We start from the raw sequence: 230,686 nt of genomic DNA on the forward strand, positions 1-230,686 counted from the left end.
GTTCTTGATTAATCATAAGACTGCGCCTCCTGCACTACCATTATGTATGTAACACTACTAATTATAACAGAATTTCGCAAAACTTTCGAAATACAAGACAAAAAACAGATGGTTTACATGTCTAGATAACCATCTGCTTTCTATTACTCATTTAACAATACCCAGCGCATATGATCCTCCCACACGCCATTTACCATTAACATCTTCCTAGACACGCCTTCATATTGAAAACCTATCTTCGTCACCACTTGTATAGATGCTAAATTACGAGGCATAATCGGAGCTTCTATACGATGTAACTGAAATTCCTCAAAAGCAACTTGAATTGCTTTTCTAAGTGCTTCTGTCGTATACCCTTTGTTTAACTCTGCTTTATCTAATTTATAACCGAGTACACAAGATTGATAAATGCCACGAACGATTAAATTAAATGAAATACACCCAATTATTTTCGTATCATCACCCTTTTTAAAAATCCATAGTCTGATGATTTTCCCTTCTTCGAACTCTTTTCTATCCTTTTGCAACTTTTTCTTTTGATAATCTAGCGTAAAAAAATCATCCGGTCTATACTCTTCCCAAGCTTTTAAAAATTCACGATTTCTGTCGTAATATTGAAGAACTGTTTCAGCATACGACTCATCAATTTCCCTTAAGTATAAACGATCTGTTTCGTATATTTTCATCATCGTATCTCCATTCTTCAGCTTGCCCAACTAAAAATTAACAATATACCCTTTAACTATATTCTCTATACACACTCAAATTTCCTGTTATATTTTGCAATCCCCTCCCGAATTTTGTCCTCACTCTCCCCTTGTCCATAATTTCATTTCTCGTTACAATGAAATTGTACTGATTTGCAAGGAGGTATAACGATGCATAAAAAAGCTCAAAAAATTATGGTTTATGTGATGCTAATTTCTATGCTTGTAACAACATTACTTGCTGGCGCGAGTATGTTTTGGTAAAAAGGGCGATGTGTTCGTCCTTTTTTTACTTTTTACACATGACAAAATAAACTATCTCGACATCGAGATGGTTTATTTTATATAAAACACAATCGCTACAATACTAAAGGAAAATGACATTACAAGTGCTATTACAAAACTTGTATATTGTTTCTGCTGAAATGCCCCAATAACAAAAGTTAGATTAAGTAATGCCATACATACAATCGCTACAAGATAAGAACATATATTAAAAGTTGCCAATATGAATGTAATAATAAATAGAAATCCCATAAAAAACTGCATATACGAAAGTTTTGGATTCAAGTACATATGAGCAACCCCTTTATCTAATTTTATCTTTCTATACTCTCATTAACGCACGGTTATGTACACATGTCAAGACAACTTATTATAATAGAAAAAGCCAACCTTTTCGTTGGCTTTTTCATATGCAACGGCTCCTTTTTCTTTTGCCAATTGCTGAAATGATTTTTTCGATTTCACAATCCATACTTTCGTTCCAATTGGAATGCGATCAAATAAATATTCCACATCGTTTTTCTTCATTCTTATACACCCTTGTGAAATATACTTTCCAATTGAACTCGGTTGATTTGTTCCATGTATTCCATATTTACTTCCATCAGTTCCTCTTGCATTAAATCCAATCCACCTTGACCCAAGTGGATTTTTTGGCGATCCACCTGGAATATTCTTCGCAATGTAATACGGATCCTTCGCTTTCATTACAACATCAAAAGTTCCTTCTGGAGTTAATTCATTCGTTTTCCCTGTCGCTACTGGAAAAACTTTTTGAATCTTTCCATCGTCAATGTAAGCTAATTTATTCGTTGCTTTATTTACAATAATAAAAGGATCTCCGGCACGCGGATTATCCCCAAGAGGCCAAATCGGCGATAAAGAAAGACATAATATGATAGTGAGAAGATACGGCATAGATAATTCCTACCTTCTATATAAGTTCTTTTATATTATCCTTTCCCTTAAAGCGGCTTTTAATGAGTAAATATTGTTCCATTTCATACACAAGTTGAACAAGTTTCGCACGTATCTCAAATTCCTCGCGTGTAGCTGGCAATGGCATGTCTCTAAATAATTCCCTCATTTCTTGAAGCTGCCTTAAGGAAATAACGCCAGTACTCTCAGGGCTAATAGCATTACTAATGTTTTCAACAACATCTGCAATCATGTCAGCTTGTTCATATGTCCACGATAAAGAAGCTGCTAGTGGTATCATTCGCTCTAAAATTTCGAATTGTTGCATACGCATATTAAAATAACGATAGTAATAGTCATCTTCTCGCATAAATGCATTCTCAAGTTTCTTAAACGATAAATCTCTAGCTTCATTTAGCATATTTTCAGTTTCAATAAGTTCTGCTCCGCTCCAACTACTTTCTCGATTTCGTAAATATACAACCATTTCAAACAAAATCGTTTTAAAATTACTTTCTATTTTATCTTGATACTCTTTTAGCTTATTTTCACTACTCGGCATATACATATTCACTAATAGAGCCACGCTAATCCCTATCGTTAATATAGCAATTTCATTCCCAACAATAAGCCATGTAATTTGTTTCAATGAATACAGGTGCATAACAATAACTGAGCTCGTGACAATACCCTCTTGAATTTTGAGCATAACTGCAGTCGGAATAAATGTAAGTAATAATACACTAATTGCTAGTGGTGTATATCCAATTGTTTCAAAAATGCAAAACGCGAACACCATTGATAATACACAAGCTAAAAAACGATGTAGTGATACTTGCAGTGATTTACGTTTCGTATTTTGTACACACAATATAACTAAAATACCCGCTGAACTATAAAATTCTAATCCTAATAACTGAGCAATAAAAACTGCCGCGCCTGTCCCTATTGCTGTTTTTACTGTACGATATCCAATTTTAAACATATCATTACTCCTATATGTATAAACGTATTTACAGCTAGTATAAAAAAAGGATGACACAATGTCATCCTTTTCTACTTATTATTCACATAACCTTTTCATATTACAATATTTTTTGTAAAAATTGTTGCGCACGTTCACTTTTCGGCTCTGCAAAAAATTCTTCTGGCGCACTATCTTCTACAAGCTTTCCTCCGTCCAAGAAAAGAACACGATCTGCCACTTCTTTTGCAAAGCCCATTTCATGTGTAACGATAGCCATCGTCATTCCTGTCGTAACTAACGATTTCATAACTTCTAACACTTCTTTCACCATCTCTGGGTCTAGCGCCGATGTCGGTTCATCAAATAACATAACTTCTGGTTCCATCGCTAACGCTCTTGCAATTGCTACACGTTGCTTTTGTCCTCCCGACAGACGATTCGGATACGTATCTTTTTTATCTACTAATCCAACCTTTTCTAAAAGTTTCTCAGCTTTCTTTTCAGCTTCTTGCTTCGTTACCCCTTTTACATTGATAGGAGCATACGTAATATTTTCTAATACAGTCATATGAGGAAATAAGTGAAAATGCTGAAATACCATACCGACATTTTCACGAACATGCATAACATTCGTTTTCGGATTCGTTACTTCTTCCGTTCCAATCCAAATGTGACCATTCGTTGGTGCTTCTAACATATTCATACAACGTAAAAATGTTGATTTTCCTGATCCAGAAGGCCCTATAATTGCAACTACTTCCCCTTTTTCAATCGTTATTGTAATTCCTTTTAATACTTCGTTATTACCAAATGATTTATGAAGGTTTTCAATTTTAATCACTTTTCTTCATTCTCCCTTCAATTGCCTTCCCGACTAATGTAAGAATAATGACTAACATATAATAAATCAGTCCAACAAAAAGTAATGGTTCAAGATATTTAAATGTCTCACCGCCTACGATGTAAGCACGGCGCATTAAATCAGTCGCGCCTATTACTGTTACTACAGCTGATTCTTTCGTAAGTGTCGCAAATTCGTTCACAAGCGCTGGTAATATATTTTTTAATGCTTGAGGGAAAATAATATTTCTCATCATTTTTCCGTACGGTATCCCTAAAGCCATCGCTGCTTCTGTTTGTCCTTTATCAACCGCTTGAATACCGGCACGAATCACTTCTGACATGTATGCACCTGAATTCAAGCTAAATGCAAGTACAGCTGCTAAGAATGCTGGTATTTCATAACCAATTATTTGCGGGACGCCGAAATAAATAATCATTAATTGCAATACAAGTGGTGTACCACGAAAAATTGATGTATAAAAATCTGCTGCTATATTTAACGCTCGTATTCTAGCAATTTTACAAAGTGCTAATAATGTTCCTAAAATAAATCCTGCTAAAGCTGATACTGCTACAATTTTCAAAGTAACTTCTAAACCTTTTAGTATATATGGTATTGAAGGCATAATCGCCGAAAAATCTAAGTTCATTCTTTTCATTCCCCTCACAGAAAAGTGAAAGGCAGCTTATTTTTCGCTGCCAAACCATTTCTTCACTAATTTATCCATTTCTCCATTTTCTTGCATTTTTTTAATTACTTTATTAAATTCAGCTGTTTTATCACTGTTTTTCGGAAGGGCAATTGCTGCTCCAACTTCTTCTGGCGCCTCTTTAATTTCAATTCCTTGTAAATCTTTCATTTTCTCTAAATAATTTTTAGCAACTGTGTCTTCTATAATTGCAGCATCAAAACGACCAGCTTTAATTTCTTGTACGATTTCTGGTATACGGTCACGTCCCTCAACTTGGAAATCTACTTGTTTTTTAAATTCTGCTGCTTTCTCTTCTTGAATAGATCCTGTTTGTACCCCTACTTTTTTCCCTTTTAAGTCCTCTACAGATTTAATATTAGAATCCTTTTTAGAAACGACCATATTTTTCGCAACAAAATAAATATCTGTAAAATCAACATTATTTTTACGCTCTGCAGTTGGCGTCATGCCTGCCATTACGAAATCAACTTTTCCTGAACTAAGAGATGCTAATAAACCACCAAAATCCATATCTTTCACTTTCACTTCATACCCAAGTTCTTTTCCGATATATTTAGCAACATCGACATCAAAACCAATAATTTCATCACTTTTTGAAGCTTCCACGTATTCATATGGTTTATAATCTGCTGAAGTCCCCATAACCAGTACTTTTTCACTTTTTCCAGTAGCCTTTTCTTCCCCATTACTACAAGCGCTGAATATACTTACAATTAAAATAAGTGCAAACGATATTGATAATAACTTCTTCATCTTTCTTCCCCCTAATAATGTATATTTAAAAGTTTAATAGAATATTTATTCGATGTTTGTATTGTATCAGCACTTTCATTTTTATGCAATATATAAAATAAAAATAAATGAAATAACAATATAATCGCTGTTTTTCATGTATAAAATAATGCATAAAATAACATAACTATGCATATCTCATAAATTTTAATAATAAATAAAAAAGGCGGCACATCCACTTGATTGTGGATGTGCCGCCTTTTCTCTTATTTTTTATAGTTCTTCACAATTTTCTTCGAAATACGATTGTAGTTTCGCAATAACTTGCATCGGTTCATGCCCTTCAATTTCATGACGCTCTACCATCGTTACAATTTTTCCATCTTTTAACAAAGCAAATGATGGAGAAGAAGGTGGGTACCCTTCGAAATATTCACGCGCTCTTGCTGTCGCTTCTTTATCTTGACCTGCAAACACCGTTACAAGGTGGTTAGGACGTTTATCATAATGTACGGAATGCGCAGCAGCAGGACGAGCAATACCACCTGCACAACCACATACAGAGTTTACCATTACAAGTGTTGTTCCATTTCTTTTAAACGCTTCTTCTACCGCTTCTGGCGTCGTCAATTCTGTATATCCAGCAGAGACAATCTCTTCACGCGCTTGGCGGACAACATCATTCATAAAAAAGTTAAAATTAATCACTCTTTTCCCTCCTCTAAAACTACCTATTTGTATCTTACCAGTTAATGTTTATGAAATACAAGTAAGTTTACTTGTATTTAAGTAAAGAAAAGGTGTTAGAGCTCTTGCTCTAACACCTTTTCTTTAATGACCACGATGTTTTTGCTTTGCTTTTTGTACTTTAATTAAACGTCTTCTTTCTTTTTCAGCTTCTCGCTTCTCTTTAGACTGCACTTTCTTTTCTTGTTTATGCAATTCATAAGATAAACTAATCGCCTCTTGCGCCTTAGTAAAACGTTTAATATTTGTTTCTTTTGCTGCTTGTCGTATGATACGCTTTATGTTTTTAGGTCGCTGTTTTTCTTTAACTTCTACACCACATTTTGCAAAGTGCTGAAAATGTTCTAAAAGTGAACCATTCACAAACATAAGCACTTCTTCATCTGACGGTTCCGCCCCAAAAATATACCTCGCTCCATACAATTTCCCTTGTTCTTTGCATGTAATAATTCCAACAAAAAACTGACCATCGTGATATACTGTCAAATCCATTGACAGCCCCTCCTTTAAAAGATTAGAAATACGGGACATCCCGGAGGGGAAGGTTACTGACATGAAATCATGCGTCTGGACTACCAACCAGAACTGTGTTTTTGTATTTCTTTCACTATTATTATATCTTTTTTTCCATAATCTTCATATATTCAGCAATCATTTTTTTATGCGATCCTACAATATAGTCAGGTAGTTCTGTTACTGAAAAGAATTTAAGCTGAACTGCTTCTTCTTTATTCATAACAAAATCCCCTTCGTATTTATCCGTATAATAGGCGGTTGTTACAGATTGAAATTCATCACCGTTTGCTAATTTTGTAAAGTAGTTCGCTCCAGAAAATACATTGATTAGTCGCAAGTTCTTCACTTTTATTCCTGTCTCTTCATATACTTCACGATAAGCTGTTTCTTCTGGTGATTCACTAAGCTCCATTAGCCCGCCAGGTAGCCCCCATTTTCCGTACGGCTCTGTCCGCTGCTGCAATAAAACATATCCATTTTCATTTATAACGAGTACAACAGCACCAACTAAAATTAAAGGGCGATGACCAACTATTTTTCGTAATTCTTCTACATATCCCACCGTATCGCCTCCTTTTTCGTTGTCCACACTATTGTATCATATGTTCGAAACGACAAAATGCGTATATTTTTCATTTTTTTAACAAAATATTTATTTTATGTGATTCATCTACTGTAGCTAACATAATAGATTCGACTTCTGTACTCTTCTCTAGAAATTCTCTCGCCCACGCTTCTGTTTTTCCTAATAATGCAAGAACATCTTTCTGTATCCTCCCATCCTTTACTAATACAAAAGAAACTGGAGATTTTTTTCCCGCCACTTTAAGATCAAGCCGCGAAACTGCTTCATATTCTGGATACCGAAATATAGAAACGACACCGTTCGCTTCCCATAATGCTAATTTAATCGTTTGAATATCGCTCACATTTCGCATACGAAGTTCCGAAAACAAATATTCCACGGTAATTCTCGCCTTTTTCAAATTGCTAAAATCAATGGAACCATTATGTATAAGAATGATAGGTGCTGGCTCTAAAAAGCGTCTCCATCTATCCCATTTCAGCATTAAAACTGAGCTTATAATATGAAGTACAACAAGTATGAACGTTGTAATCATCGAGCCCAGTAACCCTACTTTTTCATCAGACAATGCGTTAGAAATATTCCCACCAAGCAATAACACTAATACAACATCTAAAAAACGAAGTTGTGCGATAGACCTTTGCCCCATCGCTTTCGCAACTAATATTAAAAATATGTATGCTATAATAGCCCGAATAACCCATTCACTATTAGAAAGATGCCGTGCTCCTTCAAAAATATGCATATGCATCACTTTGCACTCCTTACCCGTCTCAAACTGCTATCCTGTTTTAGTTTGCAACGTTTATGAGCATATATGTAAAAAAGCTGGTTCGTTTAAAAACGAACCAGCTTTTTTTACTTAACTGAAAACATATATTTTTTATAAGTTTTCCGTACCGATAGTATGAGCCCCATCATAATCATATTCGAGAATAAGGAACTTCCCCCATACGATAAGAAAGGTAATGCAATCCCTTTTACAGGCATTAATCCAACGATCATACCGATGTTTTGGAATATTTGAACTGTTAATATACCGATCGATCCAGCGCATAATAATGTACCAAATAAATTATCAGCGGAATAACCAATAATAATTGTTCGATATAGTAGTAATAGGAACAAGAAGACAACTAACGCTGCTACGATAAATCCACCTTCTTCGGCAATTGTAGCGAAAATAAAGTCAGTATGCTTCTCTGGGATATAGACGCTTCCTCCACCGTATCCTTTACCTTCCATACCTCCACTACCTACAGCTAGAATCGATTGCTGTGTTTGATAACCTTGATCTGTATGTTCAAATGGGTCTAACCAACCTAAAATACGTGACTGTTGGTGAGGTTTTAGTAATGTAACTAAATTATTATAGAAAAAATCCTGATACTTAAAGTAAATAAACATTAACACAGATAATATCGTCACCGGAATAACTGTGCATATTGCTATCAATTTCTTCTGAATACCTGACATAAATAAAATACATGCAATAGCAGCAGCATATAAGAACACCATACCTGTATCCGGTTGGCTATATACAATTGCCGTAGGAGGAATAGATACTAGCATAATCTTTCCTACTAATATTAAGTCTGTTTTAAATGTTCGAACCATATGCTGTGCATTATGCTTTACTGCTAGATTTGCTACTAACATAACCAGTGCAATTTTGAAAAACTCTGACGGCTGAATAGATCCAATTAGTGGAAATCTAAACCATCTTTTTGCTCCTAGTATCTCCGGTGTAAAGGTTGAAACCGGTAATATTTTTAGTAGAATAATTGACAGAAATGTTGCAATATACAATGGCCATGATAATTTTTGCAGCTGATCTGAATCAACACTTGCAACAAGAAGTAACATTACAATTCCAATTATGTAGTTAATCCCTTGTTTCAAAGCAAAATTCTCAGCCCCATATTGGCCAGTTTGCTGACTGCTATATATAGCAGCTATACTCGTCACACATAGTGCACACAAAATTAAAATTAATTTTACATCTAAACTTTTTAGAAACTCGGTACTTCTTTTCATGACATCCTCCTGAAACATTGTTACAGCAAAATAAAAAACCAGGAGTCAACATTCTTCATGTTTTGACGACTGATTACACATTATCTATAAAACACTTATATAGAATAACTCTCTTTTTCATACAATACAATACAATATATTATACTACAGTTTCATCAGTAAGATTTGCCAAAAAAATTATTCTTTTCTTATTTTATATCCATATACCATATATCAGCAATGTATTTTCGTAAATTCCTAATACATAATCGTTTATTGTAAGATTACTGGGAAAGGTATTTATACATATAGTAGGATGTAGATGAAGAAATAAGATAATAAAAAGCTCGCATAAGCGAGCTTTTTATTAATATACAGATGTATTGTTTTCTGACATGTTTTCTAAAATTTCTTTAACACGTCCTAAGAACTTACCACAGATTAAACCATCAAGTACGCGGTGATCAAGTGATAAACATAAGTTAACCATGTCACGAGCACCGAACATACCGTTATCCATAATTACTGGGCGTTTTACAATTGATTCAACTTGTAGAATAGCCGCTTGTGGGTAATTAATAATACCCATAGATTGAACAGAACCGAATGATCCTGTGTTATTAATTGTAAATGTTCCACCTTGCATTTCGTCTGCTTTTAACGATTTCGTGCGTACTTTTCCTGCAAGTTCTGTAATTTCACGAGCGATACCTTTAATTGTTTTCTCGTCCGCTTGCTTAATTACTGGTACAAATAGTTCTTCCTCTGTTGCAACAGCGATAGAAAGGTTAATATCTTTCTTCTGAACAATTTTATCGCCAGCCCACATTGAATTAATTTGAGGATACTCTTTTAACGCTTGTGCTACTGCTTTTACGAAGAAAGCAAAGAACGTTAAGTTAAAGCCTTCACGCTTCTTAAAGTCACCTTTAATTGAGTTACGGTATGACACAAGGTTTGTCACATCTACTTCAATCATCATCCAAGCATGTGGTGCTTCATGTTTACTACGTAACATGTTTGCTGCGATTGCTTTACGCACACCTGTTACTGGAATTTCGATATCTCCAGGCATTGTAGGTACAGAAACTGGTTTCGCAGCTTCTACTTTTTGCGCTACTGGTGCTGCTTTTGGTGCTTCTGGGCGAGCTTCTACTACTGCCGCTACAGCTTCCTCTTTTTTCACACCTGCTTGCGGAATATTTCCAGATTCCACTAGCTTTAAAATATCTTTACGAGTGATACGGCCGTTTGCTCCCGTACCTTCTACTAGATCTAAATCAACGTTATGCTCACCCGCAAGTTTTAACACAGCTGGTGAAAAACGTGGTTTTCCATCAGTTGGTTGTTTTACTTTCGGTGCTTTTTCAGACGTAGCTACTTCTGCCTTTGGTTCTTCTTTTGTTTTTTCCTCAACAGCTGTTGCTGCTACTTCATCTGCGCCTTCTACTTGAATCACACAAACTACTTCACCTACAGCTAACGTATCACCTTCACCAGCGATTAACTCTTTCACAATACCCGTGAAAGAAGATGGTACTTCAGCATTTACTTTATCAGTCATTACTTCTGCAAGCGGATCATACTTGTTTACGTGATCGCCAACATTAACGAGCCATTTACTAATTGTGCCCTCTGTAACGCTCTCCCCGAGCTGAGGCATTGTAATATTTTCTACAGCCATGTATAGTCCCCCCGATTAAAATTCCGCAAGTTCACGCATTGCTTTTTCAACTTTATCTGGATTTACCATAAAGAATTTTTCCATTGTTGGTGCATATGGCATTGCTGGAACGTCTGGACCTGCAAGACGTGCGATTGGCGCATCTAAATCAAATAGACAGTTTTCAGCAATAATTGCTGCCACTTCACTCATAATGCTTCCTTCTTTATTGTCTTCTGTTACAAGAAGAACTTTACCTGTTTTAGAAGCTGCTTCAATGATTGCTTCTTTATCTAATGGATATACAGTACGTAAATCAAGAATGTGTGCAGAGATGCCATCTTGTGCTAACTTTTCAGCTGCTTGAAGAGCAAAATGAACACATAATCCGTACGTGATAACTGTAATATCATCACCTTCACGTTTTACATCTGCTTTTCCGATTGGTAATACGTAGTCATCCTCCGGCACTTCACCTTTAATTAAACGATATGCACGTTTATGTTCGAAGAATAATACTGGATCTTCATCACGAATGGCTGCTTTTAATAAGCCTTTTGCATCATATGGTGTAGAAGGGATAACGATTTTTAAACCTGGTTGGTTTGCAAACATCGCTTCTACAGATTGTGAATGATACAATGCACCGTGAACACCCCCACCAAATGGTGCACGGATTGTAACTGGACAAGTCCAATCATTATTAGAACGATAACGAATTTTTGCTGCCTCAGAAACAATTTGGTTTACTGCTGGCATGATGAAATCAGCAAACTGCATTTCAGCGATTGGACGCATACCATACATTGCTGCACCAATTGCTACCCCAGCAATTGCAGATTCTGCAAGCGGTGCATCAAGCGCACGATCTTCACCAAATTGATCATACAAACCGTGTGTCGCTTTAAATACGCCACCTTTTTTACCAACATCTTCTCCTAAAACGAATACTTTTTCATCGCGTTCCATTTCTTCGCGCATTGCTAATGTAATAGCATCAATATAAGACATTACAGCCATGAAACGTTCCCCCCTATTCTGCGTATACGTGCTTCAATGCATCTTCAGGTGCTGCATACGGAGCATTTTCTGCATATTCTGTTGCTTCATTTACGATATGCATAATTTCGTCTAACATTTGTTTTTCAAATTCCTCAGTTAACACACCAGCTTCTTTTAAATAAGCTGCAAATGTTATAATTGAATCTTTTTTCTTTGCTTCTTCTACTTCTTCTTTATCACGATAAACACGATCATCATCGTCACTAGAATGTGCTGTTAAACGATACGATACTGTTTCAATTAAAGTCGGGCCTTCACCACGACGGCCGCGATCTGCTGCTTCTTTTACAGCTTTATATACTGCAAGCGGATCATTTCCGTCTATTGTATATCCAGGCATACCGTAACCAATTGCACGATCTGATACGTTTTTACATGCTAATTGCTTTTCAACTGGAATAGAGATTGCATATTTGTTATTTTCACACATAAAAATAACAGGCAGTTTGTGTACACCAGCAAAGTTTGCCCCTTCATGGAAGTCACCTTGGTTTGAAGAACCTTCTCCAAATGTAACGAACGTTACTAAATCTTTCTTCTCCATTTTTCCAGCTAGTGCAATACCAACTGCATGTGGTACTTGTGTTGTTACTGGAGATGAACCTGTAACAATACGATTTTTCTTTTGACCGAAGTGACCAGGCATTTGACGACCACCAGAGTTTGGATCTCCAGCTTTCGCGAAAGCAGACAACATAAGTTCTTTAGCTGTCATACCAAATGCTAGTACAACACCCATATCACGGTAGTATGGTAATGCATAATCTTTCTCTCTATCAAGAGCGAACGCCGCTCCAACTTGCGCAGCCTCTTGTCCTTGACAAGAAATTACGAATGGAATTTTACCTGCACGGTTTAATAACCACATACGTTCGTCGATTTTACGTGCAAGTAACATCGTACGGAACATTTCTAATACTTGCTCATCACTTAAGCCAAGCTCTTCATGGCGCTTTTCTTTTACTTCTGCCATTTTTCATAACCTCCTAAATCCACATTTTTATGCGTGTAACGCTCTTCCATCTACAGCAAGTGCTGCTTCACCAATCGCCTCAGATAATGATGGATGCGGATGAATTGTATGTGCTACTTCCCAAGGTGTTGCATCAAGTACTCTTGCAAGACCAGCTTCAGAAATCATATCTGTTACATGCGGTCCAATCATATGAACACCAAGAATGTCATTTGTCTCTTCATCAACTACAAGTTTTACGAAACCATCTGATTCTCCGTATACAAGTGCTTTTCCGATTGCACGGAATGAGAACTTACCTACTTTTAACTTATAGCCTTTTTCTTTCGCTTCTTGTTCTGTTAAACCGACAGAAGCAACTTCTGGACTGCTATATACGCATTTTGATACCATAGAGTAATCAATCGGTGTAACTTCTTTCCCTGCAATATGTTCTACTGCAGCAATCCCTTCATGAGAAGCAACGTGAGCCAGTTGCAAACCACCGATTACATCTCCAATTGCGTAAATATGCGATTCTTTCGTTTGATAAAACTCATTTGTTTGAATGTATCCTTTTTCCACAACGATATCTGTGTTCTCTAAGCCAATATTTTGCGTATTCGCTTGTCTTCCTACAGATACAAGCATTTTTTCAGCTTTAAATTCTTTATTCTCACCGTTATGTTCAGCTTGGATTGTTACTCCATTATCTTTTACCAATGTTTCTGGTAATACTTTTGCACCAGTTACCACTTTAATACCTTTTTTCTTAAATAGACGTTGCATTTCTTTTGAAACGTCCTGATCTTCTAGTGGTAATATCGTTTTCGCATACTCTAATACTGTAACTTCTACACCGAAGTCAGCAAGCATAGATGCCCACTCAATACCGATTACACCGCCACCAACAATAATAATCGAACTAGGAAGCGTTTCCATTTTTAGAGCATGATCTGAAGACATTACGTACTCTCCGTCTAATTCTAAACCTGGCAATGAATTTGGACGAGAACCTGTTGCAACAAGTACATTTTTTGGAATCAACATTTCATTCTCTTCTCCACTTGCAAGTTCAACTGAAATTGTCCCTGGCATCGGAGAGAAAATAGACGGGCCAAGAATACGGCCAATACCTTCAAACACATCAATTTTACCTTGTTTCATTAAATGTTGAACGCCTTTATGAAGCTGCGTTACAATCTTCTCTTTACGCTCTTGTACTTTCGCAAAGTTTAGTTCTACATTGCTTGCAATAACTCCGAACTCTTCGCTTTTTTTAGCAGTTGCATATACTTCCGCACTACGTAAAAGAGCTTTACTAGGAATACATCCTTTGTGTAAACAAGTACCACCAAGATTTTCTTTTTCGACTAGTGCAGTTTTTAACCCTAGTTGTGATGCACGAATTGCAGCAACATATCCACCAGTACCGCCGCCAACGATGACTAAATCATATTCTTTTGCCATTATCTCAACCCCTAGCTACCGTTTCTTTTTCACGTACAACGTATTCTTTTGGAGCTTCTTCTTCACGTAATACACGAAGTGCTCCTTCTGCTAACGCTTCTAACTCATCTTCTCCTGGATGTACGATAACATCTGCAATCCAGTCCACTCGCTCTTTTATTTCATCGACAAGAATTTTACTGTATGCCAGTCCACCAGTTAATACGATTGCATCGATTTTCCCGTGAAGTACAGCGCTAGCTCCGCCAATCTCTTTTGCAACTTGATATGCCATTGCTTTATAAATAAGAGTTGCTTCAGGATCACCTTTTTCAACCATTTGCTCTACTTTTATCGCATCATTTGTACCGATTAAACTTACAAGTCCACCTTGTCCGACAAGTTTTTTAATCATTTCATCCCGGTAATACTCACCAGAGAAACACATTTCTACTAGTTGCCCTACTGGTACTGTACCAGCACGCTCTGGACTAAATGGTCCTTCTCCGTTTAAACCGTTATTCACATCGATTACTCTTCCTTTTTTATGGGCACCAACTGTAATACCGCCACCCATATGTGTAACTAATAAATTTAAATCCTCGTATTTATGATTTAACTGTTCAGCTACTTTACGAGCAACTGCTTTTTGATTTAATGCATGGAAGATACTTTTGCGTTCCATACCAGCAATACCACTTATACGAGCAACCGGCTCCATCTCATCTACAACGACAGGATCCACAATGAATGCAGGAATGTTTAATCCAGAAGCAATTTCATATGCTAAAATGCCTCCAAGATTTGAAGCGTGATGACCACTAAAGCCATTCTTTAAATCTTCTAACATCGCATTGTTTACTATATACGTACCGCCTTCGATTGGACGAAGTAATCCACCACGCCCACAAACAGCGTTTAATTTTGAAATGTTAATACCATGAGAATGTAGAACTTCTAAAATCGTTTCTTTTCGAAACTCATATTGGTCGATAATTCGCTTATATTTTCCAATCTGTTCTACGTCATGACGAATCGTTTCTTCTAGAACGGGTCTTTCATTATCAAAAACACCAATTTTTGTGGATGTACTACCTGGGTTAATAACAAGAATTCGATTTACAGACAATGTTGCTACCTCCACTAATAAATTCAAAAGGAAGTGGAAACCTCATAAGGGGTAACCACACCTTTTGTAAAAGTTATATATGAATGATTAGCGACGGCTAATAATATCGTGACCGTTGCGTAAGTAAGTGCTACGAGAATTTTTCAAGCTTGCAATGCGCTCTTCAGCTAGACGATCTGCCGCTACATAAGTTGCTATGCCATCGCGTTTTGAAATTTCGATTACTTTTGCAATCGTGTCATAAATAGACTCAACACGTTTTAGTGCACGTTCTCTATTGTATCCATATAATTCGTCCGCTACGTTAATTACGCCACCTGCATTAATTACATAATCTGGTGCGTATACAATACCCATTTCATGAATGATGTCACCGTGACGATCTTCTTTTAATTGGTTATTTGCAGAACCTGCGATTACTTTTGCTTTAAGTTGTGGAATAGTTTCATCATTAACTGTTGCGCCTAATGCACATGGTGCGTAAATATCGCATTCAACACCGTAAATTTCATTTGGTTCAACTGCTGATGCACCGAATTCTTCTACAGCACGTTGTACAGCTTCTTTATTAATATCTGTAACGATTAATTTTGCTCCTTCAGCGTGTAAATGTTTGCATAGGTGATATGCTACGTTACCAACGCCTTGAACAGCAATTACTTTTCCTTCTAAATTGTCAGTACCGAAAGCTTCTTTTGCAGCTGCTTTCATACCACGGTAAACACCGTATGCAGTTACTGGAGATGGGTTACCAGAAGAACCGAATGATGGTGAGATACCTGTTACAAAGTCAGTTTCTTCATGGATAATATCCATATCATCTACTGTTGTACCAACATCTTCAGCTGTAATGTAACGTCCGTTTAGTCCTTGGATATAACGTCCTAGTGCACGGAACATCGCTTCGCTCTTATCTTTACGAGGATCACCAATAATTACTGTTTTCGCACCACCTAAGTTTAAACCAGCTGCTGCGTTTTTGTATGTCATCCCTTTTGCAAGACGCAATGCATCTTCAATCGCCGCTTCTTCAGAATCATATGTCCACATTCTTGTTCCACCAAGAGCCGGTCCAAGTGTTGTATCATGAATTGCAATAATTGCTTTTAAACCAGATTCTTTGTCTTGACAAAATACTACTTGCTCATAATCATATTTTTCTAAGTATTCGAAGATTTCTAATGTCATTGTCGTTTCCCCCTAATGTTTTACCCTTTTTGGTTTATTTTGAAGCAGTCGCAACTGCCAATGCTAATGAATATACTTTTGTTTCTGCTGAATCAGCACGAGATGTTAAAACAATCGGTGCTTTTGCGCCAGCAATCATTGCTCCTACTTTTGCATCCGCAAAGTATACGAGTGATTTATATAGCACATTTCCAGCTTCAATCGTTGGGACGAGTAAAATGTCTGCCTTACCTGCTACATCACTTACTATGCCTTTATGCTCTGCTGCAATTTGTGATACTGCATTATCTAAAGCCAGTGGTCCATCAACGATACAATCTTTAATTTGTCCGCGGCGATTCATTTGTGTTAACATCGCTGCATCAATTGTCGCCTGCATCGCTGGATTCACAACTTCTACTGCTGCGATGGGTGCCACTTTTGGCAAGTCGATTCCTATTGCCCGGGCAACTTCTACAGTATTTTGTATAATAGCAGCTTTTTGTGTTACGTCAGGTGCGATGTTCATCGCTGCATCTGTAACGAAAATAAGACGATCGTAATTTGGAACTTCAAATGCTGCTACATGTGAAAGTACGCTACCTTTACGTAGGCCCCACTCTTTGTTTAACACAGCCTTCAAAATATTCGCTGTTGGGATGTTACCCTTCATAAGCACGTCTGCTTCACCATTTCTCACAGCTTTAACAGAAAGTTCTGCAGCCTCTGCATTAGACATTGCTGCAATCACTTCAACATGTTCTGAAGTTTGTAAACCATGTTCTTGTAGCATCCCCATTATTTTTTCTTGATTTCCATATAGACGAAATTGAGCTAGCTGTAATTTAATTGCTTTCGCTACAGCTTCAATTACTTCATGATCTTCAGCTACTGCTACAGCCACAGTTTTTTTAGGCTGTCCCGCTGCTTGATCAATTAAGTATTCTAACTTCATATTTTGTAATCAACCCTTTCCGTCGTCCCTCGTCTATTTATAAAGCAAATACCGTGCCAACTTTTAAAAGTGGTCTTACCAATAATGAAAACGCATTCAAAATGCAGTAAAATCAATACTTTGGAAAATAACAAAAGATTCTGTCTTATTTTGTCGCTTTTTGTATACCATGCAATAAATTGCACGGTACGCAATTTATTGCATGCTATTTTTTGCATAGTCATACTTTTCTAGCTTATAATATAAATTTCGAACGGAAATTCCTAACGCTTTTGCAGTTTGTGTTTTATTCCCATCAAATCTCTCCAAATATTCATGAATAATATTCCCTTCAAACTCTGTCACTAAATGTTCAAGTGGCTTTTCTTCTAATTCAGGTAATAAATGAGATTGCTTTGACTCCACCTGCTCTTCGTTATGTAATGGCGGTAAATGATGTACATCAATATAGATCTCGTTATAATTCATAAAAATAATTGCTCGTCCTAAAATATTTTCAAGTTCCCTCACATTCCCTGGCCATTCGTATGATTGTAAATATAAAATAGCTGAATCAGTGAGCCCTTCTACATTACGACCATAATCTTGATTAATTTTTTGAATCAATCTGTCCGCAATTGTCGGTATATCTCCTTTACGTTGACGAAGAGACGGAATTTGAATTGGAATTTTATTTAATCGATAATATAAATCCTCCCTAAACTTCCCTTCTAGAATAGCCTTTTCTAAATTCACATGTGTCGCTGCAATTACTCGAACATTAATAGGTATCGCTTTCGTTCCACCAACTTTTACAATTTCTTTTTCCTGCAATACACGAAGGAGCTTCGCTTGTGTATTTGCAGATAACTCCCCTATTTCATCTAAAAAAATACTACCGTTATTCGCTTCCTCAAAGAACCCACGTTTCCCGCCTCTTTTCGCTCCAGAAAACGCTCCTTCCTCATAACCAAATAATTCACTTTCTAACAACGTCTCCGAAATGGCCGCACAGTTTACACGGACGAATTTATTGTATTTTCGATTACTTCCATTATGGATTGCATGTGCAAACAATTCTTTACCAGTCCCAGATTCACCGCGTAACAGTACCGTTGCCGGTGTATTCGCTCCTAGCTTCGCCTGTTCGATAGCTGCCGTTGTTTCATCTGAATTTCCGACAATATCATCAAAAGAATATTTCGCTTCTAATGTGCGAATAATTTGCCTCGCTCTATTCAATTCATTTGTTAACTTTTGAATTTCCGACACGTCACGGATAACGCCGACGCTTCCTTTCAATATTCCATCCACAATAACTGGCGCTACGTTTACAATTACATCGCGCTTTTTTTGCCCAATCTTCATATGTATTCCGCGCACCGCACGACGCGTTCGAAGTACTTTCATATGCATACTTTCGCCTTCTACAATATCAGTTGTAGCAGGCTTCCCAATAATATCTTCTTCTGTTAAACCCGTTAATTTCGTATATGCCGGGTTAATGACTAAACCTCTTCCTTTTTCATCCACAACCGAAATCGCTTCTTCAGATGAGTTAATAATCGCCTCTAATAATGTTTGAATTTCTTTTAAGTCTGTAACTTCTTCCGCTAAATCTACAACTTCTGTTATATCTTTAAAAATTGCAAATGCTCCTTGTACCTCTCCGCCCTCTTTTAATATCGGTATACGCGTTGTAATAATTTTCTTTCCATTCTCTAATGTTAGTTCATAATTTACTTCTATTTGTTTCGTACGTATAATGCGAAGTAATTTACTAGTCGGAATAACTTCTAAAATATATTTTCCTATCACCTCTTCTTTTTTATATCCGATAATACGCTCTGCACTTTTATTAAAAAGACGAACTTGTCCCTCTCGATCAATTACGATCATACCGTCATGCGTAGAATTTAAAATTAATTCTCCTTGTTGCGTTTGTTCCTCTAACCGCCCAATTAACCCTTCCTTCTCATGCGCTAATCCTGTAACAATTTTTGCAATATCACCTGGTATAAGAAGAGTGTCTTTTTTCTTTTTTTCCAATAAAACTTTATGTACATCATCTTCACCTGTCATATCAAATATTACATCGATATGCATAGAAAGAAATGGAGTTACACTTTCTCCAATTGCAATCCCATATTCCTTAGCAATTTGTAATCCTTTTGCCACCGGATTTATATCAATAATCCCTATAATTTGAAATATATTCGAACTTTGTAACAGATTCAGCAGTGCGCTCCCACCTTCACCTGCACCAACAATTAATACTTTTTGTTTCATATATTACACTTCCTCTCGAAGTAGCTCTGCAAATTTTTTCACACCTTTATCTTACTCGTTCAGCAACCTCTTGACAAACCACCTTTCCATATAACATCATTAAAATACACGAAATAATCTGAAAAGGAGCGTTATGTATGCAGCGTTACGTTGCTCTACTATTAGCACTCATCCCTATTTCATTAGCTGTGTTTGGTATAAAGTTAATGAGAGATACTGTATTTGGGATTCTATTTCCACCAATCTCTATACTGTGGTTACAATTTTTAATCGGCGCTCTCTGCTTCGGGCTCGGGTTTTATATTTTTGGCGGCTTCGTCGTACACCGAGATCGTAAACGAAATAAAGTACAAGCTCGCTTTAGAAGATAGGAAGGCCCCACTATTTATAAATAAAAAATGAGACCGTTCCACACGGTCTCATTTTTTTATTGGCAATAACGTTCTTGCCGTTTCAGGGTAATCAGTAATAATCGCCGATATATTCATATCAAAATATTTACGCATAAGCGTTTCTTCATTAATTGTATAAGGGCGAACCTCTACACCACTTTCCATCGTTAGTTCGGCAATAGCATCTTGAAGGTAACGATAATTCGGATGTACTGCTGTAGCCCCCATTTTTTTCGCGTATGCCCACGGACTATGCAAACCTTCGCGATATAAAATTGCAGTTTGAATATCAGGAGCCATCATATGGCACCGTTTCATACTGTAGTGATTAAACGAAGAAAATACAACGCGATCCTCTAAACTAAATTTCCGTACAAGCGTTATAACTTCTTCCTCTAAACCTCTGTATGGAATTTTATTATTTTTAAGTTCAATATTAAGTAGCAAACTCGTTTGTTCAAGCCACTCTAATACCTCTTCTAAAAGTGGTATTTTACAAAAACCTACTTTATCACCAAATTTATAACTTGCATCTAACTTGCATAAGTCCTCATATACATAATTCCGAACCGCACCTTTTCCATTTGTTGTCCGGTCCACCGTTTCATCATGAATGACGACAACTTTTCCATCTTTCGTTAATTGAACATCAAGTTCAATTCCATCCGCTCTAAAAGACTCAGCCGCTTCAAATGAAAGCATTGTATTTTCTGGGTACGTTCCAGCCGCACCACGATGCGCAAATATAAGAGTCATCCTCACTCCCCCAATCTTATGCTATACTATACGAAAAAGGAGGTACTTCTATGAGACCATTGCAAATTTCTCCAGATACTGCAGTCCGCTTATCAAAAGCACTAGGTGTTCCACTTGAACAACTCATGCATATGCCGCAACACATTTTAATTCAAAAGCTAGTTGAATTAGAAAAACAAAATAAAGACGAAGAATAATACAGTCCTGTTTTGCAGGGCTTTTTATTATTTTCTATTATATCACGGATGACTTCCCTGCTAAAATCCTTTAACAGATGTGCTACGATGCAATTTAGCCGTTCCTTCATCATTTAATAGTCTGCTTTCTTTTTTGTTGCAAGTCATAAAGAAAGCAGACTATTTATTTATAAGCCCCCATTGCGTCCTTAAACACGATCATAAAAAACTAGAAACCCTTTATATTATTTTTTATTGAACGTGCGGAGCATCCCCTGATTCGTATAGTTCTTTCGCTTTTCCCTCCCCGAATGTAGTTAAAATATAATGTTGCTCTTCTACCGCATCCATCGCTCTAGTTGCTTTACAAACGTTATCTTCTTGAACATCCGAGAAATAATTGTGATCTTCTACAATTTTACTAAAATCTTTTTGTGCCCATCTATTAGCAATTGCTAAAAGCTCATTTTTCTTCGCAAAGCTACTCTGATTTATGATTTCTTTTAATTTTTTAGCATTATTTTGAATCATTGGGATAGAGCCCGATTTTCGTTCTGCCACTACTTTTTGATGAGTCATGCGATGCATCGCTGTAATAACTTCTCTTTCAGTAGAATTTTCAGTAACATACACATCAACAAAGACCCCATCTACCTCTCTACCTACTATTGTTTGGTCTTCTTTTTTATCTATTTGAGCGCTCACTTCTTTATCTACTGGATTATCGGCAAGTTCTAACATTCCAAATGTAACTGCAATAGCAAGAACTCCCATAGCTGCTACTATTCCTAGCCAAGTTGAAATTTTATTTTTCATTCCCCTTCCCCCTATCTATATCTATTTAATTGTCTTATAAAAAACTCACTTACATGTAATATTACTAAAAATAGGTTTTATTTTCCATGATATCAAATAATCTCTTTTTCTAAACAAAATAAAAAAACCAACGAATTATAACATCCATTGGTCTTTCATTAAAAAGTTTATTAGTTTTAAAATTACTGTCGAGTATAGAGTTCCAGCATGCAAAGGGTTTTACTAAAACGAAAACCCTTTGCTACTTCTACTCTCAGCTAGCTTTATGTTCAAGTCTCAGCTTATCCGCAACCATTGCGATAAACTCAGAATTCGTAGGTTTTGCTTTTGACATGGATACTGTATAACCGAATAAGGACGAAATAGAATCAATATTCCCACGGCTCCAAGCTACTTCAATCGCGTGACGAATTGCGCGCTCCACACGGCTTGCTGTTGTATTATATTTCTTTGCGATATCTGGATACAATACTTTCGTAATCGATCCTAATAATTCGATATCGTTGTATACCATGGAGATTGCTTCTCGTAAATACATATATCCTTTAATATGAGCGGGTACACCAATTTCATGAATGATACTCGTAATACTCGCATCTAAGTTTTTCGGTTTTCCATCTACTGTTGTTGCTGATCGGAATGATGGTAGTGGACGTTTAATCATAGCGTTTGCTTTACCACTCACTTGACGAATATGACTCGTTAAATTCTCCATATCAAATGGTTTTAATATGAAATATGAGGCACCTAAGTCAACTGCTTTTTTCGTCACATCTTCTTGCCCGAATGCTGTCAACATAATTACGCTAGGCTGTTTTAACCTTTCAATATGTCGCATTTTTTCCAATACAGCTAAACCATCTAAGTGTGGCATAATAATGTCTAAAACGAGTACATCAGGTTGCTTATCTGTTAATAAGTTTAAACACTCTTGACCATTATAAGCAGTACCGATTACTTCCATATCATCTTGAGCGGCTACATAGCTCTCTAACATTGATACTAGTTCTTTATTATCATCCACAAGACATACTTTAATTTTCTCCACAGCTTTTCCTCCCTTACCGAATCGATTCTCCGACATGTGTATCCTTCTAGGCTACATGAATTGTTCGACAATTGTGTGAAAATTCCCTTTTAAAGTTTCTTACTTTCCGATAAAATCACAAAAAAATATGTTTATCGTTCATTTATTCCCTTTCGCAACACATTCCATCATAGAAATACAACGAAACGTTCAACCCTTTTCTTTTATTTTACAACAAAAAACACCTCTTGCGGAGCTTTTACAAAATTTCAACGAATTTTTCAACAGAAAAAGCGAGCTAATATATATATATTAACTCGCTTTTTTCTCTTGATCATAAATATTAATTCCAGCTTGATGTAACATCCATTCAATATGAACACCATATCCTGATGTTGGATCATTTACAAATACATGCGTAACAGCACCAATTACTTTTCCATTTTGTACAATTGGACTTCCGCTCATTCCTTGTACGATACCGCCCGTTTTCGCTAATAGACGTTTATCTGTTACTTTTATTACCATACCCTTTGTGGCTGGGAATTTTTGTTGCACTGTACTAACAACTTCAATATCAAACGCTTCTACTTTATCTTGATCAATAACTGTTAATATTTTTGCCGGTCCTTCTTTTACTTGATGAGATAATGCGATAGGCATCGGTTTATCCATTATACCGTTTTTCATATTCGTATTTAATTTGCCAAAAATACCATATGGACTATTAATTGTAATATTACCAATCACTTCACGATCTGGTGAGAATCTTGCTAATTTCTCCCCCGGATTCCCATGACTACCTCTTTCAATTGATGTAACTGTCGAGCGCATAATTTGTCCATCTTCGACTTGAATTGGCTTTTTCGTATCATTATCAGAAATAACATGACCAAGTGCCCCGTATTTCATAGAATCTGGATGAACAAATGTCATCGTTCCAATTCCAGCTGCCGAATCACGGATATACAAGCCAATTCGATAAGACGATTCACCGTTGTCTTTTTGTGGAGTTAGCTTCGTACGAATATATTTTCCATCTCTTAACAATACAAGATTAAGCGGTTCACCTGTTTCTCCACTATTATGAACAAACGGTGCTACATCACTCATTCTTTCAATTGTTTTACCATTAATTTCAGTAATCATATCTCCAATTTGTACACCTGCTGTTTCACCAGGAGATATTTTACCCTTTTCAGTTTGAATTAAATGATGGCCTACAACAAGTACACCTTTTGTATTTAATTTCACACCAATTGATTGTCCACCTGGAATCACTTTAAAATCTTTTAACACTCTCACATTTACTTTTTTCACTGGAAAACCAGCAAGCTGAAATACCATATCAGCTTCACCATTTTGATGAGAATTTACCATAAGTCCTTGTTTTTGTTCATTCGAACTCACTGTAAATACATGACGATTTGTGGATGAAGCTTTGAAAACTGGTAATGATGATATTTCTGATTGTTGTCCTTCAAAAACAACAAGTTGTTTCGGTGATGAAATAAACGTTCGAAGCGGTTTAAAACATCCAATAAAAACTAAAGAAACAAGGAGACAAAGACCTATTATTTTTCGAAATTTTTCTAATTTCAACTTGTTCACTCTCCTCGCTCCTACCCCACATTCAGCCTCTTGGCTTCACTTTTTAATCTCTCCTTGCAGTGCATTATTTATAACCGGAAGAATTAAGAAATCGTCATTTGAGAAAAAAAGCTATCCATTACTGGATAGCCTCTGCTGTCTGTTTAAAATGATGCGCTTGCGTAAGTAATTCTTTCGCATGCTCTGTCGTTAAATCTGTGATTTCTACACCAGAAATCATTCGAGCTATTTCTGTTACTTTATCCTCCATAGTTAAAACAGTAACTGATGTAATTGTACGATCATTCGCTACTTGTTTTCGAATAAATAAATGTGAATCCGCCATTGAAGCTACTTGAGGTAAGTGCGTAATACAAAGTACTTGCGAGTTTACTGATACTCGATAAATTTTTTCCGCAATAGCCTGTGCGACTCGGCCACTTACACCCGTATCCACTTCATCAAAAATAACAGATGCAACCCCTTGATGCTTAGAAAAAATGCTTTTTAAAGCTAAAATAATACGAGATAACTCTCCGCCAGAAGCAACCTTTGAAAGTGGTTTTAGCGGCTCTCCTGGGTTCGTTGAAATATAAAATTCCACATGATCGTAACCATCCGCCGTAAGTCTTACCGGTGCACCTTCCACAAGGGGTTCTTCTGCATTTCCTTCTCTCTTCATAATTCTCACTTCAAATTTCGTTTTTTCCATATATAATTCTTTTAATTCCTGATGAATTGCATTTGTAAGATGTTCTGCAAGCTCATGACGCATATTACTTAACAACGTTGCTTCTTTCAGAATAACACTTTCTAATTCCTTCAACTGTTTCTTCGTCGTTTCAATATGAACGTCTTTATTTTCAATTGTAAAAATTTCCTGTTCAATTTTATCTGCATACGCTAAAATCTCTTCTACAGTATTTCCATATTTTCTCTTTAGCATACGAATTTCATTCAAACGTGTTTCGATCTCATCTAAACGATTTGGATCATATTCCATCATATCGAGCTTTTCTCTCAGTTGATAGGCAACCTCTTCTAATAAGTAGTAGCTATTTGCAATTGAATCATAATTCTCTTGATACACTTCATCTAAATGTGTAATACTTTCCATTTGCCCCATTGCACTTCTTACATTATCTAATCCTTTTCCGTCGGCACTTAACGAACGATATGCATCACCTAACGCTTTATAAATCTTTTCAAAATTAGAAATTTGCAATCGTTCCTCAGTTAATTCATTTTCTTCATCCATCTTTAAATCCGCCTTGCGAATTTCTTCATGCTGAAATTGAATTAAATCTAGGCGATGTGCCATTTGTTGTTCATTTTCACTTAACGATTTCAATTGTTTTTTTAATTTTTCATAGTCAGCGTATACGTTTTGATATATATCTAATTGTTTAACGATTCGATCCCCATCAAAGTGATCAAGCATAAAAAGATGTCGTTCTTCATTCATTAAATCTTGCGTTTCGTGCTGTCCATGAATATCAACAAGTGTTTTCCCAATTTCTTTTAATATGCTAAGTGTAACAAGCTTCCCATTTACACGACATACACTCTTCCCGTTCGCAGCAATATCACGCTTTAAAATAATCATGCCATCTTCTATTTCTATATCTAACTCTTCTGCCTTTTCAATACATGGATGCTTCTCATCTTCAACATAAAATAGCCCTTCAATCTCAGCCTTTTCTGTTCCATATCGAACAAATTCTGCTGACCCACGGCCACCTACAAGTAAACTAATTGCATCAATAATAATCGATTTTCCGGCCCCTGTTTCACCGCTTAAAACCGTTAAACCTTTTTGAAAAGAAATATTTAATGCTTCAATAATAGCAAAGTTTCTAATCGATAATTCCGATAACAATGCCCCATTCACCTCGTTATAAAATAATCCCTTACTAAAGGATTTTCTCAGTTCTTCATTCAAATAATCATGCTATATATTTGTATGTATATACTCTTCTAACCCGCTTCATTGTACCAAACATTCGTTTTACGGGTCAATCCATCTATTTTCTAACTTTATGCAAACAAAATATTATATTACAATTGAACAAGATATTTTTAACCAATAAAAATATCTTGTTCACTTCCCACTTTACGATGGAAAGCAAACAAGATTTTTTGTTACAACATATTTAAGAAACGATCAGAGACAACACCTGTATCGTCAGGTGTACGGCAAATAATTAAGCAAGTATCATCACCACAGATGGTTCCGATGATCTCATCCCACTCTAAATGATCAATAAGTGCTCCAAGTGAATGAGCGTTACCAGGCAATGTTTTTAGCACAAGCATATGTCCTGCCGTGTCTAATTTTACAAATGAATCCACTAGATTTCGTTTTAATTTTTGTAACGGGTTAAATCGTTGATCTGCTGGCAAGCTATATTTATAGCGTCCATCATGCAATGGCACCTTCACTAAGTGCAGTTCTTTAATATCGCGCGATACTGTTGCTTGCGTTACATTAAATCCCTCATTACGTAAAATATCAACTAATTCATCTTGTGTTTCAATTTCTTTGTTTGCAATAATTTCCCTGATTTTAATATGGCGCTGACCTTTATTCATACATTTGCACCTCACACTATCTCTTACCATAGTTTAAACATTGGTATACTTCACTTATTTATGTTAACTTATAATTCGTTTCTTGTACACAATTGTTTTTACAATCATTATACAATTACAACAAAAAGAGGAACAACATATGTTATTCCCCTTTCCCTTTTTGTTTTAGAACGTCATGCGCTTCTGTAACAACTTGCTCTATAGAAATTGGAGAATGATTTTCGCCATTCTCACGTTCACCATGCCATTTCAGGTGAATTAAAAATTCAATATTACCATCCCCACCCGTAATTGGTGAGAATGTTAAACCTTCCACATCATAGCCTTCTTTTAAAGCAAACTCGACAATCATTTCTACAACAGCTTCATGTACTTTTCTATCACGAACGATACCTTTTTTCCCAACTTGCTCTCTTCCAGCTTCAAACTGAGGTTTAATTAACGCTGCTACATCCCCGTTAGGCATAAGCATTGTTTTTAAAACTGGCAGTATAAGCTTTAATGATATAAATGAAACATCAATACTTGCAAATTGAGGTAAACCACGTTCTAAGTCTGCTGGTGTCACGTAACGGAAATTTGTTCGTTCCATTACAACAACACGCTCATCTTGACGTAATTTCCACGCTAGTTGATTGTATCCTACATCTAATGCATAAGATAATTTCACTCCATTTTGAAGCGCACAATCTGTAAAGCCACCAGTTGATGAACCAATATCTATCATAACTTTATCTTGTAAATCAAGATGAAATGTCTCTAATGCCTTTTCAAGTTTATAACCACCACGACTTACATACGGCATAACTTGTCCCTTCACCGTAATCTCAGTATCTTGCGAGATTTTCTCTCCTGGCTTATCAAGTCTCATTTCATTTGCATATACGAGTCCCGCCATAATGGCGCGCTTTGCTTTCTCACGCGTTTCTATAAGTCCTCGCTCTACTAATAGTACATCTACTCTTTCTTTTTTTATGCTCATTTGTTACGCCCTTTTTTGTTTTGATGGAATCATTGTATGAATACGGTCTACGACAGCATCTGTCGTTAAACCAATTTCTTCTAATAATTTTGTTACACTTCCGTGCTCTATGAAGCGGTCTGGAATACCCATTCGTTCAACTAATGCACTATGGTAACCATTTTCAGATGCAAATTCAACTACTCCTGTTCCAAAACCACCAATTAAGCAAGCTTCTTCAATCGTTAAAATCGGTATATTCTTTCCTAGAAGATCATGTAAATATGCTTCATCCATTGGTTTAATAAAGCGAGCATTCACTACTTTCACTGAAACTCCAGCTTTTTCAAGACGCTCAGCGGCTTCCATTGCCATTGGTATTGTCGTACCAAACGTTAAAATAGCTGCTTGTGTACCCTCTTTTAACGTCTCCCACGTACCGATCGGAATCGCCTTTAATTCTTCATCCATATGAACGCCAAGTCCATTACCGCGCGCATAACGCAATGCGATTGGTCCATCTTCATATTTCATCGCCGTATAAACTAAATGTTGCCCTTCATTTTCATCTTTCGGCATCATAAGCACCATATTTGGCAAGTGACGTAAGAATGAGATATCAAATACGCCTTGATGCGTTTCACCATCTGCTCCTACTAATCCTGAGCGATCTATTCCAATGAAAACATTTAGATTTTGGCGGCATATATCATGAACAACTTGGTCATATGCTCTTTGTAGAAATGTCGAATAAATTGCTAAGAATGGCTTCATTCCTTGCGTTGCCATACCTGCTGCCATTGTTGTAGCATGCTGTTCTGCAATACCTACATCAATCATACGATTTGGGAATTCTTTTTGGAATTTCTCAAGTTTTGATCCAACAGGCATTGCAGGTGTAATTGCTACGATACGCTCATCCGCTCTCGCTAGCTTAAGTACTGTTTCACTAACAACAGCACTCCATGCTGGTGCAACTTCTTTCGGCTTAACGAAGTCACCTGATTCAATTTTATAAGGTCCTGTTCCATGCCAAGTTCCAATAACGTCACTCTCGGCCGGTTTATAACCTTTTCCTTTTTTCGTAATAACGTGAACAAGCACTGGGCCTTTTGTTTTCTTTGCATATTGCAACGTTTCGAATAACTTTTCATAATCATGCCCATCGACTGGACCTAAATATGTAAAGCCTAACTCTTCGAAAAAGACACCAGATACTAGTAAATATTTAAGACTATCTTTTATTTTCTCTGCTGTCGCAGCCACTTTCCCGCCAACTGCTGGGATTTTCTTTAATATATACTCTAATTCATCTTTTACCCAGTGATATTTTCCTGCGGTACGTAAACGACCAAGTACATTATGGAGCGCACCAACGTTTGGTGCAATTGACATTTCATTATCATTCAAAATAACAATCATATCTGTCTTTTCATGTCCAATATGGTTCAATGCCTCTAAAGCCATTCCGCCTGTTAAAGCACCATCTCCAATAATTGGTATAACATATTCTTTCGTTTTCTTTAAATCACGTGCCAGAGCCATTCCCATTGCAGCCGATAACGATGTCGAGCTATGACCAGTTTCCCATACGTCGTGCTCACTCTCGCAACGTTTCGGAAAACCACATAGGCCTTGATATTGCCTTAATGTACCAAACTCTTTCGCGCGTCCAGTTAAAATTTTATGTACATAGGATTGATGTCCTACATCCCATAAAAATTTATCTTGCGGGCTATCAAATAATTTATGCAGAGCAATTGTGAGTTCTACTACACCTAAATTAGGTGCAATATGTCCACCTGTTTGAGAGAGCTCTTCAATTAAAAACTTACGAATATCCTCACTCAATCCCTCTAGTTCACTGATAGACATATCTTTCAAAAAACTAGGGTTTTGAATTTGCGTTAGATCCACATGGATCACTCACTTTCATTTCATAATCTGTCAACATGTCAAATATTATAAAAAACATTTACACAAAACAAGAAATTCTCTTTTCTATTTTTCGTCTTGTCCCGACATTAACCAGTCTATTGCGCCCTAATCCTATTATAAACCATATTTCTTTAGGCGATGAAAAAAATAGCCGCTAACACGAAGTGATAACGGCAATGTAATCTACATATATTTTTGCCAATAACAAGAAAAGAAAAACCTTTTCCTACAGTTATATCATAAAATGATGAATGACTCAACAAATGAAAACGCTGTTATATTAGTTATTACGTTTTGCAATTAAATCGCAAATAGATAGTAAATATTCATCTTGTAATTGCAAGGAGCTAATCGCACCTTTTGCTTCTGCAATTGTTTCTTCTAAAATATCCTTTGCTCTATCTACAGTAAACAACGTCGTATATGTGCTCTTTTCGTTAGAAAGATCACTACCAATCGGTTTCCCAATCTCTTCTTCGGTTCCTTCGACATCTAAAATATCATCTCGAATTTGGAAAGCTAGACCGATATATTTGGCAAACGTAAGCAATTTTTCTTCTTGCTCTTCTGTTGCATCAGAAAGTATCGTACCCGCAAGTACAGCAAACTCAAGCAGTTTTCCCGTCTTATGTTTATGGATGTACTCCAGTTCATCAATCGTAAGGCGTTTCCCTTCAGCTTCCATATCTGCCACTTGTCCGCCAACCATTCCTTCTGGTCCTGCTGCTTTTGCAAGTTCAAGTACAAGTCTTACTTTTTTTTCGGCAGAAATTTCTTTTTGCTCATATGCCATAATAACTTGAAAAGCATACGTCAATAAGCCATCTCCTGCTAAAACTGCCATCGCTTCACCAAATACTTTGTGATTTGTGGGCTTTCCTCTTCTTAAATCATCATCATCCATACAAGGTAGATCATCATGAACTAAAGAATATGTATGAATCATTTCAAGAGCACAAGCTGCACCTATTCCAAGATTTCTTTCTTTCCCAAACGCTTGTAATGTTGCAAACAAAAGTAACGGGCGGAGACGTTTTCCACCCGCTTCCAAAGAATATGCCATCGCTTCACGAAGTACATTTGGACATTGTAATTCATTTGCATAGCTTACAAGTTTCTCTTCTACGAAAGTTTTACTTTCTTTCAAAAAAGTATCAAAAGCAATCGTCACTATGCTTCATCTCCTACAGCAGTAAACGGTTCAAGCTCTCCATCTTCCCCAAGAATAACTGCCATTTGTTCTTGTACATTCTTCAACTTCTCATCACAAAGCTTAGATAACTCCATGCCCTCTTTAAAATAAGAAATCGCTTCTTCTAACGGTACGTCACCTTGTTCTAGCTTAGAAACAAGATGCTCAAGTTGCGAAATTGCCTCTTCAAAGCTTAATTTATTTTCCATTATTCAATTCACGCTCCTCTATGCCTGATACGCTACAATCTAGTATTCCATCTTGTAATTGAACTGAAACAGCATCTCCAAGGCTTACATCTTTCACACTTTTTAACACTTGCTTCTCTTCATCATATACAAGCCCGTACCCTCTCATCATTACTTTAAGCGGACTTAACGCTTCAAGTTTTTGAGCAGCTCTTACAAAGGCAAATTCTTTCGTTTGAAGTAACGTTTGCATTTCACGTTGTAATTGCTTTTGCAACGTTTCAACAGCTACCTTCGTTTGCATAATTTTTTGAGATGGGTGGTGCTTCTCTAAATAAAATGAAAGTTGCTTTAACTGATTCACCTTTTTATCAATATAGCGCTCTTTAGCTAAAACAAGCTGTTCTAGCGCTCTATCTAATTGCTCTTCCTTTTGCTCATATACTTGTCTTGGATAACGGAACGCATACGATCTTTGCAACACTTGTAGTTTTTCTTCTTTTTTATGTACTAACTCTCTCATCGCTCTTTGCAATCTCAGAGTTCTTTGTAATACCTTTTCTTGTAACTCTATAATGTTAGGTGCTGCCAGCTCAGCTGCTGCAGTCGGTGTTGGCGCGCGTAAATCTGCAACAAAATCTGCGATTGTAAAATCCGTTTCATGGCCTACTGCCGAAATAATAGGAATTTCACTCTTAAAGATTGCTCTTGCAACCATTTCCTCATTGAAAGCCCATAATTCCTCAATAGAACCTCCACCACGGCCAACGATTAGTACATCTATCTCTCCCATTTCATTCGCTGTACGAATCGCTTGTACAATCGAGGGAGCCGCTGACTCCCCTTGTACAAGTACCGGAAATACAATAACATTCCCAATTGGATAACGACGTTTAATCGTTGTTATAATATCACGAATCGCTGCTCCTGTTGGCGACGTAATCACACCTATTGTTTTAGCGTAAGGAGGAATTGCTTTTTTATAAACTTGAGAAAAAAGTCCTTCTTCTTCTAAACGAACTTTTAACTGTTCGTACGCTAAATGTAAATTTCCGACTCCGTCAGGCTGCATGTCTTGAATATAAATTTGATAAGAACCACTCGCCTCGTAAACAGAGATTTTCCCTTTCACGAGTACCTTCATCCCATTTTCAGGTTTGAATTTAATATTACGATTATGACCCGCAAACATAACCGCTGCGATTCTTGCATTTTCATCTTTCAATGTAAAATACATGTGGCCACGGCTATGATTTTTAAAGTTGGAAATTTCACCTTTTAACCAAACAGACTGCAAATGCGGATCATATTCTATTTTTGTTTTTATATAGCGTGTTAACGCTGTAACGGTTAAATATTGCTTCTCCATTTCTCTCTCCTCATAGCCGACTCAAATTATTTACAAACGACACCTGCACGTTTGGCAGATTCAACAGTATTATGAAGAAGCATTGTGATTGTCATTGGACCAACACCCTTTGGCACAGGTGTAATGTAACCCGCAACATTTAACACGTTGTCAAAGTCAACATCACCACAAAGTTTACCTGTTTCTAAACGGTTTACACCAACGTCAATTACAACCGCTCCTTCTTTAATATAATCCGCTGTTATCATTTTAGGTCGTCCAACAGCTACGATTAAAATATCCGCTAACTTCGATAACTCTTTCATATTTTGCGTCTTAGAATGACAATATGTGACAGTTGCATTTTCATTTAAGAACAATTGTCCCACTGGTTTACCGACAATATTACTTCTTCCAATTACTACTACATGTTTTCCAGAAATATCAAGATTTGTTTCTTTTACTAATTCTACGATACCATGCGGTGTACATGGAAGGAATGTATCTTGTCCCGTCATCATACGTCCCACGCTGATTGGGTGAAATCCGTCTACATCCTTTTCTGGTGAAATTCTTTCAATGATAGCTTTTTCTTCAATATGTTTTGGTAAAGGTAATTGCACTAATATGCCATTAATGCGGTCATCGCCATTTAAGCGATCGATTTCAGCAAGCAAGCGTTCCTCAGTAATTGTTTCAGGAAGTTCAATTAGCTCTGAGTAAATCCCTACTTGTTCACAGCCTTTTTCTTTTCCTTTTACATAAGAACGAGATGCTGGATCTTCTCCAACTAAAATAACTGCTAATCCTGGTACAACCCCTTGCTCTTTCAACTTCACAACTTCTTCTGTTAATTGTGCTCGTTTTTTCTCCGCAACTTCATTTCCTTTGATGATTACTGCTACCATTTTAAGATTCCCCCTTAAAGAATTTACAGTGTATCTTTTATATTAGATAAAACGCCGTTAATAAAACGACGAGATTCCTCATCCCCAAATGTTTTAGCAATTTCAATTGCTTCGTTAATTGTTACGTTGTGTGGAATTTCTTCCATGTACTTCATTTCATACACAGCTACACGTAAAATACTGCGATCAACAATACTAATACGCTCAAGCTTCCACTTTTTTAAGTTTTGACGAATCGCTTCATCGATTGCTTCTTTATTTTCTACAAAACCTACTACAAGTGACTCTAGAAACTCATTTGTTTCTTCGCCTTCATCTAGCGTGTTTTCCACTGCTACTTTCGGTTCTAATTCACCTGTAATATCCATTTGGTATAATGCTTGCATTGCTCTTTCTCTAGCCGTCCTACGTTTCATTGTAACTCTCCTTTATGCTTCAAGTCTTTCCTTATACTTTGTTATATTATTATAATTTATAAGCCGTCAATTCACTTACTCTTACAGTTTTCATTGATTTTCCAACCTTATAATACAATGATAATAACACAATTTATCGTTTCACACACGGGTTACAAGGCTGAAAAATAATAAAAAGATTAACTTCAAGTTCCATATCTTATCACAATGTACGTTTTTTGGAAAAACGACACATTTCCTTATTTATTTCTTATTTTTTGAAATAGTATAATAATTAGAGGGTTGTAATTTGTGAAGAAATGAAACGATAAAAAAGATGCCTATGTTACTAGGCACCTTTTCATTCTTACACTGGTTCGATTTCTGTTTTTTGTGTTTCGAATGTTACGCCAACGATGTGAACATTCACTTCTTTTGGCTCAAGTCCTGTCATTGTAAAGAGCGCTTGGCGAATATTGTCTTGAATCTTTTGTGCAACAACTGGAATTGCTACACCAAAATACATTACAACATAAAGGTCAACGATAATATCTTCGTTTGCTAATTCAACCTTTACACCTTTACCATGATTTTTCTTACCTAACTTCTCAACAACATCTGTAGCAAAATTACCGCGCATTGCCGCTACACCTTCTACTTCAGCAGCTGCAATACCTGCAATTACTTCAATTACTTCTGGTGCAATTTCTACTTTACCAAGAGTTGTATCTTGACCCATATCTAACATATGTTCAGCCATGAAAAAAACCTCCTTTAATGTATCACTGCGTCACAAGTTCATGCTCTTCCAAAAACTTCGTATTAAACTCACCTTTTACAAAATCAGGATGATCTAGCAATTGCAAATGGAACGGGATTGTTGTATGTACGCCTTCAATGACAAATTCACTAAGTGCGCGCTTCATTTTTGCAATTGCCTCTTCACGTGTTTTTCCGTGAACAATTAATTTAGCAACCATCGAATCATAGAAAGGTGGGATGGAATATCCCGGATATACAGCTGAATCGACGCGAATACCAAATCCTCCTGGTGGTAAGTACATTTCTACTTTACCTGGAGATGGCATAAATTTTTTGGCAGGGTTTTCCGCATTAATTCGACATTCAATTGCCCAACCATTAAATTGTACTTCTTCTTGCTGTAACGATAACTTTTCTCCTGAAGCAACAAGAATTTGTTCTTTAATTAAGTCCATTCCCGTTACCATTTCAGTAACCGGATGCTCTACCTGAATTCTCGTATTCATCTCCATGAAATAAAAGGTTTTCGTTTTATATTCATAAATAAACTCAACCGTACCAGCACCTGTATAATCAACCGCTACCGCCGCTTTTACTGCCGCTTCACCCATCTGCTTGCGAATATCTTCATCAAGTGCAGGTGATGGACTTTCTTCTAATAGTTTTTGCAAACGGCGCTGAATTGTACAATCACGCTCTCCTAAATGAATGGCATTTCCGTGTGTATCTGCCATTATTTGAATCTCAACATGACGGAAATCTTCAACGTACTTTTCTAAGTATACACCAGGGTTCCCAAAAGCGGTACTAGCTTCTTGCTGTGTAATTTGAATTCCTTTTATAAGCTCTTCTTCATGGCGTGCAACACGAATACCTTTTCCGCCGCCACCTGCAGTCGCTTTAATAATAACTGGATATCCAATTTGATTAGCAAGCTCGATCGCTTCTTCGGTATTTTTAATAATCCCTTGTGAACCTGGTACAATCGGAACCCCTGCTTCTTTCATTGTATCACGAGCAACGTCTTTTGTGCCCATCTTTGAAATAGCTTCTGGACTTGGACCGATAAAAATTAAGTTACATTCACGGCATAACTCTGCGAAATCTGCATTCTCTGCTAAGAATCCGTATCCCGGATGAATAGCATCGCAGCCTGTTAACTTCGCAACGCTAATAATGTTCGTCAAATTTAAATAGCTTTCTTTCGAAATCGTTGGTCCTACACAATACGCTTCATCTGCAATCTGTACGTGAAGTGACTCTTTATCTGCTTCTGAATAAATTGCAACTGTTTCAATGTCCATTTCTTTACAAGCACGAATAATTCGTACAGCAATTTCCCCACGATTGGCTATTAATACTTTTTTTATCATCACAAAGACTCCCTTATTACGCTTTTACAAGAAATAGCGGTTGTCCATACTCAACAAGCTGTCCGTTATTAACAAGAATTTCAACAATTTCGCCCTCTACATCAGCATCAATTTCGTTAAATAACTTCATAGCCTCGACAATACATACGATAGAATCTTTCGATACTCTATCCCCAACACTTACATATGGAGGTGTATCAGGTGAAGATGAAGAATAGAATGTACCTACCATTGGTGAGGTAATCTTATGTAGGTTTTCATCTTGAACAGTTTTCTTCTCTTCTTGTTTTGGTGCTTCTGCTTGCGCTGCTGCTACTGTCGTTTCAACTTCAACAGGCGCTACTGGTTGCATAGCTTGTTTTGCTGCAGGTGCTTGTACAGCAACAACTTCATTACCACGCTTTTTCATTTTGATTGTTGTACCGTCTTTTTTGTATTCAAATTCATCAATATTAGAGCTATCAATTAATTTAATTAATTCACGAACTTCTTGAATTTTAAACATGTAAAATCCACTCCCATACTCTTGTTTGTCCCGTTTTTACAGATTCTCGTCACGAAAACTAGATTGACTGTAAAAATACGATGTATTCTATTAGAAAATATATTTCATTAACTAATAGAAATATTTACTATGTCCATCTTACGATAAATTTTTTAAACATTCCAATTTATATTTCTTTATAATAAATCGAAACTCCTGTAAAAAATATTATTCCAATAAAAAATTATTACCTAGTAATAATACCAAGTTTCACATGAAATTGGCAAGACCACTTCAAAAAAAACATTCACTACTTTTTCAAAACGTTACACAGCAAACACGCCATTCCCTCTCCACTCTTCACCACATCTATAGTCAATAACATATTTTTACCAAATATTAATTTTTGTTTACACGCCGTTCATCATTCCTTCATATAAGAATAGTATGTTCAAAGTGTAGAAAATATATTGTGCCGAGGTGTGGAAATATGATATGGCTCATTCTCTTTTTACCTGCCGTAATCGTTTGGGCATGCGTTCTTTGCATCCACGTCAAATCCGGAAAAAGTAATCATCAGTACCATGAACCATTAATCTTTTACTCACAACGTGTTTCTCCATTCCGAGTTGAACATAGTAAAAATAACTACAAAGACAAAATAGAAAAAAGCTATCGAAAATGATAGCTTTTTTCTATTAACACGTTTACTTACATACTCTATTTCACTATTTGCATACCCTTTGCTTAGTAAAAGGTAATAATCCGCAGGGAAACCCCTACGGATTAAAGTTTCACTTATTTCGCTGGTGGATCAAATTTCACACCTACATCTTTTGATCCGCCTTCACTTCTTACAAGTTGAATAATTTTATTTGCTTCTTTCTGTGAATGTTTTGCCGCTTTAACCGTTACTCTAATATCTGTACCATCAGCTCTTACAAGAGCATCTGGATATCCTCCTTGAGATTTAATTACTGTCTCAAGTAATTCTTGCTTCGTTTCCATTGTAGTGATTGCATCAAAGTTATCTTTCGCTTTACTCTTTTCTGTTGCTGAAGATTTCGAAGAATTCATCACTTCTTGTAATTTTGCTTTCGCTTCACTACGTTGATCTTCCATTTGCATACGTAAAGCTGTGAAATTCTCATCACTTGATTGAACTGATACATTACCCTCTTTTTTACTTGTTTCTTTTTTAGTATTTTCTTTTTTGTCTGTTTCTTTATTCGTTGTTTCTTTATTTGTTGTTTCCTTGCTTGTATTTTCTTTTTTCGGGGTTTCTTTAGGTGCTTCGTTTGTTACTGCTTTATCAGTACCTTGTTTTTCTTGTCCAATCTTTTCACCTGTTGCCGGCGATGCTGTATTCATTTTGTCAGGAGTTGTCACGTAATACACAGATAGTACAACAACTAAACTTAACATCGTTAATAGCCAAACTGTTTGTTTTTTTAACACTTTATTTCCTCCCTATCAATTTTTCGGTGAAACTGAAACGCGATGGGCCGGTACATCTAGCAGCCTTATCACAGCTTCTTTTACCATTGCTTTAACTTGTATATTATCCACTCCCTTTGCTACGACAAGAACACCACGTACTTTCGGCTTCTCTGTTCGTAAAACAACAGGAGTTTCTTTATCCCCTTCACGTATAATGACAGTCTTTTCATCAAGAGACTCGTCCTCTACTTCTCTTTTACCGCCTGTTTTATCTGTTTCACCTGTTGTTTGTGAGCGTTTCACTGTATTTTTTTCTAAAATTTTTTCTTCAGATGAATCTAAATTCACTTTAATCGTTACGTCTTTTACTCCTGCTATTTCTTCTAAAGCAGCTTTTAATTCTTGTTCATACGCTTTTTCATATTTTTCTACATTTGACATACTATCATTATTTTTTTGTCCGAAAGTTGGTACGTCTTTTTCTTGGTTTTGAGTTTTTTGTTCTTTAAATACAGGTACTTCTTCTTTTTTACTTGAAAAGAGACTACTAGAAAACATAAGCAAAATTCCAAGTATGAGTAGGACAAGTAAAAACTTAGGTGTTACCTTTTTACCCTTCTCGTTGCTTTCTTTTTGATCCCCATTCAATAAGTTTCGAAAAAATGAGAACTTCGAATTTTTATCTTTATTGTCCATTTACTCTACCTGTCCTCCCTTCCATTTGAACTTGGATTTGTTTACCCTCTAGTTGCCACCTGCTTGAAAAGAAATCTTTCATTTCCACATTCGTTTCTTCCACTTTTTTTGGAGGCTCTTTCGTATTAATTTCAATTGGCTTTACTGTTTCGATTGCATCATTTTTACTGCGTTCTTTTTCTTTCAACGTCACAACAACAGATTGAATATCTTTCGCTGACTTTACTTCTTCTGTATTTTCTGCTGCGACTATTTGTATTTCAGAGACAGTCATACCATACTTTTTCTCAAACTCTTTTCCTACTTCTTTTTTCATTTTGGTAGCCATCTCTTCTAAACTATATGCACGTGTTAGAGCTTGTATTTCTTTTTTCTTCGAATCTATTGAATTTTTTACAGATCCTTCTGCTACGTACTTTTCTTCATTAAAATTTGCAATTACTTCATTTACATCTGTCTGCAATAGTTTAAAAAGAGGCGTTAAAATTAATACAACTAACAAAAGACTTACAACAAATTTAACGTATTTTTGCAAATTCGAATTTGGAAGAATAAGATGAAGCATTGTCGCTAAGAGCAAAAAAACGATAATATTTCTAATCCACTCTGTAACAAATTGCATACTCTTCACCTCCTACCGCATCATAAGTGTAATATTCCCCGCAGCAATAATAATTGTAATACTTAAAAAGAACATAAATGATACGATAGCTAAGCAAGCAAATACGTAAATGATGCTTCGTCCAATAATGTCTAAGCATTGAATAATTGCTCCGCTGCCAACCGGTTGCAATACTGCTGCTGCGAATTTATAAATAAATGCGATACAGAAAATTTGAATCGCTGGAAAAGCAACAATTAAGCATAAAATGACGAGCCCAATAATTCCGACTGTGTTTTTCAATAATCCTGATGCGCTGATAACAGTATCTGCCGCTTCTGTAAACATCCTTCCAACTACTGGAATGAAGTTTCCTGTTACAAATTTAGCAGTTTTCACAGCTATTCCATCAGCAACGGCTGTTGCTGTTCCTTGTACAGATAATACTCCTAAAAAAATCGTTAAAAAGATACCGATAATCCCAACGCTAACATTTTGCAGAAGCTTGGACAATTTCGTCACTTTATATTGATCACTCATTGTACTTACAATACTTAATATCGTTGCCAGTAATAAAAGTGGTAGAACGATATAATTCATAAGAAGCCCACTCGTATTCATTAAGAAAATGATAACCGGATGAAAAAACGATACAGATACAACTCCCCCGCCAGTTGCTATAAGCGCCAGCAAAATTGGCAATAATGCTAATATGAAATCTACCATTGTTTGTATCGTTTCTCTTGCATATGTCATAACGACATAAAAACTATTTAAAGCAAAAATAATAAGTACCATATATACAACAGCATCAGCAATTTTACTTACGCTACTTTTTGAAAAAGCGGATTGCAGTGATTGCAACAATGCACTAAAGATTGTGAGCATAATAAGTGTGCCAAGCAGTTTTCCATTAGCTGCAAGCTCATGAAATAAATATTTTAATAACCCTATCATCCACTCTTTTAGAGAGAATTCTTTTTCTCCCTTTACAAACTCCATAAAACTCCCTTTTTGACTCTCTGGCAAATAGCCTCCATATTTTGTAACAAGCCCGTCCCAAAATTGCTTCACATCTTCAATTCCGAGCTTATCCAATTGTTGATCAACGACGTTTGTTTCTACAGGAGAAGCTTGTACAACAACCGGTAAAGAAAAGAAAAGGAAGCAAGCAAATAGCAGCTTAGCTCCAAACCTCCTCAACATTCACTCCCCCTTATCCCGTCGGTAAAAATCCGAGAATAGTTTCAATTACAACCGTCAAAATAGGAATTGCCATAACGAGAATGAGGATTTTCCCAGCAAGTTCAATTTTCGAAGCGATGGCACCTTGACCAGCATCTTTTGTAATTTGGGCTCCAAACTCAGCAATATAAGCAATTCCAATAATCTTTAGTAACGTTTCCACATAGACGTTACTAACTTTCGCTTCACTCGCTACTCTCTCAATCATTTGTAAAATAGAATGAATTTGATCAATTAAAATAAGAAACATCACGCTACCTACGAACACAATAAATAAAGATGTAATGCTAGATTTATGCTGGTTCAAAACAGCAGCTAAAAACGTAGCAACGAGGCCTAATCCGACAATTTGTATAATTTCGATTCGAACCGCCTCCTTTACTGGAAGAGAAAGACACTTTTAATCTTGTCGAATAGCGTATTAATTAAAAATGCAACATGAAATAAAATGACGACAAAACCGACAAGGATAACCCAATTTGCAATATCCTCACGCTTCAATTCTTTTAGTACAGTATGAATGAAAGCTAAAACAATGCCGATTCCGGCGATTTGAAATATTAATCCAACATCAATGGACATCGCCTTTCTCCCCCCCTATAGCAGTAAAATTACAATAAGCAGCCCTGCTAGTACCCCTAAGCTCTTGATCATTTTCTCGTATTGCAGTTGTAAAGCTTTTGCTTCCTCTTCTTCTCTCTCCAAATGTGTAATACATAAGCGAATATGTTTTTGTTGTGATTCACGATCATGTTGCCCGAGCGTTTCACCAAATTGCTGCAGTATTTCATACTCGGTTTGTTGAAAAGCCGTCAACTTCCAATTCTCTTTCAAACTATCTATCCAAGCTTCCCTCACTGTTTGTTCTCCACTTTCTAGTTTTTTAGCAAAACTTTGAAAGATCCAATTTAATGGCTTTGGCATTTGTTTAACTAATCGCTCGGCAGCCTCAGATAAAGGTGTGTGTCCATACATAATTTCTGCCTCTAATGATTGAAGTGCTGATTTTAATAATCTAAGTTGCCTCGGCCTCTCACTATATCTTTTAGCGTATGAAAACCCGAAAAAGGTGCTGACCGCAACGATTAACACTGCACCGAATATTTTCACCATACGCCCTCAGCCTTTCTATTTGATAACACTGGTTTTCCATATTTATCTTTCACCTGCATAACCGTTCCTGGACCCCTCGCTTTTGATAGCTCCACAAACCTATCAAATATCCCAAGCTCCAGCACTGCCTTTAACGATGGGCGTTTCACAACATCCTCATAGGAGAATCCGTGTGCACTTATAAAAAGCTGAACACCTGCATGCACTGCCTCCATAATTGCTTCACTATCTTCTTTACGGCCAATTTCATCTACGATCAAAATATCAGGACTCATAGAACGAATCATCATCATCATTCCTTCTGCTTTTGGACATGCGTCTAACACATCGACTCGGGTACCAAAATCATATTGCGGGATCCCTTTCACACAGCCAGCAATTTCTGACCGTTCATCAACGATCCCCACTTTACAGGAAGGAATTTCCGAAGCACTTACCCCTTGACTCATGCAACGTGCTACATCTCTTAAAAGTGTCGTTTTTCCCGTTTGCGGGGGGCCAATTACCATCGTGTTTAACCACCTTTTTTCATACAAATATGCCAAAAGCGGTTCAGCAATCCCTATTTTTTGACGAGCAATACGAATATTAAAGGAAGAGACATCACGAATCATTTTCACTGCGCTTTTTTCTGTAATGACTTTTCCCGCTAACCCGATTCTATGCCCCCCGCGAAGCGTCACATACCCACGTTTTAATTCCTCTTCCATCGTATAAATTGAGAATTGACTTAACTTATTCAATAAATAAATAGCATCCTCTGCAGTAGTGATATAGTCATAAAAAAATACCTTTCCGTGTGCAATACACTCTAGCGGTCTTCCAATTCGAACACGAATTTCCTCTAAAGCATCGTATTGCTTACATTCTTCAATTAAGTACTTCATCGTTTTTGGTAAAACTTCTAATACCTCTTTCATCGGCTTCTCCCCACTATACTCGACTTACTATTTCAGTAATGCGATAAAAATACAGCAAATTCCAAGCGCTAGAAAAAAGAGCTTCAAGAAAGAAATTTCACTTGCTACACTCGCTATCCCAATTGTCATTGTTAAAATTAATACGGTAGGTCCAACAAACGCTAACATACCATTTATAAACAACGCTTTCTTCGCATCATTCACATAAAGCATAAGCAAAGCAGCAAATATCTCCGCACTACCTGAAAATAATCGAAGTGCTCCCATAACAAGCACGGATGTTTCCATTGCCGCTAGCCACTGTTTCATTCTTCCACCTTCTCCCGTAACAGTTACTAACTTCGTATTCTAAAAAAGAATATATTTGTACAACCATATGCAGAGGTTGTCTATTTCAGAAGTAAAAACATAATTTTTCTCTAAAGATCGCATTCTAATCTGAATATTCATATTATTTTATGGTATATTATGGTACATTTAGTTTAAAAGGGGTATAAACCATGCAGCACGTTACTTTATTACCACTAGATTTACGCTATACAAATGTGATTTTCGAGCTATCAAGTGATCCACATATAAAAAATGCATTGGGGATAACGGTAGAAAACATCGAAAACACGAAAAAATTTCTTCTTTTCGCAATAGAAGAAGAGCGCCAAAAGAAATCCTTATCGAGAATGGTTGTGAATGAAGAGAATGAAATAATTGGCCTTACCACACTTAAACATATTAATAATGAGAAGAAACAATCTCACATTGGTAGTTGGCTCGGCTATCCGTACTGGGGAAAAGGCTATAACGAGGCTGCAAAAAAAGAAATCTTTAAAATCGCCTTTTTAGACTTACAACTTTCCTGCGTATTTGCTGGTGCTAAGACGAATAATATCCGCTCATTAAAAGCACAAGAAAAACTACCTTATATTTCATTGCACGTGGAAAACAAGTTTCCAGATGAACACGCCGCAATAGAAAAAGAAGTAAGGTCGCCTTGCTCTCTGCATGTCGTGTCACGTGAAAATTTTTTAAACTGGTTGGAATTACAGAGTGAGGAGGAAAAACATGAAGGCATTGAAAATTAGTTTAACCGTTGTAGTAGAATTAGCTCTTATTTATCTTTTTTCATTATTGGTCGGTTGGTCATTTATAGAGACCTTTTTCCTCGGTAGCTTAGGGATATTCGGTACAATTTGGCTCATTGCTTTAAATGTAAACCAAAATGCCAACATTGATCACACTATATATAAAACAGGTGAAGTAAAACCTTTTCATATGACATGGAGCCCTTACACAGTAGGTGCTGCTAGTCTTACAGCTTTCAGTTTTATAATAACAGCTATTTACTATCTACCCTATTTCCTATAAAAAAAAGCACTCGTGATAATCACGAGTGCTTTTTTACTATGCACGAGAAACGTATTTACCTTCACCAGTGTTGATGATAAGCATTTCGCCTTCGTTAATGAAGATTGGTACTTGTACAACAAGACCAGTTTCTAATGTAGCTGGTTTTGTTACGTTAGAAGCAGTATCACCTTTAATACCAGGCTCTGTTTCTGTAACTTGTAATTCAACTGTATTTGGAAGCTCAACACCAAGTACTTCGCCTTGGTAAGTCATAATTGCTACTTCCATGTTTTCTTTTAGGAATTTAAGCTCGCGCTCGATTTGGTTTTCACCAAGCTCGATTTGCTCATAAGTTCCGTTATCCATAAATACGTGAGCCTCACCGCTTGCGTATAAGTATTGCATACGACGGTTTTCGATGTGTGCTTTTTCTACTTTCTCACCTGCACGGAATGTTTTCTCTTGAACAGATCCTGTGCGAAGGTTACGTAGTTTAGAACGAACGAATGCAGCACCTTTACCTGGCTTTACGTGTTGGAAATCAAGTACTTGCCAAAGGGCATTGTCCACTGAAATTGTTAAACCTGTACGAAAATCGTTTACTGAAATCATGTAAAAAAATCCTCCTGTGTATTACAAAATAATAAGTTCTTTTGGTGATTTCGTAATTACTTCATTACCTTCACTTGTCACAATGATATCATCTTCAATACGTACGCCGCCAATACCTGGAATATAAATACCTGGTTCTACTGTTACAGCCATACCTGGTTCAAGTACTGTATCAGAACGGAACGCTAAACCTGGTGCTTCATGGATTTCAAGACCGATTCCATGACCAGTGGAGTGTCCAAAGTATTCACCATATCCTTTTTCCGTTATGTAATCACGCGTTAGCGCATCAGCCTCGCGACCTGTTAAACCAGCTTTAATACCGTTCACACCACGTAGTTGTGCTTCTAAAACGATATTATAAATTTCTTTTAATTTATCAGATGGTTCACCGACTGCAATCGTACGAGTAATATCAGAGCAATATCCTTTGTAATAAGCGCCGAAGTCTAATGTAACGAAATCTCCTGTTTCTATCACTTTTTCAGATGCCACGCCGTGCGGTAATGCCGAACGAAGACCTGAAGCAACGATAATATCAAACGAAGAAGATGTTGCTCCTTGTTTTCTCATGAAAAATTCAAGTTCATTTGACACTTCAATTTCAGATACTCCCGGGCGAATGAATGATAGAATATGCTCAAAGGCAGCATCTGCAATCTGTGCAGCTTCCTTTAATATCTTAATCTCTGAATCAGTCTTTATCAAGCGTAACTTTTCTACAAGTCCAGAAGTCGGGATAAATTCAGCATCAATCGCTTCCTTATGCGCTGAATAAGAACTATATGTAAGAGTATCTTGCTCAAAACCAAGCTTTTGAATTCCAAGCTCTTTCACTTGCTTTGCCACTTCATCAATGATTAATCCTGCGTGCTGTACAATCTCATATCCAACCGCTTGTTTACTTGCCTGCTCGACGTAACGGAAATCTGTAATAAATTGAGCACGATCTTTTGAAATAAGAACAACGCCTGCTGTTCCTGTGAAGTTAGCCATATATCTACGACTATGTTCATTTGTTAACAAAATACCGTCAATGCCAGCCTCATCAAACGCACTTCGTAATCTTTCAATTTTCTCCATTACTTTATGCCTCCCTCAATTTCTCCATTAATGCAAATAACGCTAACTTATAGCCATAAAAACCAAATCCAACAATTTGTCCTGCACAAACAGCTGCCGTCACAGATTCGTGACGGAACGATTCACGCTGATGAATGTTAGAAATATGTACTTCAATAACAGGAATCGAAATGCTCGCAATGGCATCACGAATCGCATAGCTATAATGCGTAAATGCTCCCGGGTTTAAAATGATCCCTTCATATATATCTTCCGCTTCATGAATAATGTCGATAATGGCACCTTCATGATTCGATTGGAAACATTCTAACTCCACTCCCATTGTTTCTGCTTCTTGCTTCATATCTGCTTCAAGTGTCGCTAGCGTGCCCTTTCCATATACATTTACCTCACGAACACCGAGGCGATTTAGGTTAGGACCGTTTACGAGGAGTAACTTTTTCATATTCTTAAAACTCCTTAATATTAAATATCTATACACTATTTTAACATAGGAGTTACTTATTTGAATAGTTCGTCTTCTCTTGCCCTTCTTGTTCTGCTTTATTGCTATTTACTGCATAAGAAACAGAATATGCTATAAACACACCATACAATATAAAAATACATATTGTCGTTACAATTGTCTCTTTTGGTAAATGAAGCGCACTTTTAATAACAGGGGCCATTAAACCCATCCCCAAAAACAGTAATACCCACCAAAATAGCCCATAAATAATTCCCGCAATAATCCCTTCAAACTTTGCAAAAAATGCTTTATATAAAAAGGAAATCAAAATTGAAAGAAGTCCCATACACACTATTCCGGACACATTGCCCCATACACCCTCTTTCCAACTTCCAAACGCAAATGGTAAAAGGAAATAATTCGGTCCCGCCTCCGTGAATGAAAATATATGAAGGAAATACCATATCCCGCCCCAAAAGATTCCACCAAACAAACCGATCTGCACAAAATTCCTTGTTCCTAATTGTTCTTGACTCACATCGACACCTCCGCTCAATAGTATGCCCGAAACTATTTTGAAGCATGTTTAAATCCTGCGAAATTTGTCTATAAAAAGAATAAGAAATGTCCGACTCTCATAACATTTTCCCTTGTCATCTACTTGTATTTGCCGATAAAATAAAGGAAACTCGGTGATTGTCTTATTTCAAAACGACAGAACCCAGTATGACAATTGCCTCTTTTTCTACATAAGAGAGAAACAAATACAGGTTGGTGTTAACATGGCAGAAGAGTCAAAACAAATATATGGCGGGCAAGCGGTCATAGAAGGAGTTATGTTTGGCGGTAGAGAATATACTGTTACAGCGGTTCGTCGTAAAGATAAATCGATTGAATTTTATCGATTACCACGCGTTCGCAATAAAGTATTATCTATCCTAAAAAAAATTCCATTTTTACGAGGGATTGCCGCTATTGTGGATGCAAGTGCGAATGGAGCAAAGCATTTAAACTTCGCTTCTGAACGATTTGACGTCCACCCAGAAGATGATGAACAAATTGCAAATAAAAAAGAAGAACAATCAAAATTAACGATGGTATTAGGAGTTGCAGCCGTTGGCGTTTTATCTTTCATATTCGGTAAAGTCATTTTCACAGCAGTTCCTGCACTATTAGCTGAATTAACAAGACCGATTTTCCCATCCCATACTGGGCAAATCATTGTCGAAAGTGTCATTAAGCTCATGCTATTATTGAGCTATATATACTTTATTTCTTTAACCCCACTTATTAAGCGGGTATTTCAGTATCACGGTGCAGAGCATAAGGTAATCAATGCTTACGAGAATGACCTTCCTCTGACTGTAGAAAACGTTCAAAAGCAAACTCGTCTCCATTATAGATGCGGCAGTAGCTTTATTATATTTACAGTCATTATTGGAATGTTCGTTTATTTCCTAGTCCCTACAGATCCTCTTTGGGCACGAGTTATAAACAGAATTTTATTAATTCCAGTTGTACTTGGTATTTCTTTTGAAGTATTGCAATTTACAAATCGATTACGAGATATTCCCGTATTACGCGTACTTGGATATCCTGGATTATGGCTACAACTATTAACAACGAAAGAACCAACAGATGATCAAGTGGAAGTAGCAATTGCATCGTTTGAAGAATTATTACGTTTAGAGAACAAACAATAATTATTTAAAAATGGTGTTCAACTCCTTTCCTCATCGTTAATATACTAATTTTAATATACGTTTTTAGGAGGTGTCCCTTATGAACGGTCGTTCGTTTACTTTCGCTATATTTGTGCTTATTATCGGATTGGCAATATTCGGCCTTGTTTCATCTGTTATTACAAATCCCATGGGTGTATTAAGAAATATCGGGTACATGTTACTTGTTGTCGGTATCTTTTACTTGCTATACAAGATGTTTACAAATTCCAGTGGTTCTGCAAATTCGCAAAGCTCATATAAGCGTGCGGCAAAACAATCGAACCGCAAACATGGGAAACAAAATGTAGCACCCCTAGGCAATTCTTTCTTTAAGTCAAATACTTCTAATGACAAAAGTAAAAAAGGGAATTCTTCCACTTTGAAACGAAAAAGAAAACAGTCTCATTTAACTGTCATTGAAGGCAAAAAAAGCAAAAAGAAAGACCGTGCTTCCTTTTAGGAAGTACGGTCTTTTTTTATACTTTGAAGCACTTCTTTTAAACTTTTCTCTCTCATACTTTCAATTCGAAGATGATGATTTTCAAATGGTAAATTCCGTGTCACATCATTAGGTACCACAACGCACGTTAATCCCGCTGCAATTGCTGCTCTCAATCCATTTAATGAATCTTCAAATACAATAGCTTCAGACGGCTTAATTCCTAATTCTTCTATTGCAACTCGATAAAGAGCTGGATCTGGTTTTACCTTCTCAACATCTTCTCTCGTTTTAATGACTTCAAAATAATCTCGAATCTGTAGCTCTTCTAAAAAATGAATAACCCATTCTCTAGACGAACTAGAAGCTAGTGCGATTTTTAATCCCATTTCTTTCGCTTCTTCTAAATATTCTTTTACCCCGTCACGAGCTTCTGGTATTTTCATTTTCTCTTTATGTAAAGTTGCCACTTTTTCTTTTAATGCACTTTTGTTAAACTTCTCTTTTAATTGATCATTTAAATATGCATAAAGTACCTCATCTGTTGTTCCAATGCATTTCGCAAATTCCTCTAAAGGTAGTTCTCCACCGTATTCACGAACAGCATCTCTGAAAGAGTGAAACCATATCGTTTCTGTGTCCACAATTAATCCATCAAAATCAAAAATAATTGCTTTCATAATTCTCCCATCCTTTTCGAATTGAAATAAAAAAGGAAACGCCATACGTTCCCCTTAATTACTTTTCTCTTCATTTGCTCTTTGAACACCGCGAAGTGTTTCCACTCGGACTGCATCTTGTTCAAAGTATTGCACTAAATCACCAATGCGATCAATCGCTTCCCAACTTAAATGATGTTCAATTCCTTCTACATCATTGTAAATCTTACCTTCATCCACACCGATAATACGCATAAATTGCTCTAGCAAGTCATGACGATATACGAGACGTTCTCCGATTTTTTTACCTTTTGTTGTTAATACAAGCCCTCTATATTTTTCATAAATTAGATATTCATCTTTGTCTAATTTTTGCACCATTTTTGTTACAGAGGATGGATGTACACTAAGCGCTTCAGCAATATCAGATACGCGGGCATAACCCTTTTCATCAATCAACAAATAAATTTGTTCAATATAATCTTCCATACTAGGGGTAGGCATCGGTTTCCTCCATCCAAGTTCATTTTGCTTATTCCGTACGAAGCAATCAATAAAATGATACACCAGAAAGAATAACGTGACAAGGTGGAAACGAGCCTAAATATATAAAACAAAAAAGAATCTGTATTTGCATACAGACTCCTCTTAAGTAAAGTATTGTATTTCTGCATTAGGAAAAAACTCATTTATATACACTCTTATCGTTTCTTCCAACACTGCTGCATCATCTTTTTTATATACATATTTTCCGATGCCATATCGTCCCCATTTATACTTCCGCTTCTCTTCATCCATTTCAAGTTTCGTATTTGGATAACGCTCTTGAATAACCTTTTTCGCTGGTTTCGTAAAACGATGCTGAATTAATTCAAACGTTAAATTTGGTATCGTCATATCTTTCAGCGCATTGTACAGTCGCTCAAATAGTTCACGGTATCCTTCTTCCCATCCTTCATGCATATAAAGTGGCGCAACTATAAAACCAAGTGGATAACCTGCACCTGCTACTTTACGTGCCGCCTTTATTCGCTCCTCAAACGGCGATGTCCCTGGTTCAAAATTTTTAATTACATATCGTGAATTTATACTAAATCGAAAACGAGTTTTCCCATTATGCTTTGCATCTAATAAATGATCAACGTGCGAATATTTCGTGACGAAACGTAAGCACCCATATTCACTTTCTCCAATGAATTCAATCGCCCGCTTTAATGCATGTGTTAAATGATCAATTCCAACAATGTCTGATGTACACGCTGCTTCAAATCTTGTTATTTCAGGTGCCCTTTCATCCATATATTGCTTTGCCTTCTCAAATATTTCATCAAGATTGACATACACACGAACGTAAGGCTTACTCCCAAGTGTCGTTTGCAAATAGCAATAATGACAATGTCCCATACACCCTGTTGCGAGCGGAATTGCATATTCAGCTGACGGTTTTGACGTATCAAACTTTAGCGTCTTCCTCACTCCAACGACAAGTGTAGCCTTTGCATTACGATACTTTTGCAAATCATTTTCTCCTGGCAAATTTCTAATTTGATTATGTGATGTCGTTTCACGAATTTCTAATCCCATCTTCGTAAACTTCTCATAAAGCTCTTTTCCAAGTGGATATTCAAGTGCCTTTGGTTCAAAGTAAACGAGTTTTGGCATAAATGGTTTCATACGCTTCCCTCCTCTCGTTAGTATGGGAAGCATTGAAAAATTAACACTCATTAAAGTTTTCCACTTCAGTAACTTGCGTTGCAAGTTACTGAATGTTATAATTTGGATAACATCTACCTTGCAATGCAAGTTACCTAAAATAAAAGGTGGTAAAATCATGCACAGCCAAATGTTAAAAGGTGTGCTCGAAGGTTGCATCCTATACATCATTTCACAAGAAGAAGTGTACGGATATGAACTGAGCACAAAATTAAATAAACACGGCTTTACATTCGTAAGCGAAGGGAGCATATATCCGTTATTGTTACGTATGCAAAAAGAAAAATTGATTGAAGGAACATTAAAAGCTTCCTCACTCGGTCCAAAGCGAAAATATTATCACGTAACCACTAAAGGATTAGAACAACTTGAAGAATTTAAACAAAGCTGGGGAATGGTTTCTACTACGGTAAATAACTTATTACAGGGGGAGTGATAGGAATGAATGCACAAGACATGATTGAATTGAATAATAAAAAACGTGAGCTTCTAACTTCCGAAAACGAAGCTGCTTATGGCGATATGTTAGTATATCTTCGAATATCAAACGTACCTGAGCAACAAATGGAGGAACTGTTACTAGAAATATTAGATCACCTCATCGAAGCACAAACAGAAAATAAAAGCGCTTATGACATTTTCGGTAGTGATTTACAATCTTATTGCGATGAACTTATATCAGCTTTACCATCCCAAACAAAATTAGAAAAAACTTCTTCAATCGGTTTTGTTGTTAGCTTGCTTCTTGCTATACAGTTTGGAATCGATGCAATTGTTTCGTTTTTTATTTCAACCTTTGGAAATACTGCGGAACAATTAACCCCAGTTTTTAGTATCCCTGGAACTACTTTTTCTGTTTCACTAATTATTCTAGGAATACTGCTTATTTTATATTTATTAAAGCGTTACTCCTTTAATCAAAAAATAAATTGGAAAAGAAGAATTCTATTTGGATTCGCGTTCGCTACCCCATTTTGCGCATCTGTATTTTTACATGTTTATTTTATATAAATTACTATATAAAAAATCAAATTTTTAACAGCCCTTCAAAAGGCTGTTTTTTCTTCTGTCTAATTTTACAAATTGAAAAATTTCATAAAGAAAATAAGAAAAATGCAAAATAATTAAAGTTAATTGTTGACGTGATGCTTTTATTATCGGTATCATAAATCTTCGTGAGCAATTATTTTTCGTTATACGATTTTTTTATTATTACTGAATTTTTGAGAGGAGAAATTAGATGTCAGTTAAGAAGAAAACGCAAGTACGCACCGGCAAAATGGTACGTGAACTAATGTTAGCAGACGAAGATGTAAATGCTTCGCTAATTATGGTATATAGTGAAAACGGTGTAAACGCAGAAATTAAAATCGAGGGCTTAACGCCGAAATGTAACGAAGAATTATTTTTGAGCGGAAACGTGGATTGGAACAAGAGTGTTATTTATAAAATTGTTGATTTCACTGGAAACGCTGAAGTTGGTAAAGTTACATTAACAGCGATGAACAAAAACAATGTTTCTCTAGAAATTGAACGCGTTATGTGGAGTAAAGAAAATAAAGACGCTGCCGAGCAAGAAGAAACACAGGTAGAAGCAGCGCCGAAAAAAGAAGTAGTTGTAGAAGCTCCAAAAGCAATTACACCCGCTCCTAAGCCTGTTACGCGTGTGGAAACACCTGCTATGGCACCTAAGCCTACTCCGGTACCGACACCGAAGCCAGTAAGTGTAGAAGTGGCTGTAGAACTAACTACTCCAGCACCTGTGAAAAAAGTAGTCCCTACTCCAGTTACAAAGCAAGAAACAGCACCGGTTGCCCCTGCAAAACCGAAGCAGCCTGCTTTGACTGAAACAAATTCAAAACTACAAGAAAATTATGTTAAACTCGTGAAAAAGACAATTGAAGTTTGTCAAGATTACGAGCTTGGCATCGACATAGATGATTCTATTGAAAGCTTAAAAGAAGAACTACAAAGCCAAGGTATTAGCGTTACATTTGACAAAGAAATTATGGACGTTGTAAGTCGCCTTCGTTCTTTACAAGATAAAGGAATCAAAGTAGAAAAAGTACTTAATTTACTATAAAAAAATAAGAGGTGGCAATTGCCATCTCTTATTTTTTATAATTCCACTCATTACTTTCATACTTTTCTTTCGCTAACGTTTGAACTTCATGTAACTGTTCTTCTGTTAATTCATATGGAACAAGTTCTACATCCAATCCTTTTTCAAAGCCAACTTCAAAAGCTTTAATTAACTGTTCTATCGTAAATGTACGGTCTGTTAATTCATTAATTGCTACCGCTTTAGAAGAAAACATACTTTTCATACGTTCCTTCACACGTTCATTTGGGAATAAAAATAGATCATATAGTTCATCTAAATCAATTTCTAATGGAATCGATCCATGCTGTAAAATAACACCTTTTTGACGTGTTTGAGCACTACCAGCAATTTTTCTTCCTTCCACTACAATTTCATACCAAGATGGTGCATCAAAACATACGCCTGAACGTGGATTTTTTAAATTTTCACGATCTGCTTCTGTTTTTGGAACTGCATAATATGCTTCTAGCCCTAATGCCTTAAAACCATCTAATAAGCCTTGCGAAATAACACGATACGCTTCTGTAACTGTTTTCGGCATATTCGGATGATCTTCAGACACAATAACACTATACGTTAACTCTTTGTCATGTAGTACACCCCTGCCGCCTGTTTGACGACGAACGAATCCATATTTCTTTTCGTTAACTACATCCATATTAATATCTTTTTCAACACGTTGAAAATATCCAACTGTTAATGTTGGTACTTCCCATTCATAAAAACGAATTGTTGGTGGCATTTTCTTTTCACTTTGCCAATTTAATAAACATTCATCTAACGCCATATTAAATGCCGGTGAACATTGACCAGAGTTAATATAACACCATTTTTCTTTTCCCATCCTGCACCTCATATAACCAAGTATTTTTCACATTCTCTAGTCTACCAAATTCGACAAAATTTGTGAAAGAATACGAAATTTCTTCTTATATGCAAATGAATCTGTTGCATAAATACATATGGGCATTATAATATTGAAAGTAGGATAAGAAAAAAGGGAGCGATAGAATCGTGTCAACAACTTGGATTATTTTATTAGCCGTAATCGTAGCATTCATCGGCTACACTGTATGGATGTACTTCTATCAGAAAAAATTAATTAAAACTCTTACAGAAGAAGAATTTCGCGCTGGCTACCGTAAAGCACAGCTTATCGATATTCGTGAAACAGATGAATATAACGCAGGGCACATTTTAGGTGCACGTAACATTCCGTTATCACAAATTCGCCTTCGCCATAAAGAACTTCGTCAAGATCAACCTGTTTACTTGTACTGCCAAAGCGGCTTCCGTACAGGTCGTGCAGCGCAATACTTAAAAAAACAAGGCTACAAAGATTTCTACCAATTACAAGGTGGATTTAAATCTTGGACAGGCAAAATTAAAAAGAAATAATAACATACAAAAAACTAGCTGAATAAATCAGCTAGTTTTTTCATTTCATCTTATTCGCAATGTATAATAAATTTTGCTTAATCGTGTCTTTATCGCTCTCTTCTACATTCCGATACAATAGCTGATATTCAATTCCTTTCTCTTTCCATATAAGCGTAGCAAATTCGTCACCACGTTCATAATCATCTTTATTTTTAAAATAAGCAGACGTTCCATTATTCAGTTTCATTTGTTCTTGAAATCGCTTCTCTTCCACAAGATCCGGAAAACTATAAGGAAAGTTCGCGACATTTAACTCAATATACTCATTTCTACCTGGCTCCTGCTGTTTATATTTAATCGTTAAGACAGCGTTCTTTTTCCCAAGCGTTCTTACTTCACCCTTCACATCACTTGTAATGTCGTACGGTAAAAACGTTGGAACTTTAAACTTCACCGGAAAATATTTTGGAAGTTCCTTTAACGGAATAGGATCCGTAACACGATCCATAGCTCCTCCTGTTGTTCCCACAAAGTGTTTTTCTTCTTGCATCGTTTGCTGAAACGAACACGAACTAAGCATGAAACTAGAAAACACGAAACAAATGATTCTTTTTTTCAATTTGTTTCCGCCCTTTCATACCGCTCTCTTAACGAACGAAGCGTTGATATTCTCTTCATATTCGCTTTGTCACCAAACTCCACCTTTGAAAACTTTCCACGTTATTCTCACACATTTTGACAACACTTTTTGCAAACAAAAAAGACCCCTATCATTCTTACGCCCAAGTGAAAAGGTTACGCGAATAAAAAGAAGTCTTATTAATACCATAGTTTGTGAAAAGCTTTTCAGGTCAAGATTTTTTCTTTCTTATTATTTTCCCTTTATAATAAGGGAAAGAGGTGATACATATGGCCAATATAAAACAAATTGCTAAAACTGCTGGTGTATCGATATCAACTGTTTCTCGTGTCCTGAATAATCACCCTTACGTAAAAGAAGAAAAGCGTAAGCGTGTTCTAGATGCTGTTGAAGAATTAAACTACGCAAAAAATATAAATGCTGTCCATTTAATAAGAGGGAAAACATATACAATTGGCGTTATGCTTCCTTTCATTAACCTCCCCTACTTCAGTACGATTATTGAAGGAATCGGAAACGAAGCGTTAGCTGCCGGATATCACATTAATTTATGTCAAACGAATTACGATAGCATTGAAGAAATTCGTGTTCTTGAAATGATGAAAATGAAACAATTTGATGGGATGATTATTTGCTCCCGAACGAGCTCTTGGGAACAAATCGAACCTTTTGCAAAATTTGCCCCTATTATTTCATGTGAAAAAATGAAGCATCCCCTCATTTCATCCATCTACGTAGATCATTATGAAGGTTTCCGTCTCGGTACTGCCTATTTACTAAGTAGAGGCCATGAAAAAATCGGAATTTGTTTAGCAAGAAAAACAAGTGTAAATTCCATGGAGCGCGAAAAAGCGTTCGCCGATACACTTCGTAACGAAGGGAAAACGTTGCATCCTGAATGGATTTTCCACCAATGCTATACAATGCAGGACGGAGCACAAATACTCCATCATATTTTAAATATGAAAAATCGTCCAACTGCTATTTTCACAGCGAACGATCAAGTTGCAGCTGGTTTATTAACAGAGGCTCGAAAACATGGTATTCGAGTACCTGAAGACCTTGCTATCCTCGGATTTGATAATCATGAAATTTCAAAGGCATTAGAAATTTCCACAATTGAACATCCCGGTCTCGCAATGGGCTCACATGCTTTTTCTTTATTCCATAAGCAGATCCAAAGCGAGCAAATTGTCGGCAGTGCAAAAGAACTTTCATTCCATTTAATTGAGCGAGAGACTGTCTAAAAAGAGCGTTACCTATAATGCTCTTTTTCAGCTCTTCACCTATTGACATTATATTTTTCATCTCATATAATGAACCTAACGAACGGTAGGTAGGGGATGAAAATGACAGCAAACCGCATTAAAGCTGTAGCACTTTCTCATTTCGCACGCTACGGCTATGAAGGAACTTCATTGGCAAATATTGCTCAAGAAGTTGGGATTAAAAAACCATCGATTTACGCACACTTTAAAGGAAAAGAAGAGCTATATTTCATATGCTTAGAATCTGCTCTTCAAAAAGATTTGCAGAGCTTCACAGGCGATATCGAAAGCTTTTCCAATTCGTCCACTGAAGAATTGCTTTTAAAATTATTAAAAGGCTATGCAAAACGATTTGGTGAAAGTGAAGAATCAATGTTTTGGTTACGAACTTCTTATTTTCCGCCTGATGCATTTCGCGAACAAATTATTAATAAAGCAAATGTACACATTGAAAACGTCGGAAAACTTTTATTCCCTGTATTTAAAAGAGCAAGCGAACAAGATGAGCTGCATAACATTGAAGTAAAAGACGCCTTAGAGGCTTTTCTATGCTTACTCGACGGTCTTATGGTTGAACTATTATACGCAGGTTTAAATCGTTTTGAGACACGTTTAGACGCTTCTTGGAAAGTATTTTGGCGCGGACTTTCAAACTGACGGATTGCTCCTTTGCAATGCGTCGTTTTTAAGCCCTTTACCTAACGACTGGTAGGAAGGAGAAATGACATATGGCATGGATTTATGTAATCATCGCTGGTATTATTGAAATCTTTTGGGTGATTGGACTAAAAAAAGCGGAGGCACCACTTGAGTGGGCTGGTGTTGCTCTATTAATTACAATTAGTTTCGTCTTATTATTTAGAGCTTATAAAGATTTACCTGTCGGCACTGTATACGCAGTCTTCACAGGAATCGGAGCTGGTGGAATCGTTCTTACAGAGATTTTCATCTTCGGAGAACCTTTCTCTATTGTAAAAGTTTTATTAATCGGTTTAATCTTCTTCGGAGTAATTGGTCTAAAACGAGTAACAGAAGAAAAAGAAACGAAGGAGGCTGCATAAAATGGCTTGGGTATTTTTAATTCTGGCTGGTATTTGTGAAATTATTGGTGTACTCTTTATGAAAGTAGCCACTGAAAAGAAAGGCTGGGCACCAAAAGTTATTTTAATCGCTAACTTCGGCGTAAGCTTCTTCTTCTTATCTCTTGCGATGAACACGTTACCGATGGGAACTGCTTACGCGATTTGGACTGGAATCGGAACTGCTGGAAGTGCACTTCTAGGCATTCTCATTTTCCGAGAATCAGCGGATTGGCGTCGTCTTGCTTTCTTAAGCTGCATTTTATGCGGCGCTGTTGGCTTAAAACTATTAAGCTAACGTGAGGTGAATGTCATGTGGAAAGAAAAAGGAAAGAAAATATTAGCATGGATCACACTTGGTATCGTAATTCTATTACAAATAAGTTTTCATATAATAGAATCATTGTTTCATAAAGTATTATCCATTCTCACATTCCTTCCTAACATGACACTTGAAATTATATCGATTGTTTGGTCCATTATCGCCTCCATTGCAATTGTCATTATATGGAGTATCGCCAAACTATGGAATAAGTTATTTAAAAAGGACAGTTCTTCTAAAAAAGAGTAACTGTCCTTTTTTGTATTCATTCAGATTTTCTATAAAAGTTAGATGCAATAAGACAAAGTAGACCACCTATGACAATACTTATGCAAATCCCTTTATGCAAATTAGGAAACGGTGATGGTATGTCTGAATAAAAATTCGCTAATATGAGACCGATTGAAACAAAAAGTACCCCTATTCTATATAACCATTTTCTTTTGTTCATCATTCTCCCCTCCTAAAATTTTTCATACACTCCTTTCTTTTGGACATACTACCTAAAAAAGGAGTGAATAATATGCAAAATTCTATACATAAGCAAATCCTATTTTTATTTTTCCTATTTCTTATTCTCATCATCGTTTTCAGCTTTATATTACATACTCCGAAAGATGTACCAAATAGCGTTTCTTTTTATAAACTACTGCTCTCGTATTGTCGTTATTGAAGAAGGTGCCTTTTTTAAGGCACCTTCTAAAATTCTCTTTTTTCATATACTTTTACTGCAACGAAGATAGATGCTATGAACATGCATATTGAACCAATGAATAACAAGCTGTTATATAGCTGAATTTGTTCTAGGTTGATTCCAAAGAAAATAGTAGAAACAGCCATAGGTGCTATTAGTATAAAAATCGCAATAAAAATAGTTTTCTTATACCCTAGCCAAAAGGATAGTGGTAAAACCAAACTTAAATACACTAAAATAAAGCTAATACTAGCAACCATTGTCGTTTCAATAAATTCAAATAAGTTAACCCCACTCTTCATTCCCATCGTGAAACAACCGACCGTTACACTTATAAAAAGAATAATAATTGCTACTATATATTTCGCATACACAATTTGTTTTCTCAATATTGGGAAACTATTCACTATGACTTCACTCTCATTTTTACTATCTGCTTCAAATGTTTTTACTGTTGCCCCAATTGTAATAATTACTGACATAATTATGAACAGATTTTCCGTATCTGTTAAGGCCATATAAAAGAAAACAGGATACAGTATGTACCAAATTAAAAATTTCCATTGAATGATGAAATCTTTTAAAATTAGTTGCTTGACCATGTATTCCCCCTCCTAATATGAAAATATCCCTTCTATAACTCTGCCTCTTGAAACATTTTCATTGAGAGAAACATTGATATGACTATACTTACTAACACTCCAGTACCAAGAACACCCATTGCTAGTGTAGCCTCTTGAGAGTGGAGTACTTTTAGCATAATTGTTTTATCACCAAAAATATTGCACATAAGGCCAATCATACCTGTTAAAGGCAAAATCATAATAACATTCAAAACAGAAGTAGCTTTATATCCTCCAATGTAATTAGCAGGTATCGTTACAACACAATAGATTAAAGTTGCTACTATTGCTGAAAGTACTGCATATCCAGGCATAACTATATCTCTGTTCAATAGAATATTTCCTAATATTATGACTATAAAAGTTGTACTCAAACCAGCCATAATAAATAATGAACTTGAAATATATTTAGCTATAACTATCTCTTTTCTCGTTATAGGCAGACTCACTAATATTTTTTCTGTTTTACTTTTCTCTTCATAATAAAAAGAAATATATATAATCGTACTACATGTTATAAATAACCCTATTGCAATCCCCATCGGTTGGACTGGATTCCTAAAAACAGAGAAAATAGGTATTAAAAAATATAAAGGAAACATCTTCTTCTGCAAGAAACACTCCTTCAAAATCAATTGCTGCATATAAATTCTCCTCTCTATAAATCACGCGTTTCATAAATTTTAATTGTAAGAAACATAGAAGCGATATAAATACTAACTAATGTAATGAATCCAACTATAAATACACCAAGATGTAATGGATTCACAATCCAATCAATGAATGATGCCGTAGCGCTTTCTCCGTCACCAATAAACATTCCAACAATAACACCTATTCCAGCGGCTCCACCTGTAAATATTCCACGTACTATTTTTGATTTTGTCCCATAATAACTCGGGAATAATGCTGTAATATAAACTAAAGAATATACAGCACCTCTGACTACTACATACCAAGGAATTTCAATATACAAATTGGGATGATAAGCTCCAATATCACCAATGACAGCGATACCTCTTATAAGAAAAACAACTAGCATAGTAGAAATCATGCCACCTACAATGAATATTACACCCGAAATATATCTAGCAATAATGATATCCTTTCGTCCAACAGGTAAACTATTTATAATAACATCACTTTTATTTTTTTCATCCATCGCTATTAGTATCATAGAAGATGATATCGTTATGAGTAAGCAACTCATCGGAAATAACAATTCACCATCTGGCTCTAATCCAAAGAAAACAAGGGGCATAATAAAATAGACTAACCACGTAACCCGAAAAAAGAACAAATCTTTATAGATGAGCTGACGCATAAGCACCTCTCCCTTTCGCAGTGTAAACGATGATATCGTCTAATGTAGGCTTTTCTATTACAACCTCATTTCCAAACCAATCGATAATTGCTTGTTTATCCTTCGCTAAACCTTCGAAACCAAATTTATTTTTTCGTAATCCAACAAATAATTCTTTTCCTTCTCGATCTAATAAATCATTGCTTCCCTTTACGATTACGTAGTTCTCCATTAATTCATCTTTTTCACCAGTAAATATAATTTCTCCATCGTTGATAAACGTAATATAATCTGCAATACGTTCTAAATCCGTTGTAATGTGGGTTGAGAATAATACAGATACTTCATCTTCCATTACAATTTCTTGCAACATATCAAGTAATTCACTTCGAACAACTGGATCTAATCCTGCTGTTGGTTCATCCATAATAATGAACTCAGCATGATGTGAAAGTGCGATGGCAATCGCAAACTTCATTTTCATCCCTTTAGATAGCTCTTTAATTTTTTTATACTTTGGAACTTGCAATCTGTGCATATACGATTGGTATTGATTTTCGTCCCACTTTTTATATAACGGTGCAATAATACGTTTCATTTGTTCACACGTTAAATCTTCGTAATAATGATTTTCATCATATACAAAACCAATGTTTTGTTTTATGTCCTTTTCGGCTTTCTTATTGTCTTTGCCAAAAATTTTTATATCGCCGCTATCTTTTCTAATTAAATTCATAATCATTTTGATCGTTGTACTTTTCCCAGCACCATTTGGTCCGACAAACCCCATAATATATCCTCGTGGTAATGCAAAACTTATATTTTTCACTGCGAAATCTTCATAACTTTTACAAACATTTTTTAGCTCTAACATCTCTTATTCCCCCTTATATAAACACGCAATCATCTGCTGCAATTCTTCAAGTGAAAGCTGCAACACTTTACTTTCTTTTACGATTTCTTCAGCCTTACTTTCAAATAGACGTAGCCGCTGTTCTTTTAATAGTTCATTATTTTTACGTGAAACATAAGTCCCTTTCCCAGCAACAGTTTCTATATATCCTTCTTTTTCAAGCTCCTCGTACGCACGCTTCGTTGTAATTACACTAATTTGCAATTCCTTCGCTAAGCTACGAATAGACGGTAATTGGTCTCCACCCTTTAAACCACCATTTAAAATAAGCTGGCTTAATTGTTTTCTTATTTGCACATAAATAGGGTCTTGGGAAGAATTCGAAATAATAATATTCATGTTTTCCTCCAGTGTGTGTATATACTGTATATACCTTATATACACAGTATATACACATCATCCTATTTTTGGCAAGAAAAAAAGACCAACATTTTCCTGTTGGTCTTTCGTATATGTATCACTTTTCAAAGCGATCTAACATCTCGTCTCTCATTCCGAAACTTACTACTGCAATTCCTATATACATAAACAGAAGGAATGCCGGATGAACTGTGTTGTACCAGCTGCTGTCAACGATTAAGTAAATCGTTAATGCCACAACAAGAACAAACGCTAAGATAAACATATAAAAGTGTCTTGTACTACCCATGATAAACTCCTCTCTTCTCACTTCACCATTCAACAGTTTATTTTATCGAATAATTCGATATGACTCAAGGTTAACTTTCTGTTATGTAATCAAGTTCCACCTTTACAATGTCCTCACATGCTATTGAAATGATTGTTCCTTGTTTATCAATCGCCGTCACTTCTCTATTATCCATTACACGATTTGCTACTCTTTCTAACACTTTTCCTTGGTCTCGATAGCAAAATTCTTTTACATCTTTAATTGTTTCTCCATTTTCTAAATGGTATACCATTCTATAACATCGATATCCCACACTTTCACCCCCGTCTTGCTCGTTTTTTCACATATACATAAAAATGAGTAATTTTTGCCTCATCACATCTTCTTAATTTCAATAAAATTCTAACAAAAATAAATACTTTTATCAAACCGACTTTTTCAACAAAACTACTTATAAAACTACATCTTTACACCATTATGAAACAAAAAACATATTTTTTTAACATTTTCTTCACTATTTCTGCACAAATTATCCATACAAAAAAAGAACCCACCGTAGCGAGTTCTTCCTTTGTTATTCTAATCAAACTTGTACAGGAGCTGGCTTTGCATAACGTAAAACTGGTTTACGTGCAGCCATCGTTTCGTCTAAACGTTTAATGACTGTCGTATGCGGTGCTTCTTGTACAACTTCTGGATTTTCTTCTACTTCTTTAGCGATTTGAATCATCTTATCAATGAAACCATCTAATGTTTCTTTTGATTCTGTTTCTGTCGGCTCAATCATAATACATTCTTCCACATTTAATGGGAAGTAAATTGTTGGTGGATGGTAACCGAAATCAAGCAGACGTTTTGCAATATCTAATGTACGTACACCAAGTTTCTTTTGACGACGACCTGATAATACAAATTCATGCTTACAATGTCTATCGAATGGAAGATCGTAGAATGGCGCTAATCTTCTCATCATATAGTTCGCATTTAATACAGCATACTCAGTTACCGCACGTAGTCCATCTGGACCCATAGAGCGAATATACGTGTATGCACGAACGTTAATACCGAAGTTACCATAGAATGGTTTCACGCGTCCAATTGCTTCTGGACGGTCGTAGTTAAAGTGGTAGCCATTTTCCGTTTTCTCTAAAATTGGTTTTGGCAAGTACGGAATTAAATCAGCTTTCACACCTACTGGACCAGAACCTGGACCACCGCCGCCATGCGGACCTGTAAATGTTTTATGAAGGTTTAAATGCACAACGTCAAATCCCATATCTCCTGGGCGCGCTTGGCTTAATACCGCATTTAAGTTTGCACCATCATAGTATAATTTACCGCCTGCATTATGGACGATTTCTGCCATTTCTAAAATATTTTCTTCAAATAGACCTAATGTATTAGGATTTGTTAACATAAGTGCTGCTGTTTCTTCATTGACAACACGTTTTAAGTCTTCTAAATCAACAAGGCCATTTTCATTTGATTTTACTGTAATTGTTTCAAAACCAGCTACAGTTGCAGATGCTGGATTCGTTCCGTGAGCAGAGTCAGGCACAATTACTTTCGTACGGTTAAAGTCACCATTTGCTTCATGGTATGCACGAATTAACATTAAACCTGTCCATTCTCCGTGTGCACCAGCTGCTGGTTGTAAAGTAACAGTATCCATACCTGTAATTTCGATTAAATGCTCTTGTAAGTCGTACATTAATTCCATTGCACCTTGTACTGTCTTTTCATCTTGCAGTGGATGAATATTTGCAAATCCTGCGAAACGAGCTACACTCTCATTAATTTTCGGATTATATTTCATCGTACAAGATCCAAGTGGATAGAATCCAGAATCAACACCGTGGTTACGGTTTGAAAGTGCTGTATAGTGGCGCATAATATCAAGTTCAGATACTTCTGGTAGCTCTGCATCTTCTACTCGAATATAATCGCTCTCAAACACATCTTCTAGTTTCACTTCTTCTACATCTAATTTGGGTAAGCTATATCCTACGCGTCCTGCTTTAGTCACTTCAAAGATAAGTGCTTGGTCTTGGTTCTTCATTGGATAGCCCCCATTTCGTTTACAAGTGTGTCAATTTCCTCTTTCGTACGAAGCTCAGTTACTGCTACAAGCATATGGTTTTCATGCTCTTTATAATCACGGCCTAGATCGTAACCGCCGATAATATTCTTTTGTAATAATGCATCGTTTACTTCTTTCACTGGACGTTTGCAATCTACAACAAACTCATTGAAGAATGGTCCAGCAAATGTTACAGTAAAGCCTTTCGCTTCAAATTGACGTTTTGCATATTGTGCTTTAGAAATGTTTTGACGTGCCATTTCTTTCACACCTTGTTTGCCAAGTGCCGTCATTGCAACAGAAGCTGCTAATGCATTTAACGCTTGGTTTGAACAAATGTTAGATGTCGCTTTATCACGGCGAATATGCTGTTCACGTGCTTGTAACGTTAATACAAATCCACGTTTACCATCTGAATCTACAGTTTGTCCAACAAGACGTCCTGGAATTTTACGCATAAATGCTTTCGTTGTTGCAAAGTAACCACAGTGGGGTCCACCAAACTGCGTTGGGATACCAAATGGTTGTGCATCACCGATTACAATATCAGCACCAAATTTCCCTGGTGGTGTTAATGCGCCTAATGATAATGGATTTGAAGAAACGATAAATAATGATTTTTGTTGATGAACGATTTTTTCAATATCAGCTAATTTTTCAACTTGTCCGAAGAAGTTTGGATATTGAACGATTACACAAGCAACTGTATCATCTACTTCACTTTGTAATACGTCTAAATCTGTTACACCATCTTTATGATTAATTTCAACAACTTCAAGATTTTGACCTTTTGCATACGTTTCAAGTACTGCTCTTGATTCTGGATGAACCGCGCTAGATACAAGAATTTTCTTTTTGCGAGTATGGCCAGCTGCTAACATTGCCGCTTCAGCTAAAGCTGTACCCCCGTCATACATAGAAGAGTTTGCTACATCCATTCCTGTTAATTCACAAATCATTGTTTGGAATTCAAAGATTGCTTGTAATTCCCCTTGTGAAATTTCCGGTTGGTATGGTGTGTAAGCTGTATAAAATTCTGAGCGAGAAATAACATGATCTACAATTACTGGAGCATAATGATCGTATACGCCTGCTCCTAAGAAAGAAGCGTATTCTTTTAAGTTAGCATTTTTACTAGCCATTTGAGATAGCTCTTTTAAAAGCTCTGGCTCTGATTTTGCTTCTTTAATTTTTAAATCCCCTTTAAAACGAACACTCTCTGGAATATCAGAGAATAATTCATCGATCGTTTGAACGCCGATCGTTTGTAACATTTCTTTTTTGTCTTCTTCTGTCATTGGAAGATAACGATGCAACATGAAATCTACCCCTCTCCCCGTTACTTTGAACGTTTGTAAAATGGTGTTGGAACAACTACTGCTTTGACGCGTTTATTACGAATTTCAATTTCTACTTCTGTATCAACTGCTGCGTATTTTACATCAATTAGTGCTAAACCAATGCTTTTCTTTAACGTTGGAGATTGTGTACCACTCGTTACTTCCCCAATTTTTTCTTCACCAATAAATACAGGGTAATGCGTACGAGGAATTCCACGTTCGATTACTTCGATGCCGACTAATTTACGAGGCGCACCGTTTTCTTTTTGCTCTTTTAACGTTGCTTTTCCAAAGAAGTCTGCTTCTTTATTTGTTTTTACCGCAAAGCCAATTCCAGCCTCAATCGGTGTAATATCTTTTGATAATTCTTGTCCATAAAGTGGTAATGTTGCTTCGAATCGAAGTGTATCACGAGCACCTAAACCACATGCTTTTAAGCCCTCTTCTGCTCCAACTTCAAGAAGTTTCTCCCAAAGTTTTGCAGCATCTTCACTCTTACAGTAAATTTCGAATCCATCTTCACCTGTGTAACCTGTACGAGATACAAGTGCTGGAATTCCATCTACAAGAATATTGTTTTTAAATTTAAAGAACTTAATTTCTTTCAAATCTTCTGACACAACTTTTTGTAAAATGCCTTCTGCTTTTGGTCCTTGAATTGCAAGCTGTGCAACTTCACTAGAAACATTGACTACTGTCGCATCGCCAATTACATGACTTGCTAACCATTCGTAATCTTTCTCTATATTTGATGCATTGATTACTAATAAATAGTCTTCTTCACCACGTTTGTAGATTAATAAATCATCTACTGTACCACCATTTTCGTAGCACATAGCTGTATATTGTGCGCCCCCTACCTTTAAGGTAGATACGTCATTTGTAACAACACGTTGTAAAAATGCTAAACTATCTACACCTTTTACTTCAACTTCTCCCATATGAGACACATCGAACAAACCTGCCGCTGTACGTACAGCTTCGTGTTCTTCTTTAATGCTTGAAAATTGAACTGGTAATTCCCAACCACCGAAGTCGATTGTTTTCCCACCATACTTCGCGTATACATCAAATAACGGTGTACGTTGTAATGTAATCATGCTCTCTCCCCCTTATGCTTTGACAAATCAATAAAAGTTGCTTCCCTTTTCTAAACATTTTCATTCTGAAAAGATAGGATATACGGAATCTCATTATATTTTTTTATGAAAGCGTAAATAAAAAATCACTTTCTTGGATAAAATACGAAAGATTCCACACATTTCACACCATTATCCTAACATCATTCGCTATATTTCATCAATATTCTAGCATAAAAAATAATTTAGAATTTTTTATGTTAAAACTCAATAAATACAGCTTTTGAGATTTAATACTTTATTATTGTCTATCATATAGCCTTTAATAACGATAATCATGCCTTCTTTTAAGGCACATCATCATACATTAAAAAATAATTACTTTAGTTTATAAAAGGTGGGAGAGTCGTAATGAATGTCGATATTTCCGTAGATCGGACTTGGCAAAACAATTTTTTAAATAGAATTGATGAAGATGGTCCTTGGACAAACTGGGATTTATATCACTTAGCTTATGAAACAGAAAAATCGTTACTTGTTCCTACTTTTGATGGACTACAAGCACCAAAACATTTATCCCATTTCACGCCGCTTCCGCATCAATTAGAAGTCGCTCAAAATGTGATTGAACAAATGAATGGTAAAGCGATTCTAGCAGATGAAGTAGGTCTTGGAAAAACAATTGAAGCTGGACTTATTTTGAAAGAATACATGGTCCGCGGGCTTGTGAAAAAGGTACTTATACTTGTCCCAGCTTCTCTCGTATCACAATGGGCATACGAGCTAAATACAAAGTTTTTCATTCCCGCTGTAGCACAAAAGAAAAGCTACTCGTGGGAACAAGCTGACGTAATCGTATCATCAATTGATACTGCGAAACGTTCACCACATCGCGATATCGTGTTGAACTTAGAATATGACCTTATTATTATCGATGAAGCACATAAACTGAAAAATAATAAAACAAAAAACTATGAATTTGCACAACGATTAAAAAAGAAGTTTTGTTTATTACTAACCGCTACTCCTGTTCAAAATAAGATTGATGAAATTTTTAACCTTGTTTCTTTATTAAAGCCAGGACATTTAGGCAATCAATCCAACTTTGAAGAATATTACGCTTCCAAAAATCGTTCAGCCGAATCAGATGAAGACTTAAAAGCTCTCATTAACAAAGTAATGGTGCGAAATAGACGACATAATACCGGTATCGATTGGCCGAAGAGACATGTACGTACAATTTTTGTTGAGTTCAATGAACAAGAACAAGCTCTATATAATGATATCGAAAATTGGCGAGGACAAGACGCCTTCACATCTGCTTTCTCATCGTTAACTTTAAAACGGGAAGCGTGCAGTAGTCGTGAGGCTGTTTACTATTCATTGAAAAAGCATGTAGAAAAAAGACAGAAAGAAAATGAACATTATATAAAAGATCCACATATCGATGTGCTAATGGACAAAATTAATCATATTCCTTTCAATTCAAAAGCGAATAAAGCTCTTGAGCTTATAAAAGAAATTGACGATAAAGTCGTTATCTTCACAGAATATCGAGCGTCACAAATGTACTTACAATGGTTTTTACAACAACACGGTATTTCTTCCGTTCCATTCCGCGGCGGATTTAAACGCGGGAAGAAAGATTGGATGAAGGAGCTTTTCCAAAACCACGCACAAGTATTAATTGCAACTGAAGCTGGTGGTGAAGGGATTAACTTACAGTTTTGTAGCCATATGATCAATTATGATTTGCCATGGAATCCAATGCGTCTCGAGCAAAGAATCGGACGTATTCACCGCCTTGGTCAAAAGAATGATGTTCATATTTATAACTTAGCTACAAAGCACACTGTTGAAGAACATATTTTGAAATTATTATATGAAAAAATCAATTTATTTGAGCGCGTTATCGGTGAACTTGATGAAATTTTAACGAGAATTAATATGAAAAACATCGACGCGCACATTCAAGAAATATTTGCGCAATCAAAAAGCGAAGGAGAAATCCGAATTAAGATGGAAAACTTAACATCTATTATAGACTTTGCGAAACGAAATGAAGCTGAGGTGCAAGGCTATGCAGCAACATGAAATTCATAATTACTTATACAATTTCTTTGAGGCGAATAACTGCGAAATTTTAGAACGTTCTCCTCATTTATTAGATGTACAGTTAACAATTGAGATGGATAAATTATTAATGAATCGTCCTTTTTATTGGCACTATCTTGAGAAAACAGGAGGCGTACCGAATCCGATGCGCCTTACTCTTATTACAAATCCAGAAAATGAAGAAAATGATGGTGAGCTTATTCACTACGGTTCACCACGTCTACATCAAATTTTCCAAACGACAAAAGAATTAGGCTCTTACATACGTTTATATGAGGATGTAAGACATAATGGGGCAACACATACACCGCTCCACCCTTGGCTTGGTATTAATATAAAAGTTTCCTATCAATGTGATCGAAAAAAAGACATCCTTCACTCCATTGGTATTCATCTCATTTCTGGAACAATGATGGCAAACTTTCATGAAACATTAACTAACATTAAACTCACACCAAAAATACCTGATTTTTGTTTTACACTCTCGCCCATCATTAAACCTCAAAGTGGTTTACAACGTATAGAAGACACTTTAAAAAATATAATTGCAGAAGATGACCATACGTGGGCGAAAGAAGCAAGAGTGCGTTGGAATCATGATTTAGACCTTTTAAACCGTTTTTATGAAGAAAGTGAAGAACTTCCTGAGAGCTATGAAATTGAAAAACAAGCTCTGCAAGAACAGTATGAACCACGTATTACAGTGCAAATTATTAACGGTGGACTCTTTTATGTTACCGCGAATCATTTTCTATCTTGAAGAAGCTCCTTCTGCTTTAGAAGGAGCTTTATTTTGAGTTACTCTCTATCCTCATTACGCTCTTGTTGTTTTTGCTTTGCCATACGTTTTTGATACGCACGATCCTTTGCGCTTACATGATTTGCATCAGTTGGAAGATTTTCTTTCGAACGTCCAATCCCATTGCTCATCTTTCCCACTCCTTTTTACGTTTTTCAAAATACATGTTTATTTTCAGCTAGAGACACCATCCTTATGCAAAAAAATAAGAGCAGCCATCGGCTACTCTTACTCGCTCACATATTTTTGAAACATATCATGGATGCCTTTATTTACTAGGTTCGATATCTGCTCGTCAGATTTATTCGGATAACGATCACGCAACCTGATAGATGCCTTCACCATTAAATTTTCTAATACAGAACGGCCACCTTCTCCATAAATAATTTCAGCATATTTAACAAGCCTTCCATCCTCTACTGTTGCTGGATTATGATTGAAGAAAAATTTACTCATTGTCTCCACCTCTCTCTTTTGATAACGTTTACATTTATATAAATTATTTATGTTATTTATTTCACAATATTGTATGCATGTATATTTAATTAGTTTCATTATAAAGCAACATATCGATAGTAAATATGTGATTTTCCGTCCATTTTGTGAACAAATCAAAAATGAAAGCGTTTCCTTTATTATATACTAAAAAAACTTACTACGCTAGGGGCAATTTTTTTCAATTTACTAACCCCTCGAAAATTGATATATTTTTTCTTTTCCCATTAAACCTTATACAATTTTCAGAAATTATATTATAAAATATATGTATGACTTAAGGAGGCTTTGTATGAATCAAAATAAAAAAGCTATATTAGATCTTGTCTTTTATCTCGTAATCCCATTCCTCATTTGGAAATTTGCAAAACCTTATATCGATCCTTATTACGCGATGTTACTTTCCTCTGTTCCCGGGATTCTTTATACACTGTATACCTTTAAAAAAGAAAAACAGTTTAACGTGACAGGGTTCTTTATTTTAATTACACTCATTTCTAATACAACGGTAGATTTATTATCTGGGTCAGCTGAACGAATGTTGTGGAATGATGCATATTATCACATCGTACTCGGTATTATCGTCATCTGTACAATTTTTATAAAAAAACCACTTATGTTATATTTCGCTGCGGATATTGCCGCACTGCAAGGCCATGACCGCGATAAAAGTCGTGAGCTTTATCGTGATAGTCGTATATATCCAGCACTGCAATATTTAACGTTATTTTTCGGGCTGCAATTTATATTAAAAAGCTTTTTAAAAATTTATTTCATCTCTGTTTTTGGTGTAGATGGCTATGGTGAAATGAGAGCGATTATGACCGCTGTCGGCTGGGGCATTTCTATTTGTATCGGAATAGGGTTCGTATGGGTGAACAATAAAATACATGCCGTTACTGAAGAACAAGGATCCGTGCAGTAAATGAAGATCCCCTAGTGTATTACGACACTAGGGGATCTTTATTTTGCTAGACATATGACTAAAATTTAACTTGATTTTTTTCTTTTACTTTTTACATTTCGATAAAACAAAGCAGCACTCAACGGCATAACACCAAACCACTTATTCATAAATGGCTCTTTTTCAGCACGGCGTTGTTCTTTCTTTTGTTTTCGATCTTCTTTTGGAGCATCCATATACGACACAAACTGCTGCGTCACAAAGCGAACATAATCATTAGTAGACATATTATCATCACCTCTACTTGATTAGTATGTCCACTTTTTTATACATTAATCTTTTCCTTTAATTCATTCATAATTTGCTTTACAGACTTATTTGTCGTATCGATATGAATATGAGCCTCTTCATAATAAGCTCGGCGTGATTCAAATTTCGTTACAAATGCATCTATATCTTTCTTTTGAAATAGTGGACGTGTCGTATCTTCACGAAGCCTTTCTGCAATTACATGCGGATCACAATATAAATACACGACAGTTCCGTTCTCTTTCATCCACTTGCGATTTTCCGCTCGCTCAATAATTCCCCCACCAGTTGTAATAATGACATTATGGACTGGTAGCGAACGTAACATTTCGCTTTCATATTCCCGAAAAGCCATTTCGCCTTCTTCGGCAAAAATATTTCGAATTGCCTTCTCTTGCTTCTCTTCGATTTTTTGATCAGTATCTACAACATCCATTTGAAGTTCTTTACTTAATGCTTTTCCAATTGTTGTTTTCCCTGCTCCCATATAGCCGGTTATGTATATAGATTTCATTTTCTGTCCTCTCAATCGTCATTTATTAATTGTTATTATAACGAAAGATGCTACTTTGTTTAATAAAAAAACGTTTTGTTCTTATACTATGAAGAACAAAACGTAACACTCGCTTTTACTTATAAGTACCTCTTCTCACCCACTGCGTTGCAATCCATTTCTCGCCTTTCGTTACAGGTGCCCCTCCGTGTAACGTAAGCTCATTTAGTGATTGATCTTGATAAAAATACTCAAAGTATACTGCCATTCCCTTTCTAGGGTGTACAGAAAGATTTAATTTCGGGAAGTACGTTTCCCCGCCTTCTTCTACATCATTTAAATACATTACAAGCGTACTAATACGATTGTTAACAGCTGATCTACTATGTTCCGCAAAATAATCATAGTGTGCTTTATATTGTTGATCCACTTCATAATTTAAAATGTGCAACCCTTCTCCATGCGACGCAGGAACATTCATGATAGATGAAATTCGTTTTTCAATCTTTGAAGTAAGTTCATTGTCTTCCAAAAATGCACCGCTACTTGTTCGAATATCATTTACATCACGTGATGAACCAACTTTAGAACGCTTCATTTTATTTTTAGACATTTCAATCAATTCATCACACTCTTCATCACTTAGTACATTTGCTAATACGACAATAAGAGGTTCTTCGAATTTTGAAATAATGTGTATTTCTCTATCTTCTGTCATAATCGTATTTCCTTTATGATCAAAAATAGTTTGTTCCTTATTTTCATCTATTTGATTGTTGTTTGTCATTTCCCTATTCTCCCTAAAAATAATGATTGGATAGCATGAATATATCATATTCTTTCTACCTTTCTCTTTTTTGAGAAAATTTAAACTTTTAATCATTATATTTATCCATTTCCTCTAAAAAATCAATTCAATTTACAATAGAAAATCCTGGTTGATCTCTATATATTTTACATATTATCCTTCTATCCAATCCACTATTTTCCCATCCTTTTTTCTATACCGAAAACTCACCGTATAGAAAGCTTCCTGTTTGAGTGTGCACTGCAACGCAACGAGAATTGAATCATTTTCAAAAACATAATTCCCACTCGCTTCTCCCTTTTCATACTGAAAGAAAAATGCACCTTCTTTTTCTTTTTGCTGTAAGTCTTTTTTTATATCTGTAATAGATCGGTTAAGTAATTCATCCAGTAAAAACTTTTGTTCTATTTCCATATAAAAATTTTTATCTGTAAGCAACATATTGGTTTCGTATATAAAAAAAGAAGTTAATAAAATAAGAAAGATGATCGTTCCAGGCATTGTAAACCCATTTTGCCCTCTCATACATTCATTTCCATTTCACTATATCGCATAACTACCCCTTCATATATTTTCCCACTAGTATCTTTCACATTTATAATGAGTATATGAGGTGTTAGTTTGTAAGAAACCGTTCCAATATTTTGTAAAACAACTTCTCTCCCGCGCCTATTTACCTTTCTTATAAGACGACTATTCTCTTTTTCATATGATACTTCACTCCCATTACGCGATCGGAATCTTAAAATACTTTCTCCATTTTCAAATGCTAGCTGTTCTCCAGATGATACTTCACGAAACTCCAATTGCGTTTGACCTAAAAACACATCCCACTCCCAATCATTTAATCCTTTTGACTGTTTATTTTCGATTTCAATGAAATGTAGGCGGGGAAAGAGCAAAAAAAATATTGATAATAGAAACAGACATACAATCATTTCTATTAATGAAAAACCACATTCTAATTTATTTTTTCTCCTACATAAAAGCATTGTTCCACCATTCTGTCTTTCACATCTCTCCATATGGTACAAACTTCATTGCCTCCCCAATATGTGTAATACACAATTCCATTTACATTCTTTTCTATTATTCGCCTTTCTTCATTTCCATACATATATATAGCTGCTTCTTTTTTTAATAACCCAGATGCCTTATAACGAATTTGTATATTTTTTCTTTCTTGCATAACTAATACTGTTTGCGGTAGTAGTAACGATACAGCCATCATTAAAACACTTAACGATACAATCATTTCAGCCATTATGGATCCTTTTTGACATTTCACGATACGTAAATCTCCCTCTTCCAAGCTGAAATACAATTTCATATTTATAATTTCGATACGAAATTATAATCGTACCACCTCTATTAATATTTCCACTTGGATTATATGTCATCGGATTTGGAAACGTATGCAAATTAATTTGTATATCTTCCTCATACTCTCGCTTGACGATATAATACTTTGTACCTAACTCTTTTATAGCATACAAATTTCTATCTTTATGCCAACGTAATGTATAGTGCTTTTGACGGTTTATCGCTAATTGCTGCATATACAAAATATCATTTGAAAACTGTCTCAAAAATTGTTCAACTTTTTGTCGCTCGTATAAGGAATGAACACTAAAATACGTAACTATACTCAATACAGAAATAGCAAATAAAACGAGTAACATCTCTAAAAAAGTAAACCCTTGTTGTTTCACAATGTCCTAATTGATACTGTGCCATCATCTGAAATATGAATAGATTCGCCATTCGGACACTTATCAATTGTAATATACTTTTCATCTGTCAGTTCTTTTAACGATGGAATTTTATTATGTTGTAATTGATATACTTGTATTTGCGCTTCTATAGATTTCACGTAAGCTGCACACCCTTTTCCTTGGATCGATGAGCGCTGTGTAACTACATTCGGAATAATTAATAGTAATAATATAGTTATGACAACCATTACTAATAGCATCTCTAACAGAGTAAATCCTTCCTCATTCTGCATACAAATGCCTCCTAAATAGAATTCATCATTTGAAACATCGGCATAATCATCGCTAAATACATAAGGACAACGATTCCTCCAATACATGTAAATAAAATAGGCTGAATGATAACTAACATATGTTTAATTTTCCGTTCCATCTTTTCCATAATAAGATCGCTATAGTCACCTAATTCAATCGCTAAATTGCCGTTTGCTTGTCCATGCGTAATAACATAAGAAAGTTCTTTCTCGTAATACCCACTTTTAGCAATGATAGATTGTAACTGTTCTCCTCCAATTAATTGTCTTTCAATTCGGCTCGCTTCATATTGAAAGAACGGATGATATCTTTGCTCCATCATTATTGTTAAAGCTTCGCATACTGATAGTCCACCATTTAATAAACCACTCAACTGAGTAGCGAAATAATGTGAATGCTTTAAAATAAGAAATGTTTTGATGAAGGGAATACGATGCATGATTTTTACCTGTCTAATATGTGGAAGTTTCCTAAAATACAACATATATAAACTACATCCAATAATAACAGTTACAATAGCGGTTAAAATAATGTAAGGTAGCATTTTTATTGCACTTAAAATTTGTTCTGTAAGTAGTGGTGTATTAGAACCGAACGAACTATAAACCATTTCAACCTGAGGTAATAAGATGAGGTTGAAAATAAAAAGCATGATTAGTAGAAAAAACACCAAAAACATAGGATACTGCATTATTTTCATCATGTCTTTCCTATACTTATCTTTCTTATAAAGAAGTGCACTTCCTTGTTGCAAAGCGAAAGAAATATCACCATGTTGCTCGGCATAAAATAAATAACTTAACATGTCCTGATGAAACCTTAACTGATGAAAAGAATCATGTAGACTTTTCCCATCTTTTAATCCCTCAACCATGCGCTGCAATTGTACTTTCTTTTCTACAGGTAATTGAAACTGTAAAAATTCTAATGCTTGTAAAAGAGAGTAGCCTTTTTCTAATAATTCTCCTAAATGTTTCAACAATACTACTTGATTACTTAAACTCCAAGTTTTCTTAAACATAAACATCATCTTCTAAAAACCCTAAAGCATATCCTTTTCGTATTGACGATTCTAAAGTCTCATGTTTGTAAGTAACACATTCTCCATTCGCTTCTTTAAGCGCTTGTTTTAACTCATACCCATATAGCAGCTCATAAATGCTTGCTTGCCTTACTTGCCTCATTGATTTACATAAAGTTGAGCACTTCCCTCTGCAAAACGGACATTTCAATTCGACAAGTCGCTGTGCAGCTACAGCCAATAAAGACTGTTCAATCTCTTGCCTCGTTATACCATAATCCATGAAACGAATGATTGCTCCTTTCGCATCATTCGTATGCAGCGTTGTCATTACTAAATGTCCTGTTAAACTTGCTCTTATAGCTATTTTTGCTGTTTCTTCATCACGGATTTCACCGACTAAAATAATATCTGGATCATGACGTAAAATAGCCTTTAATCCTGTTTCATATGTGAGACCCGCTTTTTCATTTATTTGAATTTGTAATACATCGTCACTTCTTTTTTCAACCGGATCTTCAAGTGTAATGATGCGACGTGTTTTCTTTTTTCTAATTACCTCTAATAATGCATACATTGTCGTTGTCTTCCCAGAACCAGTCGGTCCAGTAAACACGAGTAGCCCCTGTGAATAGCGTAAAAACGAGAGTAGTTTTGCTGCCGTACTTGGAAATAACGAAAGATGTGATAAGGGCTGAACAGATGCTTGTAAATGAAGGCGAATAACGAGACTTTCTTGATATACTGTTGGAAGTGTTGAAAGGCGTAAATACACTTCTTGTCCATCAATTTGCAAATACAACGAACCATTCTGTGGCTTCCGTTTCTCTCCTATATCCATAGATGCTAAAAATTTAAAATGTGAGACAAGTTTTTCTCCAAACTCCTTTTCAATACATTGTCTCGTCATTAAATCTTTTCCTATACGTAGTTGCACCGCTACATCCTTCTGCCGGGGCACAATATGTAAATCTGACGCTTGTACCCTACACGCTTCTTTTAAAATTGTATTCGCAAAAATTTCAATCCCATTCATCACTTTTCCCTCCTCACTATGTATATAGCATGAAAACATGCACAATAAAAATTTGGAATTTTGCATTTTCACTAGAACAAAAAGGAAAAATATGTTTGTGAAATTATGAACAATTTCTGAATTATTGTCTGAAATTACCTATACTCATGTTTATCTGTATTATAATGTTATTATCTTGGATAAAGTGATAAAGGTGGAGATCCTCATGGAACAAGCTTTAAAAATTACAGGTGTTTTAGCTGACCCAACTCGTTATTACATTTATAAATATATTTCGCAAAAACATAGTTACGTAACTGTACAAGAAATTGCAGATGAATTCGATATTCATCCAAACGTAGCGCGTTTACATTTATCTAAATTAGAAGATGTTCATATGCTTAAATCGGAAACGAAGAAAACTGGAAAAGGCGGAAGACCAAGCAGATTATATGTCTTATCTGAAGATGTTATTCAATTGCAATTTCCATTCCGTGATTATCAATTGTTAGCAAGAATAGCATTTAATTCTTTACTTAGTCTTGGCGCTGCTGGTGAAAAAGCGCTATACGAAACAGGAAAACAATTCGGGGCCGAATTAATGCAACAACATATGCAACGTTTAAATGTGAGTGAAGATGCTTTAACAGTAGAACAAAAAGTTCAAATTGCAAAAGAAGCTTTCTCAACAGCTGGCTTATCACCTGCATTTGAATTAAGTGCAGATGGAACAAAAATTTTCTATGATGTACACAATTGTCCATTTAAAGAAGTTGCTGTTCATCATCCAACTGAAATTTGTAACATGCACGGAGATATGATGAAAGGAATTTTTGAAATCCTATTCCCTAACATGGAATTAACTCGAAATGATAGTCTATTAGATGGATGTAAATCTTGTAATTATAAACTAACAATTTAATTTCTCATATAAAAAGAAGCCAATAATAATTGGCTTCTTTTTATATGAACGAATATTTACAATAGTAAGAAAAATAAACTATAATGAGGTGAGGTTTTACTTTTTCTAGAAAAGGAGGGAAATGGCATGGATCGCATGTTTCGCGTTCTCGGCTTTTGGACTGGAATTTTCTCGGTTATGTTTTACGTAGGAGATATGCAACAGGCTGCACTACTATTTTTAGGACAAACAGGCTTCTTCGTACTTTTAAGCTATTTAAAATTAACAGAGCGTATGTATATATACGTATTCGGGGCATATTTGACTGTTTTCTTCATAGGATTTACATACTACACGACATTCTTACTTGTGCCTGGGGCTGGACATTAAAAGATGGCATTTTGCCATCTTTTTTTTAATTCCGGAATTTCCTAGTTGACTTATAGGTTTTATTAACTTATATTCTATATAACAGATTGGAATTAGGGGGAATCAACATGAATACACTGCTTGTCGGAATTAACGTTGCAGTCATGCTCATTTTAGTTGGCGTATTATATTATATGCAACGTAAGCATGTATCTTTTAATAAACGTGTATTTACCGCTTTAGGAGTCGGAATTTTATTCGGTCTTATATTACAATTTATTTATGAGCCAACTTCTAAAGTAATTATTGAATCAAATACTTGGTTTGGCTTAATCGGTAACGGTTATGTGAAATTACTTCAAATGATCGTTATGCCACTTATTTTAGTATCTATTATTTCAGCATTTACAAAATTACAGTTAACGAAAAATCTTGGTAAAATTAGTGGTCTTATTATCGGAATTTTAATTCTCACTACAGGAATCGCTGCAGCTGTCGGTATCGCTGCAAGTGCAGGATTTGATGTATCTGCAACAGGCCTGCAACAAGGTGATGCAGAATCTGCTCGTCTGAAACTAGTTGAAGAAAGATTTACTTCTATTGAAAAGACAACAATTCCAGATAAATTATTAGAGCTATTGCCTACAAATCCGTTTCTTGATTTAACAGGCGCTCGTCCAACATCAACAATTTCTGTCGTAATATTTGCAGCCTTTATCGGCATTGCCTTTATAGGTGTAAAACGAAAATATCCAGAACAAGCAGAGCTATTTAAGAAAATGCTTGATGCTGTATATGCAATCGTAATGCGTATGGTAACATTAATTTTACGTCTTACTCCATACGGCGTATTAGCTCTTATGGCAAAAACAGTTGCTGGTAGCGATATAAATGCTATTTTAAAACTTGGTAACTTCGTGTTAGCCTCTTATGTAGCACTTATCGTAATGTTTATCATTCACTTATTATTAATCGCACTGTCTGGTTTAAATCCAATTCAATATTTGAAAAAAGTATTCCCTGTATTAACATTTGCATTCACATCTCGCTCTAGTGCTGGTGCGATGCCATTAAATATTGAAGCTCAAAAAGAAAAGCTTGGTATCTCCGAAGGAATTGCAAACTTCGCAGCTTCATTTGGAGTATCTATCGGACAAAACGGTTGCGCAGGTATTTATCCAGCAATGCTTGCAATGATGGTCGCTCCAACTGTAGGAATTGATCCATTACAACCACAATTTATTTTAACTTTAATCGCTGTCGTCGCTATTAGCTCATTCGGTGTTGCCGGAGTTGGTGGCGGTGCAACATTCGCAGCTTTAATCGTACTATCTACAATGAACTTACCAATCGGTATTGTTGCTCTAGTTATCTCAGTTGAGCCATTAATCGATATGGGCCGTACAGCTCTTAACGTAAGTGGTTCTATGACAGCAGGTCTTATTTCAAGTAAATGGCTTGGTGAATTAGATCAAGATACGTACAATCAAGATGATACAAAAACTGGTGAAATTGCTTCATAATGAAAAAAGACGCTAACAATTGTATGTTAGCGTCTTTTTTATTCCGTTCCCTCTTTATAGATTTTATCTTGAGAATTATCACTTCAAGTATTGTTCTAATCGCTCTTTTAACTCTTCCTCAATCTCATAACAAGATTCATCAGCAAGTTCCCCTACTTTCTTACTCCCAAAAATGTTTGATTGAATTGGCATTCCTAAAAAGATTCTTTCGCATTTCTAAATTGGAATATTGTGAAATTAAATTATCTCTTTTTCTTCATCTAATATAGCTATAGCGACTGATGAATAATAACCCACCTCAAAGGGATTCTTTTTTTCTCTTGCAAATCCCATATCTAATTCCATATGTTTTTCTATGTATAAATGCGAATACTCTTTATACAGTTTAAGTAATATTCGCTCTATTTCCTTCTCCATACATTGAATGTTCTCTTTTAACTCCAACGTAAACTCCTGTTCTTTATATTTCATTTTCGCCTCCTTAAACATAGAAAAAGAGAATACAATAACATATTCTCTTTCCTCAAATATATTTCATTATCTCACAGCCCGTCCTTTTCACAAATAACCATTTTGTTCGCACCATTTATGAAATTGTCCTACGTCTACTCCAACTAACACGATATCCTTTAGCTCTACATCAATGATTTGTTCTCCAATTACAATAGCAAACTGCGATGCTAATTTTGTCTCGCTTTTCTTTACAATTCCAATTCGGTTCCGATGCGGTCCATCTTTTATATATGCTTTTTGTCCTACAATATCAAAGTTCAAGATTCTCACCTCTTTTACTGCGCTCAAATTGGAAATACGATCTCCACCTCGGAAAATTTCCTTTCATTGCACTATTTCTCTATATATATGACGAAACAATAAAAGAGTCCTTCCTTCTTTACAATTATTTTTTCTTTGTTTCATTTTTGTGATTGAAACGTAAAGTTTATAATAAAATACACTTGGAAGCGCTTTCTATGTAATTTTTTATGTTATAATATAAAAGTAGAACTTCGTAAAGAGGGTTAAAAAATGAATACAAAAATGATAAAAAAAGTAATTGAAGCATTAAAAGTATATGGCTTTCAGGATGTATCATTCTGTGACAAAACGAGGCAATTTTTATTTCATAACGAAACCGATATTATGAGCGGCTATGCAGAAATAACATATAGTAGTCAATTTGAAAAATTCAACGTACAAATTCATCCAATTGAAACACATCACCAAGCAGAGTTACAAGAAGTTGAAAGACATATACAAGCTTGTATAAGAAAAGTGGAATATTTAAACGCACTTCTTACCGGGCAGACAAAACTAGATGATAAAATTATTATTATGTAAAAAAAGAACGTGATCCAATCACGTTCTTTTTTCATTATACGTTCATCTTTTCCTTTAGTTGTAATCCTGTAACAGATTCTAATACATCCATCGATTCTCCAAATGTCATATCAAAAATTGTCTTATCCTCTATGTATGGAAACTGGCTGAAACGCTTTTCTAACACCTTCACAGCATCTGATGTAAAGTTTGCACTATCAATTCCAAATTCTGTTTCAAGAAGAACGATCCAATCTAATACATGAAAACCTAATCCATTGACGAATGAAATAAGTTTTTCTTCTGGGTTTGAAGATAAGAATACTTGTCGTTCCATCTCACTAAAAAGTTCTTCTCCTAAAATTTCAGCTAACTCATCATCATGTTCGCGTTCAACAAGCTCTTCGTAGCCGTAATCATCCACAAGCTCTTCTACTTCTTCACTATCCTGACAAAGCAATTGACTAAGAAGTGCCTCTTTCTTAAATTCACTATTTTGTACGACTTCTAAAAAGCTCGTTTCCCATCCATTTTCTAATTTCATATTATGTACTCCTTTATATACGTTTCTTATCATCACTGTACCCAAAAGATCACTTTTATAACCTTTTAGGTAGTTACTATTATTTCACATGATTCATAACATAAGATGCAAACTCAGCTACATCTCCTTCAAAAATATTTATTTCTGGCAAGTGATAGAACGTTGTTTGGAACGGATTTCCTGCATGATATACATATATAGTTTTCTCTAGCGCAATCGCCATTCCAAACTCTGTATGGCTCCCGTTTCCGCCATCTAATATAAGTAAAAATACATCCGCTTCTTTTACAGCATTTTGTTCTGCCTGACCAATTTCTCTTAATTGTTCTTGATTCGCTGCTCTTTCGTTTTTGGTCCAATCATATGTATGATGCCATCCTGCATGTTTCAGTTCATTTGCTACGGAACGTACAAGATGTTTATTTTGGAAACCTGAGGCGATATAAAAATTCATTTATATACACTCCTTCATTATGTATGGGGAAACTCCTTTTTAGCGTTATTTGTTATAGCTATAATAAAGAACAACTTCAAAAAAAATCCCCATCTTTAAAACTTATTTGCGTTTAAATGATGGGATGCTTCATGGTCTTCTTTTATTTTTTGTTTTTTATAACTTTCATCAGCTAACATTTCTAGTTCAGCTGTTATCTCTGACTTTTCAAGCCCTCTTTCTTGCGAAAATTTCCTTGAAATATAAACAATAACACTACCAACGTACAACACAAAGCATATAATAAGTGCAGTATTTTCATAGAGACTTAGCTCCAACACAGTCACTCCTAATCCATTCGTATTTTCACGCCTCATTAATTGGAATTTCCCTATTAACCCATTTGTTATCCCGCTATTTGAGGGCAGTAAGACTCCCTCCTCAAATTTCAGTAAAAGTAAAGAAGTTAGATGTGGGATGCACCCAACTGATTAAAGTTTCACTTTATTGTAACATAAAAATATCAATTCTTGGAATCTTTCACCCTACTAAAAGAGGCATGATTGTTTCATCATGCCTCTGAAATATTTTGAATAATTGTTTTAATTGCTTCTTTTCCATTATATTTTTTTAGTACTGTTTTATACTTCTCATTATTTTGATTCAATTCTTCGACATACTTTATCAGAGATTTTACAGTTACATCTTCTTCATATAATACGGAGGCATACCCTTGCCTTTCAAAGGACTCTGCATTTAATATTTGATCGCCACGGCTTGCAAATTTCGATAATGGAATTAAAACCATCGGCTTTTGTAATGTTAAAAATTCAAAAATTGCGTTGGAGCCCGCGCGTGAAATAACAAAATCGGTTACCGCTAATATATCCGGCAGTTCTCCATGTACATATTCAAATTGTCTATATCCTTCTTTATTTTGTAAACTTTCATCAAGGTTACCTTTTCCGCAAAGGTGAACAATTTGATACTTTTTAAGAAGTTCTGGTAATGCTTCTCGAGCCGTATCATTAATTTTCTTCGCGCCCAAGCTGCCTCCCATAATCGTAATAACTGGCTTTTTACGTGAAAAACCTAAAAATGCTAAACCTGTTTCAGGATTTCCCTTCAGCACTTCTTCACGTACAGGAGATCCCGTATATATTACTTTTTCTTTTGGTAAATGTTTCGCTGCTTCTTCAAATGTAACAAATATTTTCGAAGCAAAACGAAGCGCAATTTTATTTGCTAGTCCTGGCGTCATATCAGATTCATGTAATAAAACTGGTACTCTATTTAGCCATCCTCCTATTACGACTGGTACAGATACGAAACCGCCTTTTGAAAAAATCACATCTGGTTTTAGTTTTCGAATCCTTACATACGCATCCATAACACCCTTCATTACAAGAAAAGGATCTTTTATATTTTTCAAATCAAAATAACGACGTAGCTTTCCACTCGAAATACTATAGTAGGGAATGCCTTCCTTTTCTATAATCGTTTTCTCAATACCTTGATGAGAACCAATATAAGAGATATCCCAGTTGTCTTTCTGTAAATGTGGGATAATGGCTAAATTAGGTGTTACATGTCCTGCCGAACCGCCACCTGTAAAGACTATTTTCTTCATACGTCTCCCCCTTCTAGACTATAATACACTAAAATATCTTGCCTCAGGGTGAGAAAATACCATAGCCGTTACGGACGCTTCTGGCTCCATCATGAATCCTTCTGTTAATGAAATACCTATTTCCTCTGGATGAATTAAGCGAAATAGCTTTTCTTGATCTGCAAGTTCTGGACACGCCGGGTAACCAAATGACACGCGTATTCCCCTATATTTCGTACGGAAACGTTCTTCCATCGTCAGTTCAGGTGAGTCTGGAATGCCCCAGCGGTCACGAATGAGCATATGTGTTTTTTCAGCAAGTCCTTCTGCTAATTCAAGCGCTAACGATTGAATGGCATGACTACGTAAGTAATCACCTTTCGCTTTCCACTCTTCAGCAATGTCCCGAACTCCTTCCCCAACCGTAACAGATAAGAAAGCAACATAGTCCATCTCATCTCCAATTGGGCGCAAATAATCGCCTAAAGTACGATAGGGGGCCTTTCCTTGTCTAGGGAATGTGAAACGCTCTATAACACGCGTATGATCTTCTGGATCATATATTACAATGTTTTGTCCGTCGCTTTGCGCTGGGAAAAATTGATACACTGCTTTTGGCTTTAACCAAGATTGTCCTTCTTGCAATAATTCATCTATTAAATCATTTAATTCATACGCTCTCTTATCTCCCTCTTTCAAAAGCTTCTTCACATTTCCTTTTAATCCAAGGTGATGCCCAAGTAGCATTTGTCTATTTAAAAATGGAGCGAGATGAAGGGCGGGAATATCGCGTAATACAATTCGTTTTGTTGAATCAGGCACGATAACCTCAGTCTTCGGTAATGGCTCAATTACTGCTGGAATTTCTACTTTCTTCTCCTCTTTTTTTACGATATGAAGATGCCGTTCTTTCTTATCCTGTTTCATCTTCTCACGCTCTTCTTCTTTTTGAAGCTTATTAATAATATCGAGCCCCGTCATTGCATCACTCGCATAACAAACGAGCCCTTTATATGATGGTGAAATCCGATTATCTGTAAACTTTCTCGTTAACGCTGCACCACCTACAACAATGGGAACATCAATATTTGCTGCTTTTAAATCTTCAGCAGTCGTTACCATTTGTTGCGCTGATTTTACTAATAAACCTGAGAGGCCTATAATGTCCGGCTTCTTTTCTTGTACTTCTTGAACAATTCGATCCGAACGTACATTAATTCCTAAATTAATAATCTCATATCCGTTATTCGCTAAAATAATTTCAACGAGATTTTTCCCAATATCATGCACGTCACCTTTTACAGTTGCTAATAATACTTTCCCTTTTTTCGCACTATCACTAGATTCCATATGTGGCTCTAAATAGCTTACAGCAGCTTTCATACTTTCGGCACTTTGCAATACTTCAGCAACAATAAGTTCATTATTATTAAATAGTCGTCCTACCTCGTCCATCCCTGTCATAAGCGGACCGTTAATAATATCAAGAGGTTTTCTTCCTTCTTCAAGTGCAAGACTTAAATCCTCGTGTAATCCTTGTTTCGTACCTTCTACAATATAATTTGCTAGTCTTTCATCAAGCGTTAACGTTTCTTGCACAACGACATCTTTCTTTTTAGCGACTCGGTAAAAGTTTGTAAATTCTTCTAACGTCTCTTTCGTCGTTTCAAACAGTAATGCATCTGCAAGGTGTTTTTCTTCCTCTGGAATCGACGCATAGCGTTCTAATTTTTCCGTATTAACAATCGCGTAATCTAATCCAGCCTTCGTAGCATGATATAAAAAGACGGAATTCAATACTTCACGTCCAGCTGGTGGTAAACCAAATGATATGTTACTTACACCTAAAATCGTTAAACACTCTGGTAACGCTTCTTTAATAAGGCGAATTCCTTCTATAGTCGCTGCCGCTGAACCAATATATTCTTCATCACCTGTCCCTACTGGAAACACAAGTGCATCAAAAATAATATCTGACGGGCGTATCCCATATTTCGTAGTTAATAATTCGTAACTTCTTTTTGCAATTTCTAATTTTCTTTCAGCACTTACTGCCATACCATCTTCATCGATTGTACCAACTACAATTGCAGCACCATACTTACGAAGAAGCGGTGTTACCTTTTCAAAACGCTCTTCTCCATCTTCTAAATTAATAGAGTTGATAACAGCTTTTCCTTGAATATAAGTAAGTGCTCTTGCCATAACATTTTCATCCGTTGAATCAATCATAATCGGTACTTTTAACACTTTCGTAACTTCTGTCAAAAATTTCTCCATATCTTCTATTTCATCACGATCAGGATCTGCCATACAAATATCAATAATATGAGCATTTTTCTTCACTTGCGCCCTTGCCACTTCAGCAGCCTCTTCAAATTTCCCTTCTGCTACTAATCGTTTAAATTTACGTGATCCAATAACATTCGTTCTTTCACCTACAAATAACGGTCTCATAGACTCATCGTATTGCAGTGCCTCCAATCCACTAATTCCATGTCCTTCTCTCTCATGATGGTCACGAGGCTTAAGAGATGCTAGTGCTTCTTTCATTGCTTTTATATGTTCTGGTGTCGTGCCACAACAACCACCAATAATATTAACCCATCCTTCTTCAGCAAATCGTTTCACCTTTTCAGCAAGAGAAGATGGAGATTCATGGTAATGTCCATCTTCATCAGGAAGACCTGCATTTGGATAACAAGAAATGTAACACTCCGATAAATCAGATAGTGAACGAATATGGTCCCTCATAAACTCCGGACCAGTCGCACAGTTTAATCCAACAGATAATGGTTTCATATGTTCTACTGATAAATAAAAAGCTTCAATTGTTTGCCCAGCCAGAGTCGTTCCCATTGGCTCAATCGTTCCTGAAATCATAATAGGAACCGTTTTTTTCATTTCTTCAAAAGCGGCTTGAATTCCAATATAAGCTGCTTTCACGTTACGCATATCTTGACTCGTCTCAACGAGTAATACATCAACTTCTCCTTTTAATAATCCTCGTGCCTGCCTTGTATAAGCCTCAATCAATTCTTCAAAAGTCACACCACCTGTAACACTAATTGCTTTCGTTGTTGGTCCCATCGCTCCCGCAACATATACTTCCTTCCCGCTTTCTTTAACAGCTTGCTTCGCCAAAAGTGCTGCCTTTTCATTTAGTTCTTCATCTAAATGAGACAGCTCATAATCACTTAGTACAATATTCGTTGCCCCAAATGTATTTGTTTCAATAATATCCGCTCCAGCTTCAATATAAGCTTTATGAATCTTTAAAATGACATCAGGTCTTGTTTCTACTAAATATTCATTACACCCTTCGTACTCTTCTCCTCCGAAATCTTCCGCAGTTAAGTCCTCTTGCTGGATCATTGTTCCCATTGCACCATCTAATATTAAGATGTTATTTTGTAATGTTTCTTCTATACATTTCATCAGTTAATACCTTCTTTCACTTCTTGCTTTTCTCTCACATATTTAACAAGATGTTCTGTAATTTCATATTTTAGAAATGGTGTAATAAGATAAATGCCGTTAAAATATTTCATCGCCACATCGATCAATTCTTGTGAAATGCGAATCCCTTCCTCAATTGCTGCCTCTTTCGTTTCATGTCCATCCATTCTCTCCCTTATTTCTTCAGGTAGAGTAATACCCGGCACCTCAAAATGAAGGAAATCTGCATTCCTTTTACTTATTAATGGCATAATCCCAATAAAAATAGGTTGTTCCAAATGCTTTGTCGCTTCATACACTTCTTCAATTAACGCGATATCATAAATTGGCTGAGTTAAGAAATATTCCGCTCCAGCATCTATTTTCCGTTCCATCCGCTTAACCGCTGCTTTTAAATGTCTTACATGCGGATTAAACGCACCTCCCACTGAAAACCTTGTTGCTGGACCTATTGATTTCCCTAAAATCGAGCGTCCGTCGTTCATTTCTTTAATCATTTTAATGAGCTCAATAGAGGACAAATCATATACAGAAGTGGCACCTGGAAAATCACCAACGCGTGCTGGATCACCAGTTAAAGCTAACACTTCTTCCATACCTAACGCCGATAAGCCTAATAAATGAGACTGTAGTCCAATGACGTTATGATCTCTACACGTTAAATGCGTCAATACCGGAATATCGTGCTTCGTTAATAATGCCCCCATTGCCATATTCGAGATGCGAGGCGATGCTAATGAATTATCTGCTAGAGTAATAGCATCTGCCCCAGCTCTTTTCAATGCTCTTGCTCCTTCAAAAAATCGCTGCGTATCTAATGTTTTCGGTGGATCTAATTCCACTACTACTGTCGTTTGTTTTTTTGCTTTCTCTGCTAATGTGACATGAGCTTTTGAACGTTTCTCGTGTGTATGAACTACTTTCGGTCTTTGAATCGTATCCTTTTCTATTACAGGTGTAACATTTGCAATTGCACGTTTCATACTTTCAATATGTTCTGGAGTCGTGCCACAACAACCACCTAATAACCGAATACCTTGCTCAATAAATTTCGGTGTCATCGCTTCGAAATAAGCTGGACTTCCCTCATATACGTAACGTCCCTCTACATAATTCGGGAGACCTGCATTTGGGTATGCTGATAAATAGCCATTTTGCGGAATCGATATCATTTTGAAAGCTTCCGTCATATGAAGCGGCCCTAGTTGACAATTCAATCCAACAACATTTGCACCGTAATCTATAAGTTGCTTTAATATTTCATTGACATCATTTCCATTTTGAGTCGTACCTGCTTCATGTAACGCTAATTGAGCAACAATTGGAATGTTCGTTTGCTTACGCAATACTTTAACGGCATGAAGTAATTCAAATTCATCGTAAAAAGTTTCTAATAGTAATCCATCAACCTGTTCTTCTAGTAAAGCCCCTGCCTGTTCAAGTAGCATAAACTCCCTTTCCATATCAGTCGTTGTAACGGCTCCGATGTGTTTCATACCACCAATTGTTCCTAAAATTGCATTTCTGTCTGTAACAGATGCTTTCGCCAGTTTTACTGCCGCTCTATTAATTTCTGTAACTTGATTTTCTAAACCATACATACGTAATTTCGCCTCATTTGCCCCATACGTATTCGTTTGAATTACATCTGCTCCAGCAGCTACATATTGTTTATGAATCGATATAATTAAGTCTGGATCAGATACATTCAATTCTTCAAAGCTACTTTGCAAACCATGTGAATGCAATAACGTCCCAACCGCACCATCACCTATTACAATTCCTTTTGATAATAAATCTAGTAATTTCACGAATCTCCCTCATTTCTATCAATATAAAAACCCCCTCTTCACTTTGAAGAGGGGGACATAATCGTTCCTCCTCTTATTATGCAAAACATTCGTTTTGCAGGTATTAGCACCGTTTCAAACATTTCGTTTGAAGGTTGCCGGGTTTCACAGGGCCTTTCCCTCCACCGCTCTCAATAAGAGTTGTCTTTATTATTTTATTTATGTAGCTAAAAGGAAATGCGTTCCCCTTTTAACAATGTTTGTTAATTTTTTAATAAATTTAGCATGCACAAAAATAAAAGTCAATGACACTTGCGGAAAAATAAAAATTATTTAAAATAAACTTGCAATTCAATTATCTTTTGTTGTAAAGTTAAAAACATAATAAAAATTTCATACGAACATTCTTATCTAGAGAGGTAGAGGGACTGGCCCTATGACGCCTCAGCAACCATTAACATTTTGTTAATAAGGTGCTAATTCCAGCAAATTGTGAAAGATTTGACAGATGAGAAGAAGACTCTATTCAAACCGAAAGCCTTCTTCTTAGAAGGCTTTTTTTATTTTATATTCACTTAATGTTTCAATTTAAAAAGGAGGAATTTTCACATGTCAACAATCGAAACGAAACTAGCACAAATCGGAAATCGCAGTGAAACTACAACAGGAACGGTTAATCCACCGGTTTATTTCTCAACCGCTTATCGTCACGAAGGAATTGGTAAATCTACTGGCTTTGACTATTCACGAACTGGCAATCCAACTCGCGGTCTTTTAGAACAGGCGATCGCAGACTTAGAATATGGCGAACAAGGTTATGCCTGTAGTTCAGGGATGGCGGCTGTTCTCCTCGTCCTTTCTCTATTCCACTCTGGAGACGAACTTATTGTATCTGAAGATTTATACGGGGGAACGTATCGATTATTTTCTGAGCACGAAAAAAAGTGGAATGTTCGATGTAGATACGTAAATACACAATCTATTAAACAAATTGAGCAAGCTATCACAACTGAAACGAAGGCTATTTTCATAGAAACTCCAACTAATCCGTTAATGCAAGTTACTGATATTGCCGCTGTCGCAACTGTAGCGAAAAGGCACGGACTACTTCTTATTGTAGACAACACATTCTACACACCTTATATACAGCAACCATTAACAGAAGGTGCTGACATTGTACTCCATAGCGCAACGAAATATTTAGGGGGACATAACGATGTACTAAGCGGACTTGTCGTTGCAAAAGGAAAGGAACTTTGTGAGGAAATCGCTCATTATCATAATGCATCAGGCGCGGTTTTAAGCCCATTTGACTCATGGTTATTAATTCGCGGTATGAAAACGTTAGCGCTTCGCATGAGACAACATGAAGAAAATGCGAAAGCAGTTGTTGCATATTTAAATGATGAAGACGGGGTGACAGATGTATTTTATCCAGGAAGAGGCGGCATGATTTCATTCCGCCTTAAAGATGAAGCTTGGATTAATCCATTCTTACAATCTTTATCCTTAATTACATTTGCAGAAAGTCTTGGTGGTGTAGAAAGTTTAATGACTTATCCAGCAACGCAAACACATGCTGATATTCCTGAAGATATTAGAACAGCAAACGGTGTATGCAATCGTCTTCTTCGATTCTCCGTTGGCATTGAAAATAGTAACGATTTAATTCAAGACTTAAAGCAAGCCATTAAACTCGTAAAAGAAGGTGTAAGAATATGAGCTATTCTATAGATACACTCTTACTACACAACCAATATAAACATGACTCACAAACAGGCGCTGTGAACGTTCCCATTTATAACACATCAACTTTTCACCAGTTTGATGTAGATGCGTTCGGAAAATATGACTATAGCAGGTCAGGAAATCCAACTCGTGAAGCTCTTGAGGATATCATTGCTTTATTAGAAGGTGGAACAAAGGGATTCGCCTTTGCATCAGGCATTGCAGCGATTTCCACTGCATTCCTCCTTCTTTCACAAGGTGATCACGTACTCATTTCAGAAGATGTATACGGAGGCACTTACAGAGTCATAACTGAGGTACTCTCCCGTTACGGTGTTTCACATACATTTGTTGATATGACCAATTTAGAAGAAATAAAACAAAACATTAAACCAAATACAAAGCTCTTTTATGTAGAAACACCTTCTAACCCACTTTTAAAAGTGACAGATATCCGCGAAGTTTCTAAACTTGCAAAATCTATTGGCGCTCTTACTTTTGTTGATAATACTTTTTTGACACCACTATTCCAGAAACCACTTGAACTTGGAGCTGATGTCGTTCTTCATAGTGCTACAAAATTTATTGCTGGTCATAGTGATGTTACTGCCGGATTAGCAGTAGTAACAGATGCAGAACTCGCTCAAAAGCTTGGATTTTTACAAAATGCATTCGGTGCTATCTTAGGGCCTCAAGATTGTTCTCTCGTACTTCGCGGCCTAAAAACATTGCATGTACGCCTCGAGCATTCAGCTAAAAATGCCAATAAAATTGCACATTATTTACAAGAGCACGCTAAAGTACAAAATGTCTATTATCCTGGATTACAAACGCATCTCGGATTTGATATTCAACAATCTCAAGCAACATCAGCTGGAGCGGTCTTATCGTTTACTTTGCAGTCAGAAGATGCACTCCGCCAATTTTTGTCAAAAGTAAAATTACCTGTTTTTGCAGTTAGTTTAGGAGCTGTAGAGTCAATTCTTTCTTATCCAGCAAAAATGTCACATGCAGCACTGTCGCAAGAAGCTCGTGATGAAAGAGGGATCTCTAATTCATTACTTCGGTTATCAGTCGGCCTTGAAAATGTTGACGATTTAATATCCGATTTTGAAAATGCCCTTTCTTATGTAGAAGAACCTGTAAATGCATAGAATAAATAGAAGATATGAAATTAAGTTTTCATATCTTTTTTTATGCTGTTTAACATACTCGTTTTAGTGCTTTTCTGTCTATATAGTTCATTAAAAAATAAAATTTTTATCTATTTCCAAGTAATGGAGTAATTGATATATTAAGAAATAAAAAGGAGCAAAAATAATGGATACTTGTGCAGATATTTTAATCGTTATCGATTTACAAAATGGAGTATGTTATAGCGGAGGGCATTTATTTGATTTACAGAACTTACTAACAAAAGTAAATAAAAGAATTTCTTCATACAGAAAATTAAATAAACCAATCCTTTTTGTTCAACATTGTGATGATGATTTAGTACCCGAGAAAGAAATTTGGGCTATTCATACCGATCTAGATGTTCAAGAACAAGATTTTTTTGTAAGAAAAACACATGCAAATTCATTTTATAAAACAAACTTAAAAGAAATTTTAGATCAATTATCTGTAAAACGCATTGAATTTTGTGGTGCCCAAACAGAGTACTGTATGGATGCTACGATTAAGTTTGCCCACGGACTGGGATACGAAAACTTTATGGCACAGAAAACAACCTCTACGTTGAATAATCCTTTTATGTCCGCAAAAGAGACGATTGATTTTTACGAGAACATATGGAATCACAGATTTTTAACGTTGCTAAAAGATGAATTTTAGAATAAATGACTAATGACTTGATTATCCTAAGATTTATCAGCTGTAATCAAATATTTCGTTATCACCATAAAGAAGCGAATTACATTCAGCTTCTTTTCTTTTAACCTGTTTTATATTCTATATATATCATTATAATTCCTTTGTCATATTATTTTAAAAATTTCGTATATTCATTTGAAAGAATAAGAAAATCATGATAAAATTGTGTTACAAATATATCTATATCTTTCAATTTTTAAAACGTATCGAAATTTTCACCCAAAAATGTCATTTTACAAAAACGTGCTAATTTACCTATTTTATTTACATCATGGTCTCTTTTCTTACAATTTCTTTACTTTAGGACTTTTTTTCTGCAACAACTATTTTCTTTTCTTTAAATTTTTGGTATGTATAGTATGGTATAATAGCTCACACGGAGGTGGAAAAGAACATGTTAGAAACCTTTCAAAAAGAATTAGAACTATATGAAAGTAATGCAGAATTATTAAAAGTGCTGGCTCATCCTGTTCGTTTATGTATCGTAAAAGGATTAATTGAGCGCGGTCCAAGCAACGTTTCTACAATGTACACTGGCTTAAACATGCCACAATCTACAATTTCACAGCATTTAGCAAAATTAAAAAGCGCTAAAATCGTTTCTAGTGAAAGAAAAGGATTAGAAATTTATTACAAAGTAGAGAACGAAACAATAATTCAACTCGTTCGCGTATTATTAGGTTAGGGACTAATAATCGAAGAAAAAGAACGTATTCTATATTTTTTATCTCATATCTTTAATATAAATATATATCATGAGAGGAAATATATAATACTACATAAGTCGTATTAAAAAACAAGACACAGTATATACTGTGTCTTGTTTTTTATATTGTTACATACCGCTCCAAATGTAAATGTTGCATATCTTTTGTATGTATAACAACATCAAACGCACTCCCTACTCCTCCATTCAAAATCATAGAACGAACTGCTCGATTTTGTTTTTGCGTTTCAGAAAAAGGATTCGTATCTTGATGGCTCGTAAGCTGTTCTAATATCCCTGCAGCTAACAAGAACTCAGATTGTTTCTTATGCCATACTGCACTCATTCCTTGCATACTAAACATTTCCTTTAGCTCGTCCCAATGAATATGAGTAGTAAGATCCATTTCACCTGGATGCGCTAGTGGGTTACGTATTAGCTTATGCTGATAATACCCTCGCAAACTTCCTTCACGGTGTGCTGGATGCATCCATTCTTCTTTTGTGTATCCGTAATCAACTGTAATACATATACCTTTTTGAAACCATTTCGCAATTTCTTTTATATACTCCTCCATCACAATTGGTACTTCAAAACGTTGCCCTTCAGCAATATGAATATTATATTTCAATAAATATCGACCAATTCTTTTATCTAACGGCCTACATACTTCTGAAAGGTTTCCTTCCTCTGTATATGTAATACGTACTTCATACAACATACCATTTCTTTTCTCAATTATTTCAACAGGAAATGCATCAAACAACTCATTCGAAAAAAGAATTCCCTCGAAAGAATCTCCCATTTCACTATAGGAGGTATAGTACGATACATTAGAAAATGAGCCAAGTTTCTCCTGCTGTAATTCCCTATGAAAAGGGCTCACTTCAATCATTGAATAGTTTAAATCAATAAAGGTTTTTGGAGATAATTGCTTCCATTCTTGTAAAACATCATAGGCAAACTTTCCAGTTCCCCCACCAACCTCACAAATATTCGAAGCAACTTCACCATTTTCAACAAGACGAATAAAAAGTTTAGCAAAAGTTTTTGCAAAAACAGAGGATACATTGCTACTCGTAAAAAAATCCCCTTGTCTCCCAATCTTTTCACGTTCTTTCATATAATATCCATGACCTTCTGTATACAATACAAGGTTCATATACGTACTATATGAAATTGAATAATCCTTTTCTTTTCCCATCCATTCTCTTAAAATGAGCTCCATCCCCATAATGACTCCTTATTGTAAAAACGGATTATTTTCTTTTTCAAAGCCAATGCTTGTTTCTGGACCATGTCCACATAACACTGCTGTTTCATCTGGTAATACAAATAATTTCTCTTCAATACTTCCAATTAATTCAGCAAAACTTCCACCAGGCAAATCTGTTCTTCCAATGCTCATTTGGAACAATACATCTCCTGAGAATACAGCATTCGCCTCTTTACTATAATAAGAAATACTTCCTGGAGAATGTCCCGGCGTCTCAAAAATTTCAAAATTAAATGATCCAATTGTTAATGTACCTTCTGCATCAATAATATGATCCGCTGGTTTTGCTGTAATACTGCGGTTCATCATAAAAATTTGAGAGCCGTTTACAGTTGCATCTCCTAACCAATCTGCTTCTTCTTTATGTACGTATACAGGAATATGAAAAGCGTCTCTTACCGCATCAACAGCACCGATATGATCAAAGTGAGCATGTGTTAATAAAACCGCCAATGGTTTTAATTGTTCTTCTTGTAAATATGTAACGAGCTTTTCACCTTCATGACCAGGGTCAAAGATAATGCACTCTTTTTGATCGTTCATTAAAATATAAGCATTTGTTTGTAATGGGCCTAACGGCATTTGTATCCATTTCATATGAAAATCTCCTCCAGTTATTAAACTTACTTTTAATGATACAACATTTCTTTCTCTGAGGAAAAGAAAGGATGCTATCTCGACAATCATTTTTAAAACATGTACAATATAAAAGAGTAAATATTCCAAAAACTCATAATAAGAAATGGGTAGACAGAGGAGGATATTGTATGGGCCTTGTTATTATTTTTACACTTGTCACTCTGTTAGCTGTATTTGCTACGCTTAGAACACTTCGTGAAAAAAACTTTTTCGCGAGCGGCTTTGCAATTGCAACTGTACTCGTTTTCGGATGGTTTACGATCATGACTGTTCTATATAACGGGTATCCACCAGCAGCTTAATTCGTTTACACTTTATTCTTCATCGAGATTTCACACAAAAAGAGGAAGGGTTCCCCCTTCCTCTTTTCATATTTCACAACTTATATCATCTTCGCTTCGTATTTGTGCTTTTTTACAAGCCAAGCTCCTCCGATAACACCTGCATCATTACCAAGTGTTGCAATAGCTAACTTCGTGCTCTTTACAGCACGTGAGAAAGCGTATTGCTCGAAATAGCGTTGAATTGGTTCTAATAGTGCATCTCCAGCTTTAGACACGCCTCCACCAATAACAATTTTCTCTGGGTTCAACGTACTAGAAAGGTTCGCTACAGCTAATCCTAAATAAGAAGCTACTTTTTCTACTACTTCGCCTGCTAATTCATCGCCTTGTCCAAGTGCTTCAAAGACATCTTTTGATGTAATACGTCCTTCTTCAGCTAACATAGAACGCAACATGCTTTCTTTATTAGTCTCTTGTATTTTTTGCATAGCAACACGTACAATACCTGTCGCAGATGCTACTGTTTCTAAGCAACCAGACTTCCCGCAATTACATGGGAAAGCATTTTCTGTAACTACTGTAATATGTCCAATCTCACCAGCAGCACCACTCACGCCGTGTACAATCTCACCATTGGCGATTACACCACCACCAACGCCCGTACCAAGTGTCATGCAGATTAAATCTTTTGCACCTTCACCAGCACCTTTCCACATTTCACCAAGCGCTGCTAAGTTTGCATCATTATCAATAACAACAGGTAATCCTGTTTCTACTTCTAATAAATCTTTTAGCGGATAGTTTTTCCACCCTAAATTAACCGCTTCATAAATCATTCCAGATGCCACATGTACAGGACCAGGAGCTCCCATACCAATACCAATTAACTTGCTCTTCAATTCGCCTAATTCTTCTAGCTTTTTATCAATTGCTTTCGCAACATCAAGTGTAATATGTTTTCCTTGCTCACCTGTATTCGTAGGGATTTCCCACTTATGTAAAATTTCACCGTATACATTAATAAATGCTAATTTAATCGTTGTACCACCAAGGTCAACACCAACTAACCATTTCTCTTCCATGTTGCTTACCTACCTTTATCTAATTCTTATTTAGCTCTTTTTGAATTTCTTGCTTCAATAAAAATAAAGCTGTTTGATAGTCTTGTGGATCGATTAGCTGTGATTGATTTAATTCACGCAATTCATCTTGCATTAATTGTAAATCTGCAATTCGATCTCCCGTATAAATAATCGTACCAAATTTCTTTAGCAATTGCTGAATATCATAAATAGATACCATTTCATCACCCTCTATGCTCACTTACTATAAAAAATTATAATAAGAAAACGTTCACATATTTTATTATAATCAAGAAGAAAAAGTCTCGTCAATTTTTATTTGTCTATACAAGCTCATTTATAAGCATTGTTCCTTTTTCTGTAATAATTTTTTCTATATTTTTATCAAATGGCTCTACCGGAATGTGTTTTACCATTTGAAAATCATACGCTAATGATAGCGTTTTCCCTTTATAATGCACGAGATAACGATCATAATAGCCACCGCCGTACCCAATTCGCTCTCCTCGTTCTGTATAAGCTACGCCCGGCACAATTTGAAGATCAATTTCATCCACATTCACTTCTTCCGTAAGCCCGGGAATCGGTTCACGTAAATTCATATACACCGTTTCTAATTGATCAAAATTATTAATTTGCCTGAAGGACATCGTTCTTATTCCTTTATTACACTTAGGAACTACAACTTTCTTTCCTTCTTCCCAAGCTTTTTCAATAATAGGATATGTATTCACTTCATTTTCCATTGAAAGAGTAATTCCAATTGTTTTAGCTTCAACCCACTCTTTTTGCGCATACAGCAAAAATGCAATCTGTTCTGATAAAGTTGTATACTGTTCTTTCGATAAAGAATTCATGTGTTCTATTATTTGTTTACGCAAACGCACTTTCTCTTCTTTCACACATTCTCCCCCTTACAGTGACACTTTTCTCTATGATGATAGTGTATCACTTTTAACATAGGAATCGAATAAAAAAAGAAACAGTAGGAAAATATTCCTACTGCTTACTTTGTTTCACGGTGTAACGTAGACTTCTTGTCACGCTTGCAATACTTTTTAAGCTCGATACGCTCAGCGTTGTTACGTTTATTTTTCTTTGAGATATAGTTACGATCTCCGCATTCTGTACATGCTAGAGTAATATTCACACGCATTCTTATTTCCCTCCAGTACTAATAACTTAAATCAGACTATACTATAATACCACTTTTAAAATAAAAATTCTACACCTTTTGATATTGTCTAATTTTTTCTATAAGATTTTTCATGTTTTCCCTTGCTATTACTGGGTTTCTAGCATGTGAATACACTAAAAATTTTGGTTGTTTTGTGTCAGAAACGATATAAGACCACTCTTTTTCAGTATATTTGAACTGTACTCCTTCAAATATACCTTCTCCCTTCCTTTCTATATCATCCAATAATTTCCTCATAATTTCCCCTTTTTCATTCCATGAACATACCACTTCATCATAAAGTAAATAGAGCGGCGGTGATTGATCTACTATGCTGAGAAACGTTTTTCCTTGCAATGCTATTAGCTCGAATAATTTTCCAATTCGATATAAAATATCTCGCTTCCACCTTACTTGAAACGACTTTCTTTCATCCTGCGTATAAAATAGAAGATAACATTCTCCTAACTTCAAAGACATTGGGTAAATATTTCCTGTCGATTCGAGTAAGAAATCTGGAATATCTACCTCTTCCAAATCTGTACCCTGGTAAATATTACTATCCTTATCATATAACTCGAAATAATTTCCTTGCTCAGAAAACATAAGAGCCATATTCGCTTTACTTGATTTCATCAAAGCCTTTACATGATCTTTTTGTTCACTTGCATAAATCCATGTAACTGTACAACCAAGTCTTTGCAGAAAGAGCATAAGTAAATGTTGCAACGTATCATTTCTCTTATTAATAAGAAGATGAAACTTCTGCATCTGTATTTTCTCGATATCAATATGCTCCAATATAACTTCTATATACTCATTCATAGAAACATGAACTAGCTTATTTCGCCCCATTTCTTTCTCATGTACGTAATAAAACAATTCGGACATATATACTTGTTCTATCTCTTTTTGCTGCTTATACGTTAACGGCATGCCAGCTTGACCGTATAACTTTATAACAATCTCATTCTCATTCTCCACTTGGATAAAAACACCACCTGCACATTGCAAATGATGAACACTATATTGAAAAAGTGACTCGTTCATTTCTTTACATTCCATCGTATGAATCCCGATACCATGAATAGCATGTAAAAATAAATTTTTATAAGAGGTTGTTTCTATATTTTCTTGACTTCCAATTAATATACTCTCTCCTTTTGTAAAAAGAGATCCATACGCCATCGCAATCTTCACGATAAACTGGGGAGTAATTTCAACATTCCCTCTTCCTACAATGCGGCTTTTTTGTAACCAACCTGCACTCATTTCACTCTCTTGAATACCAGCCGCTCCTACTATCGAATGACTATCAATCGCCTTATAAGGCCATAGTTTTCCTTTTTGCTTAATTACCGTACTTCTCCCAATATGACAGTGATCCGCTACAACGCTTTTTTGAAACAGTGTAACGTCATCTTCAACTATTGTACGCTCTCCTATTGTCGTTTCTAATAGTTCACAATACTTCCCAATGTGGGCATTTGCAAAAACAATACTTTTTTGAAGATGAGAATAATTTGAAACGATACTATTTTTCCCAATAATAGAATATGGCTCAATTACAGCTCCTGTACCAATCTTTGCTCCTTCTCCAATAAAAGAGGGGCCATGAATTTTCGTCCCTTTGCCAATCGTCACCCCTTCTCCCATCCATACCATCGGTAATACTTCCGTATAAGGAATAGGTACTTGTAACTTTTTCGTTAACAAATCAAATTGTGCTTGTCGATATTGATTAAATGTGCCGATATCTAACCAATAACCTTCTGACAAATATGCGAATAACACATTTTTATTTGCCAATAACGGAAACACATCATGACTGAAATCAAAAAATTGCCTAGGCGGTATGTAAGAAAAGATTTCTGGCTCCATAATATATATGCCTGTATTCACAACATTAGAGACTACCTCATTCCAGCCCGGCTTTTCTATATATCGTGTAACCTCCTGGTCTTTATTCATTACAACCAATCCAAATGAGAGTGGATTTTCTACTTCTTTCACAAACATTGTTACTATTCTTTTCTTTTGTTCATGAAACCTAATTCCTTCTGATAATTGAAAGTCAGTTAATGCATCCCCACTTATCACAACAAATGTTTCATCTAAAAATTGTTCTGCTTGTTTAATACCCCCTGCTGTACCAAGCGGAGGAGAGTCTTCAAAATAATACAAGTTAACTCCCCATTTACTACCATCACCAAAATATTGCTTAATGGTCGTACTCATATATTGAACAGTAATTGCAATTTCACGAATACCATGCTGGCGTAATAACTCAATATTGTATTCTAAAACTGGTTTTTCTAATAATGGTAACATCGGCTTTGGAGTATTACATGTTAATGGTCTAAGGCGTCTTCCTTTTCCTCCAGCTAAAATAACCCCCTTCATATACTTCAGCCTCCACTTATATAATGTTCAGTAGCTCCATATACCATATGTATATTCTCTATCCCACATGAACTAGCAGCATAAACTTGATTAGTTAAACGAATCCTCATTTAAAAGACCCTATAATTAAATTTCCCACTTATAAAAACGTACGGTTCAAACTCAAAGAAAGCGCTTACTATTAATTGATAAATACTACTTATTAACGAACAACATATATACTAATTTTCCCATTACATTATGATACATCTTATCATCATAAACTAAAGGAAACAACGAGCTTTTTTTGTCATGTTTTGACTAAAAAAAGCAGGTGATTTCTTATCACCTGCTTTGATTCCTACTCATTCAATAAATAATGCTTTCCTTTTACTAAATAAAAGACATTTTCAGCAATATTTGTAATATGATCTGCTACACGCTCAATATATCTCGCCACAAATGATAATTGTGTAATTTGCGTAATTGCTTCTGGTTGTTCCGGAACTGAAGATATAAACTCACGAATTGATTTTCCATATATTTCATCAACAGAATCATCCATTTCAGCGATTTGTTTCGCAAAAGTTAAATTTTCTTGTTCATATGCTTCTAACGCTAAATGCAACATCTCATTTGCAATCGCAAACATTTCATCCAGGTTGTGCAAACTAACAGCCACTTCTTTTTCCCCAAGACGAATTGTAGCCTTTGCAATATTAACAGCATGATCTGCAATACGCTCTAAATCTGTCGCTGTTTTAATTGAAATAAAGATCCTTCTTAAGTCACTTGCTACAGGTTGCTGCTTCGTAATAAGCATAAGTGCAAGATCGTTTATTTCCTCTTCTAAATTATCCATGCGGTAATCACCATCAATGACCTCTAACGCTTTCTCTACATCCCTTGTATGCAGACCTTCCATAGCAATCAATAAAGCCGCATTTGCTAATTCTCCAAGCTCGATTACCTTTTGCTGTAACACTTTTAAATCACCTTGAAACTGTTCTCTTACCATTTTTTCTTCCCCCTCAATATTATGTGCCATTATATATAAAGTGAAACTTTAATCAACCCTCATCAATCGGGCTTTTACAGGCGGCCCGCCATCTAACTTCTTTGCTTTTGTTGAATTTTGAAATCCGGGCTTACTGCCCGCAAATAGCGGGATAAATCTCCTACATAGCCTCTTACGCTTGTAATAAAACTTAAGATAAGGGAAGTATTACTTCCCTATTAAAGTGAGATAAAAATAAGAAATGCCCTCTGTTAAGAGGGCATTTTCTCTTAGCTTTGCGACGATATCAGCCAAAGCGACCTGTAATATAATCTTCTGTACGCTTATCTGAAGGAGTCGTAAATAATTTGTTTGTATCTGTATACTCCACAACTTCCCCGCTTAAGAAGAAAGCAGTTTTGTCTGAAATACGCGCTGCTTGTTGCATATTATGCGTTACGATAACAATACTAAAGTCTTTCTTTAACTCTTGAATTAATTCTTCTACTTTTAATGTTGAAATTGGATCTAATGCCGATGTTGGCTCATCCATTAAAATAACGTCTGGCTCAATAGCTAAGCAGCGTGCGATGCATAGACGCTGTTGCTGTCCACCAGATAAACCGTATGCATTATCGTGCAAACGATCTTTTAATTCATCCCAAATCGCTGCTCCACGTAAACTTTTTTCAACAATTTCATCTAATGTCTTTTTGTCACGAATACCATGGATTTTTGGACCGTATGCTACATTCTCATAAATAGATTTTGGAAATGGATTTGGCTTTTGGAACACCATTCCTACATGTGTTCTTAATTCTTCAACTGGATATGATTTATCAAATATATTGCGTTCTCTATATTCAATTACACCTGTAGTTCGAACGATCGGTACTAACTCTACCATGCGATTTAACGTTTTTAAGTACGTTGATTTACCACAGCCACTTGGACCGATAATGGCTGTAACTTCATTCTCATGAATACTTAAATTAATATCTTTTAAAGCATGGTCTTCCCCGTACCATAAATTTAAGTTTTTCGTATCAAATACTACTTTCTTTGGCGCAGTCTCGATCTTCTCTTCGTTTTTCACCTGTACATTTACTACTGTTGCTACCATTTGAATTCCCCTTTCATCCACTTCCAACTTATTTTCGATTTCGTAACCATAAAACAAATATATTGATAAATAGCAACAAACCTAACAAAACAATCATCCCAGCTGCTGCTACATACTGAAATTCTTCTTGTGGCCTACTCATCCAATTAAAAATTTGGATTGGTAAAACTGTAAATCTATCAAACATACTAAATGGAACATAATTTGCAAACGCAAGTGCCCCGATCACTAATAGTGGTGCTGCTTCTCCAATTGCTCTTGATATCGCTAACGTACAGCCCGTTATAATCCCTGGAAAAGCATATGGCAATACAATTTGATACATCGTTTGCCACTTCGTAGCACCTAATCCGTAAGAACCCTCTAATAATACACTTGGTACTGATCGGATTGCTTCTTGACTCGCCACAACAACTGTCGGTAAGACGAGTAAACTCATCGTCAGTGCTGCTGCAACTATACTCTCTCCTAAATGAAGAGCGTATACAAAAATAGTTAAACCAAGCAATCCAAATACAACGGATGGTACTCCTGCTAACGTTTGATTATTAATCTCTACTATTTTTTTAAATAGAGATTCCTTCGCATATTGCTCTAAATAAAGAGCTGTTCCAACTCCAAATATAAAAGAAACAGGTATAACAATACTCATAAATAATATTGTCCCTGACAAAGCTGCAGCAATACCAGCTTCTTTCGGATTACGTGAAGCGAAATTTGTAAAGAAATCTATTGAAAGATAACTTATACCTTTTTCAACAATTTGAAACAGTAACACAGACAAAATTACGATTGAAAATAAAATTGATATATAAAATAACAATTTGTAAATTCGATCTTTTAAAAAGCGTGATGCCATGTTTTTTTGTATTTTATTATGATTCAACATTCGCATATTATGTCATCCTCCTAAAACGGCGCATAATAGACTGCGAAATGATGTTCATAATAAAAGTAAACATAAATAAAGTTGCACCTACAGCATACATGCTGTAATACGTAACCGTTCCATGCGGAGCATCACCTAAACTTACTTGCACAATATAGGCTGTTAACGTTTGAATAGAATGTGTCGGATCAAGCGATACATTTGGTGTGGATCCTGCTGCAATTACAACGATCATCGTTTCACCAATTGCACGAGAAGCCGCTAATATAATTGCTGCCATAATCCCTGTAAAAGCGGACGGAAACACCACTTGTTTTACCATTTCAAACCGCGTCGCTCCGAGTGCTAATGAAGCTTCTTTCGTCCCTTTCGCCACAGATCTCATCGCGTCTTCAGATAGAGATGCAACTGTAGGCATCATCATAAATCCGATAACGATTCCTGGACTAATCGCATTAAAAAACTGTAAATCTGGTATAATCCTTTGTAAAAGCGGCGTAACAATTGTTAATGCAAAAAAACCATATACAATTGTCGGGATACCTGCTAATAGCTCTAACATCGGCTTTAATATTTTCCGTGCACTATTTGAAGCATATTCGCTTAAAAATACAGCACACGCTAAACCGATAGGAATTGCCACAAACATAGCAATCGCTGTTACAAGGAACGTTCCACATATAAGTGGTAATATACCGAATTTAGGATCTTCAAAAAATGGTAACCATTCTTTCTCCGTCAAAAAGGAGTATAATGATATTTTTTGAAAAAACATGATTGTTTCATTAGAGAGCGTAAAAACAATTCCAAGTGTCGTCACAATAGAAACGCTAGCAATTATTTTTAGTAATAAAGGTACTATTCGATTGATTCGCTGCGTTTTTTTTCTTTGCTTTTTATTTCTTTCAATCAAATGTTGTACAGAAAATGTAATTTGACTTTTGTCATTATGAGCCAAAGATGAAAACCCCTTTCCACCCTGACATTACCTTTTTATTTCTGTTAACATACGCAGCTGTTCATTGTATTTTTCTTTTCGCAATTTTACATAACCGACCTCTTCAGCGAGGTTACCAACATGCTGAATCATAAACTCAACATAGTTTGCTACATTCATTTTATTTCGGATAGATGCATTATTCACATAAGTAAGTAGCGGCCTAGATAACGGCTTATATTTACCTGATTGAATGGTCTCTTTCGTCGGAAATACACCATTTACTTTTATTGCTTTCACCTTATCTCGATTAGCCATATAATAAGCATATCCTACAAAAGCAATGGCATGTTTATCATTCATTACCCCTTGCATAATAACTTGATCGTCTTCAGACAAAGAGACTTTTTTTACAATGCGATGATTTTGTAAGATGACATTTTGAAAATAATCATACGTACCAGAGTCTACGCCTGGTGCATAAAACTTCACTTGTTCACGTGGCCATGTTGAATGAATTTGTGACCATCGCTTCTCTCTTCCATCTTCACTCCACAGTAGACGTAACTCGTCTACTGACATATCGTCTACCCATGTATTGTGCCAATTCACAACAATTGTAAGACCATCGTTAGCAACCTCAAAAGGTGTGAATTGAATAGAGTTTTTCTTCATTTCATTTTTCTCGACTTGTTTCATTACTCTCGAAGCATTATTTATATCTACTTCTCCTTTACTGAAACGATTAAATCCTCCCCCAGTTCCAGAAATACTGATGGAAATTTTCACGTCTGGATGCACCTTTGTATATTCCTCCGCTACTGCTTCTATAATAGGAAAAACCGTTGAGGATCCATCAACTCTCACTTCTCCCGTATCATTTAAAGCAAATGCAGTAGACATTTCAAAACAGAGGAACCATATTGATAGTACGAAAATTTTAATCGGTGTACGCATCCATTTCACGTGTTCTTCCTCCTAGAAGTAACCAGAAATAACAGGATTACAGATATAAGAATACTGCTAAACTATTAATTCGGTTTTAATTGTTTGTAAAAGTTTTGTAAAGTTCCACAAAGATCAACATACGATACAATTTTAATCAGTAGTAGCTATTCATCTTCTCTGATGATTTCCCTATAAAACAGTTATCCCCTATCTCATCATATACAAGTATCATTTATACGGCCGCGTGTTTTTCAGTGTTGTATACTTGTCCACATTTATTACACGATATGCATAAACCATAAAAAAAAGCACACTATCTTTTCAGATAGTGTGCTTTTTTACAAATTTTTTATTCATCATCTTGATCTTTATTTTTATTGTCTTTGTCATCTTTTGGAGTTTCACCATTTACTTCTTTGTTTTTCAAATCAAAGTAAGCGTCCATAATTTCACGACCAATATATCCATTAATACCAGTCTTATCATCATGTACCCATGGAACGACAACAGAGAATGCTACTTCTGGATCTTCAAGTGGCGCATAACCTACTAATGTTAAGTTATATGTTTCCACACGTTCACCGTTTGCCTTTCTACCAATCTCTTTATCTCCGCCATACACAGTTTGCGCGGTACCTGTCTTCCCTGCCGCTTTATATTTTGCACCTGTAAAGTATTTTGTAGCTGTACCACCTGAATCATTATACACTTGTCTAAATCCTTCTTGAACACGTTTAATTTGCGATTCTGGCATATCAACACGATTTAATACTTTCGGTTCCATAGATTGAACAACTTTCCCAACTTCATCTGGTTTCACTGCCGGTTGACGAATTTCTTTTACAACTTGTGGTTGCATACGATATCCGCCATTGGCAATCGTCGAAATATATTGCGCTAATTGAAGCGGTGTATACGTATCATACTGTCCAATTGATAAATCTAGTAAGAAACCTGGTTGACTACTTCTACCCATCTGACCAGCAGATTCATTCGGTAAATCAATTCCTGTTTTTACACCAAGTCCAAACTGTCCGAAATAATAACGCATCGTATCAAATGCTTTTTGAGGTATATCTAACGTACCACCCCTCACATATGGAACATCGGCGATATTCATCGCTGTTTTAAACATATAAACGTTAGAAGACATTTTTAAAGCTGTAAGGTCATTAATGTATCCCATCGTTTTCCAAGACGATTTCGTAGGTGTACCTTTTAATTTAATTGGTTCATCCAATTGCACCGATCCTGGTTGAATCGCACCAGTTTGATATCCTGTAAGTACTGTTGCACCTTTTACAGTTGACCCCATCGGATAAGAACTTGTCATGGTACCTAATGCAAAGTCATTTACTTTCGTTTGACCATCTTCGTTAACTAATTGTTTCCCCGCCATAGATAAAACTTCACCATTTTTTGGATTCATCATTACAACGAATGCGCGATCTAAAAGAGGTTCGCTTCCTTTAAATCTCATTAAATTCTTCGCAAGAATATCTTCCACACGCTTTTGTAATTCCATATCAATTGTTAAGTTCAAGTCATTACCACTTTGTCCTTTTGATACATTAATCGTTTCTAAAATATTACCGTTTTTATCTGTAACATTTCTAACTTCTGCTTTCGTACCGTGCAGGCTATCTTCATACTGTTGTTCAAGATAACTTTTTCCTACTCGGTCATTTCGATTATAATCACGAACAAGATAGTAATCTAGTCTTTCTCTCGGTAAGCCTTCATCAGATGTCGACACCCCACCAAGTACACTTCGGAATAAATCATCGTACGTATATTTTCGATCCCAATCAACATTCGTATCTACACCTGGTAATGCTGCTAGGTTTTCACTAATAATCGAATATTCCTTTTCTGTAGCATCCTTTTTAATAACTTGAGGTGTCATTGCATATCCGCCGTCCATCTTACTTTTAATCGCTAATATTTCTAGATCTTTTGCGGATAATTGATTAATCTCTTCTTCTGTTACACGACTTCGCTGACGCTCGTCTAATTCTTTATCATCAATTTTTTTATCTTTAAACTCTTGACGATCTTTATTCGTAATTTTTTCTTTAGCTTCCTCTTTATGCATAGCAAGCCAATAATCTTTTTTATCGCGATCTGTTAATTTATCTGTCGGTACTTCAATCAAATCTGCTAGCTTTTTCGCTGTTTCTAAGCGATCCTCTGCCGTTGATCCTTTCATTTTTGTAAATGTAATAGTACGAATGGCTGCATTATCTACTACAGGTCGCCCATAACGGTCAAATATTTTCCCACGCGGTACAGGATTACTTATCGTTGAGTTTTCTTTCTTCTCCACTTCATTCTTATATTCTTCACCGCGAACAATTTGTACATATCCGAGCCTTACAATAACCGCGGAGAACATTAAAAACACGCAGAAAAACAGCACGTTTAACCGAAAAGGAACGTGGGTCTTTTTCTTATTTTGCTTCTGCTTCTTGCTCATACAAACCCCCTCTACCAACAGCTATGTAATGTGAAAGGGACACCTTCATACAGGTGTCCTCACTGCTGTTTTACATCTTTTTCTATTCTAGCATAAAACAAACGAGAAGTTAACCTTCTGGTTCAGTTTGATTCTGCGTAGTTCCTTGTGTTACAACACTTGTTTTATCCGCATTTCCCCCATCATATTTGACATTTTTAACTGCAAAATAAATAAGAAAATGTCCAGCACCTAAAATACATAATAAGTAAGGTAAACTTTTTCCAGGTGGAAAGAATAGTACAGCACATAAAAAACTTAAAATGGAACAGATTCTTCCGGCATTTAACCATAACTCCCGGACAACGACATATTCCACACGCCATTCTCTCGCATTTTTAGCTCTACCAATTACGTCATATGTCATTGACCCATATGGAACAAGTAAAATAGGATATGCAACGGCAATACATGCCGCATAAATAAGTAATTTCGTGTATGTAACATTGAAAATAACTAAAAAGACGACAGCATATAAAATAATGCCCCCAAGTAAAATTGCTTTTTTCCGCCACTCTTTCTTTAACATGCGAGCGACCAAGTAATAACATACAAAGGATACAGCAGAGTTCACTAAACTATATTTCCCTAATGCGAACTCACTATTAGTTGCTAAATAAACATATACTGAAATGACAAAAATAAACGTTCCTTCTCTCAATCCTTGGAAAAAATGAGCTCGTGTAATCTTCCCCCAATTTTTATCAACTCTTCGTTCTTTCAATACTTGCACAATTTCATAACGCCCTTCACATTCTCTTTTAGATAAAAAGAAACTTAAGACGACAGCAATTGCAAATAAAACTAATGAAAGAAAGAATATAACAGTATAACCACTCCATTTCTCCATGCGTGAAATTGTGTATCCTGCTGCTATTGGTCCAATCATCCCAGAGAAAGATGTAAGAAGTCCAAGAAATCCATTAAAGAAATCTCTTGTTTCTGGTTCTGTAATTTCAAATGTCAATAAGTTAAAAGCCAACCAGTAAAAACCGTATCCTACTCCTAAAAGAGCCCCCATTAATAAAATATACTGGGAAGCACTTTTTCCAGCCACTAAAACAACGATAAAAAAAATTGCGAGCGTTCCTACTCCTATTCGTAATAAAATCGAGCGATCGATACGTTTCGCTAATTTCCCCCCTACAAGAAATGTGAGAGGCTGTAATACAACGCTGGCCAAATTATACAAGCCAAGATTCACATAATTTTGTGTTTGCTTCCATAAATAAATATTTACAAACGTATTCGATAAAGAAATTGCGAGCGTGTATAAACCTCCTATAAGGAGCAATAACACTAAATCCCGATTCACTTCAACGTCACCAATTATATGTTTCCACTTCATACACAACTCTCCTTTACTTCATGTTCTAGTCTTCCAAAGACAAGCCCAATTATGTAAAAGGAAAGCATAGAAAAAAGCTAGGGGCTCTCCCCTAGCTTTTTCTATATTTATTACGATTATTTTGCTTCTTGGTAACGTTTTTCAGCAGCGTTCCAATCTACAACGTTCCAAAATGCGCCGATGTAGTCTGGACGACGGTTTTGGTAGTTTAAGTAGTAAGCGTGCTCCCAAACATCTAAACCGATAACTGGAGTTTTGCCTTCAGTTAAAGGAGAATCTTGGTTTGGAGTGCTTGTTACTTCTAACTCACCATTGTTTACTACTAACCAAGCCCAACCAGAACCGAAGCGAGTTGCGCCAGCTTTTGCGAATTCTTCTTTGAATGCATCGAAGCTACCGAATTTCGCTTCAATTGCAGTTGCAAGTTCACCTACAGGTTGTCCTCCGCCGTTTGGAGATAGGATTGTCCAGAAGAATGTATGGTTAGCATGTCCGCCACCATTGTTACGTACTGCTGTACGGATCGCTTCTGGTACTTCGTTTAAGTTTGCAACTAATTCTTCTACGCTTTTGTCAGCTAATTCTGCATGACCTTCTAAAGCAGCGTTTAAGTTTGTAATGTACGTGTTGTGATGTTTTGTATGATGGATGTTCATTGTTTCTTTGTCAAAGTGAGGCTCTAAAGCATCATACGCATAAGGTAAATTTGGTAATTCGTGTTTTGCCATTGTTATATTCCTCCCAGTTTATGTATTGCCACTTAAGTGACATACAACTTCATTCTACCCTAATTGCCATAGGGTGCAAACAAATAAATCACATTGTCTTGCTATCATTAAAGTAGCAAAATTCCCACTTCTTTTCAATTAAAATGCTCATATATTCCGTAAAAAAAGCTTCCTTCTACAAGGAAGCTTCCTGCTAACATAATAAACATGCGAAATGGATATGGACCCTGTAGGACTCGAACCTACGACCGGACGGTTATGAGCCGTCTGCTCTAACCAGCTGAGCTAAGGGTCCACAATTATGTATGTAACAACATATCAAATAAAGGAATTCCTATCGGATATGCCCTTTAAGAAAGGTAAGATAAATTTACCATATAGAAAAGAAAAGTGTCAATTGTATTTTTCTTATTTAAAAGAAGAAAGTTAATAAAAAGAAATTTAGTTATCTCCACTATATGTAAATATAATATATCTTGAGATTCTCTAGATTCCTACGTTACAATGATTTTATACATACATAAAGGAAGTGAATCTATGTCCATATTTACCCAATTCGTAAAAAGCATATACTCGCCTAAAGATATGGCGCTATTCCGTTTTCAAAAAATCGGTAAAACCATTTTGTATATTATGCTACTTTGCTTAATTACTACTATTCCAAGAACTTTTTTGTACGGTAGTTTTATCCAAGATGGTGTAGGCATGGTAAATCAAGTCATCGATAAAGATTTACCTGACTTTAAGATTGAAAATGGCGAACTAAAAGCCGATATTGATCAACCTATTGAAAAAGAAGACGGAAATGCACTTTTCGTATTTGATCCAAATTCAACAGACCTAGAAAAATATCAAAATAAAACAGGTTTATTTGTTTTAAAAGATAAAGTAGTCTCTATGGGAAATGGTCAAACACAAACGTATTCTTATAACGATTTGTTAGGTGCATCTCTTGAGAAAAAAGATCTACAAGAATTTATTTCTTTATTCGATAATATTTATCCAATTTTATTATTCGTTATCGGATTCTTAGTGTACCTATTCCAATTATTCATCACTTTTGTAGGCGTGACTTTACTTGCGTTCATCGGTTCTGCTATGAGCGGTCAACGTAAACTATCCTATAAACAAGTTTGGACACTAACTGCATACAGCTACACAATCCCAACCATTTTCTTCATGATTATGGATTTATTCAAAATCGTCGTACCTGGGGCAACGTTCATTTATATTGCAGTTGTTTTAATCGTTCTGTACTTAACGATTAAAGAAGTTCCAAAACCGAAAGAAAAATAAGAACGAAAAAAATGCCTAAATAGGCATTTTTTTTTTGGACAAGCATATATTCCTAGCAAAGGAGTGAAGAATATGAAGAGGTTAGGTATATTCCTATTCGTGCTTGTTCTCGGTTATGTATTTTATTACGATATAAAAATCGGTACTTTACCGATGTTAAGTTCATATAAAAAAACAACCGCTGCCCAAACGATTAAAAAAGAGAACGCAGACAACCAACAAAATAAAGAGAACAAAACAGAAAAAGAAACGGATGTATCTTATAAAACAATTGAAGTAAAAACTGGTGAGACAGTTCTTTCTATTACAGAACAAATTAACAAGAAAAAAATTCCTTCTATAGAAAAAGTCATTGACGACTTTAAACTATTAAACAAAAGTACATCTGCTACAAAAATACAAATTGGAAAGTCTTATAAATTCCCGTTATATCAATAAGCTATCACTTAATCCTTGTCAATTACATAAAGGCGCTGATACAATAGTAAAAGTGAAACCGAGCACTTCGGTTTCTATAGCCCTATATCACGTATACTATCATTGATATGAGGGACTAAATAAGAAACTTCTTTTATAAGGAGAGCGATCTATTCGTGAATGAAATGACTCATCGTACAAAAACACGTCCAGTTAAAGTCGGTAATTTAACAATCGGCGGTAATAATGAATTAATTATACAAAGTATGACAACAACAAAAACACATGATGTTGAAGCAACAGTTGCTGAAATCAAGCGTTTAGAAGAAGCCGGCTGTCAAGTCGTCCGCGTTGCCGTTCCAGATGAACGCGCAGCAGATGCTATTGCTGATATAAAAAAACAAATCAACATTCCACTTGTTGCTGATATTCATTTTGATTATCGCCTTGCTTTAAAAGCAATTGAAGGTGGCATCGATAAAGTACGTATCAATCCAGGTAATATTGGTCGTCGCCATAAAGTAGAAGCTGTTGTAAATGCAGCAAAAGAACGCGGTATTCCAATCCGTATTGGTGTAAACGCTGGTTCATTAGAGCGTCACATTTTAGAAAAGTACGGGTACCCAACTGCAGATGGTATGGTTGAGAGCGCGCTACATCATATTAAAATTTTAGAGGACTTAGATTTCCACGATATTATCGTATCTATGAAAGCCTCTGATGTTAACTTAGCAATCGAAGCATACGAGAAAGCTGCTCGTGCTTTTGATTATCCATTACATTTAGGTATTACAGAGTCTGGAACATTGTTTGCCGGAACTGTAAAAAGTGCCGCTGGTCTTGGAGCAATCTTAAATAAAGGCATCGGAAATACACTACGTATTTCATTAAGTGCTGATCCAGTTGAAGAAGTAAAAGTTGCTCGTGAACTATTAAAATCATTCGGTCTTGCGTCTAACGCAGCAACACTTATCTCTTGTCCAACTTGTGGTCGTATTGAAATCGATTTAATTAGCATTGCTAACGAAGTGGAAGAATACATCTCTACACTTCAAGTACCAATTAAAGTTGCAGTACTTGGTTGCGCTGTAAATGGCCCTGGTGAAGCTCGTGAAGCTGATATCGGTATTGCCGGTGCACGTGGAGAGGGATTATTATTCCGTAAAGGGCAAGTCGTTCGTAAAGTACCAGAAGAAACAATGGTAGAAGAACTGAAAAAAGAAATCGACGTAATTGCTGCTGAAATGGCTGCTGAACGAGAAAAAGAAAAAGAGACACAAGAACAATAAAAAGAAGGTTGCCACAATATTTGTGAGCAACCTTCTTTTCTACGTAAAAAAGCTCGTCAGTTATATAACCGACGAGCTTTTACTTTGCACATTTTGGACAACGGCCATATATTTCAAACTTATGACCCGTTACTTCATAACCAGTAAAATCTTTATTCATAAAATCCATTGGACAGGAAGTAATCTCTTTCGTCCCCCCACAATCCAAACAAATAAAATGATGATGATGTTCCATAATAGAACAAGTAAAACGAAAATGTTTTTCACCATTTAATTCCGTTTGTTCTAAAACACCAATCTCAGCAAAAACTGTTAAGTTACGATAAATCGTATCAAAACTAAGCCCTGGATAGTCGTCTTTCATATGCTCTAAAACGTCTTTCGCAGTTAAATAACGATTATGTGCTGCAAATAATCTGAGCATCTCTTCTCTTTTTCCAGTATGTTTGTATCCTTTTTCTTTCATTAGGCGTAAAGCTTCTGTTAGATTCATACCTATCCCTACTTTATGCAGTTTTTTTCTTCTTCCATAAAATCGCACCGATTAAAATAAGAACTGCTATCATAACAATTGTACCACCTGGTGCTAGATCAAGTTGATACGAAGCAAACATTCCACCAATAACTGCAATTTCACCAAATAAAATGGAAAAGAAAATTGTTTGTTTAAATCCTTTAGCAATACGAATACTCGCTGCAACTGGCAACGTCATTAATGATGATACGAGAAGAACCCCTACTACACGCATTGATACTGCAATGACAAGAGCAACTAATATAATGAAAATAAAGTGAATCCATTTCGCTCTTAAACCAGTTGATACTGCGTATTCCTCATCAAATGATAGTAGAAACAGCTCTTTATATAATAAAATAATTGTCGCAACAACAACAATTGCTACAATCCCAATAATAATTAAATCCGTACTTGTTACAGCACTAACACTACCAAATAAATAACTAAATAAGTCTGTGTTAAATCCATTTGCAAGTGAAATGAAAATAACTCCAACTCCCATCCCTGCCGAAAGGATAATCGGAATTGCTAATTCTTGATAGTGCTTATATACAGTTCTTAACTTTTCGATTAGTAGCGCTCCACCAATTGAAAAAATCATCCCCATATATAAGGGGTTTAAAAATCCACCTGTAAAAATGGTTTTTTCAAGTAATAAACTTGCTGCAATACCTGATAACGTCACGTGACTTAATGCATCCGCAATAAGAGATAAACGACGAATAACAACAAACACACCAATTAGCGGTGCAACAAGTCCAATTAAAATACCTGCGTATAAAGAATTACGTAAAAAGTCATATTGTAAAAAATCTTGTATCATTATATCCTCCCGTGATGCTCATGTTCGTGTTCTAAACGATGAACATGATGTCCATATAAGACGGACATTTCTGCATCTTCTAACTCTCGGAACTTCTCTACATTTCCATGGAAATGTAGATGTTGGTTTAGGCATGCAACATGTGTTACTTTTTCGGTAACAGCTCCCATATCATGAGTAACAAGAATTAATGTGATTCCCAACCTTTTGTTTAAATCCTCTAATATTTCGTAAAAACTTTCCACATTTTTTACATCGATTCCAACAGTAGGCTCGTCTAAAATAAGCAATTCAGGATCACTAACAAGCGCACGAGCAATAAATACACGCTGTTGCTGTCCACCAGAAAGCTCTCCAATGTTACGACCTTGAAACTCACTCATCCCTACATCAGCAATTGCTTTTTCTACCTTTTTCTTATCTTCTTTTGTGAAAAATCGAAAAAGCCCTTTTTTCGAAACAAGTCCCATTGACACAACTTCAGAAACAGTTGCTGGAAAACCAGAATTGAAACTATTTGCCTTTTGGGATACATAACCAACTTTGTTCCATTCCTTAAACTTCTTACTATCAACGCCAAACACGCGAATGCTTCCTTCTTTTGGCTTTAAAACGCCTAATAAACACTTAAGTAAAGTTGATTTACCTGAACCATTCGGTCCCACTAAACCTAAAAAAGCTCCCTTCGGAACTTGCAAATTAATATTTTCTAACACATTCCGATCTTCGTATCGGAATGTTAAACCTTCAATCTCTAATATATTATTCATAGCATCTCACCTATTTTAATTCAGAATGATTCCGATTTATATCTATTTGAATTATAGTACAGCTTATTATAGTTGTAAACCAATCTGCCTAAAATATATCTATTTTTTCAAGAAACCTTACTATTATAACAAAAAGCAGAGAAAAATTCTCTGCTTCGAAAAATATTCCTATAAATTTTTAGTGAATAGCCGATTTAAACTTACCACCATTTGTCTCTTGCGTGTTCATAATCGTAACAAACGCATTTTCATCAATTTCATGCACAATTGATTTTAACTTCGTCACTTCTAGACGCGTTACAACTGCATAAATAACTTCTTTTTCTTTATCCGTGTAACCACCTTTTGCTACCAGCTTTGTAGTTCCACGGCCAAGACGATGCAAAATCGCGTTTGATACTTCCTCATATTGATCAGATACAATTAAAACCGCCTTCGTTTCATCTAGCCCTTGAATTACTGTATCGATCGTTTTAAATGCGATATAGTACGTCATAACAGAATACATCGCTTGTTCCACACCAAACACAAATGCTGCCCATGCAAAAATAAATAAGTTCACAAACATTACGAATTCACCAACAGAGAACGGTAATTTCTTCGTTAATAAAATCCCCATAATTTCAGTTCCATCTAACGACCCACCATGACGAATTACAAGTCCTACACCAAGACCTAAAATAAGCCCACCAAACACTGTCGCTAAAATAGGTTCTGTTGTAAATGGTGGCACCGCATGTAACGTTGACTCAATGAAAGCTAACGCTACAATACCAAATGTCGAAGATAACATAAATGTTTTTCCAATTTGCTTATAACCCGAATACATAAATGGGATATTGAGAACAACGACTAAAGTAGAAAAACTTAACCACCAAATGTTAGGAGTAAGATAATCTAATATAAGAGAAATACCAATAATTCCACCATCAATAATTTTATTTGGCATTAAAAATAGTTCAATCGCTACCGCCGCGCATGCTGCTCCAAAAATAATCATAACTAAACGATAAATGAGATGAATAACACTTTCTTTTCGATGTTGCTTTTGCTCCATAGGTCCTCCCTTTACTCTTTTTCTGTAGTTTTGTCCTTATATTATAACATACGCTTCTTTTCCTCATGAAAAAAGAAACTCCATACGAATATGTACAAGCTATATGCTCATATATTTCGATAGAAGAACGCGTGAAGGAGGATAACAAGATGAACCTCATAAAACAAATTGTTAATAAAAAATTAAATCATATTTCTACAAAAGAGTTATTAAAATATAGCAAAGAATATGAAGTTTCTATTACGACTGCACAAGCTGACCAAATCGTTTTACTTATGAAAGGTAAAAATATTAATATTTACGATAACAACGAGCGACTAGAGCTCTTAAAACAGATTGCAAAAGTAACCTCTCCTGCCACTGCCCAACAAGTAAATACATTATTTCAGCAATTACTAAAATAAGGAGGGGAAATCCCCTCCTTATTGCGCTTTAATTTTTTCAAGAAGCCCTTCATCAAAAGTACCGTTTTTCAGCATTTCGATTTCCAATTTGTATGGTGGCTTCTTATCTTTTTTATCTTCCCCTACATACGGTGTTTCAAGAATTTTTGGTACATGCATTAACTGTGGATGATGTACAATATGATGCAACGCTTTATACCCAATATGACCAAATCCGATGTTTTCATGACGGTCTTTTCCTGCTCCGCATACATTTTTACTATCATTAATATGAAGTACTTGTAAACGATCTATACCAACGATCTTATCAAATTCGTTTAATACACCGTCAAAGTCATTTACAATATCATATCCTGCATCGTGCGTATGACACGTATCAAAGCATACAGATAGCTTTTCATTATATTTTACGCCATCAATGATCTTTGCAATTTCTTCAAAGCTACGACCACATTCTGTTCCTTTTCCTGCCATCGTCTCTAAGGCAATGTTAACCGTCTGTTCTGGCGTTAGTACTTCATTAAGCCCTTTAATAATTTGTTGAATACCAGCATCTGCTCCAGCACCAACGTGCGCTCCTGGGTGAAGAACAATTTGTTTCGCTACACCTAATGCCGATGTTCTTTCAATTTCCATACGAAGGAAGTCTACACCTAATTGGAATGTTTCTGGCTTTGTCGTATTCCCAACATTAATAATATACGGTGCATGGACGATAATCTCCTCAATTCCATTCAGCTCCATATGTTTTCTTCCTGCTTCTATGTTCAATTCTTCAATTGGTTTTCTTCGTGTATTTTGCGGTGCACCTGTATAAATCATAAACGTCGTTGCACCATATGAAACAGCCTCTTCACTTGCTGCTAATAACATTTTCTTACCACTCATGGAAACATGAGATCCAATCTTTAACATACAATCACCTCTTCAATATACAATAGATATAATGATAGCATAATTTGTAGAAATATGTAGTGAATTGTTTGTTCACAAAAGACGCACTACACAAATTTATTTGACTATTTAAACAGACTATACTCTTCATTTAAATTAGCGGGATTAAAAAAAGATAAGGGAAACCCCTTATCTTTTTTTATTGCTATATTTTCTCTTCACTTTGTCACGTTCTGTTGCAAGTTTACGTTTATAGTTTGGTTTTACTTTTTTCGGTTTTTTAATAACTTTCGTTGCCATAACATCAAGTTCGTCATTTGGTTTTTTACGGCTCTTACGACGACGACGCTCACCTAAATCCGCCCACTCATCTCCACGTAAATCTACATGTTTAAACTCGATATGACGTTGTTTTTCTAAGCTATCTAACGCTTCTTCGTTTGCTGGATCATAAATCGTCACTGCAATACCAGAATGCCCCGCACGTGCTGTTCTTCCAACGCGGTGAACGAAGAAATCTAAATCTGATGGTAGCTCATAGTTAATAACATGGCTAATCCCTTCAATATCAATACCACGTGCTGCTAAATCAGTCGCAACAATATATTGGAATTCAAGGTCACGAATTTGTTTCATCATTTTTTTTCGATCACGTGGTGATAAATCCCCGTGAATTCGTCCAACTTTTAAGCCGCGTTCCATTAATCCATCAGCAACTTGATCTGCCATCTTTTTCGTATTCGTGAAAACAACTGCTAAATACGGTTTAAATTGAAGTAGCATTTTATTCACTAAATCAATTTTATTACGATGTTTAGAAGGCACTAAATAGTGTTCAATGTTTCCAGCTGCAACTTGTTTTGGATTGATATGAATATGCTCTGGATTCTCCATATATTTCTTCAGAAACGGTTTTAGTTTTTGAGGAATTGTTGCAGAGAAAACTAGCATTTGCAAGTTTTTAGGCATACGTGCTGCAATTTTATCTACATCATGAATAAATCCCATATCAAGCATTAAGTCTGCTTCATCGACAATAATCGTATTTGCTTTATGAACAAATAATGCTTGTTCTTCAACTAAGTCTTTAATACGCCCTGGTGTCCCAACTACGATATGAGGTTGTTTTTTCAATTTTTCAATTGAACGTTGTTTATCAGTTCCACCAATTAAACAACGCGCTGTAATCATTTGATCTTCCGCACAGAATTTTGTTAATTTCACAATCTCTTCGTAAATTTGTTGTGCTAACTCACGAGTAGGTGCTGTAATAACAAGTTGTACTTCTTCACGGCTTGCATTAATTCTGTTTAATGTAGGAAGTAAGTATGCATGTGTTTTCCCAGAACCTGTTTGGGATTGCCCAATTACACTTACACCTTTTTTCACGACCGGGAAAATTTTCTGCTGAATTCCTGTCGGCTCTGTAAAGCGTAGTTCACGAACTGCATCTATTAAAAATGGTTTAAAATCATACTGTGTAAAAGTTTTTTGCGTCATAAGTTACACCTTCTTTCTAAAATTTCTACTGCGCGCACAAATCAGTCAAGTCTACATTATATCGAAATCTACAAGTAAAATCCATCTTTAGTTTAGGTTTTCACTTCAAAAACTAACCTTCTTCCCTTTTATTGCATATTGTATGTGTATATACCTAACTGAAGAAAGGAGGATTTCTCACATGTTTCCGAAATCCCCTACAAGGCAAATGTATCCGAATCAAGGACAACAACCTTATACACCATATCCCATTCCACAACTACCACCAATGGCGCAAAAAAAGAAAGGTTTTCTTGCTAAGCTTTTTAAAAAACACGATCCAACCGAGCCTTTTATGCAAATGGTTCCGCCTTACCGACAAATGGAAGGCCCGCCGATGATGCATCAGCAACCACCGCCGCAGCAATATCAACAGCAATATCAACAGCAATACCAGCAACAATATCCTCAGCAACATCCACAATATCAACCATACATGCAGCAACATCCTGAGCAAATGATACCGCCTCAAATGTATGAATCAAATGAAACGCGCGGCGGGGCAGCAACTACAGCTACAGCAAGCAGTGGCATCGGCAGTTTTTTTTCGAATTTAATTTCGAATCCAACTAATATGATAAATAACATCGAAAAAGTATCCCAAGTCGTTCAATCTGTAGGTCCTGTCGTCGAACAGTACGGTCCTATTATGCGTAGTCTACCAAGCATTGTTAAAATCCTCACCTCTGGAAAAAGTACGGAAGAAAATCAAACGGAAAATGTAACAGAGCCAGTTGAGGTAGAAAGTCCGCCTCCTACACCTCAAAAAAAGAAACGAAAACGAAAGAAAATAGTGATTGAACCTGTAATAGAAAAAGAGTTACCGAAAGAACCAGTTCAACAAACAGCAACAAAACCAAAACTATATGTGTAACAATCCTTTGTTTTCTATCCACTCCTCCTTTATAATGTAAAAGACTATGCACAAAAGTATCCCTTGTTTAGAAGGAGAGGATTACTCATATGAAAATTGTTAAAATTTCCCCTCGTGGTTATTGCTACGGTGTTGTCGATGCAATGGTAATTGCACGTAACGCCGCATTAGATAAATCATTGCCGAGACCCATTTATATTTTAGGTATGATTGTTCACAATAAACATGTTACAGACGCTTTTGAAGAAGATGGAATCATCACATTAGACGGTCCAAGTCGCTTAGAAATTTTAGATAAAATTGATTCTGGTACTGTTATTTTCACTGCACACGGTGTTTCTCCAGAAGTTAAACAACGCGCAAAAGAAAAAGGTTTAACAACAATCGATGCCACTTGTCCAGATGTTACCAAGACGCATGACCTTATCGAAGCTAAGAAAGCGGAAGGGTATCATGTCATTTATATCGGTAAAAAAAATCATCCAGAGCCAGAAGGCGCAGTCGGTATTGCACCTGACATTGTTCACCTTATCGAAAGAGCCGATGATTTAAAAACATTAGAAATCCCAACAGATAAAATTTTAGTAACGAATCAAACAACGATGAGTCAATGGGATGTTCAACATTTAATGGAGGACATTCAAAAAAAATTCCCAACAGCAGAATTCCATAAAGAAATTTGTTTAGCAACTCAAGTTCGCCAAGAAGCTGTCGCTAAACAAGCTGATGTTGCAGACTTAACAATTGTTGTTGGTGATCCGAAAAGTAACAATTCAAATCGCTTAGCACAAGTATCACAAGAAATCGCAGGTACAAAAGCATATCGAGTTGCTGATGTAAGCGAAATTCAATTAGAGTGGCTACAAGGTGTAGAAAACGTAGCTGTTACAGCAGGTGCTTCTACTCCAACTCCAATTACAAAAGAAGTTATCGCTTTCTTAGATCAATATGACCCAATGAATCCCGCTACATGGGAGAGAGTTCGAAAAGTACCGTTACAAAAAATATTACCTCGTGTAAAAGTGAAAAAAGAACAATAATAAAAACCGTTGCCTATATGAGCAACGGTTTTTATTTTTCTTATACAAATGTAAATGGATCTGTATGTAATTGCGAAGCATGAATGTGTACATTGAGTTTCTTTGCATCCACTTTTTCTTGTAATTGCTTTTGCACACCTTGCTTCATTACTTTTTCAACGTTATGTCCTGGGTCAACTATATTTAAACCGAGCATCATCGCATCATGAGCAACATGATAATACATGTCACCTGTTACATATACATCCGCTCCTTTAAATTTAGCTTGATTGATGTATTTGTTACCATCACCACCAAGTACAGCTACTTTACGCACTTTATCATCTAATTTCCCAACAACTCGTGCACCCTTTACATCTAATGATTGCTTTACATGTTCTGCAAACTGTCCAAGTGTCATTTCTTCTTTTAAGTATCCTATTTTCCCAAGCCCTAATGTTTCGCCTTTGTTATCAAGTGGATACACATCATACGCTACTTCTTCATATGGATGTGCCGTTACCATCGCTTTAATCACTTTTCGTTGTAGTGAAACTGGAATAATCGTTTCGATTCGCACTTCTTCTACGCGCTCTAACTGTCCAGTTTCCCCTACATAAGGATTTGTCCCCTCTTGAGGTACAAACGTACCTGTACCCTCGCTACTAAACGTACAGTGGCTATAATTGCCGATATGACCAGCACCTGCGTCTCCTAATGCTTTTCGTACTTCTTCTGCATGAGTTACTGGCACAAACACAACAACTTTTTTCATTTCTTCTGCATATGTCGGTGCCAAAACTTCTGTATTTTGCAACCCCAACGCCTCAGCAAGTAAATCATTTACCCCGCCCTTGGCAACATCCACATTTGTATGCGCTGCATAAATGGCAATATCATTTTTAATACACGTTTCAATAATTCTTCCGTACGCTTTATCTGTATGAATCGCTTTTAACGGATTAAAAATTAAAGGATGATGCGCGATAATGACATTCGCTCCTAATTGAATCGCTTCCTCCACAACTTCCTTCGTTACATCTAACGCAATCAATACGTGTTGTACAGATTTATTAAGCGCTCCAATCTGCAGACCAATTTTATCTCCTTCCATCGCCAAATGCTTCGGATACATACTTTCAAATAAAGAAATAATTTCATGGCCGTTTGGAATTTTACTCATGATAAAATCTCCCCTATCATTTTCATTTTCGCTTCTACTTCTGCACGTTTCGCTTTTGTTTCTTCAGAATTAGCCGCACGTTCTAACTGTTTTAAAATATTTTGGAAGTTTTTCAATTCCCCTTCCCATTTCTCACCAAAAGCTTCATTTTTCTCTTTTATTAGAAATGGCCCCATAAACAATCCCGCTTGTTTATTTTCCGAGTAAGGTGCTTCGACATTTCCTCGCTCTCCTACTAAAATCTCGTAAATTTTCCCATCTTCTTTTACGATTTTTTCATGGATAAGCTCCCAACCATTTTCAACAAACCATTCACGAATATGATGTGCTGCAATATTCGGCTGTAAAATTAAACGTGTTACACCTTCTAATTTTTCTTTACCACTTTCTAAAATGTCACGAATTAACGCTCCGCCCATTCCAGCAACCGTAATAACATCTACTTCTCCTGGCGCGATAACAGCTAATCCATTCCCTTTACGTACATCTACTTTATCTTGTAAGCCACTTTCAGCTACAGTTGCTTGTGCAGAACGAAATGGTCCATCTACAACTTCACCTGCAACTGCTTTTGTAGCAATATTATTTATAATTGTATAACACGGTAAATACGCATGATCCGATCCAATATCAGCAACTGTAGATCCTACTGGTATTTCACGCACAACTTCTTCTAATCGTTTTGAAAGCTTTACTTCATTCATGTATTTCCATTACTCCTTCTCTTGTCAGTCTGTCTCCATGATAATGAATTTATAGTAGTTGTTGCAAGCCCATAACAACAATTCACTTCTCTATCATTCATCGTATTTTAGAAAATATAGAAAAACAAGCCCTTTGCATAAGCAAAAGACTTGTCATACGGAACTTTATTTTTTCTTCGATAACCAATCAGCTACTTTAGTGGCTTGATCAGCTGGAACTATATTGGCAGGCATATTGCCCTTTCCTTTGGAAAGAATTTCTTTAATTTCATCCTTTGAAAGTTTCCCACCAATTTTTTGTAAGTTAGGTCCTACTGCCCCTTGTAACTGATCACCGTGGCAGCTCGTACAGCTTTGCTTCACAATATCCTCTGGTTTTGATGCTGTTTGTGCTGGCTTCCCGCCATTTTTTGCATCAGCTAACTCTTTAGATTTATTTAGCCCCTGAAATGAAAATACAAACATAACGATAATACCTAATGCTGCAATAAGAGCGAACGGAATCAGCGGATTACGTTTCATATCTCTTCTCCCCCCTCTATACCCCTAAATAGTTAGATGATTCAGTCATTTCCATTGTACTTGAAAACGCTCTATCAGAAAAGAGTAAACTACTACTTGTTAAAAATATTCCATAAATTCAGTTTATTGTTTTTTATTGTCATATAGCTTATTATTTCGATAATTATTAACGTTTCTCATCATATTTTTCGCTTTTCTACATATATTTTTGTATAGAATAAACAAAATTAATCGAAAAATCGAAAAATGAGCATTTGCAAATCAAAAGACAATTCTGTAAAATAAATTACAAGAAATTGTAATCGTTGTCGATAGCTAAATTTTAACAAAAATTAACAAAATAAAAAAGTTTACTTCACAAAGGTGAAGTAAACTTAAAAAATAACCTATTCTAAGAAATCCTTAAGACGCTTACTACGACTTGGATGTCTTAATTTGCGAAGTGCTTTTGCTTCAATTTGACGGATACGCTCTCTCGTTACGCCGAATACTTTCCCAACTTCTTCAAGCGTACGAGTTCGTCCATCATCTAAACCGAAACGAAGACGCAGAACATTTTCTTCACGATCTGTTAGTGTATCTAACACATCTTCTAATTGTTCTTTTAGCAATTCATAGGCTGCATGGTCCGCAGGCGATGTTGCTTCTTGGTCTTCAATAAAGTCACCTAAATGGGAGTCATCTTCTTCACCAATTGGTGTTTCAAGAGAAACTGGCTCCTGTGCAATTTTTAAGATTTCACGTACTTTTTCTGGAGCAAGATCCATTTCTTCACCAATCTCTTCAGGAGACGGTTCGCGACCTAAATCTTGTAATAATTGACGTTGTACACGAATTAACTTATTAATCGTTTCAACCATATGAACTGGAATACGAATTGTTCGCGCTTGGTCTGCAATGGCACGTGTAATAGCTTGGCGAATCCACCAAGTTGCATACGTACTAAATTTGAAACCTTTACGATAATCGAACTTTTCAACAGCTTTAATTAGACCCATATTACCTTCTTGAATTAAGTCTAAGAAAAGCATACCACGGCCTACGTAGCGCTTTGCAATACTTACTACAAGACGTAAGTTTGCTTCTGCAAGACGACGTTTCGCTTCTTCATCGCCTTCTTCAATACGCGTTGCAAGTCGAATTTCTTCTTCTGCAGATAGTAAGTCTACACGACCAATTTCTTTTAAATACATACGAACAGGATCGTTGATTTTAACCCCAGGTGGTACACTTAAATCATTGAGGTCAAACTCTTCTTCTGTCTTTGTAATTTGGCGATTATTAGGGCCTTCTTCGTTGTCATTATCACCAACTAAGTCAATGCCTTGTTCACCTAAATATTCATAGTATTCATCCATTTGATCGGATTCAATTTCAAATCCATTCATGCGTTCTGCAATCTCTTCATATGTAAGAACGCCACGTTTTTTTCCGAGCTCAGTGAGTTGTTCTTTCACTTGCTCAAGGGTCATTTCAGTTTCAATTTGTTTAGAACGAGCTGGTTTGTCAGCCATCTGTTCCCCTCCTTACGCGAGATACAAACATTCATTATACTAAAACTTTATCAAAAAAGCTATTTTCTCGCTTTTTGATTTTGTAAATATGCTACATAATATTTAGCAGCCTCTACAGGATCTGTTTTTTCCATTTGTTTCACTTTAAAGATGATCTCCATCTTTTCAAGTTTTTCCTGATGCCGTCTAAGCGTCTCCAAATGGCCTTGCAACACTTCTTCTGTGTATTCTGGATTAATAAATTCATCCGTCGAAATATCAGTGATAATATTTTTCAACTTTTCATCAGAGAGCCAACTTAAAAATGTTCCGACTGAAGGTTCATTTCCCTTTTCATAATATGCGTATAGTTCATATAAAATCCCTTTATGTTCTTCTGTATGAAAATCTTCTATATGGGATTCCATACGAACAGCTACTTCTGCACTTTGCAACATATGGTAAATAATTTCTCTTTCCGCTCTTTCAAAACCTGTTAACTTCGGTTTTGTTTGAACGACTTGAGACGGTTTAGCAACCTGCTTTATTTGTTTTTGCTGTACCTTTTGTTCTTTGCGATATTGGTGCAATTGATTCAAAAGTGTTTCCATTGAATACGAAAATTCTTGCGATAATGACTTCAAATATGACTCTGCCTGCATCGCATCTTGTAACAACGATAACTCTTTTAAAACACTTTTCACATATTCTTCTTTGCCAGACTCATCTTGCAAATTTTTCCCTAAACGCAAATAATTTATTTTAAAACCAACAAAACTCACACTTGATTTCACAAGATTTTCAAAAGCGGTAGTCCCATATTGTTGCACATATTCATCAGGATCAAGCTTATCTGGCAAGGATGTGACTTTCACTTGGCAACCAACTTTTAGCAATAATTGCCCTGCTTTCATCGTCGCTTCTCGCCCTGCTTTATCACCATCATAGCAAAGAACAACAGTTTCAACGTTACGTCGCAGAAGTTTTGCTTGTTCTTCAGTTAAAGCCGTTCCCATTGTCGCAACGGCTTCTTCCACGCCACTTTTTACCGCAGCTAGTACATCGGCATATCCTTCAAAAAGAACCACTTGCCCACGCTTTCTAATAAACGGTCTTGCTTGGTGGAAGTTATACAACAATTTACTTTTGTGAAAAATTGGCGTTTCCGGGCTATTTAAATATTTTGGAGTGTCATCTCCTAACGCCCTTCCACTAAACGCTATCACCTTACCTTGTAACGTATAGATCGGGAACATAACTCTTCCACGGAAGCGATCGTAATGACTACCATCCTTCTCACTTCTTATTAGAAGGCCAGCTTGTTCCATACTAGACAGCGATAAACCTCTTTTTTGTAAAATTTTCGTCGCTGCATCCCAAGCAGGTGATGCATAACCAATTTCAAACTTCTCAATCATCTCTTTCGTAATACCACGGTTTAATAAATATGAAAGTGCTTCATTTCCCTCTTCCGTATTTACTAATAAATGATGATAATACTTTTTCAATAATTCATGAGCTTGTTGCATGATGACAGTGTCATCAGATATGTCTTCTTGTTGTCCTTGCCCTGATGTGTACTCTGCAACCGCAATTCCATTTCTTTCGCCTAGCTTTTGAACAGCCTCGGTAAAAGCCAGTCCTTCCATTTTCATTAGAAATGAAAATACATTTCCACCTTCTCCACATCCGAAGCAATGAAAAATTTGCTTATCAGATGAAACAGAGAATGAAGGAGAATTCTCACCATGAAATGGACAAAGGCCGAAATAGTTACGCCCCTGTTTTCTAAGTTGAACGTATTCACCAATGACTTCTACAATATCGGATGATGTCCGAATCTGTTCAACAACTTCTTCGGGAATTCTGTTCCCCATAACTCCATCTCCGTGTCGTATTTTGTATTCGATATAAATTAAAAAATTCCTTTATAATTCGACAATATTTTTCTAAACTTGTTAGAAAGTGTTGCCGATTACATTGTATAAACGATTTTGAACCTTTCCTATAGGTCCTTTATCTGCATAAATCGCATATACATACTTGCTATATAAAATTGTATACATTTGCTCATCTGTTACAAATGTACCTCTTAGAAACAATACATATACACCTTTTTACAAGAAGAGTAGCAAGCCACATATACTGTTTGATCTTGAGATCTGTAGCTTTTTCATGGTGATCCATATAACAATCAACTCCATTTTGTTCAGTATCTACAAAGATCCAATTTCCTTGCTATTTCCTTAAAGGATGAGCATATGATGCGACAAACAAAATTCCGACATGAAATTCCGCTCCAACTTGCACAATTTCAGTCTTCACGGGACATGCATCTATACCAACTAATATGTTGTTGATGTTTTGCATATTTCTGTATTCTACATCCCTTCTGTGAATCCTTCCATAATGTGCGTTTTCTTGTATAGATTTTGTCGATTTAACGTAATTACATGTCTTTTTCGTAAATCCTATCCCTAGTTTATTCTGAAAAATTAAAGTCTAAACGTAAAATATAGGTTTTTATCACAATTTTTTATTATAATATATTTTCTTCAACTACGCTACATATCCCTTTATTTTTTCATCTTACATTTCAGGATGACAAACTTACACCTTGAATATACTAAAAGACAAAGGAGTATAAGTATAACCATTACACTACAATCTATTACAAAATCTATAGGTATCATATTTCACACGAGCGAAAAAAGCACATTCACCTTTGGTAAATGTGCTAAAACATTTTTTGGTTTTGCACTGCATTCACAATAATATTTGCTGTTTCTTCAATCGCTTTATTCGATACATCGATTACTTGGCAATTTATTTTACTAATTACTTCCTCAAAGTGATCAATTTCTTCTTGAATACGATTAATATTTGCATATGTTGCTCCATCACTTAATCCAAGTGATTTTAATCGTTCTTTTCGAATATGATTTAACTTATCTGGTGTAATTTTCAAACCGAAACATTTTTCTTTTGCCACTTGATATAGTTCTTCAGGTGGGTCAACTTCTGGTACGAGTGGTACATTCGCAACTTTCAAGCGTTTGTTATGAGCTAAATATTGAGAAAGTGGTGTTTTTGATGTACGCGAAACACCAATCAACACGATATCTGCTTTTAAAATACCTCGTGCATCTCTGCCGTCATCATACTTCACAGCAAACTCAATCGCTTCAATTTTTTTAAAGTATTCTTCATCTAACCTACGGACAACACCTGGCTCATACCTCGGCACTTGCCCCGTAATTTCTTCAATTTGATCAATAAGAGGGCCGATAATATCGTATGCCTCTACCCCTTCTCTTGCAGCCTCTGTTACTAAATACTGGCGCATATCAGGCTTAACTAACGTAAAACATATAAGTGCTTGATTACTCTTAGCAATCGAAATCACTTCTTTTAATGTCCCTGTATCTTCTACATACGGTACACGTCTAATATCAGGAGCAAACGGGAATTGCCCCATTGCTGCTCGAACAACCAAATCAGCCGTTTCCCCTACAGAGTCAGATACGACATATACGATTTTATTATCCATTACATTACCTCACTTTAAACAAATTACACTTATTCGTTATTTACTAAATTTACAAACGCACGTGTAATATTTGTTTTTGTAATTCGCCCAATCACTTCTAAACCTTGTTTCGTATCTTTTACAACTGGCATTGCATCAATCTGTCTTTCTATTAATTCCATCGCAATATCATATAAAGAATCCTCTCTACGACACATTGCAATGTTTGGCATCCTTGTCATGATAATATTAACCGGAAGAGAGGTTAAATCCTGCTTTCCTAAGCTCGCTCTTAATAAATCTTTACGAGACACAACACCAACTAATAGAGTCATCTGATCTACAACGAACAATGTACCAACGTCCTCTAAAAACATCGTACAAATTGCATCGTATACGGAAACATTTTTATCAATTACAACCGGTCTAGATTGATAATCTTGTACTTTAATTTTCTTAACAGCTTCAGATAATAGCTGCCCCCCAGTTTTACCCGTATAAAAATAACCTACGCGTGGACGTGCTTCTAAATAACCAGCCATCGTTAAAATTGCTAAGTCTGGTCTTAGCGTCGCACGTGTTAGACCCAATTGCGCTGCAATTGATTCCCCTGTAATAGGACCGTGATCTTTTACAATCTGAATGATATGTTCTTGTCGTTTATTCAGCTCTATGATAATCACCACCTTTAATGCACAACGAAAAAAGTTATACTATCTCTTAAATATTATATACTAAATATGCTATTCGAAAAAGAAAGTATGTAAAAAGGACCGTATACGGCCCAAAATTATATTTGAAACTTATCAAGTTGTTCTAAAAAACGTCTTGATTTCAAATAAATTCCGCAATATTCATCATAATATGTATTCAATACTAAACGCATTTGTTTTTTTGTGCTATCCTTTACCGATACATTTCCGAGCCTATGTAAATCGAAATGGAAGAAAAGACGTAATAATTTATGAACAGCTTCTCCTACCGGTATACGATATGGGTCTTGCTCTGCATGACGTGAGCACAGAAAACCGCCTTCCCTGACGGAGAAGGCGACAAAGTCTGTTTCTTGATGACAAATCGCACATGTATCAAAGTACGGGCGCATCCCTAATACCGGAAGCATTTTCGTTTGATAAATTAATGATAATACTTCTGGATCAACACCCTCACACATATAATGCAACGTTTGATATAACATTTCAAATAAATACGGATTATGTTTTTTATCTTCTGTTGCTTTATCAGTTAACTCAACAATAAATGATGCATAAGCAGTTAAAAATATATCCTCGCGAATTTCTTTCATAGTTGAAATAATCTCGCCTTGTTGCAATGTTCCAAGCCCAGATCCCATTTGAATAAGAAACTGGCCATGTATCATTAATTGCGACACAGATGCTAATCGGCTTTTCGGTTTTTTTGCCCCTCTTGCCATTGCACTTACCTTACCAAGTTCTCTTGAGAATATTGTAACAATCTTGTTCGTTTCTCCGTAATCTGTCGTACGGATAACGATGCCCTCAACTTTTTGAAACATGTTCGTCACCATCCAAGGTTTGAACAAAACGGGTCAAGAAATTGGAGAGTCTAGATGCGCTAGCTCCTCTTCATGTTGATCCATCTCATCGTTTACGTCTTTTTCCATTTCTTTCAAAAGCAAGTACGTTTCAATGCTTCCTGTTTTGGAGAAAAACTTCCAGGTAAAATCTAGCATAAGAATCCACCTTTCTCAATAAGCGTAGCCTATAAACCAATTTCCTTTGTTGTTATTAAATTGACCCATTTTGTCCATTTTCATGTGAGAAAAATTTTTCCTAATTTATCAAAGTTCATAAAAACCAATAATCAGTGGATGAACCAACCATCCACTGATTATAGCTTGACTCTATTTTAGTACTCATCCTCGCGGAAACCTAGGTCACGAAGCTGAGACATTTTATTACGCCAATCTTTTTGCACTTTTACCCATACTTCTAAAAATACTTTAGAACCAAGTAGCGCTTCAATATCAAAACGAGCTCGCTTACCAACTTCTTTTAACATTTTCCCTTGTTTTCCGATGATGATTCCTTTTTGTGATGCACGTTCAACAACAATCGTTGCATTTATATAAACTGCACCGCCCTCACGCTTTTGAATCGCATCGATAACAACAGCCACAGAATGTGGCACTTCTTCACGTGTTAAATGTAGTACTTTCTCACGAATAAGCTCTGCAATAATAAATCTCTCCGGATGATCCGTTACTTGATTATCTGGATAGTATTGTGGTCCTTCTGGTAAATACTTTTTAATTGTTCCAATTAAAGCGTCCACATTATTACCGTCTAACGCAGAAATTGGTACAATCTCTGCAAACTCATGTAGTTTACGATATTGATCAATTAACTCTAGTAATTGCTCTGGATGAAGTTGGTCAATTTTATTAATTACTAAAAATACTGGTTGTTTCGTTTCTTTTAATTTCTCAATGATGAATTCCTCACCACGACCAAATCCTTCAACTGCATTGACCATAAACAGAACAATATCAACTTCTTTCAATGTCGTTTGAGCCATCTTTACCATGAAGTCGCCTAATTTATGTTTAGGTTTATGTATTCCTGGTGTATCAATGAAAATAACTTGTGAATCATTTTCTGTATATACACCTTGAATTTTATTACGAGTCGTTTGTGGCTTATCACTCATAATAGCAATTTTCTGGCCGATAATACGGTTTAAAAATGTAGATTTTCCAACATTCGGTCTGCCAATAATAGAGACAAAACCTGATTTATAACCTTTTCTATTCATGTAAATCCTCCGCTAAAAATGCTCCTGGTAACAATTCTCCGACTGTCGTCTCTTGAACGTCACCATGTAAATTTGATAAGTATACTTTCGTATCCTGTTTACATAATTCTACCATAACTTGTCGACATGCTCCACAAGGAGGTACTGGGCGCTTTGTATCTGCTACAACCGCAATGGCTACAAATTCTTTATCTCCTTCAGAAACCGCCTTAAATAAAGCTGTTCTTTCAGCACAATTACATAAGCCATATGATGCATTCTCAACATTACATCCACGATATACTTTTCCATCGCGCGTTAATAATGCTGCACCTACTTGAAATTTAGAATATGGTACGTACGCTTGTTTACGCGCTTCGATTGCTTCTAGAATTAATTGTTTACTATTCATATTCCCGCATCCTTCCTGTTCACAGCTATGAAGAGATACACTCTCTCATTAAAGGCCCTTACGGCACTTCCAAAGCTTAATAAAAGCTTCGGAATGCAACTATACCATATACGGTAAAAAGATAATAGCACCAATTATAACAGCTATAATTGCAAACAATAAAACCGCTCCTGCTGCAACATCCTTTGCAATTTTTGCAAACGGATGAATATCGGCAGTCGCTAAATCTACCGTTTTTTCTACAGCCGTATTTACCATTTCTAAACTCATTACACTCCCTATTACAATAAGTAATATCATCCACTCTATTTTCGTAATATGGAAATAAAAGCCGCAGCATATAACAATGACTGCGGCTAAATAATGAATTTTCATATTTCGTTCATGACGAAGACAAAAGAACATACCAGCTATAGCATATCCAAAACTATCTATAAGTTTTCCTTTTTTCATCGTCCTAATCCAAAAGCTTCTAAAATTTCTTTTTGTCTTCCGAACATTTCTTTTTCATCTTCTTCTGTCATGTGATCATAACCAAGTAAATGTAAAAAGCCATGTAACGCCAAAAATCCAAGTTCACGATCGAAAGAATGTCCGTACTCTTCAGCTTGCTCTTTCGCCCTTGGAATAGAGATAATAAGATCACCTAACATGCGCGGCATCTCTGCACCAACAATCTCCATTTCTCCTTCTCCCATCTCTTCCATAGCAAAGGATATTACATCTGTAGGTTGATCTTTATCTCGGTAATCACGATTAATTTCTCTAATGCGCTCATTATCTACAAATGTCACCGATACCTCCGCACCACCCTCGATATTTTCCATTTGAGCTGCTTTTTCTAACACTTCACGAATTAAACTCATATACTCTTCTTTTACTTCTTCTGTTTCATCAATAAAATCAATTAACAAACTCATTCTTTCTCCTTTTCTTCCGGAAGTTCCGGATATGTAATACGCGAATGGAAAATACCATTTAACGTTTCACACAACGTTTTCCCAACGATTTGTAGTTCCTTAAACGTCAAATCACATTCACTAAATTGACCGTCTTGCAATCGATCTTTAATAATACTTTGCACTAAATTATTAATTTGTTCTGGCGTTGGGTGATTCATAGAACGTACCGCAGCTTCTACACTATCAGCAATACCAACAATTGCCGATTCTTTCGAAGTTGCTTTTGAGCCCGGATAACGGAACATCTCTTCTGTATATTTTTCTTTATCTTCTTTAATCGCTTTATAATAAAAATATTTCAGTAACGTTGTACCGTGATGTTGCCCAGCGATATCAATAATTTCTTGTGGAATATGATATTCTTCAAGCATTCTTACTCCATCCGTTACGTGAGCAATTATAATATCTTTACTCGTTACAGGATCTAATTTATCATGCGGGTTTTCAATCCCCATTTGGTTTTCAATAAAGAATTGTGGTTGTACTGTTTTTCCTACATCATGATAATATGCCCCTACACGCGCTAATACACCATTTGCCCCGACTGCTTCGCAAGCAGCTTCAGAAAGATTCGCTACCATTACACTATGATGATATGTCCCTGGCGCTTCTAACAAAATTCTGCGTAAAAGCGGATGATTTGGACTTGATAGTTCCATAAGCTTCATACTTGATACGATTCCAAGTCCACTTTCTAAATATGGTAAAATCCCCATAGCCAAAACGGATGATATAATCCCTGAAAGTGAAGCCATTAATAATTGCGTACCAATTTCAAGAGGCGAAAAATTCCCATTACGTAATAATAAGAGCGCCGCCAATACAACTACATTTAATACAGAAACGAGTATACCAGCTTGTAAAATCATTGTACGACGATTTTTTTCTCTCAAGAAAATACTAACCGATAATGAACTTAACAATACGTAAATCCCTACACTATAATTTAATGTACTCGTTACTCCTTCATTAAACATAATACTTCCGCATACAGAAAAAATCATACTCGTTAAAAAGACAAATCGATCACCAATCATTAATTTCACAAGTATTGTTCCCATCGCAACCGGGACAACATATGCAATCCCTGCATATTCAAGTTTTTGAAACAAACTAATGATTTTCATTAAAACGATTGTGATAGACAAAATTGTAATATACGCTAAAACATACGGTCTATCTTCTCTTTTTCTCTTTAAAAATAATTCAAATTGTTTATGCATAAAGTATAGTAACACACCAATGAGTACCGCTAATCCAACATAAGGTTGAAAACCGTTCCCTTTTTCTAACAAGCCAACTAATTTCAACTGATTATACACATCACTTGAAATTGTTTCACCTTCTCTAACAAGAACTTGTCCTTGAAGAATATAAACAGGTGGAACTAAATCCTCCTCTGCTTTTCTCTTCTCTTTCGTTAAGATCGGGTCATAAAAATAATTCGCTGAAATTGCATATCTTCCTAGCGCCTTAATTGACTCTTTTAAACCATTATCAACATTAACACTATTCATCTCACTTACATATCGTTCTTTCGCATCTTTCAATTCGTCCATTTTAATGTGCTCAGTCATGATACTATTAATCGCTGTGACCGCAGCATCCTTCGCTAATACTAATTGGCTCGAATCTGCATTAATCAAATTTAGTAAGTTTGAATCAGATAATTCTTTCGTTAAGTCAGCCGGTAGTTTCTTTTTTAACTTGTCCACTTTCTCAGCATCAGTCATCTTTTTTTGATCATCCGGTCCAACAGCTTTAATCTCTTGCACCACTTCATCCACTTTAGCAAAGACGTCATTCACAATATCAACTTTATTTTGTTTATACTCACTTTTATATGTATATTGATCTTCAACTTTTGTAGTGGCTTCTTTTTTCTTTTTATCCGTTGTAACTTTATCTTCAATTTTTATAGGAGAATGGATTGTCTTTTTCGCAATAGAATACATGTTAACATCTAATTGCTCTGGTTTTACATTATTCATAAGCGCAAAAAACAGCACTGCTCCTAATACAACGTAAGAAATCCAACTTAGTTTTTTCGAATGTTGTAAATTACGAAACCACTTAGAAATTTCTTGAGATCTTGACATGATTTCAATACCTTCTCCTCTCCAGAAATAAAGTGAAACTATTTATAGCTTTCATTTCTTCTACCCAACGATACTTTGGGGTAACATTTTATACACCAGTACCTATAGTTTATTTTCCTTATCTTTCATGATAGTAAAAAATATGACGTTCGCCAACCTTATCATACAAAAAGAAATGATCCTGACAAATAGGATCATTCCATTTTATCATATGCCTCAATAATACGTTGCACCAATGGATGTCTGACAACGTCCGTTTGTTCTAATGTAATAAATGACAGACCTGATACACCAGATAAAATATTAGCAGCTATAGATAGCCCTGATTTTACCCCTTTTGGCAAGTCTACTTGTGAAGGGTCCCCTGTAATAACCATTTTAGAACTAAAACCTAATCTTGTTAAAAACATTTTTATTTGAGCACCCGTTGTATTTTGAGCCTCATCTAAAATAACAAATGAATCATCAAGCGTACGCCCCCTCATATAAGCAAGCGGCGCGATTTCAATTACTCCTCGCTCCATCATACGCTGCGTATATTCTTGTCCAAGAATATCATGTAAGGCATCATATAATGGGCGTAAGTATGGATCTACCTTCTCTTTCAAATCCCCTGGTAAAAAACCTAAATTTTCTCCAGCTTCTACAGCAGGTCTTGTTAGAATGATTTTCTTTACATATCCTTGTTTTAAAGCTCTCACAGCCATTACTACAGCTAAGTATGTTTTTCCAGTTCCTGCAGGCCCTATCCCAAAGACAATATCATTCTTCTTCATTGCATGAATATATCGTCTTTGCCCCATTGTTTTTACACGAATGGATTTGCCTTTTGCAGTCTTGAAAATTTCTTCTTCATATAACTCTTCAAATTGAGCAACTTTCCCTTGTTGTGCGAGCTGAATTGCATACGCAACATCTCTCTCTGAAATTGATATACTTTTACGAATTACAACAAGTAATTGCTGTAAGATTTTTTCTACGAGTGTCACCGTTTCAACTGCCCCAGATACATGAACAGTTTCTCCTCTAGTTACGATCGATACATTCAGTTCTCGTTCAATTACTTTTAAATGCGCATCATTGACTCCAAAAAGAGCGATTGCTTCGTTAGTATTTTCCAATTGTTGGTTCATTTCTACTAATTGTTCTGCCATTACTCAGTCTCCTTGAATATCGGATTCGGATATTGGTTGTGGCTCTGCAATATTTTCAATCACAGTATAATGTAATGTGACTTTTAGTTGATCCGCCTCAACCTCTTTGCTCAAAATCTTATCACTTACAATCATAGCATGTTCATCCAATTTTTTCTTTAGTTCTTTTTCGGCCATCTCTTTCGCTACTTTCAGCGCTTGCTTTTCTGTATATTCTCGGTTCGCTTCTTCCTCTTCTCTCACAACATCTTTTTCATATGCAATCGGCAGTGTAAAACCAAATAATTTCACATCATGCTTTACACTTTCAGTACGAGAGCGTTTATACTTATCATGTTGAAATCCCCATATTTTTATTTTCGTATCCCCAAATTTAAGAAAATGTTCATTGTATACATTACCAGTATACACTTGGAATTGCGTCTTTAACGGGACATCCACCTTAGATGTATACCACGTTTCGCCATACACAATACCTTTCGCTGAAACAATCGTCGGACTTTCCTCATTACCATATATTCCTGATACGAGAATCTGCCCTTTTTCCACATGATCATTTTTCAGTACAACCGGCTTTCCAACTTCTACAAACGTTTTTGTAATAATCGCTTCTTTTTTTGCTACTAAATTTTGCGGCCTTTGTTCCTTTTCTTTTTTCGGTTCGTTTTTTTCAACAATTTTAAAATGATACGTCGTTCCTCTTACTTCTAATCCCGCCCAAGTAATGGCATTAATATTATCTGTCAAATGGCGTTGTACATCTTCTACATTCGGCATTTGAAACTGTAGTTTTCCTTTTTTAATACCCATTTTATCCAATTCTTTCATCAATATATATTCTGTTTCAGGTTTTGCTCCTGTAATTTCAATTTTCCAAACCATATTGGACATTACAATCACGCCAAAAAAGAAAATTAAAAACCCAATTAAAAATCCACTGTTTTTAATTAAACGCTTATTCCAAAAAGGAAAACCATACCGTCCAATAAAATATAATTTACATTCATTTTTTCTATAAATTGGTTTTATTTTTTTCACATCGCGTAACAACATACAAAAAACTAACGTTTCATCAGCTATCTTCTTAACATCCCAAACTAATAAATTCCTCCGTACACATTCATTAACAAACCGTTCCGCTCCTCTACCTTCAATTCGCACTTTTACATATCCAAGCCACTTTATAAACCATTTATTTTTCATTTACCACCTTCACTACCTTTCTAAAAGTAGATATACTACTTTTTATTTGAAGCATTAAAATAGCTCGTACTAAAATGAAACAAAGTAAAACTGTAATCGATCTCTATCAACGAAACTTTTACAGGATAAAGAAGAAAAACTTCACAAATGGAAGTTTCACTTCAATCACCTTTTTTTTCATTTTCTAAAAATGTTACTTGCTCAATTATCCCTTCGAGCAAAAGCTCTTCTGGAAGAATCGTTTTAATAACAAAGGATTGTCCTTTAATTAGTAATTGACCGTGTTTTAAAAGCAATCGCACTTCTTTATCTGAAAACACTAATAGTCCCCGATGATTTTCTATATAAATATGTATTTGCCCAACAAGAGTAATCCGAGGTAGATCCATTAATACATCCACTGGTAGGTCTACTTGTTTTGTTAACCAATTTTTCATTTGTTCTAATTTCTTCATCTCGAAAGACCCCCCTCTCATCCCATATATGTATTTCTTCACAAGTGCCTATCGTGTTATAACGACTTCACTAACATAACTATATTCTGTAAGAGTTCATATCATGTTAATAAAACAGTCGCTATATGAAATCATATTTATCGGGACAATGATGGATCAGAGGATGTGATCCTTATTAATAGAAGTATTAATACAAGAATATGCACCCCTAAGGGATATCAGTACAAGTTGCATGAAGAAATTGAGCCTAGCGAGCAGTTGGATACTAAAAAAACCCTGTTACAATTTGTTCTGGGCTTGACATAATGACCATAGAATAAGTAGTTGTCATTCATTAGACAAATGAGATAAAATCCGAAAAAGGAAATTGCTCCACTCTAAATTTCGCATTGTAAGTAAGAATATTTTATAAGTGGTTGTTATATGAATTTCAAAAAAATATTAGGATTCATTAAAAAACAAAAAAATGAATTAATAAGCGAGGAAATACGAAAGGAAATTGGATTTAGTCAAGAAATTTTGAATGTTATAAAACAAGTTACTGACAGCAGCATCCAACCCTTTTATGTAACTGATTCAAAATCTAAAATAGCTGGAGTCTCTTTCGTTACCTTTGAGGATTATGCTGAACAGCAAGTTATAAAACTTCAATCTGAGGTTCAGAAGCTTGGATACTTAGCTTTTATTTGCGAAAGAAGTTTTAGTCAAGGAAGTAAGAGTAAGTGTAGAATTGCAATTATACAAGGAAATGGCCAATTTGATATCCTTACAATCCAACAAACAAATGGTGTTAATTACGAAGTTAGCAATATAGATGTTATTTTTAAACTAAGAAAATGGAATGACCGCTATCCTTTTATCATGATCGGTGCAGATCATGACTGGGTTGATGCCATTTTTAGCGTGTTACCTACAGACGAAGAAATGCAATCTTTCGCGCAAGAAATGTATGAATTTTGTCCAGATATAGTGGAACAAGGAACAGAAAGCATTGAGGAGTTAGTCACAGAAATTAAGAAAACGAAAAAGCTTTTTTTACGGTGGGATTAATTACAACTAAGGCTGTTACCTTTTTTACATACCAGAGGCGTTTCTATCACTTACAGAAACGTTTTTAAGTAATATAGCGTTTCTCCTTAATAAGAACAATAAAAAAACGTCTCATACGAAATGAGACGTTTTTTTATGCTAATAGCTGGATAACCAACTTATTCACAAGCGATCCGTCTGTTTTACCTTTTACTTTCGGCATAACAGCAGTCATCACCTTACCCATATCTGCTTTAGAAGTCGCACCAACTTCAGAAATAACTTGCTTGATTACATCAACTAGTTCTTCTTCAGTTAATTGCTCTGGCAAATATGCGCTTAAAATCTGAATTTCACTTTGCAGTTTATTAACAAGGTCTTCACGACCAGCTTTTTTAAATTCAAGGAGGGAGTCCTTATACTGTTTTACTTCACGAGCTAAAACTGTTACTTCCTCTTCTTCAGTAAGAGTATGTTGCAGTTTAATACCTTCATTTTGTAAAGCAGCCTTAACCATACGAATAACGGTTAATTTTTCTTTTTGTTTATTCTTCATCGCTTGTTTCATATCATCGTTTAAACGACCGAGAAGACTCATAACTTACACCCTCTCTTAGAATTTACGCTTTCTTGCCGCTTCAGATTTCTTCTTACGTTTTACACTTGGTTTTTCATAAAACTCGCGCTTTCTTGCTTCAGCAAGTGTACCAGTTTTAGAAACCGATCTTTTAAAACGGCGAAGTGCATCCTCCAAAGACTCGTTTTTACGAACGACTGTTTTTGACATTCTCTTTCCCTCCCTCCGAAACATCACACTTACATACTAACTTCAGCATGCAAAAAGAAACACTTCTTCAGCATGTCTTTTACGATTATAATACATTTTATCACTTCAGGTCAACTATTTGGCAGAATAAAAGAAGAATAGAAGCATTTCCTTTTCAAAAGTTAAGCAAATAGCTAGTATCCTTCACTGATGAAGACAACTATATTTTTATCGTTTCATCTTTTTTCATACAGGGATGCACGAAACGCCTTCCCACCTTCTAGTACTTAACCGCTTCAAATAAAGAAAGCATGCAAACCGTTTCCGGTTGCACGCTCTTTTTATGCGCTTGCTGATTCTTTTTTCACATCATCTTCAAGAACACGAACAAATTGCGCTTCGTTATATGGATAACCAGATTTCGTAATTTTTACTTTCACTAGCTTACCAATTAATTCTTCTGATCCTTCAAATACAATTTTCAAGTAGTTATCTGTATAACCTACATATAACCCTTCACGGTCGCCCTCTTTAAATTGCTCTTCCGGAATGATTTCAAGCACTTCACCTTCAAACGCTGATGCGTACTCTTTCGCTAATTGATTAGATAGCTCAATTAAACGATGAACACGATCGTTCTTCACATCTTCAGGAACTTGATCTTCCATGCGTGCTGCAGGTGTTCCTGTACGTTTTGAGTAAGGGAACACATGCAATTCAGAGAAGCGGTTCTCTTTAATAAAATTGTATGTTTCCATGAATTCTTCTTCTGTTTCACCTGGGAAACCAACGATTACGTCAGATGTAATCGCAAGGCCTGGTAACGCTTCTTTCAAACGATCTAAACGCTCTTGGAAGAACTCCATCGTATATTTACGACGCATACGTTTTAATACAGTATTAGAACCAGATTGCAACGGAATATGCAAGTGGCGTACAACTACTTCAGATTTATCTAACACTTCAATTACTTCATCTGAAATTTGACTCGCTTCAATAGAAGAAATACGAAGACGTTTTAATCCGCCTACTTCCGCTTCCATATCACGAAGTAATCCAGCTAAGTTATAATCTTTTATGTCTTCGCCGTATCCACCTGTATGAATACCCGTTAATACGATTTCTTTATAGCCTGCATCCACTAATTGTTGTGCTTGTTTAATAACTTCTTTTCCATCACGAGAACGCATTAAACCACGCGCCCAAGGAATGATACAGAATGTACAGAAGTTATTGCAACCCTCTTGTATTTTTAAAGACGCACGTGTACGATCCGTGAAATAAGGTACATCAAGTTCTTCGTACACACGTGTTTTCATAATATTACGGACAGCATTAATTGGTTGACGCTCTTTACGGAATTCTTCGATGTAACCTAACATCTTTTCACGATCCTGTGTACCAACTACAATATCTACACCTGGAATCGCCATAATTTCAGCTGGAGATGTTTGTGCATAACATCCCGTTACGCAAATAACTGCATCTGGATTTTGACGCACAGCACGTCTAATTACTTGACGGCTTTTTTTGTCCCCAGTATTCGTTACTGTACATGTGTTAATAACATATACATCAGCTTTCTTTTCATATTCTGTTCTTTCATAACCACCTTGTTTAAACAATTGCCAAATGGCTTCTGTTTCATAATGGTTTACTTTACAACCTAACGTATGGAACGCAACAGTTGACATTGATCATCACCCCATCAATTCAAAATGATACGAAGCAGCACTTAACGCGTATAACGGCGCCGTTTCTGTTCTTAAAATTCTTGGTCCTAAACTACATGGTACAAATTTATGTTCACGAAGCGCTGTAATCTCTTCCTCAGCTAAACCGCCTTCTGGGCCAAATACAATCAATAGCTTTTGATCTGGTTTCATTGTCGTTAAAGCTTTCGCAAAATTAGATTTCTCGCCTTGTTTTGCTTCCTCTTCGTAAGCAACAAGACAAACATCATACTCACCACTCATTGAAAGCAATTGCTTAAATGATGCCGGAGCATGTACTTCTGGAATTTCACTTCTATGCGATTGTTCCGCAGCTTCTTTCACAATTTTTCTTAAACGCTCAACTTTTTTATCAGCTTTTTTCGCATCCCATTTTACGATAGAGCGAGATGCTTGAAATGGTAAGAATGCAGCTGCCCCAAGCTCAGTTCCTTTTTGAAAAATTAACTCTAGCTTGTCTCCTTTTGGCAGTCCACTTGCAATCGTCACGAAAACAGGAAGTTCACTTGACGCCTCTACCCATTCTACAATAGCCGTATTAATAAATTCACTGGTAATTTCATCAATTGAACATACTGCTGTTTTTCCGTTTACACAGCAATAAATATGATCACCAGCTGACATACGCATCACTCTTGCGATATGATGTACGTCATCACCTACAATGCGAATACTTGTCTCATTTACATATTTCTCTTCTACAAAATAACGTTGCATATAATCACCTTAGTAGAGTTTCGTTCCTTTCGTAAGTCAACACTTACGAAAAGAACGAAACGTTATCATTTTTCATATAACAAACGGCAAGTCCCTCACCTTATAGTGAGAGACTCCCCTTTTCATTATAGACTAAAATCTATATTACGCATTTCGTGCAATAATTGCTACCCAATCTTCCATTCGTAACACTTCTTCAATTGTAAATCCAGCTTGTTCTAACGCCTCAGAAATTACTTTTTCCTTCGCAGCAATAATGCCCGATGTAATAAATAATCCACCTGACTTCACAACTCTTGCTGCATCTTCAGGGAATAATAGAATAATCTCTGCTAATAAGTTAGCTACGATTAAATCAACAGGACCTTCAATACCTTCTAAAAGACTATTTTGTCCAACAGACACGATATCATCTGTTTTATTTAAACGTACATTCATTTCTGCACTTTCAACCGCAACCGGATCTAAATCATATGCTTGAACAGAAGACGCACCTAATTTTGCAGCCGCAATACTAAGTACACCAGAACCTGTTCCTACATCAATAATAGTGTCACCTGGCTGTACTGTTTTTTCTAAAGCACGGATACACATCGTTGTTGTTGGATGAGTTCCTGTACCAAATGCCATACCCGGGTCTAATTCAATGATTTTTTCATCAGGAGAAGATGGTGTATATTCTTCCCAAGTCGGTACGATTGTGAATGTATCAGAAATTTGTACTGGATGGTAATATTTTTTCCAAGCAGTAGCCCAATCTTCTTCATTGACTTCGTTAACGGTAATATTTCCAGTACCAATTTCGATGTCGTAAGATGGAAGCACATCAATAGATGATTTTACACCTGCAATCGTTTCATGTAAAGAATCCGTTTGCGGGAAATACGCTTTTATTAATACACCTTCCGCCGGATATTCATCTGGGTTCAATGCATAAATTTCACCATATTGTTGCTCGCGCTCTTTCGTTAACTCCGCTGGATCCTCAATTGCAACTCCGCTAGCACCAGCTTCATGTAAAATATGAGAGACAGCTTCTACTGCTTCTTCTGTTGTATGAATACTAATTTCTGACCATTTCACAATTTACCAACTCCATTTTTTATTTCCATTATTCCCCTTTGAAAGCACGTTTAAGCTTTCCGAATAAACTATCATCCTGCTCTTCTTGTCCTGCAAATTCACGTAATAAATCTTTTTGCTGTGAAGTTAATTTCGTCGGTACAACAACGCGAACGACTACATATTGATCTCCTTGACCGTATCCACGTACGTTCGGAGCACCTTTTCCTTTTAGGCGGAATTCTGTTCCTGTTTGTGTTCCTGCTGGAATTTTCAGCTTCACTTTACCATGAACAGTAGGAACTTCTACTTCATCACCAAGTGCCATTTGTGCAAATGTTAATGGCATTTCACAAATAATATGATCTCCTTCACGCTCGAAGAATTCATGATTTCTTACATGAACGACAACATATAAGTCTCCTGCTGGTCCACCGTTTACGCCAGCTTCACCTTTTCCAGACACACGAATTTGTTGACCATTATCGATACCTGCTGGAATTTTAACATTGATTTTTTTACGTTTACGAACTTTACCTGAACCGTGACATGTCGTACATTTTTCTTTAATCATTTGCCCAGTTCCTGAACAATGACCACAAGCTTGACGGTTCACAATACGACCAAACGGTGTATTTTGTTCTACACTCACTTGACCTGATCCTGAACAATGTTTACATGTTTCTTTTGAAGTTCCTGGTTTTGCTCCACTACCTTTACAAGTATCACATGGATCTTCTACTGGAATTTCTACATTTAATTCCTTACCAAAAATAGCTTCTTCAAAATCTAAAGTGACTTGATATTGTAAGTCAGCACCTTGGCGCGGAGCATTTGGATCACGACGTCTACCGCCGCCACCGCCAAAGAAAGAACTAAATATATCTTCAAAACCGAAGCCACCGCCGAAGTCTCCTCCGCCGCCAAATCCACCGAATCCTTGATTTGCACCAGCATGACCAAATTGATCGTACTGTGCACGCTTTTGATCATCACTTAACACTTCGTATGCTTCTTGTACTTCTTTAAACTTTTCAATTGCATTTTCTTCTTTGCTTACGTCTGGATGGTATTTTTTAGCCAAACGACGATACGCTTTTTTAATTTCATCTGTTGAAGCGCCCTTGCTAAGTCCAAGGACCTCATAATAGTCTCGTTTACTCATAAATTTACAACCCCCGAATCTTTCACATAAACGTAATTTTAACACCGAAAGAAAGTGCTTTGCAACAAAGTTTCCTCACTTACAGTATGCAAAGCGAAAAACTTAAGATCCTCACACATCGCTTCTCATTCGTGAAAAAAGCCAAAGTCAAGGCACGCTTGACTTTGACTTTTTGTCATCTTACTTATTATGTTTACAGTTGAATTACTTGTCTTCTTTTACTTCTTCAAACTCAGCGTCAACTACATTGTCTTTCTTTGCGCCAGCGTCTTGTGCACCTTGCGCACCTTCCGCTTTGCCAGCAGCTGCTTGAGCTTGCTCGTATAATTTAACAGTTAATTGTTGTACGATTTCTTGTAAAGCATCTTTTTTCGCACGAATTTCTTCAAGCTCGTTTTTCTCAATTGCAGCTTGTAATGCTTCTTTCGCTTCTGTTGCTTTTGCAACTTCAGCTGCATCTACTTTACCTTCTAAATCTTTTACAACTTTGTCTGTTTGGAATACAAGTTGGTCAGCTTCGTTACGAAGTTCAACTTCTTCCTTACGTTTTTGGTCAGCGTCAGCATTTGCTTCCGCTTCTTGTACCATACGTTCTACTTCTTCATCAGAAAGACCTGAAGAAGATTGGATTGTAATAGCTTGCTCTTTGCTTGTTCCTAAGTCTTTCGCACGTACGTTAACGATACCGTTCGCATCAATATCGAATGTTACTTCGATTTGCGGAATACCACGTGGTGCTGGTGGAAGGTCAGTTAATTGGAAACGACCTAACGTTTTGTTGTCAGCTGACATTGGACGCTCACCTTGTAATACGTGAATGTCTACTGCTGGTTGATTATCAGCAGCTGTCGAGAATACTTGTGACTTACTTGTTGGAATTGTAGTGTTACGCTCGATTAATTTCGTGAACACGCCACCCATAGTTTCAATACCTAAAGAAAGTGGAGTTACGTCTAATAATAGAACGCCTTCTACATCACCAGTAAGTACGCCACCTTGAACTGCAGCACCTAATGCTACAACTTCATCAGGGTTTACACCTTTATATGGCTCTTTACCAGTTTCACGTTTAATAGCTTCTTGTACAGCTGGGATACGAGTAGATCCACCAACAAGAATAACTTTATCTAATTCGCTTGGAGCAAAACCAGCGTCTTTTAATGCACGACGAGTTGGCTCTAATGTTCTTTCAACAAGACCTGCTGAAAGCTCTTCGAATTTCGCTCTTGTTAACGTTAATTCTAAGTGTAATGGACCAGCAGCTCCAGCACTAATGAATGGTAATGAAATTTGAGTTTGTGTTACACCAGAAAGATCTTTTTTCGCTTTTTCAGCTGCATCTTTCAAGCGTTGAAGCGCCATTTTATCTTGGCTTAAATCAATGTTATTTTCTTTTTTGAACTCAGCTACTAAGTGATCGATGATAACTTGGTCAAAGTCATCGCCACCAAGACGGTTGTCACCAGCAGTTGAAATAACTTCGAATGTGCCGTCTGCTAACTCAAGGATAGATACGTCAAATGTACCGCCACCTAAGTCATACACTAAGATTTTTTGTTCTTCATCTTGTTTTTCTAAACCGTAAGCAAGTGCTGCTGCTGTTGGCTCGTTAATGATACGCTCAACTTCTAAACCAGCGATACGACCAGCATCTTTCGTTGCTTGACGCTCTGCATCGTTGAAGTATGCAGGTACTGTAATAACAGCTTTCGTTACTGTTTCACCTAAGTATGCTTCAGCAGAAGCTTTTAAGTTTTGTAAAATGATTGCAGAAATTTCTTGAGGTGTGTAATCTTTACCTTCAACTTCTACTTTGTAGTCTGTACCCATATGACGTTTAACAGACATGATTGTATTTGGGTTTGTAATTGCTTGACGCTTTGCAACTTCCCCAACTTGACGTTCTTCATTTTTGAAAGCTACAACAGAAGGTGTTGTACGGTTTCCTTCTGGATTTGGGATAACCTTTGGTTCTCCACCTTCCATAACAGCTACACAAGAGTTTGTTGTACCTAAGTCAATACCGATAATTTTACTCATGGCTAATCCTCCTACTTTTATGTAAATTATTGATTTACTTTTACCATTGATGGGCGAATTACACGATCTTTTAGTTTATAACCTTTTTGGAATTCTTCCACAACCGCGTTTGATTCAAATTCACTGTCTTCCACTTGCATAATAGCTTGGTGTTCATTAGGATCAAACTGTTTACCAACAGCTCCAATCACTTCCACACCTTCTTTAGTCAACGCTTCTAACAATTGACGATGCACCATTTCCATACCTTGTAATAAGGATTTCGTTTGCTCATCAGTTGCTTCCACTTGCATCGCTCTTTCAAAATTATCAAGAGCTGGCAAAATGTCTGAAACTAGACTTTGTGCTCTATATTTTTCAGCAGCCTGTTTATCCATTTGGACGCGGCGCTTATAATTTTCAAAATCAGCTTGTAGACGTAATGTGCGACCTTCCGTTTCCGTTAGTTTCGCTTGTAACTCATCTACTTTTTCTTGTAAAAGAGCAGCCTCACTTTTTTCTTCTACAGTTTCTTCACTGTTTTCTGGCGTGACAGCTTCTTCAACTTGCGCTTCTTTTACTTCTTCTACCACTTGTTCGTTACGCTCTTCCACAATATTCACCTCCTTAAAAGGTATTAGGTATCATGTATAGCATGATTACCTAAGATTATATATTACACACAGCAATGAAAATTTCATCACTTGAGCGAATGTATTACTCTCATTTACTTTTTAAGTCCATCTGTAAATTGTCTCGTAAATAACTGTAACAAACTAATTACCCGAGAGTATTGCATTCTTGTCGGACCTAAAATAGCAATTGTTCCAAGCTGTTCTTCTCCAATCGAATATGTTGCAGAAATTAAACTGCAATCCTCCATAGCCGTCGCAGAGTTTTCCCTACCAATTTTCACTTGAATACCTACTTGTTTATGACGCAAAATGTCATAAAACTCGGCTTCATTATCGATCATCGTCAATAAGGACCTTACTTTGTGAATGTCATGGAACTCTGGTTGCGAAAGCATATTTGCTTTTCCTCCAAAGTATATCTTTTCCGATAAAGGAACTTGAAATGTACCATCTAACATTCTTATTGCACTATCGTAATTATGAACATACCCACGTAAAACTGTAACAATCTCTTTAAAGATTTTGTTATGCAGTTCTGCCATTGGTACGCCTGATAGCTTTTCATTTAAAATATTAACCATTTTTTCTAAATCTGATAAATCAACAGATTCCGGAACGGTAATCGTTTTGCTTTGTACATGCCCTGTATCCGTTACAATAATAGCGACTGCAGTTTGACGATCAAGCGGCACAATTTGTACGTTTTTAAGTTTATTTGTGCTTAACTTCGGTCCGAGAACAATGGCCGTATAATTTGTAAGCTCTGATAAAATTTGAGCCGATTGCTGTGCAATCTTTTCTGCTTCAAAAATTCTTTCAGCAAATAAATCTTTAATTTGTACAATTTCATCGTTCGGTAAGTTTTGCGGCGCTAAAAGATGGTCTACATAAAATCGGTATCCTTTCTCAGAAGGAACACGTCCAGAAGAACTATGCGTTTTCTCAATAAATCCTAGCTCCTCTAAATCAGCCATTTCATTTCGAATAGTAGCTGAACTAAACGTAATTTCATCTTTCTTAGCCAACGTCCTAGACCCAACAGGTTGCGCTGATCCAATAAAGTCATCAATAATTGTTTGTAAAATTAAGAGCTGACGTTCCGTAAGCATCTCATCATCACCTCTGTTAGCACTCTTTCTCTTCGAGTGCTAAATCTATTAATAACTTACCAAAATTGACATTCAATTGTCAACGGAAACGTCACGAAATAATGAAATTTTTTCACGTTAATGGAACATTTAATTAGTCAATTAAAAATGATTGGAATACTTCATTCCCTAATAATTTTCCTTTTCGCGTTAAACGTACATATCCACCTCCATCGCTCTCTTCAAGCAATCCTTGTTCTTGGTTGTTTTGTAACTGCTTCGCGAAAACTTGATCCATCTCCATATTAAATTTCTTTTGAAACGCTATTTTAGATACACCTTTTGTTTTTCGAAGTCCTAAGAACAACTCTTCTTCCATCTTTTCTTTCTCCGTCACCACGTGAACATTTAAATACGGAAATCCTGTTTCATCAATTTTATTAAAATATTGCTTCAGCGGACCTACATTTTGAATACGTTCCCCATTCACATAACTATGAGCTCCAGCTCCAAAGCCATAATACTCTTCATTATTCCAGTATGTGAGATTATGTCTACTTTTATTGTCACCTTTTGAGAAATTACTAATTTCATACTGGTTATAACCGTGTTTCTCCATTTCATCCATTACCATTTCATACATTTTCGCTTCATGGTCTTCACCCGGAAGACGCAATTTCCCTTTATTCATTAAGTTATAAAACACTGTTTTAGGTTCCACAATTAATGAATATGCCGAGAAATGTTGTACACCAAGCGTAAAAGCAATATCTAATGTTTCCTTCACATCTTCTATCGTTTGTCCTGGCAAAGCATAAATAATATCTACATTAATATTTTTAAAGCCTACTTCCTGAGCTTCTCGAATCGCTAGGAATGCATCTTCCCTCGTATGCTTGCGCCCGATTTTCTCAAGCAGTTCATCACGGAACGTTTGCACACCAAAACTAATTCGATTCACTCCACCTTCTATTAGTACATTCAACTTCTCTTTCGGTAGATCTCCTGGATTCGCTTCAAATGTCAATTCACAATTCGGAGCAAACGGACGCAAATGACGATTAATAATCTCGAGTAATTTTTTTGTCTGTTCCATATTTAACGCTGTCGGAGTTCCACCGCCCACAAAAATCGTTTTCATACTATCAAACGGAACTTTTTGAACCGTATTTATTATTTCCTTCTCTAAATAATCTAAATATTGATCAACCGGTTGGCGTTCAATAAACACTTTATTAAAATCACAATAGTGACAAATGTGCTGACAAAACGGAATATGAATATATGCAGCTTGTACCAAATATAACTCCTACCTTTCTAAAAAGAAAACCTCCGCACTCCGGAGGATTCTCTACTTCTCTAACGTATTACGAATTTGTTCCATTCGCATTTTTCCCCAATCATACATCATTTCAACGATCGGTAAAAGCGACATGCCTAGTTCCGTCATATAATACTCAACACGAGGAGGAATTTCGGGATATACTGTTCGATCAACAATCCCATCTTCCATTAACTCTTTTAATTGGTTCGACAAAACTTTATGAGAAATGCTTGGGAATAACCGTTGTAATTCACTAAAACGATGAGGCCCTTCCACACCAAGATGCCACAGTATCACAACTTTCCACTTTCCACTAATAATAGAAAGCGTCAATTCCTTTTCACAATTAAAATTGCCATTTTGTATTTTATCTTGAATATCTTTTCGAATATTTTCGGACATTAACAATCTCCTAACTCTATATGAACTAAAAAGCTCTCTCATTATTGTAAATGAGAGCTGCTCAGATGTCTAAAAAGTAATTATACAGAAAAAAGAAGCCGCACAAACGACTTCTTTTTTATTTCAAATATTAGTTGTCATCCATTTTCAGTACAGCCATGAATGCCTCTTGCGGCACTTCTACAGAACCAACAGACTTCATACGTTTTTTACCTTCTTTTTGCTTATCAAGAAGTTTACGCTTACGAGAAATGTCACCGCCGTAACATTTTGCAAGTACGTTTTTACGCATCGCCTTAATTGTAGAACGTGCTACAACTTTATTTCCGATAGTCGCCTGAATTGGCACTTCGAACTGTTGTCTCGGAATTAATTCTTTTAATTTCTCTACAATTACTTTACCACGGTCATACGCTGAATCACGGTGTACGATAAATGATAAAGCATCCACTTGTTCATTATTTAAAAGAATATCCATTTTCACAAGTTTAGATGGTTTATAACCAATTAACTCGTAGTCAAATGATGCATACCCTTTCGTATTTGATTTCAATTGATCGAAGAAGTCATATACGATTTCTGATAACGGGATTTCATATGTTAATGTAACACGCGTTTCATCTAAATATTGCATATCAATAAACGTTCCACGTTTACCTTGGCAAATTTCCATTACAGCTCCAACATAGTCATTCGGAACCATAATTGAAGCCTTCACAAACGGCTCTTCTACACGATCGATAGACTGTGGGTCTGGCATATTAGATGGATTATCAACAATAACATCTTCACCGTTTGTTAAATAAACCTTATAAATAACGCTTGGCGCTGTTGTAATTAAGTCAATCTTAAATTCACGTTCAATACGTTCTTGAATGATTTCCATGTGAAGAAGTCCTAAGAATCCACAACGGAAACCAAACCCTAACGCTTGAGATGTTTCTGGCTCAAACTCAAGAGCAGAATCGTTTAACTCTAATTTTTCTAACGCATCACGTAAATCGTTATAACGAGCAGAATCAATTGGATACAGCCCACAGAATACCATCGGGTTTAATTTACGGTAACCTGGTAACGCCTCTGCAGCTGGACGTTTCGCATGTGTAATCGTATCACCTACACGTGTATCACCTACATTTTTAATAGATGCTGCTAAGAAACCTACATCACCTACTGTTAACTCGTCACGTTGCGTAGTTTTCGGTGTAAATACACCTACTTCTGTTACTTCAAATTCTTTACCCGTTGCCATCATACGTACTTTATCGCCAACTTTTACCGTTCCATTTACAACACGGATATAAGCAATTACACCACGGTACGGATCATATAAAGAGTCAAAAATCATACATTGTAACGGCTCTTCTGAATCACCTGCCGGAGCTGGTACTTTTTCAACAATTTGTTCTAAAATTTCTTCAATACCAATTCCAGCTTTCGCAGAAGCAAGTACCGCTTCTGATGCATCTAAACCAATTACATCTTCTACCTCTTGACGTACACGTTCTGGATCCGCACTTGGTAAGTCGATTTTATTGATAACTGGTAAAATTTCTAAGTTGTTATCAAGCGCTAAGTATACGTTCGCTAACGTTTGCGCTTCAATACCTTGCGCTGCATCTACTACAAGAATCGCGCCTTCACAAGCCGCTAAACTACGAGATACTTCGTACGTAAAGTCGACGTGTCCTGGTGTATCAATTAAATGAAGAATATACTCTTCACCATCTTTTGCTTTATAGTTTAATTGTACTGCGTTTAATTTGATTGTAATACCACGCTCACGCTCTAAATCCATAGAGTCAAGCAACTGAGCTTTCATTTCGCGTTGTGTTAACGCATTTGTTTTCTCTAAAATACGGTCTGCTAACGTTGATTTTCCGTGATCAATATGAGCAATAATAGAGAAATTACGAATTTTGGACTGTCTTTTTGCTCTTTCTTCTTTGTTCATCTATGTTCTCAACTCCTAATAGTCTCGCCAATATACACTAGCACTGATTATATCAATAGAGCAACAAAGATTCAATGAAAACTCGTGCTGCTTACGATACAAATCATTCTATCTATATCTTATGCGAATAAACCATAAGAGACAAACCCTTTTCAAATTTTAAAACGGTTGTCTTACAAATCAGTAAAACAACCGCCTCCCATGTTACTCTTAGCTAAAAATCCCCTTTATTTTCCCAACAACTATATCCGTTCCGAACTTCGTCATTTCATAAGCTACACTTGCTACCGCCATCCCAATTCCTTCTACAACATTAAAACTTCTTAAACGTTCTAATTGTTGTTGTTTTTCTGAAGCTGAAAACGAACTACCCAAAATTTCTGATTCAGCACCTGTACTCTCTGTCCCTGTCATATGAGCTATTTGTTCATACGACAATTGCCGATAACCTTTCATACTTTTCAAACCATGATTAGCAAGTGACACTCCTGCTATCATCATAAGTAAACATAAAGCTACACTACATATACACAAAAGCGCAAAACGACTCAAACTATTATCATCTTTCTCCCTCAATGTGTATACGCTCCCGTATTATCTTGATCAATTTGATGATGCAGCGCTGCATTTAAACCACTCGCTATTACATTCGCCATATCCTCAATAAAAGTATCTACTTCTTTTGGGGTCACCATTAAGTTATGACCAAGAGGCGATAGCACTTCATAAATGAGCCTTCTTTTTTCTTCTTCTTCTAACGTACCAACAGCACCTAAAAACATATTTCGGCTCTTTTCATCTGGCATATCTTCTTCTGTTAATTTTTTCTTTTCTCCAAATGAAAATCCCGCTGGTAACAAAGATCGTGAAGGTTTGTTTCCTTCTTTCATCTCTCGACCAAAATGTTTCAAAATATAATCAATCGTATCACTTGTAATCGAAACGGCATCGACCACAGTCGGAACACCAATTGCGATAACAGGGATACCTAATGTCTCTTTACTTAGTTCCTTACGTTTATTCCCAACCCCTGATCCAGGATGGATTCCAGTATCAGAAATTTGTATCGTGCTATTTACTCGTTCAATAGAACGGGCAGCTAATGCGTCAATCGCAATTACAAAGTCTGGATTTGTCTTCTCAATAATCCCATAAATAACATCGCTCGTTTCGATGCCTGTAATCCCCATTACCCCCGGCCGGATTGCACTAACAGGTCTAAACCCTTCTTCTACACTTTCAGGCTGCAATTGAAACAAATGTCTCGTTACTAATACATTTTCTACAACTATTGGCCCAAGAGCATCCGGTGTTACATTCCAATTCCCAAGGCCTACAATTAAACAGCTCGCTTCTTTTGTAACACCAACCTCTTCTAAAAAATAAGAAAATTCTTTTGCGAAAATACGCTCCACTTTTTGTTGAAGTTCTGTATCTTGCTGACGTATACCTTGTACTTCAAGCGTTAAATAATTTCCAGGTTTTTTACCCATCGCTTCAGAGGCAGCTTCATCAATTGTTACTTTTGTAATTATAGTACCTTCTTCTTCCCTCTCTTTTACAATTACCCCCTGTATCCCTTTTTGTTCTTCTTGGCTTTCTTGCAACATTTGATGAGCTTCTACAGCAAGGTCAGTTCTAACGCTATATTTACTTAAATCCAATGGTTCTTTCATCGTATCTCCTCCGTAATTCATAGTAAATATCGTTAGATTTCCCAAAGTTATATAAGGTCATTCTTTCCTTTACGTGAAATTTCATGGATATACTATTGCAATTCTCTTCACCGTTTGATAGAATATCACTTGTTCTATGTAAGAATCGAGTCATTCGATTGCACCAGGGAGGTGAAAAGTATGGCAAACATCAAATCTGCTATCAAACGCGCTAAACTTAGCGAAGAGCGTCGTGCACATAACGCTTCTATCAAGTCTGACATGCGTTCTGCTGTTAAAACTGTAGAAGCTTTAGTTACTAATAACGATCTTGAAAATGCTAAAGAAGCTTTCAAAACTGCTTCTAAAAAACTTGACAAAGCAGCTCGTAAAGGTCTTATCCACCAAAACGCTGCATCTCGTCAAAAATCTCGCTTAGCGAAACAAGTAAACGCGTAAGGCGTTTAAAAAACGATCCATTTGGGTCGTTTTTTTATATACAAAAAAGTTCATGCACTAAGTACATGAACTTTTTTTGTGTCATCACATATGATTTAATCGCATTAAGAAAAACTCGAGCACAAGTTTCTTATCCATCTTTCCCGTCTTCATACTATAATCAGCTTCCGCTAATTCTATAATCACTTTTTTTAATTCTTCAAAAGAGAAAAATTTCGTTTGATTCATTGCCAATTTTACACGATACGGATGTACACCAATATGAGATGCAATTTGATTTTGCCCATAACCACGTTGCTGTAACTCTTTCACTTGATACAACAAACGGAATTGACTCACTAATAATGCAAGCAATTTAATCGGTTCTTCCTGCTGCGTAAATAATCCATCCAAAATTTGCATCGCACCTGCAATATCTTTTTTCACCACTTTTTCTGTCAAAGCAAATACATTTTGCTCAACTGATTTTGGCACAAGCTCTGCAACAAGTTGCGTTGTAATCTCTCCGCCCATACCAACGTATAACGTTAACTTGTCCATTTCCTTCGCCAACATCGTTACATTACTTCCCACCAGCTCTAACAACAAACTAACAGCCGCATTATCAATATGCACATGCACTTCATCTGCACGAGCAACAATCCACTTCTGAACATCCTGCACTTGCATCGCATTTGCTTCTACTACATCCGCTGTTTTCTTTAATAGTTTTGTAATTTTTTTTCGCTCATCAAGTTTTTCGTAAGGCGCAACAAAAACAAGAATAGAAAATGGAGAAGGTTCACCAATGTATTCTTCTAAAATTTTTATATTTTGCTCTAACTTTTCTTTTTGCGAAGTCAAAAATAGCGGTGATTTTATTAACAGTACTTTCCGCTCTCCAAAGAAAGGAAGCGTACGCGCATCCTCAACCACATCTTCTAAATACGCTTCTTCCAAATCGTATGTCACAACATTAAACTCTCGATCTTCTTCTTCAAGTGCTTCTGTCGTAATAAGCTTTATCGTTTCATTTATAAAAAAAGCTTCCGTCCCATATAGTAAATATAACGGAGCAAACTGTTTCTTTTTAATTTTTTTATGTATATCACTCATACTTTTTCCTACTCCCTAACTTGGCAATATATATTTATACTAATGCCCTAGCTTTTGTTTTACAAGTACAAAGGAACAGGCTTTATAACCCGTTCCTTTATTTATATTAAACGCCACGCAATAAGCCCCGGGTTTCTTATTGGTGTGCGGTAATCACCTTCCCTTTATTATTCACAATAAAAATTCGAGTATAAGTGCCAACTGTTAACATGCTTGGAAACAAAAAACTCACGTTACTTCATAATCTAAAAGTTGCAAAAAGCTCATTTTCTCTTCATATTGAAATTGTAGATTTTTTTCTGACAATATTTTATACTAAAGTGGAATGTTGGGGAGGGATTCTAAATGAATGATTTTGAACAAAACGTTCAAAGTAAACGCAATGACGCTATTGATTCAGGGGTAGGATTTATCGTCTCATTTGGTTTTTTCGCAACACTTTTCATCATTGCAACTGTTATTAAATTTATCGGTTCTTAAAGACTGCCACTTCATGGCAGTCTTCTCTTTTTCACCTATTATATGTCTTATCATATGTGATTTTACTTTGAAAGGTTCCATTTTCCCCTTTAAAAACATAGGAAATAGCACCTTGCTTGTCCGTGCGCCATATCGCACTCCCCATCTTCTCCAAACGTTCTATCACTTCTTTATGCGGGTGTCCATATCTATTCTGCTTACCAACAGATATAATCGCTACACGGGGCTGTATAACGTTCAAAAAAGACTCTATAGATGACGTATTACTTCCATGATGAGCAACTTTTAAAACATCCACTCGCAAATCTGGATACGCAGATACTAAAAACTTCTCGCCTTCTTCTTCTAAATCGCCTGTAAATAGCCACGTCAACCCTCCAAATTTTGCCCATATTACAATTGAAGCATTATTTTCACTTTTTTCTTTTCCTTTTGGAGCTAAAACGAAAAATTCAGCTTCATTTACACTCCAACTCTCCCCTTCCCCCACTTCAGTTATTTTCATTTCCTTTTCTAATGCCTGTTTCTTTACTGCTTTTTCTAATACTGCATCTTTTCCCTTTCGGCCAAATACCACTTCTTTTACAGGTATATATGATAATAATTCTTGCGCAGCACCTATATGATCTGCATCTCCATGCGTTATGATTAATTTATCAATTGTTTTAATACCTTCTTTTTGTAAATAGGGTATTAAAACATCATTTCCAACAGAAAATTCATGCTTTTTTTGTTGCCATTCTTCCTTATTCACACGAAGCGTTCCACCTGTATCAATAAGATAAACCCCTTTATCATACGGAAGGCGAATTAATATTGCATCACCTTGTCCAACATCAATAAATGTTACACTTCCGCTTCCTCTAAAATATGGATATACATAATGACACGTGCTAATAAAAAGAAATACACTTACAACTATACACACCATTTTTTTCGGCGCTCTCCTTTCCCAAACCATCAGTATACTGACAATACTCGCGCAATATACAGCTACAAGATTAAAGGGCGTTTCCCCAAAAATAAGCTGGGTAAATGGTAAACTTTCACAATAACTTAGAAAATCATTAGACATACTCAAGCCTATTGATAATACATTCGCAAATCCTTTTGCGAGAAACGGGACAATTGGCATACACAGTAAAATAATAATGCTACATGGTAATACAATGATAGATAAAAACGGAACGTATAAGAGATTGAGGAAAATGCTATATGGAGAAAAATAACCAAAGTGATATAACAAAATCGGAGTACTAACGAGCTGTGAAATGATAGAAATATAAATAGAATTTCGGATTACTCCGTTGCTACTCCCTAATAATAACGGAGCAGACAAAAGTAAAGCGAAGCTACCTACAAAAGAAAACTGAAATCCAATATTAAAAACAAGATAAGGGTCATATATAAGCATACATATAGCTGTTACACTTAAAGCATCTAAACTAGATAAACGAATCGAGCACATAAAAGCAATCAACATCAACACTCCTGCTATAGAAGCCCTTATAACAGATGGTGACGCCCCTGCTAAAACCATATACAAAGGAATACAGACGATAAGGCAAATTGTTGCTACCTCCCTCGTCGCACCACTTCTTAGCAAAATAAAATATACTATCCCCATTAACAATACAATGTGCGAACCTGAAATTGCTAACAAATGTATAAGACCAAACTGTTGATATTGCTCTTCCACTTCAAACGTCATTTGTTGTCTATCACCAAATAGTAACGCATTCATAAAAGCACCTGATTGCTCTGGAAACATTTCTGTAACTTTCGAGATTGCTTGTTGCCTCAAAAGGAGAATCCGTTGCATGAGCGACAGTGATGTTTTATAGCATTCAGAAATATATGTAGCCTCAAATGCGAAATGAATATGTTGCTTGTATAAATAATCACGGTAATTAAAACCATGAAAATTCCGAGCTGTTTGTGGTTCTTTCCTCTCACCCTCGAATACACATGATATCCCTGCGTATAATTGTTGCATTTTTTCCTTTTCCAAGGCTGATTTTATTCTATAACTTAACTGCACTATATTTTTATTGTGATCTTCAAATTGAAAAGATAGGCGATCCCCATTAACAAGCGGTGTATTTTGTACAACCCCTCTTGTAACTCCATAGGACTCTCCTAGAGACTTATTCCACCCTTGAATATAGGAAGTGTATATAGCGCTACTAAAGCACGCTACAATGCAAAAAACGAAGGTTTTACGCGAAGTGCGATATAAACAGAAGAAAACATTTAAAAAGAGGCAAAAAACCATCAATAAAAGTGACGAGGAAAAGGCAATTGCAATCCCTATTATAAACGAGATTGCAACATACCTCCGTTGTTCCTGCAACTTATACTCACTCCTTATAGCATCATTTTTGCTTTCGTGAATACATGCTGTAATTCTTCCATTGATAAACTATCTTTTTCTAAAGACGCAAATAATTCTTTTAACTCCGTATAACGTTTTTGCTCCTCCAATGCAGCAATATCATATTCTAGCGGAACGTGCTTCACTGTTACATTCGCTTGTTCAAATAACTCTATGGCGTATGGATGATTTTTATAATCCTGCGCATAATAAACCGCTGTAATACCACTTTGAATAATTGCCTTACAACATTGTAAACAAGGGAAATGCGTAACGTAAATTTCTGCTTCCTCTGTTTTCGCACCAAACTTGGCACATTGTAATAAAGCATTCATTTCAGCATGAATTGTCCGAACACAATGATTATCGATTACGTAACAACCATCATCTATACAATGTACGCCACCTTTAATCGAACCATTATATCCACCAGCAATAATTCGTTTATCGCGAACGATTGTCGCTCCTACCGCAAGCCTTGTACATGTACTACGTAACGATAGTAGATGGCTTTGCGTCATAAAATATTGATCCCATGAAATTCGTTCCATATTTTTCACCTACTTTTTTGTCTACTTGTAGTGTAGCGAAAGAAGAAAAACTTCGTCAATCTTTTACGGAATAATAATTTGATCTTTTATCTTTTCAAGAGACTTCGTACCAATCCCATCAATCTCTAATAAGTCTTCTATTTTCTGAAACGGACCATGTTCTTCTCGATATTTCAAAATACTTTCTGCCTTTCGAGAGCCAATCCCCGTAATTTTTTCCAATTGCTCTTTCGCCGCTGTATTTATTCGAATCTTGCCATCTTCCTTAGAAGAAGTAAACATCCCTTGTTCTGACTCATTTTTACTCGGTATATAAAGAAGCATTTGATCTTGTACAATTTGTGCTAAATTCACTTTTTTGATATCTACTTCTGATAAAAAACCACCAGCCTTTTGAACTGCATCCTTTACGCGATCTCCTTCCTTCATTTCATATACCCCTTCTTTACTAACCGCTCCTTTCACATCAATTATAATTGTTCTTTTCTGTTCCTTTGTATCCGATATTTTTGGTTTACCCTTTTTTTCTATCTCCTTCTCCTGCACATTCATTGTAGTAGGCGTTCGTTCTACACTCTGGTTCGTTTTCCAAAAAACAAGAAAAAGTAAAGTTCCAATAATAACTACTAAACCTAACGACTTTTTCGGAAAATCCCACATCATTTTACACCTCTAATCATAAATTTATAACATCATTCATATTGTTTAGGAGAAAGCTGTTACGAAGGAGGGATGAAACTTTGAACATAGGAATTATAGGGACAGGAAACATGGGGAATATACTAATTGATGCATTTTTAGAAACCCGTGCTGTCAAGCCTTCGTGCCTTACAATCATTAATCGGACGCCTGCCAAAGCATATCATATAAAAGAAAAATACCCTTCTGTTCATATAGCAAAAACAATCCCGGAAGTAATCGAACAATCACAACTTATTTTTATTTGTGTTAAGCCGATAGATATATACCCTATCCTAAAAAAATACGCTGAACATTTTTCTGATGAAACGTGCTTAGTTTCTATTACGAGTCCAATATCTCCATCACAATTAGAGACTCTCGTACCTTGCCACGTCGCGCGTATCATTCCAAGTATCACAAACCGCGCCCTCTCTGGCGCCTCACTATTTACATTTGGAGATAATTGCTCTGAAGAATGGCAACAAAAACTACTTCGTCTATTCAAAAACATTTCTACACCTCTTGTAATAGAAGAAGATATAACGCGCGTTTCATCTGATATAGCAAGTTGCGGTCCTGCTTTCTTTAGTTATTTACTACAATGCTTCATTAACGCTGCTGTAGATAAAACAAATATTACACACGAAGAGGCTACTACTTTAGTAAGTGAAATGGTCGTGGGGATGGGGAAATTACTTGAAAAAGAAATCTTCACATTACCTACCTTACAAGAAAAGGTTTGCGTGAAAGGCGGCGTTACTGGGGAAGGCATTCGGGTTTTAGAAGAACACGTTGGAGATATGTTCCATAAGTTAATCGAGCGAACACATGAAAAATTTGATGAAGATTTAGAATGCGTTGATCAGCAATTCAATAAACACACATAATAAATACGTCATTTTCATTCCAAATCCTTTTTATAAATAATTACTTTTTTACAATACATTTTCACTTCAACTACTATTCCCACACTTTACGCATACGATCTTCAGATTATGCCAGAACTAAAAATACATCTTCTTTATAAAACAAAAGCAACCTTCTCGGTTGCTTTTGTTTTATCCCGCATTAACGGCCAGTAAGATCCCCACCTTAAAACTCAGCGAAAGCAAAGAAGTTAGGAGGGGGTCGGGCTGCCCGTAAAAGCCCGATTGGTTCAACTAATAATCAGCGGGAAGCTTCGCACCCCGCTGATTAAAGTTTCACTTTATCCGTTTTTCTTCGCCATGAAGAAAATACGCTCTGTTTGTTCTGTAACTTCAAGTCGCTCAAAATCACCTGTTACACGAAGCACTGTAAAACCTGCTTCTTGAAGCCATTTCGTTAACTCTTCCACTTGATATGCACGTTGCACGTGACATTCGTCAAACCGATGGTACACATCTTCTTCCGGATCTTGAACAAAGAATGTTAAATCATGCTCTACACTATTTGATTCTTCACCAGGGAAGCAATTCCAAATAAGAGATATTTCTTCTCCATTCACTGTATACGTTTCATCTTGAAATACATGATGTATTTTATATAAAGAATGTACATCAAATAAAAACAAGCCATCTTGGCGTAAATGGTGAAATACTCTTCTAAATGTTTCTTGCACTCCATCTTCTTGCAATACATAATTTAATGAATCACAAAAGATGGTTACACAATCAAACTCACCTGGAACATCAAGCTCTCGCATGTCTTGTTGATAAAAAGGAATAAAGTATCCCTCTGCTCCCAGTTTTTGCTGAGCGACTGTTAACATTTCTTCTGAAAGATCGACACCTATTAAATCGTAACCCTTTTGCACAAGCGGAAGGGTTACATTACCCGTACCGCATGCTACATCAAGAATTTTTGCCTCTTTCATATCTGCTTGCTGCAGGCTTTCCTCTGTGAATTCCACCCATTTATCATAAGGGACATCATTCATTAGTTCGTCGTACAACAATGCAAATTGTTCGTATTTCATTGGCCTAGCTCTTCTGTAATATCTTCACGTGGCACATCGCCCCATAGACGCTCTAAATTATAGTGATTACGCTCATCTTTATGGAATACATGAGCAACTACATCTCCAAGATCAACTAATACCCAACGTGCTTCGTCAAAACCTTCCATACGTTGTACGTCGATTTGGAACTCATGTGCTTTTGATTTAATTTCACGTGCAATTGCTTGCACTTGTTTATCTGAATTACCGTGACAAATAATGAAATAATCTGCAATTGGTGAAATACCTTGCATATTTAGGACAACCATATCTTCTGCTCTTTTATCATCAGCTGCTTTTGCCGCTAATACTAATAAATCTTTATCGTTCATTTACTCATTTCCTCCTTGATAACTGCATTGTATGTTTGGAATGTTAATGGATAAATCGTCTGATTTTTTCCCATTAAAAATTGAATTGTTTTCTTTAACGCAAATAATAAAGCTTGATTTATATCCGTATATGCGAGTTTACGAGCCTCTTCCACACCTGGAAACTTTCGCCCTGGCTCAATGTAATCAGCTACATAAATCACTTTATCTAACATCGTCATGTTCTCATGACCACTTGTATGATATGTAATAGCTTGCAAAATTTCAGGATCCGTAATGCCTACCTCTTTTTCTACTAAGTATGCCCCAACAGGCGCATGCCACAACTCTTTATTATAGCAAAGTAAATCTTTCGGCAAATCTTCACGTTTAATAATCTCTTCCATCTCTGAAATCGCTCTACATTTCGCATAATCATGGAATATAGCTGCCATCTCTGCTTTTTTCTCGTCCACACCGTATAACTTAGCCAGCTCAATCGCTGTCTCCATTACACCAATTGTGTGTATATAACGTTTTTCATGCATTTGTTGTTTGACAATATGAAGTGCATTCTCACGATTCATACAACCCATTCCTCTCGATATATACCTGTACTTTTTCAGGAAGTAAATATTTACACGTTTTCTTCTCCTTATATCTCTCACGTAATAAAGATGAAGAAACTGCAAATTCCGGAATTTCCACTGTAGTAATCTGATACGGCGTATGCAATGTGTACCCAGGTCTCGCAACTCCAACAAACGTTACAAGATTCAGCAAAGCTTCAATGTTATACCACTTCGGTAAATACTCAACCATATCCCCACCAATAATAAAGTGAAACTGCACATCCGGATACTTCTTCGTCAATTGCATCATAGTGTCATACGTATAAGATGGGCCCTTCCTGCTTAACTCTTCTAAACAAATAGAAAAGTGTTCTTCTGCCTCAGTCGCGAGCTCTAACATATGTAAACGACTTTCTATACTTGTAATATTACGTCCTTGTTTATGTGGCGGAATCTGGTTTGGCAAGAACCATACTTCTTCCAAATCCAAAGCGTGATATACTTCATTTGCAATTAGCAAATGTCCATAGTGAGGCGGATCAAATGTACCGCCAATGATGCCAATTTTCCTCAAAAGAAACGCCCCTTCCTTTTACATACAGCAACTCTCCTTTGTTAGGAATGAAGAGAGTTGCTATTAATAAAAGTTCAATTGGTTTCGCTCTCTACATCATTACGCATCAGCGATAAAAATAGCGCATGCTAATCTTTTTATCGAGGAAGCTTAATTTGTTTATTTTCTCTTGATTCTTTGTATAAAACAATTGTGCTTCCAATTACTTGAACGATTTCAGCACGTGCACCTTTTGCAAGTTCTTCCGCAACCTCACGGCGATCAAATTCACAGTTTTGTAATACACTTACTTTAAATAACTCACGAGCTTCTAAAGTATCTGCGATTTGTTTAATCATATTTTCATTTACTCCGCCTTTTCCTACTTGAAAAATTGGTGTTAAATGATGTGCTTGTGCACGTAAAAATCTTTTTTGTTTTCCTGTTAACATATATGTTAGCCTCCAAGCTTTTCTATAACTAATTGTTTCATTCTCCCGATATTCGGTACACGTCCTGTCCACATTTCAAATGCAAGTGCTCCTTGATACACAAACATATCAATACCATTTTGAATGATTGCACCTTGCTCTTTTGCCTCACATAAAATTTTCGTTTCAAATGGATTATAAATTATATCTGATACAATCGTTCCTTTTTTTAACGAACAAATTTGTAATGGCGTATGTTCGACGTGTGGATGCATACCTATTGTTGTCGTCTGAATGATAATATCATAATTCCCTTGTTCTTCTGTCGCTTTTTCTAACGACAAAGCAACAGAATTAACATCGGCCGTACGTGCAGCAATAAGTTCTTTCGCCTTATCTACTGTACGATTGGCTACATCAATCTCTTTTACACCTACATCAGCAAGAGAAAAATAAATAGCTCGGCTAGCACCACCTGCACCAAGTAATAAAATACGTTTCCCTTGAAGTGGTTCATGACTAATTGACTGCAACGCTCGAACAAAACCAATCCCATCTGTGTTGTAGCCAATTAACCTTCCATTCTTATGCACCACTGTATTTACTGCACCGATTTTCCTTGCCAATGGGTCAATCTCATCCAAATACTCCATAATAGCAACCTTGTGCGGAGTTGTTACATTAAATCCTGAAATACCTAATGCTTTTAAACCTCTTACTGCTTCCCCTAGCACTTCCTCTTCAACAAGAAACGCATGATAATGGGCATCCATATTCAAGTGTTCAAATGCATTGTTATGCATAACGGGTGATAATGAATGTCCAATTGGATTTCCGATTACACCATATAATTGTTTCATAAATCCCTCTCCATATTAAATTAAAGATTTACGTAGTGAAACACTTACTCCTTTTGGTACGTGTGCAACAATTTTTGCTCCTGGTTCGTTCACAGTAACCCATCCTAATCCAGAGAATACAACATCCGTTTTAGGTTCACGAATATTAAATTCGTATTTCACTAGCTCAGGCATATTCGCTAATTCTTCTGGCGTTGGTGGGCTTAGTAAATCCCCAGCATGATTTTTATATAATTCATCTGCTTTCTCAAGCTTTGTACGATGAATTGTTAAGCGATTCGAGAAGTGACAAGTAAACGCACGACGACCACCACTTACATAATCAAAACGTGCCAATCCACTAAAGAATAACGTTTGTTCTTCGTTTAATTGGAATACCATCGGCTTAATTTCTTTTGTTGGTGTAATAAGCTTTAAGCTTTGCTTTCCAACATAATGGGCCATTTGGTGGTGGTTAATAATACCTGGCGTATCATATAAAGAAGATTCTTCGTCTAATGGAATATCAATTAAATCAAGGGTTGTTCCTGGGAAATGAGATGTTGTAATTACATTTTCAGTCTCATCACTAAATTCTTTAATCATACGATTAATAAATGTCGATTTCCCTACATTCGTACATCCAACAACGTAAACATCTTTGCCGCCGCGATAATACTCAATAGCATCTGCTAGTTCAGCAATTCCTTGTCCCTTCGCTGCACTAATTAAAAAGACATCTTCTGGTTTTAATCCTAGTTGCTTTGCACTATAGCGCATCCAATGCTTTACTTTATCATGTTTTACTGACTTTGGAATTAAATCAGCTTTATTTCCAACAAGTAATACTTTATTATTTCCTACGAAACGATGTAAGCCAGGTAACCAGCTACCATTAAAATCAAAAATATCTACAATTTTGACTACTAATGCATCTGATTTTCCAATTCCATTTAAAATGCGTAGGAAATCATCATCTGTTAACGATACATCTTGAATTTCATTGTAATGCTTCAAGCGAAAACAACGTTGACAAATAACTTGTTCTTTCTCTAAAGATGAGGTAGGAGCATACCCTACTTCGTTTTTATTTTCTGTTTGAATTTCTACACCGCAACCAATACATTTAATTGTTTCAGTCAAACTTTATTCCTCCCAGTTAATTAAACCTTTTTTCTTCATATTTTTCATAATTCTTCGTTCAATTTTTCGATTAAATCGCGTCACTAATCCGTCCGTTTGTGCTACCGGTACAACTAAAATTGTATGAAGCCCTACTCGGTTTCCACCAAGCACGTCAGTCAGTAACTGATCTCCAATTACTACAACTTCCTCTGCCTGTAAACGCATCTCTTGTATCGCACGCTTAAACGCTCGAACAAATGGTTTACGTGCACTATGAATAAATGGAATGCCTAATGGGTCAGCAAAATCTTTTACACGTTGCTCATTATTATTTGAAACAACCGTTACTTGGATGCCGTGCTCTTTCATTTTCAAGAACCATTTTTCAAGTTGCGGGGTTGCATTTGGACGATCCCATTCAATTAAAGTGTTATCTAAATCAGTAATAACACCTTTAATCCCACGTTTTTTTAAATCTTCTGGTTGAACATGATATACATTTTTCACATATTCATTTGGTAAAAATAGTTTCAATTTCTTTCACCTCTTTGAGGATTTTTCATAAAATTTTTCGACAACATTTTTCGATATATAACCTGTGGATAAAATTGTACACATTTTCCACATTAATTTTTCAGTTAATTTGGAATTTACTAACAAACTATACACACGTTATCCACCTAGGTATGTGGATAACCACCCGTTTGTGACTGTCATATTTTTTTGGTACATTAAATGCATCAACGAATCAATCCTTATATTATTAGGAGGTGACTCACCTTGAAAACAAAACATATGGAACAGTTATCCACTGAGTTACTCACTGAGTCTTATTATAAAGCAAAAGAACTAAAATTAAATCCCGACTTCATTTTACTTATAAAACAAGAAATCATTAGACGCTCATTAGAGGACAAGCTTGTCAAATCTTCTTGATTACATATAAAGTGAAAGCTTAATCAGCCCGTACCAATCAAACAGTTACAGGATAAATTATTGGATGCCCTGTAAAAAGAGCCATCCTACGATGGCTCTCGAATAAACAAGTACTCCCATCTAGGGGATTTCATCATTAAGTATCTTTGCCCATAACTCTTACTTACGGTTATAAAAGCTTTTCTTTATTTATGAGCTAATCGAGTAGCTATTTTTTCACCAAGACGAAGCTCTTGTCCACTCTTTAATTCCTGCACTACTTCTATCATATCTTTTTCAAACAATAACACAACTGTTGAACCAAATGTAAAGTATGCCATTTCTTCACCTTTTTGAACAGTGTCTCTCTCATGCAAAAGCTCGATACTATTAACAAACATGGCACCTACTTTTACAAGAGCCATATGCTCACCATCACTGCTTATTTCTGTAACAGAACGATAATTTTTTGACAGCGGTTCTTTCCCGTATTCCATACCAGCTGCATTTACCGGATATGATTTTCTACCGAGTACAAATCTTTCAGTCACAGAACCAGAAAGCGGACTATGAATGCGATGATAGTGACTTGGACTCAAATAAATTACCATATATGTACCGCCTGCATATCGCGTTGCACGTTCTTCATTACCTAGCATATCCACAATTGAATAGCGCTTTCCTTTAATATCAAATGTTTTTGTATCCTCAATAGGACCATGATCTGCAAAAACACCATCAACAGGACTAACGATACTCGATGCATCTGTATCAATACTACGCTTTCCTTCTTTTAGCTTACGCGTAAATAATTCATGCAATGTTCTATATTCCTTCAAGCCCTTTTCCATCTCATCTTGATTAATTTGAAAAACTTTCGCATACGATGGAATAATGATAGAACTCAAACGAGATTGTGCAAATTTACGTAATATATAAGAAGTAAAGCGACCATTTGTAAGTTCTATCATAAGTCGATATAATGTACGTCGCAAATTGCGAAACCCCCTAATCAGTCTATAACTTTAGTTTTCCCTTCTTTTCTTTCTATATCATATGTAAAATTGGTTCTTATTCCCACATATCATATAAAGCAGCCTTATTATACATACAGAAAACTAAGTATGGTATTATTCTTAAATTATTTAGCACCTTCTAATATTACAGATAGAATCCATCATTTTCAACAGTGAACATGTATTTCTTCTTAGCATAACGCGTTTTCTTTTCTTATTTACAATAAGAAAAGCAGCCCCTTTTAAAATATGGCTGCTTCTAATACACTTTACTCTTTCGCTTTTTTCTCTTTCTCTGCCCTTACAAACTCGTGGAACATCTTCATTAAAGCACGCTTTTCAATCCTTGATACGTAGCTTCTAGAAATACCAAGCGCCTTAGCGATTTCCCGCTGTGTTTTCTCCTTATCTAGCCCAAGTCCAAAACGTTTCACAATCACTTCTTTTTCTCTTTCGTCTAAAATATCGATATACTCTTTAATTTTTTCTAACTCCATACTAAGCTGAATCATATCAATTACATCTTCAGACTCTGATTTTAATATATCAATAAGCGATATTTCATTGCCCTCTTTATCTTGCCCGATCGGATCATGAAGTGAAACATCTTTTTTCGTTTTCTTTAGTACACGTAAATGCATCAAAATTTCATTTTCAATACAGCGTGCTGCATACGTCGCAAGCTTTGTTCCCTTTCCTGCAGAATAGCTCTCGATCGCTTTAATGAGCCCGATCGTACCAATTGAAATTAAATCTTCTGCATCTTCTCCTGTGTTCTCAAATTTTTTAACGATATGAGCTACAAGCCGTAAATTATGTTCAATTAAAAGATTTCTCGCTTGAGCATCACCTTGCTCCATTAACTCTAAGTACTTTCTCTCATCATCTGATGATAACGGCTGCGGGAACGCATTATTCTTTACATAAGAAACAAAGACAAACACTTCTCGAACCATATATCCAATTGCGGCGAATAGACTCAAACCTTTCACCTCCGCCAAAATAGTGGTCTTTATTATGTGTATGTAGGCGTGAGGTTGTTTGTGTCTGTACAGTTTATTTATAAAACTCAACACTTCTAACATTTAAAATATTTTATTGTTATATTATAATTAAAAGAAATTGTTATTTATATATGAATATGCTATTAAAGGGGACACTATTCATGATTACATTAGATCGATTATTAAATGTAACAATTTATTTAGGGGGATTTTTACTTTTCATTTCGTTCATTACTTTTGTTATTAAAAGAGGGCCTGATTTATTATTTTTTCAATTTGGAATTTCTTTATTTTTTGGAGCTCAAATTATAACTGGAATGAAATTTTTTCATAACTATGGTTTTTCCTTTCACTCAAAACTAGAACTACTTATCTTTATTCTCTATGTAATTGGAATTATTACATGTATACTATTTTTCTTTCACTTTCAAAATCCGTATCGAATTTTTTTATTAATTTGTAGTTGTTTATTTTTGACTGGATCCAATTATTACTTTAAAGAAACATTAAAGTTTAATAAAAAATTTCCAAAGCAACATAAAACCTTTTTAAATACACAAGAAGAAGACTCTTTTCCAAAAGAAGTTCGTAAATTTTCAGAAGACTACAATACTATAATAAAAAATGAGTTTTATGAAATACCCATGATTCCTACTGAATTACATATTACAAGCAAAACAGATTCTTCCCGTAGTACATCTTTCTTAGTTGAACTTCAAACTAACGAGAATGAAATTACTGATGACTCTGTACAATTAACTCAATCAGACCGTTTTTATGTACTGTTAAATACACCAAAAACAAAAATAGCAAGGATAGTATATGAAGGGCAGAATTTTTTCACATTTACAGTCACACTAAAGGCTCTTAATTTACAGCAAGAACCAGAAATTCATAATATGTTTTTAGAAATAGATAAACGTAGAGCGATGAATCTTCTTAATTTTGAAATTAAAGCCCATACTAAAGAATGGAAAGTAACATTTAAAAATGATAGTTCTCATTCCGATCTTCCTATCACATTTACTTTTGAAAAACGAACAGGCAAATTATAAAAATAAAAAGAGTTATTTTTATATTCTTTGAAAATAACTCTTTTTATTTTACTTACTCCAAATCTTTCTCCCAGTTTGAGCATCAATATAACGAATTTCCCGACTACAATCAAAAGGTTCTTTATGTTTTTCATCTGTCGTTTGTTTGTACAGTAGTTTGTACTTGGTTTCCTCTGCATCATGATCTAAAAACCATTCTAATTTAACTCGGATAGCCTCTCTGTATATTTCTAACGCTTTTTCTTTTGTTACTTTTGGTGTTGTTTCATATGTAAGTAATTCTTTTATAAAGTTGCTAGACTCTCCCGAGTAGTGCATCACAGCACCATTTTCTGCATTGATGTTAATCATAAATTGGTTATACTCTGCCAGAATACCATTCACATATATGGAAAAGATAAATCTTTCAATCCCATCTTCTGCTTCTTCATGTTCCTTCCAAAGTCGAAGATATTGTGTAACATCTGGAATAACATGTTCTAAAAATTGAAGTGCTTTTTGTAAACATTCTTCTCTAGACAGTATTTGTTTTGCTTCTTTATCATCTGTCAGTTTTATAAAACCAATTAATTCATTGGTTGATTTATCAATGGTAATGCCAACTAAATTATTATATTTTAACATTGGTAAATGCTTTTTAAAGAATTCATTCATTAAATATGGATTATTTTCCTCTTTCTGTGTTTGTAATTCCTCTTTCGGTACAAATTTCATCCTTATTCCATCTTCATTTTCCGTCTCAGCTACTTTTGTAAACCTTTCCTTATCCCAGTCAAATAAATCGAATACATCATCTTGTTGGCTACCCTTTTCTTGTTTTCCAACAGCCACTGTTGGCGGTAATTTATAATGATCTGGTCCAAATAAATCTTTACCTGTACTTGCATCAATAAATACATGACTAGGTTCTGGTACATACATAAGGTGGTACCCTTTTACTTCTTCTCCATTTTCATATTTACATAAAGAATGTGTTAAATCTACAAATACAAGCCTCATATCTTGTTTGGCCTTTAAGTTGTCTAAAACGATATTCGCCTCAACAATCTCACTTGGCCATAACGGTTTTTTCTCTATAGCTTTTTTTCCATTGTAATGAAAATGCACAACATTACCTGAAGGGTGCACTCGCACAACACACCCTGTATTCGGCAAGGGATAGCTATTCACTGCTTGCATATAATTTACTTCTTTCCAACCGCGCCTGTCGTCCTTAACCGTTACATATGTATAGAATTCATATCCTTCTTTTGTATATTTTTTCAAGAATGTATTTGCAATCTCTCTTGCCTTATTCTCCTCTATCGCTTCCTTACCACTTGAAAAATAATTTCCATCATCTATCCTAAATTCAATTAAATTATCAGTATGTCTATTTAATGTAATTTGTATCTGTTTCTCCTCATCATCTTTATGTCCCCACCACAATAGATGGTACGGGTCATCAACCCCTTCTTGATCATCTACAACAAGACTATATTCATCCGGAATTTCTATAATATGAGCCACTTGCTCTTTTCTCTCTTTATCTTTTTGATTCATTATTCCCCTCCTCAACATTACAATTTAAGGTAATTATAACAAACAAAACCAAATTTATTAACCAAAAAGACTAGAGATATCTCTAGTCTTCTACTTCGTTTCACGATGTAACGTTACTCGCTTTAATCGTGGACAATATTTTTTAAGTTCGATGCGCTCTGGGTTGTTTCGCTTATTTTTTTTAGAAATGTAATTACGATCACCACACTCCGTACAAGCTAATGTTATATTTACACGCATATGCAATTCTCCTTTCTTTCAAAGATCGCAACTAAAACGTAATGATTACGATTTATATATTATAAAACTTCATTCTATTTGTCAATTGCAAAAACAAGAAGATTCCATTTAGAATCCCCTTGTTTTTATAGTTAAATAAATTTTATTAAAACGATTCGTATGTAACAAACTCACTAATTGGCTTTCGATATCCTCTTGGACGAACTTTAGCCGTATCACTTTTCCCTATCGTAATCATTAAAACAGGTATTACATGCTCTGGCATATTTAACTCATCTTGTACTGCTTTTTCATCGAAACCAATCATTGGACATGTATCATAGCCATAATATTTAGCTGCGTACATAAAAGTCATCGCGCTTAATGAAGCGTTTCTAAGCGCTTCATCCTCCATGAAACGCTCTCCTTTTCCTTCATATAAGCCTTTCGTTTGCCTAATTGTATCTTCATATTCGCATTCATCAATCATTTTTAAAACTTTCATACCGAAGTAAATATTTTCGACATTTTGGTATGCTCTCTTATCACCACAAACGAGCACTACCGCTGATGCACTCGATACTTTATATTGACCGAATGCTAATTCTTTTAATCTTTCTTTTCGCTCTTGATCACGAATTACAACATAATGTGTGTGCTGCAAATTATAGCAAGATGGAGAAAGCTTAGTTAACTCAAATATTTTTTTAAAATCCTCATCAGGGATTTCTATACCTTGTATAAATTTCATCGCAGAACGTCTAGCAATTGCTAATTCTTCAAAGTTCACCATATATCCTCCTTAATAACCATAAATTTAAATATACATTAATTTATACAAATGAATAAATCAAATAAAAACACTTTACATCTGAATCATAATTAAGATTCACAGCAAAAAAGACAAAAAGCTGAAACAATTAGTTCATACGAAATTCACACGAATCTATTACTATAGAAATTGTACATAGTGAACTTATTAACAATCACGTTTATTTATATAGAATCTTACTCGAAAGGAGTTGAAAGTATGAAAACTAAATATCGCTTTATGATCTCATCATTTGCTGCTTGTGCTTATATGATTTGGTATTTAGTATAATAACGACCTCACTTGTAAATAGGAAAAGGTGTGTATATAAATGGAATATAATCAATCAACAGTTAACTACTGGAAAGCTTTTGTATTACCATATACATTTGCTTTAGAAGAGTTAAAAACTAAATTTGAAATTATGAACCGGGAAGCTCAATTTCTAGAGGATTACAACCCGTTTGAACATATAAAAACAAGACTAAAACAACCTGAAAGTATTATTAAAAAGCTAGAACGCAAAAGCTTATTACCAACAGTTGAAAACGCTCAAACACATTTACAAGATATTATTGGTATTCGTATTACATGTTGCTTCGTAGAAGATATCTATCATTTGAAAGAAGTCATTCAAAAACGCGAAGATATGGAAGTCATTGAAGTAAAAGATTATATCGCTAACCCAAAACGAAACGGATATAAAAGTTTACACATGATTATTAAATACCCTTTATCACTAAATTCTGGTACAAAAGATGTATTTGCAGAAATTCAGTTACGTACACTGGCAATGGACTTTTGGGCAAGTTTAGAACATAAACTTTATTATAAATATGAAGGGAAAATACCGGAGTATTTAAAAGATGAACTACATGATGCAGCAATGAAAGCTGAAGATCTTGATAATAAAATGGCCACAATTCGTCAAGATATTGATGATATTGAGGCATGCTCAAATCAAATTATGCTACCACTATAAAAAAAAGGTTCTCACCAATGAGAACCTTTTTTCTATAATTTTTGGGAAGTACGACTCCACACTTATTAAAGTTTCACGTTATTTTTTCTCTATCGTTCGAACCTCTTCAATCTTCCATTTATCATCTTCTTTTCCAAGAGCATACTGTACTTTCTTTTGAAGAGTGATACTGTCGTCTACTTCCTTTTCTTTCGTTTCAACAATAACATACCCTACTTTACTAACTTTCATATCTATATGTTCCAATTCAATTTTCTTATTTCCCTTTTGAAACGCGGCTTCTTTTTGTGTTTTTAAGTCTTCAGCACTAGGCATCTTCTTTGAAAATAACTCCATATGTTCTGCAAGATTCTTTTCATTCTTCGTTCGCACAAATGTATTAATAATATCTTGAATAGATTTCTCTTCTTCTTTTGTTATTTGTACCTTTTCCTCAGTTTTTTTAGTAGTAAATTTTTGTGCTACATTATTCTCTTCTTGTTGACATCCAACTAGTAATACTACAAATGCTAGAAGGAATCTTAATTTCGCAAATATTTTTTTCATATTTCCAACTCCTAAAAAGAAAAGCGAGGCAGTTCGCCTCACTTTCGCTCTTAATTATCGTCTTCCTTTATTCGGATCACCGCCACCAACAATATCAAAGACACGTTTCGCTATATTTGTATTCTCTTGAACGCCAGAGAACAAGTATTTACCTGGACCAAATGCATACACGTTCACATCTTCCCCTGTATGTCCACCTGTTGTCCAGCCTGTAACCGAGCGCTTATTGAAAATATCTTCAATTGCATTATCAATCTTTGTTACATCTTTTGACGGAGCTATATCATTTACAGCTTGAATTTCTTCTGGAGTTAATTGTAAATCAATATACTTTTTCAATGTTTCTTCTACATTTGCACCTTTTGCAATCTCATTTGCCATAAAGTCTGGTGTGCGTTTTGCAGCTTTAATTGGATCTACTTTAAAGTTATACTCGCCATTGGCACCTAAAGATAATCCACCAGTAGCGTGATCTGCCGTTGCAATAACTAACGTATTTTTATCTTTTTTCGCAAACTCAATCGCTGCTTTGAAAGCTTTTTCGAAGTCTTCCATTTCACTCATTGCACCAACAATATCATTATCATGTCCAGCCCAGTCGATTTGACTTCCTTCCACCATTAAGAAGAAACCATTTTTATTTTTGTTCAAACGCTCAATCGCTGCATTAGTCATTTCTTCTAATGAAGGTGTTTTCTCATTGCGGTCAATCATTTTATCTAATCCACCTGGTGCAAATAAACCAAGAATTTGATCATTTTTATCATTTAACAATTGATCTCGATCCGTTACATAGCTATAACCAGATTTCTTAAACTCTTCTGTAAGATTACGATCTTTTCTAACAAAGTTCTTTACGCCGCCGCCAAGCATAACATCTACTTTATGCTTCCCTTTAATTTTCTCATCAAAATAATCATTTGCAATTGCGTCCATATTTTTACGGCTAATGTCATGCGCACCGAAAGCAGCTGGTGTTGCATGTGTAATTTCAGAAGTTGCAACGAGTCCCGTTGATTTCCCTTTTTCTTTCGCTTGCTCAAGAACCGTTTTCACTTCCGCTTTATCATTATCAACTGCAATTGCAGCATTATATGTTTTAATCCCTGCTGACATAGCTGTTGCTGCCGATGCAGAGTCTGTAATATTTTCATGTTCATCTTCTGGGTATGTTTTTTGTGTTCCTACAAGATGCTTATCAAATTCTGTAGATTCCATTTCAAAGGTTTTTGGATTATCTTTCATATAACGGTGAGCCGTCATATATGAAGGGCCCATACCATCCCCAATTAATACGATAACATTTTTAATCTTTGCATTGCTTCCGTTCTCATCTGCATTAACCTCACTAGAACGAGTAAAATTCCATGTTGCTACCGAAGTAACTGCTAATGATGCCACAACTGCAAATGGCCATGCTTTTTTCACAAATTTTTTCACTGTCTTGTCCCCCTAATTAGGTTATTCATTTCCCACTATCAAATTTAATGGAAGACTATTAAGAGAAAATTAGCTGTATGTAAATTTTTTGTTAACTTATGTAAATATCAGTTATAATTTGTATAAGTTTGTCTTTTTGTATCAATCATCCCTCCCTTTACAATTTAAATATAAACAAGTTGGATTTCATTTAACGTAAATCTCTTTTTTTACATTTTGACTCTATTTTTATGAAAATAAATAGAAATGCGGTGAGCCTTTATGAAAATAGTAAAGCTAAATGAATCTTTTATTTTTGAATTACTTAATCTTTGCAAATCTGTTGGATGGTTACACGATGAAATTTTTATGAAAAAACAATTCGAAATGTATCTTTCTATCGGCACACTTGTAGGTTACATTCATGAAAACAAACTCATTGCGACTGGAGGAGTATTTCCCTTTACAAGTAACTTCGCTTCCATTGGTATGTTAATCGTTCACCCTAATTTTCAAGGACGTGGAATAGGGCGCATGTTGCTAAATCATTGCTTGGAACAAATTCATCCAAAACAACCAATTGCACTTATTGCGACAAAAGCTGGCGAACCTCTATACACATCATGCGGATTTCAAACAGCAACAACGATTCATCGTTTTGAAAAGCAAACTATTAAGACGTACCCTTCTCACTTACAACAAGTACAAGAAGAAGACCTTATATCTCTTACTTCTCTGGATCAAATTGCAACTGGTATGAATCGTTCTCTACTTTACTCTTTGCTATTACCAAGGGCCGTACACTCTTTTAAAATTGAAAGAAATAACTGTATAGAAGCTTTTTCATTATGCATACAAAAGGGCAATATATTATGTATCAATCCACTTATCGCCAAGCAAGAAGAAGATGCTATTCAATTATTAAAAAAGATATGTGAATGTTGGAATGGTATAGTACGAATTGATGTCCCACACTCACAATTTACATTTCGTAAATTTCTTCAAGCAGAAAATTTCCAAGAAACGCTCCTTTCACCTCTTATGATAAAAAATGGTAGCCAACTTCCTGGAAATCGTAATATGCTATTTGCTATGATAGATACAGCGTTATGTTAGAAAGGAGACACCTAATTGAAGCGATTTAGCTATTTTATGGTAGGTTGTCTTACTCTTACACTATTAGTAGGATGTAGTGCAGCAGAAAAGCCAGTAGAACAAGTAAAGCAAGTTAAAAATACAATTACAGCGAAACTAGCTACCGAGGAAAAAATGGTAGAAATAGATGGTCAAACCATTTACTTTAAAAAGATTGGTAATGAAAAGCCACCTTTACTTATGATTCATGGCTTTGGAGGGTCATCAGATGGTTTTCAAAAGATTTACTCCGATTTAGCAAAAGATCATACAATTATTTCTGTAGACGCTTTAGGATTCGGGCGCTCATCTAAGCCAATGGATTTTTATTATTCTTTTCCAACTCATGCAAATTTGTATTATAAATTAATGAAAAAACTAGGATATGATTCATTCGCAATACTGGGGCATTCCATGGGGGGAGAAATTTCTCTAAATTTAACATATTTATATCCTGAAGCAGTTACTCACCTTATTTTAACTGATGCTACAGGTGGCCCTCATACATTCGTTAATAAACAAGGCTCACCAAAACCACAATTGTCGACTGATTTAAATGCCGTTTCTTCTATTACAGATTATGATGAGAGCAAAGTGAAATTCAAACGTAATGATGAAGAACATTATAACAAAATGAAACTATGGCCTAGACGTCTTAAAATTAATGCGAATGAAATGAAACAGCCAACTTTAATTATATGGGGCAGAAATGATAGTAGCGTTTCTTGGAAAGAAGGAGAAACGTATCATCAATTCTTAAAAAATAGCACTTTACATATTATTGAAAAAGGTTATCATGCACCATTTCGCCAAGAACCACAAGAATTTGTCGGGTATGTACAAGACTTCTTTAAGAACAATCCGATCAAAGTTGAAAAATAACATAAACGGGTATCTCATTGTGAGATACCCGTTTTCATATATTAAGCAGCTTGCTTTTGGCGTTTTTGAGTTTTTGATCCTAATACTTTCGGGATAACGAAGCCATCCATTCCAAATTTCCCAGCGTTCATACCGGCAACAAGAACAAACATAGATAAGATAACCATCTCAGGGTTCACACCAATTGACCCACTAAACATATAGGAAAAGTTCATTACAAGACCAAAAAAGACCGCTGTTTTTGTTAAACAGCCTACAATTAAACCAATTCCGACTAAAATTTCTCCCCATGTTACAAGCGTATTAAACAAATCTACATTTGGAATTGCAAACTCTTGTAAGAATGATGCCCACCAAGATTGAACAGCCGGTTGTGCGCCTTTAGATTTTTCAATTGCGCCTTGCAAATAACCTGTTGCATCGAATCCTTTTCCTTGTAGTTTACCGATTCCAGCCATTAACCATGTGTAACCAAGATATACTCGAATTACTGCTAATACAAAAGAAACTGCTTTGTTTTCTCTTAAAAATTGAATAACCATATCTTCCTCCTAAAGTTGTAATTAAGTTAGTTACAGTTAATATAATAACATTAGTTACTTATTTTTAAAACGTTAATTATGAATAATTCATGACATGTGTATGAAACATTAAAAACTAACGTTTATATAGTAACTTTTATTACCTGTAAAAACTTGAACATATCATACCACAGGTGATAATCATTTTCATTGAAAAAAATGTAAAAAAATTGTGAGTTAAATGTGAAACACGTTTATTCGAATATAGAATAAACGTGTTTCACACTAATTATAGAATCGAAATGTATGTGTCTCCTCATCAATTAAACTCGCTTCTTGAAACGCTTCTTCTAACGTTTTCCCATGATTAATAACCCCATAAAATAAGCGTATAGTAAACATAAGTGCTGCATTTCCATCTACATAATTAATCGATCCAATATATGATTTCACACCACTATGTAAAAAAGATTTTGCTAGATTTTGCTCCCCTAACGTGCACCCGCTATTTACAATATATGTATTATGCAATTTTGCATATTTATAAATTTCTGCTGCACCAAAATACCCTCTCGGTTCATCTTGTTCATATACTTCTTCGCCTAACTCTTCCATGACAAACTTCCCTTCTTCACCATGAAAGCAAAAAATAATATAATTAATATCGTTAAATAAGTTCTTTCCAGAAAGAACTTCCACAAAATCTTTCGGTCTACCAATCCAATATGTCACAACCCTTGCACCAAAATATTCAAGAGATGCTCGGATTGATTGCGCCTCTAAATCCGAATTAAAACCAACTACTAATGCAATATTCAACATACAACCCCCATTCTATAATCAGCCCTTATCAATCAGACTTTTATGGGATAAATCCATTTCATATATACCTGTTTCTTTCAAAAAATCTGATCTAGTTAAAACGACTTTCTGTAAATATTGTCTATATGCTGTAATTGTTCCATCATGAGATACAATGCAAATTCTTTCAGCACCCAGTCCATAACACCAAAGAAGAAATTCATCTACTATTTGCTGAAAACTATTCTCTGAAATAGTGTTTATACCTTCCTTCCATAACTGATTATTTGAGCTTTTCTCTATCGAAAAATGTGGAAATAACTTTTTTATCATATCCTGATCTACTATGCGATCGCATGGTAATGTTTTCGCGCCTTCTCGATAAGGAAAAATACGCGGGGATACATATGGATGAACGATTTTTTGACAACTACATTTCGCACTCCATATTGTCGCTGTTTGCAAAGTTCGAAGTGTAGGGCTAACAATTAATATATCCGTTTCTTGTAATGATACATCACGTTGAAGTAATTTAGCTTGAGCCTTTCCTACCCTCGTCAATGGTGGGTCAAACACTTGCAAGCTTTCCGGTAAATCCGTTGTATGTTCACCTTCACCATGCCGAACAAAAACAAGTTTCATATTCAGCCTCCTCTTACTATAAAAATCCTCACACATATTTCTTCCCTATTGCATTCTTTATTCCTGCTGTATGAAAACCGATATGTAAAAAAGGTTTGACACTAAATTTGTAAAATATTACAATATAACATGTAAAATACTTTTTACATCGAAAGGAGAATTACATATATGAAATGGATAATTGTCTTTATTGGAATGATTGTATGGGGATATATAAACGGTTTCTTTAGTAGTGATAAAACTGCTAATCCTTGGATTACAGATGATGAACGTGAAACAAAAATTAAACAAAAAGCAATTACGGCAAGCTGGTCCGGTGTTTTTATGTTTTGTACCATTAGCCTCTTAAATAAATGGTTAGGTTTAAGCACAAACGATAAATCACCGTACTTACCAGACCCTATCGCAGCTTTTTTAAAAGAAAATGTAGAGATACAAGTTTTACTCATGCTATTTGTTATGTATGGAATATTTTACTTACATTATCGAAGAAAATTAAGTGCCTAATTTCTAACTCATGATTATACTCCTAAATGGTTATAGTAATCATGACAAAATGAAAGGAGAGATATAAACATGAGTAACTCGAATGAATTTTTAGATACACTACATGAAAAACAAGCAAAAGATGAACAAAATAGAAAGCGCCAAGGGAACGGAAACCCAGCGAAAAAAAAGCCAAATAAAACACATAAATAACAATAAAAAACTGCCTAAAATGATCTTTTAGGCAGTTTTTTTATTCTTCTTTCACCGAGATAATATTTTCCCAATTCCATTTCTCATAATACCACTCTGGTACATCTACATTTTCAATCCATTTCTTTTCATATTTTCCATCGCTATGAGCTAGCCATATATCAGCTTTCTTACGATTTGAACGTATCCATATTAATTGATTGCTCTTCTTCATGAAAATTGGATGATAATCGCCTTGCTTATTAGATGACTTTGTAATTTGATATTGTTTATCGCTTGTGCTATTTATCTCATATAAAGATGGGAATGGCCTTTTTTCTGGCAGAGTTTCAAACCCTCCCTCTTTTGCTCGTGAAACGATAATTACATTATCGTTCTTCCATGTAAAATCCCAATCGACATATCCTTTCGGCGTAAATGTTTGCTGCTGGAGTGCTGGCAGTTCTTTTATTTTTAAATGTTTATTCTCTAATGCAACTCTCCCGCTCCCTTCAATATAAGCCAATATATTTTTTGATGGCGCCCATTTGAACCATTGTGTATTTAATAGCATTTGATCTACTATTTCAAACCGACTACCGTCTGCTCGAACTAAGCAAAGTGTATTACTATCAGCTGACCATGAAGCTGTCGGTACCGCTAAAAATGAAATCCACTTTTGGTCTGGTGACCACTTAAACCCACTTGCAACTAGCGCTAGAAAATCATCATGTTCATTTGGTAATGCATACAAATGCTTCATTTTGTGCGGGTTTTTATTTGCATCTTTTTGCACTTCATATAGCTGAGCTCCTGTCCACCCTGTTGGAAGTAAATGTGCTTCAGAGGATACAAGAAACTTCTTTCCATCAGGGTACCATGCATAATCGCCTACACCCGCTGATACATTTTCAAAATCTGCATTCTTTTTTTCAACGTCAAATGTATTTAATGTACCTGCAAATATAAATGTAATTATATTTTCTGTTGGTGACCATTTATAATTCGATATTTCTGAGTGCGACGGTATAACTTTTTTTCCATCTTTTAGCCGATATAACTCAAGCATACTTTGTTTCTTTCCTTTTACATATGCCAGCCACTCTCCATCATGTGACCACTTTGGCCCTGTTATGTACTCTCCTTTTGTAATTTGTATTTCTTTTCCATCAACTTTTATCCAAAGATTATGATGACGAATAAAAGCAACTTTCACACTACTACTTTCTGCACTAGTAATAGTTATAGAACATAAAAACATAAACAACACTACACTACCAATTACTATTAGCCTTTTCATACCATCACTCCATTTTCCTCATAGCATTCCTCATTTTCTCCCTACAATATGTGAAAAATATCGATTCGACATAATCAGAAAAAATTTACCAAGCAATTTTCAATTCATAGAGGATTGGTATGAATTATGTCGAAAGTATAGTTCAGCCAACATTTACATTTATAATTTTCGACTACAATGTAAGATTTCACTTCTGAATATTGGCACTTTTTTATTAGGGGGAGTATCAATGAAAAAAACTACATCTACACTATTAAGTATGGCGCTTGTCTTTTCTAGTTTTGGAGCTTTAAGCGCTCATGCTGAATCACTACAAAAGGAGACGCAATTTAGTCCACAATTAAAAACAACGATTGAACAGTGGGGAGAACATAAAATTGCTCAAAATGTTGAAACGAAAACAACAAAAGAAATATCAGTAATTGTAGAATTGCAACATGCTCCTCTCGCTGCTCAAAGTAATATTCAGCATGCTCCAGATTTACAAAATAGTAATGCGCAGTCTTATCATGCTGAACTAAAAAAAGCACAAGAAGATACGACTAAGAAAATAAAAGAAAAAGCACCTGGTGCAAAAATTAAAGAAGTGTATAATACCTTATTTTCCGGATTCTCTATTTCAGTTCCTGGAGATCAAATTACCTCTCTTGCCTCTTTACCTGAAGTAAAAGCAGTCTATCCGAACTTAACATATAAATTGCATGAAACATCAAAAAGTGCTACTAACGAAGAAGCACCAAATATCGGTGGACCGACAATTGGTGCACCTGAAGCGTGGAATTTAAAAGATCCATCTGGCAAACCGCTTGATGGAAAAGGCATGAAAGTAGCCATTATCGACTCTGGCGTAGACTATACACACCCTGACTTAAAGGCAAATTATATCGGTGGATATGACACGGTTGATGAAGATAACGATCCAATGGATGGTAACGTACATGGTACTCATGTAGCTGGAATTATTGCGGGTAACGGAAAAATTAAAGGCGTTGCTCCAAACGCTTCTATTCTAGCCTATCGTGTAATGAATGACGGTGGAACTGGTACAACAGATGATATTATCCAAGGGATTGAGCGAGCGATTCAAGATGGTGCGGATGTGTTAAACCTCTCCCTTGGGCAGGATTTAAATGTACCTGATCAGCCTGTAACATTAACGTTAGAACGAGCAGCGAAACTTGGTGTTACTGCTGTCGTTTCAAATGGAAATGACGGACCAAAACCTTGGTCTGTTGATGCTCCCGGTAACGCAAGTAGTGTCATTTCTGTTGGAGCATCTACAGTTTCTATCCCGTTTCCAACATTCCAAGTAGCTGGTTCCAGCAAAACATATCAAGGGTTACCGTTATCAAAATCCGATTTTCCAATAGGAAATGATTCCCCTCTTGTATATGTTGGTTATGGCAATTCAGGTGATTATGCAAAACAAGATGTGAAAGGGAAATTCGCACTTATTTTACAAGGTACTTCTAGTACATTAGTAAAAGCAGAACAAGCGAAGCAAGCTGGTGCACTTGGTGTGTTATTAATCTCTAGCGAAAAAGAAATTAATATGATGCCGGAATATTTTTCACGTGAACATCTAGCTGTCCCAGTAATACAATTATCCAATACAAATGGGGAAGAATTAAAAACTTTAATTACAAAACGAAAGAAAAATATAAAAATCGGACAACCAAAGCAAACCGAACTTATCGGTAACTTTAGTTCAAGAGGACCATCACAAGGAAGTTGGCTAATAAAGCCTGATGTTGTTGCACCTGGAGTACAAATTACTAGTACAGTACCGCGAGGCGGCTATGAATCGCATAACGGAACAAGTATGGCTGCTCCGCAAGTAGCTGGAGCGGTTGCCCTCTTGCGTCAAATGCATCCTAATTGGACGACAGAACAATTGAAAGCGGCTCTTGCCAACAATGCAAAAACATTACATGATGTCAATGAAAATACATACCCTGTTATGGCACAAGGATCTGGTTTAATTAACATTCCGAAAGCAACTCAAACAAATATATTAGTAAAACCTAACAATGTCAGCTTTGGTCTTATTAAGCCCAATAGCGGAAAAGTAAAACTGACGCAAAATGTTATATTACAAAACCTTTCTAGTAAAAAGAAAAGTTTTTCAACTCGTGTAGAATTACTAGATGCAAACACAAAAACAAAAGTAAAAGCTTCTGTCCCTTCATCGATTAGCATACAACCGAATAGTAGTACCGAAAAACCATTTACTATCACTGTAGATAGCTCACTACAACAAGGTGTGTATACTGGAAATGTATATGTAAAAGAACAAGGGGCAAAAGAAGAAATTCGAATTCCATTCACATTTAGTATCGATCCTAAAGATTATAAACGTATCGATGGACTTGAAATTATTAATTCTACTTTTAGCCCAAATGGCGACCACGTACTAGATGATAATCTCATCAACTACTATTTAGTTGCGCCTGTGGATGATGTCACATTGCATGCAAATTTAGTTACGAAAGAACGTGTAACGTATCAAGGAATTATCCATCAAGCTAAAAATGCAACTCCTGGGTATAAACCTTTCAAATGGAATGGTACAAAAGCAGATGGCACTCCTTTAGCTGACGGGCTATATCAAATTGAAGCAGTTGCTTCTAATTCTGGCGGAGAAACAAAGCAAACAGCTGCTGTATTTCTTGATCGAACTGCACCTAAGTTAACACACGAGGTTGACCAAGAAAATCTCGTAATTAGAGGAAAAGTTGATGATATTCTACTAGATTGGATGTCAGAATCTGGTTGGATAGCACCTGGTATTCCAGTGAGAATGCAATATGAAATTAATGGAAATGGTGTATGGGAACAGGCATTCCTGAACCCTTGGGAGAAAAGCTATGACATTTATTTCAATCGCACTCAATTACAAAAAGGAAAAAATACTATTCACATTGTAGCAACTGATGCAGCTGGCAATACCTCTAATTTAAATGTTAATTTAGAAGTGAAATAAAGTGAAACTTTAATCAGTGGAGATTTCGTTCATCCCCACTGATTATTAGCCTTCACCAATCAGGGTTTACGAGCAGTCAGTCTACTATCTAACTTCTTTACTCCCACCGAATTCTGAGGTAGGAGTTTTACTGCTCGTTAACATGGGATAAAAAATTTATGTTGACAATTTTTTAAATATAGTTTTATAATACAAAACATAGTTTAGTTGAACGAATTATATATCGGCTTTGAAGGAATACTAGTAGCGACTTATATCACTGTCTCAGAGAACTGATGGTTGGTGCGAATCAGTACATATACAAGCGTGAATTACAATTCTGGAGCTTCTTTCCCGTAATGCTTTTTATGCATGAAGAGAAAGACGGATCTTTCCGTTATCTTAAAGTGAGTGGTAAACAATTAGTTGTTTACAAATAGGGTGGTACCGCGATTTTTATCGTCCCTATCGGATTTTCCGATAGGGACTTTTTTGCGTCCATCCTCTTACACAATTTCATATATACGCGTTGAAAGAATCGCAGTAGTATCTTATATCCCTGTTACAGAGAGCTAATGGTCGGTGGAAATTAGCACATATATAAGTATGAATTACAATTCTGGAGCTTCTTTTTCGTAGTGCTTTTCTGCATGAAGGAAAAGACGGAATTTTTCCGTTATCATTAATTGAGATGTAAGTATATTTTCACTTACAAATAGGGTGGTACCGCGATTCTTTCGCCCCTATCGGATTTTCCGATAGGGGCTTTTTCTATTTCTCACAGAAACAAATGTTAAATAATTCCGAATCTTATGATAAAATTTTATAAGCGCTTACAAAAAATGAAAGGAGGTGATACAAGCTATACGAAATCAATATTCAATTTTATTGAAAAAAAGGAGGATGTCTAAATGACAAAGAAAACAGAAATTCCATCGCATTTAAAACCATTCGTATCCACACAACATTATGATCAATACACACCGGTGAATCACGCTGTGTGGCGTTATATTATGAGACAAAATCATAGCTTCTTAAAAGACGTTGCTCATCCAGCCTATGTGAACGGACTACAATCATCTGGTATTAATATAGATGCAATTCCAAAAGTAGAAGACATGAATGAGTGTTTGGCACCAAGTGGCTGGGGCGCTGTAACGATTGACGGACTTATTCCCGGCGTAGCATTCTTCGATTTTCAAGGACACGGACTACTACCGATCGCAACAGATATTCGGAAAGTAGAAAATATCGAGTACACACCAGCTCCAGATATCGTACACGAAGCCGCAGGACACGCACCGATTTTACTTGATCCTACATATGCAAAATATGTGAAACGTTTTGGGCAAATTGGTGCAAAAGCTTTCTCTACAAAAGAAGAACATGATGCATTTGAAGCTGTTCGTACATTAACAATAGTAAAAGAAAGCCCTAATTCTACTCCTGATGAAGTTAAGGCTGCTGAAAATGCTGTAATTGAAAAACAAAACTTAGTTTCTGGTTTATCAGAAGCTGAACAAATTTCACGTCTTTTCTGGTGGACAGTAGAATACGGATTGATTGGAAACATAGATGATCCAAAAATATATGGTGCTGGTCTCCTTTCTTCTGTTGGCGAAAGCAAACATTGCTTAACAGACGCTGTAGAAAAAGTTCCATTTTCTATTGAAGCATGTACAGGGACAACTTATGACGTAACAAAAATGCAACCACAACTATTTGTTTGTGAATCCTTTGAAGAGCTAACAGATGCGCTTGAAACATTTTCTAAAACAATGGCCTTTAAAACAGGTGGAAAAGAAGGTTTAGAAAAAGCAATTCGCTCTGAGAACTATGCAACAGCTGAGCTAAATAGTGGATTACAAATTACAGGTACATTTAGCGAGACAATTAAAAACGATGCAGGTGAATTAATTTACATGCGAACAAATTCGCCAACGGCATTAGCGCTTCATAATAAACAGTTAGCAAATCATTCTACTTCTGTACACAGTGACGGATTTGGAACACCGATTGGATTACTCACTGAAAATATTGCATTAGAAAATTGCACAGACGAACAACTACAATCATTAGGAATTACAATTGGAAATATCGCTGCGTTTACTTTTGCAAGTGGTATTCATGTAAAAGGAACAGTAACAGATATTGTAAAAAACGATACGAAAATTGCTCTTATTTCCTTTATCGATTGCACAGTTACTTATAACGCCCGCGTCTTATTTGATGCTTCATGGGGCGCATTTGATATGGCTGTTGGCTCACAAATCACTTCAGTATTCCCAGGTGCCGCAGATGCCGCAGCATTTTTCCCAATGGATGAAGAAGTTCAAGAAATTCCTGCTCCACTTGTACTGAATGAACTTGAACGTATGTATCAAACAGTGCGAGATATTCGAAGTGAGGGGATTTTACACGACGCTCATATCGATCAATTAGTAGCAATTCAAGAAGTATTAAATAAATTTTATGCGAAAGAATGGTTGCTGCGCCTTGAAGTATTAGAGTTACTTTTAGAGCATAACAAAGGGCATGAAACATCAGCAGCATTACTACAACAACTTTCTACTTTCACAACTGACGAAGCTGTAACACGCCTTATTAACAATGGTCTTGCGTTACTTCCAGTAAAGGATGTGAAAAATGATGCTACGATTAACTGAAGAAGAAGTTCACGAGGAATTATTGAAGGTAGATAAATGGATGGTAAAAGATGAGAAATGGATTGAACGAAAATATATGTTTTCCGACTACTTAAAAGGAGTCGAATTTGTCTCTGAAGCCGCCAAACTATCAGAAGAACATAATCACCATCCATTTATCCTTATCCAGTATAAAGCAGTTATTATTACTTTGTCATCTTGGAATGCAAAAGGTTTAACGAAACTAGATTTTGAGCTTGCAAAACAATTTGATGAGCTATTTTTACAAAACGAAAAAGCAATTATAAGAAAATAAAAAAGAGAAGCCTTTTTAGGCTTCTCCTTTTATTTTGAAATGGATACAATGTCCAAATGGATCCTCGACTTGTAATATTCCATCTTTGTACGTAGCAATCTTGCCAATATTTTTTAAGCTTTCACATACTTGCTCTTTTTGTTTTTCATCCACTAGTACAATTGTGAAATATTTCAAACCAATGGAACCTGGCATTTGCGGTGGTACCCCTTCACCTTGCCATGTATTTAAACCGATATGGTGATGATAACCACCTGCAGATACGAACAACGCTCCATTACGAGCTGGGATCGTTACTTCAAAACCAAGACCATCAACATAGAAACGTTTCGCTTCCTCTAAATCAGCTACATGGAAATGAATATGCCCCATCACAGTACCAGCTGGAAATCCACTCCATGTACTTCCTTGCTGTAATAATTCTTCACCAGCTAACGGGTTACTAACAAATGGGAGTTCTCCATTCTCATCACGCCAAACTTCTTTTTGTCGATCATGATAAATTTCAATTCCGTTTCCATCTGGATCAGCTAAATAAAGGGCTTCACTAAAGTAATGATCGGCTCCGCCATGTAGCGGATATACCATTTCTACAAGATGACGAAGAACATTCGCTAAATCCTGTCTATTTGGTAATAAAATTGCGTAATGATATAACCCTGTTCTTCCTCTTTGCTTCGGAAAGGCTTCCTTCTTTTCTTCAATGATAAGAAGTGGTTCATCATTTTCATTCCCAAATGTAACAACTGCTTCTTCTTCTTTTAGCACCTTCATACTTAGTACTTCCGTATAAAACTCTAGTGATTTCTTTACATTAGATACGTATAAATGAACAACATCAAGTGTTGTATCGGGATGAAGTTGAAAACTCATCTTGTTAGCCCCCCCATTTAAATTAGTTCTTCTTTGACATTTTTTCTTTTAAGAAATTATCTACAAAACCATCAGCTTTTGCAACAAATAAGTATGCACCCATTGCTAATAATGCAAGTTCTAATTCGAAACCAGGATTTTTTCCATCTCCCAATAAACCAGCTGACCATTTCACTTTTACGATTGCTCCAACCATAACAAGTGCAAATAATAATCCAATATATCTTACACCTAAACCTAGAATTAATAATAGACCTCCAACTAATTCAAATGTTGCTACACCGTATGCAAGTCCTCCTGGTAAACCAATGCTTGTAAACCACCCTGCAATATTGTCAATTCCTGATTGGAATTTTGTTAAACCGTGCATGAAGAATGTTACCCCTAACACGATACGAATAATTAAGTTACCAATATGTTGATTCATTTCATTCTCTCCTTTATAGTTTCCTTATACAAAACTTTTATTTACATCACAAAACATACACTAATTTTTTTTATTCGTCAATTCATTTTCACTGGGAAAAAATATATTTTTTTTGCTATGATACAAATAGTTGTTTACAAAAAGGAGCTTGATTTTATGAATATTGGTTCTGCAATACGTGAAATTCGTCAACGTAGAGGCATAACAATTGCACAAATTTGTGAGGGAACAGGTCTTTCTAAAGGCTTTATGAGTCAGGTTGAAAATAATAAGACATCACCATCTATCTCAACTTTAGAAACGATCTCCAATTTTTTAAATGTTCCCCTTCCCTATTTATTATTAGAACAAAAAGATCGCTTAAAAATTGTCAAAAAAGAAGAACGGAAATACAGTGTATACGGCAAAGATGAGCAAAGAATTGAGCATGTTGCGGAGCAAGGGGGGCTTCGCCTATCTTTAGTAGAAATCCCTACTGGATTCCCGAAAGAAAACTCACCAAATGCCCATGAAGGGGAAGAATGTCACCTTGTATTACGTGGAAAACTAGAAGTTCAGCACGGTGAAGATATTGCAATTGTAGAAGAAGGTGATTCTTTCTCATGGAATGCATGCGTTCCTCATATTGTTCGTAATATAGGAGAAGAAACTGCATTATTACTTATCTCTAGTTATGCGGAAAATCGAAAACGTGTTTACTAAATAATAAAAAAGAAGCCTGATTAACAGGCTTCTTTTTTTATCCCCTTATAATTCCATAACTTGTCCCAACTAGTACCGTCTTTTCATGCTGATTGCGATAAACTGACTCGATTGAAACTTTTTTATAACCTTCCATTTGCTCAATATTTGTTAAAGTTAATTCACAAGTGATCGTATCTCCTGTAAAAACTGGTCTAATAAACTCACTTACTAATTCTCTTGCTATGTAATGTAACTCTTCGCCCACCTTTGTTCCGATACTAGCAGTCAATAAACCATGAACCATTAGTCTTCCGTTTTCATCGTATTCCATATGGTGTCTACCTTTATCACCTGTAATATTTGCAAATTCAAAAACTTCCTCCTCAGTAAATCTTCTTTCATATTTAAATACATCCCCAACTTTTATACTCATTTTTATCCCCCTAATAATAAACGGAATTTTCTTTCATTTTATCATAAAAAGAGCCTCAATCCATTCTCTATTATCAAAAGTCTCAAAATTACCTCGCTATACTTTTTTACTTTCCGTTCATTTATCGGTGACCATCTCTTTTCGCGACTTGATATCCATAGTACGCACATGTTCCATTTCTCGATAGCTCTCTAACTTCAAATCCACAACTTCTATAAAAATCAAAATTGTTCGCAGATGTATGCGCAAACCAGTCACCGTGGGGAAGTTTTTGCAAACAAAGAGCTACAAGCTTCTTACCTAATCCCTTCCCTCTATATTCACACTTCACAACTAAATTTACTATGTTCGCGATCATAATTCCATCCGAAATGACCCTAACCATTGCAATCATCTCTTCTTCATCCCAAATTGTGAAAGCCCATGTTGAATTTTCAAATGCTATCGTAAATTTTTCAATTTGCCAAGAAGGGATATTATCATTACTCCAACCGGCATCTTCAAACAATGCTTTAATTGCATATGCTGGTACGCTACTCGTTCCCTCACGAATAATAAGTCCATTATGATAAATGTACATGTAATCCCCCCTTTATTTTCATATACCATTCTTCAAAAAATGCAATTTACCTTTAAAAAAGTAATTTTTCATCCGACGCGTTTAATGGAATAAACAAGAACATCCATCCCATGAAATAAAGTTGTTTTCTCATAGCTGAGCCCTGTCTTTCTAGCAACAAATATTGAGGCGGGATGATTCGGGTTAATGAGAGAAATTAATTTATTCATTCGTAATGCTTGGAAACCGTAGTCTCGAAATGCTGCCGCCGCTTCTTTTGCATACCCTTTTCCCCAATACTGAGGAAGTAACCAATAACCAATTTCAATTTCCTCTTTTCCATCAATCTGCTGCTTTACCAGCCCTGCATGACCAATTCTTGTTCCCGTTTCCTTTTCAATCAATACAAATAAACCGAGACCGTTTTTATAGCTAGGAATGACCCACTCCTCCAAACTTTTTTTACACTGTATATATGTTTTTAACGTCCCATTTCCAATATAGCGCATTACCTTCTCGTTCCCCCATAGTGAAGCATAGAACTGTAAATCATCCATTGTATATTTGCGAATTTGTAAACGATCTGTATGAAACATGCCTGCACTCCTTTCCACTAATTTGTTCTTAATTTCACGATCATGTTTTGTTTGCATACGAAATGTTACTATTAATTATAAAGTGAAACTTTAATCAGTGGGGAATTTTATTCACCCCCACTGATTATCAGCCCTCACCAATCGAGCGTTTACGGGCAGTGGATCTCCCTTCTAACTTCTTTGCTCTAGCTGAATTTTGAGGCGGGAGTCTTACTGCCCGCAAATAGCGGGATAAATGAACCCACAATAAAATACAGAATATTCATTCTCAACGACTAAAAAAAGCAGTAGACAAATTTTGTCTACTGCATCCATATCATAACTAGTATTAAGAAAACTACAGTTGAGGGGGTGTAGGATTTTCAAATATACTAGATACTTATCCCGTTCTAACGGGCGGTAAACTTTTCAATTGTGTCAAGTGAAAAGTTTACCGCACATAAGAACTTCCTTAGTTCATTAAGATAGTATTGCTAAATAATCATATACACGCTTAGATTTCTCTCCACCCATTCGTGCATGCTGAAGAAGAGAAATGCCATGAGGACCAGATGCACGCAATGCTTCTGGTTGAGCTACTAAAATAGCTTGTACAACTTCTAATTCACCAAGCATAGCTGCTGCAAAAATATCCATCCGAGCACCCTTTTCTAGTAAATAAAGAGCAATATCTTTACGACCTACATGTGCCGATGCCCCTAACGCACTTTCCCAATCTGATCCACCCCAATTATAAGAGGCGTGAAGTAAGCTTGGCGATTCAACCAATAGCTCTTGTACTTTCTCTAAATCCCCGTGAGCTGCCATAACAAATTCTCTTACTAATTCAGTGGTAATACGCTCTTCTGTTTGCATCGCTCTTCTCCCCTTTTAGAAATTCGTTTCGGTGTAAAAAACGGCTTGTCACTTCCTTGAAAGATATCTACATCTATGCCAAATACATGTTGAAACATTTCATGGCATAGCACTTCTTCTGGTATACCATCATACTGAATCTTTCCTCGCTTTAATACGAGTAAACGATCGCTATATTGAGCAGCTTGGTTAATGTCATGTAAAACCATTATAATTGTCATTCCAAACTCCTCATTTAATCGTTTCACAAGTTCCATTACTTCCAACTGGTGAACGATATCTAAAAAGGTTGTTGGTTCATCCAATAATAAGACATTTGTACGTTGCGCTAGCGTCATGGCAATCCAAGCACGTTGCCGTTCCCCTCCTGATAAAGAATGTAAAAGACGATATTCATACCCTTCAAGATTTGTAACAGACAATGCCCAATCAACAATTTCTTCATCTTCTTTATTTAAGCGGCTACTCCATGATTTATGTGGACCTCTTCCGAACTCAATTAGTTCTTTCACTGTTAAATCTAATTGATGATCATGCATTTGTGGTAACATTGCTAATTGCTTCGCTACATCAGCACTCTTCATCATATGAATGTTTTTCCCATCTAAAATGATGTCCCCTTCGCTTTGTTTCAGTAGCCTTGCTATTAAACGAAGCAAAGTAGATTTTCCCGATCCATTCGGACCAATTAAACTAACGATTTCCCCAGCCTTAATATGTACATTCATATTTTGCATTTGAAATCTTTCAGAGTGTGCGTAAAACACTTTGTTAACGGAAATCACGTTGTTTTCCTCCTCTATGAATTAAATATAAGAAGAACGGACCACCTAAGAAGGACAGTAAAATACCAACAGGCAATTCGATTGGATCGAACCAACTTCGAGCTATTGCATCCGCAAAAACAAGTAATACACCGCCACCAAGGCATGATAAAGGTAGCAAATATCTATAATCATTTCCAACTAATAAACGTAGCATATGTGGTACGACAAGACCGACAAATCCAATAAGACCAGATACACTTACTGCAATTCCAGCTAATAATGTACTTACTACGATTAAATAAAACCGACTTTTTTCCACGTTATGTCCTAATAACTTTGCCATTTCATCTCCAAGCATTAACACTCGAATATGCTTAATACCAAAGAAAGCTAATATAATGGCGAATATTGCATAATAAATAATCATGTTTAAATGTGCCCAACTTACACCACCAATACCACCCGCTAGCCACGGTAACACGGATTGTACTTTGTCACTATGTAATAACATTAATGCTGACGTTGCTGCACCAATTAATGCATTGATCGACACCCCTACTAAGACGATTCTTGAAGGTGGTGCCCCTTTTTGCCATGATAAAGCATAAATAACCATCGCTGTTATGAAAGCTCCTAAAAACGCCCCTAGTGGTAAAAAAGCTAGATGCTGTGGGAATAAAATCATGATGACAATTGCTACAAGGCCTGCCCCAGATGAAACTCCGATAATACCAGGATCTGCAAGAGGGTTTCTCATAACCCCTTGCAGAAGTGTACCAGATGCAGCTAAACATGTTCCTACTATAAACCCAACGAGCACTCTCGGTATGCGAAGATCCCATACAATTCGATGTACTGTCGAACCCTCATCTTGTATACCTGTTAGAATGTCTCGTACAGAAAAGGATAAACTTCCTGCGAAAAGACCGTAAAAGAGGCCTAGGATTGTTAATACAACTAAAGTAACTGCTATTATCCATCTTTTTTTCGCAAAAGGATGTTCCTTTTCTCTTACTACTTCACTACTTTCCATACGTATCATTTCCTTACATCTTGTATACTTTTATACATAAAGTCCATTGCTTCTGTAACTTTTGTCCCAGGATTAGATCCAAATAAATTAGGTGGCAAAATAACTACGCGGTTTTGTTTTACTGCATCTAAATTTTTCCACGCTTCATTTTTCATCATTTCGCCTTCGAATGCTTTTTTCACACTTGTTGGATCTCCGTGTGTAATTAAATAAATCACATCTGGATTCGCCTCAATAATACGTTCTACACTTAGCTGTGCATATTGCGGATATTCTTTCATTTCTGGAAAATCAGAAGCAATATTTTTTCCGCCTGTTTTTTCTAAAATATCACCTGATAAAGATGTTGGTAATGCCGCTAAATAAGTACCTGGTGCACCATACACTAGCAATGCTTTCACATCGCTCTTTTTCTCATATTTCTTCATTTGATTATTGATTTTTTGATTAAGTTCTTTTGCTTTATCTTCTTTCTTCATTGCCGTTCCATATAATTCAATATTCTTTTGAATATCTTGTACAGAATTCGCAGAAGAAATGATTACTTTCGTTCCTTGTCCTTCAACCGTTGGCACGTTCTTTTGGAATCCATTGTTAGCAACAAGTACATCGGGCTTTAAACTAGCAATTTGCTCAAAATTCGGTTGATGTGCATTCCCGATTACTTTTGCCTTCTTTAACTCCTCTGGAAGAGTTAATTTCGTATCCGGACGACCTACTACTTTTCCACCTAAAGCATGAATAATATCCATGTCCCCCATACTTAATGTTGCAAAACTTTCTGGTACTTTATCGAATGTTACCTTTCTCCCTGACAGATCGGTAATTTCGATTTTTTCTTTTCCTTTTTCTGTTTTGGTTGCAGACGCTTTTTCTTCCCCTTTGGCACTGCAACCTATTAACAAGAAAAAAATAGATAAAATCGCTGTAAATAGCGTAATAGATTTTTTCATTTCTTCACCTCTAATTGATAATGATAATCATTAACTACTATTCTACTTTAATTGATAAGGATTATCATTGTCAACATGAAACGCATACATTTTTCTTCAAAAAACAAAAAGCGCGACAAAAAGATTCTTTCTTTTCGCCGCGCTCTAGTTAATAATGTTATTCACATTCATTTTCCTCTAGCTGGTCACGCATCACTTTCACACGCTGAAAGAAAAAGAACGATAAACTTAAAAATATAACGATGCTCCCCATCATAACAAAAAATTGGATTGTCTCTTTTGCTCCATTCGGAATCAAAAAGCCAACCATTAACAATGTACTTACAGCTAGAAGAATTTGTCCGAACCGAGTATAATCTTCTATTTTTCCTTGTAATTCTTTCATTATATTCTCACTCCTCTATTTCACTGTATCATATTCTATGAAACTGAAAGACCAGTAAATACAGCCATTCAGGGAGATGTTTTCCAACAAAAAAAGAGCCGCTTTACTGCGGCTCTTTCATAACCATTACTCACATTTATATGCTTCCATATAAATTTCTTTCAGCTCTGAAATAAGCGGTAACTTTGGATTAGCAGTTGTACATTGATCTTCAAAAGCTCTTTCTGCTAATACTCCAACAACCTCTTCAAATTGCTCTTTATCTACTCCTTGTCCTGCAATACTCATATTAATATTTAAGCTTTTTCCAAGCTCAATAATTGCTTGGACGAGTGATTCCACCCCTTCTGCTACCGAACTTGCTGGAAGCCCGAGCATTCTCGCTATATGTGCATAGCGTTCATCTGCCACAAAGTGCTCATATTTTGGGAACAATGCGTGTTTTCTTGGCTTAATAGCATTATAGCGGACTACGTGCGGCATTAGAATGGCATTTGCGCATCCGTGCGGAATATGGAATTCTGGTCCAATCTTATGTGCTAAGCTGTGATTAATACCGAGGAAAGCATTTGCAAATGCCATCCCTGCAATTGCAGAAGCGTTATGCATTTTTTCTCGTGCTTCTTCATCATTTCCATCTTTATATGCTCTTGGTAAATATTTGAATACGAGATCAATAGCTTTTAATGCTAATCCATCTGTATAGTCATTTGCCACAACAGAAACATACGCCTCAATTGCATGTGTTAAAACATCCATACCAGTATCTGCTGTTACATGTGGTGGTACTGTCATTACAAATTGTGGATCAACAATTGCTACATCTGGTGTTAATTCATAATCTGCGAGCGGATACTTTATATTATTTTTCTTATCTGTAATAACCGCAAATGGTGTCACTTCTGATCCTGTTCCTGATGTTGTTGGAATCGCAACAAACTGTGCCTTATTTCCTAATTCTGGGTATTTACATGTGCGTTTTCTTATATCTAAAAACTTCTGTTTAATGCCATAGAATGTTGTTTCTGGATACTCATAGAACAACCACATCCCTTTTGCTGCATCCATAGCTGAACCACCACCAAGTGCGATAATTACATCTGGCTGAAAGCTTCTCATCATTTCCGCACCTTTAAAGACAGTTTCATCTGATGGATCTGGTTCGACCTCATAGAAAACTTCAACTTTCACATCATTTGCATGCTTGCGTAAATAGTGCGCGACTGTATCGACATAGCCATGTTCAACCATTCCAGGATCCGTTACAATAAATGCGCGTGAAATGTTAGGCATATTTGCTAAATACGCTGTAGCATGTTTTTCAAAATAAATCTTTGGTGGCAATTTGAACCACTGCATATTCTTTTTTCTATCTGCCAGCCTTTTTATATTTAATAAATGAGTCGCCGTTACATTTTTGGAAACTGAATTCTTTCCGTATGAACCACAACCAAGTGTAAGTGACGGAATAAATCCGTTATATATATCCCCTATTCCACCTTGTGATGAAGGTGCATTTACAATGAGACGGCAAGCTTTCATACGTAATCCAAATTGCTTTTGCACTTCTTTATTTGTAGAATGAATAACCGCTGAATGTCCTAAACCGCCGAGGTCTAACATGTCTTCGCAATATGTAAGTCCTTCTTCTAATGAATTTGCCTTCACACAAGCTAATACTGGGCTCAGTTTCTCACGAGATAACGGATATGCTGCTCCGATACCTTGAATTTCAGCTACAAGCATTTTTGTATATTCAGGAACAGTAAGCCCAACTAATTCGGCAATATACTGTGCTGATTTCCCTACAATATCACTATTTACTGCACATGTATTTTCATTTATAACAAGCTTTTCTAATTTTTTTCTTTCTTCTTCTGTTACAAAGTAACAATTGTTTTCGATCATTTCTGTTTTAACATCATCATAGATTTCTTTATCGACAATGATTGCTTGTTCTGATGCACAAATCATACCGTTATCAAATGTTTTCGATAAAATCAAATCATTCACAGCTCGTTTTACATGTGCTGATTTTTCTATATAACACGGTACATTACCAGGACCAACGCCTAGCGCTGGTTTTCCAGTAGAGTAAGCTGATTTCACCATACCAGCGCCTCCAGTTGCTAGAACGAGCGCCACACCATCATGGTTCATTAATTGTTTTGTCGCTTCAACAGACGGTCTCTCAATCCATTGAATACAATGTTTTGGTGCACCAGCTTTCATTGCTGCATCATATACGGTTTTCGCTGCTGCAACAGAACAATTTTGTGCAGAAGGATGAAATGCGAAAATAATTGGATTTCTCGTTTTTATCGCAATTAACGCTTTAAACATTGTTGTCGACGTTGGATTCGTTACTGGCGTTACCCCAGCTACTACACCGACAGGTTCTGCAATTTCTATTATTTCTTCATGAGGGTCTTCGTGAATAATTCCTACCGTTTTATCTTGCTTTATACTATGCCAAATATATTCAGTGGCAAAAATATTTTTAATGCATTTGTCTTCATAGACACCACGGCCTGTTTCTTCAACAGCTAATTTTGCAAGCGGCATATGTTGATCAACACCCGCTAGTGCCATTTCATGAACAATGTTGTCAATCTGCTCTTGTGTAAAACTTTCTAATGCTTGTAAAGCTTGTTGACCGTTATTTACTAACGTATCAATCATCTCTTTTACCTCTTGCATTTCATTTACAACTTTCTCTTTGACTACCATGTAAATTTCCTCCTATTCTGTTATCACGGTCTTTATAAGTCCTTATAGGTCATAATAAGTCCCGATTAGCGAAAAAAAATAGAGTTACCGTCCTACATGAATCTCATTGTTTGTGAAATATTTCACAAGTTTATTTATGAATAACATTTCATGAATTCAATATACATGAATTCATTTCGTTTGTGTATGTCTAATTTGTGAAATATTTCACAAATTAACATAATAAAAATGCACTGCTCCACATTAGCAGTGCATTTTTATTATGCTAGCGCTTGTGCTAAATCTTCAATTAAATCTTCACCATCTTCAATACCGACAGAAATACGAATTAATGTATCTGTAATTCCTAATTCTTTACGGCGATCTGCTGGGATTGATGCATGTGTCATTTGAGATGGGATAGAAATTAAACTTTCTACTGCTCCTAGGCTTTCAGCAAGTGTAAAGTATTGCAGTTTCTCAAGTACTTTATTTAATGTTTCCTCACTATCTACATCAAACGAGATAATAGCACCAAATCCATTTGCTTGTTCTGTTGCTAATTCGTGGTTTTGATGTGATTCAAGACCTGGGTAATATACTTTATTTACTTTTGGATGATTATTTAAAAATTCAGCAATAGCGCGTGAATTCGTTTCATGTTCTTCCATACGAATTCCTAATGTTTTTAAACCGCGAAGTAGTAAGAAGCTATCTTGTGGTCCAAGAATACCTCCTGTTGAGTTTTGTACAAAGTGAAGGTCTTCTGCTAGTTGTGGGCTATTTACAACTACTAGACCTGCAACTACGTCACTATGACCTCCTAAATATTTCGTTGCACTATGAAGTACAATGTCTGCTCCTAAAGAAATCGGCGACTGCCAATATGGCGTCATGAATGTGTTATCAATAATTGTTAATAAATCTTTCTCTTTAGCAAGAGTAGATATTTTCTTAATATCAGTAATTTTTAGTAGTGGGTTCGTTGGTGTTTCCACATAAATTGCTTTCGTATTTGGACGAATCGCTTCTACAACTTCCTCTAAGTTTGTTGTATCTACAAATGTATGCTCAATACCGAAGCGGTTTAATACTTTCGTAATAACGCGGTACGTTCCGCCATAAACATCATCTGTTAAAATAACGTGGTCACCTTTTGAGAACAACATAATTGTTGCTGTAATAGCAGCCATTCCAGAACCAAATGCAAATCCAGCATGACCGTTTTCTAATACGGCAATCATTTCTTCTAAAGCTGCACGTGTTGGGTTACCTGTACGTGAATATTCATATCCTTGATGCTTACCAACTGCTTCTTGTTTGTACGTACTTGTTTGATAGATCGGTACGTTTACAGATCCAGTCGAAGGTTCTCCTATGCGAATACCATGAATTAACTTTGTCTTTGCTCTCATTTTTTATTCCCATCCTTTGTATATGTCTTTACTTAAATAGCGCTCACTGCTATCAGGAAAAATGGTTACAATATTTGTACCTGGCGCTGCCTTCTCTGCCTCAAGTAAGCTCGCATGAAATGCTGCTCCTGAAGAGCTTCCAACGAGAAGTCCTTCTTTTTGCGCTAATTCTTTCACTCGTAAAAATGCATTTCGATCAGAAATCGTATGAATTTCATCAAAATAAGATGTCTTCAAAAATGGCGGGATAAATTCAAGTCCAATTCCTTCGGTCTCATGTGAACCAGCCTTACCACCATTTAAAATAGATCCTTCTGGCTCTACGATAACTGTTTTAATATCTATATTTTTTTCTTTCAAATAAGATGCAGTCCCCATAAACGTACCGCCAGTTCCTGCTCCAGCAACAAATATGTTAATCTCTCCATTCAATGCGTCCCACAGTTCAGGACCTAATGTTTTAAAATATGCACGAGGATTTGCCTCATTTGCAAATTGACTTGGAGAGTATGAATTCGGTATTTCATTTACTAATTCTTTTGCTTTTGCAATTGCACCGGTCATTCCTTGCTCAGTCGGTGTATGCACGACCGTTGCACCTAGTGCTTTCATTAATTCTTGTTTTTCAATACTAAATTTCTCTGGTACACAAACAATAACACGTAAATCATGTTCTAATGCTGCAAGTGCCAGTCCAATACCAGTATTCCCAGCAGTCGGTTCAATAATTGTTCCACCCTGGGTAACAAGCCCTTTTTCTAGCGCATCTTCGATTAATTCTCTTCCTAAACGATCCTTAACGCTTCCGCCTGGGTTATAAAATTCAAGCTTTGCAAATAAGCGGACCCCTTTCGGAAGTGAAAAACGAGTAATTTCTACAATTGGTGTATGACCAATTAACTCATGAACTCCACGATATACATTCATCGTGTTCTCCCCCTTGTTTGCCAATAAAGAAAAGGCAACTGTATGTATTTTCTTTATATGAGACAGTTGCCTTTTTGTTACATTACTTTAACTCTTCTAACACTTTTACGATAAAGTTTGTAGAATGAAGAGCTGCTTGATCTAAAAACTGATCAAATGAAACATTGGATTCTTTACCAGCAATATCAGAAAGTGCGCGAATGATAACAAACGGAACTTCATATTGGTGGCATACTTGTGCAACAGCTGCTGCTTCCATTTCTACCGCATAAAGATTTTCAAATTTATCACGGATGGCTGCAACGCGGTTCGGATCACTCATAAATGAATCGCCTGTTGCAATCATACCTTTTACAACTTGAATATTTTCTTCAGCTTGCATACATTTCTCAGCTAATGCAACTAACGCCTCATCAGCTTTAAATCCAGGCGGCATTCCTGGTACTTGACCATATTCATAGTTAAATGCTGTTACATCTACGTCATGGTGACGAACTTCAGTCGAAATAACTACATCACCAACGTTTAGAGAATGATGGAATCCACCAGCTGAACCAGTATTAATTACTTTTTCAGGCTTATATTTTTCTAATAAAATTGTCGTTGACATCGCTGCGTTTACTTTACCAATACCAGACTTTAACAAGATTACTTCATGTCCTGCCAATAGTCCTTTCGTAAATTCACAACCTGCAACCGTTTCTGTTTCTGCTTGTTCTAATTTGTCACGTAAAATACGTACTTCTTCTTCCATTGCTCCAATTACAGCAATTCTCAATCTAATCCCTCTTTCTATTGCTTAGTTGCCTCCATTACCCAAACGAAATGATTTAATCTCGTGAACGTTACATGGAAGCCATTATTTTCAAAAATAGTCTGCATAACTGGAATACGTGTATAGTATTCCGTTTGCAAATCGTTTGCTAATTGATGGAAACCTCTTTGTTTTGCTGTTTCAACAGTTTTATCATATGCATCTTGATCTGCAAATATCGTATCAGCAAACACTATTTTACCACCTTTGTTTAGCAATTGACTATACTTCGCAATCGCTACATTTTTTTCATCATCTGTTAAATGATGAAATGCATAGGTGCTTACAATGGTATCAATTGAATTTGGGACTTCAAACGAAAGAAAATCACCTTCTGTAATCGAAAATTCTTTTGGCAATTTCTCTTTTGCAATCATACGCATTTCACGCGACGGTTCTATACCGTAAACTGTGCGGCCAGCAAGTAATAATTTATTTGTTAAATTACCTGTACCGACACCAAATTCTAATACATTACCAAATGACTTGTTAACTACATCCTCTAGAATGTTCTCATAATGGGCGAAAACTTCTTTATATTGTATATCTTCGCCTTGTACGAATGAGTCGTACGTATGAGCCCACTCATCAAATAAACCATTAAATTCTGTGCCCATAAAAATTCCCCTTTTTCTTATCGGTTTTATCAGTATGATATTCCCTCTTTCTAAAAATGTCAATTGAAATGTACATGGTATTTCCTTCTTTTCTTTGTTACACTATAGTTGATTACATAGGAGAGGGGCCGTCTTCATGTCATTTACCTTTGAAATGTTAGAAGATAAAGTAGAATTTTTTGAAGCGGGAGACTTAGCTTCTTTAGAACGAAAAATTAGTGAACAAATCGATAATAATAAAGCACTTATGCTTGAAGTTCATCACATCTCACATCAAATGGTTATGGATCCTGAAAGCAAAAGACCGTATTATAGCGCGGTTGTTCATTTTAAATTAAAGAAATTGCGTTAACTAAAAAAGAGAAGCTCCTAAGGAGCCTCTCTTTTTTAGTTTAGAGTTTGAACAAGTACTGGTTTCCAGCCCTCATTATCTACCCAATCAATATTTACGTAATATCTTTTTCCACTTTGCTTATCTTGAACGTCACCATAAGCTTTGCTCTTTCCAGTTTTGTCTCTTCCAACAAAATGGAATACTAATTGCTCCTTCGGTACTTCAATACCTGCAGCAATTGCATTTTGCATCTCATTCCAATCTGATGACCCCTGTTTAAACGTCATCGCTGGTGATGAACCTTGTTCTGTTCCTACAGCTTTCCAAGAAGGTTTTGTGTAAGCCTCTTTTGCCTTGGATACAGTTTTTTCAGCTGATACTTTCTCGTTAGCTTTCGCTTCTTCTTCAGCTTTTTTCTTTTCTTCCTCAGCCTTTAACTTCTCTTCTTCAGCTTTTTGCTTAGCTTCTGCTTGCTCTTGTTCTTTTTCTTTTTTCTTAGCAGATTCTTTATCTTCTGATTTTCCAGCTTTCTCATTCTTTGTTGTTTGTTGAGAGACTTTCTTATCAGTAGAAGATGCTTGCTCTTTCGTACTAGGAACGAACAATTGATATGCTACAATAGCTACTAATAGTAATACAATAGCGATTGCAATATTTAAAACACCGTTTTGACGACGTTTTTGTTGTTTCTGTTGGAATCTTGATCCTCCTGCCATTCTCCAAACCTCCATGCAGTTTTTCCTAATTGCTATTGTAACATTAAATCTAGAAAGGTTGAACATTTACAATGATATTTTCATGAAATGAAAACAATTCACTATAAATTGCAAGATTACTTTTCATTCTCCAATTGATAGATTTCTCTTACCATATCTTTAAAAATAGGTGTGACTTTATTCACTTTGTTATCAGTCTCTAGATCAACAACAACTAAAGCATATCTTGGATTCTCATACGGAAAGTAACCTGCAAACCAGCGATTCACCCTCGTCCCTTTCCCTGTTTGCGCTGTCCCGGATTTTCCAGCGACACTTAGCGGCAGCGAACGGAATGCCGTTCCTGTTCCTTTCTCCCTTGTTACAACGCCTCTTAATAACTCTTGTAATGTTTTCACTGTTTCATACGAAAGCTGTTTTCCATGTAACGTATGGTTCTCAAATGTAAAAAAATCCGCTCCATTTTTATATACTATTTTTTCAACAGCTTTCACTTCCATTTTTTCTCCATTCCTCGCAATCGTCGCCATCATATTTGCAATTGCTAGAGGTGATATACGTACATCTTTCTGTCCAATCGCTGTTTGCTCTGCCGCTTTTTTACTATTTTTGTTTTCTTCATTCCCCCAAATAGTAGTGCCTTTCTCTTCTGGCATTTGCTCAAAATGAGGTGTATGAAATACAGAACCTTTCCATCCAACCTTTTCATGTGCTCCTAAAGCTGCTACATATGTTTCTAGCACCGTCCTATCCTTTTGTAATAGCTCGTTACCTAACTCGGAAAATGCCCTGTTACAGCTCCTAGCAAAGCTCTCTTTGAAGTTAAGTGTACCCATCATAACTTGTGGGTCGTTTTCACCATATAAATCTTTATTACAATTAAATGTCCGATTAAACAAATTTACTTTTTGATCAATGACTGCAGCTGCAACTACTGTTTTAAAAACAGAGCCTGGAAAATGCGGCGTTAACATTTGATTTTCAAGTGTAGTCTTATATAAATTCTTATCTCTTACTTGTAAAGACGGCTTACTGACCATCGCTAATATTTCATTTGTCTTTACATCAAGTAATACTAATCCCCCCTTCTTTATTTCATTTGCTTCAATCACTTCTTCTGCTTTTTGCTGCAATCCTTTATGTAAAGTAGTTTGAATCCTAACTGGGTAAAATGGATTTCCTGGTGAAGTATATTTCGCTTGCTTTCCGAAAATTGGTTCTCCTTGCCGATCTACTTGATACAATACTTTTGCCTCTCCATCAGTCAATAAAAATTCATCAAATGATTGCTGTAACCCTGAAATACCTATCGGCGTTTGTTTTGAAATTTTTTTCACTTCTCCATATCGCTTTTGAAATTCTCTTTCGTTCTCCCCCACATCACCAATTAAATGATTTATCTCCCCAGTTTGTTTTAATCGCACTTCAGCTGCTACAATACCTAGTACATGTAATTGATTCACCTTCTCCATCTGCTCTCGTGTCACTCGAAATGGAGCAGTTTCCCCTTGCAGTATAAATGCATTTTTTTTATTTTTCATTTGTCTTCTGATCTCTTGTCTCGACACACCAATGATATGCGCGATTTTCTCTAACATGTCATTTTTTATTTGTAAAAATGGAAAAACAATTAAAACAGGATACTTTTCCTCACCTATTTCTTTACCATTACGATCTATAAACTGCCCACGTCCATCGTCTACTGCAATGGATTGCGTACGTTGCGTAACACTTTTTTCAATTAAATTTATTTTACGATTAGTAAATGATTCTGTATCTATAATTTGGATTTGAATTAAACGACAAAGCAATAAAAACATAATGCCCATAAAACAAATTAAAACAATTGTAATTCTCCGTTTTATTTTCATAAAAAAACACCTCGTCTATTATAGTTTGGACGGAGTGTTTCATCTTTTATACAAATAAAAAAATCACTCGTTTTTACACGAGTGATTTTTTTATTATTTTACAGAGACAATCTCTACTTGCATTTCTCCGCCTGGTGTTTGGATTGTTACTTTCTCACCAATTTGCTTACCTAATAAGCTTTTTGCGATTGGAGAATCGTTAGAAATTCTTCCTTCAAATGGGTCAGCTTCCGCGCTACCTACGATTGTGTACGCTTCTTCATCTCCGTTTGGTAATTCTTTAAATGTTACTGTTTTACCTAATGTAACAACAGTAGATACTTCGCCATTATCTTTAATGATAACTGCGTTACGAATCATATTTTCTAATTGTGTAATACGTCCTTCTACGAACGCTTGCTCATCTTTTGCTGCATCGTACTCAGAGTTCTCAGAAAGGTCCCCGAAGCTACGTGCGATTTTAATACGTTCTACTACTTCTTTACGTCTTACTGTTTTTAATTGCTCAAGTTCGTTCTCTAGTTTTTGCTTACCCTCTTGCGTCATAGGGTATGTTTTTTCTGTTGACATATTTTCCACTCCTTTTATATACCAATCCCCCGAAAAAAAGAGGAGTTCCATATGAAAACTCCTCCGCTTCCATTGTTAGCGGAGGTTTCTAGTACCCTTGCACTAGCGGAGTTGTCACATACAACCCCGTATTTCCAATTCTTCTTTATATAAAGAAGATATGTATGGAAAGTTGATATAAATATGCCCTCACCTATATATAGATGAGGTTGCATGTTTCATTGTATTCGATGGGAAGGGAAAAAATCCCTTCCTACCGTATATCTTTTACTATGCTATTACAAATTTACTTTTTGTTCAAGAATTGTTGCAATTTTTGTCACCATAATATCAATTGCAACATGGTTTTGTCCACCTTCAGGGATAATAATATCCGCAAATTTCTTAGAAGGCTCAATAAATTGATTGTGCATTGGACGTACAACACTTACGTACTGATCAATAACTGAATCCATCGTACGACCGCGCTCTTTAATATCACGCTGCATGCGGCGCAGAATACGAAGGTCAGCATCCGTATCAACGAATAATTTAATGTCCATTAACTCGCAAAGACGTGGGTCTTCTAAAATAAGAATTCCTTCTAAAATAATTACATCTTTCGGCTCAACTGGAATAATTTCTTCTGAACGTGTATGCAATGTATAGTCATATACAGGCTTATCAATTTGCTCATATGCAAGCAACTGCTGCAAATGTTCAATTAACAGATCATTATCAAACGCAAGCGGATGATCATAATTTGTTTTTAAACGCTCTTCCATTGGTAAATGGCTTTGATCTTTGTAATAATAATCTTGCTCTAAGATTAAAATAGAATGACCTTTAAAATGGTCAAAAATCGCTTTCGTTACACTCGTTTTACCTGATCCCGAACCACCAGCAATTCCAATTACAACAGGCTTATTCGTCCCCATTCGACTATCACTCTTTCTTATTGAAGTATGCTTTTGCGCATCATATTATTCACATACACTCGTTGATCCACTTTGAATTTCACGATTTGCAACGGATGTCTCGCTGCATCTAATTCGTTTCCATCCTCATCCCAAATTTTCTCCACCGTTTGCGTAAAGTTTTCTATTTCTGGTCCAAAGAACTCCACTTCATGTCCTGGTTTGAAATGATTACGTTGCTCAATCGTTACGATGCCCGTTTCTTCATTATAATCTAACACTAAACCAGCAAAATCATACGTTGTTTTCTTACTATGATTTCCAAACATTTGCTCTTGATGTCCTGGAACCCCTTCAAAGAATGCAGGAGCTGTATCACGATTTGCACATTTATCAAGCTCATCTAACCATTCTTGTTTAAACTCAAAGTTATCTGGATCCGCACAATAAGCATCAATTACTTTACGATATACAGTTGCTACAGTCGCTACGTAATGGATTGATTTCATACGTCCTTCTACCTTTAAGCTATCGATTCCAATTTCAATCATTTTCGGAATTGATAAAATTAAATTTAAATCTTTTGGACTCATCGCAAAGTGAGCATCTTCTTCTTGGAATAGAGGAAGCTCTTTTGCATCTTTATGTTGTGATACTGTTTGAACTAAATCATAATCCCAGCGGCAAGATTGGCAACAACCGCCACGATTAGAGTCACGCGCTGTCATATGGTTACTTAATGTACATCTTCCTGAATATGCGATACACATTGCACCATGGACGAATGCTTCAATTTCAATATCCACTTTTTCTTTAATTTCTTTCATTTCTTCATAGCTTGCTTCACGAGCTAATACAAGACGATGTAAACCCTCTTCTTTCCAATACTGTGCTGCTTTCCAGTTGGATAGTGATTGCTGTGTGCTTAAATGCACCTCAACAGAAGGCGCTACACGTTTACAAGTCTCAATGATAAGCGGATCAGCAACGATAATTCCCGTTACGCCAGCTTTTTCAATCCCTTTTAAATATTCCTCTAGCCCGTCCATATTTTCATTATGTGCAAAGATATTTGTTGTTACGTATATTTTTGCTCCATACTTCTTTGCAAACTCAACGCCTTCTGCCATTTCTTCTAGCGTAAAATTACCTGCATTCGAACGAAGACCAAATTCTTGTCCACCTAAATATACAGCATCTGCCCCGTAATGGATAGCTACTTTTAATTTTTCTAAGTTACCCGCAGGGATTAACAGTTCAGGTTTCTTCACAATAACACGTTTGCCATCGATCACTCGTGAAATTTCTTGTACAGTCATTTCCTACACCCTCCTCGTTTAGTAAACCGTTTCTTTAAAGAAGAATCCTGTATCTAACGGACGATTTACTGGTTGCATTTCTTCTATTTCTTTATATAAATCATCTTTCACGTCATAATATGCATCACGATTTTCTACGCATAAATCAATCGCTTGACGATATTTCTTCGTTACTTCAATAATGTATTCAGAGCTTTTTAGTACACCTTCGATTTTTAAGCTATCAACTTCAGCTTCGATTAGTTCCTCTAATTCATCGATGAAACAAATATCGTTCGGACTCATAATGTGAGTACCATTTTCATCTTCATAAATTGGATATTTATTGTTACGCTCTGGATCATATAAGAACATATTCTCTTCATATTTTTTCTTTTCAATGTCAAGATTACGTCCTTGATACTCAAAGTAGTTTCCTACTAATGAACGCTTCGATTGGAACATACAAGTCATACCGTGAATTTGTACTTCTAGTTCCACTTCAGCATTTTCTTTTAAATCAACAATTTCATCTAAGCTCAGCTCACGAGCTAATACAGCGCGCTTCGCTCCTCTTTGTCCCCAGTAATTACAAGTGAACCAGTTTGTTGCTGTCGTTTCTGTATTCCAGTGCAACTGCATATTTGGCGCTACTTCGCGAACAGCCATTAATACTGCTGGATCTCCGAAAACAATTGCATCTACATTTACTTCATTTAAAAATGAAACGTAATCTGTTAATTCTTCTACCTTATCGTTGTGGAACATAGCGTTCATGGCTACGTATACTTTCACACCATTTTCATGTGCAATCTTCACAGTTTGTTTTACATCTTCACGTGAAAACTCCCCTGCTAAACGTAAACCAAACTTTTGCTCACCGATCATTACCGCATCTGCTCCTGCTTTCGCAAGAAGTTCGATATCCGCCACCGCTCTTGGCGTTACTAACAATTCAGGTTTCTTCATACCTTGGTCACCCTCTCTTTTTACTAACAGCTACTCCATCACCAATTGGGAAAATCGTTGTATCGTATCCTTCATGGTTCATAAGCCACTCATTGTACGTCTTAATACGACGGATTAAACCACGTGTACGTCTGTTTTCAATTTTTTCTTTTGTCGTTACAAGACCATGGTACATAACATTATCTGAAATAATTACGCCACCAGGATTTAATAACGGTTCATATAAGTCAAAAAAGCGACGATACTGTCCTTTTGCTGCATCAATAAAAATAACGTCAAATGTCCCGTGTTCTTTTACTTGTTCACCTGTCTCTAACGCATCACCGTAAATAACTGAAATACGATCTGTTACTGGGGAACGTTCTATATATTCAAGTGCTTTTTCATATCGCTCACGATTGCGCTCAACTGTCACAATACGTGAATTTGGAATAGCTTGCATCATACGAATACTAGAATAACCGATTGCTGTTCCAAGTTCTAAAATGCTTTTCGGTCCAATTAAACGTAAAAATTGCAGCATAAATTCCATTCCAAGTCGATCCATAATCGGCACATGATTTTCTGTTGCATATTCTTCCATTTCAAGAATTAATTTATCTTTCGGATCAATAAATGATAATAGGTACTCGTTAACTGCATCCTCCATAAATGGTCCTCCTTATTTACATGGAGAAGTGCCTCTATGACGTCTTTTCCCACATAGAATGCAATAAAAATACAAGCCAGTTTTACCCTTAGCTTGTACGTCCCGTTTTGATATTAAAAACGATTCTTCTGCCAGTTTTTAACCCGATATATTTTACCACAAAAAAGAGGGATGTGCGACTTTTTTCGCTATCCCTCCCCATTTCACTGTTTTTTCGTAATGTATTTTTGCTTTAATGCATTATGCTCTTCTAATGTTTTGGCATAGTACACTTCACCACTTGGTGCAGCTAAGAAATAATAATAATCTGTTTGCACAGGTTCTAACGCAGCTTCCACTGAATGTTTACCAGAGTTTGCGATCGGCCCTACCGGCAATCCTTTTACAACATACGTATTGTACGGTGAGTTTACCTTTAAATCTTCGTATAATACACGTTGTTTATGCTTTCCAAGTGCATATAATACTGTTGGATCCGTTTGAAGCGGCATACCTTTCGCTAAACGATTATAAAAGACACTAGAGATCTTTTGACGATCTGTAAAACCAGTTGCCTCTTCTTCAATAAGTGAAGATAATGTTAAAAGCTGATGAACATCCCAGTTCTTCGCTTTCATTTTTGCCTCATTTTGAACAATGATTGCATTTGTTTTCTCAAGCATCGGAATTACGATTTCTTCTAACGTCGTATCTTTCTTATAAAATGAATACGTCGCAGGATATAAATAACCTTCTAATGGGTATTTAATATTACTATCAAAGATTTTATCCGTTAATAACTTCGGATACTTTTGCTGCATTTTTTGAATAAATGCTTTATCGTTTAATTGACGCGTAACATCATCTTTATTCCACTTTAGTTCTGCCGCAATCGTTTCTGCAATTTCAGTTACTTGGGCTCCTTCTTTGATCGTCACTTTATAAAGAGCTGGACGATGCACGTTGCCAGATGACATTTGTTCGATAACATCTTTAGCATTCATCGAAGGATTTAATAAATATGTACCTGCTTGTAAACTTTTCGATTTAGCCTTTGTATAAAAACTAAAAACTGTACCGTTTTTCACAGCGCCTTTTTCTTCTAAAATTTCTCCAATTTTACTTGTAGATGATCCTTTCGGAATTTCTACTTCAATCTCTTTTTTATTCCCGCTATCAACTGGTCCTAATGCGGATGAAATATACGCATAGACTGAACCACAAACTAAAAGCAGTGCAATAATCGAAAATAAAAAGATGCGTCTACGCTTCTTTTTCACTTGATTCTCTATCAAAACTCTTCCTCCTTATTCAATTGTAGACCATATGTATATGTTTCTATACAGCATGATGGAAAGCCACAACAAATTCGCCTATCTTTTTTAGTATCCATTTTATTTTTCTACAATCCGTCTCATTATACTACAAAGGATTACACAGTTTCGACAAAAAATCTTTCATTTTACATATAAATACAAAAAAAGATGGACTGTATGTCGTCCATCTTTTCAGTACTTATTATTCAGCTTCTTGCTCATCAGCAAGAGTGTTGAACATTTCTTGTACCATTTCCCACTCTTCTTCAGATTCGATTGGAAGTAAACTTCCGCCCTCTTCTTCATTTTGCTCATAAGCCATTGCATCATAAATTGGGTCTCCATCTTCGTCTACTTCACCGATTGGAGAGAAGACTACGTATGATTTTTTACCAAATTTTTCAGCATCAAAAGTGAAAATAATTTCACATAAATGTTCGTTACCTTTTTCGTCTACAATTGTAATTTGATTTTCTTCCATTTTGGTCACCTCTTATTTACTATCTAAAAATCCTTGTAAGATTACGACTGCAGCCATCTTATCGATTACTTGTTTTCGCTTCTTACGGCTTACATCCGCTGAAATGAGTAGACGTTCCGCTGCCATCGTCGACAAACGCTCGTCCCACATTACAACGTCTAATTGTAACAGCTCTCGTAGGTTTTCTGCAAATTGTTGGCACGCTTCACCACGTGGGCCAATTGTACCATTCATATTTTTAGGTAAACCTACTACTATTTTGTCCACATTGTACTGCTTTACTAACTCAGAAATACGATCAAAACCAAAGTGACCTCGTTCTTCGTTAATCTTAATTGTTTCTAATCCTTGTGCTGTCCAGCCCATTTCGTCGCTCATTGCAACTCCGACTGTTTTTGTACCTACATCTAAACCTAATATCCGCATAAACTACTCCTCACGATGATGTTTCAAGTAAGACTTCACAAGCTCTTCAATGATTTCATCACGTTCAAGCTTACGAACGATGCTTCGTGCATCTTTATGGCGAGGTATGTATGCTGGGTCTCCACTTAATAAATAACCGACGATTTGGTTAATCGGATTATAGCCTTTTTCTTGAAGTGCATCATACACAGTTAAAAGTACATCATTTACATGGACACTCTGTTTTTCATCTTGAATGCTAAACTTCATTGTTTTATCAAAACCGTCCATTTCAAGCACCTCACTTATATAGTAAGTATAGGGAGAAGAACTTCTCCTCTCCCTACCATTGTACACTACTATCTCTTTATTTTGAAACAGATTTAACGTACTCTTGTACAAATGCTAAAGCTTCTTCGACTTGAGCCGGGTTTTTACCGCCTGCTTGTGCCATATCAGGACGGCCACCACCGCCACCGCCGCAACGAGAAGCTACTTCTTTCACAAGTTTACCAGCATGGTAACCTTGGCTAATTAAGTCTTTCGTTACACCTGCTAGGATGTTTACTTTATCGTCATTAACAGATGCTAATACAACAACTGCTGACTCTAATTTATTTTTTAGATCATCCATCATCGTACGTAAGTTGTTCATATCTGCAACATTTACTTTCGCTGCTAATACATTCACACCATCAACTGTCATTACAGAATCAGTTAAGTTTCCAGCTTCGATATTGCTTAATTTCGCAGCAAGAGATTCGTTTTCTTTTTGAAGTTGTTTCACTTCAGCAAATAGACCATCAACTCTTGTTAAAATATCTTTCGGATTTGTTTTCATTTTTCCTGCTGCTTCTTTTAATAAACCTACTTGATCGTTCATTAATTCGTATGCAGACTTACCAGTTACCGCCTCAATACGACGAGTTCCTGCACCGATACCAGACTCAGCAACGATTTTGAAAATACCGATAGAAGCTGTATTATCAACGTGACAACCACCGCAAAGCTCTAAGCTGTAATCGCCAACTTGTACAACGCGTACAACATCTCCGTATTTTTCACCGAATAATGCCATTGCGCCCATTTCTTTTGCTTCTCCGATTGATTTTTGAGAAATCTCAACGTTAATACTTTCCCAAATTTTCTCGTTTACCATACGCTCAATTTTTTCTAATTCGTCAGCTTGCACTTGACCGAAGTGAGAGAAGTCAAAGCGTAGACGTTCAGAAGTTACAAGAGAACCTGCTTGATTAACATGCGTTCCAAGTACGTCTTTTAATGCTTGGTGTAGTAAGTGAGTTGCTGTATGATTTTTCACAACGCTACTACGGTTTTTCGTATCGATAACAGCTTTCACAGCTGCATCTTTCGTTAACGTGCCTTCTTCCACAGCTACTTTGTGTAAATTTTGACCATTTGGTGCTTTTTGTACGTCTTTTACAAGAACTTTCACGCCGTCAGCAAGAAGGTAACCACGGTCTGCAATTTGTCCACCGCTCTCAGCATAGAATGGTGTTACATCAAGCATTAATTGTCCTTCTTCACCAGCTTGTAAGCTGTCTGTGTATTCACCGTTTTTCACAAGTGCAACAACGTTACTTTCTGTTGCAACTGTACCGTAACCAACGAACTCACTCGCTACTTTAACTTCTCCAAGTACACCGCCTTGAACTTGCATTGAGTCAACGTCTTGACGAGCAGCACGTGCACGCTCACGTTGTTTTTCCATTTCATTTTCGAAGCCTTCTTGGTCAACTGTCATACCAGCTTCTTCTGCATATTCTTCTGTTAATTCGATTGGGAAACCGTATGTGTCATATAGACGGAACGCATCTACTCCAGAAATAACAGTTGTTTTTTCTTCTTTTGCTTTTGCAATAACTTCAGCTAAAATTGCTTCACCATCATGAAGTGTTTCATGGAAACGCTCTTCTTCGTTTTTCACAACTTTCGCAATGAAATCTTTCTTTTCAAGTACTTCTGGATAGAAGTCTTTCATTACTTCTCCAACAACCGGTACCAATTCAAACATGAATGGACGGTTAATGTTTAATTTCTTCGAATAACGAACAGCGCGGCGTAATAAACGACGTAATACATAACCACGACCTTCGTTAGATGGAAGAGCACCGTCACCAACAGCGAATGTTACTGTACGGATATGGTCAGCAATTACTTTAAATGCCATATCTTTTTCTAAATCGCCATTACGATATTTCTCACCAGAAATTGATTCTGTTGCACCAATCATCGGCATGAATAAGTCTGTATCAAAGTTCGTAGGCACATCTTGAACGATAGATGTCATACGCTCTAGACCCATCCCTGTATCAATGTTTTTCTTAGGAAGTGGTGTATATGAACCGTCTGGATTATGGTTAAATTGAGAGAATACAAGGTTCCATACTTCTAAGTAACGCTCGTTTTCTCCACCTGGATATAATTCTGGGTCACTAAAGTCATTACCGTAAGCTTCCCCGCGGTCATAGAAAATCTCTGTATTCGGTCCACTTGGTCCTTCACCAATATCCCAGAAGTTTTCTTCTAAACGGATAATACGCTCTTTTGGAACGCCCATTTTCTCATTCCAAATTGTGAATGCTTCTTCATCTTCTGGATGGATTGTAACTGATAGTAATTCTTTATCGAATCCAATCCATTTGTCGCTCGTTAAGAATTCCCAAGCCCACGTAATTGCTTCTTCTTTGAAGTAATCACCAATTGAGAAGTTTCCTAACATTTCAAAGAATGTATGGTGACGAGCTGTTTTCCCTACGTTTTCAATATCGTTTGTACGAATTGATTTTTGAGCATTTGTAATACGTGGATTTTGCGGGATTACACGTCCATCAAAATATTTTTTTAATGTAGCTACACCACTATTAATCCATAGAAGAGATGGATCTTCATGTGGAACTAGTGATGCACTAGGTTCTACTGCATGTCCTTTTTCTTGGAAAAAGTCTAAAAACATTTGACGAATTTGTGCGCCTGTTAGTTGTTTCATTGTATTTTCCTCCTTAAATATAAAAAACTCCCGTCCCTATAAAAGGGACGAGAGTTAACTCGCGATACCACCCTAATTATGAATTGATTACAAGAACAATCAATTCATCACCTCATGGTGCCGTAACGTGGCAAGACGGCAGTGATTAGCTGCTCTCAGGATTAGCTTTCTGTTACCCTTCATTTAAAGCTTCTTTCAGCCATATGGAAGCTTCTCTCTATAAATGGACTGTAACGTACTTGTTCCGTCATTGATTTAATGTATTATATGACTAAATATAATAGAATTCTCTTAAGTTTGTCAATGTAGATAATCATTTATATTGTATTAATTGCTTATTAATCATAAGTATTCTACTATTCATTCTTAACAGCCTTTTCATATATTATGCGTTTATTAACAAATCGGAATCTCCTTATAAGAATAATTTCTAAAAATTTCTAAATATTACTTTTTTTGCTATAATTAAATTATTGTTAATAAAATAAAGGGGCGATCACAATGACAACCTTACTTAGCAAAGCTAAAAACATATTAGCGACTGACGAAACGATATTATTTTACGCAGCATGTTCATTAGACATATTTATTTATCGTTCCGTCGCGAGACCAGGCCTATTGATTTTAACGGACAAAAGGCTATTCTTTTATGGACCAGATGTAAGTAACAATCCAATATTTGAAGAGTACTCTTTCGCAAAAATTTCTAATTTAAAAGAACAAAAGCGTCTTTTCAACAATCAAATTGTATTTATGTATGATAACGAATGGAAAAAAATAAAACATATTCAAACAAATGATGTGAGCTCCCTCGTTCATAAGATACACGAGCAGATTTCTAAATAAATATACGATTAGCCCTCTATTTCTTACATAGAGGGCTTCTATACTTACACATCTTCTTTTTTCAAGAGAGGCCTCACATGAACAATGACGGTGCGAATAACTGCTAAAATGGGAACCGATATTAGTAATCCTACAATCCCAGCTACCTCTCCCCCAACTAGTAAGGCAAGCATAATAATAACGGGATGCATACGAAGTGACTTACCAACGATGTAAGGCGATAAAATGTTACTCTCCACAAATTGCAAAATAGCAATCGTGATCCCCGCCTTAATAAGTAAACTCGTTGATACTGTTGCTGCAATCATTAACGTCGGGATCGCTCCTAAAATAGGACCGAAGTACGGGATTATATCCGTTACCCCAATAATAATGCCAAGCAATAATGGATATTTCATACCGATAAACCAAAAAGAAAGAGCTGATACTCCCCCTAATACTAAACAAACAAATAACTGTCCTCGAATATAACTTCCAAGTGACTTATCAATTTCTTTCGCAAGCATTTGCCCCGTACCTCGCCATTTACTTGGGACTAGTTTCCAAAAGATATGATAAAACTCACCATAATCTTTTAATATGTAAAATACAATAAACGGTATTAAGAAAATAATAAGCAATGAATCGAGTACACCACGAGCTGTACTCATCACTTTATTTAAAAGCGCTTGAATCTTCGTTTCCACACCCACAAAAAGTTGTTTCACCTTTTCATGAATGAACGAAGGGAAATTCGCTGTTTGTTCTGTAACGCCATCCATCCACGAATCGTACATTTTTGTAAACTGCGGAAATTGTTCATTAATCTCTTGTAGCTGTTTAATAACGACTGGCGTTCCTTTATAAATCCCATAACCAATTCCGCCAAAGAAAAGGATATAAATGAGCAAAATGGCAAGTGTACGGGGCATCCCTTCCTTATGGATTTTTTCAATTAAAGGGTGCAATAAATACGCAATAAAACAAGCGATAAGAAATGGCGTGATTGCTACTTTAAATACAAAAATAATCGGTGCCCATAGTGGCTTAATTTTTAAAAAGACGAGCAAACAAAGAAAAACAAGTAACAATAATCCTAAACGATATATCCAAATGATTTTAAGATTCTTCACATGAAAAACCTCCTCCACCTTTATTTTGAAAATAAATGGGGTAGGTTATGTGCGAAACTTTTAAAATCTTTTCATACGGACCATACTGTTTTTTAAAGACGTACATATAAATAACATAATAAGGACAACCACCCCTGAGAATACAGCATGAATTAATATAATCAGGAGGGCTAATTATGGTTTTGTTTATGCTTGGATTATCAACACTTTTTATGATTCTTGAATGGATTTGTATCGGGTTTGGTATTTGGAAGGGGTTCTTTATTCGTTCCTCACGTAAAGAAAAAGCGAAGCAATTATGGCAGTATGGAATACTCGGCGTTGGCTGCTACGGTCTATCTTATCTTTTCTCAGAAATCGGACTTTTTTATTTGCATATGAGCGCATAAAAAAACTCCCTCGTCAATAAGGGAGTTTTTCACTTTATCGAAATGATTATAAGTAAGACTTAATCATCTTACGTGCTTTTTTCATATTGCGTTTTGAAAATACATCTTGCTTACGAGCATATTGATATGCTGCAGCTCCAACACCTAATGCGATTAATGAATTGCGTAGATTCAAAGTAAATCCCCCTTTTCGTTATCCGATCGTTCTTTCATTCTCATCAAATAAATCATCAAGAGAGCTTAATGAACCATCTTCCTCAACTTGATGTGTATGGATTTTCCCCTTTGAAACCGATAATTCGATATAACAATTCCAGCAATAAAATTGGTTGACACCTATTTTTCCAATGTCTTTCCCTTTGCAATTTGGACAAATGAACATATGGCTTTCATCTCCTTACAGACTCCCAGATTCTATTCGCCATTATGTCCAAACTGCATTCGTTTATACATTGCTGGAGCCTTTCAACGCTATGCGTTTGAAAGTTTCACTATATAATTTCACCTTGTTACATGAAATCATACGGTGAAATGTTTTCCACGTCCATTTCTTCGCCATTAACTGTGACCATCTGTACTTCTCCTTGTGATTCCTGCAAGCGACTAGCCAAAGTTGTTTGACGCATTGCATCATCAAGCCGATTTACACCAGATTTGAAAGCTGCTTCCTCCCCGCAAATAATAAGGAACTTCTTACTTCTTGTAATGCCCGTGTAAATTAAATTACGACGTAACATACGGTTGTAACTTTTCACGATCGGCATAATAACAATCGGAAATTCACTACCTTGTGATTTATGAATGGAACAACAATATGCATGCGTAATTTGATTTAAATCGGGCTTTGTATACGTTACCTCAATTCCATCAAATGAAACGATAATTATATCTTGTTGCTCAACGTTTTCTTTCGCATAAAACACCGAAACAATTTCTCCAATATCACCATTAAACACTTGGCTCTCTGGCTGATTAACGAGTTGCAGTACTTTATCGCCTCTTCGGTATACAACATCACCGTAAGCAATTTCTTTACTCTTTTCCCTCTTCGGATTAAATACTTGTTGCAATGCTTCGTTTAATACATTAATACCAGCAGGCCCGCGGTACATCGGTGCTAATACTTGGACATCCCTTGCACTAAATCCTTTTGTTTTAGCATTTTCGCAAACTTTTTTCACAACCTCAACAATTTGAGCCCCTGTACAGCTGATAAATGAACGATCTTTTTTATTTTGTGCTAAATCTGGCGGGAGCGTGCCGTCTTTGATTGCATGGGCAAGTTGAATAACAGATGAGCCTTCTGCTTGACGATAAATTTCAGTAAGCTTCACTGTCGGAACTGCGCCTGCATTTAATAAATCTTTTAATACTTGTCCAGGTCCTACAGATGGCAACTGATCTTCATCACCTACAACGATAACTTGAATGTTCGTCGGTAGCGACTTAAATAGCTGATTTGCAAGCCAAATATCAACCATTGAAAATTCATCAATAATAAGGAGCTTACCTTGGACAGGATCCGTTTCATTACGCTGGAAAGATCCTTCTGGCGTCCAGCCAAGCAAACGGTGAATTGTGCAAGCTGGAAGTCCTGTCGATTCACTCATCCGCTTCGCTGCTCTTCCTGTTGGAGCTGTTAATAGTATTGGAAATGGATTATCATCACTATATTCATTCAGATTTAACGATAATCCGTGCAATGATGCATACATTTCAACAATCCCTTTAATAACAGTTGTTTTCCCCGTTCCTGGTCCACCTGTTAATAACATCATCGGCTTATGAAGTGCCGTTTGAATCGCTTCTTGCTGAAACGGTGCATACTGCACGTTTAGCTGTTCTTCAATTTCACCTAATGTTTTTAACACCTCGGCTTCAGGAAATGAAGGTGTTTCTTCTTGGTTCATAAGCCTGCGAATGGACTTTACAACGCCTTTTTCAGAGTAGAACAACGAGGCCAAATATACTCGTTCTTCTTCTATGATAACTTTCCCTTCACTTTGCATCATTTCAATACAACCTATAATATCTTCCTCTGTCACTCTTCCTTCTTGGTTATTCAAAAGTGACATCGTTTCTCTTACAAGTTGATCCTTCCCCATATAAACGTGGCCAAGTTGTAATGATACATTTTCTAACGTATAAAAACATCCCGCACGTACACGATCATCATGATTACCCGATATCCCTAACGCACGTCCTATATCATCCGCTCTTCCAAATCCAATCCCGTCCACTTCTTCAATAAGCTGATATGGGTTATTACGAATCACTTCTAATGTCATCTCTTTATATTGCTGGTAAATCTTAATAGACAGTTTCGTTCCAAAACCGTAACCATTTAAAAAGCTCATTACTTTCTCTAATCCTTGATGTTCAACAATTGTCTCATATATTTCCTGAGATTTTTGTTTGTTAACAACACCATTTAGCGCCTCAGGGTCATCCATAATTTTAGAAATAGCATGTTCCCCGAGATGGTCCACAATTTTTTCAGCTGTACGCTTTCCTATCCCTTTAAATAAATCACTCGCTAAATATTGCACCATACCTGCTTTTGTTTGCGGCAATTCTTTTTTAAATGTTTCAACCAAATATTGTTTTCCATACTTTGGATGGTCCTTAAAGTGACCTGTCAATGTAAACACTTCATCTTCATGCATGCGGGGAAAATGACCGTTTATCATTACTTTCTTTTCGTCATATGTTTCATTCGTTTCAATGACTTTCATACTGACAACGGAATAGAGGTTTTCTTCGTTGTGGAAAATGGTATGAAGAACTTGCGCTTTTATAAACTTTTTCTCTTCCTCAAACAAATCCATTGCATGTTGATTTCCCATCTTGCCTCTCCTTTCCGATATTTTCACTTTAATGAGCAGTACATCCCCCACCTCTTTAGATGAGAGATAACTACCCATTAACTATATTTTCACCTTATTCAACTTCTTGCTCTAATAAACGAACACCATTACCAGCTAAAAAGTGATCTGGCTGAATTTCAGTTGCTCTCTTAAATAAAGCAAGAGCCTTCTCATTATTTTCCTCAAATACGTACGCAACACCTAAATTGTAATACGCATCTGCATGCTCTTCATCCATTTCTAATACCTTTTCAAAATAAGGTTTCGCCTCTGGAATGTGTTCTAGTCGCGCGAAGCAAAGTCCGCACTGGAATACAGCTTCTACATCGTTTTCATCTAATTCTGTTGCTCTTTGTAAGAATGGTAGTGCAAGACGATCATTTCCAAGCTGTACATGTGTGATACCTAACATAAATGTTACATCAGCTGATTGTAATCCAGCTTGCATTGCTTGTTCAAATACAACTTTCGCCTCAGTAAATTGCTCTTGGCCATAATATACATTTCCTAAACCATAATAGGCAGCTGCAGATTTATCATCTAACTCTAGTGCACGTTTATAAAATAAAATCGCTCGCTCGCTATCACCTAATACGTCTAATAAATTTGCAAAATTAATGTATCCAAGCGCATCTTTCGGATTTTCTTCGATTGCTTCTGTAAAATTTTTAGCTGCTTCTTCCCAATTTCCTTCTTGCATATATTGAATACCTGTTTCAAGTTTGTTTGACATGTCCTTCACCTCTACAACAAATTATAACAAAGAATGTATTTTCCAAGCGAACGAAAATTCGCTTTATGTAAAAGAAACCTCTAACCGCTAATCGGCAGAGGCTTCTCATTTATCCTAAATAATCCAATTTCTTAGCACTACGGTATACTTCATCAATTGTAGCACCGCCTAAGCACTCATCTCCATCATAGAAAACAACTGCTTGTCCTGGTGTAATTGCACGAATTGGCTCATCACAAAGAATACGAACTGTATTTTCATCAACGATTTGAACCGTTACTTTATTATCTTCTTGACGATAACGGAATTTCGCCGTGCACTTAAATTCTGTTTCTTTTGCTTTGTTACTTACCCATCCTACATTGGTAGCAATAACTTCATCACCATATAGAAGTTCGTTATGGAATCCTTGATCAACATATAAAATGTTTTCTTTTAGGTTTTTCCCAACAGCAAACCATGGATCACCGTTACCACCAATTCCAAGTCCATGACGTTGTCCAATTGTATAATACATTAAACCGTCATGCTTCCCTTTCACTTCACCAGATAATGTTTGCATCACACCTGGTTGCGCTGGTAAGTAGTTACTTAAGAAATCTTTAAAGTTACGCTCACCAATGAAGCAAATGCCTGTACTATCTTTTTTCGCCGCTGTCGCTAAGCCAGCTTCTTTCGCCATTTCACGAATTTGCGGTTTCTTTAATTCACCTAACGGGAACATTGTTTTTGATAATTGCTCTTGGCTTAATTGATTTAAGAAGTACGTTTGATCTTTATTGTCATCAACGCCGCGAAGCATTTTATATTCGCCGTCCATATAAGCAACGCGTGCATAATGGCCTGTTGCTACATAATCAGCACCAAGCGCAATTGCATGCTCTAAAAATGCTTTAAATTTAATTTCTTTATTACACATTACATCTGGATTTGGTGTACGACCAGCTCGGTACTCATCCAAGAAGTACGTAAATACTTTATCCCAGTATTGTTTTTCAAAGTTTACTGCATAATACGGAATACCGATTTGGTTACACACTTCAATTACATCATTGTAATCTTCAGTTGCTGTACAGACACCATTCTCATCTGTATCATCCCAGTTTTTCATAAAAATTCCGATTACATCATAACCTTGCTCTTTTAATAAAAGTGCTGCTACAGATGAATCGACGCCACCGGACATACCGATGACAACGCGTGTTTCGTGAGGTAGTTTGTTCATCATGTCACCTCCCATACTAATTTTGTGTTAATCGCTTCACGATTTTCACTGTTTCGTACGCCGCTTTTTCAATTTGCTCTTTCGTATTTCCAAGTCCAAAACTAAAGCGTACGGATGAACGTATTTGATCGGAGTCTTTTCCAAACATCGCTACTAATACATGTGATGGATCAATCGAACCAGCTGTACAAGCAGAACCACTTGATACTGCAATGCCAGCTAGGTCTAAGTTCACAAGGAACGGTTCAATGTTCATTCCTGTAAAACTTACATTGAGCACATGCGGTAAGTGATGTTCTAAGTTTCCGTTTACCTCGAAAGTAATGCCTTCATTTTTGAAGACAGATACCATTATATCTTTAAACTCTTCATATTGGGCATTTTTTTGCTCACGAGTTTTTTCAGCAATAAGAATTGCATGCTGAAGCCCAGCAATACTAGGCACATTTTCCGTACCAGCACGGCGTTTTCTTTCTTGCTCTCCGCCTATTAATAACGGCTCAAATTTCACATTTGCACCAGCGTATAAGAACCCTACACCTTTTGGTCCGTTAATTTTATGGGCTGAAATGGATAATAAATCAATAACAAACTCTTTCACATCAATTTCTACCAAACCGTAAGCTTGTACCGCATCTGTATGGAAATAAGCTTGATGCTCCTTCAGCAGCTTTCCTATTTCCACAATTGGTTGCATTGTCCCTACTTCATTATTCCCAAACATAACAGATACAAGAATCGTCTCTTCGGTTAATGCCTTTTGTATGTCAGAAACTTGAATGCGCCCTGTTTCATCGACAGGTAAATATGTCACTTCAAACCCTTCACGCTCTAACAATTCGCACGTATGCAAAATCGCATGATGTTCAATTTGCGTCGTTATAATGTGGTTACCTTTATGACGGTTCGCACGTGCTACACCTATAAGCGCTAAATTATCAGCTTCTGTACCACCGCTCGTAAATATAATTTCATTCGGATTCGCATGAATACTGCGTGCACACACTCGTCTCGCCTCATCTACTGTGTGACGAGTTTGACGTCCGTAAAAGTGAATACTAGACGGGTTCCCGAATATTTCTGTCATATATGGAATCATCTTTTCGACCACTTCTGGGTGAGTCGGAGATGTCGCAGCATGATCTAAGTAAATGCGTTCCATTAAATCTCCTTCTTTCCAAATCGTTTCACAAGGAATTAAATGTAAAACATATAGCCCCCGTGATTTTCTTCCTCATAACGTACTAAATCTTCTAACGTTGTACTATCTAACACTTCTTGCACCGCATCACGAACACGCATCCATAACTGGCGCTGTGCTGGCTCTTCTTCTTCTATCATTTCTACAACACTAATCGGTCCCTCTAATACACGGATTACATCCCCAGCTGTAATGTTAGCTGGTTGATCAGATAATACATATCCACCATATGCACCTCGCGTACTCTTTACAAGACGAGCGTTACGAAGTGGTGAAATTAATTGCTCTAAGTAATGCTCGGATAAGTCATGCGCCTGCGCAATTGATTTTAATGAAATTGGACCTTCACCAAACTTTTTTGCAAGATCGATCATAATTGTTAAGCCATAGCGGCCCTTTGTTGAAATCTTCATCTATTTTGCACCTCTTTTCAAATTTTCACTTCTATTGGTTATATCTTATTTATAAAAAGAACACAATTTAAAATCCTATGAAATTATAGCATAATATAGTATTATAAGAAATTTCAACTTGTGTATCAAAATGATAACATAAAATCACATTGAAAAACTCGGAAATTATTACAATTGAAAGAAAAATGAAAATATTCACCTTCATTTTTCCCATAAAACAACATCCTATTTCAAACTCCGTAGAAAAAAATGATACGATAGAACGAGATTATATATTAAGGGAGACGGTCTAAATGAAACAACCACTCGCACATCGAATGCGCCCTAAAAATATTCAAGAAATTATTGGGCAACAGCATTTAGTTGGTGAAGGAAAGATTTTATGGCGAATGGTCCAAGCAAATCATTTTCAATCTATGATTTTATACGGTCCTCCAGGTACAGGAAAAACATCCATTGCCAGTGCAATTGCAGGAAGTACCGGTACCCCGTTTCGTCTATTAAACGCTGTTACTCACAATAAAAAAGATATGGAAGTTGTCGTACAAGAAGCGAAGATGCATCGACACCTCGTTTTAATTTTAGATGAAGTTCTTGTATAACAATGTATGGATAAAAATATAAAATCAATTAAAAAGATACCGTAAACCCTTTAATTTTAAAGGGTTTTTATTTTTAACCAAGAATATATAGTGTGGATAAAAATCACAGGGGGATTATCGTGTTTAATAACAAGTTCAAATTTATAGTGAAAGAGTACACATCTATATATTATACAGATGGCAGAACGTTCAATCGAAGGGTTGTGGGAATTGGTATATTAGATGAAGAAACTAGTATTACCTTTCCATCCCCTTTGACAAATTACGTCAGAAGTTCCTATAGCGGAAAATCTCAATCTCTTAGTTCACAACGCAATGCAGCTTATGAATTAACGAAATTTTTGAATTATCTAAGAGAACAAATTACTAATAATGATACAGATTATAAGGACTTAGTTACTAAGGGATTATTCGGGCTAAACCTGACACATGGTTCAAGATATATTTCATTTTTATCCTTACAAGAAAGGGATGGGAAAATTTCTGGGGATTATATATATCGTATAGAAAGCTATCTAATTAAGTTTTATACATGGTTAAAGGAGAACCAAATCATACATGTAAATTTAAATGAAGGATGGAACTCCCCTTTTTACGATTTAGAGTTAGGAACAATATATCCCGGTAGAGACGAAAAGATTTCTAATAAATTGGTAGACTTTGGCGATAATCGATACGACTTAGTCCTTAGGTTTATTAAAATAGCTCAAGATGTAGCATCAGACATAGCTTTAGGTATTTGCTTTCAATTCTTTGGTGGTATACGAGTAGGAGAAGTTGTAAATATAACAAAAGATGCAATTGATTCTCCATATTATTGGAATGAGAAGGATCTTGGTAATGAGAAATTCATCATAAAAATTAGGGATAGGCATGAACAACTATTTTCAAACAAAAAAAATCTTCAGCACGAGCAAGTGAAATGCCCAAGAAACCAAGCGTTATTAGTAAATCCTGTTCTCTCTAGTGTATACAAAAACCATAAAGAATTATTAAATAAAATGCTGAAACAAGGAATTACTACTAATAATAAAGCATTATTCATATCACCTAAAACAGGGAATCCAATAACAGGGAAAGCATATAAAGATAGATTTCAAAAGATTAAAAAGGAATTTTTAAAGCAACTTAGTGAAGAATGCAAAACAGAAGATTACCTATTTCTTACTGACAAGGATTGGTCTACTCATATTGGTAGAGGTGTTTTCACCAACTTTCTACTTCAAATCGGTGCTACTATACCAGAAATCGCTATTGCAAGAGGAGATAAAAACATCAATTCTGCATTAGCCTACGTAGAAGAAAAAAACGCATTAAAATTAACAACTGAGGCAATAAATAACATTAGAAAAGCATATGAAAATGAGATTTTGGATGCTTATTTAAAATGTGAAACAATTATTGGAACTGAAAAAATAAAACAATTTAAATTTGGAGAAAGCCTATGCCTTTAAACCCTATTTCAATTGATCAAGCAATTTCAAAGTTCATTGATAAACCTCTCTCCTATGATTCCATCGAGCCTTATAAACATGTGTATGGTGAATATAAAGCTCTCCGTAATGACTATCGTGAAATCCTAAACGGATTAGGTGAAAATTTATTACAAGATTTAGTGCATGATCGTATTGTAAAAATAAAGATTCAAAACACTAAAATACTACTCTCCCTTTTCTCAATTGCACAATTCAAATTAAAAGTAGGGATACTTAACGAAAATTATACAGACATATTAGAAGCCTTAAAGCAAATGGGCATGACAAAAAATTTAAATGCAAGTTCTCATTTACATCGATTTATTTACCTTCATGACAATAAACACTTAAATCTAGTAATGCTTGAGCATGAAATAAACAAGAAAAAATATTTTGTAGAAAAAAAGAAATTTAAAGAATTTTTGAATGCTCATATTAATCTAATTCAAGCAGCTGAAATGATGAATGTCGAATTAAGTACCTTAAGACAGTATTGGTTATTTAAATACGATAAACCTATTATTCGCTTCCATCATGCTAACCCATTCCTTTGTTATGTTAACACCAAAGAATGGAAGATTTTTTGTAAAGAAAGAAGAAAATTCAACTTATTATCTAAAGAAAAATCTAGTAATATGTTAGGAATCTCATCTGACAATTTTAATAAAGTAGCTGCAGAATATAATCTAAAAAAGGAAAAATTCAGATTCAACATTGAGTCCGCTACATATTATTCTGAAAACGACATAAAAATGTTAAAAAACAAACAAGAAAAATTGTGGAACTACATCCGAAAGAATTACTACACCAGCCAGGAAACCATAAACTTATTAGGAATCGCCTATTCCACTCTTTCAAGTAAATTCTATACAAAGAGAATTCAGTCAATCCACCCTCCTCCTTTAGTTCGTATCAACAAAGACAATCTTAATTTACGCAGTTCCGGTTCACTCTTACTTTATTCAAAAAGCAATGTAGATAATCTAAAGAAAGAACTAAATGACAAAAGAAAATATGAAGATATTTTATATAAATTAATAGATACTCCTATCAATATATTTTATAAGGTTGTTGAAGAAACCAAGCTAACCTTCCATGAAAATGGTATAGAAACAAAAAAACTTTGGTTTCAATATGTAAGTAACAAACTAAATAAAAGCAAAGCTTCAGACACTACCAAAAGAAAGGATATCCAAATACTTTACAGTACAACTTTATTATTAGCTCAACTTACAAAACAAAAGGAGATTTATAATTTCAGCACACAAGAAATTTTATTTTCCGTTTTCAATTCAAACATCACAAAATCAGTACAAACTGAAATCTATAAGTTTTTAAAAAAATTATCAGATAGTCGCCAAAATACAAATAAATCCATTAAATTTAAGCATCAGATATTACCTAATCCATATAAAAATGATAGATCTTCAAGTTCTGACAAAGAAGTGTATCCTCTTTCTGATTACTTAGCTTTATTAGATTATGTAAAAGATACCACTATACATAAAACATTAGCTATCCATGATGTACTTAATCAAATTGACAATGATACAAAAAAGCTAAAGCAAGTTAAATGCTATCATTATGATTCAGCATGGCTATATGTTCTTTTACATTTAAATAATGCATGGCGGCATTCTGATATAACCCTGTTTCCAAGAATTAACCTTAGTAATACACGACTTAAAAATCAAAATCCATTAGAAGCTTTAAATTGGTTAAAAAAAAATGACTTCAATTCCTATGAGATTACAAATATCGTTAATCAAGCTAAATCATTCCCCTTATTCCACTCAAAAACAAACAAAAAACGTTATTTCTTTTGTTCAAATGAATTGATGAGTAGCTTTGCACATGTAACAGCAATCTGTGAACTAAGAACACAAATTATAAGACCATTATCAAACTATATAATTGACCTAGATAATAGAAAAATGGTGTTTAAAACTGTTCATGCAGAGAAATTTTTTAACGGCTTCAATAAAGACTTTACATTCAAATCCACACAGATGAATCGAACTATCATTAGCTTAATCTATAGTGTTATCAAAAAAACGACGAACCGTAATCCATTAGAAATCACAAAGTATATCCGCAGTCATTCTAGTGAAGAAACAACAAATATTTATATCGACATTCCACAAGAGCAAATGGATTTTATAACCACCCAGCTCTTCGACTTAGGAAATTTCGGCTATATATATGATACCTTATCCGAAATGTTAATTGGAAATTTACCTAAAGATAGATTAAAGCGAACAAAGATCGCCTTAAAAACAAAAGAAATATTTGGTGATGTATACCAAATTGAAACCATGGCTAGTTATTTTAAACAATTAGCAAAAGAACAAGAATCTATAAACAAAATGCTGTATGAACTAACCATTGAGGAAAGAACAGAACTTGTAAATTTGATCAATTTAAAACAGCTCCCCGCAAGAAAAGAAGGATTTCAGTGTATATTTGCAGATTGTCCTTTCCCAACACGAGATTGTACAAATTGTCAGTTCGCTATACCTCATTTTCATACATTGTCTCAGTTAAGTAAGGATTTCGAATTATTTTTACAGTATCACCAAAAAAACATGCCAGAAACATTGGAAAAAGGCGAAAAAATTCATTTAGCAAATATCTTATATTCTTATCTAAATTTAATTGAGCAAGCTATTAAGCGCTTCGGCAAAGAAGCTGTTTCAAATTTTTTTGAAGGTGGTATAGAAGGTTTAAAACAAGTACTTATTAAAATACCTAGCTCAAAACAATTAGTGACTATTCCAAAATTAAGATAGGTGGTTTAGACTATGCCCGCTAATCAAGAAAACCTAACGCAAAACATTTCAATAGAACTTGACGAATTTAATGCTTATTCATTTACTTCTCAAGATATGATTGAGGATGTTAAACACATAATTGAAGAAGCTAAACAGCATAAAATTATGATTGAAGGAGACATAGACAGTAACACTTGGAAATTTATAAGTAAAAGTAGATATGTATCTGTTGTATTTAAATTTAATGAATTAGAAGAACACCTTCTTTTCTTAGGTATCAAAGAAAATAGTGTAATAAATTCTTTAAAGTGTTGGATTATGACAAACTTATTTAATCGTTCTATTGAATCTCTAAGAAAATATTATGATTACATAAAAGAGTTTATTTTACTTACAAGAGGATTCGATGAAAAACATTTAGATGCTACCCGCCTATTTTTACAATATGAATGTAATGATAGTAAAAGATGGAACTTGTGTATTCCCATCCTAAACTACTTAGATTTTTACGAAAATATTGATAAAAATAATGAATATAGAAAAATGCTAGTAGACTTAAAAAAAGAAATTGATATAGAAAAGGTTTCTGGAAAAGTTCGTTCCCTTCCTACTCCCCAAGATATTTTATCTTTTTCTTGGGTACTTGAGGATTATATGTCTAAGGTTGATGTAGAAGATAAACATTATTTTCAATATTATCCGCTATATATATGGTGGGTTTTAAGCAACAAAATCCCAATGCGTCCCTCTGAATTTTGTGGAATCTCACGAAATTCTCTAAGCAAAGGAAATGATAGATTTTACATTAAATTACCGAGAATAAAGCAGAAAAATAATTCCCATAAAATTCAAATCATTGATACATTTGCAATTCCAAAAGAAATCTATCAAAAAATAGAGAGATACATAGACTTAACTCATCAATTTGGTACATCTGTTACACTCATATCTCCAAAATCATTCAAAAGAACTGTTTTAAGTAGTTATAAAGAAGACCGCTTCACTTATACTGATTTACAGTATCTATTAAATCGATTTTACGATGAGATAGTAGACATATTATACAACCTAAAATATAAGGACAGAATTAGCCCTGGAGATACAAGACACTTTGCTTTCCTCAACTTAATGAGGTTAGCTTATCATCCTGTAGAAATCGCACGACTTGGAGGACACACTTCACTTCAAGCTCAATATCATTATCAACAACATATGGAATATTGGGTTGATGTAGAAATTGTACAAATGATGTATCGTTTGAATTTAGGACAAAACAAAGAAAAAAAGGAAGATACAGATTCAAACTTCGGAGTCTGTAATAAATTGAGTCTTATTGACGAGGAATTCCTGTATGAAAAAGTTTTAAAACCAAACAACTCTGATTTTAAAGAAAAGCTAGCTATTGGATATTGCACTGATCCAAATATGTATTGTCAGACAGAAAAATGCTTTTTTTGTGATTATTGGAGAATTAGTGAAGAGGAATATTTAGAAAAGAAAATTATAATTGAACGTGAACAACAAAATTGCAACAATGAAATTCCAAGATTAATCACAACCATGAATAATCTTTATAAAATTGCCTTAAAAGAGGGGTTAAGTGAAGAGGACGTTTCCGAATTTAGCCTTAGCTTTAACCAGGACCTCCATTATACAAAAAAAGAACTTGATTCGGCATTGCATAAGGCTGTAAATTTTGCTAGCAAACTTAACTTCAAAAAGGGAAGCGATTACGATGACAGGTAGACGAAGAGGAAGACCCAAAGCCGAATATCCCGTTCATATTATACAGAATATTATTTACCGATATTCAAAGGAGAAAAAAATTAAGGGGAAAATTCAATACATGGAAGTATATCGTTTCTCCCAAGAACTCTTTCAAAAAGGGGAAATTGAATATAATATGAAAGAATTTTTTTGGCGAAAAGGCACAGGTAGGGAGCATATAGATAAGGCCAATGAAGTATTGACTCACAGCATAGCAGGAAATACCCAAGAAGACGAAATAATTATTAATACTGAAGATGCCATCAATAAATTCTTTACAGGGAAACAAGCAGATAAAAACAAACTAATTGGTACTCTTAAAATAAATGAAAATAAATTAAAAAAATATATACAGAAATGCAAAATTCTCGAAAAACAATTATCTGAAGCTAAAGGAGCAATTACTGAGCAGAAAGAAAAAATAAAACATTCACAAAACAAGATTGACACATATGAAGAAACGCTATTTCAATGGTTAGAGCTAAGTAATAACAAAAATATACCATTATATAACCTAATGACAACTGGGAAAACAAGAACTCCCTTTGCTCATGAATTGCTAAGATTTATTTTTTCAGAGAACCCAGTTGAAATTTTCAATCAACTGAACACTATAAAAACACAGACTATAGGAGAAATGGCACTTAAACAAAATGATACTGTTTCATTAAATCAACACCGAAAAAAGGAAACGAGCGTTCTTGATGATATTAATTTTTAGGTTCTGGTGCAAATATTTGAGGAGGAATATGGATGATAGTAGATTCCTCACGGAATCGTATTTTATGCTATAAGTCCAAACAATCGGTGGATGAACTCTTTCTGATTTTCAATTTTAATTATCCTATAAAATAAAATAACTCTGCAATGAAAGTAACTATAAAACTAACAGATTGATTTCAAACTTCATTAATTAATTTTTCATTCTAACTTATACCAACTGATTCTAGTTTCAAGAATATTCTAACAATAAGACTCTTTAAATAAAGTATTTTAGACACACTTATTACTTGATATAGGAGGAAAACATAGTATGATATTTAAAATTATCAAAAACAGTAGAATCCAATCGCTTCAATGTTTACGTTGTTCTGCCACTTATGAAATAAATGATTTTTTTGAAGGGTGTCCAAAATGTTTAGCGAAAAAAATGCCTTCTAGCTTAAATGTGATTTATACTAACTATGATAATACTTGTTTACTACCATATAGCTCCTATATTTCTTTAAGTGAAGGAAATACTCCTCTTATACCTTTAGATGAAAGTAAGTATGGTAACGTGTATATAAAATATGAAGGACAGAATCCAACAGGTTCACATAAAGATAGAATGAGTTCTTTAATTGTAACTAGAGCCATTGAAAAGGGCTGTAAAGGCATTGCTATCGCATCTAGTGGAAACGCTGGTGTATCATTAGCTGCTTATGCTGCTTATGCAAATATACCATGTACTGTTATTGCTACAGACTCTTTAAATAAAAATATTTTATCCTTATTAAAAAATTATGGTGCACAAACCATAATTACTAATACTTATGAAGATAGATGGAATACACTACAAAAACTCACAAAAGATGGATTTTATCCTGCAAGTAATTATATACTTCCTCCTGTAGGAAGTAACTTTTTTGGCGTACAAGGCTACAAAAAAATTGCATATGAAATCTTACAACAATTAAAGGGACTAGTACCAACAAAAGTCATTGTGCCTGTATCAAGGGGTGATCTGCTATGGGGGATTTGGCAAGGATTTAAAGAAATGCATAAAAGTAAACTTATAGCTACATTACCAAATATGATAGCAGTTGAACCATTTGCTAGATTAACAAGGGTCTTAAACGGTTCCTTGTATACACAAGAATTTTTTGGAGAAACAATGTTAAAGTCATTAGATGGTACAACAGTAACGTTTCAAGCTTGGAATGCACTAACGGAATCCAATGGTTTAGCTATAGTTATTTCTAGTAACCAAGCACTTCAATCTCAACAAATTTTGTTAAAAAAGGGTATATTTCTTGAACTATCTGCTTCTTCTACAATAGCTGCGTTAAAGAAACTTCAAGATAAAAAATTATTAAATAAAACAGACATTGTTATAGCGATTGGAACTTCATCAGGCTTTTTGGAAGTATAGCATTAATAAAAAAGGGCCTCTTTGAATAATGTAACCCTCTATAGAATAGACATTGAAAAATTTCTATTCTATAGGGTATTTCTTGTATAAGAAGAGGGAGATTGGGATTAGAGAAGCTTCAAAATGAAATAACGACTATTTACACAGCAAGCAAAATTCAAATTTATCTACGGTTTTAGATGGATTGACGTATAAAATTTTAGCTTACCATATGTTAGAACAGATGACGTTATACTTAGTAATAATAACCCTTCATAAAATAAAAAGGAATAAGAGAATTCAATTGATGGAACGTACATATATTCATTCAGACCAAGGAGCTTACTACACAAGCTCTATCTACTGGAAAATAGTCCAAAACTATCTATGTTAAGAAGAGGAAACTGTTAGGATAACGCCTCATAAGAATTTTTTTGGGGGTCATCTGAAAGATGAAGCACATATAAATACTTTTGTTTTTTTACTGAGTTAAAATAAGCGATTAAGAAATATATCATGTACTATAACCATTATAGATATTGATGGAATTAAAAAAGATGACTTCTGTTCGATACAGAAATCATCTTCTTGATGTTGCCTAACTTTTTCAAAATATCCTTTACAAAGGGTACAAATTATAAAGGAGCTCTCTTTTTATTAACGTTATAAAACTATGTTATTAAAAAAGATGAATAGAATACGGCTTTCACTAATACTATTTAAATGTTTTATTTTAATCAAATTAAATTATGAATTAACTAGTTCTTTTACAGGAAGTTCGATAGGCAGTCTGAATTTTCGCTCCATAGTTCTCTTTTTAATCTCTACTCTATCAATTAAAGTTACATTTTTTTCTACAAGCCACTCATCATCATAAATTTGATCTAAGTAATTTACTCCAGTATCAGGTATAATCGCTAATGCCGATTTAGCATCACTATTTGCTAACCAAGATAAAGCTGTAAATACAGATAAACCACCTGATCCGCCAATCAGCAGTCCATGTTCTTTAGCTAATAATCTACAAATAGATATTGCCTCTTGATCACTTGCAATTCCAATTTTATCTATTACCTCTAAATTTGTATTTTCTCCTCGCCAACTTAATCCTACTCCATTAATTAAATAGGGACTAAAACAATTATTAAAAACAGCCGATCCTTGTACATCACATGCTACAATATTAATATGGGGTTTTTCTTGCTTAACAAGTTTAGCCACTCCACATAAATGTCCACCTGTACTCACTGCCCCAACTACAGAATCAATAGGTAATTTTAAAACTTCTTTGCCGGTAGTCTCATAATGATAAGAAGGATTATTAGGATTATCATATTGATTAGGCCAATACGCATCTGGATATTTACTTAATAATTCCTGAACACGTTGTATTCTAGATTTTTGATATCCTCCCGTAGGATCAGGATTATGAACCATTTCCACCTGTGCACCATAGGCCTTGTACCATTTCAAAATGCTAGGACTAATCTTAGGATCAACCACTATAATAACTTTAAATCCATATACAGCTCCGAGCATCGATAATGATTTCCCTAAGTTCCCAGAAGTTGACTCGATTAAGACACCCCCAACTTTTAGTTTTCCGCTATCAAGGGCTGACTTAACTAATCCGAAGGCTGTTCGATCTTTAACACTGAGGTTAGGATTAAAATAATCTAATTTCAGAAAAAGTTTTTTCCCCTCTGGAACTAAAGCGTCATTTAAAGCAACTACAGGTGTATTTCCTATACATTCAGTAATACTATCAAAAAACATAAGATTCTCACTCCAAATTTTAAATTTAGTATTATTTAATTCGATTAAATAATTAGTTCTATCATTAAATATTTTATGTACTTAAATAATATCCCTTATATTTAGGCTTCACAAAGATATATAGGATCTGTATACAGTCTAACTGAAGATTTCCAATCATTTAATAATTCATCCCAGTTATCTTGATCTAAATCTTCTCTTATTAAAAAACTTAATGGTATATTCAAGTTTAAAACTCGCCCACAGTCCAACGAGAACTTTGTTACACCAGCTGGTAATAATAAGTTTGATTCAACAATACGAACAATTTCATTAAAATCTAATGCTGGATATTTAAAAGTGATACCTTCTACAGGTAATACCTCGTTATTATGAATTCTTTTAAACTCATATTTGTCAGTATAAGAATTGACTATTTCTTTCCACTTAGAAACTTTCCCTGAAAT

The 230,686-nt window shown here is 35.7% G+C and carries 256 protein-coding genes, 1 tRNA gene, 4 pseudogenes, 2 riboswitches and 3 other annotated features (2 of these 266 only partly in view); of the genes and pseudogenes, 61 read left to right on the plus strand and 200 right to left on the minus strand.

What is annotated here, in order from left to right; translation table 11 throughout:
* Together C4S65_RS07115 and C4S65_RS07120 are read right to left on the minus strand one after the other, a co-directional pair.
* Positions 1 to 16, minus strand: the start of a protein-coding gene (locus C4S65_RS07115) for a tripeptidase T (protein ID WP_000609800.1). It extends 1,103 nt beyond the left edge of the window; only the first 16 of its 1,119 coding nucleotides appear in the window; it begins with the start codon at positions 14 to 16; the stop codon falls past the left edge of the window.
* Positions 17 to 143: 127 nt separating this feature from the next.
* On the minus strand, positions 144 to 689 hold the full coding sequence (locus C4S65_RS07120; protein ID WP_061666307.1) for a GNAT family protein: 546 nt from the start codon (positions 687 to 689) through the stop codon (positions 144 to 146).
* A 189-nt stretch (positions 690 to 878) separates the two neighbouring features.
* Here C4S65_RS07120 and prli42 point away from each other — a divergent pair, with 189 nt between their 5' ends.
* Positions 879 to 971 carry a stressosome-associated protein Prli42 gene (gene prli42, locus C4S65_RS34315; RefSeq protein ID WP_000549037.1) on the plus strand — a complete coding sequence of 31 codons (93 nt, stop codon included), beginning with the start codon at positions 879 to 881 and terminating at the stop codon, positions 969 to 971.
* A gap of 72 nt (positions 972 to 1,043) precedes the next feature.
* Here prli42 and C4S65_RS07130 read toward each other — a convergent pair whose 3' ends face one another.
* The 19 genes from C4S65_RS07130 to C4S65_RS07230 all read right to left on the minus strand — a co-directional run bounded on the left by C4S65_RS07130 (position 1,044) and on the right by C4S65_RS07230 (position 19,675).
* Entirely contained in the window at positions 1,044 to 1,283 is a 240-nt protein-coding gene (locus C4S65_RS07130) for a DUF3894 domain-containing protein (RefSeq protein WP_000281164.1), read from the minus strand.
* 66 nt (positions 1,284 to 1,349) lie between these two features.
* On the minus strand, positions 1,350 to 1,910 hold the full coding sequence (locus C4S65_RS07135) for a L,D-transpeptidase (RefSeq protein WP_001146575.1): 561 nt from the start codon (positions 1,908 to 1,910) through the stop codon (positions 1,350 to 1,352).
* 16 nt (positions 1,911 to 1,926) lie between these two features.
* Positions 1,927 to 2,895 (minus strand): aromatic acid exporter family protein, encoded by a 969-nt coding sequence (locus tag C4S65_RS07140; RefSeq protein WP_000472683.1) that lies wholly within the window; start codon positions 2,893 to 2,895, stop codon positions 1,927 to 1,929.
* A 100-nt stretch (positions 2,896 to 2,995) separates the two neighbouring features.
* A complete protein-coding gene (locus C4S65_RS07145) occupies positions 2,996 to 3,718 on the minus strand; it encodes an amino acid ABC transporter ATP-binding protein (RefSeq protein WP_000590227.1) in 723 nt (240 codons plus the stop codon).
* Positions 3,711 to 4,370, minus strand: a complete 660-nt coding sequence (locus C4S65_RS07150) for an amino acid ABC transporter permease (protein ID WP_001046910.1) — start codon at positions 4,368 to 4,370, stop codon at positions 3,711 to 3,713. The genes C4S65_RS07145 and C4S65_RS07150 overlap by 8 nt, the downstream gene beginning before the upstream one ends.
* Before the next feature lie 36 nt (positions 4,371 to 4,406).
* Positions 4,407 to 5,186, minus strand: coding sequence for a transporter substrate-binding domain-containing protein (locus tag C4S65_RS07155; RefSeq protein ID WP_000735461.1), 780 nt, complete (start codon positions 5,184 to 5,186; stop codon positions 4,407 to 4,409).
* A gap of 252 nt (positions 5,187 to 5,438) precedes the next feature.
* Positions 5,439 to 5,852, minus strand: coding sequence for a BrxA/BrxB family bacilliredoxin (locus tag C4S65_RS07160; protein ID WP_001979317.1), 414 nt, complete (start codon positions 5,850 to 5,852; stop codon positions 5,439 to 5,441).
* Positions 5,853 to 5,996: 144 nt separating this feature from the next.
* Positions 5,997 to 6,404 (minus strand): YjdF family protein, encoded by a 408-nt coding sequence (locus C4S65_RS07165; protein WP_000366602.1) that lies wholly within the window; start codon positions 6,402 to 6,404, stop codon positions 5,997 to 5,999.
* Between the two features lie 121 nt (positions 6,405 to 6,525).
* On the minus strand, positions 6,526 to 6,990 hold the full coding sequence (locus tag C4S65_RS07170; RefSeq protein ID WP_086407229.1) for an NUDIX hydrolase: 465 nt from the start codon (positions 6,988 to 6,990) through the stop codon (positions 6,526 to 6,528).
* Between the two features lie 70 nt (positions 6,991 to 7,060).
* Entirely contained in the window at positions 7,061 to 7,765 is a 705-nt protein-coding gene (locus C4S65_RS07175; protein ID WP_000550960.1) for a YetF domain-containing protein, read from the minus strand.
* Positions 7,766 to 7,872: 107 nt separating this feature from the next.
* The gene (locus C4S65_RS07180; RefSeq protein ID WP_000831183.1) at positions 7,873 to 9,051 is read right to left on the minus strand and encodes an FtsW/RodA/SpoVE family cell cycle protein; all 1,179 of its coding nucleotides are present in this window, start codon (positions 9,049 to 9,051) and stop codon (positions 7,873 to 7,875) included.
* 346 nt (positions 9,052 to 9,397) lie between these two features.
* Positions 9,398 to 10,714: a dihydrolipoamide acetyltransferase family protein gene (locus C4S65_RS07190; RefSeq protein WP_086407230.1), complete on the minus strand. Its 1,317-nt coding sequence runs from the start codon at positions 10,712 to 10,714 to the stop codon at positions 9,398 to 9,400.
* 15 nt (positions 10,715 to 10,729) lie between these two features.
* Complete coding sequence (bfmBAB, locus tag C4S65_RS07195; RefSeq protein WP_000290071.1) at positions 10,730 to 11,713, minus strand: 3-methyl-2-oxobutanoate dehydrogenase subunit beta; 984 nt, start codon at positions 11,711 to 11,713, stop codon at positions 10,730 to 10,732.
* 13 nt (positions 11,714 to 11,726) lie between these two features.
* Entirely contained in the window at positions 11,727 to 12,728 is a 1,002-nt protein-coding gene (gene bfmBAA / locus C4S65_RS07200; RefSeq protein WP_000852549.1) for a 3-methyl-2-oxobutanoate dehydrogenase subunit alpha, read from the minus strand.
* Between the two features lie 27 nt (positions 12,729 to 12,755).
* Positions 12,756 to 14,177, minus strand: a complete 1,422-nt coding sequence (gene lpdA, locus C4S65_RS07205; RefSeq protein WP_001051295.1) for a dihydrolipoyl dehydrogenase — start codon at positions 14,175 to 14,177, stop codon at positions 12,756 to 12,758.
* A 4-nt stretch (positions 14,178 to 14,181) separates the two neighbouring features.
* Positions 14,182 to 15,285: a butyrate kinase gene (gene buk, locus C4S65_RS07210; RefSeq protein WP_000115776.1), complete on the minus strand. Its 1,104-nt coding sequence runs from the start codon at positions 15,283 to 15,285 to the stop codon at positions 14,182 to 14,184.
* Positions 15,286 to 15,372: 87 nt separating this feature from the next.
* Positions 15,373 to 16,473, minus strand: a complete 1,101-nt coding sequence (locus C4S65_RS07215) for a leucine dehydrogenase (RefSeq protein WP_000171355.1) — start codon at positions 16,471 to 16,473, stop codon at positions 15,373 to 15,375.
* Between the two features lie 34 nt (positions 16,474 to 16,507).
* On the minus strand, positions 16,508 to 17,407 hold the full coding sequence (gene yqiS, locus C4S65_RS07220; protein ID WP_000764675.1) for a phosphate butyryltransferase: 900 nt from the start codon (positions 17,405 to 17,407) through the stop codon (positions 16,508 to 16,510).
* 195 nt (positions 17,408 to 17,602) lie between these two features.
* Entirely contained in the window at positions 17,603 to 19,675 is a 2,073-nt protein-coding gene (locus tag C4S65_RS07230; RefSeq protein ID WP_000810980.1) for a sigma-54-dependent Fis family transcriptional regulator, read from the minus strand.
* A 137-nt stretch (positions 19,676 to 19,812) separates the two neighbouring features.
* On the opposite strand from C4S65_RS07230, the gene C4S65_RS07235 reads away from it, so the two are divergent.
* Positions 19,813 to 20,046, plus strand: coding sequence for a DUF2627 domain-containing protein (locus tag C4S65_RS07235; RefSeq protein WP_001190212.1), 234 nt, complete (start codon positions 19,813 to 19,815; stop codon positions 20,044 to 20,046).
* 48 nt (positions 20,047 to 20,094) lie between these two features.
* On the opposite strand, the gene C4S65_RS07240 is transcribed toward C4S65_RS07235, so the two are convergent.
* Positions 20,095 to 20,823, minus strand: a complete 729-nt coding sequence (locus tag C4S65_RS07240) for a glycerophosphodiester phosphodiesterase (RefSeq protein WP_000172594.1) — start codon at positions 20,821 to 20,823, stop codon at positions 20,095 to 20,097.
* Between the two features lie 50 nt (positions 20,824 to 20,873).
* Here C4S65_RS07240 and C4S65_RS07245 point away from each other — a divergent pair, with 50 nt between their 5' ends.
* Positions 20,874 to 21,020, plus strand: a complete 147-nt coding sequence (locus tag C4S65_RS07245; RefSeq protein WP_001247671.1) for a YycC family protein — start codon at positions 20,874 to 20,876, stop codon at positions 21,018 to 21,020.
* A gap of 231 nt (positions 21,021 to 21,251) precedes the next feature.
* Here the strand turns inward: C4S65_RS07245 and C4S65_RS07250 are convergent, their stop codons facing one another.
* The 15 genes from C4S65_RS07250 to accB form a co-directional block, all read right to left on the minus strand.
* Complete coding sequence (locus C4S65_RS07250) at positions 21,252 to 21,815, minus strand: PRK06770 family protein (RefSeq protein WP_086407232.1); 564 nt, start codon at positions 21,813 to 21,815, stop codon at positions 21,252 to 21,254.
* A gap of 253 nt (positions 21,816 to 22,068) precedes the next feature.
* Entirely contained in the window at positions 22,069 to 22,863 is a 795-nt protein-coding gene (spo0A, locus tag C4S65_RS07255; protein WP_011110369.1) for a sporulation transcription factor Spo0A, read from the minus strand.
* 291 nt (positions 22,864 to 23,154) lie between these two features.
* On the minus strand, positions 23,155 to 24,453 hold the full coding sequence (gene spoIVB, locus C4S65_RS07265) for a SpoIVB peptidase (protein WP_003307836.1): 1,299 nt from the start codon (positions 24,451 to 24,453) through the stop codon (positions 23,155 to 23,157).
* A 118-nt stretch (positions 24,454 to 24,571) separates the two neighbouring features.
* Positions 24,572 to 26,311, minus strand: coding sequence for a DNA repair protein RecN (gene recN, locus C4S65_RS07270; RefSeq protein WP_000947762.1), 1,740 nt, complete (start codon positions 26,309 to 26,311; stop codon positions 24,572 to 24,574).
* Between the two features lie 263 nt (positions 26,312 to 26,574).
* Entirely contained in the window at positions 26,575 to 27,024 is a 450-nt protein-coding gene (gene argR / locus C4S65_RS07275) for an arginine repressor ArgR (protein ID WP_001032580.1), read from the minus strand.
* 142 nt (positions 27,025 to 27,166) lie between these two features.
* The gene (locus C4S65_RS07280) at positions 27,167 to 28,006 is read right to left on the minus strand and encodes a TlyA family RNA methyltransferase (RefSeq protein WP_086407233.1); all 840 of its coding nucleotides are present in this window, start codon (positions 28,004 to 28,006) and stop codon (positions 27,167 to 27,169) included.
* Positions 28,007 to 28,009: 3 nt separating this feature from the next.
* Entirely contained in the window at positions 28,010 to 29,902 is a 1,893-nt protein-coding gene (dxs, locus tag C4S65_RS07285) for a 1-deoxy-D-xylulose-5-phosphate synthase (protein ID WP_000366456.1), read from the minus strand.
* Between the two features lie 301 nt (positions 29,903 to 30,203).
* Positions 30,204 to 31,094: a (2E,6E)-farnesyl diphosphate synthase gene (ispA, locus tag C4S65_RS07290; protein ID WP_098838508.1), complete on the minus strand. Its 891-nt coding sequence runs from the start codon at positions 31,092 to 31,094 to the stop codon at positions 30,204 to 30,206.
* Positions 31,094 to 31,324: an exodeoxyribonuclease VII small subunit gene (gene xseB, locus C4S65_RS07295; protein WP_000428424.1), complete on the minus strand. Its 231-nt coding sequence runs from the start codon at positions 31,322 to 31,324 to the stop codon at positions 31,094 to 31,096. The genes ispA and xseB overlap by 1 nt, the downstream gene beginning before the upstream one ends.
* A complete protein-coding gene (gene xseA / locus C4S65_RS07300) occupies positions 31,314 to 32,672 on the minus strand; it encodes an exodeoxyribonuclease VII large subunit (RefSeq protein WP_061666301.1) in 1,359 nt (452 codons plus the stop codon). The genes xseB and xseA overlap by 11 nt, the downstream gene beginning before the upstream one ends.
* 26 nt (positions 32,673 to 32,698) lie before the next feature.
* Positions 32,699 to 33,559 (minus strand): bifunctional methylenetetrahydrofolate dehydrogenase/methenyltetrahydrofolate cyclohydrolase FolD, encoded by an 861-nt coding sequence (folD, locus tag C4S65_RS07305; RefSeq protein ID WP_061666300.1) that lies wholly within the window; start codon positions 33,557 to 33,559, stop codon positions 32,699 to 32,701.
* Positions 33,560 to 33,582: 23 nt separating this feature from the next.
* Positions 33,583 to 33,975 (minus strand): N utilization substance protein NusB, encoded by a 393-nt coding sequence (gene nusB / locus C4S65_RS07310; RefSeq protein ID WP_000830247.1) that lies wholly within the window; start codon positions 33,973 to 33,975, stop codon positions 33,583 to 33,585.
* Between the two features lie 346 nt (positions 33,976 to 34,321).
* Entirely contained in the window at positions 34,322 to 34,714 is a 393-nt protein-coding gene (locus C4S65_RS07315) for an Asp23/Gls24 family envelope stress response protein (protein WP_000807630.1), read from the minus strand.
* 22 nt (positions 34,715 to 34,736) lie between these two features.
* Positions 34,737 to 36,089: an acetyl-CoA carboxylase biotin carboxylase subunit gene (gene accC / locus C4S65_RS07320; protein WP_000592870.1), complete on the minus strand. Its 1,353-nt coding sequence runs from the start codon at positions 36,087 to 36,089 to the stop codon at positions 34,737 to 34,739.
* Positions 36,090 to 36,105: 16 nt separating this feature from the next.
* Positions 36,106 to 36,594, minus strand: coding sequence for an acetyl-CoA carboxylase biotin carboxyl carrier protein (accB, locus tag C4S65_RS07325; RefSeq protein WP_000472863.1), 489 nt, complete (start codon positions 36,592 to 36,594; stop codon positions 36,106 to 36,108).
* Between the two features lie 469 nt (positions 36,595 to 37,063).
* Here accB and C4S65_RS07330 point away from each other — a divergent pair, with 469 nt between their 5' ends.
* Positions 37,064 to 37,258 (plus strand): hypothetical protein, encoded by a 195-nt coding sequence (locus tag C4S65_RS07330; protein WP_003309905.1) that lies wholly within the window; start codon positions 37,064 to 37,066, stop codon positions 37,256 to 37,258.
* A gap of 113 nt (positions 37,259 to 37,371) precedes the next feature.
* Here C4S65_RS07330 and C4S65_RS07335 read toward each other — a convergent pair whose 3' ends face one another.
* Genes C4S65_RS07335 through C4S65_RS07375 form a run of 9 tightly spaced genes read right to left on the minus strand, consistent with a single transcriptional unit; the run spans position 37,372 to position 42,897 of the window.
* The gene (locus C4S65_RS07335) at positions 37,372 to 38,031 is read right to left on the minus strand and encodes a SpoIIIAH-like family protein (protein ID WP_000914712.1); all 660 of its coding nucleotides are present in this window, start codon (positions 38,029 to 38,031) and stop codon (positions 37,372 to 37,374) included.
* Between the two features lie 15 nt (positions 38,032 to 38,046).
* Positions 38,047 to 38,709: a stage III sporulation protein AG gene (gene spoIIIAG / locus C4S65_RS07340; protein WP_000368887.1), complete on the minus strand. Its 663-nt coding sequence runs from the start codon at positions 38,707 to 38,709 to the stop codon at positions 38,047 to 38,049.
* Positions 38,699 to 39,331 (minus strand): stage III sporulation protein AF, encoded by a 633-nt coding sequence (gene spoIIIAF / locus C4S65_RS07345; RefSeq protein ID WP_001161037.1) that lies wholly within the window; start codon positions 39,329 to 39,331, stop codon positions 38,699 to 38,701. Before spoIIIAF ends, spoIIIAG begins: the two co-directional genes overlap by 11 nt.
* 12 nt (positions 39,332 to 39,343) lie before the next feature.
* Positions 39,344 to 40,516, minus strand: coding sequence for a stage III sporulation protein AE (gene spoIIIAE, locus C4S65_RS07350; RefSeq protein WP_000946111.1), 1,173 nt, complete (start codon positions 40,514 to 40,516; stop codon positions 39,344 to 39,346).
* Between the two features lie 10 nt (positions 40,517 to 40,526).
* Positions 40,527 to 40,910, minus strand: a complete 384-nt coding sequence (gene spoIIIAD, locus C4S65_RS07355) for a stage III sporulation protein AD (RefSeq protein WP_077393170.1) — start codon at positions 40,908 to 40,910, stop codon at positions 40,527 to 40,529.
* Positions 40,911 to 40,933: 23 nt separating this feature from the next.
* A complete protein-coding gene (gene spoIIIAC / locus C4S65_RS07360; protein WP_000020914.1) occupies positions 40,934 to 41,137 on the minus strand; it encodes a stage III sporulation protein AC in 204 nt (67 codons plus the stop codon).
* Between the two features lie 15 nt (positions 41,138 to 41,152).
* A complete protein-coding gene (spoIIIAB, locus tag C4S65_RS07365; RefSeq protein WP_000238702.1) occupies positions 41,153 to 41,668 on the minus strand; it encodes a stage III sporulation protein SpoIIIAB in 516 nt (171 codons plus the stop codon).
* Positions 41,662 to 42,588, minus strand: a complete 927-nt coding sequence (gene spoIIIAA / locus C4S65_RS07370) for a stage III sporulation protein AA (RefSeq protein ID WP_000665904.1) — start codon at positions 42,586 to 42,588, stop codon at positions 41,662 to 41,664. Before spoIIIAA ends, spoIIIAB begins: the two co-directional genes overlap by 7 nt.
* 27 nt (positions 42,589 to 42,615) lie before the next feature.
* Positions 42,616 to 42,897, minus strand: coding sequence for a YqhV family protein (locus C4S65_RS07375; protein WP_000816050.1), 282 nt, complete (start codon positions 42,895 to 42,897; stop codon positions 42,616 to 42,618).
* A gap of 191 nt (positions 42,898 to 43,088) precedes the next feature.
* Between C4S65_RS07375 and C4S65_RS07380 the strand changes: the two genes are divergently transcribed.
* Entirely contained in the window at positions 43,089 to 43,667 is a 579-nt protein-coding gene (locus C4S65_RS07380) for a GNAT family N-acetyltransferase (protein WP_001165001.1), read from the plus strand.
* On the plus strand, positions 43,648 to 43,950 hold the full coding sequence (locus C4S65_RS07385; RefSeq protein ID WP_000645575.1) for a hypothetical protein: 303 nt from the start codon (positions 43,648 to 43,650) through the stop codon (positions 43,948 to 43,950). The genes C4S65_RS07380 and C4S65_RS07385 overlap by 20 nt, the downstream gene beginning before the upstream one ends.
* 36 nt (positions 43,951 to 43,986) lie before the next feature.
* Here the strand turns inward: C4S65_RS07385 and efp are convergent, their stop codons facing one another.
* From efp to C4S65_RS07405, 4 genes are read right to left on the minus strand one after another with little or no spacing between them, the layout of a single operon-like run.
* On the minus strand, positions 43,987 to 44,544 hold the full coding sequence (efp, locus tag C4S65_RS07390; protein WP_000626517.1) for an elongation factor P: 558 nt from the start codon (positions 44,542 to 44,544) through the stop codon (positions 43,987 to 43,989).
* 21 nt (positions 44,545 to 44,565) lie between these two features.
* Positions 44,566 to 45,627: a Xaa-Pro dipeptidase gene (pepQ, locus tag C4S65_RS07395; protein WP_000411037.1), complete on the minus strand. Its 1,062-nt coding sequence runs from the start codon at positions 45,625 to 45,627 to the stop codon at positions 44,566 to 44,568.
* Positions 45,628 to 45,631: 4 nt separating this feature from the next.
* The gene (gene aroQ / locus C4S65_RS07400; RefSeq protein WP_000735140.1) at positions 45,632 to 46,072 is read right to left on the minus strand and encodes a type II 3-dehydroquinate dehydratase; all 441 of its coding nucleotides are present in this window, start codon (positions 46,070 to 46,072) and stop codon (positions 45,632 to 45,634) included.
* Positions 46,073 to 46,124: 52 nt separating this feature from the next.
* Complete coding sequence (locus C4S65_RS07405; protein ID WP_000076887.1) at positions 46,125 to 46,613, minus strand: YqhR family membrane protein; 489 nt, start codon at positions 46,611 to 46,613, stop codon at positions 46,125 to 46,127.
* 244 nt (positions 46,614 to 46,857) lie between these two features.
* Here C4S65_RS07405 and C4S65_RS07410 point away from each other — a divergent pair, with 244 nt between their 5' ends.
* Together C4S65_RS07410 and C4S65_RS07415 are read left to right on the plus strand one after the other, a co-directional pair.
* On the plus strand, positions 46,858 to 47,778 hold the full coding sequence (locus C4S65_RS07410) for a DUF1385 domain-containing protein (protein WP_000807119.1): 921 nt from the start codon (positions 46,858 to 46,860) through the stop codon (positions 47,776 to 47,778).
* Positions 47,779 to 47,857: 79 nt separating this feature from the next.
* Positions 47,858 to 48,259: an SA1362 family protein gene (locus tag C4S65_RS07415; protein WP_001014463.1), complete on the plus strand. Its 402-nt coding sequence runs from the start codon at positions 47,858 to 47,860 to the stop codon at positions 48,257 to 48,259.
* Here C4S65_RS07415 and C4S65_RS07420 read toward each other — a convergent pair.
* The 3 genes from C4S65_RS07420 to splB all read right to left on the minus strand — a co-directional run bounded on the left by C4S65_RS07420 (position 48,256) and on the right by splB (position 50,571).
* Positions 48,256 to 48,918: an HAD family hydrolase gene (locus C4S65_RS07420; RefSeq protein ID WP_061666430.1), complete on the minus strand. Its 663-nt coding sequence runs from the start codon at positions 48,916 to 48,918 to the stop codon at positions 48,256 to 48,258. The two genes, C4S65_RS07415 and C4S65_RS07420, sit on opposite strands and share 4 nt — an antisense overlap.
* Before the next feature lie 54 nt (positions 48,919 to 48,972).
* On the minus strand, positions 48,973 to 49,401 hold the full coding sequence (mntR, locus tag C4S65_RS07425) for a transcriptional regulator MntR (RefSeq protein WP_001143082.1): 429 nt from the start codon (positions 49,399 to 49,401) through the stop codon (positions 48,973 to 48,975).
* A gap of 144 nt (positions 49,402 to 49,545) precedes the next feature.
* On the minus strand, positions 49,546 to 50,571 hold the full coding sequence (splB, locus tag C4S65_RS07430) for a spore photoproduct lyase (RefSeq protein WP_061666299.1): 1,026 nt from the start codon (positions 50,569 to 50,571) through the stop codon (positions 49,546 to 49,548).
* A 157-nt stretch (positions 50,572 to 50,728) separates the two neighbouring features.
* On the opposite strand from splB, the gene C4S65_RS07435 reads away from it, so the two are divergent.
* The 3 genes and pseudogenes from C4S65_RS07435 (at position 50,729) to C4S65_RS07445 (ending at position 52,693) form a co-directional block, all read left to right on the plus strand.
* On the plus strand, positions 50,729 to 51,046 hold the full coding sequence (locus tag C4S65_RS07435) for a PadR family transcriptional regulator (RefSeq protein WP_061666298.1): 318 nt from the start codon (positions 50,729 to 50,731) through the stop codon (positions 51,044 to 51,046).
* 5 nt (positions 51,047 to 51,051) lie between these two features.
* Positions 51,052 to 51,630: pseudogene (locus tag C4S65_RS07440) on the plus strand (hypothetical protein); the annotation flags it as partial.
* Positions 51,631 to 51,850: 220 nt separating this feature from the next.
* Positions 51,851 to 52,693, plus strand: a complete 843-nt coding sequence (locus C4S65_RS07445) for a hypothetical protein (protein WP_000111892.1) — start codon at positions 51,851 to 51,853, stop codon at positions 52,691 to 52,693.
* A 28-nt stretch (positions 52,694 to 52,721) separates the two neighbouring features.
* Here the strand turns inward: C4S65_RS07445 and C4S65_RS07450 are convergent, their stop codons facing one another.
* On the minus strand, positions 52,722 to 53,558 hold the full coding sequence (locus C4S65_RS07450; RefSeq protein ID WP_000514081.1) for a biotin/lipoate A/B protein ligase family protein: 837 nt from the start codon (positions 53,556 to 53,558) through the stop codon (positions 52,722 to 52,724).
* A gap of 170 nt (positions 53,559 to 53,728) precedes the next feature.
* Here C4S65_RS07450 and C4S65_RS07455 point away from each other — a divergent pair, with 170 nt between their 5' ends.
* Entirely contained in the window at positions 53,729 to 54,112 is a 384-nt protein-coding gene (locus C4S65_RS07455; RefSeq protein WP_000108654.1) for a rhodanese-like domain-containing protein, read from the plus strand.
* Between the two features lie 40 nt (positions 54,113 to 54,152).
* On the opposite strand, the gene C4S65_RS07460 is transcribed toward C4S65_RS07455, so the two are convergent.
* Positions 54,153 to 54,689: a DNA polymerase III subunit delta gene (locus C4S65_RS07460; RefSeq protein WP_140337959.1), complete on the minus strand. Its 537-nt coding sequence runs from the start codon at positions 54,687 to 54,689 to the stop codon at positions 54,153 to 54,155.
* Between the two features lie 314 nt (positions 54,690 to 55,003).
* Between C4S65_RS07460 and C4S65_RS07465 the strand changes: the two genes are divergently transcribed.
* The 5 genes from C4S65_RS07465 to C4S65_RS07485 all read left to right on the plus strand — a co-directional run bounded on the left by C4S65_RS07465 (position 55,004) and on the right by C4S65_RS07485 (position 57,652).
* Positions 55,004 to 55,981 (plus strand): LacI family DNA-binding transcriptional regulator, encoded by a 978-nt coding sequence (locus tag C4S65_RS07465; protein WP_001273979.1) that lies wholly within the window; start codon positions 55,004 to 55,006, stop codon positions 55,979 to 55,981.
* Positions 55,982 to 56,077: 96 nt separating this feature from the next.
* Entirely contained in the window at positions 56,078 to 56,659 is a 582-nt protein-coding gene (locus C4S65_RS07470) for a TetR/AcrR family transcriptional regulator (protein WP_002005730.1), read from the plus strand.
* Positions 56,660 to 56,730: 71 nt separating this feature from the next.
* Positions 56,731 to 57,063 (plus strand): multidrug efflux SMR transporter, encoded by a 333-nt coding sequence (locus tag C4S65_RS07475; protein ID WP_000312340.1) that lies wholly within the window; start codon positions 56,731 to 56,733, stop codon positions 57,061 to 57,063.
* A 1-nt stretch (position 57,064) separates the two neighbouring features.
* The gene (locus C4S65_RS07480) at positions 57,065 to 57,379 is read left to right on the plus strand and encodes a multidrug efflux SMR transporter (protein WP_000312623.1); all 315 of its coding nucleotides are present in this window, start codon (positions 57,065 to 57,067) and stop codon (positions 57,377 to 57,379) included.
* A gap of 15 nt (positions 57,380 to 57,394) precedes the next feature.
* On the plus strand, positions 57,395 to 57,652 hold the full coding sequence (locus C4S65_RS07485) for a DUF3975 family protein (protein WP_000265369.1): 258 nt from the start codon (positions 57,395 to 57,397) through the stop codon (positions 57,650 to 57,652).
* Positions 57,653 to 57,668: 16 nt separating this feature from the next.
* Here the strand turns inward: C4S65_RS07485 and C4S65_RS07490 are convergent, their stop codons facing one another.
* The 11 genes from C4S65_RS07490 to gcvT form a co-directional block, all read right to left on the minus strand.
* On the minus strand, positions 57,669 to 57,854 hold the full coding sequence (locus tag C4S65_RS07490) for a hypothetical protein (protein ID WP_001042452.1): 186 nt from the start codon (positions 57,852 to 57,854) through the stop codon (positions 57,669 to 57,671).
* 248 nt (positions 57,855 to 58,102) lie between these two features.
* Complete coding sequence (locus C4S65_RS07500; protein WP_000240633.1) at positions 58,103 to 58,699, minus strand: ABC-2 transporter permease; 597 nt, start codon at positions 58,697 to 58,699, stop codon at positions 58,103 to 58,105.
* A 32-nt stretch (positions 58,700 to 58,731) separates the two neighbouring features.
* Positions 58,732 to 59,364 carry an ABC-2 transporter permease gene (locus C4S65_RS07505; RefSeq protein WP_001186539.1) on the minus strand — a complete coding sequence of 211 codons (633 nt, stop codon included), beginning with the start codon at positions 59,362 to 59,364 and terminating at the stop codon, positions 58,732 to 58,734.
* Positions 59,365 to 59,378: 14 nt separating this feature from the next.
* Positions 59,379 to 60,044, minus strand: coding sequence for an ABC-2 transporter permease (locus tag C4S65_RS07510; RefSeq protein ID WP_001249442.1), 666 nt, complete (start codon positions 60,042 to 60,044; stop codon positions 59,379 to 59,381).
* The gene (locus C4S65_RS07515; RefSeq protein WP_000891285.1) at positions 60,025 to 60,897 is read right to left on the minus strand and encodes an ABC transporter ATP-binding protein; all 873 of its coding nucleotides are present in this window, start codon (positions 60,895 to 60,897) and stop codon (positions 60,025 to 60,027) included. The genes C4S65_RS07510 and C4S65_RS07515 overlap by 20 nt, the downstream gene beginning before the upstream one ends.
* 3 nt (positions 60,898 to 60,900) lie before the next feature.
* On the minus strand, positions 60,901 to 61,275 hold the full coding sequence (locus C4S65_RS07520) for a GntR family transcriptional regulator (RefSeq protein ID WP_001021348.1): 375 nt from the start codon (positions 61,273 to 61,275) through the stop codon (positions 60,901 to 60,903).
* Positions 61,276 to 61,393: 118 nt separating this feature from the next.
* Entirely contained in the window at positions 61,394 to 61,585 is a 192-nt protein-coding gene (locus tag C4S65_RS07525; protein WP_000535933.1) for a hypothetical protein, read from the minus strand.
* Positions 61,586 to 61,655: 70 nt separating this feature from the next.
* Positions 61,656 to 61,859, minus strand: coding sequence for a DUF3929 family protein (locus C4S65_RS07530; RefSeq protein ID WP_000262496.1), 204 nt, complete (start codon positions 61,857 to 61,859; stop codon positions 61,656 to 61,658).
* A 291-nt stretch (positions 61,860 to 62,150) separates the two neighbouring features.
* Positions 62,151 to 63,626 (minus strand): aminomethyl-transferring glycine dehydrogenase subunit 2, encoded by a 1,476-nt coding sequence (gene gcvPB, locus C4S65_RS07540; RefSeq protein ID WP_000795708.1) that lies wholly within the window; start codon positions 63,624 to 63,626, stop codon positions 62,151 to 62,153.
* The gene (gene gcvPA / locus C4S65_RS07545; RefSeq protein WP_000903240.1) at positions 63,623 to 64,966 is read right to left on the minus strand and encodes an aminomethyl-transferring glycine dehydrogenase subunit 1; all 1,344 of its coding nucleotides are present in this window, start codon (positions 64,964 to 64,966) and stop codon (positions 63,623 to 63,625) included. The genes gcvPB and gcvPA overlap by 4 nt, the downstream gene beginning before the upstream one ends.
* Before the next feature lie 20 nt (positions 64,967 to 64,986).
* Positions 64,987 to 66,087 carry a glycine cleavage system aminomethyltransferase GcvT gene (gene gcvT, locus C4S65_RS07550; protein WP_000631776.1) on the minus strand — a complete coding sequence of 367 codons (1,101 nt, stop codon included), beginning with the start codon at positions 66,085 to 66,087 and terminating at the stop codon, positions 64,987 to 64,989.
* 390 nt (positions 66,088 to 66,477) lie between these two features.
* Here gcvT and C4S65_RS07555 point away from each other — a divergent pair, with 390 nt between their 5' ends.
* Together C4S65_RS07555 and C4S65_RS07560 are read left to right on the plus strand one after the other, a co-directional pair.
* The gene (locus C4S65_RS07555) at positions 66,478 to 68,160 is read left to right on the plus strand and encodes an SNF2-related protein (protein WP_001100037.1); all 1,683 of its coding nucleotides are present in this window, start codon (positions 66,478 to 66,480) and stop codon (positions 68,158 to 68,160) included.
* Positions 68,147 to 68,941 carry a YqhG family protein gene (locus tag C4S65_RS07560; RefSeq protein WP_086407240.1) on the plus strand — a complete coding sequence of 265 codons (795 nt, stop codon included), beginning with the start codon at positions 68,147 to 68,149 and terminating at the stop codon, positions 68,939 to 68,941. Before C4S65_RS07555 ends, C4S65_RS07560 begins: the two co-directional genes overlap by 14 nt.
* 38 nt (positions 68,942 to 68,979) lie before the next feature.
* On the opposite strand, the gene C4S65_RS35100 is transcribed toward C4S65_RS07560, so the two are convergent.
* Both C4S65_RS35100 and C4S65_RS07570 read right to left on the minus strand, forming a co-directional pair.
* The gene (locus C4S65_RS35100; protein ID WP_000064668.1) at positions 68,980 to 69,111 is read right to left on the minus strand and encodes a hypothetical protein; all 132 of its coding nucleotides are present in this window, start codon (positions 69,109 to 69,111) and stop codon (positions 68,980 to 68,982) included.
* Between the two features lie 97 nt (positions 69,112 to 69,208).
* Positions 69,209 to 69,436, minus strand: a complete 228-nt coding sequence (locus C4S65_RS07570) for a hypothetical protein (RefSeq protein WP_000032702.1) — start codon at positions 69,434 to 69,436, stop codon at positions 69,209 to 69,211.
* Between the two features lie 73 nt (positions 69,437 to 69,509).
* On the opposite strand from C4S65_RS07570, the gene C4S65_RS07575 reads away from it, so the two are divergent.
* Together C4S65_RS07575 and C4S65_RS07580 are read left to right on the plus strand one after the other, a co-directional pair.
* Positions 69,510 to 69,626: a hypothetical protein gene (locus tag C4S65_RS07575; RefSeq protein WP_001987222.1), complete on the plus strand. Its 117-nt coding sequence runs from the start codon at positions 69,510 to 69,512 to the stop codon at positions 69,624 to 69,626.
* A 141-nt stretch (positions 69,627 to 69,767) separates the two neighbouring features.
* On the plus strand, positions 69,768 to 70,400 hold the full coding sequence (locus tag C4S65_RS07580) for a VC0807 family protein (protein WP_103945177.1): 633 nt from the start codon (positions 69,768 to 69,770) through the stop codon (positions 70,398 to 70,400).
* A gap of 65 nt (positions 70,401 to 70,465) precedes the next feature.
* On the opposite strand, the gene C4S65_RS07585 is transcribed toward C4S65_RS07580, so the two are convergent.
* From C4S65_RS07585 to comGA, 10 genes are all read right to left on the minus strand, one after another.
* Positions 70,466 to 70,666 carry a YqzE family protein gene (locus tag C4S65_RS07585; RefSeq protein ID WP_000106083.1) on the minus strand — a complete coding sequence of 67 codons (201 nt, stop codon included), beginning with the start codon at positions 70,664 to 70,666 and terminating at the stop codon, positions 70,466 to 70,468.
* Positions 70,667 to 70,704: 38 nt separating this feature from the next.
* Entirely contained in the window at positions 70,705 to 71,202 is a 498-nt protein-coding gene (aroK, locus tag C4S65_RS07590) for a shikimate kinase AroK (RefSeq protein WP_000836655.1), read from the minus strand.
* Between the two features lie 115 nt (positions 71,203 to 71,317).
* Positions 71,318 to 71,968 carry a 2OG-Fe(II) oxygenase gene (locus C4S65_RS07595; protein ID WP_000183838.1) on the minus strand — a complete coding sequence of 217 codons (651 nt, stop codon included), beginning with the start codon at positions 71,966 to 71,968 and terminating at the stop codon, positions 71,318 to 71,320.
* Between the two features lie 174 nt (positions 71,969 to 72,142).
* The gene (gene comGG, locus C4S65_RS07600; protein WP_001214887.1) at positions 72,143 to 72,514 is read right to left on the minus strand and encodes a competence type IV pilus minor pilin ComGG; all 372 of its coding nucleotides are present in this window, start codon (positions 72,512 to 72,514) and stop codon (positions 72,143 to 72,145) included.
* Complete coding sequence (gene comGF / locus C4S65_RS07605) at positions 72,511 to 72,981, minus strand: competence type IV pilus minor pilin ComGF (RefSeq protein WP_000923095.1); 471 nt, start codon at positions 72,979 to 72,981, stop codon at positions 72,511 to 72,513. Before comGF ends, comGG begins: the two co-directional genes overlap by 4 nt.
* Positions 72,951 to 73,253, minus strand: a complete 303-nt coding sequence (locus C4S65_RS07610) for a hypothetical protein (RefSeq protein ID WP_000829466.1) — start codon at positions 73,251 to 73,253, stop codon at positions 72,951 to 72,953. The genes comGF and C4S65_RS07610 overlap by 31 nt, the downstream gene beginning before the upstream one ends.
* Complete coding sequence (comGD, locus tag C4S65_RS07615; protein ID WP_042972675.1) at positions 73,246 to 73,701, minus strand: competence type IV pilus minor pilin ComGD; 456 nt, start codon at positions 73,699 to 73,701, stop codon at positions 73,246 to 73,248. The genes C4S65_RS07610 and comGD overlap by 8 nt, the downstream gene beginning before the upstream one ends.
* A complete protein-coding gene (gene comGC / locus C4S65_RS07620) occupies positions 73,698 to 73,997 on the minus strand; it encodes a competence type IV pilus major pilin ComGC (RefSeq protein ID WP_001178681.1) in 300 nt (99 codons plus the stop codon). The genes comGD and comGC overlap by 4 nt, the downstream gene beginning before the upstream one ends.
* 11 nt (positions 73,998 to 74,008) lie before the next feature.
* Entirely contained in the window at positions 74,009 to 75,046 is a 1,038-nt protein-coding gene (gene comGB, locus C4S65_RS07625) for a competence type IV pilus assembly protein ComGB (RefSeq protein WP_042973412.1), read from the minus strand.
* Positions 75,033 to 76,076, minus strand: a complete 1,044-nt coding sequence (comGA, locus tag C4S65_RS07630; protein WP_001013181.1) for a competence type IV pilus ATPase ComGA — start codon at positions 76,074 to 76,076, stop codon at positions 75,033 to 75,035. The genes comGB and comGA overlap by 14 nt, the downstream gene beginning before the upstream one ends.
* 205 nt (positions 76,077 to 76,281) lie before the next feature.
* Between comGA and C4S65_RS07635 the strand changes: the two genes are divergently transcribed.
* From C4S65_RS07635 to C4S65_RS07645, 3 genes are all read left to right on the plus strand, one after another.
* Positions 76,282 to 76,977 carry a helix-turn-helix domain-containing protein gene (locus C4S65_RS07635; RefSeq protein WP_000434108.1) on the plus strand — a complete coding sequence of 232 codons (696 nt, stop codon included), beginning with the start codon at positions 76,282 to 76,284 and terminating at the stop codon, positions 76,975 to 76,977.
* Between the two features lie 126 nt (positions 76,978 to 77,103).
* Positions 77,104 to 77,346 carry a DUF2626 domain-containing protein gene (locus C4S65_RS07640; protein WP_000375619.1) on the plus strand — a complete coding sequence of 81 codons (243 nt, stop codon included), beginning with the start codon at positions 77,104 to 77,106 and terminating at the stop codon, positions 77,344 to 77,346.
* A 107-nt stretch (positions 77,347 to 77,453) separates the two neighbouring features.
* Complete coding sequence (locus C4S65_RS07645; RefSeq protein WP_001094344.1) at positions 77,454 to 78,848, plus strand: L-cystine transporter; 1,395 nt, start codon at positions 77,454 to 77,456, stop codon at positions 78,846 to 78,848.
* 78 nt (positions 78,849 to 78,926) lie between these two features.
* Here C4S65_RS07645 and C4S65_RS35105 read toward each other — a convergent pair.
* Positions 78,927 to 79,319: pseudogene (locus tag C4S65_RS35105) on the minus strand (hypothetical protein).
* Positions 79,320 to 79,406: 87 nt separating this feature from the next.
* Positions 79,407 to 79,622: a DUF3912 family protein gene (locus tag C4S65_RS07655; protein WP_001008333.1), complete on the minus strand. Its 216-nt coding sequence runs from the start codon at positions 79,620 to 79,622 to the stop codon at positions 79,407 to 79,409.
* Between the two features lie 252 nt (positions 79,623 to 79,874).
* Between C4S65_RS07655 and C4S65_RS07660 the strand changes: the two genes are divergently transcribed.
* Positions 79,875 to 80,186 carry a hypothetical protein gene (locus C4S65_RS07660; RefSeq protein WP_001093240.1) on the plus strand — a complete coding sequence of 104 codons (312 nt, stop codon included), beginning with the start codon at positions 79,875 to 79,877 and terminating at the stop codon, positions 80,184 to 80,186.
* 34 nt (positions 80,187 to 80,220) lie between these two features.
* Here the strand turns inward: C4S65_RS07660 and C4S65_RS07665 are convergent, their stop codons facing one another.
* From C4S65_RS07665 to C4S65_RS07690, 6 genes are all read right to left on the minus strand, one after another.
* Entirely contained in the window at positions 80,221 to 80,709 is a 489-nt protein-coding gene (locus C4S65_RS07665; protein ID WP_000764268.1) for a hypothetical protein, read from the minus strand.
* A gap of 79 nt (positions 80,710 to 80,788) precedes the next feature.
* Positions 80,789 to 81,163 (minus strand): nucleoside 2-deoxyribosyltransferase, encoded by a 375-nt coding sequence (locus C4S65_RS07670; protein WP_001012346.1) that lies wholly within the window; start codon positions 81,161 to 81,163, stop codon positions 80,789 to 80,791.
* Between the two features lie 95 nt (positions 81,164 to 81,258).
* On the minus strand, positions 81,259 to 81,519 hold the full coding sequence (locus C4S65_RS07675; RefSeq protein WP_001250701.1) for a DUF3966 domain-containing protein: 261 nt from the start codon (positions 81,517 to 81,519) through the stop codon (positions 81,259 to 81,261).
* Between the two features lie 194 nt (positions 81,520 to 81,713).
* A complete protein-coding gene (locus tag C4S65_RS07680) occupies positions 81,714 to 82,772 on the minus strand; it encodes an undecaprenyldiphospho-muramoylpentapeptide beta-N-acetylglucosaminyltransferase (protein WP_000724758.1) in 1,059 nt (352 codons plus the stop codon).
* 18 nt (positions 82,773 to 82,790) lie between these two features.
* Positions 82,791 to 86,189 carry a methionine synthase gene (gene metH, locus C4S65_RS07685; RefSeq protein WP_098317859.1) on the minus strand — a complete coding sequence of 1,133 codons (3,399 nt, stop codon included), beginning with the start codon at positions 86,187 to 86,189 and terminating at the stop codon, positions 82,791 to 82,793.
* On the minus strand, positions 86,189 to 88,021 hold the full coding sequence (locus C4S65_RS07690) for a bifunctional homocysteine S-methyltransferase/methylenetetrahydrofolate reductase (protein ID WP_000770355.1): 1,833 nt from the start codon (positions 88,019 to 88,021) through the stop codon (positions 86,189 to 86,191). The genes metH and C4S65_RS07690 overlap by 1 nt, the downstream gene beginning before the upstream one ends.
* A 70-nt stretch (positions 88,022 to 88,091) precedes the next feature.
* Positions 88,092 to 88,201, minus strand: a riboswitch (SAM riboswitch).
* A 203-nt stretch (positions 88,202 to 88,404) separates the two neighbouring features.
* Positions 88,405 to 88,515: riboswitch (SAM riboswitch) on the plus strand.
* Positions 88,516 to 88,609: 94 nt separating this feature from the next.
* Between C4S65_RS07690 and metI the strand changes: the two genes are divergently transcribed.
* The 4 genes from metI (at position 88,610) to C4S65_RS07710 (ending at position 92,285) form a co-directional block, all read left to right on the plus strand.
* The gene (metI, locus tag C4S65_RS07695; RefSeq protein ID WP_000103879.1) at positions 88,610 to 89,722 is read left to right on the plus strand and encodes a cystathionine gamma-synthase/O-acetylhomoserine thiolyase; all 1,113 of its coding nucleotides are present in this window, start codon (positions 88,610 to 88,612) and stop codon (positions 89,720 to 89,722) included.
* A complete protein-coding gene (metC, locus tag C4S65_RS07700) occupies positions 89,719 to 90,882 on the plus strand; it encodes a cystathionine beta-lyase (RefSeq protein WP_061666288.1) in 1,164 nt (387 codons plus the stop codon). Before metI ends, metC begins: the two co-directional genes overlap by 4 nt.
* Before the next feature lie 166 nt (positions 90,883 to 91,048).
* Positions 91,049 to 91,561, plus strand: a complete 513-nt coding sequence (locus tag C4S65_RS07705; protein ID WP_097960484.1) for a cysteine hydrolase family protein — start codon at positions 91,049 to 91,051, stop codon at positions 91,559 to 91,561.
* 433 nt (positions 91,562 to 91,994) lie between these two features.
* Positions 91,995 to 92,285 carry a metalloregulator ArsR/SmtB family transcription factor gene (locus C4S65_RS07710; RefSeq protein ID WP_000894377.1) on the plus strand — a complete coding sequence of 97 codons (291 nt, stop codon included), beginning with the start codon at positions 91,995 to 91,997 and terminating at the stop codon, positions 92,283 to 92,285.
* 142 nt (positions 92,286 to 92,427) lie between these two features.
* On the opposite strand, the gene C4S65_RS07715 is transcribed toward C4S65_RS07710, so the two are convergent.
* A complete protein-coding gene (locus tag C4S65_RS07715) occupies positions 92,428 to 93,540 on the minus strand; it encodes an SAM-dependent methyltransferase (RefSeq protein WP_000525145.1) in 1,113 nt (370 codons plus the stop codon).
* A 9-nt stretch (positions 93,541 to 93,549) separates the two neighbouring features.
* A complete protein-coding gene (locus C4S65_RS07720; RefSeq protein ID WP_000871225.1) occupies positions 93,550 to 94,179 on the minus strand; it encodes an MBL fold metallo-hydrolase in 630 nt (209 codons plus the stop codon).
* Between the two features lie 170 nt (positions 94,180 to 94,349).
* Here C4S65_RS07720 and C4S65_RS07725 point away from each other — a divergent pair, with 170 nt between their 5' ends.
* Complete coding sequence (locus C4S65_RS07725) at positions 94,350 to 94,523, plus strand: DUF2759 domain-containing protein (RefSeq protein ID WP_000524852.1); 174 nt, start codon at positions 94,350 to 94,352, stop codon at positions 94,521 to 94,523.
* A gap of 80 nt (positions 94,524 to 94,603) precedes the next feature.
* Here C4S65_RS07725 and glcK read toward each other — a convergent pair whose 3' ends face one another.
* The 14 genes from glcK to C4S65_RS07795 all read right to left on the minus strand — a co-directional run bounded on the left by glcK (position 94,604) and on the right by C4S65_RS07795 (position 108,926).
* The gene (gene glcK / locus C4S65_RS07730; protein WP_000391701.1) at positions 94,604 to 95,587 is read right to left on the minus strand and encodes a glucokinase; all 984 of its coding nucleotides are present in this window, start codon (positions 95,585 to 95,587) and stop codon (positions 94,604 to 94,606) included.
* Positions 95,588 to 95,606: 19 nt separating this feature from the next.
* Entirely contained in the window at positions 95,607 to 95,807 is a 201-nt protein-coding gene (locus tag C4S65_RS07735) for a YqgQ family protein (protein ID WP_000253699.1), read from the minus strand.
* Positions 95,808 to 95,910: 103 nt separating this feature from the next.
* Positions 95,911 to 96,489: a 5-formyltetrahydrofolate cyclo-ligase gene (locus C4S65_RS07740; protein ID WP_000656862.1), complete on the minus strand. Its 579-nt coding sequence runs from the start codon at positions 96,487 to 96,489 to the stop codon at positions 95,911 to 95,913.
* A 104-nt stretch (positions 96,490 to 96,593) separates the two neighbouring features.
* Entirely contained in the window at positions 96,594 to 96,743 is a 150-nt protein-coding gene (gene rpmG, locus C4S65_RS07745; RefSeq protein WP_001265616.1) for a 50S ribosomal protein L33, read from the minus strand.
* A gap of 69 nt (positions 96,744 to 96,812) precedes the next feature.
* The gene (locus C4S65_RS07750) at positions 96,813 to 99,167 is read right to left on the minus strand and encodes a sugar phosphate nucleotidyltransferase (protein ID WP_098358454.1); all 2,355 of its coding nucleotides are present in this window, start codon (positions 99,165 to 99,167) and stop codon (positions 96,813 to 96,815) included.
* Between the two features lie 340 nt (positions 99,168 to 99,507).
* Positions 99,508 to 100,164: a phosphate signaling complex protein PhoU gene (phoU, locus tag C4S65_RS07755; protein WP_000251245.1), complete on the minus strand. Its 657-nt coding sequence runs from the start codon at positions 100,162 to 100,164 to the stop codon at positions 99,508 to 99,510.
* A gap of 286 nt (positions 100,165 to 100,450) precedes the next feature.
* Positions 100,451 to 101,266 carry a phosphate ABC transporter ATP-binding protein gene (gene pstB / locus C4S65_RS07760; protein WP_000226681.1) on the minus strand — a complete coding sequence of 272 codons (816 nt, stop codon included), beginning with the start codon at positions 101,264 to 101,266 and terminating at the stop codon, positions 100,451 to 100,453.
* A gap of 28 nt (positions 101,267 to 101,294) precedes the next feature.
* Positions 101,295 to 102,161, minus strand: a complete 867-nt coding sequence (gene pstA, locus C4S65_RS07765; RefSeq protein ID WP_001242570.1) for a phosphate ABC transporter permease PstA — start codon at positions 102,159 to 102,161, stop codon at positions 101,295 to 101,297.
* A gap of 1 nt (position 102,162) precedes the next feature.
* Entirely contained in the window at positions 102,163 to 103,113 is a 951-nt protein-coding gene (gene pstC / locus C4S65_RS07770) for a phosphate ABC transporter permease subunit PstC (RefSeq protein WP_000940894.1), read from the minus strand.
* A gap of 27 nt (positions 103,114 to 103,140) precedes the next feature.
* Positions 103,141 to 104,058 (minus strand): PstS family phosphate ABC transporter substrate-binding protein, encoded by a 918-nt coding sequence (locus C4S65_RS07775; RefSeq protein ID WP_000871824.1) that lies wholly within the window; start codon positions 104,056 to 104,058, stop codon positions 103,141 to 103,143.
* A 331-nt stretch (positions 104,059 to 104,389) separates the two neighbouring features.
* Positions 104,390 to 106,516 carry a penicillin-binding protein 2 gene (locus C4S65_RS07780; RefSeq protein WP_000038979.1) on the minus strand — a complete coding sequence of 709 codons (2,127 nt, stop codon included), beginning with the start codon at positions 106,514 to 106,516 and terminating at the stop codon, positions 104,390 to 104,392.
* 109 nt (positions 106,517 to 106,625) lie between these two features.
* The gene (locus tag C4S65_RS07785) at positions 106,626 to 107,903 is read right to left on the minus strand and encodes an MFS transporter (RefSeq protein ID WP_000871389.1); all 1,278 of its coding nucleotides are present in this window, start codon (positions 107,901 to 107,903) and stop codon (positions 106,626 to 106,628) included.
* Positions 107,904 to 108,019: 116 nt separating this feature from the next.
* Positions 108,020 to 108,631: a superoxide dismutase [Mn] gene (gene sodA / locus C4S65_RS07790; RefSeq protein ID WP_001052031.1), complete on the minus strand. Its 612-nt coding sequence runs from the start codon at positions 108,629 to 108,631 to the stop codon at positions 108,020 to 108,022.
* Between the two features lie 221 nt (positions 108,632 to 108,852).
* Positions 108,853 to 108,926: transfer RNA gene (locus tag C4S65_RS07795), tRNA-Ile, on the minus strand.
* Between the two features lie 242 nt (positions 108,927 to 109,168).
* On the opposite strand from C4S65_RS07795, the gene yqgB reads away from it, so the two are divergent.
* The 3 genes from yqgB (at position 109,169) to ispG (ending at position 111,633) form a co-directional block, all read left to right on the plus strand.
* On the plus strand, positions 109,169 to 109,927 hold the full coding sequence (gene yqgB / locus C4S65_RS07800) for a protein YqgB (protein ID WP_000021892.1): 759 nt from the start codon (positions 109,169 to 109,171) through the stop codon (positions 109,925 to 109,927).
* 72 nt (positions 109,928 to 109,999) lie between these two features.
* A complete protein-coding gene (gene yqfZ, locus C4S65_RS07805; protein WP_000825420.1) occupies positions 110,000 to 110,365 on the plus strand; it encodes a protein YqfZ in 366 nt (121 codons plus the stop codon).
* A 164-nt stretch (positions 110,366 to 110,529) separates the two neighbouring features.
* Positions 110,530 to 111,633, plus strand: a complete 1,104-nt coding sequence (gene ispG / locus C4S65_RS07810) for a flavodoxin-dependent (E)-4-hydroxy-3-methylbut-2-enyl-diphosphate synthase (RefSeq protein ID WP_153577907.1) — start codon at positions 110,530 to 110,532, stop codon at positions 111,631 to 111,633.
* 79 nt (positions 111,634 to 111,712) lie between these two features.
* Here the strand turns inward: ispG and C4S65_RS07815 are convergent, their stop codons facing one another.
* From C4S65_RS07815 to C4S65_RS07830, 4 genes are all read right to left on the minus strand, one after another.
* Positions 111,713 to 112,126, minus strand: coding sequence for a Fur family transcriptional regulator (locus C4S65_RS07815; protein ID WP_001054516.1), 414 nt, complete (start codon positions 112,124 to 112,126; stop codon positions 111,713 to 111,715).
* A 13-nt stretch (positions 112,127 to 112,139) separates the two neighbouring features.
* The gene (locus tag C4S65_RS07820; RefSeq protein ID WP_000613815.1) at positions 112,140 to 112,973 is read right to left on the minus strand and encodes a metal ABC transporter permease; all 834 of its coding nucleotides are present in this window, start codon (positions 112,971 to 112,973) and stop codon (positions 112,140 to 112,142) included.
* Positions 112,973 to 113,743: a metal ABC transporter ATP-binding protein gene (locus C4S65_RS07825; RefSeq protein WP_001059662.1), complete on the minus strand. Its 771-nt coding sequence runs from the start codon at positions 113,741 to 113,743 to the stop codon at positions 112,973 to 112,975. The genes C4S65_RS07820 and C4S65_RS07825 overlap by 1 nt, the downstream gene beginning before the upstream one ends.
* Positions 113,744 to 113,921: 178 nt before the next feature.
* Entirely contained in the window at positions 113,922 to 114,800 is an 879-nt protein-coding gene (locus C4S65_RS07830; protein ID WP_000435962.1) for a YitT family protein, read from the minus strand.
* Positions 114,801 to 114,949: 149 nt separating this feature from the next.
* On the opposite strand from C4S65_RS07830, the gene C4S65_RS07835 reads away from it, so the two are divergent.
* Positions 114,950 to 115,204: a DUF2624 domain-containing protein gene (locus tag C4S65_RS07835; RefSeq protein ID WP_001048958.1), complete on the plus strand. Its 255-nt coding sequence runs from the start codon at positions 114,950 to 114,952 to the stop codon at positions 115,202 to 115,204.
* A gap of 18 nt (positions 115,205 to 115,222) precedes the next feature.
* On the opposite strand, the gene C4S65_RS07840 is transcribed toward C4S65_RS07835, so the two are convergent.
* Both C4S65_RS07840 and C4S65_RS07845 read right to left on the minus strand, forming a co-directional pair.
* Positions 115,223 to 116,119 carry a deoxyribonuclease IV gene (locus tag C4S65_RS07840; RefSeq protein ID WP_000912457.1) on the minus strand — a complete coding sequence of 299 codons (897 nt, stop codon included), beginning with the start codon at positions 116,117 to 116,119 and terminating at the stop codon, positions 115,223 to 115,225.
* A 168-nt stretch (positions 116,120 to 116,287) separates the two neighbouring features.
* On the minus strand, positions 116,288 to 117,598 hold the full coding sequence (locus tag C4S65_RS07845) for a DEAD/DEAH box helicase (protein WP_000192443.1): 1,311 nt from the start codon (positions 117,596 to 117,598) through the stop codon (positions 116,288 to 116,290).
* Between the two features lie 181 nt (positions 117,599 to 117,779).
* On the opposite strand from C4S65_RS07845, the gene C4S65_RS07850 reads away from it, so the two are divergent.
* Together C4S65_RS07850 and C4S65_RS07855 are read left to right on the plus strand one after the other, a co-directional pair.
* Entirely contained in the window at positions 117,780 to 118,511 is a 732-nt protein-coding gene (locus C4S65_RS07850; protein WP_086407245.1) for a YqfQ family protein, read from the plus strand.
* An 89-nt stretch (positions 118,512 to 118,600) separates the two neighbouring features.
* Complete coding sequence (locus C4S65_RS07855; protein WP_000706658.1) at positions 118,601 to 119,551, plus strand: 4-hydroxy-3-methylbut-2-enyl diphosphate reductase; 951 nt, start codon at positions 118,601 to 118,603, stop codon at positions 119,549 to 119,551.
* 40 nt (positions 119,552 to 119,591) lie between these two features.
* Here the strand turns inward: C4S65_RS07855 and C4S65_RS07860 are convergent, their stop codons facing one another.
* The 18 genes from C4S65_RS07860 to yqfC form a co-directional block, all read right to left on the minus strand.
* Positions 119,592 to 120,713: a Nif3-like dinuclear metal center hexameric protein gene (locus C4S65_RS07860; RefSeq protein WP_000036249.1), complete on the minus strand. Its 1,122-nt coding sequence runs from the start codon at positions 120,711 to 120,713 to the stop codon at positions 119,592 to 119,594.
* The gene (locus C4S65_RS07865) at positions 120,710 to 121,417 is read right to left on the minus strand and encodes a tRNA (adenine(22)-N(1))-methyltransferase TrmK (protein ID WP_001006546.1); all 708 of its coding nucleotides are present in this window, start codon (positions 121,415 to 121,417) and stop codon (positions 120,710 to 120,712) included. The genes C4S65_RS07860 and C4S65_RS07865 overlap by 4 nt, the downstream gene beginning before the upstream one ends.
* 165 nt (positions 121,418 to 121,582) lie before the next feature.
* The gene (cccA, locus tag C4S65_RS07870) at positions 121,583 to 121,939 is read right to left on the minus strand and encodes a cytochrome c550 (protein ID WP_000828142.1); all 357 of its coding nucleotides are present in this window, start codon (positions 121,937 to 121,939) and stop codon (positions 121,583 to 121,585) included.
* Positions 121,940 to 122,325: 386 nt separating this feature from the next.
* Entirely contained in the window at positions 122,326 to 123,453 is a 1,128-nt protein-coding gene (gene rpoD / locus C4S65_RS07875; protein ID WP_000764066.1) for an RNA polymerase sigma factor RpoD, read from the minus strand.
* Between the two features lie 59 nt (positions 123,454 to 123,512).
* Positions 123,513 to 125,309 carry a DNA primase gene (gene dnaG / locus C4S65_RS07880; protein WP_000528221.1) on the minus strand — a complete coding sequence of 599 codons (1,797 nt, stop codon included), beginning with the start codon at positions 125,307 to 125,309 and terminating at the stop codon, positions 123,513 to 123,515.
* An 81-nt stretch (positions 125,310 to 125,390) separates the two neighbouring features.
* On the minus strand, positions 125,391 to 125,534 hold the full coding sequence (locus C4S65_RS34320) for a hypothetical protein (protein ID WP_000479748.1): 144 nt from the start codon (positions 125,532 to 125,534) through the stop codon (positions 125,391 to 125,393).
* Between the two features lie 635 nt (positions 125,535 to 126,169).
* Positions 126,170 to 126,982 (minus strand): pyruvate, water dikinase regulatory protein, encoded by an 813-nt coding sequence (locus tag C4S65_RS07895; RefSeq protein WP_000368949.1) that lies wholly within the window; start codon positions 126,980 to 126,982, stop codon positions 126,170 to 126,172.
* Positions 126,983 to 127,011: 29 nt separating this feature from the next.
* A complete protein-coding gene (locus C4S65_RS07900; RefSeq protein ID WP_000583756.1) occupies positions 127,012 to 127,644 on the minus strand; it encodes a helix-turn-helix transcriptional regulator in 633 nt (210 codons plus the stop codon).
* Between the two features lie 107 nt (positions 127,645 to 127,751).
* The gene (gene recO, locus C4S65_RS07905; RefSeq protein ID WP_103945178.1) at positions 127,752 to 128,498 is read right to left on the minus strand and encodes a DNA repair protein RecO; all 747 of its coding nucleotides are present in this window, start codon (positions 128,496 to 128,498) and stop codon (positions 127,752 to 127,754) included.
* Between the two features lie 33 nt (positions 128,499 to 128,531).
* On the minus strand, positions 128,532 to 128,675 hold the full coding sequence (locus C4S65_RS07910; RefSeq protein ID WP_000883924.1) for a YqzL family protein: 144 nt from the start codon (positions 128,673 to 128,675) through the stop codon (positions 128,532 to 128,534).
* A gap of 176 nt (positions 128,676 to 128,851) precedes the next feature.
* On the minus strand, positions 128,852 to 129,757 hold the full coding sequence (era, locus tag C4S65_RS07915; protein WP_001080237.1) for a GTPase Era: 906 nt from the start codon (positions 129,755 to 129,757) through the stop codon (positions 128,852 to 128,854).
* Complete coding sequence (locus C4S65_RS07920) at positions 129,750 to 130,148, minus strand: cytidine deaminase (protein WP_001086281.1); 399 nt, start codon at positions 130,146 to 130,148, stop codon at positions 129,750 to 129,752. The genes era and C4S65_RS07920 overlap by 8 nt, the downstream gene beginning before the upstream one ends.
* 99 nt (positions 130,149 to 130,247) lie before the next feature.
* Positions 130,248 to 130,601: a diacylglycerol kinase family protein gene (locus tag C4S65_RS07925; RefSeq protein WP_000715475.1), complete on the minus strand. Its 354-nt coding sequence runs from the start codon at positions 130,599 to 130,601 to the stop codon at positions 130,248 to 130,250.
* Complete coding sequence (ybeY, locus tag C4S65_RS07930; RefSeq protein ID WP_000054686.1) at positions 130,598 to 131,068, minus strand: rRNA maturation RNase YbeY; 471 nt, start codon at positions 131,066 to 131,068, stop codon at positions 130,598 to 130,600. Before ybeY ends, C4S65_RS07925 begins: the two co-directional genes overlap by 4 nt.
* Entirely contained in the window at positions 131,065 to 133,209 is a 2,145-nt protein-coding gene (locus C4S65_RS07935; protein ID WP_000091517.1) for an HD family phosphohydrolase, read from the minus strand. The genes ybeY and C4S65_RS07935 overlap by 4 nt, the downstream gene beginning before the upstream one ends.
* Before the next feature lie 194 nt (positions 133,210 to 133,403).
* Positions 133,404 to 134,363, minus strand: a complete 960-nt coding sequence (locus C4S65_RS07940) for a PhoH family protein (RefSeq protein WP_000840522.1) — start codon at positions 134,361 to 134,363, stop codon at positions 133,404 to 133,406.
* Between the two features lie 3 nt (positions 134,364 to 134,366).
* Positions 134,367 to 135,566, minus strand: a complete 1,200-nt coding sequence (yqfD, locus tag C4S65_RS07945) for a sporulation protein YqfD (protein ID WP_061666286.1) — start codon at positions 135,564 to 135,566, stop codon at positions 134,367 to 134,369.
* Between the two features lie 161 nt (positions 135,567 to 135,727).
* Positions 135,728 to 136,021: a sporulation protein YqfC gene (gene yqfC, locus C4S65_RS07950; RefSeq protein ID WP_000732269.1), complete on the minus strand. Its 294-nt coding sequence runs from the start codon at positions 136,019 to 136,021 to the stop codon at positions 135,728 to 135,730.
* Between the two features lie 423 nt (positions 136,022 to 136,444).
* Here yqfC and C4S65_RS07955 point away from each other — a divergent pair, with 423 nt between their 5' ends.
* Positions 136,445 to 137,071, plus strand: a complete 627-nt coding sequence (locus C4S65_RS07955) for a DUF4253 domain-containing protein (protein ID WP_001009614.1) — start codon at positions 136,445 to 136,447, stop codon at positions 137,069 to 137,071.
* A gap of 133 nt (positions 137,072 to 137,204) precedes the next feature.
* Here C4S65_RS07955 and C4S65_RS07960 read toward each other — a convergent pair whose 3' ends face one another.
* The 14 genes from C4S65_RS07960 to gpr form a co-directional block, all read right to left on the minus strand.
* Positions 137,205 to 137,648 (minus strand): GatB/YqeY domain-containing protein, encoded by a 444-nt coding sequence (locus C4S65_RS07960; protein WP_000054582.1) that lies wholly within the window; start codon positions 137,646 to 137,648, stop codon positions 137,205 to 137,207.
* Positions 137,649 to 137,663: 15 nt separating this feature from the next.
* Positions 137,664 to 137,837, minus strand: a complete 174-nt coding sequence (gene rpsU / locus C4S65_RS07965; protein WP_000048061.1) for a 30S ribosomal protein S21 — start codon at positions 137,835 to 137,837, stop codon at positions 137,664 to 137,666.
* A 320-nt stretch (positions 137,838 to 138,157) separates the two neighbouring features.
* Positions 138,158 to 139,510, minus strand: coding sequence for a tRNA (N(6)-L-threonylcarbamoyladenosine(37)-C(2))-methylthiotransferase MtaB (gene mtaB, locus C4S65_RS07975; RefSeq protein WP_000108681.1), 1,353 nt, complete (start codon positions 139,508 to 139,510; stop codon positions 138,158 to 138,160).
* 6 nt (positions 139,511 to 139,516) lie between these two features.
* A complete protein-coding gene (locus C4S65_RS07980; RefSeq protein WP_001190158.1) occupies positions 139,517 to 140,266 on the minus strand; it encodes a 16S rRNA (uracil(1498)-N(3))-methyltransferase in 750 nt (249 codons plus the stop codon).
* Positions 140,267 to 140,410: 144 nt separating this feature from the next.
* The gene (gene prmA, locus C4S65_RS07985) at positions 140,411 to 141,349 is read right to left on the minus strand and encodes a 50S ribosomal protein L11 methyltransferase (protein WP_000872103.1); all 939 of its coding nucleotides are present in this window, start codon (positions 141,347 to 141,349) and stop codon (positions 140,411 to 140,413) included.
* Between the two features lie 28 nt (positions 141,350 to 141,377).
* Positions 141,378 to 142,493 carry a chaperone protein DnaJ gene (gene dnaJ / locus C4S65_RS07990; RefSeq protein ID WP_000043950.1) on the minus strand — a complete coding sequence of 372 codons (1,116 nt, stop codon included), beginning with the start codon at positions 142,491 to 142,493 and terminating at the stop codon, positions 141,378 to 141,380.
* Between the two features lie 204 nt (positions 142,494 to 142,697).
* Entirely contained in the window at positions 142,698 to 144,533 is a 1,836-nt protein-coding gene (dnaK, locus tag C4S65_RS07995) for a chaperone protein DnaK (protein WP_103945179.1), read from the minus strand.
* Positions 144,534 to 144,559: 26 nt separating this feature from the next.
* Positions 144,560 to 145,126 carry a nucleotide exchange factor GrpE gene (grpE, locus tag C4S65_RS08000; RefSeq protein WP_000392712.1) on the minus strand — a complete coding sequence of 189 codons (567 nt, stop codon included), beginning with the start codon at positions 145,124 to 145,126 and terminating at the stop codon, positions 144,560 to 144,562.
* A gap of 113 nt (positions 145,127 to 145,239) precedes the next feature.
* A complete protein-coding gene (hrcA, locus tag C4S65_RS08005) occupies positions 145,240 to 146,256 on the minus strand; it encodes a heat-inducible transcriptional repressor HrcA (RefSeq protein WP_000954948.1) in 1,017 nt (338 codons plus the stop codon).
* Positions 146,257 to 146,389: 133 nt separating this feature from the next.
* Positions 146,390 to 147,535: a radical SAM family heme chaperone HemW gene (gene hemW, locus C4S65_RS08010; protein WP_098838510.1), complete on the minus strand. Its 1,146-nt coding sequence runs from the start codon at positions 147,533 to 147,535 to the stop codon at positions 146,390 to 146,392.
* Between the two features lie 51 nt (positions 147,536 to 147,586).
* Positions 147,587 to 147,961 carry a helix-turn-helix domain-containing protein gene (locus C4S65_RS08015; RefSeq protein ID WP_001293539.1) on the minus strand — a complete coding sequence of 125 codons (375 nt, stop codon included), beginning with the start codon at positions 147,959 to 147,961 and terminating at the stop codon, positions 147,587 to 147,589.
* Positions 147,962 to 148,091: 130 nt separating this feature from the next.
* On the minus strand, positions 148,092 to 149,915 hold the full coding sequence (lepA, locus tag C4S65_RS08020; protein WP_001030948.1) for an elongation factor 4: 1,824 nt from the start codon (positions 149,913 to 149,915) through the stop codon (positions 148,092 to 148,094).
* Positions 149,916 to 150,125: 210 nt separating this feature from the next.
* Positions 150,126 to 150,491 carry a YqxA family protein gene (locus C4S65_RS08025; protein ID WP_001207094.1) on the minus strand — a complete coding sequence of 122 codons (366 nt, stop codon included), beginning with the start codon at positions 150,489 to 150,491 and terminating at the stop codon, positions 150,126 to 150,128.
* Entirely contained in the window at positions 150,488 to 151,591 is a 1,104-nt protein-coding gene (gene gpr / locus C4S65_RS08030) for a GPR endopeptidase (RefSeq protein ID WP_000662645.1), read from the minus strand. The genes C4S65_RS08025 and gpr overlap by 4 nt, the downstream gene beginning before the upstream one ends.
* Before the next feature lie 180 nt (positions 151,592 to 151,771).
* Between gpr and rpsT the strand changes: the two genes are divergently transcribed.
* A complete protein-coding gene (gene rpsT / locus C4S65_RS08035) occupies positions 151,772 to 152,029 on the plus strand; it encodes a 30S ribosomal protein S20 (protein WP_001274012.1) in 258 nt (85 codons plus the stop codon).
* 84 nt (positions 152,030 to 152,113) lie between these two features.
* Here rpsT and holA read toward each other — a convergent pair whose 3' ends face one another.
* The gene (gene holA, locus C4S65_RS08040) at positions 152,114 to 153,124 is read right to left on the minus strand and encodes a DNA polymerase III subunit delta (RefSeq protein ID WP_001279925.1); all 1,011 of its coding nucleotides are present in this window, start codon (positions 153,122 to 153,124) and stop codon (positions 152,114 to 152,116) included.
* A 345-nt stretch (positions 153,125 to 153,469) separates the two neighbouring features.
* Here holA and C4S65_RS08045 point away from each other — a divergent pair, with 345 nt between their 5' ends.
* Positions 153,470 to 153,604, plus strand: coding sequence for a YqzM family protein (locus C4S65_RS08045; RefSeq protein WP_000997609.1), 135 nt, complete (start codon positions 153,470 to 153,472; stop codon positions 153,602 to 153,604).
* A gap of 31 nt (positions 153,605 to 153,635) precedes the next feature.
* Here C4S65_RS08045 and C4S65_RS08050 read toward each other — a convergent pair whose 3' ends face one another.
* The 3 genes from C4S65_RS08050 to C4S65_RS08060 form a co-directional block, all read right to left on the minus strand.
* Entirely contained in the window at positions 153,636 to 155,957 is a 2,322-nt protein-coding gene (locus C4S65_RS08050; protein ID WP_103945180.1) for a DNA internalization-related competence protein ComEC/Rec2, read from the minus strand.
* A gap of 14 nt (positions 155,958 to 155,971) precedes the next feature.
* Positions 155,972 to 156,529: a ComE operon protein 2 gene (locus C4S65_RS08055; protein WP_000439775.1), complete on the minus strand. Its 558-nt coding sequence runs from the start codon at positions 156,527 to 156,529 to the stop codon at positions 155,972 to 155,974.
* A gap of 63 nt (positions 156,530 to 156,592) precedes the next feature.
* The gene (locus C4S65_RS08060; protein WP_000989920.1) at positions 156,593 to 157,192 is read right to left on the minus strand and encodes a helix-hairpin-helix domain-containing protein; all 600 of its coding nucleotides are present in this window, start codon (positions 157,190 to 157,192) and stop codon (positions 156,593 to 156,595) included.
* Positions 157,193 to 157,269: 77 nt separating this feature from the next.
* Here C4S65_RS08060 and comER point away from each other — a divergent pair, with 77 nt between their 5' ends.
* Complete coding sequence (gene comER, locus C4S65_RS08065; RefSeq protein ID WP_001020554.1) at positions 157,270 to 158,097, plus strand: late competence protein ComER; 828 nt, start codon at positions 157,270 to 157,272, stop codon at positions 158,095 to 158,097.
* A gap of 320 nt (positions 158,098 to 158,417) precedes the next feature.
* On the opposite strand, the gene C4S65_RS08070 is transcribed toward comER, so the two are convergent.
* The 8 genes from C4S65_RS08070 to C4S65_RS08105 all read right to left on the minus strand — a co-directional run bounded on the left by C4S65_RS08070 (position 158,418) and on the right by C4S65_RS08105 (position 163,553).
* Complete coding sequence (locus C4S65_RS08070) at positions 158,418 to 159,167, minus strand: class I SAM-dependent methyltransferase (protein ID WP_000873063.1); 750 nt, start codon at positions 159,165 to 159,167, stop codon at positions 158,418 to 158,420.
* A complete protein-coding gene (gene rsfS, locus C4S65_RS08075; protein WP_000998173.1) occupies positions 159,164 to 159,520 on the minus strand; it encodes a ribosome silencing factor in 357 nt (118 codons plus the stop codon). The genes C4S65_RS08070 and rsfS overlap by 4 nt, the downstream gene beginning before the upstream one ends.
* Positions 159,517 to 160,086 (minus strand): bis(5'-nucleosyl)-tetraphosphatase (symmetrical) YqeK, encoded by a 570-nt coding sequence (yqeK, locus tag C4S65_RS08080; protein ID WP_001078472.1) that lies wholly within the window; start codon positions 160,084 to 160,086, stop codon positions 159,517 to 159,519. Before yqeK ends, rsfS begins: the two co-directional genes overlap by 4 nt.
* A complete protein-coding gene (nadD, locus tag C4S65_RS08085) occupies positions 160,076 to 160,645 on the minus strand; it encodes a nicotinate-nucleotide adenylyltransferase (protein WP_001226032.1) in 570 nt (189 codons plus the stop codon). Before nadD ends, yqeK begins: the two co-directional genes overlap by 11 nt.
* 137 nt (positions 160,646 to 160,782) lie before the next feature.
* Positions 160,783 to 161,076, minus strand: a complete 294-nt coding sequence (gene yhbY / locus C4S65_RS08090; protein ID WP_000955224.1) for a ribosome assembly RNA-binding protein YhbY — start codon at positions 161,074 to 161,076, stop codon at positions 160,783 to 160,785.
* 5 nt (positions 161,077 to 161,081) lie between these two features.
* Positions 161,082 to 161,915: a shikimate dehydrogenase gene (aroE, locus tag C4S65_RS08095; protein WP_000812104.1), complete on the minus strand. Its 834-nt coding sequence runs from the start codon at positions 161,913 to 161,915 to the stop codon at positions 161,082 to 161,084.
* A gap of 15 nt (positions 161,916 to 161,930) precedes the next feature.
* Complete coding sequence (gene yqeH, locus C4S65_RS08100) at positions 161,931 to 163,037, minus strand: ribosome biogenesis GTPase YqeH (protein ID WP_000140807.1); 1,107 nt, start codon at positions 163,035 to 163,037, stop codon at positions 161,931 to 161,933.
* A 3-nt stretch (positions 163,038 to 163,040) separates the two neighbouring features.
* Positions 163,041 to 163,553 carry a YqeG family HAD IIIA-type phosphatase gene (locus tag C4S65_RS08105; protein ID WP_000765316.1) on the minus strand — a complete coding sequence of 171 codons (513 nt, stop codon included), beginning with the start codon at positions 163,551 to 163,553 and terminating at the stop codon, positions 163,041 to 163,043.
* 246 nt (positions 163,554 to 163,799) lie between these two features.
* On the opposite strand from C4S65_RS08105, the gene C4S65_RS08110 reads away from it, so the two are divergent.
* The gene (locus tag C4S65_RS08110) at positions 163,800 to 163,955 is read left to right on the plus strand and encodes a sporulation histidine kinase inhibitor Sda (protein WP_000850094.1); all 156 of its coding nucleotides are present in this window, start codon (positions 163,800 to 163,802) and stop codon (positions 163,953 to 163,955) included.
* 185 nt (positions 163,956 to 164,140) lie between these two features.
* Here C4S65_RS08110 and C4S65_RS08115 read toward each other — a convergent pair whose 3' ends face one another.
* Positions 164,141 to 164,929 carry a phosphatidylserine decarboxylase gene (locus C4S65_RS08115; protein WP_001254999.1) on the minus strand — a complete coding sequence of 263 codons (789 nt, stop codon included), beginning with the start codon at positions 164,927 to 164,929 and terminating at the stop codon, positions 164,141 to 164,143.
* 290 nt (positions 164,930 to 165,219) lie between these two features.
* Positions 165,220 to 165,933: an RNA polymerase sporulation sigma factor SigK gene (sigK, locus tag C4S65_RS08120; RefSeq protein WP_000051382.1), complete on the minus strand. Its 714-nt coding sequence runs from the start codon at positions 165,931 to 165,933 to the stop codon at positions 165,220 to 165,222.
* A 182-nt stretch (positions 165,934 to 166,115) separates the two neighbouring features.
* Here sigK and C4S65_RS08125 point away from each other — a divergent pair, with 182 nt between their 5' ends.
* The gene (locus C4S65_RS08125; protein ID WP_000631113.1) at positions 166,116 to 167,009 is read left to right on the plus strand and encodes a hypothetical protein; all 894 of its coding nucleotides are present in this window, start codon (positions 166,116 to 166,118) and stop codon (positions 167,007 to 167,009) included.
* 48 nt (positions 167,010 to 167,057) lie between these two features.
* Here the strand turns inward: C4S65_RS08125 and C4S65_RS08130 are convergent, their stop codons facing one another.
* The 3 genes from C4S65_RS08130 to C4S65_RS08140 all read right to left on the minus strand — a co-directional run bounded on the left by C4S65_RS08130 (position 167,058) and on the right by C4S65_RS08140 (position 169,563).
* Entirely contained in the window at positions 167,058 to 168,551 is a 1,494-nt protein-coding gene (locus C4S65_RS08130; RefSeq protein ID WP_001072064.1) for a YcdB/YcdC domain-containing protein, read from the minus strand.
* A 90-nt stretch (positions 168,552 to 168,641) separates the two neighbouring features.
* Positions 168,642 to 168,791 carry a 50S ribosomal protein L33 gene (rpmG, locus tag C4S65_RS08135; RefSeq protein WP_001265617.1) on the minus strand — a complete coding sequence of 50 codons (150 nt, stop codon included), beginning with the start codon at positions 168,789 to 168,791 and terminating at the stop codon, positions 168,642 to 168,644.
* A 145-nt stretch (positions 168,792 to 168,936) separates the two neighbouring features.
* Positions 168,937 to 169,563, minus strand: a complete 627-nt coding sequence (locus C4S65_RS08140) for a nitroreductase family protein (protein WP_000245981.1) — start codon at positions 169,561 to 169,563, stop codon at positions 168,937 to 168,939.
* Positions 169,564 to 169,912: 349 nt separating this feature from the next.
* Between C4S65_RS08140 and C4S65_RS08145 the strand changes: the two genes are divergently transcribed.
* The gene (locus tag C4S65_RS08145; protein WP_000456230.1) at positions 169,913 to 170,563 is read left to right on the plus strand and encodes a GTP pyrophosphokinase family protein; all 651 of its coding nucleotides are present in this window, start codon (positions 169,913 to 169,915) and stop codon (positions 170,561 to 170,563) included.
* A gap of 78 nt (positions 170,564 to 170,641) precedes the next feature.
* Here the strand turns inward: C4S65_RS08145 and C4S65_RS08150 are convergent, their stop codons facing one another.
* Positions 170,642 to 171,109, minus strand: coding sequence for a hypothetical protein (locus C4S65_RS08150; RefSeq protein ID WP_086407249.1), 468 nt, complete (start codon positions 171,107 to 171,109; stop codon positions 170,642 to 170,644).
* A gap of 54 nt (positions 171,110 to 171,163) precedes the next feature.
* Complete coding sequence (locus tag C4S65_RS08155) at positions 171,164 to 172,549, minus strand: alkaline phosphatase (RefSeq protein WP_061666282.1); 1,386 nt, start codon at positions 172,547 to 172,549, stop codon at positions 171,164 to 171,166.
* Positions 172,550 to 172,810: 261 nt separating this feature from the next.
* Here C4S65_RS08155 and C4S65_RS08160 point away from each other — a divergent pair, with 261 nt between their 5' ends.
* Positions 172,811 to 173,644, plus strand: coding sequence for a GNAT family N-acetyltransferase (locus C4S65_RS08160; protein WP_000706694.1), 834 nt, complete (start codon positions 172,811 to 172,813; stop codon positions 173,642 to 173,644).
* A gap of 15 nt (positions 173,645 to 173,659) precedes the next feature.
* Positions 173,660 to 174,544, plus strand: a complete 885-nt coding sequence (locus C4S65_RS08165; protein ID WP_000819812.1) for an alpha/beta hydrolase — start codon at positions 173,660 to 173,662, stop codon at positions 174,542 to 174,544.
* Between the two features lie 41 nt (positions 174,545 to 174,585).
* Here the strand turns inward: C4S65_RS08165 and C4S65_RS08170 are convergent, their stop codons facing one another.
* From C4S65_RS08170 to C4S65_RS08180, 3 genes are all read right to left on the minus strand, one after another.
* A complete protein-coding gene (locus tag C4S65_RS08170) occupies positions 174,586 to 175,086 on the minus strand; it encodes a DoxX family protein (RefSeq protein ID WP_000236608.1) in 501 nt (166 codons plus the stop codon).
* 264 nt (positions 175,087 to 175,350) lie between these two features.
* Positions 175,351 to 175,887, minus strand: a complete 537-nt coding sequence (locus C4S65_RS08175) for a hypothetical protein (protein ID WP_003307850.1) — start codon at positions 175,885 to 175,887, stop codon at positions 175,351 to 175,353.
* A gap of 18 nt (positions 175,888 to 175,905) precedes the next feature.
* On the minus strand, positions 175,906 to 176,508 hold the full coding sequence (locus C4S65_RS08180; RefSeq protein ID WP_000779740.1) for a phosphoglycerate mutase family protein: 603 nt from the start codon (positions 176,506 to 176,508) through the stop codon (positions 175,906 to 175,908).
* Positions 176,509 to 176,676: 168 nt separating this feature from the next.
* Between C4S65_RS08180 and C4S65_RS08185 the strand changes: the two genes are divergently transcribed.
* Together C4S65_RS08185 and C4S65_RS08190 are read left to right on the plus strand one after the other, a co-directional pair.
* Positions 176,677 to 177,015, plus strand: coding sequence for a hypothetical protein (locus C4S65_RS08185; protein WP_061666280.1), 339 nt, complete (start codon positions 176,677 to 176,679; stop codon positions 177,013 to 177,015).
* A 69-nt stretch (positions 177,016 to 177,084) separates the two neighbouring features.
* A complete protein-coding gene (locus C4S65_RS08190) occupies positions 177,085 to 177,207 on the plus strand; it encodes a DUF4023 domain-containing protein (RefSeq protein ID WP_000071866.1) in 123 nt (40 codons plus the stop codon).
* Positions 177,208 to 177,247: 40 nt separating this feature from the next.
* Here C4S65_RS08190 and C4S65_RS08195 read toward each other — a convergent pair whose 3' ends face one another.
* Positions 177,248 to 178,486, minus strand: coding sequence for a PD40 domain-containing protein (locus C4S65_RS08195; protein WP_000825711.1), 1,239 nt, complete (start codon positions 178,484 to 178,486; stop codon positions 177,248 to 177,250).
* 229 nt (positions 178,487 to 178,715) lie between these two features.
* On the opposite strand from C4S65_RS08195, the gene C4S65_RS08200 reads away from it, so the two are divergent.
* The 3 genes from C4S65_RS08200 to C4S65_RS08210 all read left to right on the plus strand — a co-directional run bounded on the left by C4S65_RS08200 (position 178,716) and on the right by C4S65_RS08210 (position 184,409).
* Positions 178,716 to 181,469 carry a S8 family serine peptidase gene (locus C4S65_RS08200; RefSeq protein WP_086407250.1) on the plus strand — a complete coding sequence of 918 codons (2,754 nt, stop codon included), beginning with the start codon at positions 178,716 to 178,718 and terminating at the stop codon, positions 181,467 to 181,469.
* A gap of 220 nt (positions 181,470 to 181,689) precedes the next feature.
* Positions 181,690 to 181,918, plus strand: a binding site (T-box leader).
* 50 nt (positions 181,919 to 181,968) lie between these two features.
* Positions 181,969 to 182,196 (plus strand) — a binding site (T-box leader).
* 163 nt (positions 182,197 to 182,359) lie between these two features.
* Complete coding sequence (locus tag C4S65_RS08205; RefSeq protein WP_086407251.1) at positions 182,360 to 184,114, plus strand: aromatic amino acid hydroxylase; 1,755 nt, start codon at positions 182,360 to 182,362, stop codon at positions 184,112 to 184,114.
* Positions 184,095 to 184,409, plus strand: a complete 315-nt coding sequence (locus C4S65_RS08210) for a 4a-hydroxytetrahydrobiopterin dehydratase (RefSeq protein WP_000979537.1) — start codon at positions 184,095 to 184,097, stop codon at positions 184,407 to 184,409. The genes C4S65_RS08205 and C4S65_RS08210 overlap by 20 nt, the downstream gene beginning before the upstream one ends.
* 15 nt (positions 184,410 to 184,424) lie before the next feature.
* Here C4S65_RS08210 and C4S65_RS08215 read toward each other — a convergent pair whose 3' ends face one another.
* Entirely contained in the window at positions 184,425 to 185,282 is an 858-nt protein-coding gene (locus C4S65_RS08215; protein ID WP_000009837.1) for a VOC family protein, read from the minus strand.
* Between the two features lie 22 nt (positions 185,283 to 185,304).
* Positions 185,305 to 185,709, minus strand: a complete 405-nt coding sequence (locus C4S65_RS08220; RefSeq protein WP_001071553.1) for a DoxX family protein — start codon at positions 185,707 to 185,709, stop codon at positions 185,305 to 185,307.
* Between the two features lie 156 nt (positions 185,710 to 185,865).
* Between C4S65_RS08220 and C4S65_RS08225 the strand changes: the two genes are divergently transcribed.
* Positions 185,866 to 186,411, plus strand: a complete 546-nt coding sequence (locus C4S65_RS08225) for an XRE family transcriptional regulator (protein ID WP_001020693.1) — start codon at positions 185,866 to 185,868, stop codon at positions 186,409 to 186,411.
* 37 nt (positions 186,412 to 186,448) lie between these two features.
* On the opposite strand, the gene C4S65_RS08230 is transcribed toward C4S65_RS08225, so the two are convergent.
* The 13 genes from C4S65_RS08230 to C4S65_RS08295 form a co-directional block, all read right to left on the minus strand.
* Entirely contained in the window at positions 186,449 to 186,826 is a 378-nt protein-coding gene (locus C4S65_RS08230; RefSeq protein WP_000025008.1) for a MaoC/PaaZ C-terminal domain-containing protein, read from the minus strand.
* A 121-nt stretch (positions 186,827 to 186,947) separates the two neighbouring features.
* On the minus strand, positions 186,948 to 187,406 hold the full coding sequence (locus tag C4S65_RS08235; RefSeq protein WP_000276126.1) for a GNAT family N-acetyltransferase: 459 nt from the start codon (positions 187,404 to 187,406) through the stop codon (positions 186,948 to 186,950).
* 68 nt (positions 187,407 to 187,474) lie between these two features.
* Positions 187,475 to 188,038, minus strand: a complete 564-nt coding sequence (locus tag C4S65_RS08240) for a GNAT family N-acetyltransferase (RefSeq protein ID WP_003307847.1) — start codon at positions 188,036 to 188,038, stop codon at positions 187,475 to 187,477.
* A 402-nt stretch (positions 188,039 to 188,440) separates the two neighbouring features.
* Entirely contained in the window at positions 188,441 to 188,836 is a 396-nt protein-coding gene (locus C4S65_RS08245) for an ankyrin repeat domain-containing protein (protein ID WP_001192766.1), read from the minus strand.
* The gene (locus C4S65_RS08250) at positions 188,803 to 189,621 is read right to left on the minus strand and encodes an ABC transporter ATP-binding protein (protein WP_000626530.1); all 819 of its coding nucleotides are present in this window, start codon (positions 189,619 to 189,621) and stop codon (positions 188,803 to 188,805) included. Before C4S65_RS08250 ends, C4S65_RS08245 begins: the two co-directional genes overlap by 34 nt.
* Positions 189,608 to 190,636 (minus strand): iron ABC transporter permease, encoded by a 1,029-nt coding sequence (locus C4S65_RS08255; protein ID WP_002082127.1) that lies wholly within the window; start codon positions 190,634 to 190,636, stop codon positions 189,608 to 189,610. The genes C4S65_RS08250 and C4S65_RS08255 overlap by 14 nt, the downstream gene beginning before the upstream one ends.
* A gap of 5 nt (positions 190,637 to 190,641) precedes the next feature.
* Positions 190,642 to 191,589 (minus strand): ABC transporter substrate-binding protein, encoded by a 948-nt coding sequence (locus C4S65_RS08260; RefSeq protein WP_000748479.1) that lies wholly within the window; start codon positions 191,587 to 191,589, stop codon positions 190,642 to 190,644.
* 157 nt (positions 191,590 to 191,746) lie between these two features.
* Positions 191,747 to 191,974: a YrhC family protein gene (locus C4S65_RS08270; RefSeq protein WP_000661453.1), complete on the minus strand. Its 228-nt coding sequence runs from the start codon at positions 191,972 to 191,974 to the stop codon at positions 191,747 to 191,749.
* Positions 191,975 to 192,100: 126 nt separating this feature from the next.
* Positions 192,101 to 194,704, minus strand: coding sequence for a bifunctional acetaldehyde-CoA/alcohol dehydrogenase (adhE, locus tag C4S65_RS08275; RefSeq protein ID WP_103945181.1), 2,604 nt, complete (start codon positions 194,702 to 194,704; stop codon positions 192,101 to 192,103).
* A 260-nt stretch (positions 194,705 to 194,964) separates the two neighbouring features.
* Positions 194,965 to 196,098 carry a bifunctional cystathionine gamma-lyase/homocysteine desulfhydrase gene (locus tag C4S65_RS08280; protein ID WP_001201921.1) on the minus strand — a complete coding sequence of 378 codons (1,134 nt, stop codon included), beginning with the start codon at positions 196,096 to 196,098 and terminating at the stop codon, positions 194,965 to 194,967.
* A gap of 3 nt (positions 196,099 to 196,101) precedes the next feature.
* Positions 196,102 to 197,025 carry an O-acetylserine dependent cystathionine beta-synthase gene (locus C4S65_RS08285; protein ID WP_001103877.1) on the minus strand — a complete coding sequence of 308 codons (924 nt, stop codon included), beginning with the start codon at positions 197,023 to 197,025 and terminating at the stop codon, positions 196,102 to 196,104.
* An 82-nt stretch (positions 197,026 to 197,107) separates the two neighbouring features.
* Positions 197,108 to 197,803 (minus strand): 5'-methylthioadenosine/S-adenosylhomocysteine nucleosidase, encoded by a 696-nt coding sequence (gene mtnN / locus C4S65_RS08290; RefSeq protein WP_001217025.1) that lies wholly within the window; start codon positions 197,801 to 197,803, stop codon positions 197,108 to 197,110.
* Positions 197,804 to 197,817: 14 nt separating this feature from the next.
* Complete coding sequence (locus C4S65_RS08295; protein WP_000536331.1) at positions 197,818 to 198,456, minus strand: class I SAM-dependent methyltransferase; 639 nt, start codon at positions 198,454 to 198,456, stop codon at positions 197,818 to 197,820.
* Positions 198,457 to 198,592: 136 nt separating this feature from the next.
* Here C4S65_RS08295 and C4S65_RS08300 point away from each other — a divergent pair, with 136 nt between their 5' ends.
* Positions 198,593 to 198,808, plus strand: coding sequence for a YrzA family protein (locus C4S65_RS08300; protein WP_000010984.1), 216 nt, complete (start codon positions 198,593 to 198,595; stop codon positions 198,806 to 198,808).
* Between the two features lie 35 nt (positions 198,809 to 198,843).
* On the opposite strand, the gene C4S65_RS08305 is transcribed toward C4S65_RS08300, so the two are convergent.
* From C4S65_RS08305 to alaS, 12 genes are all read right to left on the minus strand, one after another.
* Positions 198,844 to 199,506: a YrrS family protein gene (locus C4S65_RS08305; RefSeq protein WP_000897100.1), complete on the minus strand. Its 663-nt coding sequence runs from the start codon at positions 199,504 to 199,506 to the stop codon at positions 198,844 to 198,846.
* A gap of 116 nt (positions 199,507 to 199,622) precedes the next feature.
* Positions 199,623 to 201,377, minus strand: a complete 1,755-nt coding sequence (locus C4S65_RS08310) for a penicillin-binding transpeptidase domain-containing protein (protein ID WP_086407253.1) — start codon at positions 201,375 to 201,377, stop codon at positions 199,623 to 199,625.
* Between the two features lie 93 nt (positions 201,378 to 201,470).
* Positions 201,471 to 201,947, minus strand: coding sequence for a transcription elongation factor GreA (gene greA, locus C4S65_RS08315; protein WP_014894880.1), 477 nt, complete (start codon positions 201,945 to 201,947; stop codon positions 201,471 to 201,473).
* A 278-nt stretch (positions 201,948 to 202,225) separates the two neighbouring features.
* Entirely contained in the window at positions 202,226 to 202,864 is a 639-nt protein-coding gene (gene udk / locus C4S65_RS08320) for a uridine kinase (protein ID WP_000537079.1), read from the minus strand.
* A gap of 17 nt (positions 202,865 to 202,881) precedes the next feature.
* Positions 202,882 to 204,162 carry a U32 family peptidase gene (locus C4S65_RS08325; protein WP_000217970.1) on the minus strand — a complete coding sequence of 427 codons (1,281 nt, stop codon included), beginning with the start codon at positions 204,160 to 204,162 and terminating at the stop codon, positions 202,882 to 202,884.
* 18 nt (positions 204,163 to 204,180) lie between these two features.
* Positions 204,181 to 205,110, minus strand: coding sequence for a peptidase U32 family protein (locus C4S65_RS08330; protein WP_000742794.1), 930 nt, complete (start codon positions 205,108 to 205,110; stop codon positions 204,181 to 204,183).
* Between the two features lie 7 nt (positions 205,111 to 205,117).
* A complete protein-coding gene (locus C4S65_RS08335) occupies positions 205,118 to 205,759 on the minus strand; it encodes an O-methyltransferase (RefSeq protein ID WP_000389102.1) in 642 nt (213 codons plus the stop codon).
* Between the two features lie 203 nt (positions 205,760 to 205,962).
* The gene (gene mltG, locus C4S65_RS08340) at positions 205,963 to 207,033 is read right to left on the minus strand and encodes an endolytic transglycosylase MltG (RefSeq protein WP_000572140.1); all 1,071 of its coding nucleotides are present in this window, start codon (positions 207,031 to 207,033) and stop codon (positions 205,963 to 205,965) included.
* A 223-nt stretch (positions 207,034 to 207,256) separates the two neighbouring features.
* The gene (locus C4S65_RS08345) at positions 207,257 to 207,535 is read right to left on the minus strand and encodes a DUF1292 domain-containing protein (protein ID WP_000392245.1); all 279 of its coding nucleotides are present in this window, start codon (positions 207,533 to 207,535) and stop codon (positions 207,257 to 207,259) included.
* Between the two features lie 12 nt (positions 207,536 to 207,547).
* Positions 207,548 to 207,961, minus strand: coding sequence for a Holliday junction resolvase RuvX (ruvX, locus tag C4S65_RS08350; protein ID WP_001221202.1), 414 nt, complete (start codon positions 207,959 to 207,961; stop codon positions 207,548 to 207,550).
* Between the two features lie 3 nt (positions 207,962 to 207,964).
* Positions 207,965 to 208,231 (minus strand): IreB family regulatory phosphoprotein, encoded by a 267-nt coding sequence (locus C4S65_RS08355; protein WP_000348591.1) that lies wholly within the window; start codon positions 208,229 to 208,231, stop codon positions 207,965 to 207,967.
* A gap of 76 nt (positions 208,232 to 208,307) precedes the next feature.
* Positions 208,308 to 210,950: an alanine--tRNA ligase gene (alaS, locus tag C4S65_RS08360; protein WP_000811810.1), complete on the minus strand. Its 2,643-nt coding sequence runs from the start codon at positions 210,948 to 210,950 to the stop codon at positions 208,308 to 208,310.
* Between the two features lie 40 nt (positions 210,951 to 210,990).
* Positions 210,991 to 211,210: a binding site (T-box leader), on the minus strand.
* A 241-nt stretch (positions 211,211 to 211,451) separates the two neighbouring features.
* On the opposite strand from alaS, the gene C4S65_RS08365 reads away from it, so the two are divergent.
* Positions 211,452 to 211,796, plus strand: coding sequence for a PH domain-containing protein (locus C4S65_RS08365; RefSeq protein WP_086407254.1), 345 nt, complete (start codon positions 211,452 to 211,454; stop codon positions 211,794 to 211,796).
* Positions 211,797 to 211,840: 44 nt separating this feature from the next.
* Here C4S65_RS08365 and C4S65_RS08370 read toward each other — a convergent pair whose 3' ends face one another.
* Entirely contained in the window at positions 211,841 to 212,908 is a 1,068-nt protein-coding gene (locus tag C4S65_RS08370; RefSeq protein WP_000793128.1) for an AI-2E family transporter, read from the minus strand.
* A gap of 176 nt (positions 212,909 to 213,084) precedes the next feature.
* Here C4S65_RS08370 and C4S65_RS08375 point away from each other — a divergent pair, with 176 nt between their 5' ends.
* Positions 213,085 to 213,297 (plus strand): hypothetical protein, encoded by a 213-nt coding sequence (locus C4S65_RS08375; RefSeq protein ID WP_000242540.1) that lies wholly within the window; start codon positions 213,085 to 213,087, stop codon positions 213,295 to 213,297.
* A gap of 46 nt (positions 213,298 to 213,343) precedes the next feature.
* Here the strand turns inward: C4S65_RS08375 and C4S65_RS08380 are convergent, their stop codons facing one another.
* The 7 genes from C4S65_RS08380 to C4S65_RS08410 form a co-directional block, all read right to left on the minus strand.
* Positions 213,344 to 213,472 (minus strand): YrzQ family protein, encoded by a 129-nt coding sequence (locus tag C4S65_RS08380; protein WP_001053553.1) that lies wholly within the window; start codon positions 213,470 to 213,472, stop codon positions 213,344 to 213,346.
* Positions 213,473 to 213,490: 18 nt separating this feature from the next.
* A complete protein-coding gene (locus C4S65_RS08385; RefSeq protein WP_000469281.1) occupies positions 213,491 to 213,679 on the minus strand; it encodes a hypothetical protein in 189 nt (62 codons plus the stop codon).
* Positions 213,680 to 213,806: 127 nt separating this feature from the next.
* Positions 213,807 to 216,143: an ATP-dependent RecD-like DNA helicase gene (locus tag C4S65_RS08390; protein WP_086407255.1), complete on the minus strand. Its 2,337-nt coding sequence runs from the start codon at positions 216,141 to 216,143 to the stop codon at positions 213,807 to 213,809.
* 94 nt (positions 216,144 to 216,237) lie between these two features.
* Entirely contained in the window at positions 216,238 to 216,897 is a 660-nt protein-coding gene (locus C4S65_RS08395) for a tetratricopeptide repeat protein (protein ID WP_000066410.1), read from the minus strand.
* 109 nt (positions 216,898 to 217,006) lie between these two features.
* Entirely contained in the window at positions 217,007 to 218,122 is a 1,116-nt protein-coding gene (gene mnmA / locus C4S65_RS08400) for a tRNA 2-thiouridine(34) synthase MnmA (RefSeq protein ID WP_001038009.1), read from the minus strand.
* Between the two features lie 16 nt (positions 218,123 to 218,138).
* Positions 218,139 to 219,284 (minus strand): cysteine desulfurase family protein, encoded by a 1,146-nt coding sequence (locus C4S65_RS08405; protein ID WP_086407256.1) that lies wholly within the window; start codon positions 219,282 to 219,284, stop codon positions 218,139 to 218,141.
* A gap of 35 nt (positions 219,285 to 219,319) precedes the next feature.
* Complete coding sequence (locus C4S65_RS08410) at positions 219,320 to 219,736, minus strand: Rrf2 family transcriptional regulator (protein WP_000704116.1); 417 nt, start codon at positions 219,734 to 219,736, stop codon at positions 219,320 to 219,322.
* Between the two features lie 293 nt (positions 219,737 to 220,029).
* On the opposite strand from C4S65_RS08410, the pseudogene C4S65_RS08415 reads away from it, so the two are divergent.
* From C4S65_RS08415 to C4S65_RS35110, 7 genes and pseudogenes are all read left to right on the plus strand, one after another.
* A pseudogene (locus tag C4S65_RS08415) lies at positions 220,030 to 220,329 on the plus strand (AAA family ATPase); the annotation flags it as partial.
* Between the two features lie 128 nt (positions 220,330 to 220,457).
* Positions 220,458 to 221,792, plus strand: a complete 1,335-nt coding sequence (locus C4S65_RS08420) for a hypothetical protein (protein ID WP_223840577.1) — start codon at positions 220,458 to 220,460, stop codon at positions 221,790 to 221,792.
* Positions 221,783 to 224,602 (plus strand): hypothetical protein, encoded by a 2,820-nt coding sequence (locus C4S65_RS08425; protein WP_103945182.1) that lies wholly within the window; start codon positions 221,783 to 221,785, stop codon positions 224,600 to 224,602. The genes C4S65_RS08420 and C4S65_RS08425 overlap by 10 nt, the downstream gene beginning before the upstream one ends.
* A 12-nt stretch (positions 224,603 to 224,614) precedes the next feature.
* Positions 224,615 to 226,330: a site-specific integrase gene (locus tag C4S65_RS08430; RefSeq protein ID WP_103945183.1), complete on the plus strand. Its 1,716-nt coding sequence runs from the start codon at positions 224,615 to 224,617 to the stop codon at positions 226,328 to 226,330.
* Positions 226,320 to 227,072: a hypothetical protein gene (locus tag C4S65_RS08435; protein WP_103945184.1), complete on the plus strand. Its 753-nt coding sequence runs from the start codon at positions 226,320 to 226,322 to the stop codon at positions 227,070 to 227,072. Before C4S65_RS08430 ends, C4S65_RS08435 begins: the two co-directional genes overlap by 11 nt.
* 312 nt (positions 227,073 to 227,384) lie before the next feature.
* Complete coding sequence (locus C4S65_RS08440) at positions 227,385 to 228,485, plus strand: pyridoxal-phosphate dependent enzyme (RefSeq protein WP_103945185.1); 1,101 nt, start codon at positions 227,385 to 227,387, stop codon at positions 228,483 to 228,485.
* 151 nt (positions 228,486 to 228,636) lie between these two features.
* Positions 228,637 to 229,007 (plus strand): annotated as a pseudogene (locus C4S65_RS35110) (IS3 family transposase); the annotation flags it as partial.
* A 204-nt stretch (positions 229,008 to 229,211) separates the two neighbouring features.
* Here the strand turns inward: C4S65_RS35110 and C4S65_RS08445 are convergent.
* Positions 229,212 to 230,240, minus strand: coding sequence for a pyridoxal-phosphate dependent enzyme (locus tag C4S65_RS08445; protein WP_103945186.1), 1,029 nt, complete (start codon positions 230,238 to 230,240; stop codon positions 229,212 to 229,214).
* A 101-nt stretch (positions 230,241 to 230,341) separates the two neighbouring features.
* Positions 230,342 to 230,686, minus strand: the 3' portion of a protein-coding gene (locus C4S65_RS08450) for a ParB N-terminal domain-containing protein (protein WP_103945187.1). It continues 417 nt past the right edge of the window; 345 of the gene's 762 nt are visible here — the last part of the coding sequence; the start codon falls outside the window, past its right edge; the stop codon is at positions 230,342 to 230,344.

Source organism: Bacillus sp. ok061 (assembly GCF_900108285.1).
Taxonomy (GTDB): Bacteria; Bacillota; Bacilli; order Bacillales; family Bacillaceae_G; genus Bacillus_A; species Bacillus_A thuringiensis_S.

Coding starts and splice junctions, on each gene's coding strand:
- C4S65_RS07660 (WP_001093240.1), top strand. CDS start 79,875: ATGAATACAAAAATGATAAAAAAAGTAATTGAAGCATTAAAAGTATAT.
- C4S65_RS07235 (WP_001190212.1), top strand. CDS start 19,813: ATGCAGCGTTACGTTGCTCTACTATTAGCACTCATCCCTATTTCATTA.
- C4S65_RS08435 (WP_103945184.1), top strand. CDS start 226,320: ATGACAGGTAGACGAAGAGGAAGACCCAAAGCCGAATATCCCGTTCAT.
- nusB (WP_000830247.1), bottom strand. CDS start 33,975: ATGAAACGTAGGACGGCTAGAGAAAGAGCAATGCAAGCATTATACCAA.
- C4S65_RS07845 (WP_000192443.1), bottom strand. CDS start 117,598: ATGACGCAAAAAACTTTTACACAGTATGATTTTAAACCATTTTTAATA.
- C4S65_RS07720 (WP_000871225.1), bottom strand. CDS start 94,179: ATGAAATGGATACAAATGCCGTTAGGCCCATTACAAACAAATGCTTAT.
- C4S65_RS08430 (WP_103945183.1), top strand. CDS start 224,615: ATGCCCGCTAATCAAGAAAACCTAACGCAAAACATTTCAATAGAACTT.
- alaS (WP_000811810.1), bottom strand. CDS start 210,950: ATGAAACAACTAACAGGCGCACAAATTCGTCAAATGTTTTTAGACTTT.
- C4S65_RS08365 (WP_086407254.1), top strand. CDS start 211,452: ATGACAACCTTACTTAGCAAAGCTAAAAACATATTAGCGACTGACGAA.
- C4S65_RS08210 (WP_000979537.1), top strand. CDS start 184,095: ATGATGCTACGATTAACTGAAGAAGAAGTTCACGAGGAATTATTGAAG.
- C4S65_RS07635 (WP_000434108.1), top strand. CDS start 76,282: ATGGAACAAGCTTTAAAAATTACAGGTGTTTTAGCTGACCCAACTCGT.
- C4S65_RS08335 (WP_000389102.1), bottom strand. CDS start 205,759: ATGGAGGATGCAGTTAACGAGTACCTATTATCATTTATTGATCCGAAA.
- C4S65_RS08230 (WP_000025008.1), bottom strand. CDS start 186,826: ATGAGTATAAAAGTTGGGGATGTATTTAAATATGAAAGAAGATTTACT.
- C4S65_RS07955 (WP_001009614.1), top strand. CDS start 136,445: ATGAATTTCAAAAAAATATTAGGATTCATTAAAAAACAAAAAAATGAA.
- C4S65_RS08375 (WP_000242540.1), top strand. CDS start 213,085: ATGGTTTTGTTTATGCTTGGATTATCAACACTTTTTATGATTCTTGAA.
- C4S65_RS08070 (WP_000873063.1), bottom strand. CDS start 159,167: ATGAAATACGAACAATTTGCATTGTTGTACGACGAACTAATGAATGAT.
- spoIIIAC (WP_000020914.1), bottom strand. CDS start 41,137: ATGTCCATTGATGTTGGATTAATATTTCAAATCGCCGGAATCGGCATT.
- bfmBAB (WP_000290071.1), bottom strand. CDS start 11,713: ATGGCTGTAATGTCTTATATTGATGCTATTACATTAGCAATGCGCGAA.
- mntR (WP_001143082.1), bottom strand. CDS start 49,401: ATGCCTACCCCTAGTATGGAAGATTATATTGAACAAATTTATTTGTTG.
- C4S65_RS08405 (WP_086407256.1), bottom strand. CDS start 219,284: ATGGAACGCATTTACTTAGATCATGCTGCGACATCTCCGACTCACCCA.
- gpr (WP_000662645.1), bottom strand. CDS start 151,591: ATGAAAGAACCATTGGATTTAAGTAAATATAGCGTTAGAACTGACCTT.
- C4S65_RS07490 (WP_001042452.1), bottom strand. CDS start 57,854: ATGAACAAAAGAAAATGGTTATATAGAATAGGGGTACTTTTTGTTTCA.
- C4S65_RS07815 (WP_001054516.1), bottom strand. CDS start 112,126: ATGAATCTAACAGAAGCTTTACGCCTAATGAAAGAAAAAGGATACAAA.
- yhbY (WP_000955224.1), bottom strand. CDS start 161,076: ATGTTAACAGGAAAACAAAAAAGATTTTTACGTGCACAAGCACATCAT.
- C4S65_RS08445 (WP_103945186.1), bottom strand. CDS start 230,240: ATGTTTTTTGATAGTATTACTGAATGTATAGGAAATACACCTGTAGTT.
- C4S65_RS08410 (WP_000704116.1), bottom strand. CDS start 219,736: ATGAAGATTTCAACAAAGGGCCGCTATGGCTTAACAATTATGATCGAT.
- C4S65_RS08355 (WP_000348591.1), bottom strand. CDS start 208,231: ATGGACGGTTTTGATAAAACAATGAAGTTTAGCATTCAAGATGAAAAA.
- C4S65_RS07505 (WP_001186539.1), bottom strand. CDS start 59,364: ATGCAGCAATTGATTTTGAAGGAGTGTTTCTTGCAGAAGAAGATGTTT.
- C4S65_RS07525 (WP_000535933.1), bottom strand. CDS start 61,585: ATGGGTAGTACAAGACACTTTTATATGTTTATCTTAGCGTTTGTTCTT.
- C4S65_RS07835 (WP_001048958.1), top strand. CDS start 114,950: ATGAACCTCATAAAACAAATTGTTAATAAAAAATTAAATCATATTTCT.
- argR (WP_001032580.1), bottom strand. CDS start 27,024: ATGAATAAAGGTCAGCGCCATATTAAAATCAGGGAAATTATTGCAAAC.
- C4S65_RS07470 (WP_002005730.1), top strand. CDS start 56,078: ATGAAAATGACAGCAAACCGCATTAAAGCTGTAGCACTTTCTCATTTC.
- C4S65_RS07480 (WP_000312623.1), top strand. CDS start 57,065: ATGGCTTGGGTATTTTTAATTCTGGCTGGTATTTGTGAAATTATTGGT.
- mnmA (WP_001038009.1), bottom strand. CDS start 218,122: ATGAACAAACTACCTCACGAAACACGCGTTGTCATCGGTATGTCCGGT.
- C4S65_RS07245 (WP_001247671.1), top strand. CDS start 20,874: ATGAGACCATTGCAAATTTCTCCAGATACTGCAGTCCGCTTATCAAAA.
- C4S65_RS07940 (WP_000840522.1), bottom strand. CDS start 134,363: ATGGCAGAACAATTAGTAGAAATGAACCAACAATTGGAAAATACTAAC.
- C4S65_RS08145 (WP_000456230.1), top strand. CDS start 169,913: ATGGAATATAATCAATCAACAGTTAACTACTGGAAAGCTTTTGTATTA.
- C4S65_RS07280 (WP_086407233.1), bottom strand. CDS start 28,006: ATGAGCATAAAAAAAGAAAGAGTAGATGTACTATTAGTAGAGCGAGGA.
- gcvPA (WP_000903240.1), bottom strand. CDS start 64,966: ATGTTGCATCGTTATCTTCCAATGACAGAAGAAGACAAAAAAGAAATG.
- C4S65_RS08285 (WP_001103877.1), bottom strand. CDS start 197,025: ATGAATGTATATCGTGGAGTTCATGAGTTAATTGGTCATACACCAATT.
- C4S65_RS07575 (WP_001987222.1), top strand. CDS start 69,510: ATGCATGTATATTTAATTAGTTTCATTATAAAGCAACATATCGATAGT.
- pepQ (WP_000411037.1), bottom strand. CDS start 45,627: ATGGAGAAAATTGAAAGATTACGAAGTGCGTTTGATGAGGCTGGCATT.
- C4S65_RS08160 (WP_000706694.1), top strand. CDS start 172,811: ATGAAAATAGTAAAGCTAAATGAATCTTTTATTTTTGAATTACTTAAT.
- C4S65_RS07415 (WP_001014463.1), top strand. CDS start 47,858: ATGAACGGTCGTTCGTTTACTTTCGCTATATTTGTGCTTATTATCGGA.
- C4S65_RS07385 (WP_000645575.1), top strand. CDS start 43,648: ATGAAGGCATTGAAAATTAGTTTAACCGTTGTAGTAGAATTAGCTCTT.
- C4S65_RS07680 (WP_000724758.1), bottom strand. CDS start 82,772: ATGAAGAAAATAGTCTTTACAGGTGGCGGTTCGGCAGGACATGTAACA.
- C4S65_RS08260 (WP_000748479.1), bottom strand. CDS start 191,589: ATGAAAAAATCTATTACGCTATTTACAGCGATTTTATCTATTTTTTTC.
- comGF (WP_000923095.1), bottom strand. CDS start 72,981: ATGCTTTTATGTAGGAGAAAAAATAAATTAGAATGTGGTTTTTCATTA.
- C4S65_RS07585 (WP_000106083.1), bottom strand. CDS start 70,666: ATGTCTACTAATGATTATGTTCGCTTTGTGACGCAGCAGTTTGTGTCG.
- udk (WP_000537079.1), bottom strand. CDS start 202,864: ATGGGGACGAATAAGCCTGTTGTAATTGGAATTGCTGGTGGTTCGGGA.
- C4S65_RS07925 (WP_000715475.1), bottom strand. CDS start 130,601: ATGAAAAAAGGAAAACTTATAGATAGTTTTGGATATGCTATAGCTGGT.
- C4S65_RS07555 (WP_001100037.1), top strand. CDS start 66,478: ATGAATGTCGATATTTCCGTAGATCGGACTTGGCAAAACAATTTTTTA.
- rpmG (WP_001265616.1), bottom strand. CDS start 96,743: ATGCGTGTGAATATTACTCTAGCATGTACAGAATGCGGAGATCGTAAC.
- recO (WP_103945178.1), bottom strand. CDS start 128,498: ATGTTTCAAAAAGTTGAGGGCATCGTTATCCGTACGACAGATTACGGA.
- C4S65_RS07250 (WP_086407232.1), bottom strand. CDS start 21,815: ATGAAAAATAAAATTTCAACTTGGCTAGGAATAGTAGCAGCTATGGGA.
- C4S65_RS08195 (WP_000825711.1), bottom strand. CDS start 178,486: ATGAAAAGGCTAATAGTAATTGGTAGTGTAGTGTTGTTTATGTTTTTA.
- mtaB (WP_000108681.1), bottom strand. CDS start 139,510: ATGTCAACTGTTGCGTTCCATACGTTAGGTTGTAAAGTAAACCATTAT.
- C4S65_RS08175 (WP_003307850.1), bottom strand. CDS start 175,887: ATGTTGAATATTGCATTAGTAGTTGGTTTTAATTCGGATTTAGAGGCG.
- C4S65_RS08295 (WP_000536331.1), bottom strand. CDS start 198,456: ATGGGCACAGAATTTAATGGTTTATTTGATGAGTGGGCTCATACGTAC.
- glcK (WP_000391701.1), bottom strand. CDS start 95,587: ATGGAAGAGAAATGGTTAGTTGGTGTTGACCTTGGTGGTACAACGATT.
- spoIIIAF (WP_001161037.1), bottom strand. CDS start 39,331: ATGCAATTTGTTACAGAGTGGATTAGAAATATTATCGTTTTTTTGCTC.
- comGG (WP_001214887.1), bottom strand. CDS start 72,514: ATGAGAGGGCAAAATGGGTTTACAATGCCTGGAACGATCATCTTTCTT.
- C4S65_RS08015 (WP_001293539.1), bottom strand. CDS start 147,961: ATGTCCGAAAATATTCGAAAAGATATTCAAGATAAAATACAAAATGGC.
- C4S65_RS08395 (WP_000066410.1), bottom strand. CDS start 216,897: ATGTCAAACAAACTTGAAACAGGTATTCAATATATGCAAGAAGGAAAT.
- C4S65_RS07465 (WP_001273979.1), top strand. CDS start 55,004: ATGGCCAATATAAAACAAATTGCTAAAACTGCTGGTGTATCGATATCA.
- C4S65_RS08310 (WP_086407253.1), bottom strand. CDS start 201,377: ATGAAAATAAAACGGAGAATTACAATTGTTTTAATTTGTTTTATGGGC.
- accC (WP_000592870.1), bottom strand. CDS start 36,089: ATGATAAAAAAAGTATTAATAGCCAATCGTGGGGAAATTGCTGTACGA.
- C4S65_RS07735 (WP_000253699.1), bottom strand. CDS start 95,807: ATGGTATCTATTTATGATATTCAGCAATTGCTAAAGAAATTTGGTACG.
- aroQ (WP_000735140.1), bottom strand. CDS start 46,072: ATGAAAAAGTTACTCCTCGTAAACGGTCCTAACCTAAATCGCCTCGGT.
- C4S65_RS07675 (WP_001250701.1), bottom strand. CDS start 81,519: ATGAGGCGTGAAAATACGAATGGATTAGGAGTGACTGTGTTGGAGCTA.
- C4S65_RS08440 (WP_103945185.1), top strand. CDS start 227,385: ATGATATTTAAAATTATCAAAAACAGTAGAATCCAATCGCTTCAATGT.
- greA (WP_014894880.1), bottom strand. CDS start 201,947: ATGTCAACAGAAAAAACATACCCTATGACGCAAGAGGGTAAGCAAAAA.
- holA (WP_001279925.1), bottom strand. CDS start 153,124: ATGAGTGATATACATAAAAAAATTAAAAAGAAACAGTTTGCTCCGTTA.
- comGB (WP_042973412.1), bottom strand. CDS start 75,046: ATGTTTATGTTTAAGAAAACTTGGAGTTTAAGTAATCAAGTAGTATTG.
- C4S65_RS07155 (WP_000735461.1), bottom strand. CDS start 5,186: ATGAAGAAGTTATTATCAATATCGTTTGCACTTATTTTAATTGTAAGT.
- rpsT (WP_001274012.1), top strand. CDS start 151,772: ATGGCAAACATCAAATCTGCTATCAAACGCGCTAAACTTAGCGAAGAG.
- aroK (WP_000836655.1), bottom strand. CDS start 71,202: ATGAAATCTATATACATAACCGGCTATATGGGAGCAGGGAAAACAACA.
- C4S65_RS08390 (WP_086407255.1), bottom strand. CDS start 216,143: ATGGGAAATCAACATGCAATGGATTTGTTTGAGGAAGAGAAAAAGTTT.
- hrcA (WP_000954948.1), bottom strand. CDS start 146,256: ATGCTTACGGAACGTCAGCTCTTAATTTTACAAACAATTATTGATGAC.
- metC (WP_061666288.1), top strand. CDS start 89,719: ATGAGCTATTCTATAGATACACTCTTACTACACAACCAATATAAACAT.
- C4S65_RS07780 (WP_000038979.1), bottom strand. CDS start 106,516: ATGAGCAAGAAGCAGAAGCAAAATAAGAAAAAGACCCACGTTCCTTTT.
- accB (WP_000472863.1), bottom strand. CDS start 36,594: ATGTTTAAAATTCAAGAAGTTCGTGAATTAATTAAATTAATTGATAGC.
- sodA (WP_001052031.1), bottom strand. CDS start 108,631: ATGGCAAAACACGAATTACCAAATTTACCTTATGCGTATGATGCTTTA.
- C4S65_RS07825 (WP_001059662.1), bottom strand. CDS start 113,743: ATGAATAATATATTAGAGATTGAAGGTTTAACATTCCGATACGAAGAT.
- yqfC (WP_000732269.1), bottom strand. CDS start 136,021: ATGAAGAAATTAGAACAAATGAAAAATTGGTTAACAAAACAAGTAGAC.
- ruvX (WP_001221202.1), bottom strand. CDS start 207,961: ATGCGGATATTAGGTTTAGATGTAGGTACAAAAACAGTCGGAGTTGCA.
- C4S65_RS08255 (WP_002082127.1), bottom strand. CDS start 190,636: ATGGAAAGTAGTGAAGTAGTAAGAGAAAAGGAACATCCTTTTGCGAAA.
- pstB (WP_000226681.1), bottom strand. CDS start 101,266: ATGGTAGCAACAGTAGTAAATGTACAGGTGAAAAACGAAGAGAAGATC.
- aroE (WP_000812104.1), bottom strand. CDS start 161,915: ATGAAACAATTATATGGTGTAATCGGAAATCCAATTGGACATTCATTA.
- C4S65_RS07530 (WP_000262496.1), bottom strand. CDS start 61,859: ATGGTATACCATTTAGAAAATGGAGAAACAATTAAAGATGTAAAAGAA.
- C4S65_RS07315 (WP_000807630.1), bottom strand. CDS start 34,714: ATGGCTGAACATATGTTAGATATGGGTCAAGATACAACTCTTGGTAAA.
- C4S65_RS07410 (WP_000807119.1), top strand. CDS start 46,858: ATGGCAGAAGAGTCAAAACAAATATATGGCGGGCAAGCGGTCATAGAA.
- spoIIIAE (WP_000946111.1), bottom strand. CDS start 40,516: ATGTTGAGGAGGTTTGGAGCTAAGCTGCTATTTGCTTGCTTCCTTTTC.
- efp (WP_000626517.1), bottom strand. CDS start 44,544: ATGATTTCAGTAAACGATTTTCGTACAGGTTTAACAATTTCAGTGGAC.
- C4S65_RS07520 (WP_001021348.1), bottom strand. CDS start 61,275: ATGAATATTATTATTTCGAATTCTTCCCAAGACCCTATTTATGTGCAA.
- C4S65_RS07475 (WP_000312340.1), top strand. CDS start 56,731: ATGGCATGGATTTATGTAATCATCGCTGGTATTATTGAAATCTTTTGG.
- C4S65_RS07515 (WP_000891285.1), bottom strand. CDS start 60,897: ATGTTAGAGCTAAAAAATGTTTGTAAAAGTTATGAAGATTTCGCAGTG.
- dnaG (WP_000528221.1), bottom strand. CDS start 125,309: ATGGGGAACAGAATTCCCGAAGAAGTTGTTGAACAGATTCGGACATCA.
- C4S65_RS08205 (WP_086407251.1), top strand. CDS start 182,360: ATGACAAAGAAAACAGAAATTCCATCGCATTTAAAACCATTCGTATCC.
- C4S65_RS07860 (WP_000036249.1), bottom strand. CDS start 120,713: ATGAGTAAAATTCCAAACGGCCATGAAATTATTTCTTTATTTGAAAGT.
- C4S65_RS07830 (WP_000435962.1), bottom strand. CDS start 114,800: ATGGAGCAAAAGCAACATCGAAAAGAAAGTGTTATTCATCTCATTTAT.
- metI (WP_000103879.1), top strand. CDS start 88,610: ATGTCAACAATCGAAACGAAACTAGCACAAATCGGAAATCGCAGTGAA.
- C4S65_RS07710 (WP_000894377.1), top strand. CDS start 91,995: ATGTTAGAAACCTTTCAAAAAGAATTAGAACTATATGAAAGTAATGCA.
- C4S65_RS07960 (WP_000054582.1), bottom strand. CDS start 137,648: ATGAGTCTTCTCGGTCGTTTAAACGATGATATGAAACAAGCGATGAAG.
- C4S65_RS07330 (WP_003309905.1), top strand. CDS start 37,064: ATGATATGGCTCATTCTCTTTTTACCTGCCGTAATCGTTTGGGCATGC.
- C4S65_RS07160 (WP_001979317.1), bottom strand. CDS start 5,852: ATGAATGATGTTGTCCGCCAAGCGCGTGAAGAGATTGTCTCTGCTGGA.
- lepA (WP_001030948.1), bottom strand. CDS start 149,915: ATGAACAAAGAAGAAAGAGCAAAAAGACAGTCCAAAATTCGTAATTTC.
- C4S65_RS07910 (WP_000883924.1), bottom strand. CDS start 128,675: ATGCTAGATTTTACCTGGAAGTTTTTCTCCAAAACAGGAAGCATTGAA.
- C4S65_RS07435 (WP_061666298.1), top strand. CDS start 50,729: ATGCACAGCCAAATGTTAAAAGGTGTGCTCGAAGGTTGCATCCTATAC.
- C4S65_RS07120 (WP_061666307.1), bottom strand. CDS start 689: ATGATGAAAATATACGAAACAGATCGTTTATACTTAAGGGAAATTGAT.
- C4S65_RS08305 (WP_000897100.1), bottom strand. CDS start 199,506: ATGGCAGGAGGATCAAGATTCCAACAGAAACAACAAAAACGTCGTCAA.
- C4S65_RS07920 (WP_001086281.1), bottom strand. CDS start 130,148: ATGAATAGTAAACAATTAATTCTAGAAGCAATCGAAGCGCGTAAACAA.
- dnaK (WP_103945179.1), bottom strand. CDS start 144,533: ATGAGTAAAATTATCGGTATTGACTTAGGTACAACAAACTCTTGTGTA.
- C4S65_RS08060 (WP_000989920.1), bottom strand. CDS start 157,192: ATGATGTGGGATTTTCCGAAAAAGTCGTTAGGTTTAGTAGTTATTATT.
- comGC (WP_001178681.1), bottom strand. CDS start 73,997: ATGCAGAATGAGGAAGGATTTACTCTGTTAGAGATGCTATTAGTAATG.
- C4S65_RS07230 (WP_000810980.1), bottom strand. CDS start 19,675: ATGAAACAAAAAGTATTAATTGTTGGTGCAGGTGAAGGTGGGAGCGCA.
- C4S65_RS08190 (WP_000071866.1), top strand. CDS start 177,085: ATGAGTAACTCGAATGAATTTTTAGATACACTACATGAAAAACAAGCA.
- C4S65_RS35100 (WP_000064668.1), bottom strand. CDS start 69,111: ATGAGCAATGGGATTGGACGTTCGAAAGAAAATCTTCCAACTGATGCA.
- C4S65_RS07645 (WP_001094344.1), top strand. CDS start 77,454: ATGAATACACTGCTTGTCGGAATTAACGTTGCAGTCATGCTCATTTTA.
- C4S65_RS08150 (WP_086407249.1), bottom strand. CDS start 171,109: ATGAAAAAAATATTTGCGAAATTAAGATTCCTTCTAGCATTTGTAGTA.
- C4S65_RS08235 (WP_000276126.1), bottom strand. CDS start 187,406: ATGTACATTTATCATAATGGACTTATTATTCGTGAGGGAACGAGTAGC.
- yqfZ (WP_000825420.1), top strand. CDS start 110,000: ATGAAGAGGTTAGGTATATTCCTATTCGTGCTTGTTCTCGGTTATGTA.
- gcvT (WP_000631776.1), bottom strand. CDS start 66,087: ATGATTACATTACAACGTACACCGTTATTTGATGTATACGCGAAGTAT.
- C4S65_RS07485 (WP_000265369.1), top strand. CDS start 57,395: ATGTGGAAAGAAAAAGGAAAGAAAATATTAGCATGGATCACACTTGGT.
- prli42 (WP_000549037.1), top strand. CDS start 879: ATGCATAAAAAAGCTCAAAAAATTATGGTTTATGTGATGCTAATTTCT.
- C4S65_RS07725 (WP_000524852.1), top strand. CDS start 94,350: ATGGGCCTTGTTATTATTTTTACACTTGTCACTCTGTTAGCTGTATTT.
- C4S65_RS08055 (WP_000439775.1), bottom strand. CDS start 156,529: ATGGAACGAATTTCATGGGATCAATATTTTATGACGCAAAGCCATCTA.
- C4S65_RS07375 (WP_000816050.1), bottom strand. CDS start 42,897: ATGAAACAGTGGCTAGCGGCAATGGAAACATCCGTGCTTGTTATGGGA.
- comGA (WP_001013181.1), bottom strand. CDS start 76,076: ATGAATGGGATTGAAATTTTTGCGAATACAATTTTAAAAGAAGCGTGT.
- splB (WP_061666299.1), bottom strand. CDS start 50,571: ATGAAACCATTTATGCCAAAACTCGTTTACTTTGAACCAAAGGCACTT.
- C4S65_RS08130 (WP_001072064.1), bottom strand. CDS start 168,551: ATGAATCAAAAAGATAAAGAGAGAAAAGAGCAAGTGGCTCATATTATA.
- C4S65_RS08185 (WP_061666280.1), top strand. CDS start 176,677: ATGAAATGGATAATTGTCTTTATTGGAATGATTGTATGGGGATATATA.
- cccA (WP_000828142.1), bottom strand. CDS start 121,939: ATGAAACGTAATCCGCTGATTCCGTTCGCTCTTATTGCAGCATTAGGT.
- rpmG (WP_001265617.1), bottom strand. CDS start 168,791: ATGCGTGTAAATATAACATTAGCTTGTACGGAGTGTGGTGATCGTAAT.
- C4S65_RS07610 (WP_000829466.1), bottom strand. CDS start 73,253: ATGGCTGAAATGATTGTATCGTTAAGTGTTTTAATGATGGCTGTATCG.
- bfmBAA (WP_000852549.1), bottom strand. CDS start 12,728: ATGGCAGAAGTAAAAGAAAAGCGCCATGAAGAGCTTGGCTTAAGTGAT.
- C4S65_RS07380 (WP_001165001.1), top strand. CDS start 43,089: ATGCAGCACGTTACTTTATTACCACTAGATTTACGCTATACAAATGTG.
- C4S65_RS07165 (WP_000366602.1), bottom strand. CDS start 6,404: ATGGATTTGACAGTATATCACGATGGTCAGTTTTTTGTTGGAATTATT.
- C4S65_RS08425 (WP_103945182.1), top strand. CDS start 221,783: ATGCCTTTAAACCCTATTTCAATTGATCAAGCAATTTCAAAGTTCATT.
- yqfD (WP_061666286.1), bottom strand. CDS start 135,566: ATGAAAAATAAATGGTTTATAAAGTGGCTTGGATATGTAAAAGTGCGA.
- C4S65_RS07865 (WP_001006546.1), bottom strand. CDS start 121,417: ATGAATGAAGTAAAGCTTTCAAAACGATTAGAAGAAGTTGTGCGTGAA.
- era (WP_001080237.1), bottom strand. CDS start 129,757: ATGAATAGAAAAGGTTATAAATCAGGTTTTGTCTCTATTATTGGCAGA.
- C4S65_RS07665 (WP_000764268.1), bottom strand. CDS start 80,709: ATGAAATTAGAAAATGGATGGGAAACGAGCTTTTTAGAAGTCGTACAA.
- gcvPB (WP_000795708.1), bottom strand. CDS start 63,626: ATGAAGAACCAAGACCAAGCACTTATCTTTGAAGTGACTAAAGCAGGA.
- C4S65_RS07175 (WP_000550960.1), bottom strand. CDS start 7,765: ATGCATATGCATATTTTTGAAGGAGCACGGCATCTTTCTAATAGTGAA.
- C4S65_RS08245 (WP_001192766.1), bottom strand. CDS start 188,836: ATGCAAACAGAAGAGCGTATTACCACTGAATTAGTAAGAGAATTTGTT.
- C4S65_RS07135 (WP_001146575.1), bottom strand. CDS start 1,910: ATGCCGTATCTTCTCACTATCATATTATGTCTTTCTTTATCGCCGATT.
- C4S65_RS07560 (WP_086407240.1), top strand. CDS start 68,147: ATGCAGCAACATGAAATTCATAATTACTTATACAATTTCTTTGAGGCG.
- yqiS (WP_000764675.1), bottom strand. CDS start 17,407: ATGAAGTTAGAATACTTAATTGATCAAGCAGCGGGACAGCCTAAAAAA.
- yqgB (WP_000021892.1), top strand. CDS start 109,169: ATGTCCATATTTACCCAATTCGTAAAAAGCATATACTCGCCTAAAGAT.
- C4S65_RS07855 (WP_000706658.1), top strand. CDS start 118,601: ATGAAAATTGTTAAAATTTCCCCTCGTGGTTATTGCTACGGTGTTGTC.
- C4S65_RS07215 (WP_000171355.1), bottom strand. CDS start 16,473: ATGACATTAGAAATCTTCGAATACTTAGAAAAATATGATTATGAGCAA.
- C4S65_RS07895 (WP_000368949.1), bottom strand. CDS start 126,982: ATGGATAATAAAATCGTATATGTCGTATCTGACTCTGTAGGGGAAACG.
- phoU (WP_000251245.1), bottom strand. CDS start 100,164: ATGGTAAGAGAACAGTTTCAAGGTGATTTAAAAGTGTTACAGCAAAAG.
- rsfS (WP_000998173.1), bottom strand. CDS start 159,520: ATGAACGATAAAGATTTATTAGTATTAGCGGCAAAAGCAGCTGATGAT.
- spoIIIAA (WP_000665904.1), bottom strand. CDS start 42,588: ATGAAAGAGGTATTAGAAGTTTTACCAAAAACGATGAAGTACTTAATT.
- C4S65_RS08385 (WP_000469281.1), bottom strand. CDS start 213,679: ATGTTCATTTGTCCAAATTGCAAAGGGAAAGACATTGGAAAAATAGGT.
- C4S65_RS08225 (WP_001020693.1), top strand. CDS start 185,866: ATGAATATTGGTTCTGCAATACGTGAAATTCGTCAACGTAGAGGCATA.
- C4S65_RS07190 (WP_086407230.1), bottom strand. CDS start 10,714: ATGGCTGTAGAAAATATTACAATGCCTCAGCTCGGGGAGAGCGTTACA.
- C4S65_RS07715 (WP_000525145.1), bottom strand. CDS start 93,540: ATGGGGATGGAGCTCATTTTAAGAGAATGGATGGGAAAAGAAAAGGAT.
- C4S65_RS08240 (WP_003307847.1), bottom strand. CDS start 188,038: ATGCAAACAAAACATGATCGTGAAATTAAGAACAAATTAGTGGAAAGG.
- C4S65_RS08325 (WP_000217970.1), bottom strand. CDS start 204,162: ATGACTGTACAAGAAATTTCACGAGTGATCGATGGCAAACGTGTTATT.
- C4S65_RS07850 (WP_086407245.1), top strand. CDS start 117,780: ATGTTTCCGAAATCCCCTACAAGGCAAATGTATCCGAATCAAGGACAA.
- C4S65_RS08220 (WP_001071553.1), bottom strand. CDS start 185,709: ATGAATCAACATATTGGTAACTTAATTATTCGTATCGTGTTAGGGGTA.
- ispG (WP_153577907.1), top strand. CDS start 110,530: ATGACTCATCGTACAAAAACACGTCCAGTTAAAGTCGGTAATTTAACA.
- metH (WP_098317859.1), bottom strand. CDS start 86,189: ATGAAATGTATAGAAGAAACATTACAAAATAACATCTTAATATTAGAT.
- rpsU (WP_000048061.1), bottom strand. CDS start 137,837: ATGTCAAAAACAGTCGTTCGTAAAAACGAGTCTTTGGAGGATGCACTT.
- adhE (WP_103945181.1), bottom strand. CDS start 194,704: ATGGTAGTCAAAGAGAAAGTTGTAAATGAAATGCAAGAGGTAAAAGAG.
- C4S65_RS07180 (WP_000831183.1), bottom strand. CDS start 9,051: ATGAAAAGAAGTACCGAGTTTCTAAAAAGTTTAGATGTAAAATTAATT.
- C4S65_RS07510 (WP_001249442.1), bottom strand. CDS start 60,044: ATGCGTCAGCTCATCTATAAAGATTTGTTCTTTTTTCGGGTTACGTGG.
- C4S65_RS07450 (WP_000514081.1), bottom strand. CDS start 53,558: ATGGGAAAAGAAAAATGGTGTTATATTAACTCTGGTCAATGTTCACCG.
- lpdA (WP_001051295.1), bottom strand. CDS start 14,177: ATGGCAAAAGAATATGATTTAGTCATCGTTGGCGGCGGTACTGGTGGA.
- C4S65_RS07820 (WP_000613815.1), bottom strand. CDS start 112,973: ATGATACAAGATTTTTTACAATATGACTTTTTACGTAATTCTTTATAC.
- C4S65_RS07935 (WP_000091517.1), bottom strand. CDS start 133,209: ATGTCAAGATCTCAAGAAATTTCTAAGTGGTTTCGTAATTTACAACAT.
- C4S65_RS08345 (WP_000392245.1), bottom strand. CDS start 207,535: ATGGAAGAAAATCAAATTACAATTGTAGACGAAAAAGGTAACGAACAT.
- C4S65_RS08200 (WP_086407250.1), top strand. CDS start 178,716: ATGAAAAAAACTACATCTACACTATTAAGTATGGCGCTTGTCTTTTCT.
- C4S65_RS07595 (WP_000183838.1), bottom strand. CDS start 71,968: ATGACAAACAACAATCAAATAGATGAAAATAAGGAACAAACTATTTTT.
- C4S65_RS07640 (WP_000375619.1), top strand. CDS start 77,104: ATGGATCGCATGTTTCGCGTTCTCGGCTTTTGGACTGGAATTTTCTCG.
- xseA (WP_061666301.1), bottom strand. CDS start 32,672: ATGGAGAAGCAATATTTAACCGTTACAGCGTTAACACGCTATATAAAA.
- C4S65_RS07140 (WP_000472683.1), bottom strand. CDS start 2,895: ATGTTTAAAATTGGATATCGTACAGTAAAAACAGCAATAGGGACAGGC.
- pstA (WP_001242570.1), bottom strand. CDS start 102,161: ATGCGAATGTTGAATCATAATAAAATACAAAAAAACATGGCATCACGC.
- C4S65_RS08170 (WP_000236608.1), bottom strand. CDS start 175,086: ATGGTTATTCAATTTTTAAGAGAAAACAAAGCAGTTTCTTTTGTATTA.
- yqeK (WP_001078472.1), bottom strand. CDS start 160,086: ATGAATCGTGAGAATGCACTTCATATTGTCAAACAACAAATGCATGAA.
- C4S65_RS07785 (WP_000871389.1), bottom strand. CDS start 107,903: ATGAAGTGGAAACATATAATTGGTGACGTTGAAGTGAATCGGGATTTA.
- C4S65_RS07570 (WP_000032702.1), bottom strand. CDS start 69,436: ATGAGTAAATTTTTCTTCAATCATAATCCAGCAACAGTAGAGGATGGA.
- C4S65_RS07420 (WP_061666430.1), bottom strand. CDS start 48,918: ATGAAAGCAATTATTTTTGATTTTGATGGATTAATTGTGGACACAGAA.
- C4S65_RS07150 (WP_001046910.1), bottom strand. CDS start 4,370: ATGAACTTAGATTTTTCGGCGATTATGCCTTCAATACCATATATACTA.
- C4S65_RS07840 (WP_000912457.1), bottom strand. CDS start 116,119: ATGTTAAAGATTGGATCTCATGTTTCCATGAGTGGTAAGAAAATGTTA.
- folD (WP_061666300.1), bottom strand. CDS start 33,559: ATGGTAGCAGTAATCATCAAAGGAAATGAAGTTGCGGAGAAAAAACGA.
- C4S65_RS07240 (WP_000172594.1), bottom strand. CDS start 20,823: ATGACTCTTATATTTGCGCATCGTGGTGCGGCTGGAACGTACCCAGAA.
- spoIIIAG (WP_000368887.1), bottom strand. CDS start 38,709: ATGGACAATAAAGATAAAAATTCGAAGTTCTCATTTTTTCGAAACTTA.
- C4S65_RS07980 (WP_001190158.1), bottom strand. CDS start 140,266: ATGCAACGTTATTTTGTAGAAGAGAAATATGTAAATGAGACAAGTATT.
- C4S65_RS07500 (WP_000240633.1), bottom strand. CDS start 58,699: ATGGTCAAGCAACTAATTTTAAAAGATTTCATCATTCAATGGAAATTT.
- ybeY (WP_000054686.1), bottom strand. CDS start 131,068: ATGAGTTTGTTAATTGATTTTATTGATGAAACAGAAGAAGTAAAAGAA.
- C4S65_RS07580 (WP_103945177.1), top strand. CDS start 69,768: ATGAATCAAAATAAAAAAGCTATATTAGATCTTGTCTTTTATCTCGTA.
- C4S65_RS08330 (WP_000742794.1), bottom strand. CDS start 205,110: ATGAAGAAACCTGAATTGTTAGTAACGCCAAGAGCGGTGGCGGATATC.
- C4S65_RS07705 (WP_097960484.1), top strand. CDS start 91,049: ATGGATACTTGTGCAGATATTTTAATCGTTATCGATTTACAAAATGGA.
- spoIIIAB (WP_000238702.1), bottom strand. CDS start 41,668: ATGGTGAAAATATTCGGTGCAGTGTTAATCGTTGCGGTCAGCACCTTT.
- C4S65_RS08125 (WP_000631113.1), top strand. CDS start 166,116: ATGATTACATTAGATCGATTATTAAATGTAACAATTTATTTAGGGGGA.
- xseB (WP_000428424.1), bottom strand. CDS start 31,324: ATGGAAAATAAATTAAGCTTTGAAGAGGCAATTTCGCAACTTGAGCAT.
- rpoD (WP_000764066.1), bottom strand. CDS start 123,453: ATGGCTGACAAACCAGCTCGTTCTAAACAAATTGAAACTGAAATGACC.
- C4S65_RS07130 (WP_000281164.1), bottom strand. CDS start 1,283: ATGTACTTGAATCCAAAACTTTCGTATATGCAGTTTTTTATGGGATTT.
- C4S65_RS07445 (WP_000111892.1), top strand. CDS start 51,851: ATGTCAGTTAAGAAGAAAACGCAAGTACGCACCGGCAAAATGGTACGT.
- C4S65_RS08300 (WP_000010984.1), top strand. CDS start 198,593: ATGTCATTTACCTTTGAAATGTTAGAAGATAAAGTAGAATTTTTTGAA.
- C4S65_RS08280 (WP_001201921.1), bottom strand. CDS start 196,098: ATGAGAGCAAAGACAAAGTTAATTCATGGTATTCGCATAGGAGAACCT.
- C4S65_RS07750 (WP_098358454.1), bottom strand. CDS start 99,167: ATGAAGGGGGTTATTTTAGCTGGAGGAAAAGGAAGACGCCTTAGACCA.
- dnaJ (WP_000043950.1), bottom strand. CDS start 142,493: ATGAGTAAACGAGACTATTATGAGGTCCTTGGACTTAGCAAGGGCGCT.
- C4S65_RS08045 (WP_000997609.1), top strand. CDS start 153,470: ATGAATGATTTTGAACAAAACGTTCAAAGTAAACGCAATGACGCTATT.
- C4S65_RS07670 (WP_001012346.1), bottom strand. CDS start 81,163: ATGAATTTTTATATCGCCTCAGGTTTCCAAAATAAACATCTTGTACGT.
- C4S65_RS08180 (WP_000779740.1), bottom strand. CDS start 176,508: ATGAAACTTGTTTTTGTTCGGCATGGTGAAGGTGAACATACAACGGAT.
- C4S65_RS08270 (WP_000661453.1), bottom strand. CDS start 191,974: ATGAAAGAATTACAAGGAAAAATAGAAGATTATACTCGGTTCGGACAA.
- C4S65_RS08140 (WP_000245981.1), bottom strand. CDS start 169,563: ATGGTGAACTTTGAAGAATTAGCAATTGCTAGACGTTCTGCGATGAAA.
- C4S65_RS08215 (WP_000009837.1), bottom strand. CDS start 185,282: ATGAGTTTTCAACTTCATCCCGATACAACACTTGATGTTGTTCATTTA.